The organism is Caulobacter sp. 602-2 (assembly GCF_011043625.1).
GTDB lineage: Bacteria > Pseudomonadota > Alphaproteobacteria > Caulobacterales > Caulobacteraceae > Caulobacter.
In genome coordinates, this window is the sequence record NZ_JAAKGT010000002.1 from 561,732 (window position 1) to 784,834 (window position 223,103).

At 69.6% G+C, this 223,103-nt stretch carries 208 protein-coding genes, 2 pseudogenes and 2 riboswitches (1 of these 212 only partly in view); of the genes and pseudogenes, 86 read left to right on the plus strand and 124 right to left on the minus strand.

Translation table 11 applies throughout. The annotated features are described in order from the left end of the window. Positions 1-527 carry the 3' portion of a hypothetical protein gene (locus G5B46_RS07040; RefSeq protein ID WP_165257241.1) on the plus strand. Its footprint begins 247 nt before the window's first position, so only the last 527 of its 774 coding nucleotides appear in the window; the start codon falls outside the window, past its left edge; its stop codon occupies positions 525-527. On the opposite strand, the gene G5B46_RS07045 is transcribed toward G5B46_RS07040, so the two are convergent. Together G5B46_RS07045 and G5B46_RS07050 are read right to left on the minus strand one after the other, a co-directional pair. Beyond that, a complete protein-coding gene (locus G5B46_RS07045; protein ID WP_165257242.1) occupies positions 524-1,198 on the minus strand; it encodes a hypothetical protein in 675 nt (224 codons plus the stop codon). The genes G5B46_RS07040 and G5B46_RS07045 overlap by 4 nt on opposite strands. A gap of 53 nt (positions 1,199-1,251) precedes the next feature. Then, complete coding sequence (locus tag G5B46_RS07050) at positions 1,252-1,743, minus strand: hypothetical protein (RefSeq protein WP_165257244.1); 492 nt, start codon at positions 1,741-1,743, stop codon at positions 1,252-1,254. On the opposite strand from G5B46_RS07050, the gene G5B46_RS07055 reads away from it, so the two are divergent. Then, positions 1,719-2,864 (plus strand): hypothetical protein, encoded by a 1,146-nt coding sequence (locus G5B46_RS07055; RefSeq protein WP_205691515.1) that lies wholly within the window; start codon positions 1,719-1,721, stop codon positions 2,862-2,864. The genes G5B46_RS07050 and G5B46_RS07055 overlap by 25 nt on opposite strands. A gap of 75 nt (positions 2,865-2,939) precedes the next feature. After that, entirely contained in the window at positions 2,940-3,611 is a 672-nt protein-coding gene (locus G5B46_RS07060) for a hypothetical protein (protein ID WP_165257246.1), read from the plus strand. A gap of 90 nt (positions 3,612-3,701) precedes the next feature. Here G5B46_RS07060 and G5B46_RS07065 read toward each other — a convergent pair whose 3' ends face one another. From G5B46_RS07065 to G5B46_RS07075, 3 genes are read right to left on the minus strand one after another with little or no spacing between them, the layout of a single operon-like run. Further along, on the minus strand, positions 3,702-5,246 hold the full coding sequence (locus G5B46_RS07065) for an ATP-binding protein (protein WP_116491594.1): 1,545 nt from the start codon (positions 5,244-5,246) through the stop codon (positions 3,702-3,704). An 8-nt stretch (positions 5,247-5,254) separates the two neighbouring features. After that, positions 5,255-6,055, minus strand: coding sequence for an alpha/beta hydrolase (locus G5B46_RS07070; protein WP_116491593.1), 801 nt, complete (start codon positions 6,053-6,055; stop codon positions 5,255-5,257). 31 nt (positions 6,056-6,086) lie between these two features. Next, positions 6,087-7,487, minus strand: coding sequence for a PAS domain-containing methyl-accepting chemotaxis protein (locus G5B46_RS07075; RefSeq protein WP_116491592.1), 1,401 nt, complete (start codon positions 7,485-7,487; stop codon positions 6,087-6,089). A 170-nt stretch (positions 7,488-7,657) separates the two neighbouring features. Between G5B46_RS07075 and G5B46_RS07080 the strand changes: the two genes are divergently transcribed. Both G5B46_RS07080 and G5B46_RS07085 read left to right on the plus strand, forming a co-directional pair. Beyond that, positions 7,658-8,149 (plus strand): MarR family transcriptional regulator, encoded by a 492-nt coding sequence (locus G5B46_RS07080; RefSeq protein WP_116491591.1) that lies wholly within the window; start codon positions 7,658-7,660, stop codon positions 8,147-8,149. Positions 8,150-8,503: 354 nt separating this feature from the next. Beyond that, positions 8,504-9,508 carry a LysR family transcriptional regulator gene (locus tag G5B46_RS07085; protein WP_240903370.1) on the plus strand — a complete coding sequence of 335 codons (1,005 nt, stop codon included), beginning with the start codon at positions 8,504-8,506 and terminating at the stop codon, positions 9,506-9,508. Here the strand turns inward: G5B46_RS07085 and G5B46_RS07090 are convergent. Beyond that, positions 9,483-9,938 (minus strand): Rid family hydrolase, encoded by a 456-nt coding sequence (locus G5B46_RS07090; protein ID WP_116491589.1) that lies wholly within the window; start codon positions 9,936-9,938, stop codon positions 9,483-9,485. The genes G5B46_RS07085 and G5B46_RS07090 overlap by 26 nt on opposite strands. Positions 9,939-10,135: 197 nt before the next feature. Between G5B46_RS07090 and G5B46_RS07095 the strand changes: the two genes are divergently transcribed. Next, on the plus strand, positions 10,136-10,750 hold the full coding sequence (locus G5B46_RS07095; RefSeq protein WP_116568492.1) for an AraC family transcriptional regulator: 615 nt from the start codon (positions 10,136-10,138) through the stop codon (positions 10,748-10,750). A 226-nt stretch (positions 10,751-10,976) separates the two neighbouring features. Here the strand turns inward: G5B46_RS07095 and G5B46_RS07100 are convergent, their stop codons facing one another. The 4 genes from G5B46_RS07100 to G5B46_RS07115 form a co-directional block, all read right to left on the minus strand. After that, complete coding sequence (locus tag G5B46_RS07100) at positions 10,977-13,115, minus strand: ATP-binding protein (RefSeq protein WP_240903371.1); 2,139 nt, start codon at positions 13,113-13,115, stop codon at positions 10,977-10,979. A 265-nt stretch (positions 13,116-13,380) separates the two neighbouring features. Next, complete coding sequence (locus tag G5B46_RS07105; protein ID WP_165257248.1) at positions 13,381-16,203, minus strand: AAA family ATPase; 2,823 nt, start codon at positions 16,201-16,203, stop codon at positions 13,381-13,383. After that, the gene (locus G5B46_RS07110) at positions 16,200-16,739 is read right to left on the minus strand and encodes a hypothetical protein (protein WP_165257249.1); all 540 of its coding nucleotides are present in this window, start codon (positions 16,737-16,739) and stop codon (positions 16,200-16,202) included. Before G5B46_RS07110 ends, G5B46_RS07105 begins: the two co-directional genes overlap by 4 nt. Beyond that, positions 16,736-18,559, minus strand: a complete 1,824-nt coding sequence (locus G5B46_RS07115) for an ABC-three component system protein (RefSeq protein ID WP_165257251.1) — start codon at positions 18,557-18,559, stop codon at positions 16,736-16,738. The genes G5B46_RS07110 and G5B46_RS07115 overlap by 4 nt, the downstream gene beginning before the upstream one ends. An 864-nt stretch (positions 18,560-19,423) precedes the next feature. Here G5B46_RS07115 and G5B46_RS07120 point away from each other — a divergent pair. Genes G5B46_RS07120 through G5B46_RS07130 form a run of 3 tightly spaced genes read left to right on the plus strand, consistent with a single transcriptional unit; the run spans position 19,424 to position 23,079 of the window. Next, positions 19,424-21,037 (plus strand): ABC transporter permease subunit, encoded by a 1,614-nt coding sequence (locus G5B46_RS07120; protein ID WP_240903372.1) that lies wholly within the window; start codon positions 19,424-19,426, stop codon positions 21,035-21,037. Between the two features lie 13 nt (positions 21,038-21,050). Further along, positions 21,051-22,364 (plus strand): nitrate/sulfonate/bicarbonate ABC transporter ATP-binding protein, encoded by a 1,314-nt coding sequence (locus G5B46_RS07125; RefSeq protein ID WP_165257255.1) that lies wholly within the window; start codon positions 21,051-21,053, stop codon positions 22,362-22,364. A gap of 22 nt (positions 22,365-22,386) precedes the next feature. Further along, complete coding sequence (locus G5B46_RS07130) at positions 22,387-23,079, plus strand: hypothetical protein (RefSeq protein ID WP_205691517.1); 693 nt, start codon at positions 22,387-22,389, stop codon at positions 23,077-23,079. Positions 23,080-23,447: 368 nt separating this feature from the next. On the opposite strand, the gene G5B46_RS07135 is transcribed toward G5B46_RS07130, so the two are convergent. Both G5B46_RS07135 and G5B46_RS07140 read right to left on the minus strand, forming a co-directional pair. Beyond that, entirely contained in the window at positions 23,448-24,482 is a 1,035-nt protein-coding gene (locus G5B46_RS07135; RefSeq protein ID WP_165257257.1) for an IS110 family transposase, read from the minus strand. Between the two features lie 183 nt (positions 24,483-24,665). Continuing rightward, positions 24,666-24,923 (minus strand): helix-turn-helix transcriptional regulator, encoded by a 258-nt coding sequence (locus G5B46_RS07140; RefSeq protein WP_165257259.1) that lies wholly within the window; start codon positions 24,921-24,923, stop codon positions 24,666-24,668. Between the two features lie 448 nt (positions 24,924-25,371). On the opposite strand from G5B46_RS07140, the gene G5B46_RS07150 reads away from it, so the two are divergent. From G5B46_RS07150 to G5B46_RS07165, 4 genes are all read left to right on the plus strand, one after another. Beyond that, on the plus strand, positions 25,372-25,875 hold the full coding sequence (locus G5B46_RS07150; protein ID WP_165257263.1) for an RNA polymerase sigma factor: 504 nt from the start codon (positions 25,372-25,374) through the stop codon (positions 25,873-25,875). A gap of 10 nt (positions 25,876-25,885) precedes the next feature. Beyond that, positions 25,886-26,863, plus strand: a complete 978-nt coding sequence (locus G5B46_RS07155; RefSeq protein WP_165257264.1) for a FecR family protein — start codon at positions 25,886-25,888, stop codon at positions 26,861-26,863. A gap of 208 nt (positions 26,864-27,071) precedes the next feature. Beyond that, positions 27,072-30,077, plus strand: coding sequence for a TonB-dependent receptor (locus G5B46_RS07160; RefSeq protein WP_165257266.1), 3,006 nt, complete (start codon positions 27,072-27,074; stop codon positions 30,075-30,077). A gap of 58 nt (positions 30,078-30,135) precedes the next feature. After that, positions 30,136-32,580, plus strand: a complete 2,445-nt coding sequence (locus tag G5B46_RS07165) for a prolyl oligopeptidase family serine peptidase (RefSeq protein ID WP_165257268.1) — start codon at positions 30,136-30,138, stop codon at positions 32,578-32,580. On the opposite strand, the gene G5B46_RS07170 is transcribed toward G5B46_RS07165, so the two are convergent. The 4 genes from G5B46_RS07170 to G5B46_RS07180 all read right to left on the minus strand — a co-directional run bounded on the left by G5B46_RS07170 (position 32,532) and on the right by G5B46_RS07180 (position 36,339). Next, positions 32,532-34,334: an asparagine synthase C-terminal domain-containing protein gene (locus tag G5B46_RS07170; protein WP_165257269.1), complete on the minus strand. Its 1,803-nt coding sequence runs from the start codon at positions 34,332-34,334 to the stop codon at positions 32,532-32,534. The two genes, G5B46_RS07165 and G5B46_RS07170, sit on opposite strands and share 49 nt — an antisense overlap. Further along, positions 34,335-35,009, minus strand: coding sequence for a lasso peptide biosynthesis B2 protein (locus tag G5B46_RS07175; RefSeq protein ID WP_165257271.1), 675 nt, complete (start codon positions 35,007-35,009; stop codon positions 34,335-34,337). Between the two features lies 1 nt (position 35,010). Continuing rightward, positions 35,011-35,136 (minus strand): hypothetical protein, encoded by a 126-nt coding sequence (locus G5B46_RS24680; protein WP_276611515.1) that lies wholly within the window; start codon positions 35,134-35,136, stop codon positions 35,011-35,013. A gap of 555 nt (positions 35,137-35,691) precedes the next feature. Then, a complete protein-coding gene (locus G5B46_RS07180) occupies positions 35,692-36,339 on the minus strand; it encodes a GntR family transcriptional regulator (protein ID WP_165257272.1) in 648 nt (215 codons plus the stop codon). Between the two features lie 373 nt (positions 36,340-36,712). Here G5B46_RS07180 and G5B46_RS07185 point away from each other — a divergent pair, with 373 nt between their 5' ends. Further along, positions 36,713-37,195, plus strand: a complete 483-nt coding sequence (locus G5B46_RS07185) for a helix-turn-helix transcriptional regulator (RefSeq protein WP_165257274.1) — start codon at positions 36,713-36,715, stop codon at positions 37,193-37,195. 469 nt (positions 37,196-37,664) lie between these two features. Here the strand turns inward: G5B46_RS07185 and G5B46_RS07190 are convergent, their stop codons facing one another. Beyond that, positions 37,665-38,477: a DUF2285 domain-containing protein gene (locus tag G5B46_RS07190; protein ID WP_165257275.1), complete on the minus strand. Its 813-nt coding sequence runs from the start codon at positions 38,475-38,477 to the stop codon at positions 37,665-37,667. A gap of 143 nt (positions 38,478-38,620) precedes the next feature. Here G5B46_RS07190 and G5B46_RS07195 point away from each other — a divergent pair, with 143 nt between their 5' ends. The 6 genes from G5B46_RS07195 to G5B46_RS07220 all read left to right on the plus strand — a co-directional run bounded on the left by G5B46_RS07195 (position 38,621) and on the right by G5B46_RS07220 (position 44,376). After that, on the plus strand, positions 38,621-38,902 hold the full coding sequence (locus G5B46_RS07195) for a DUF2285 domain-containing protein (protein ID WP_165257276.1): 282 nt from the start codon (positions 38,621-38,623) through the stop codon (positions 38,900-38,902). 509 nt (positions 38,903-39,411) lie between these two features. After that, positions 39,412-39,876 carry a DUF1348 family protein gene (locus tag G5B46_RS07200; RefSeq protein WP_165257278.1) on the plus strand — a complete coding sequence of 155 codons (465 nt, stop codon included), beginning with the start codon at positions 39,412-39,414 and terminating at the stop codon, positions 39,874-39,876. Then, positions 39,873-40,451, plus strand: a complete 579-nt coding sequence (locus tag G5B46_RS07205) for a TetR/AcrR family transcriptional regulator (protein ID WP_165257279.1) — start codon at positions 39,873-39,875, stop codon at positions 40,449-40,451. The genes G5B46_RS07200 and G5B46_RS07205 overlap by 4 nt, the downstream gene beginning before the upstream one ends. Before the next feature lie 597 nt (positions 40,452-41,048). Beyond that, on the plus strand, positions 41,049-42,602 hold the full coding sequence (locus G5B46_RS07210; protein WP_165257281.1) for a hemerythrin domain-containing protein: 1,554 nt from the start codon (positions 41,049-41,051) through the stop codon (positions 42,600-42,602). A 90-nt stretch (positions 42,603-42,692) separates the two neighbouring features. Then, the gene (locus G5B46_RS07215) at positions 42,693-42,890 is read left to right on the plus strand and encodes a hypothetical protein (RefSeq protein ID WP_165257282.1); all 198 of its coding nucleotides are present in this window, start codon (positions 42,693-42,695) and stop codon (positions 42,888-42,890) included. Positions 42,891-44,142: 1,252 nt separating this feature from the next. Then, on the plus strand, positions 44,143-44,376 hold the full coding sequence (locus G5B46_RS07220) for a hypothetical protein (RefSeq protein ID WP_165257284.1): 234 nt from the start codon (positions 44,143-44,145) through the stop codon (positions 44,374-44,376). A gap of 437 nt (positions 44,377-44,813) precedes the next feature. On the opposite strand, the gene G5B46_RS07225 is transcribed toward G5B46_RS07220, so the two are convergent. The 3 genes from G5B46_RS07225 to G5B46_RS07235 all read right to left on the minus strand — a co-directional run bounded on the left by G5B46_RS07225 (position 44,814) and on the right by G5B46_RS07235 (position 47,944). Beyond that, positions 44,814-46,055, minus strand: coding sequence for a site-specific integrase (locus G5B46_RS07225; protein ID WP_165257285.1), 1,242 nt, complete (start codon positions 46,053-46,055; stop codon positions 44,814-44,816). Positions 46,056-46,202: 147 nt separating this feature from the next. After that, on the minus strand, positions 46,203-46,883 hold the full coding sequence (gene radC, locus G5B46_RS07230; RefSeq protein ID WP_165257287.1) for a DNA repair protein RadC: 681 nt from the start codon (positions 46,881-46,883) through the stop codon (positions 46,203-46,205). A gap of 257 nt (positions 46,884-47,140) precedes the next feature. Beyond that, a complete protein-coding gene (locus G5B46_RS07235) occupies positions 47,141-47,944 on the minus strand; it encodes a MetQ/NlpA family ABC transporter substrate-binding protein (protein WP_165257288.1) in 804 nt (267 codons plus the stop codon). Positions 47,945-48,101: 157 nt separating this feature from the next. Here G5B46_RS07235 and G5B46_RS07240 point away from each other — a divergent pair, with 157 nt between their 5' ends. After that, positions 48,102-48,569 carry a hypothetical protein gene (locus tag G5B46_RS07240; protein WP_165257290.1) on the plus strand — a complete coding sequence of 156 codons (468 nt, stop codon included), beginning with the start codon at positions 48,102-48,104 and terminating at the stop codon, positions 48,567-48,569. Positions 48,570-48,575: 6 nt separating this feature from the next. On the opposite strand, the gene G5B46_RS07245 is transcribed toward G5B46_RS07240, so the two are convergent. The 8 genes from G5B46_RS07245 to G5B46_RS07280 all read right to left on the minus strand — a co-directional run bounded on the left by G5B46_RS07245 (position 48,576) and on the right by G5B46_RS07280 (position 57,911). After that, on the minus strand, positions 48,576-48,935 hold the full coding sequence (locus tag G5B46_RS07245; protein ID WP_165257291.1) for a hypothetical protein: 360 nt from the start codon (positions 48,933-48,935) through the stop codon (positions 48,576-48,578). A 151-nt stretch (positions 48,936-49,086) separates the two neighbouring features. Beyond that, on the minus strand, positions 49,087-49,569 hold the full coding sequence (locus G5B46_RS24325) for a GNAT family N-acetyltransferase (RefSeq protein WP_165257293.1): 483 nt from the start codon (positions 49,567-49,569) through the stop codon (positions 49,087-49,089). Next, positions 49,566-50,228, minus strand: coding sequence for a methionine ABC transporter permease (locus tag G5B46_RS07255; protein WP_165257294.1), 663 nt, complete (start codon positions 50,226-50,228; stop codon positions 49,566-49,568). Before G5B46_RS07255 ends, G5B46_RS24325 begins: the two co-directional genes overlap by 4 nt. After that, positions 50,225-51,226 (minus strand): methionine ABC transporter ATP-binding protein, encoded by a 1,002-nt coding sequence (locus tag G5B46_RS07260; protein ID WP_165257296.1) that lies wholly within the window; start codon positions 51,224-51,226, stop codon positions 50,225-50,227. The genes G5B46_RS07255 and G5B46_RS07260 overlap by 4 nt, the downstream gene beginning before the upstream one ends. A 13-nt stretch (positions 51,227-51,239) precedes the next feature. Beyond that, complete coding sequence (locus tag G5B46_RS07265) at positions 51,240-53,723, minus strand: prolyl oligopeptidase family serine peptidase (protein WP_165257297.1); 2,484 nt, start codon at positions 53,721-53,723, stop codon at positions 51,240-51,242. 156 nt (positions 53,724-53,879) lie between these two features. Next, a complete protein-coding gene (locus G5B46_RS07270; RefSeq protein WP_165257299.1) occupies positions 53,880-55,466 on the minus strand; it encodes a DUF4236 domain-containing protein in 1,587 nt (528 codons plus the stop codon). Between the two features lie 240 nt (positions 55,467-55,706). Continuing rightward, entirely contained in the window at positions 55,707-56,981 is a 1,275-nt protein-coding gene (locus G5B46_RS07275) for an amidohydrolase family protein (RefSeq protein WP_165257300.1), read from the minus strand. A gap of 93 nt (positions 56,982-57,074) precedes the next feature. Then, complete coding sequence (locus tag G5B46_RS07280) at positions 57,075-57,911, minus strand: alpha/beta hydrolase (RefSeq protein ID WP_240903400.1); 837 nt, start codon at positions 57,909-57,911, stop codon at positions 57,075-57,077. Between the two features lie 327 nt (positions 57,912-58,238). Here G5B46_RS07280 and G5B46_RS07285 point away from each other — a divergent pair, with 327 nt between their 5' ends. Then, positions 58,239-58,721 carry a lyase gene (locus tag G5B46_RS07285; RefSeq protein ID WP_165257303.1) on the plus strand — a complete coding sequence of 161 codons (483 nt, stop codon included), beginning with the start codon at positions 58,239-58,241 and terminating at the stop codon, positions 58,719-58,721. Positions 58,722-58,728: 7 nt separating this feature from the next. Here the strand turns inward: G5B46_RS07285 and G5B46_RS07290 are convergent, their stop codons facing one another. The 13 genes from G5B46_RS07290 to G5B46_RS07350 form a co-directional block, all read right to left on the minus strand. Then, positions 58,729-60,135, minus strand: a complete 1,407-nt coding sequence (locus G5B46_RS07290; RefSeq protein WP_165257305.1) for a HAMP domain-containing sensor histidine kinase — start codon at positions 60,133-60,135, stop codon at positions 58,729-58,731. 4 nt (positions 60,136-60,139) lie between these two features. Further along, the gene (locus G5B46_RS07295; protein ID WP_276611516.1) at positions 60,140-60,325 is read right to left on the minus strand and encodes a type II toxin-antitoxin system RelE/ParE family toxin; all 186 of its coding nucleotides are present in this window, start codon (positions 60,323-60,325) and stop codon (positions 60,140-60,142) included. Positions 60,326-60,445: 120 nt separating this feature from the next. Beyond that, complete coding sequence (locus G5B46_RS07300; protein WP_165257308.1) at positions 60,446-60,667, minus strand: hypothetical protein; 222 nt, start codon at positions 60,665-60,667, stop codon at positions 60,446-60,448. Positions 60,668-60,700: 33 nt separating this feature from the next. Continuing rightward, positions 60,701-61,372, minus strand: coding sequence for a response regulator transcription factor (locus G5B46_RS07305; RefSeq protein ID WP_165257310.1), 672 nt, complete (start codon positions 61,370-61,372; stop codon positions 60,701-60,703). Positions 61,373-61,556: 184 nt separating this feature from the next. Further along, entirely contained in the window at positions 61,557-63,128 is a 1,572-nt protein-coding gene (locus tag G5B46_RS07310; RefSeq protein ID WP_165257312.1) for a Do family serine endopeptidase, read from the minus strand. A 127-nt stretch (positions 63,129-63,255) separates the two neighbouring features. Next, the gene (locus tag G5B46_RS07315; RefSeq protein WP_346764884.1) at positions 63,256-63,744 is read right to left on the minus strand and encodes a cytochrome c-type biogenesis protein; all 489 of its coding nucleotides are present in this window, start codon (positions 63,742-63,744) and stop codon (positions 63,256-63,258) included. After that, positions 63,741-65,723, minus strand: coding sequence for a heme lyase CcmF/NrfE family subunit (locus G5B46_RS07320; RefSeq protein WP_165257314.1), 1,983 nt, complete (start codon positions 65,721-65,723; stop codon positions 63,741-63,743). Before G5B46_RS07320 ends, G5B46_RS07315 begins: the two co-directional genes overlap by 4 nt. Positions 65,724-65,883: 160 nt before the next feature. Continuing rightward, positions 65,884-66,381 (minus strand): cytochrome c maturation protein CcmE, encoded by a 498-nt coding sequence (ccmE, locus tag G5B46_RS07325; protein WP_165257316.1) that lies wholly within the window; start codon positions 66,379-66,381, stop codon positions 65,884-65,886. Continuing rightward, entirely contained in the window at positions 66,378-67,505 is a 1,128-nt protein-coding gene (gene ccmI, locus G5B46_RS07330; protein ID WP_165257318.1) for a c-type cytochrome biogenesis protein CcmI, read from the minus strand. The genes ccmE and ccmI overlap by 4 nt, the downstream gene beginning before the upstream one ends. Before the next feature lie 367 nt (positions 67,506-67,872). Then, positions 67,873-69,204 carry a hypothetical protein gene (locus G5B46_RS07335; RefSeq protein WP_165257320.1) on the minus strand — a complete coding sequence of 444 codons (1,332 nt, stop codon included), beginning with the start codon at positions 69,202-69,204 and terminating at the stop codon, positions 67,873-67,875. 173 nt (positions 69,205-69,377) lie between these two features. Next, positions 69,378-70,772 (minus strand): sensor histidine kinase, encoded by a 1,395-nt coding sequence (locus G5B46_RS07340; RefSeq protein WP_165257599.1) that lies wholly within the window; start codon positions 70,770-70,772, stop codon positions 69,378-69,380. 16 nt (positions 70,773-70,788) lie between these two features. Further along, positions 70,789-71,466 carry a response regulator transcription factor gene (locus tag G5B46_RS07345; protein ID WP_165257322.1) on the minus strand — a complete coding sequence of 226 codons (678 nt, stop codon included), beginning with the start codon at positions 71,464-71,466 and terminating at the stop codon, positions 70,789-70,791. Positions 71,467-71,483: 17 nt separating this feature from the next. Then, positions 71,484-71,801 (minus strand): PepSY domain-containing protein, encoded by a 318-nt coding sequence (locus G5B46_RS07350; RefSeq protein WP_165257324.1) that lies wholly within the window; start codon positions 71,799-71,801, stop codon positions 71,484-71,486. 157 nt (positions 71,802-71,958) lie between these two features. Beyond that, positions 71,959-72,174, plus strand: a riboswitch (cobalamin riboswitch). Between the two features lie 115 nt (positions 72,175-72,289). On the opposite strand from G5B46_RS07350, the gene metE reads away from it, so the two are divergent. Together metE and G5B46_RS07360 are read left to right on the plus strand one after the other, a co-directional pair. Beyond that, positions 72,290-74,626, plus strand: a complete 2,337-nt coding sequence (gene metE, locus G5B46_RS07355; protein ID WP_165257326.1) for a 5-methyltetrahydropteroyltriglutamate--homocysteine S-methyltransferase — start codon at positions 72,290-72,292, stop codon at positions 74,624-74,626. 109 nt (positions 74,627-74,735) lie between these two features. Further along, entirely contained in the window at positions 74,736-75,107 is a 372-nt protein-coding gene (locus G5B46_RS07360) for a hypothetical protein (RefSeq protein WP_165257328.1), read from the plus strand. Between the two features lie 29 nt (positions 75,108-75,136). On the opposite strand, the gene G5B46_RS07365 is transcribed toward G5B46_RS07360, so the two are convergent. The 6 genes from G5B46_RS07365 to G5B46_RS07390 form a co-directional block, all read right to left on the minus strand. Beyond that, the gene (locus tag G5B46_RS07365; protein WP_101718418.1) at positions 75,137-75,337 is read right to left on the minus strand and encodes a hypothetical protein; all 201 of its coding nucleotides are present in this window, start codon (positions 75,335-75,337) and stop codon (positions 75,137-75,139) included. Between the two features lie 86 nt (positions 75,338-75,423). After that, positions 75,424-76,356 (minus strand): J domain-containing protein, encoded by a 933-nt coding sequence (locus tag G5B46_RS07370; protein WP_165257330.1) that lies wholly within the window; start codon positions 76,354-76,356, stop codon positions 75,424-75,426. 86 nt (positions 76,357-76,442) lie between these two features. Next, on the minus strand, positions 76,443-80,183 hold the full coding sequence (locus G5B46_RS07375; RefSeq protein WP_165257332.1) for a glycoside hydrolase/phage tail family protein: 3,741 nt from the start codon (positions 80,181-80,183) through the stop codon (positions 76,443-76,445). Further along, complete coding sequence (locus tag G5B46_RS07380) at positions 80,183-80,635, minus strand: NlpC/P60 family protein (protein WP_165257334.1); 453 nt, start codon at positions 80,633-80,635, stop codon at positions 80,183-80,185. Before G5B46_RS07380 ends, G5B46_RS07375 begins: the two co-directional genes overlap by 1 nt. Then, positions 80,632-81,282, minus strand: coding sequence for a DUF2163 domain-containing protein (locus tag G5B46_RS07385; RefSeq protein WP_165257336.1), 651 nt, complete (start codon positions 81,280-81,282; stop codon positions 80,632-80,634). The genes G5B46_RS07380 and G5B46_RS07385 overlap by 4 nt, the downstream gene beginning before the upstream one ends. Continuing rightward, complete coding sequence (locus G5B46_RS07390; protein ID WP_165257601.1) at positions 81,282-81,914, minus strand: DUF2460 domain-containing protein; 633 nt, start codon at positions 81,912-81,914, stop codon at positions 81,282-81,284. The genes G5B46_RS07385 and G5B46_RS07390 overlap by 1 nt, the downstream gene beginning before the upstream one ends. 90 nt (positions 81,915-82,004) lie before the next feature. Here G5B46_RS07390 and G5B46_RS07395 point away from each other — a divergent pair, with 90 nt between their 5' ends. From G5B46_RS07395 to G5B46_RS07420, 6 genes are all read left to right on the plus strand, one after another. Beyond that, a complete protein-coding gene (locus tag G5B46_RS07395) occupies positions 82,005-82,520 on the plus strand; it encodes a hypothetical protein (protein WP_165257338.1) in 516 nt (171 codons plus the stop codon). Between the two features lie 79 nt (positions 82,521-82,599). Then, entirely contained in the window at positions 82,600-83,058 is a 459-nt protein-coding gene (locus G5B46_RS07400; RefSeq protein WP_165257340.1) for a DUF805 domain-containing protein, read from the plus strand. 90 nt (positions 83,059-83,148) lie between these two features. After that, on the plus strand, positions 83,149-83,556 hold the full coding sequence (locus G5B46_RS07405) for a DUF805 domain-containing protein (RefSeq protein ID WP_165257342.1): 408 nt from the start codon (positions 83,149-83,151) through the stop codon (positions 83,554-83,556). Continuing rightward, positions 83,553-83,957, plus strand: a complete 405-nt coding sequence (locus tag G5B46_RS07410; protein ID WP_165257344.1) for a hypothetical protein — start codon at positions 83,553-83,555, stop codon at positions 83,955-83,957. The genes G5B46_RS07405 and G5B46_RS07410 overlap by 4 nt, the downstream gene beginning before the upstream one ends. After that, entirely contained in the window at positions 83,954-84,379 is a 426-nt protein-coding gene (locus tag G5B46_RS07415; RefSeq protein ID WP_165257346.1) for a hypothetical protein, read from the plus strand. The genes G5B46_RS07410 and G5B46_RS07415 overlap by 4 nt, the downstream gene beginning before the upstream one ends. Continuing rightward, on the plus strand, positions 84,376-84,807 hold the full coding sequence (locus G5B46_RS07420) for a DUF805 domain-containing protein (protein WP_165257348.1): 432 nt from the start codon (positions 84,376-84,378) through the stop codon (positions 84,805-84,807). Before G5B46_RS07415 ends, G5B46_RS07420 begins: the two co-directional genes overlap by 4 nt. Here G5B46_RS07420 and G5B46_RS07425 read toward each other — a convergent pair. From G5B46_RS07425 to G5B46_RS07465, 10 genes are all read right to left on the minus strand, one after another. Beyond that, entirely contained in the window at positions 84,804-85,334 is a 531-nt protein-coding gene (locus G5B46_RS07425) for a phage tail tape measure protein (RefSeq protein WP_165257350.1), read from the minus strand. The genes G5B46_RS07420 and G5B46_RS07425 overlap by 4 nt on opposite strands. Beyond that, positions 85,331-85,519 (minus strand): phage tail assembly chaperone, encoded by a 189-nt coding sequence (locus G5B46_RS07430; protein WP_346764885.1) that lies wholly within the window; start codon positions 85,517-85,519, stop codon positions 85,331-85,333. Before G5B46_RS07430 ends, G5B46_RS07425 begins: the two co-directional genes overlap by 4 nt. Then, positions 85,516-85,803 carry a GTA-gp10 family protein gene (locus G5B46_RS07435; RefSeq protein WP_165257352.1) on the minus strand — a complete coding sequence of 96 codons (288 nt, stop codon included), beginning with the start codon at positions 85,801-85,803 and terminating at the stop codon, positions 85,516-85,518. Before G5B46_RS07435 ends, G5B46_RS07430 begins: the two co-directional genes overlap by 4 nt. A 14-nt stretch (positions 85,804-85,817) precedes the next feature. Continuing rightward, positions 85,818-86,234, minus strand: coding sequence for a phage major tail protein, TP901-1 family (locus G5B46_RS07440; RefSeq protein WP_165257354.1), 417 nt, complete (start codon positions 86,232-86,234; stop codon positions 85,818-85,820). A 25-nt stretch (positions 86,235-86,259) separates the two neighbouring features. Then, positions 86,260-86,655 carry a DUF3168 domain-containing protein gene (locus G5B46_RS24165; RefSeq protein ID WP_346764886.1) on the minus strand — a complete coding sequence of 132 codons (396 nt, stop codon included), beginning with the start codon at positions 86,653-86,655 and terminating at the stop codon, positions 86,260-86,262. After that, positions 86,652-86,918: a head-tail connector protein gene (locus G5B46_RS24170; RefSeq protein WP_205691519.1), complete on the minus strand. Its 267-nt coding sequence runs from the start codon at positions 86,916-86,918 to the stop codon at positions 86,652-86,654. Before G5B46_RS24170 ends, G5B46_RS24165 begins: the two co-directional genes overlap by 4 nt. A 207-nt stretch (positions 86,919-87,125) precedes the next feature. Further along, the gene (locus tag G5B46_RS07450; protein WP_165257356.1) at positions 87,126-88,349 is read right to left on the minus strand and encodes a phage major capsid protein; all 1,224 of its coding nucleotides are present in this window, start codon (positions 88,347-88,349) and stop codon (positions 87,126-87,128) included. A 161-nt stretch (positions 88,350-88,510) separates the two neighbouring features. Continuing rightward, a complete protein-coding gene (locus tag G5B46_RS07455) occupies positions 88,511-88,912 on the minus strand; it encodes an HK97 family phage prohead protease (protein ID WP_165257358.1) in 402 nt (133 codons plus the stop codon). Beyond that, positions 88,909-89,160 (minus strand): hypothetical protein, encoded by a 252-nt coding sequence (locus G5B46_RS07460; protein WP_165257360.1) that lies wholly within the window; start codon positions 89,158-89,160, stop codon positions 88,909-88,911. The genes G5B46_RS07455 and G5B46_RS07460 overlap by 4 nt, the downstream gene beginning before the upstream one ends. 152 nt (positions 89,161-89,312) lie before the next feature. After that, positions 89,313-90,449: a phage portal protein gene (locus tag G5B46_RS07465; RefSeq protein ID WP_165257362.1), complete on the minus strand. Its 1,137-nt coding sequence runs from the start codon at positions 90,447-90,449 to the stop codon at positions 89,313-89,315. A 119-nt stretch (positions 90,450-90,568) separates the two neighbouring features. On the opposite strand from G5B46_RS07465, the gene G5B46_RS07470 reads away from it, so the two are divergent. Next, complete coding sequence (locus G5B46_RS07470; RefSeq protein WP_165257364.1) at positions 90,569-90,961, plus strand: DUF559 domain-containing protein; 393 nt, start codon at positions 90,569-90,571, stop codon at positions 90,959-90,961. A 65-nt stretch (positions 90,962-91,026) separates the two neighbouring features. On the opposite strand, the gene G5B46_RS07475 is transcribed toward G5B46_RS07470, so the two are convergent. Continuing rightward, positions 91,027-92,229 (minus strand): terminase family protein, encoded by a 1,203-nt coding sequence (locus tag G5B46_RS07475; protein ID WP_165257366.1) that lies wholly within the window; start codon positions 92,227-92,229, stop codon positions 91,027-91,029. Continuing rightward, positions 92,165-92,653 (minus strand): hypothetical protein, encoded by a 489-nt coding sequence (locus tag G5B46_RS07480; RefSeq protein ID WP_165257368.1) that lies wholly within the window; start codon positions 92,651-92,653, stop codon positions 92,165-92,167. Before G5B46_RS07480 ends, G5B46_RS07475 begins: the two co-directional genes overlap by 65 nt. 103 nt (positions 92,654-92,756) lie before the next feature. On the opposite strand from G5B46_RS07480, the gene G5B46_RS07485 reads away from it, so the two are divergent. Further along, on the plus strand, positions 92,757-93,188 hold the full coding sequence (locus G5B46_RS07485) for a hypothetical protein (RefSeq protein WP_165257370.1): 432 nt from the start codon (positions 92,757-92,759) through the stop codon (positions 93,186-93,188). Positions 93,189-93,197: 9 nt separating this feature from the next. After that, the gene (locus tag G5B46_RS07490; protein ID WP_165257372.1) at positions 93,198-93,953 is read left to right on the plus strand and encodes a hypothetical protein; all 756 of its coding nucleotides are present in this window, start codon (positions 93,198-93,200) and stop codon (positions 93,951-93,953) included. Here the strand turns inward: G5B46_RS07490 and G5B46_RS07495 are convergent. Next, entirely contained in the window at positions 93,950-94,609 is a 660-nt protein-coding gene (locus G5B46_RS07495; RefSeq protein ID WP_165257374.1) for a hypothetical protein, read from the minus strand. The genes G5B46_RS07490 and G5B46_RS07495 overlap by 4 nt on opposite strands. Then, a complete protein-coding gene (locus tag G5B46_RS07500) occupies positions 94,606-96,759 on the minus strand; it encodes a PBP1A family penicillin-binding protein (protein ID WP_346764887.1) in 2,154 nt (717 codons plus the stop codon). Before G5B46_RS07500 ends, G5B46_RS07495 begins: the two co-directional genes overlap by 4 nt. Positions 96,760-96,812: 53 nt before the next feature. On the opposite strand from G5B46_RS07500, the gene G5B46_RS07505 reads away from it, so the two are divergent. The 4 genes from G5B46_RS07505 to G5B46_RS07520 all read left to right on the plus strand — a co-directional run bounded on the left by G5B46_RS07505 (position 96,813) and on the right by G5B46_RS07520 (position 100,289). Continuing rightward, complete coding sequence (locus G5B46_RS07505) at positions 96,813-97,301, plus strand: YcgN family cysteine cluster protein (RefSeq protein WP_165257376.1); 489 nt, start codon at positions 96,813-96,815, stop codon at positions 97,299-97,301. 208 nt (positions 97,302-97,509) lie between these two features. Continuing rightward, positions 97,510-97,911, plus strand: a complete 402-nt coding sequence (locus tag G5B46_RS07510) for a hypothetical protein (RefSeq protein WP_165257378.1) — start codon at positions 97,510-97,512, stop codon at positions 97,909-97,911. A gap of 210 nt (positions 97,912-98,121) precedes the next feature. Further along, positions 98,122-98,838 carry a DUF6250 domain-containing protein gene (locus G5B46_RS07515; RefSeq protein WP_165257380.1) on the plus strand — a complete coding sequence of 239 codons (717 nt, stop codon included), beginning with the start codon at positions 98,122-98,124 and terminating at the stop codon, positions 98,836-98,838. A gap of 266 nt (positions 98,839-99,104) precedes the next feature. Further along, a complete protein-coding gene (locus G5B46_RS07520) occupies positions 99,105-100,289 on the plus strand; it encodes an acyltransferase (protein ID WP_165257382.1) in 1,185 nt (394 codons plus the stop codon). Positions 100,290-100,320: 31 nt separating this feature from the next. Here the strand turns inward: G5B46_RS07520 and G5B46_RS07525 are convergent, their stop codons facing one another. Then, positions 100,321-100,725, minus strand: coding sequence for a hypothetical protein (locus G5B46_RS07525; RefSeq protein WP_165257383.1), 405 nt, complete (start codon positions 100,723-100,725; stop codon positions 100,321-100,323). A 297-nt stretch (positions 100,726-101,022) separates the two neighbouring features. Here G5B46_RS07525 and G5B46_RS07530 point away from each other — a divergent pair, with 297 nt between their 5' ends. From G5B46_RS07530 to G5B46_RS07540, 3 genes are all read left to right on the plus strand, one after another. Beyond that, positions 101,023-102,849: an ABC-F family ATP-binding cassette domain-containing protein gene (locus tag G5B46_RS07530; protein ID WP_165257385.1), complete on the plus strand. Its 1,827-nt coding sequence runs from the start codon at positions 101,023-101,025 to the stop codon at positions 102,847-102,849. A 552-nt stretch (positions 102,850-103,401) separates the two neighbouring features. Then, on the plus strand, positions 103,402-104,049 hold the full coding sequence (locus tag G5B46_RS07535; RefSeq protein WP_165257387.1) for an outer membrane beta-barrel protein: 648 nt from the start codon (positions 103,402-103,404) through the stop codon (positions 104,047-104,049). 308 nt (positions 104,050-104,357) lie between these two features. After that, entirely contained in the window at positions 104,358-107,087 is a 2,730-nt protein-coding gene (locus tag G5B46_RS07540) for a CHAT domain-containing protein (protein WP_165257389.1), read from the plus strand. On the opposite strand, the gene G5B46_RS07545 is transcribed toward G5B46_RS07540, so the two are convergent. The 8 genes from G5B46_RS07545 to G5B46_RS07580 form a co-directional block, all read right to left on the minus strand. After that, positions 107,084-107,725, minus strand: a complete 642-nt coding sequence (locus G5B46_RS07545) for a thermonuclease family protein (protein WP_165257391.1) — start codon at positions 107,723-107,725, stop codon at positions 107,084-107,086. The two genes, G5B46_RS07540 and G5B46_RS07545, sit on opposite strands and share 4 nt — an antisense overlap. Beyond that, complete coding sequence (locus G5B46_RS07550; protein WP_165257393.1) at positions 107,725-108,147, minus strand: DUF5991 domain-containing protein; 423 nt, start codon at positions 108,145-108,147, stop codon at positions 107,725-107,727. The genes G5B46_RS07545 and G5B46_RS07550 overlap by 1 nt, the downstream gene beginning before the upstream one ends. A gap of 271 nt (positions 108,148-108,418) precedes the next feature. Then, positions 108,419-109,183 (minus strand): FadR/GntR family transcriptional regulator, encoded by a 765-nt coding sequence (locus tag G5B46_RS07555; protein ID WP_165257394.1) that lies wholly within the window; start codon positions 109,181-109,183, stop codon positions 108,419-108,421. 261 nt (positions 109,184-109,444) lie between these two features. Continuing rightward, positions 109,445-112,300, minus strand: coding sequence for a TonB-dependent receptor (locus G5B46_RS07560; protein WP_205691520.1), 2,856 nt, complete (start codon positions 112,298-112,300; stop codon positions 109,445-109,447). A 346-nt stretch (positions 112,301-112,646) separates the two neighbouring features. Next, positions 112,647-113,528 carry a rhamnogalacturonan acetylesterase gene (locus G5B46_RS07565; RefSeq protein WP_240903373.1) on the minus strand — a complete coding sequence of 294 codons (882 nt, stop codon included), beginning with the start codon at positions 113,526-113,528 and terminating at the stop codon, positions 112,647-112,649. An 86-nt stretch (positions 113,529-113,614) separates the two neighbouring features. Beyond that, positions 113,615-114,364: a glucose 1-dehydrogenase gene (locus G5B46_RS07570; protein ID WP_165257396.1), complete on the minus strand. Its 750-nt coding sequence runs from the start codon at positions 114,362-114,364 to the stop codon at positions 113,615-113,617. Between the two features lie 14 nt (positions 114,365-114,378). Next, positions 114,379-115,647, minus strand: coding sequence for an MFS transporter (locus G5B46_RS07575; protein ID WP_165257397.1), 1,269 nt, complete (start codon positions 115,645-115,647; stop codon positions 114,379-114,381). Then, positions 115,644-117,863 carry an alginate lyase family protein gene (locus G5B46_RS07580; protein ID WP_205691521.1) on the minus strand — a complete coding sequence of 740 codons (2,220 nt, stop codon included), beginning with the start codon at positions 117,861-117,863 and terminating at the stop codon, positions 115,644-115,646. Before G5B46_RS07580 ends, G5B46_RS07575 begins: the two co-directional genes overlap by 4 nt. Positions 117,864-118,227: 364 nt before the next feature. Here G5B46_RS07580 and G5B46_RS07585 point away from each other — a divergent pair, with 364 nt between their 5' ends. Both G5B46_RS07585 and G5B46_RS07590 read left to right on the plus strand, forming a co-directional pair. Then, a complete protein-coding gene (locus tag G5B46_RS07585; protein WP_165257399.1) occupies positions 118,228-119,181 on the plus strand; it encodes a bifunctional helix-turn-helix transcriptional regulator/GNAT family N-acetyltransferase in 954 nt (317 codons plus the stop codon). 497 nt (positions 119,182-119,678) lie between these two features. Next, entirely contained in the window at positions 119,679-120,797 is a 1,119-nt protein-coding gene (locus tag G5B46_RS07590) for a hypothetical protein (RefSeq protein ID WP_165257401.1), read from the plus strand. 175 nt (positions 120,798-120,972) lie between these two features. On the opposite strand, the gene G5B46_RS07595 is transcribed toward G5B46_RS07590, so the two are convergent. The 3 genes from G5B46_RS07595 to G5B46_RS07605 form a co-directional block, all read right to left on the minus strand. Next, positions 120,973-121,434 (minus strand): lysozyme inhibitor LprI family protein, encoded by a 462-nt coding sequence (locus tag G5B46_RS07595; protein ID WP_346764889.1) that lies wholly within the window; start codon positions 121,432-121,434, stop codon positions 120,973-120,975. A 199-nt stretch (positions 121,435-121,633) separates the two neighbouring features. Next, positions 121,634-124,846 (minus strand): glycoside hydrolase family 2 TIM barrel-domain containing protein, encoded by a 3,213-nt coding sequence (locus G5B46_RS07600; RefSeq protein ID WP_165257404.1) that lies wholly within the window; start codon positions 124,844-124,846, stop codon positions 121,634-121,636. Between the two features lie 86 nt (positions 124,847-124,932). Then, entirely contained in the window at positions 124,933-126,390 is a 1,458-nt protein-coding gene (locus tag G5B46_RS07605) for an alpha/beta hydrolase (protein ID WP_165257406.1), read from the minus strand. Between the two features lie 110 nt (positions 126,391-126,500). Between G5B46_RS07605 and G5B46_RS07610 the strand changes: the two genes are divergently transcribed. The 3 genes from G5B46_RS07610 (at position 126,501) to G5B46_RS07620 (ending at position 130,374) form a co-directional block, all read left to right on the plus strand. After that, complete coding sequence (locus G5B46_RS07610) at positions 126,501-127,925, plus strand: LytTR family DNA-binding domain-containing protein (protein WP_165257407.1); 1,425 nt, start codon at positions 126,501-126,503, stop codon at positions 127,923-127,925. Positions 127,926-128,065: 140 nt separating this feature from the next. Continuing rightward, a complete protein-coding gene (locus G5B46_RS07615; protein WP_165257409.1) occupies positions 128,066-129,343 on the plus strand; it encodes a hypothetical protein in 1,278 nt (425 codons plus the stop codon). A gap of 116 nt (positions 129,344-129,459) precedes the next feature. Beyond that, positions 129,460-130,374, plus strand: a complete 915-nt coding sequence (locus G5B46_RS07620) for a 2OG-Fe dioxygenase family protein (protein ID WP_165257410.1) — start codon at positions 129,460-129,462, stop codon at positions 130,372-130,374. A 317-nt stretch (positions 130,375-130,691) separates the two neighbouring features. On the opposite strand, the gene G5B46_RS07625 is transcribed toward G5B46_RS07620, so the two are convergent. Then, complete coding sequence (locus G5B46_RS07625; protein ID WP_165257411.1) at positions 130,692-131,273, minus strand: TetR/AcrR family transcriptional regulator; 582 nt, start codon at positions 131,271-131,273, stop codon at positions 130,692-130,694. Between the two features lie 105 nt (positions 131,274-131,378). Here G5B46_RS07625 and G5B46_RS07630 point away from each other — a divergent pair, with 105 nt between their 5' ends. After that, entirely contained in the window at positions 131,379-132,119 is a 741-nt protein-coding gene (locus tag G5B46_RS07630; protein ID WP_205691523.1) for an SDR family oxidoreductase, read from the plus strand. A 25-nt stretch (positions 132,120-132,144) separates the two neighbouring features. On the opposite strand, the gene G5B46_RS24175 is transcribed toward G5B46_RS07630, so the two are convergent. Genes G5B46_RS24175 through G5B46_RS07645 form a run of 3 tightly spaced genes read right to left on the minus strand, consistent with a single transcriptional unit; the run spans position 132,145 to position 135,351 of the window. After that, positions 132,145-133,191 carry a hypothetical protein gene (locus G5B46_RS24175; protein ID WP_205691524.1) on the minus strand — a complete coding sequence of 349 codons (1,047 nt, stop codon included), beginning with the start codon at positions 133,189-133,191 and terminating at the stop codon, positions 132,145-132,147. Positions 133,192-133,236: 45 nt separating this feature from the next. Continuing rightward, positions 133,237-134,019 carry a DUF2971 domain-containing protein gene (locus G5B46_RS24825; protein ID WP_165257413.1) on the minus strand — a complete coding sequence of 261 codons (783 nt, stop codon included), beginning with the start codon at positions 134,017-134,019 and terminating at the stop codon, positions 133,237-133,239. A gap of 3 nt (positions 134,020-134,022) precedes the next feature. Further along, complete coding sequence (locus G5B46_RS07645; RefSeq protein ID WP_165257414.1) at positions 134,023-135,351, minus strand: HAMP domain-containing sensor histidine kinase; 1,329 nt, start codon at positions 135,349-135,351, stop codon at positions 134,023-134,025. 246 nt (positions 135,352-135,597) lie between these two features. Between G5B46_RS07645 and G5B46_RS07650 the strand changes: the two genes are divergently transcribed. Next, complete coding sequence (locus G5B46_RS07650; protein WP_346764888.1) at positions 135,598-137,199, plus strand: methyl-accepting chemotaxis protein; 1,602 nt, start codon at positions 135,598-135,600, stop codon at positions 137,197-137,199. Then, on the plus strand, positions 137,199-137,468 hold the full coding sequence (locus G5B46_RS07655) for a hypothetical protein (protein ID WP_165257416.1): 270 nt from the start codon (positions 137,199-137,201) through the stop codon (positions 137,466-137,468). The genes G5B46_RS07650 and G5B46_RS07655 overlap by 1 nt, the downstream gene beginning before the upstream one ends. A 42-nt stretch (positions 137,469-137,510) precedes the next feature. Here G5B46_RS07655 and G5B46_RS07660 read toward each other — a convergent pair whose 3' ends face one another. The 3 genes from G5B46_RS07660 to G5B46_RS07670 are packed head-to-tail and all read right to left on the minus strand — an operon-like array spanning position 137,511 to position 140,274. Beyond that, positions 137,511-138,653, minus strand: coding sequence for an aldo/keto reductase (locus G5B46_RS07660; RefSeq protein WP_165257417.1), 1,143 nt, complete (start codon positions 138,651-138,653; stop codon positions 137,511-137,513). Between the two features lie 11 nt (positions 138,654-138,664). After that, positions 138,665-139,660: an aldo/keto reductase gene (locus G5B46_RS07665; protein ID WP_165257419.1), complete on the minus strand. Its 996-nt coding sequence runs from the start codon at positions 139,658-139,660 to the stop codon at positions 138,665-138,667. A gap of 11 nt (positions 139,661-139,671) precedes the next feature. Continuing rightward, positions 139,672-140,274 (minus strand): flavodoxin, encoded by a 603-nt coding sequence (locus G5B46_RS07670; RefSeq protein WP_165257420.1) that lies wholly within the window; start codon positions 140,272-140,274, stop codon positions 139,672-139,674. A gap of 162 nt (positions 140,275-140,436) precedes the next feature. Here G5B46_RS07670 and G5B46_RS07675 point away from each other — a divergent pair, with 162 nt between their 5' ends. Together G5B46_RS07675 and arr are read left to right on the plus strand one after the other, a co-directional pair. Continuing rightward, on the plus strand, positions 140,437-141,330 hold the full coding sequence (locus G5B46_RS07675) for a LysR family transcriptional regulator (protein ID WP_165257421.1): 894 nt from the start codon (positions 140,437-140,439) through the stop codon (positions 141,328-141,330). A gap of 94 nt (positions 141,331-141,424) precedes the next feature. Further along, entirely contained in the window at positions 141,425-141,820 is a 396-nt protein-coding gene (gene arr, locus G5B46_RS07680; protein ID WP_165257422.1) for an NAD(+)--rifampin ADP-ribosyltransferase, read from the plus strand. 67 nt (positions 141,821-141,887) lie between these two features. Here the strand turns inward: arr and G5B46_RS07685 are convergent, their stop codons facing one another. Beyond that, positions 141,888-142,133: a hypothetical protein gene (locus G5B46_RS07685; RefSeq protein ID WP_165257423.1), complete on the minus strand. Its 246-nt coding sequence runs from the start codon at positions 142,131-142,133 to the stop codon at positions 141,888-141,890. Positions 142,134-142,258: 125 nt separating this feature from the next. Here G5B46_RS07685 and G5B46_RS07690 point away from each other — a divergent pair, with 125 nt between their 5' ends. The 3 genes from G5B46_RS07690 to G5B46_RS07700 all read left to right on the plus strand — a co-directional run bounded on the left by G5B46_RS07690 (position 142,259) and on the right by G5B46_RS07700 (position 145,272). Next, entirely contained in the window at positions 142,259-142,657 is a 399-nt protein-coding gene (locus tag G5B46_RS07690) for an Rrf2 family transcriptional regulator (protein WP_165257424.1), read from the plus strand. 59 nt (positions 142,658-142,716) lie between these two features. After that, the gene (locus tag G5B46_RS07695; RefSeq protein WP_165257425.1) at positions 142,717-143,394 is read left to right on the plus strand and encodes a hypothetical protein; all 678 of its coding nucleotides are present in this window, start codon (positions 142,717-142,719) and stop codon (positions 143,392-143,394) included. Positions 143,395-143,508: 114 nt separating this feature from the next. Next, positions 143,509-145,272 (plus strand): hemolysin D, encoded by a 1,764-nt coding sequence (locus G5B46_RS07700; protein ID WP_165257426.1) that lies wholly within the window; start codon positions 143,509-143,511, stop codon positions 145,270-145,272. 205 nt (positions 145,273-145,477) lie between these two features. On the opposite strand, the gene G5B46_RS07705 is transcribed toward G5B46_RS07700, so the two are convergent. Beyond that, the gene (locus G5B46_RS07705) at positions 145,478-147,844 is read right to left on the minus strand and encodes a beta-L-arabinofuranosidase domain-containing protein (RefSeq protein WP_165257427.1); all 2,367 of its coding nucleotides are present in this window, start codon (positions 147,842-147,844) and stop codon (positions 145,478-145,480) included. A 62-nt stretch (positions 147,845-147,906) separates the two neighbouring features. Then, the gene (locus G5B46_RS07710) at positions 147,907-151,269 is read right to left on the minus strand and encodes an ATP-binding protein (protein WP_165257428.1); all 3,363 of its coding nucleotides are present in this window, start codon (positions 151,267-151,269) and stop codon (positions 147,907-147,909) included. Between the two features lie 173 nt (positions 151,270-151,442). On the opposite strand from G5B46_RS07710, the gene G5B46_RS24685 reads away from it, so the two are divergent. Both G5B46_RS24685 and G5B46_RS07720 read left to right on the plus strand, forming a co-directional pair. Next, positions 151,443-153,569 carry an ATP-binding protein gene (locus G5B46_RS24685; RefSeq protein ID WP_276611518.1) on the plus strand — a complete coding sequence of 709 codons (2,127 nt, stop codon included), beginning with the start codon at positions 151,443-151,445 and terminating at the stop codon, positions 153,567-153,569. A gap of 72 nt (positions 153,570-153,641) precedes the next feature. Continuing rightward, positions 153,642-155,738, plus strand: a complete 2,097-nt coding sequence (locus G5B46_RS07720) for an ATP-binding protein (RefSeq protein ID WP_240903374.1) — start codon at positions 153,642-153,644, stop codon at positions 155,736-155,738. 234 nt (positions 155,739-155,972) lie between these two features. Here the strand turns inward: G5B46_RS07720 and G5B46_RS07725 are convergent, their stop codons facing one another. The 3 genes from G5B46_RS07725 to G5B46_RS07735 are packed head-to-tail and all read right to left on the minus strand — an operon-like array spanning position 155,973 to position 161,700. Beyond that, on the minus strand, positions 155,973-158,240 hold the full coding sequence (locus tag G5B46_RS07725) for a hypothetical protein (RefSeq protein WP_165257432.1): 2,268 nt from the start codon (positions 158,238-158,240) through the stop codon (positions 155,973-155,975). Beyond that, positions 158,237-159,964 carry a hypothetical protein gene (locus tag G5B46_RS07730; RefSeq protein ID WP_165257433.1) on the minus strand — a complete coding sequence of 576 codons (1,728 nt, stop codon included), beginning with the start codon at positions 159,962-159,964 and terminating at the stop codon, positions 158,237-158,239. The genes G5B46_RS07725 and G5B46_RS07730 overlap by 4 nt, the downstream gene beginning before the upstream one ends. Further along, on the minus strand, positions 159,961-161,700 hold the full coding sequence (locus tag G5B46_RS07735) for an FAD-dependent oxidoreductase (RefSeq protein WP_165257435.1): 1,740 nt from the start codon (positions 161,698-161,700) through the stop codon (positions 159,961-159,963). The genes G5B46_RS07730 and G5B46_RS07735 overlap by 4 nt, the downstream gene beginning before the upstream one ends. Positions 161,701-162,001: 301 nt before the next feature. On the opposite strand from G5B46_RS07735, the gene G5B46_RS07740 reads away from it, so the two are divergent. The 8 genes and pseudogenes from G5B46_RS07740 (at position 162,002) to G5B46_RS07775 (ending at position 169,526) form a co-directional block, all read left to right on the plus strand. Next, complete coding sequence (locus G5B46_RS07740; RefSeq protein ID WP_165257436.1) at positions 162,002-164,068, plus strand: ATP-binding protein; 2,067 nt, start codon at positions 162,002-162,004, stop codon at positions 164,066-164,068. Positions 164,069-164,298: 230 nt separating this feature from the next. Continuing rightward, positions 164,299-164,544 carry a hypothetical protein gene (locus G5B46_RS07745; protein ID WP_165257437.1) on the plus strand — a complete coding sequence of 82 codons (246 nt, stop codon included), beginning with the start codon at positions 164,299-164,301 and terminating at the stop codon, positions 164,542-164,544. An 86-nt stretch (positions 164,545-164,630) separates the two neighbouring features. Next, positions 164,631-165,611, plus strand: a complete 981-nt coding sequence (locus G5B46_RS07750) for an ABC transporter substrate-binding protein (protein WP_165257438.1) — start codon at positions 164,631-164,633, stop codon at positions 165,609-165,611. Next, positions 165,608-166,327: pseudogene (locus G5B46_RS07755) on the plus strand (ABC transporter ATP-binding protein); the annotation flags it as partial. The gene G5B46_RS07750 and the pseudogene G5B46_RS07755, both read left to right, overlap by 4 nt. Positions 166,328-166,443: 116 nt before the next feature. Beyond that, a complete protein-coding gene (locus tag G5B46_RS07760; RefSeq protein ID WP_165257440.1) occupies positions 166,444-167,202 on the plus strand; it encodes an ABC transporter permease in 759 nt (252 codons plus the stop codon). Between the two features lie 126 nt (positions 167,203-167,328). Beyond that, on the plus strand, positions 167,329-168,099 hold the full coding sequence (locus G5B46_RS07765) for a hypothetical protein (RefSeq protein ID WP_165257441.1): 771 nt from the start codon (positions 167,329-167,331) through the stop codon (positions 168,097-168,099). Beyond that, entirely contained in the window at positions 168,099-169,190 is a 1,092-nt protein-coding gene (locus G5B46_RS07770; protein WP_165257442.1) for a DUF2336 domain-containing protein, read from the plus strand. The genes G5B46_RS07765 and G5B46_RS07770 overlap by 1 nt, the downstream gene beginning before the upstream one ends. Positions 169,191-169,202: 12 nt before the next feature. Further along, positions 169,203-169,526 carry a hypothetical protein gene (locus tag G5B46_RS07775; protein ID WP_165257443.1) on the plus strand — a complete coding sequence of 108 codons (324 nt, stop codon included), beginning with the start codon at positions 169,203-169,205 and terminating at the stop codon, positions 169,524-169,526. A gap of 360 nt (positions 169,527-169,886) precedes the next feature. Here G5B46_RS07775 and G5B46_RS07780 read toward each other — a convergent pair whose 3' ends face one another. The 9 genes from G5B46_RS07780 to trmD form a co-directional block, all read right to left on the minus strand. Then, positions 169,887-171,809 carry a methyl-accepting chemotaxis protein gene (locus tag G5B46_RS07780; protein ID WP_165257444.1) on the minus strand — a complete coding sequence of 641 codons (1,923 nt, stop codon included), beginning with the start codon at positions 171,807-171,809 and terminating at the stop codon, positions 169,887-169,889. A 102-nt stretch (positions 171,810-171,911) separates the two neighbouring features. Then, entirely contained in the window at positions 171,912-172,964 is a 1,053-nt protein-coding gene (gene leuB / locus G5B46_RS07785; RefSeq protein WP_165257446.1) for a 3-isopropylmalate dehydrogenase, read from the minus strand. Between the two features lies 1 nt (position 172,965). After that, a complete protein-coding gene (locus G5B46_RS07790) occupies positions 172,966-173,268 on the minus strand; it encodes a putative quinol monooxygenase (protein WP_165257448.1) in 303 nt (100 codons plus the stop codon). Positions 173,269-173,409: 141 nt separating this feature from the next. Then, positions 173,410-174,018 (minus strand): 3-isopropylmalate dehydratase small subunit, encoded by a 609-nt coding sequence (gene leuD / locus G5B46_RS07795; protein ID WP_165257450.1) that lies wholly within the window; start codon positions 174,016-174,018, stop codon positions 173,410-173,412. A gap of 14 nt (positions 174,019-174,032) precedes the next feature. Continuing rightward, a complete protein-coding gene (locus G5B46_RS07800) occupies positions 174,033-174,953 on the minus strand; it encodes a hypothetical protein (RefSeq protein WP_165257452.1) in 921 nt (306 codons plus the stop codon). Beyond that, complete coding sequence (gene leuC / locus G5B46_RS07805; RefSeq protein ID WP_165257454.1) at positions 174,950-176,383, minus strand: 3-isopropylmalate dehydratase large subunit; 1,434 nt, start codon at positions 176,381-176,383, stop codon at positions 174,950-174,952. The genes G5B46_RS07800 and leuC overlap by 4 nt, the downstream gene beginning before the upstream one ends. 444 nt (positions 176,384-176,827) lie before the next feature. After that, positions 176,828-177,316, minus strand: a complete 489-nt coding sequence (locus G5B46_RS07810) for a hypothetical protein (protein ID WP_165257456.1) — start codon at positions 177,314-177,316, stop codon at positions 176,828-176,830. Positions 177,317-177,437: 121 nt separating this feature from the next. Then, positions 177,438-177,821 carry a 50S ribosomal protein L19 gene (gene rplS / locus G5B46_RS07815; protein ID WP_205691526.1) on the minus strand — a complete coding sequence of 128 codons (384 nt, stop codon included), beginning with the start codon at positions 177,819-177,821 and terminating at the stop codon, positions 177,438-177,440. Between the two features lie 2 nt (positions 177,822-177,823). Further along, positions 177,824-178,561 (minus strand): tRNA (guanosine(37)-N1)-methyltransferase TrmD, encoded by a 738-nt coding sequence (gene trmD / locus G5B46_RS07820; protein WP_165257458.1) that lies wholly within the window; start codon positions 178,559-178,561, stop codon positions 177,824-177,826. 273 nt (positions 178,562-178,834) lie between these two features. Between trmD and rlmN the strand changes: the two genes are divergently transcribed. From rlmN to G5B46_RS07835, 3 genes are all read left to right on the plus strand, one after another. Then, a complete protein-coding gene (rlmN, locus tag G5B46_RS07825) occupies positions 178,835-180,040 on the plus strand; it encodes a 23S rRNA (adenine(2503)-C(2))-methyltransferase RlmN (protein ID WP_165257460.1) in 1,206 nt (401 codons plus the stop codon). Positions 180,041-180,151: 111 nt separating this feature from the next. Beyond that, the gene (locus tag G5B46_RS07830) at positions 180,152-180,577 is read left to right on the plus strand and encodes a DUF350 domain-containing protein (RefSeq protein WP_101718505.1); all 426 of its coding nucleotides are present in this window, start codon (positions 180,152-180,154) and stop codon (positions 180,575-180,577) included. Positions 180,578-180,606: 29 nt separating this feature from the next. Beyond that, on the plus strand, positions 180,607-181,449 hold the full coding sequence (locus tag G5B46_RS07835) for a serine protease (RefSeq protein ID WP_165257462.1): 843 nt from the start codon (positions 180,607-180,609) through the stop codon (positions 181,447-181,449). 6 nt (positions 181,450-181,455) lie between these two features. On the opposite strand, the gene G5B46_RS07840 is transcribed toward G5B46_RS07835, so the two are convergent. The 3 genes from G5B46_RS07840 to hemF all read right to left on the minus strand — a co-directional run bounded on the left by G5B46_RS07840 (position 181,456) and on the right by hemF (position 183,409). Then, complete coding sequence (locus G5B46_RS07840; protein ID WP_165257464.1) at positions 181,456-181,857, minus strand: hypothetical protein; 402 nt, start codon at positions 181,855-181,857, stop codon at positions 181,456-181,458. 3 nt (positions 181,858-181,860) lie between these two features. Further along, positions 181,861-182,271 carry a hypothetical protein gene (locus tag G5B46_RS07845; protein WP_165257466.1) on the minus strand — a complete coding sequence of 137 codons (411 nt, stop codon included), beginning with the start codon at positions 182,269-182,271 and terminating at the stop codon, positions 181,861-181,863. A 253-nt stretch (positions 182,272-182,524) separates the two neighbouring features. Beyond that, a complete protein-coding gene (gene hemF / locus G5B46_RS07850; protein ID WP_165257468.1) occupies positions 182,525-183,409 on the minus strand; it encodes an oxygen-dependent coproporphyrinogen oxidase in 885 nt (294 codons plus the stop codon). Positions 183,410-183,641: 232 nt separating this feature from the next. Here hemF and G5B46_RS07855 point away from each other — a divergent pair, with 232 nt between their 5' ends. Then, positions 183,642-183,983 (plus strand): endonuclease domain-containing protein, encoded by a 342-nt coding sequence (locus tag G5B46_RS07855; RefSeq protein WP_165257470.1) that lies wholly within the window; start codon positions 183,642-183,644, stop codon positions 183,981-183,983. Positions 183,984-184,123: 140 nt separating this feature from the next. On the opposite strand, the gene G5B46_RS07860 is transcribed toward G5B46_RS07855, so the two are convergent. Both G5B46_RS07860 and G5B46_RS07865 read right to left on the minus strand, forming a co-directional pair. Continuing rightward, the gene (locus G5B46_RS07860) at positions 184,124-185,065 is read right to left on the minus strand and encodes an electron transfer flavoprotein subunit alpha/FixB family protein (protein WP_165257472.1); all 942 of its coding nucleotides are present in this window, start codon (positions 185,063-185,065) and stop codon (positions 184,124-184,126) included. After that, on the minus strand, positions 185,065-185,811 hold the full coding sequence (locus G5B46_RS07865; protein ID WP_165257474.1) for an electron transfer flavoprotein subunit beta/FixA family protein: 747 nt from the start codon (positions 185,809-185,811) through the stop codon (positions 185,065-185,067). Before G5B46_RS07865 ends, G5B46_RS07860 begins: the two co-directional genes overlap by 1 nt. Positions 185,812-186,056: 245 nt before the next feature. On the opposite strand from G5B46_RS07865, the gene G5B46_RS07870 reads away from it, so the two are divergent. Further along, positions 186,057-186,323 carry a hypothetical protein gene (locus tag G5B46_RS07870; protein WP_165257476.1) on the plus strand — a complete coding sequence of 89 codons (267 nt, stop codon included), beginning with the start codon at positions 186,057-186,059 and terminating at the stop codon, positions 186,321-186,323. A 5-nt stretch (positions 186,324-186,328) separates the two neighbouring features. Here the strand turns inward: G5B46_RS07870 and G5B46_RS07875 are convergent, their stop codons facing one another. Then, positions 186,329-186,481, minus strand: a complete 153-nt coding sequence (locus tag G5B46_RS07875) for a hypothetical protein (protein ID WP_165257478.1) — start codon at positions 186,479-186,481, stop codon at positions 186,329-186,331. 136 nt (positions 186,482-186,617) lie between these two features. Here G5B46_RS07875 and G5B46_RS07880 point away from each other — a divergent pair, with 136 nt between their 5' ends. Further along, complete coding sequence (locus tag G5B46_RS07880) at positions 186,618-186,887, plus strand: hypothetical protein (RefSeq protein ID WP_165257480.1); 270 nt, start codon at positions 186,618-186,620, stop codon at positions 186,885-186,887. A 173-nt stretch (positions 186,888-187,060) separates the two neighbouring features. Here G5B46_RS07880 and G5B46_RS07885 read toward each other — a convergent pair whose 3' ends face one another. Both G5B46_RS07885 and G5B46_RS07890 read right to left on the minus strand, forming a co-directional pair. Next, positions 187,061-187,270 carry a cold shock domain-containing protein gene (locus G5B46_RS07885; RefSeq protein WP_165257481.1) on the minus strand — a complete coding sequence of 70 codons (210 nt, stop codon included), beginning with the start codon at positions 187,268-187,270 and terminating at the stop codon, positions 187,061-187,063. 75 nt (positions 187,271-187,345) lie between these two features. After that, entirely contained in the window at positions 187,346-189,130 is a 1,785-nt protein-coding gene (locus G5B46_RS07890; protein ID WP_165257482.1) for an SLC13 family permease, read from the minus strand. A 121-nt stretch (positions 189,131-189,251) separates the two neighbouring features. Here G5B46_RS07890 and G5B46_RS07895 point away from each other — a divergent pair, with 121 nt between their 5' ends. Both G5B46_RS07895 and G5B46_RS07900 read left to right on the plus strand, forming a co-directional pair. Then, on the plus strand, positions 189,252-189,611 hold the full coding sequence (locus G5B46_RS07895; protein WP_165257483.1) for a type II toxin-antitoxin system RelE/ParE family toxin: 360 nt from the start codon (positions 189,252-189,254) through the stop codon (positions 189,609-189,611). Between the two features lie 24 nt (positions 189,612-189,635). Then, a complete protein-coding gene (locus G5B46_RS07900) occupies positions 189,636-189,944 on the plus strand; it encodes a helix-turn-helix domain-containing protein (RefSeq protein WP_165257484.1) in 309 nt (102 codons plus the stop codon). A 14-nt stretch (positions 189,945-189,958) separates the two neighbouring features. Here the strand turns inward: G5B46_RS07900 and G5B46_RS07905 are convergent, their stop codons facing one another. The 5 genes from G5B46_RS07905 to G5B46_RS07925 all read right to left on the minus strand — a co-directional run bounded on the left by G5B46_RS07905 (position 189,959) and on the right by G5B46_RS07925 (position 193,843). Continuing rightward, positions 189,959-190,534, minus strand: a complete 576-nt coding sequence (locus tag G5B46_RS07905; RefSeq protein WP_165257485.1) for a hypothetical protein — start codon at positions 190,532-190,534, stop codon at positions 189,959-189,961. Further along, a complete protein-coding gene (locus G5B46_RS07910) occupies positions 190,531-191,784 on the minus strand; it encodes a CCA tRNA nucleotidyltransferase (protein WP_165257486.1) in 1,254 nt (417 codons plus the stop codon). Before G5B46_RS07910 ends, G5B46_RS07905 begins: the two co-directional genes overlap by 4 nt. A gap of 278 nt (positions 191,785-192,062) precedes the next feature. Continuing rightward, a complete protein-coding gene (locus tag G5B46_RS07915) occupies positions 192,063-192,719 on the minus strand; it encodes a CoA pyrophosphatase (RefSeq protein WP_165257487.1) in 657 nt (218 codons plus the stop codon). Next, positions 192,716-193,276: a DUF1285 domain-containing protein gene (locus tag G5B46_RS07920; RefSeq protein WP_165257488.1), complete on the minus strand. Its 561-nt coding sequence runs from the start codon at positions 193,274-193,276 to the stop codon at positions 192,716-192,718. Before G5B46_RS07920 ends, G5B46_RS07915 begins: the two co-directional genes overlap by 4 nt. A gap of 45 nt (positions 193,277-193,321) precedes the next feature. Continuing rightward, positions 193,322-193,843 (minus strand): N-acetyltransferase, encoded by a 522-nt coding sequence (locus G5B46_RS07925; RefSeq protein WP_165257490.1) that lies wholly within the window; start codon positions 193,841-193,843, stop codon positions 193,322-193,324. 264 nt (positions 193,844-194,107) lie between these two features. Between G5B46_RS07925 and G5B46_RS07930 the strand changes: the two genes are divergently transcribed. Continuing rightward, positions 194,108-195,370: an MFS transporter gene (locus G5B46_RS07930; RefSeq protein WP_165257492.1), complete on the plus strand. Its 1,263-nt coding sequence runs from the start codon at positions 194,108-194,110 to the stop codon at positions 195,368-195,370. Positions 195,371-195,489: 119 nt separating this feature from the next. Here the strand turns inward: G5B46_RS07930 and G5B46_RS07935 are convergent, their stop codons facing one another. Further along, on the minus strand, positions 195,490-195,969 hold the full coding sequence (locus G5B46_RS07935; protein ID WP_165257493.1) for a GNAT family N-acetyltransferase: 480 nt from the start codon (positions 195,967-195,969) through the stop codon (positions 195,490-195,492). Positions 195,970-196,042: 73 nt separating this feature from the next. Here G5B46_RS07935 and G5B46_RS24350 point away from each other — a divergent pair, with 73 nt between their 5' ends. Beyond that, a complete protein-coding gene (locus tag G5B46_RS24350) occupies positions 196,043-196,297 on the plus strand; it encodes a TfoX/Sxy family protein (protein WP_240903407.1) in 255 nt (84 codons plus the stop codon). A 144-nt stretch (positions 196,298-196,441) separates the two neighbouring features. On the opposite strand, the gene G5B46_RS07945 is transcribed toward G5B46_RS24350, so the two are convergent. After that, on the minus strand, positions 196,442-197,299 hold the full coding sequence (locus tag G5B46_RS07945; RefSeq protein ID WP_165257495.1) for an NAD(P)-dependent oxidoreductase: 858 nt from the start codon (positions 197,297-197,299) through the stop codon (positions 196,442-196,444). A 141-nt stretch (positions 197,300-197,440) separates the two neighbouring features. Here G5B46_RS07945 and G5B46_RS07950 point away from each other — a divergent pair, with 141 nt between their 5' ends. Further along, complete coding sequence (locus tag G5B46_RS07950) at positions 197,441-198,508, plus strand: DUF2855 family protein (protein WP_165257497.1); 1,068 nt, start codon at positions 197,441-197,443, stop codon at positions 198,506-198,508. Positions 198,509-198,704: 196 nt separating this feature from the next. Here G5B46_RS07950 and G5B46_RS07955 read toward each other — a convergent pair whose 3' ends face one another. Together G5B46_RS07955 and G5B46_RS07960 are read right to left on the minus strand one after the other, a co-directional pair. Further along, the gene (locus G5B46_RS07955; RefSeq protein WP_165257499.1) at positions 198,705-199,367 is read right to left on the minus strand and encodes a DUF6602 domain-containing protein; all 663 of its coding nucleotides are present in this window, start codon (positions 199,365-199,367) and stop codon (positions 198,705-198,707) included. A gap of 458 nt (positions 199,368-199,825) precedes the next feature. Beyond that, on the minus strand, positions 199,826-200,419 hold the full coding sequence (locus G5B46_RS07960; RefSeq protein ID WP_165257501.1) for a dihydrofolate reductase family protein: 594 nt from the start codon (positions 200,417-200,419) through the stop codon (positions 199,826-199,828). A gap of 202 nt (positions 200,420-200,621) precedes the next feature. Here G5B46_RS07960 and G5B46_RS07965 point away from each other — a divergent pair, with 202 nt between their 5' ends. From G5B46_RS07965 to G5B46_RS08000, 9 genes and pseudogenes are all read left to right on the plus strand, one after another. After that, complete coding sequence (locus G5B46_RS07965; protein WP_165257503.1) at positions 200,622-201,704, plus strand: site-specific DNA-methyltransferase; 1,083 nt, start codon at positions 200,622-200,624, stop codon at positions 201,702-201,704. 10 nt (positions 201,705-201,714) lie between these two features. Next, the gene (locus G5B46_RS07970; RefSeq protein WP_165257505.1) at positions 201,715-202,107 is read left to right on the plus strand and encodes a hypothetical protein; all 393 of its coding nucleotides are present in this window, start codon (positions 201,715-201,717) and stop codon (positions 202,105-202,107) included. Positions 202,108-202,141: 34 nt separating this feature from the next. Beyond that, positions 202,142-202,246 (plus strand): annotated as a pseudogene (locus G5B46_RS24355) (hypothetical protein); the annotation flags it as partial. Positions 202,247-202,351: 105 nt separating this feature from the next. After that, positions 202,352-202,443: riboswitch (glycine riboswitch) on the plus strand. 158 nt (positions 202,444-202,601) lie between these two features. Beyond that, positions 202,602-203,714 carry a glycine cleavage system aminomethyltransferase GcvT gene (gene gcvT, locus G5B46_RS07975; protein WP_165257506.1) on the plus strand — a complete coding sequence of 371 codons (1,113 nt, stop codon included), beginning with the start codon at positions 202,602-202,604 and terminating at the stop codon, positions 203,712-203,714. Between the two features lie 14 nt (positions 203,715-203,728). Continuing rightward, positions 203,729-204,094 carry a glycine cleavage system protein GcvH gene (gene gcvH, locus G5B46_RS07980; protein WP_116491047.1) on the plus strand — a complete coding sequence of 122 codons (366 nt, stop codon included), beginning with the start codon at positions 203,729-203,731 and terminating at the stop codon, positions 204,092-204,094. 116 nt (positions 204,095-204,210) lie between these two features. Beyond that, complete coding sequence (gcvPA, locus tag G5B46_RS07985; protein WP_165257508.1) at positions 204,211-205,554, plus strand: aminomethyl-transferring glycine dehydrogenase subunit GcvPA; 1,344 nt, start codon at positions 204,211-204,213, stop codon at positions 205,552-205,554. Further along, entirely contained in the window at positions 205,551-207,122 is a 1,572-nt protein-coding gene (gene gcvPB, locus G5B46_RS07990; RefSeq protein WP_165257510.1) for an aminomethyl-transferring glycine dehydrogenase subunit GcvPB, read from the plus strand. The genes gcvPA and gcvPB overlap by 4 nt, the downstream gene beginning before the upstream one ends. Before the next feature lie 132 nt (positions 207,123-207,254). After that, positions 207,255-207,668 (plus strand): hypothetical protein, encoded by a 414-nt coding sequence (locus G5B46_RS07995; RefSeq protein WP_101713760.1) that lies wholly within the window; start codon positions 207,255-207,257, stop codon positions 207,666-207,668. A 21-nt stretch (positions 207,669-207,689) separates the two neighbouring features. Further along, entirely contained in the window at positions 207,690-208,124 is a 435-nt protein-coding gene (locus G5B46_RS08000) for a hypothetical protein (protein WP_165257512.1), read from the plus strand. Here G5B46_RS08000 and G5B46_RS08005 read toward each other — a convergent pair whose 3' ends face one another. The 6 genes from G5B46_RS08005 to G5B46_RS08030 form a co-directional block, all read right to left on the minus strand. Further along, positions 208,125-208,682, minus strand: coding sequence for a hypothetical protein (locus G5B46_RS08005; RefSeq protein WP_165257513.1), 558 nt, complete (start codon positions 208,680-208,682; stop codon positions 208,125-208,127). Positions 208,683-208,878: 196 nt separating this feature from the next. Beyond that, on the minus strand, positions 208,879-209,385 hold the full coding sequence (locus tag G5B46_RS08010) for a F0F1 ATP synthase subunit B (protein WP_165257515.1): 507 nt from the start codon (positions 209,383-209,385) through the stop codon (positions 208,879-208,881). A 13-nt stretch (positions 209,386-209,398) separates the two neighbouring features. After that, positions 209,399-209,932, minus strand: coding sequence for a hypothetical protein (locus tag G5B46_RS08015; protein WP_165257516.1), 534 nt, complete (start codon positions 209,930-209,932; stop codon positions 209,399-209,401). Between the two features lie 114 nt (positions 209,933-210,046). Beyond that, positions 210,047-210,271 carry a F0F1 ATP synthase subunit C gene (locus G5B46_RS08020; RefSeq protein WP_101713756.1) on the minus strand — a complete coding sequence of 75 codons (225 nt, stop codon included), beginning with the start codon at positions 210,269-210,271 and terminating at the stop codon, positions 210,047-210,049. 48 nt (positions 210,272-210,319) lie between these two features. After that, a complete protein-coding gene (locus G5B46_RS08025; protein WP_165257517.1) occupies positions 210,320-211,081 on the minus strand; it encodes a F0F1 ATP synthase subunit A in 762 nt (253 codons plus the stop codon). A 5-nt stretch (positions 211,082-211,086) separates the two neighbouring features. After that, the gene (locus G5B46_RS08030; protein ID WP_165257519.1) at positions 211,087-211,458 is read right to left on the minus strand and encodes an AtpZ/AtpI family protein; all 372 of its coding nucleotides are present in this window, start codon (positions 211,456-211,458) and stop codon (positions 211,087-211,089) included. Positions 211,459-211,760: 302 nt separating this feature from the next. On the opposite strand from G5B46_RS08030, the gene G5B46_RS08035 reads away from it, so the two are divergent. Beyond that, on the plus strand, positions 211,761-212,144 hold the full coding sequence (locus G5B46_RS08035; RefSeq protein ID WP_165257520.1) for a DUF6481 family protein: 384 nt from the start codon (positions 211,761-211,763) through the stop codon (positions 212,142-212,144). A 101-nt stretch (positions 212,145-212,245) separates the two neighbouring features. Continuing rightward, positions 212,246-213,043, plus strand: coding sequence for a TSUP family transporter (locus G5B46_RS08040; RefSeq protein WP_205691528.1), 798 nt, complete (start codon positions 212,246-212,248; stop codon positions 213,041-213,043). A gap of 104 nt (positions 213,044-213,147) precedes the next feature. On the opposite strand, the gene smc is transcribed toward G5B46_RS08040, so the two are convergent. The 4 genes from smc to G5B46_RS08060 all read right to left on the minus strand — a co-directional run bounded on the left by smc (position 213,148) and on the right by G5B46_RS08060 (position 218,507). Beyond that, positions 213,148-216,594: a chromosome segregation protein SMC gene (smc, locus tag G5B46_RS08045; protein WP_165257522.1), complete on the minus strand. Its 3,447-nt coding sequence runs from the start codon at positions 216,592-216,594 to the stop codon at positions 213,148-213,150. Between the two features lie 15 nt (positions 216,595-216,609). Continuing rightward, positions 216,610-217,224 (minus strand): thioredoxin domain-containing protein, encoded by a 615-nt coding sequence (locus tag G5B46_RS08050; protein WP_165257523.1) that lies wholly within the window; start codon positions 217,222-217,224, stop codon positions 216,610-216,612. Positions 217,225-217,226: 2 nt separating this feature from the next. Further along, positions 217,227-217,850 (minus strand): DsbA family protein, encoded by a 624-nt coding sequence (locus G5B46_RS08055; RefSeq protein WP_165257525.1) that lies wholly within the window; start codon positions 217,848-217,850, stop codon positions 217,227-217,229. Between the two features lie 108 nt (positions 217,851-217,958). Then, positions 217,959-218,507 (minus strand): DciA family protein, encoded by a 549-nt coding sequence (locus G5B46_RS08060; protein ID WP_165257526.1) that lies wholly within the window; start codon positions 218,505-218,507, stop codon positions 217,959-217,961. Positions 218,508-218,569: 62 nt separating this feature from the next. Here G5B46_RS08060 and mutY point away from each other — a divergent pair, with 62 nt between their 5' ends. After that, positions 218,570-219,622, plus strand: a complete 1,053-nt coding sequence (gene mutY, locus G5B46_RS08065) for an A/G-specific adenine glycosylase (RefSeq protein WP_165257527.1) — start codon at positions 218,570-218,572, stop codon at positions 219,620-219,622. Positions 219,623-219,625: 3 nt separating this feature from the next. Here mutY and G5B46_RS08070 read toward each other — a convergent pair whose 3' ends face one another. Together G5B46_RS08070 and G5B46_RS08075 are read right to left on the minus strand one after the other, a co-directional pair. Then, the gene (locus G5B46_RS08070) at positions 219,626-221,014 is read right to left on the minus strand and encodes an L-serine ammonia-lyase (RefSeq protein WP_165257529.1); all 1,389 of its coding nucleotides are present in this window, start codon (positions 221,012-221,014) and stop codon (positions 219,626-219,628) included. 151 nt (positions 221,015-221,165) lie between these two features. Next, positions 221,166-222,833, minus strand: a complete 1,668-nt coding sequence (locus tag G5B46_RS08075) for a M28 family metallopeptidase (protein ID WP_165257530.1) — start codon at positions 222,831-222,833, stop codon at positions 221,166-221,168. Positions 222,834-223,103 lie beyond the last annotated feature (270 nt).

Sequence of the window (223,103 nt, forward strand, 5' to 3'; positions counted from 1 at the left end):
GCTACGACGCGATCACAGCGACGCCAGCGCCCGACTGCCGCAAGGGCGGCGGCGGCGGATACCGCCCGCAGGTAGACTATCGCCCGGGCCCCGCCTACCGGCCTAACTCTGACGACTATCGCGAGCACATCGCTCTGATCTGCTACGGCGAGGGCGAAAAATACACCAACGAGTACACCAGCGGCTACGAATGGGATTCCGACAAGCGTCGCTACGTGCCGCGCTCGGGGACCCAGCCGACCACCAAGGACTACGACACCTCGGTCACCATCCAGATCGACGGCGACGTCGGTCAGATACGTCCGGCCAAGAACATGATCCCGCCCATCCACGGCGACAGCGATGGCGGATGGTACCAGATCAGCAACCTTTCAATCTCCCGTGACACTATCCAGGGCCAGTTTAAGCTCAACGGCGCCAACCGGCCCAAGCTGACGATCGATCGGCGCAGCGGACACATCACGCTGGATGGCCTCACCAAGTTCCGCGGCACCTGCACGCCGATGGACGCGGACCGGCGCTTCTAGCCGGTGACGCCGCTGGCCAGGCCGTAGGCCAGGGCGATGGCGAAGATCAGCGCCATCGCCTTCAGCCATTGCCAGAGCGCGATCCTGAAGCCGCGCCAGCGGCGCTTGTCCAGGTTACTGATCCAGAAGGTTTGGACGCCGAGATACCAGGCCGTCGATGCAAGCGCGAGCGACGCGCCGCCAAGGCGCGCCTGCGGCGCTGCATCGGCAATGGTCATGCCCGCTCCAACCAGGAGGGCGAAAACCGCCGCCGGATAGCATTCGATGAAGAAGGGGCCGCGCAGGGTTGAGCGTGTCAGCTGCAGGCCGGACGCCTTGACGTGGTGCATGGCAAACATCAGCGGAAAGATCGCAAACACCAGAGCACGCAGGATGATCAGGTTTTGCTGGGAGAGCTTGGCCAGAGCATCCTGGCTCGCGGCGAACGGGTCATAGTGCAGGCCCAACTCAACGGCATGGGACAGCAGAAGGCTGAGCAGCAGGAACAGCGGCGGCGCCAACGAGCGATCGAACTGCTCCTCCTCGGGGCGATGAAACTGCGCTCGGCAGTATTCCAGCGTCTTGAGCGGCTGGACGAGCGTGAGGAAGAAGGTCCTGGGGTAGAACACCAGCCAGGTCATCACCTCGTAGAGCAGCTCCTCCAGCGAGCGGAGCATCTTCATGAAGTCCATGCGGGGCTCCTCATCGACTAGCCGTCAAACTCACCAGAACCGGTGAACGATTGCTAACCAGCGGGCCCGGAGCGCGCCAGGCGTTCCAAGGCCTTCGTCCGCTTGTTCTGAAGGCGAGCAATGCATCGCGCGGCCTTTCGATCAAAGGCGCAGAGGTTGCGCGTCTTCGACCAGGCCTGCTGATCGTCGGCCAGTTTCTCTGGGCTGGCGCCAGCGCCGAGCGCCGCGGCATAGGCCCCTTCCATGCGCCGCGTAGACGCCAGGAGACCGGGATCCTCACAGATCAGCGTGTCGATCGCGAATACCCGAGCCTGGCAGTCCAGCACCAGCGACCAAGACGGCGGCGGCGCGATCGGCGCCTGGCCGTAGGCTGATCGGGTCAAGAGGCCGACGGCGAGCAGCGACGCCGAAAGGCGGATCGTGACAGCTGCACGCGACAAGGATCCAGGCATAGGGCGCATCCGGAAGGTTCCGAGAAAGTCATGCAGCGCCCTGCGGCTCAGGCACCAAGGATATAGTCTTGCCAGCCTTAGCCAGTCGATCAAAGGTTGTCTCGCCGAGGGCATGGAGACTGACCGTGGAACGACCTGCACTGTCGCTGGGCCAACGCATTTCCACCGTCCTCTGGTTTCTTCTCGGGGTCGGGTTCCTGCTTTCGGTTCCGATCCTGATCGCTTTCAACCTGTGGGTTCCACTAGCGGTGCTGGTCGTCGCCGCGCTTGTGGCCCTCCCTGTCGCCGCCGTCTGGCGGCTTTTGCGCGACCGCAAAACTGGGCGGCCTTTCGTCAAGCGCTGGCTCGCTGTGGGCGTCGCCTTGGCGTTCCTGTTGACCATCGCCGCCGCCGCGCCCGTCTACTATCTGTCCGCCCTGGTGGTCAGCCGGCCGCTCGTCGCGCCGCAGGTGACTTTGTCCAACGGACACAAGACCATCATCTTCCAGGGCATGGCCCATGTGGGATCGGAAAGCTTCTACAAAGCCGTCATCTACGATCTCGAGCGCGCCCTCGCCGACGGCTACGTCGCCTATTACGAAGGCGTCAGGCCCGATCCGGCCGGCGACGCCTGGTTCTCCAAGTTGATGGCCAATGGCGGCGACCTCAACACCCAATACCAGAAGCTCGGCAAGGTCTGCGGCTTGTCGTTCCAAGGCCAGTACTTTCAACTGTTGGCCCAGGACATCCGCGAGCACCCCGAACGTCATGTCGCGGCCGACGTCTCGACCTTGGACCTGAAGCGCGAGTACGACCGCCTAGTAGCTTCGGACAAGGCGTTCGCCGACAAGGTCGCCAAGGCGGCCGAGGACAAGAAGGACGAGGCCAAGAGCGCCGACTTGGCCGGCGGTTTCCTCAACTGGTCTCAGGATGGCGATCCCAAGCACCAGGCGCTAGGCGGGATCCTGTGCCGAGGCCTGATGGACATCGCCCTGGCTCCCCGCGCCAACAAACCTGGAGACGATCTGGATCCGCTGATCCTCCACTACCGCAATCGGGTACTCGTCGACCGCATCCTCGCCGATCCTCGGCCGCGCATTTACGTCAACTATGGCTTCGACCACTTCGCCGGCATGTTCGAGCTGCTCAAGCGAGCCGACCCCAACTGGAAGATCGTCTCGGTCAAATGGATGCGCGTCATCGAATCCCCCGAGGAGCTGCACGGACAGCTTTGACGAGAACCCGTACCTCAGCGGGGCGTTGGAATTTCAAACCTGCCCCGTTTCCACCAGTTCACATTCGAGAGCCGCATGCGACGTTTGAAGACCATGATCACCGCAGGCCTGCTCGCAGCCAGCGTCGGCATTGGCGCGGCCCAGGCTCAGGACACGCCGCCGGACCTGCGCGACCTCGTCGGCGCGCGCGCGGCCGGCGCGGAGGCGGCCCTTGCCTCCCGGGGCTATGTCAACGTTCGCACCCAGGCCGGCGACGACCGCAAATGGACCTATTGGTGGAACGAGCGTCGCGGCATCTGCCTGTCGGTCACCACGATGAACGGCCGCTTCGACGCCATCACCCGCTCGCCGGCGCCCGATTGCCGTCCCCAGCCGACCACCTTGCCCGGCCCAGTTGGCGGACCGGTGGCAAGCGGACGCGTTGAGGAGATCCGCTTCGACCGTGGCGCCTCGTCCGCCACGCGGCGTGGCGTCATCAAGGGCTATGAGACCGTGACCTATCTGCTGGACGTTCGCGCCGGTCAGGCGATCACCGCGTCGCTCCAAAGCTCCAATCGCGCCGGCTATTTCAACGTAACCCCGCCGCGCGCCAACGAGGCGGTGTTCAACGGCTCGATCAGCGGCGTCCGGTACCGCGGCCGGGCGGTCGCCAGCGGCAAATATAAGATCGAAGTCTATCTAATGCGCAGCGCCGCACGCCGTAGCGAGACGGCGCGCTTCACACTCGATGTGGCTGTCAACCGATAGAGAGCGCCTGGCGCCCCGGCGATATCGTGTGAAGTGGTCGTCGGGCTAGCGCCAATAGCAGCCGTTGGCGCACTTCCATAAACTGGACCTTCAGTCCCTAAACTGGGAAGACAGCGTCTTCTGGATGCCATTGAGCAGGGCGGCGGCGGAAATGGGCTTGGCGATATGCGAATCTGCGCCAGCCTCAAGGGCCTCGGCGCGGTGGTGCTCCATCGCGTTGGCGCTCAGGACGGCGATGGGTGTTCTGCGGCCTTGAAGTCCACTCGCCTCCTCCGCCCGCATGGCGCGGATAGCTGTTAGACCGTCCATGACCGGCATCTGCATGTCCATCAACACCAAGTCGAAGTCCTGACCGCGCCAAGCGTCAAGCCCCAGCGCTCCGTTCGCCGCGATGGTGAGGTCGATCTCCGCCTGCTCCAAGATCATCTGGACGACCCGCTGATTGATCTCGTTGTCTTCCACGAGCAGCACGCGCAAGGCGCGCTCCAGGTCGGCCGGCGTTTCGGGGCGATCTGATGCAGCCGGATCATCGACCGCTTGGACAGGGATCCGTGCGGTGAAGGCGCTTCCCTCCCCGATCGCCGAACGGGCGCTGATCGATCCGCCCATGGCCTCGACGAGGGCCTTGCTGATCGACAAGCCCAGCCCGACGCCGCCGACGCGCCGGCTGATGCCGGCATCGACCTGGTGAAAGGGCTCGAAGAGAGCGTCGGCCTGATGCGGATCGAAACCGATCCCGGTATCCCGCACTGATAACACCAAGGTTGGCGCGTCCTCGGCGATTTCCACCGTCAGCTCAACACGCACCACGCCTTGCTCGGTAAACTTGATCGCGTTGGACGTGAGGTTGGTCAGTATTTGTCTCAGCCGCACCCCGTCCCCCAGGAACGTCCGGTCCAGGCCAGGCCCGCTGACGACCTCGAAAGCCAGCCCTTTGGCGCGCGCGTTGAGCGCGGCGAGATCCAGGACACCGCGAAGCTCCTCGTCGGGTCTGAAGGCGCCGATGCTCAACGCGAGCCCTGACGCCTCGACCCGTGAGATTTCCAGTATGTCCCCGACCAGCCGCTCGAGGGTTACGGCGGAGGCCTCGATCAGCGCGACCATCTCCCTCTGCTGGGGCGAGAGAACGGTGCGACCGAGCGCGCCGACGACGCCAATGACGCCGTTCAGCGGCGTGCGGATTTCGTGGCTGATATTGGCCAGGAAGTCTGCTTTCACCCGCAGGGCGCTCAAGGCCTCCTGCCGCGCCTTGGGCACTTCAGCCTCGTAGGCGCGGGTGGCCACGGCCTGGCTGATCGCCATGTGGATGGCGCCGGGGCGCCCGTGGGCGTCCCGCGCCTGCGCGGCGTTGATCATCACGGGCACGCGCCGCCCGTCAGAGCGCGCGAGGTCCAGCGCGATCTCCTCGACTCGGCCAGCCAGGGCCAATTGCGCCTGCAAGCGGCCTTGCACAAAGATCCGGCTCGCCACGCTCAGGAGGGCGGTGAACTTCAACCCGTCGGCAAGCGCCCCATCCGCCAAGCCCACCATCTGCAGGAAGTAGGCGTTGGCCGACCTGATCGTCAGCTCCGCATCCAGGCTCAGCAGGCCGCAAGGCGCGAGATCATAGAACTCTTCGGCGGGCGGGAGAGGCATAGAGTCTTTCAGGCCGTTGCGGCCGGAGCGCCCGCGAGAAAGGCGCGCATGGCGTCGAGGACAGCGTCGGGCGCCGTAAGGTGGGGGCTGTGCCCCGTCGCCTGCAGAACGACGCGCTGGCTGCCAGCGATCGCCTCATGAACGAAGGCGCCGACGGTTGCGGGTGCGAGCGCGTCGTCGCTGCACTCGATGAGTAGGGTCGGGGTCGAGACGCTCCGGCAATCCGAGCGATGATCTGAAAGAAAGGTCGCGCGGGCGAAGTCCTCGGCGATGACCGGGTCGATCCGGCACACCTTGTCACGCCACTCGGCCTGGAAGCCGGCATCGCCGACCACGGCCGGGGCGAGCGCAGACGACCAGTCCAGCTGGTTCTTGGCGAGCAGCTCGATCAGATCCTCAAGGTCCGCCTGATCGAACCCGCCGCCATAGCCTTCGTCATTAGCAAAGCGCGGCGAGGCGCAGATCATGATCAGGCGACTGAAGAGGTCAGGCCGACGGATCGCCGCCAGGGCGCCGATCATGGCGCTTACCGAATGGCCGACGAAGACGACCTCGCGAAGCCCCTGGGCCTCGCAGATCTCGATCACGTCCTCGGCATAGCCGGCCAGACCAGCGTATTTCTGACGTTGGTAAGCGCTGACGTCAGAGTCTCCTGCTCCGACGTGATCGAACAGAACGACCTTGTCGGCGAGAAAGTGCGGGGCAACCAGCCGCCACATGGACTGATCACAGCCATAGCCGTGGGCGAACATCAGCGTCCGCGATCCCTCGCCCTCAATGGTGACGTTGTTGCGACGCTGAACGTTCATAGACGAAGCGAGCCCTGGGTTGCCCGAGCGGTCACGCGGCAAGGTCCCGCGACCACTGGGTCGTCCGGGTGCGCGCGCCGGTCTCAAAGCGCGACATCAGGCGGGCAAGGTGCCGGCTTTCGCTCTCGATGTTGGCGGCGGCGGCCGTGGCTTCCTCGACCATCGCCGCGTTCTGTTGCGTGACCTGATCCATCTGATTGACGGCCGCATTGACCTGGTTGAGGCTCGCGGCCTGTTCTTGCGCCGAGCGCGAGATTGCGCCGATCAGTCCGTCGATGTCCGTCACCTTGTCGACGATCTCGCTGAGCGCCTGACCCGTTTTCGTGACCAGTTCCACGCCGTGCGTCACCTGTTGGCTGCTGGTGGAAATCAGGCTCTTGATCTCCTTGGCCGCTTCGGCTGAACGCTGAGCCAGGGCGCGGACCTCCTGGGCGACGACGGCGAAGCCGCGACCGGCCTCTCCCGCGCGGGCAGCTTCCACCCCGGCGTTCAGCGCAAGGAGGTTGGTCTGAAAGGCGATCTCGTCGATCACCCCGACGATCTGGCCGACCTGGCCAGAGCCCTGGGCGATCGCTTCCATCGCGAGGATGGCGTTCCGCATCACCTCTCCCGAAGCGCTGGCGTCGCTCTTGGCGTGCGACGCGGCGAGGGAGGCTTGGCGAGCGCCGTCGGCGCTCGTCCGCACCGTTGCGGTGATCTGATCGAGGGCCGCGGCTGTCTCCTCGAGACTGGCGGCTTGCTGCTCTGTGCGGCGCGACAGGTCCTCGGCCGCGCTGGCGATTTCACCGGACCCTGCCTGCAGGTTGTCCGTGGTGTCGGCGATCGCGCCCATGGCTTCAGCGAGACTGTTCACCGAGCTGTTGAAGTCCTGCTTGATACGGTCGAAGTCGCCTGAGAAGTCCGCCTCGATGCGCGTGGTCAAATCGCCGCTCGCGAGTCGTGCGAGGCACGACGCCAGGGTCGAGACCACGCGGCTCTGCACTGCTTCGGCGCGATCGCGTTCGGCGAGATCGGCCGCTTGTCGCCGCCGCGCTTCGGTGATGTCGTTCGCGAACTTGATAATCTTGTAGGGCTTGCCTTCCGCGTCGAACACGGGGTTGTACGTGCCCTGGATCCACACCTCCGCTCCGCCCGCGCCGACCCGGCGAAAAGCGTCGGCGAAGAACTCACCGGCCCGAAGGCGCTCCCAGAAGCGGGCATACTCCGCGCTTGCAGCATCCTCCGCAGCAACGAACAGGCTGTGATTTCGGCCGCGGATGTCCTCGAGCCGATATCCCATCGTGGCCAGGAAATTCTCGTTAGCGTCGATGATCGTGCCGTCCAGCTCGAACTCGATCACCGCCTGGGAGCGACGAACCGCCGCGACGATCGCCTCCAGCTCGGTGACTCGTTCGCGAAGAGCTCTCGCCTGCCTGCCGTCGATGCCGAACATTCCGATCTCCAAAACAACGAATGGAGCCGGTTTAAACGGCGATGCTTAAGACATGATTATATCGACTTTGATATTTTCACTTTCGGCAGATGCAACTCCGCGTTAACGTTGGCGACCTATCTCTGCCTCCCATCGAGTCCTGTGGACCGAAGTTAGGGCGAGCGTCCGCAATGCCATCCCCCACCCCCTCGCCAACGCCCAGTGCTCAGGCGGCCTATGACGAACTGCATCTCGACAAGCAGCTATGCCTAGCTCTCCAGGTGGCGAGCAGTCTCGTCACCAAGATCTATCGCGGCTTGCTTGAACCCCTGGGCCTGACCCATCCGCAGTATCTGGTCCTCATTGCTCTGTGGGAGCGGACTGAGCGTACCAGCATGGGCGACCTGCGCCGCAGCCTTTGCATGGATACCGGCGCGGTGACGCCGCTCGTCAAGCGGATGGAGACCGCCGGCCTGCTGCGCCGCGTGCGTGACGAGGTCGACGAGCGCAGGGTGTGGGTCGACCTGACGGACGCCGGCTGGGCGCTGCGAGACCAGGTTCTGCAGGTGCGGCGCGGTGTCGTCGACCGCCTGCCGCTATCTGCGGAACAGATCGCTGCGATGCGGTCGAGCCTGCAGGCGCTAAATGCGGACATGCTTGCGGCGGCGCCGCCGATACGCTGAGCCCAAGTTTATTGCTCCGGGGTGGTGAAGTGCGCCAACAGCCGACATTAGCCCACCGCCAGGAGCACGACGTTCAGGTCGCCGGCGGTCGGGTGAGATCGAGCCTTGGCGCACATACAGGTGTTCATCGCCCGGTGCTCCACGCTTGGCGTCGCCGCCGCGAAAGTTGTTTTTGGCCTTGGCTAGCGCGATGGAGAAGTTCGGGGCCGGCGGCAAAGTCGGACCCGCATCACGCCTAATGGGGTGTCGTATCAGACCTGCAAATCGCGCTACCGGCGTCTTGGCCAAATAGACCATTTAGTTTCGGGAAAGCCCGACCATACAGCGGGCGCTGAAGTCGCTTGATGCGGAGAGTTGACGACGACCGAGCCTGAGCAAACGCCCCGCATGGGAGACCCAATCAGCAAGCTTTCTTGGGACGACCTGCGCATTGTCCGCGCGATCGCCGAGACAAGCGCGCTCGCGGCCGCTGCCCACATGCTGGGCATCAACGGCTCGACCATCGCGCGCCGCCTGTCGAAGGTCGAAGAGGTGCTTGGCGTGGCGCTCTTTGATCGGCGCCGAACGGGCTATGTCGCCACCGCGCAGGGCGAACAGATCGTCGCCTTGGCTGGGCGGATGGAGTTGGACGTGGTCAGCGTCGCGCGGCGGGTTTCCGGCCATGCGCAGGGTCATGCGGGCGATCTCAGGATCACCACGAGCGACTCGATCCTGCTCTACTTCCTCACGCCCATGATCGCCTCGTTCCAGGCCCAGAACCCGGCGATCCGAGTTGAGGTGAACGTCGGCAATGGTGCGATGAACCTGGCGCGTGGTGAGGCGGATATTGCGATCCGGGCCACCGAGGCTCCGCCTGAGAACCTGTTCGGGCGGAAGGTCGCCACGATCGCCTGGGCCCCGTACTCGGCGTGTGCTGGTTCGATCGGCGGCGACCGTCCCATCGCCGAGCGTCAATGGGTGTCGTACGGTGGAAGGCTTTCGGGCCTGAAGGCGGCCGACCTGGTCGGGACCCGCGTTCCAGCCGACAGCATCGCCTACCGCACCGACTCGGTCGCCGGCGCGGCGGCGGCGATCGCCGCTGGCCTGGGCGTGGGATATCTACCTTGCATGCTGGGCGACCTGTCGCCGGATATCGAAAGGGTGGGACCAATAGAACCGGCGCTCAGCGACGACCTCTGGCTCCTGACCCACCCGGATATCCGCCGATCTGGCCGGATCTACGCCTTCATGAGCCATTGCGTCGAAACGATCAGCCGGCAGCGCGATCTCGTCGAAGGGCGTCTGGGCGACGCCTGCGATCCGCGTGCGGCGCCCGACGGACCTTGGCGTCCGCTCAGATTTCCGGCAGCACCGCGGTAAAGGTGATCTCGATCAGCTGCTCGGGGAAGGCCAGCCGCGTCACGCCGATCAGGTTGCTGGCGACCTGGGGGCGCGCGACGTCGTAGGCCTCGCCACGAACCTTGGCCGCGACCGCGAAAGCAGCGTCTACGTCGAGAACGAAGAGCGTTTCCTCGACCACATTGTCCAGGCTGGCCCCGAACTGCGCCAAGAGCCTGGCCGCATTGGCGTAGGTGGTGCGCATCTGCGCTTCCATCGTCGAAAAATCGGCCGGCTTGCCCTGTTCATTCAGCGCCGCCGGCGCGACCAGCTTGCCGTTGCTATCGTGGCTGAGCTGGCCGGAGACGCGGATGATGTTTCCAACCTTGATCGCTTGGGCGTAACCGTAAGCGTCCTCCCACGGCACACCCAGATAGGCGGCTTCCTTCTTGATGAACGCCGTGCTCGTCATACCCATCTCCTTGCATTCCCGGCGTCCCGCTACGGGGCCGGTCAGCAAGTGATGGCAAGAATTCGGCGCATCTCTCAAACTGCATTTATGCAGAATTGGTCGCGCCGAAATGCCGTTGGCCAGAAGTGCGGACGCTCCCTAACCACTCTTTCGACGGGAGGCGGCTGGCCTCGCCTTGACTGAAAGCGTAGGTCGCCATGATCGCTGAATCTCTACCTCTTCGCACATCGACGCCGGGCGCATTCGAGGCCACGCAGCGACCCTTCTCGCGCTCGGTCATAGACGAACGCTGGCTGGATGGGGCGCGGCCGGGCGCTGTTCAGGGGCAGGCCCCAGATCTGGCGACGATCGACCTCCTCGTGCGCGAAGGCCTGGAGCGTCTCGAAGACGACATGTCGGCAGCCCGCCGTTACCTGGCGGCCGCGCGGCGTCTGCTGTCGCCTGACGATGCCTGCCGCCCCGGCGGCCTCCTGCCTTGGCAGGTCAGGCGTGTCGGCCGCTACATCGACGAGCGGATTGAACGCCGGATTACCTTGGCCGAGGCGGCGGATCAGGTGCGGCTGAGCACGAGCCATTTCTCCCGCTGCTTTCGGATCAGCTTCGGCTCGCCATTCACCAAGTATGTGACGCGCAAGCGTATCGAGCGTGCACGCTGGTTGATGATCACAGGGGACCAAAGCCTGGGCCAGATCGCGTTAACCTGCGGGTTCGCCGATCAAGCGCACTTCACCCGCGCCTTCACCCATCTAACCGGAGAGGCTCCGGGCCGGTGGCGCCGACAGGTGACGGAGGTCGAGCCTCTGGACCAGTGAGCCTGACCACACAATAGGCCCGGAATACGCGGGAGCCCTGAGACCTGAGACGTCGTGATGTCCGCGCGATTTCTCTACGAGCGACCCAAACGTCCACCCATAACCTTTCCCTGCCGATCCTAAGGCCCGCGTTGCCGGCCGGGCAGCGCCATGACCGGACGTTGGAATGGCTCCAGGAACAGGACATCCGGCGGCCGTCGCAGCACGCGCCTGCCCTCAGTTCCGCTTAGAGCACCTTCGGCGGTTTAACCGCGGGCACAAGGTCCAAGGTCGTCTGCGTCCCCTTGGCCGGTTCCAGGTATGCCTCCGCGTCAAGGCCAAGGTCCTTCAAAAAGGGAGCGTCTCGCAGTTTGTCCCGCAAGCCTAGCATCCGCTTCTCAGCACGCCGGATGAAGACATTGTAAGTCATCGGGATTATGCGGACCCGGTCGTTCCACTCCGTGCGCTCCCCGGTCTCGGTCGGGTCGACCCGCGAGCCCAGGACATAGCAAGTGACGGTTGAGGCTTCAGTGATCAGGCCCTTCTTGATCAGTTCCTTCACATAGCGCCAGGGCTGCTCCTTCTCCTTGGAGCCGAGGATCACGTCGACCTTCTTGATCTCGGCGATCACCAAGCGCGAGACGCCCGCAACATCATGACCCAGATCGTGGGAGTCGCGGCTGTAGAAACCAGCACTGCCGTCCGGAAGCATCGCGAAATCGGGCCGCTGCTTGGAGCCGGGAACGTCCTTGCCAAAAATCGTTCGGATAACCTCGGACATGCCGCGGTTACTGGTGAACTCCAAGCTTTCGAACTCGGGGCCGAACACCCACAGGCTACGCTCAAACAGAGGCTGCAGGTCACCGACCTCCGCCAGGCTTTCATCCCGAAGCTTCTGGTCGAGCTCCTCGATCAACTTCAGCCGACTTTGTACCTCATCGAGCGCGATCTTGGCGGTTCGTACCGTCCAGCTCGTCAGGAGGCTGTGCAACTCATCGAAATCGCCCGGCTTCATGACGTGCAGCTGCTGGATCAGCCCGTACTTCGAGTCCGCCAGTTCAAGCTTCGCCAGAATGGCCGCGACCTGCTCCACCTCGTCCGCGGAGATGCTCGGGCACGTGTCCACTACCGCATCGACAAATTCGTTCCAGCGGTCTCGGCTGGCCGGTGCCAGCCGCGCGGCCGCACCGCTCAAGCTTTCCCGGACTGCTGCTTTGATCTCGCCCCGGCGCTCAGCAGTAAATCCGTTTAGGAATTCGCGGATCTTGGCGAACACCGCCTCCCGCGTCGCCAGCCAGGCAGGGTTGCGTGGATCGAAACCGGACCAGTCCGGCAAGGTGGCCGAAGCCTCAGCCAGGAAATCAGCCCGGACGATGAACTGAAAACGCTTCGCCTCATTGGTGCGACCATCGAGTTCGAAGCCGGCCCATCCGGGGCGTCCGACCAACCGGTTATCGACCCACCAGGCAATCCCATGTTGGCGGGTCGTTCGGTCCGCCTTCTGGGTGTCGATCACGACGAGCCCAGCCAGGCCAAACCCGGCGACCTCGACCTCCAACTCGCGGATCTTGCCGGCGGGCACGTCTTCGAAGCTGACTTTGGTCCCATCGACGATAACCTGGAAGTTTGGATCCGCCAGGAAACGCGTGCCGATGACCTCGCGTACTTGCTGCGCTGTCATATTCACGCCGGTCCCGCTTGGGGCGGAAATCTCCGTGCCGTGGCCTAGGACATCGCCACTTTCGCTAACCAGCTTAAGGTCGAAGGGGACGTTGACGCCGCGCCGGACTTCGTAAGTGACCTCCTGGCCCTCGCACCAGGTACGAACGATATAGGGGTCGCCGAAGCGAAACGCGGCATGGCGGCCCTTGCCGTTGCGGCCGTAAGACCGGCGAGACCCGAACGACTTCAACTCCTCCGGCGGGGTCGACGTCGCGCCCTCCTCAGTCAGCTTGTTGTAGTCGAGGGTCCGCCATCGGCGCTCAAACTGCGCCTTGGACATCCCCTTACCGTTGTCTGTGATAGAGAAGACCTGCTCGTTACCTCGCTCGGCCCAGTGGATATCGACCCGCGTCGCCCAGGCATCCCAGGCGTTGGCCACTAGCTCGACGATGGCGACTTCGGGATCGCGGATAATTTCGCCGGCGTGCCTTTCAAGAAAGCGCTCGTCGAATAATGCCCCCTGCGACTCAGCCATTGCCTCCCCCGCCACCGCAAGCATTGCGGCGTCCCATGTGAGCGCGAGGTGGTCAAGCTCGTCTACCATTGTTGTCCTTGTCGAGCTATCGTCAGCCCGCTGACCGATCTGCACAGCTGCGCCGCCCCCTTTTCGACCCTTTAAGGTACCGATTGGAACAAACGAGCAACATTCATACTCGTCCTTCATTTGGGCGTCCATCCATGTCGCGCTACTACGCCTTCGGCGGCGTGTGCGGTGGCTCGGGGCTGCTAGCGACGGCGGAACTAACGAGATGAAGGCTCAGGTTGGCTTGCGCCATGGGCGGAGCTTGGGATCGCTGCGAAAAGCGGACGCTCAGCGCAACTGGCTTAGCTTCGGCGAACGCCCAAAGTGGCTACAGACCCACTGACTAGCTTGGGTGAGCGGCCGCGACCGGGAGAGCCGAGTTGGCGTTGACCTGACGATCGCCGTACTAAGCGCCGATCGGGTAAACCTGCTGCTGACTGACACCGAGGCGGCCGTTGCCGGTCAGCTCGATGACGCGCATGGCGGGGCTCTTCGGATCGTCCGATCCGGCTGCGCTAAATTTCTCGACCATGTGCCGAGCTAGGCTGCGGCTTGCCGTGGTGATCACAAGTCTCACCCGACCGCCGCCCTCCGTGGCAACGGCGCGGAATACGTCCATAAGCCCTACGCGATTGAGGTCGTCCAAGTGCGCAACGGGCTCATCCAGGAAGAACGTGCCACCCAATCCGCGTGCTCGGGCAAGGAACAGTGCTAGTGCGAGATCTTGCCTTTGTCCCTGGCTAAAATCACGACCAGGGTCGAGCTGCGCAACCCCCGCATCTGCGAACCAGTGCAGGAACGACTCCGATTGGCCGAGATCGATCCGATCAACAATCCGGTTCGCGTGCATCCGAAGGAACAGCGCGTTCACGACGCGGCTCAAGCCGCCGACCTGGGCTTGGCTCGTCGCCGTGTAGTTCTCGCGAAACGCCTTCTGGAGCCGCTCGGCGACGTCGCTGCTCGCCTTCAGGCGAGCATGTTTCGCGGTGATTGGCGCCAGATCGGCTTCGATCTTCGCCAGCTTGGTGTGCTTAGCTTCGACAGCCCAAGAGGCCCTCGCGGCCACCACTTCATTGTCGGCGGTATCGAGCTTGGAAAGCGCCGCCTTGACCTCGCCCCTCAAACGTTCAAGTCCGTCCGCTGTCCACGGCACCTGGCCGGCGGCGGACGTCCAAAGCTGGGAGATCGTGGCGCGTTCACGTTCAGCCGCAGCCTGGTCGCGGCGGACCGAATCCAGCTCTGTCTTTCGGGTCGTCTCTACCGTGACCTTTTCGGCGAGCGTCGCTTGCGCGCGCCCCAAGCCTTCACGCGCCGTTCGCAAGACGCCTTCCAGCACCGTACGCCTGCCGAGTATGGTCTGGGCCAGTCGACCTCTCAGGTCCGCAATTGGGAGTGCGGGATCGAGGAAGCGTTCGCCGTCTGCGCTGACGATCGATTGATGTTCGGTCTGGGCGGCGCTTAATGCCGCCAGCGCATCGCCGAGATCCAAGCGACGCTCCGCCCAATCCAGGAAGCGCCGCCGGTCTGATCCTGACAACGGTGCGTCGAGCGCGGTCAGAAGCTGTCGGTCCGCGTCCAGGCGACGCTCCAAGTCCTGTGACTCCCGATCGAGGGTGGCGACCTGGCTTTGGATTTGGATCGCGTCGGTGACCGCCTTACGCGCGGCGATCGCGGCCGACGCAGCGCTGCTCGCCAGCGTTCGGGCGGCCGCCACCATCGCCGGCGCTGCGCTCAGGGTGCGCTCGACCGCTGCAACGAGCTGGGCGCGCCCCTGCCAGTCGTGGCCGCAGAGCGGGCACTCGGTATCGCCATCATGCTGATGATCGATCACGCTTCGGCCCGCCGACTGCAGCGTGGCAAGCGGGCCGGCGAGCGCTTCGGCCTCAGCACGCGCCTGCGATGACGCCGCTTCGCTCGCTTCGGCAACGTTCCGCAAACGTTGCAGCTCTTCAGGGCTGACAACCTGAGTGGCGACCTCACCACGGCGCGCCGCAAGCTGAGCGCGTTCGGCGAGCATCGCATCGATGCGCGGCTCCGCGTTCACGGCTTCGCGGAGTTGCGCGCGCCGCGCCGCTCTGGCCGTCGCATCCCAACGCGTCTCAGGCGCAGCCTCCACGAGATTCGCGAGGGTCGCTGGCGTGATCGTCAGGTAAGGCTCTGCGAGCGCCGCCGCCCTCAGCATGGCCTCGAGACGAGCGACCACCGCGTCCTCGGCCGCGCCGAGCCGGCCAACCTGTGTCAAGGCCGGCTGGACCACGGCCTCCGCCGCGATCACAGCTTCCGCTGCGGTCTTCCGATCGTCCTGGGCCGACTGGAAGGTCTCGGCCGCCGCCGTCTCCAAGGGAAGAAGTGCGGTGATCTGCGCCTCAACCTCCGCCTTGCGCGACCAAACCGGTGCGAGCTCGTCCAGGGCTTTGGAACGCCGCGCCTGTTCGGAGCGCCCCTTGGCGATCGCCCCGACGGCCGCCTCGATCCGGCCGGGGATGTCCAGGCCGGTGCCGGAGAGAGCCAACAGATCTTCGGCCGCCGCCAGACTGGCGTCCGCATTCTTCGCCGTCGCGGCGGCGTCTTTTAGCTCGGCGCGGAGCTGAGAGGCTTCCGCGCTCAGGGCTTTTCGTCGCGCGTCTAAGTCCTTCAGGAACGGCGCAAGTTCGGCGATGTACTTCCCGCTCGCCTGCTCGGCGTCCCGGAGGTGCCGGATCCCAAGCAAGTCGGCGAACACATCCTTCCGCCGGTTCAAGCTCTCTGGACTGTTGTCGACGAGCGCCGCGAGCGCCTCGCTGGTCAGGAAACGCGTGCCGCGGAGGTAGTGTTGGCGAAGGCTGATGGCGCTCTTGTGATGCTTGTCGGGGGCTGACGCCGTCGGTGCCAGGATCTCCAGGACATCGCCCGGCCTGCGCGGCGCCCCATTGCGCTGATCGATCCAAGCGCCGGCCGGGGTGCGCCACAGCCGATGAGGCTGATCGCCTATACGGATCGTCGCCTCGACCTCTGGGGCTACCTCGTCCAGAAACGCCGACTGTAGGACGTCATTCTTCCAGGCGCCGTCACGCAGCCGCTCGACCTGACCTGTCAGCAGCCATTCGACGGCCTCGCAGAAGGTGGTCTTGCCCGTGCCATTGGCGGCGTAGACCAAGGTCACCGGCGCCGTGAAATCCAATTCCAGGGGCTCGGTGATGCCCCGGAATGCGGCGATCTTGACCTTGTCGGCGAGTAGCGAGCCGGTCATGGGCGCCGGTCCTCCGCTTCGGCCGCACGCTTCGGGCCGGAACGCTGGATGCGCGCCCATAAGGACGCAGCTTCGTCATCGAGGACGGGCCAACCCGGTTCGCCAGACGCCGCCGTAACCCCCGTTGGCAGGCCCAGAACTGTCACCGCATCCAGACGACGCCAAGCGCCGCCGGCGTCCGGCCATACAGCGTGCTTGCGGCAGATCTGGGTGGAGAGCTCGACGGACCGAACGACGCTGTGGAGCGCCTCCGCCACCGGTTGAGCGAACGCCAGGAGAAGATAGCCATCGACGACGCGTGCATTTCGGCGGCGCTCAGCGCCGTAGAGATAGTCAGCAAACCAGGCCTCGGCCTGTCCGGCCTCGACGATGAACTGCTCCTCGCAGGTGGGCCAGAACGCGACCGCGGCGTACGCGCCGCTCCAGAGGGTGACGCCGTCGGGTGCCTCGACGTCCGGCTCCACCGCCAGTCCGACTGCCTCGCACAGCGGCCCGATCGCCGTCACACCCCCGCCAATCCAATCTGTGTCCGTCATGCTGCCTGCGCCGCCTGCGTCAAACGATCGATCAGCGCCGCCATCCGCGGCGCATCCTGCGCGGCGTCATAGTCGACGTAGAGCTCGATGAGGTGATCCAGCCGAACCAGCGTGGCTGTTCGCACGTGCCGTTGTTCGGTGATGTCGCTCTCATGGTCCGCCAAGCCCCCACCGAGATTGAGTGGCGCATCAGAGTCGGGTCCAGCGGCGATGTTGTCCCGCGGGTGTCTGACGACAGGGCCTTCATCGATCTGGCCGTACTGACCCGCCGCCAGGACGACGAGGTGCGGGTGTTGATCGGGCTCCGCCAGCCAGTCCCCCAAGGCGTGTCCGATCTGACGACCGGAAAAGCCAGGGTCGCGCCAGATCAGCACGTTCGCCCCCGGCGCTTGCAGGACAAGCTGTCCTGTCTGCCCCGCATGCGCGCGCCAGACAAAGACGCCTGCTTCCGTCAGCAAGGTCGCCAAGCCATGGATCGCCAGGGCCAGGGCGCCCCCAATCGGATCCTCCGCGACTTTCTCCGGCGAGCAGCGTGCGTCGCGACGCACCCCATGAAGGAGACCTGCTATCAGGTCGGCCGCGATAGGCGCGGCCTCGGCGCTGAGGTGCTGACGCACGACTCCGAGCCCCGCCGCCACGCGCGGACACCACGTCGCCCCGATGGCAGCCCGCCGTGTGAACCGGGCGAGTTCGATGCTCGCGATCTCCGGTAGCCGATCAATGGGCTGCGGGATGCCCGTTGTGTCCAATGGCGCGCCCACTGCAACGTGCCAGTAGAATTGCTCGCCGGTCGGGCTGTACGGCGGCCATGCGAGCGGTCCGCCGGTCACATACGGTGAGGTCACCCGCAGGACCGCACCCTTGATGCTTTGCGTCCCCACGCCACGCGTGGCGCGAAGGTGTTTCTGGTTGCGCGGGATCGGCGCCATGCGACTGAACACGCCGGTCAGCGAGCGCCAGGCGTCCTGAGCTTCAGGCCAAACCGGAGTGTCGATCGAGACATTGGCCAAAGCGACCAGCGTGTCGCGCGCCGGGGCGACGTGGTGCAGCCAATTATCGACGGCGATCGCCCAGTTCGCGTTGCTCGGCTCTTTCTGCACCAGCGAGCCGGTCACCAGCACCGGCGGCGCGGGCGCGGCGGCGGTTTGCAGCGCGGTCCGCATGCGGTGAACCGCGGTCCCGTCGCCCTGCGCAAAGGTCTGCACCATGTCGGCGCAGATCATCGGAACGAGGTCGAGATCGTTGAAGGACACCTTCAAAAGGTGGGTCCCCGACTGGATCCATTCCAGGGCCACCAGCTCTGAGCCCTGCTCCATGTGGTTCTTGAGGAGCGCCACGCACGTCGTGTCGACCCCGAATCCATGCAGCCAGCACCAAGCTCCGTTGACTGGCCTGGCCGCGGAGAGTTGTGCGCTCACGGGGGTCCAGCTTAATCGCCGCGCCGTCTCGCCTCCCCCGTTCGCCCAGGCCTCCACGGACGCCGCTGGGGTCGCGCCAAAGCCAGCAATCAACACCGTTGGTCGTTGCTGCTGGCGCACGAGGTTGTCCAGCTTGGCCCAGTCGCCGTGCCCGAAGGCATATTCCGGAGTTACGATCACGACCGGAGACGCGCCCGGCGCGATGTCCCGAAGCACGGGCGAGGCATGCACGCCGCCGCCGACCAGCAGGTGAGAGAGGGCCGCACAGGCCGCCGGCCGGCTCTGGTCATTGTTGATCTGATTCAGCGAACTCTGCGCGAGTTGCAGGACACACAGATTCAGCCGACCGCCCGGCAGCGTGCGGATTGACGCGGGAACCGTGACCGTTGCGACGCCAAGCACGTCGTCGAAGTTGATCTCAGGGGCAGCCAGGACCCAACTTCCTTCCTCGTAACGTTTCGAAGCCCAGCGGTCTCGACTACACTTTTGCGGCTAAGCTACGACAGAGCTTCGTAAAGACAAACCCTCCGATTGAATGCCTGCGCATGACAATCACCGGCCGCGCTCGCCTCCTTTGTCGGCCCGCGATTCCGATTTGTCATGCGCTTCCCCAAGCTCAGGCGCGAGCGTCGGCCGCCGTCTAGGGCATGTTCCACACGAACCCCGCGACTTCTGCCGCGAGCTTTCGATCCCGCTCAGAGGTCAATTCGAGGAGCTGAAATTGGGCTAAGTATAGAGCCCGAAGTCGGGCCCATGAGCGGACCTTCCCAAGTTCTGTGATGAGTCATGTTCTGCCGGCCCGCGGCCGGCCGCGTCAGCGATCGTTCTCTAACAGCGGTCAACCCGGTTGGAGGCGGATGCCCCAATTCCCGTAGCGCGCGTACTTCGTTTGCGACAATTCGCCGGCCCCTTCGAGCGCGCTTGACAAGCTCCTTGGAGAGGCGCATCCCGCCGCCGCGCTTGATGCTGCAACGCAGCGGACGGTGCCACCAACGGAAACCGAAAACCCATGCCTAGCGACAGTAACAGTCGATCCATCACGCCGCGAAAGGCGTCACGCTAGGGGTTTAACGGGCTCCTTGCTGATGGCCGATCGCGGCCACAGTCACAAGGTGAAGCCCCATGGTCTTCCTCTCAGGAGATCCCAAGGCCGCGCGCCCGTTCGCGCGTTTTCGCAACGCTGGAGCCGTCCCTTCGTGGGCGGATCTCGTCGCGTTCCTGTTGCTCGCCGCCTGCGCCATCCTGGTGGTGCGTGGCGCTGAGGACATGAGCCAGCCCCTGGCGGCCCTGCACGCCGCCCCGGTCACGCTGGACCCCGCCCGCCTGCCCGAATACGCCCTGCGTACAACGCTGCGCATGTTCCTGGCGCTGGGCGCCTCGCTGGTCTTCACGTTCGCGGTCGCCACCCTGGCCGCCAAGAGCCGCAAGGCCGAGCTGCTGATCGTGCCCGCGCTGGACATTCTGCAGTCCGTGCCGGTGCTGGGCTTCCTGACCTTCACGGTCACCTTCTTTATGGGCCTGTTTCCCGGCCGCCAGTTGGGCGTGGAGTGCGCGGCGATCTTCGCGATCTTCACCAGCCAGGCCTGGAACATGGCCTTCAGCTTCTACCAGTCGCTGCGCACCCTGCCGGCCGACCTGGACGAGGTCAGCCGCCAGTTCGGCTTCTCGCCCTGGCGGCGCTTCACGCGGCTAGAGCTGCCGTTCGCCACGCCCAGCCTGGTCTGGAACGTGATGATGTCGATGTCGGGCGGCTGGTTCTTCGTCGTGGCGTCCGAGGCCATCACCGTGGGCGACACCACCGTCACCCTGCCCGGCATCGGCTCGTGGCTGTCGGTCGCCATAGCGCGCCAGGACATGAGGGCCGTCGCCATCGGCGTCGGAGCCATGGCCGTGGTCATCGTGCTGTACGACCAGCTGGTCTTCCGGCCGGTCGTGGCCTGGGCCGACAAGTTCCGCTTCGAGCAGACCGCCAGCCAGCAGCGTCCGGCTTCGTGGCTCTATGACCTGCTGCGCCGCGCGGCCTGGACCCGATCGCTGAGCCGCCCGCTGGTCGGTCTGTCGCGCGCGGCCTCCGGCCTGCGTTCGCCGGTCCGCCTGCCCGCCCTTCGCCTGCCCGGGCCGCCCCCGGCGCTGGGCCGGATCCTGGACACCGTGTGGCTGGCCCTCGTTGGGCTCACCGTCATCGGCGGTGCCTGGCTGCTGTGGTCGTTCCTCAGCGTGCGCCTGACTCTGGCTGACCTGGGCCAAGTCTCGCTGCTAGGGCTGGCCACGCTTGTCCGAGTGGTAGTGCTGATCGCCCTGGCTACCCTGATCTGGGTTCCGATCGGCGTCTGGATCGGCCTGCGCCCGAAGTGGGCCGAGCGCTTGCAGCCGATCGCCCAGTTCCTGGCAGCGTTCCCGGCCAATGTGCTGTTCCCGTTCGCGGTGGCGGCGATCGTCGCCCTGCGCCTGAACCCCAACATCTGGCTGTCGCCGCTGATGGTGTTCGGGACCCAGTGGTACATCCTGTTCAACGTCATCGCTGGGGCCAGCGCCATCCCCAGCGACCTGAAGGAAGCCGCCGGCATGTTCGGCCTCAAGGGCTGGCAGTGGTGGCGGCAGGTCGCGATCCCCGGGATCTTCCCCTACTACGTGACCGGCGCCCTGACCGCCTCCGGCGGATCGTGGAACGCCAGCATCGTCGCCGAGGCGGTCAGCTGGGGCCATGAGCACCTCGAGGCCGCCGGCCTGGGCAGCTACATCGCCAAGGCCACCGCGGCTGGCGACAGCGCCCGCGTCGCCCTGGGCGTGGCCGTCATGTCCGTCTTCGTCATCGCCTTCAATCGCGTGCTGTGGCGGCCGATGTACCGCTTCGCCGAACGCCGCCTCCGTCTGGCTTAAGGGAGAACGTCCCATGACCTGCATGACCCCGATCCAAGCGCCGCTGGTCGAAGCCAAAGCCGTGCGCCACCTGTACGGCAAGGCCGAGGGCGCCAACCTGCTGGTGCTCGACAATGTCGACCTGACCCTGAACGAGAACGAGATCGTTGGCCTGCTGGGCCGTTCGGGCTCGGGCAAGTCGACCTTGCTGCGCTCCATCGCCGGCCTGATCAAGCCGACCGCCGGCGAGATCACCTTCCCGCCGCGCGAGGGCGGCCCCACCAGCGTCAGCATGGTGTTCCAGAGCTTCGCGCTCTTCCCCTGGCTGACCGTGCAGCAGAACGTCGAGGTCGGGCTGGAGGCCAAGGGCGTGCGCCCTGACGAGCGCCGCCGCCGGGCTCTCGCCGCCATCGACCTGATTGGCCTCGACGGCTTCGAGAACGCCTACCCGAAGGAGCTGTCGGGCGGCATGCGCCAGCGCGTGGGCCTGGCTCGCGCCCTGGTGGTCGATCCGTCGATCCTGCTGATGGACGAGCCGTTCTCGGCCCTGGACGTGCTGACCGCCGAGACCCTGCGCACCGACCTGCTCGACCTGTGGAGCGAAGGCCGGATGCCGATTAAGGCGATCCTGATGGTCACCCACAACATCGAGGAGGCCGTGCTGATGTGCGACCGCATCCTGGTGTTCTCGTCCAATCCGGGCCGGGTGGTATCGACGATCAAGGTCGACTTGCCCCAGCCGCGCAACCGCCAGGACCCGGCCTTCCGCGAACTGGTCGAGCGGATCTACGCCCAGATGACCCGCCGCGAGCTGCCGCCGGCCACCGCCGCGCGCGATGGCGTATTCCCGGGCACGGGCCTGTCGATGGAGCTGCCGCGCGTCTCGACCAACGTCATGGCCGGCCTGATCGAGGCCCTGCATGCCGCGCCCTTCGACGGTCGCGCACCGATGTCGGACCTGGCTTCGGACCTGCAGTATGAGGCCGACGAGCTGTTCCCCATCGCCGAGACCCTGCAGCTGCTGCGGCTGGCCGAGCTGCGCGAGGGTGACCTCGTGCTGACCGCCACGGCCCGCCGCTACGCCGAGGCCGATGTCGACGCGCGCAAGCAGATCTTCGCCCAGCAACTGCTGACCCACGTGCCGCTGGCCGCCCACATCCGCCGGGTGTTGGACGACCGGCCCAGTCATGCCGCCCCCGCCAGCCGGTTCCGCGACGAGTTGGAGGACTTCATGTCTCCCGACTACGCCGACCAAACCCTGCGGTCGGTGACCAACTGGGGCCGCTATGCCGAGGCCTTCTCATACGACGAAGGCGTCGACCGCTTCTCGCTGGAAGACCCGACCTAGCATCTCGCCAAGGGGGCGAACCATGATCGTGAAGACCTTCCTGGGCGCGGCCATCCTCGCGTCCAGCCTCTTCATCGCACCCGTGGCCTGGGCGTCAGGCAACGAGCACGTCGTCGATGACGCAACCGTCGAAACGCCGGGCGTCTGCCACCTGGAGGCTTGGACCACACGGTTCTCGCCGCGTCAGGGTCTTGTGAACCTGTCGCCGGCTTGCACCCGCAAGGCCTGGCCTCGGCTGGAACTGGGCGCGGGCATTCAGCATGCCTGGACCGCCGATGGCGCGTCGGACACCCTGGCCGGGCCGGCCCTGAAGCTGAACCTACTGCCCGAGGAGAAGGGCCTGGGCCTCGGACTGGCTGGCTCGGCGGCCTACAGCGTGCGCGCCGGGCGGCTGGAGACCGCTGGCCTGATCGTCCCGCTGACGATCCCGGTCGGGCAACGGTTGCGCATCAATCTCAACGCCGGCTGGAGCTACAGCCGCGTCGCCGCCCGGCGCGACGCGGCCTTCTACGGCGCCCAGGCCGAGCTGAGTCTGACCCGCGACTTGACCCTCATGGCAGAGAGCTTCCGCCGAGGCGGCAGCCGCCCCGGCGGTCAATTGGGGTTGCGTTGGAACCCCGCTGGCGGCCGCTTCGACTTCGATTTTGTCGCCGGGCGTAGGATCGATGGCGACAGCCCCAGGGCGGTCAGCCTTGGGGTGACCGTGCGGCGGTAGATGCTTGAACTGCGGCGATGGCGGTGAGGCTAATCGGGCTCCGCAATCTGGACGGATGCTTCGAATGTCACCCTCGCGGCTCTGGCTCGCCAGGTCGCAACGATCGCTACGAAGTCATCCGCCCAGCGCCGCGTCGTCCGCCCCGCACGCGGAGCAGATCTCGCAACGTATTCTCGGCGTGGGTCTCGACCACCGGGCTCATGGTTCTCTTCGAGGTCGGACATGCCGCCTCAGCATGGGTTGTTCGGAGGGAGGCGCCACCTTGTAAGCCGCGCGATCTGCGTCGCGTCGAAAGCTACGTGGTCGTCCGGCCCGTCGTCCCGGCAGTGCGATCTCCGTCGCCGGAGTGATTGCTGGCGTTCAGGGCCTCATGCTTGAGCCACTCGCCATTCGAACTCGGTGCCGTCGGTCCAAAGCGCGTGCAGGAGAACCGCGAGCTTGCGTGCCACGGCGACCTTGGCCCGCTTCAGTCCGATGCGCTGGACGAGGCGGATTCCCCAGGCCCGCAACGCCGACCAGCGCGAGACCTTGAAGAGCAACACGCCCGCGGCTTCGTAGAGGTAGGTTCGCGCCAGCTCGTCGCCGGTCTTGCTGATGCGCCCAGTCCATTCGGTCTCTCCGGACTGATGGACCTTCGGCACCAGACCAAGATAGGGCCCGGCCGAACTCGAGCTGGTGAACCTGGATGGATCGTCGATCGCCGCCTTGTACGCCAGGCCAGTGAGTGCGCCGATCCCGGGCACAGTCATCATCCGGCGCACGTCGGGATCTTCCCGCGCCAGGATCAGCAGTTGCTTGTTCAATGCCGCCAGTTGGACGTCCAGCTCGGCGCAGATCTTCAGCATGGGTTCCACGACGGGAGCGACCCACGCCGTCTCAGCGACGATGGCGCGCACCTTGGCGAGCCAGCCCCGGCCTGCGGTCGACGTCCGCGTCAGGCCGAAGGTTTTGAGCACGTTGCGCAGCTGGTTGGCGAGGTTCCGCTTGATGGCCAGCAGCTGACGCCGCGCCATCAGGAGCGACCGGACGAACTGCGCATCGACGCTGCGCACCTTGGCCTCCCGATACCAGCCCAGGCGTACCAGCTCGGCCAGGCCGCGTGCATCGTTCTTGTCGGTCTTCTGGACGCGAAGGGAGAGCGCGCGGTGGGCGTGGCGCGTGTCGAGGCAGACTGCGGGCAAGCCCAAGGCTATCAGCTCTCGCCAGAGCCACCCAGCCGTCGTTCCCGTCTCCAAGCCCACGCGCACCACCTGACCGACGACATGCCGGCGGACGGCGGCGGCGATCGCCGCGCTATCGGTGACCACCTTGCCCTCGAAGAGCCTGGCACCCGTCTCGTCGATCACGCAAATGCTCGTCTCGGCCAGCGAGACGTCCAGACCTACATACGATTGCTTCTGCACAGCGGGCCCTCCGGTTGATCCGGAGCCAGTCTCTCACAACGAGTCCGCTTCCGGACCGCTGTTACGCCATGTCACCCGTAGGGCCGAGACCGCGAAGCGGGCTCGGCGGCGGCGGCGTAGCCGGCGCCGTAGAGCGCGGTCGCGCGCTTGCGCGCGAGACGCCATAGAAAGCCGTCTCGAAGATCAGATCCGAATACGTGCTGGAACCTTCGATAGCAAGACCCCGAAGAGAGTCGCGGGATCTTGCTTCATGGCGCGCGCTAGGACGATGAATTCCAGAACATCGACGCGTCGCTGCGATCGTTCAATCAGAGAAATGAATGTTTGGTCCTTGCCGACAAGCTCTGCGACCTCAGTCTGTGTAAGGCCAGACCTCTTCCGCGCTTCAACCAATACCTGCACCAAATCGGCATGTGCACCGTCGAAGATCGTCTTTGGCATGGGTTAGCCGGCTGTTGAACCGGCACCCCAGCTATATGGAAAATTGCCATAGGCATTTTTTCCGTATTAATGGCTCTGCGCTAACCTGCTTCCCTCGAGTGCTCTGACGCTACACGGGAGAAGAGTTGCTCGACGTCCACCCCCATTGCTCTACCAAGCGCAATGAATTCAATGACATCGACACGCCGCTGGCCGCGCTCGATCAGTGAAATAAAGCTCTGGCTTTTCCCAACTCTCTCGCCAACAGCGGCTTGCGTCATGCCTCGTTCAAGCCTGGTGGCTTTGAGCATAGCGACCAGTTCAGCATGGCCGGGATCGAATATTGTGCTCGCCATGCGGGACCGATCGATCGTTGATCGGCACGTCAGATATACGGAAAATTCGCGTATGCAGTTTTTCCGTATTTCGCTACGATTCAGGCCGTACCGTACGCTCCGGACCCCGGCCCATGCCTCCCCTCGACGGCCCCCTCATCGCCCCGCCCGCCGCGCCCAGCCCGCTGGCTGACGCCTTCCTGCGTCACGAAAGCTGGCTCCTCGACGCCCTGACCCGGCGCTACGGCCCGACGGCCGCGGCCGACATCGCCCAGGAGACCTTCCTGCGCGCGCGGACGGTCCCTTACGAGACCGTCCGCCACCCGCGAGCCCTGCTCTTGAAGATCGCGATGAACCTGGCCTCGAACCGGTTTCGGAAAGCCAGCCGGGAGGTCCTGGTCGATCCTCGCGACCCGGTGTTCGAGCGGGCGCCGGCCCCGCCCAGCCAGGACGAAGCGGCCTTCTTCGTGCAGATGATTATGGCGCTGACGCCGAAGTTGCGCGATGTATTCGTGCTCAGCCACGTTAAAGGGCTAAGCTATCGAGAGATCGCGCAGCTGCGCGGCATCTCGGTGAAGGCGGTGGAAAAGCGCATGAGCCTGGCCATCGCCAAGTGCGCCGAGTTGATGCGGGGTTAGGGTCGACGTCATGATCGACGACAGGACCAAGGCGCAGAGGGCCGACGAGGAGGCCGCCGCCTGGTACGCCAAGCTGAGCGCCGGGCGCGTCGGCAACGACGAGCTGGCCCGCTTCTTCGACTGGCGCTCGCAGACGCTGAACGACGCCGCCTACAGCCGCATCGAGGGCCTGACCACCGCCACCCGCGCCCTGGCCGACGATCCAAGGCTGCAGGCGCTGGCCAGCCAGGCCCTCGAGCGTCCGCGCGAGGCGCAAGTCCGCTCGCGCAGGGTCGTGACCTTGAGCCTCGGCGCCGGCGCGATCATGGCCGCCGTCGCCGCCAGTTTCGTGTTCGTGCATCCCGGCGAGCAGACCTACCGCACGGCGCTGGGCGAGCGGCGGGCGATCAGCCTGGAGGATGGATCCAGCGTCGCGCTCAACACGCAAAGCCAGGTGCGCGTCAGGTACTCCAAGGATCGCCGCGACCTGGTCCTCGACAAGGGCCAGGCGCTGTTCTCGGTCGCCCACGACAGGGGCCGGCCCTTCGTGGTGAAGGCCGGCGACACCGCCGTGCTGGCGACCGGCACGCGCTTCGAGGTCTACAGGAAGGCCGACGAGGTCGACGTCACCCTGGCCGAGGGCCGGGTGGAGGTCAGCAAGACAAGATCGAAGGCGCCGCCGGTCGTGCTGTCGGCCGGCCAGAGGCTGGCGGTGACGCCCAGGGCGACGACGCCGGTCCGCAGCGTCGACGTCGCCGCGGCCACGGGCTGGACCAACGGCCGGCTGATCTTCCGCGATGCGCCCCTGGCCGAGGCGGTGGCGGAGGTCAACCGCTACAGCCGACGCCGCATCGAGCTGTCCCCCGACGCGCCGGCGACGCAGCGGGTCAACGGCGTGTTCGACGCCGGCGACACCGAGGCCTTCGTCGAGGGCGTGACCATGCTGCTGGGCCTTCGCGCCACCCGCCAGGACGGCGGCGTGACGCGGCTGTCGCGCCAGGCCGGCTAGGCGCAGACCAGCGCCCGCGGGTCCCGCCCCCCCACGGCGACACGCCTCCATCCCAAGCTGCCAGGGCTGTCGGCCCTCAAGGACCTTCCGCAGGCTGAAAAATTTCTCGCCTCGAGGTAGGGTCGAGACGACCCTGGCGTGTCTCTCCCGCCAGGCGTCCTGACATAAGCCAGCCAATCCGGCTGCCGGGGACGCCCGGGGGAATGGAATGAGTGGTTTGTTTCGTCGCTTCGGCCTGGGCGCCAGCCTGGCGGCCCTGAGCGTCGCCACACCGGCGCTCGCCGCGCAGAGCAGCGCCGCGCGCGAGGTCGACATCAGCATCCCGTCCGGCCCGATGGGCGCGTCGCTGTTCAAGCTCGCCCAGCAGACCGGCGTGCAGATCATGTTCACCAGCCAGATGGTGGCGGGCCGCCAGGCGCCGGCCTTGAGCGGCCGGATGACGGCCGAGGAGGCGCTCAACCGCCTGGTGGCGGGCTCGGGGCTGGAGGTCCGTCGCGCCGGGGTCAAGGTGCTGATCCTCAGCGGCCGCGACGGCCGGGTCCTGCCGGCGGCCACCGCGCCGCTCGACGCGGCCAGCGCCGATCCAGCGGCCGCGCCCGTCCCGCCTGCCGAGGCGCCGACCGAGCTTTCCGAGATCGTCGTCGGCAGCCACATCCGCGGGGTCAAGGACGGGCCGTCCCCCGTCGTCGTGCTCGACCGCGCGCAGCTCGACCGCGAGGGCCGCGCCACGGTCGCCGAGGCCCTGGCCGCCCTGCCGCAGAACTTCGGCGGCACGGCCACCGAGCAGACCCTGCGCACCGGCGCTGATCCGCTCGGCACCAACGCCAGCGAGGCCAGCGGCGTCAATCTGCGCGGCCTGGGCGCGGACGCCACGCTCGTGCTGGTCAATGGCCGGCGGCTGGCCGGCACGGGCCTGCGCGGCGACTTCGCAGACGTTTCCTCGATCCCGATGAGCGCGGTGGCGCGGATCGAGGTGCTGCTCGACGGCGCCTCGGCCCTCTATGGCTCCGACGCCGTCGGCGGGGTGGTCAACATCGTGCTGCGCGACCGGTTCGACGGCGCGGAGACCCGGATCATGGGGGCCGCGCCGACGCGCGGCGGGGCCACGCAGTTCCAGTTCGGCCACAGCTTCGGCAAGAGCTGGGACAGCGGCCACGCCATGGCCTCCTACGAGCACAGCCTGCGCGACCGGCTGGCGGGGCGCGACCGGCGGGTCGCCGGCGACGCCGACCTTCGCTCCCTGGGCGGCAGCGACCACCGCCGCTACTACGCCAGCCCCGGCAACATCCTGCGCGGCGGCGTTCCGGCCTACGCCATTGCGGCCGGGCAGGACGGCGCGGCCCTGACGCCCGCAAGCTTCCTGGCGGGCCAGGTCAATCTCGAGAACTTCCTGGCCAGCTACGACCTGATGTCGCGCCAGCGGCGCGACGCGCTCTATCTGAGCTTCGCCCAGGACGTGACGCCGAGCATCGAATTCTCCGGCGAGGCCCGGGCCAGTCGCCGCCAGTTCAACGGCCGCGGCTCGGCGCAGTACGCCTCGATCGTCGTCACCCCGGCCAATCCCTATTATGTCTCGCCGACCGGGGCCGGTACGGAGACCATCGCCTATTCGTTCCAGCGCGAGCTGGGCGGCTCGCGCGACGTCGGTACGGCCGACACCCTGGGCTTCTCGCTGGGCGGCCAGGCCCGCCTGCCGCGCGGCTGGCGGCTGGACGCCTACGGCGCCTATGGCGTGGAGCTGCTCGACCTGATGAGCAGCGGCCTCTTGCATTCGGGCCGGCTCAATGAGGCCACGGGGCGGGTAGCCGACGATCCGGCCACCAGCTTTCGCACCTCGGCGGACGGCTACTTCAATCCGTTCATCGGCCAGGGCGCCAACGCGCGCCCGATCCTGGACTTCGTCACCAGCGGCTGGAGCCGGCGCAAGACTCGCGGCGAGACCAGATCGCTGAACCTCAAGCTCGACGGGACGATCATCGAGCTGCCGGCCGGACCGCTGGCCCTGGCGGTCGGGGTCCAGACCCGCACCGAGGGCCTGCGCAGCGGCGGTGAGACCTTCACCTCGGGGACCAGAGCCAGTCCCAACGCCTACAAGGACATGAGCCGCTCGGTGAACGCCGCCTTCGCCGAGGTGCGCGCGCCGATCTTCGGCGCGGCCAATCGCCGGGCGGGCCTGGAGCGCCTGGAGCTTTCGGCGGCCGTCCGGCGCGAGGACTACGGCGGCGAGGTCAAGAGCACCGACCCCAAGGTCGGGCTGATCTGGAGCCCGGTCGCCGGCGCCACGGTCAAGGCCAGCTACGGCACGTCTTTCCGGGCGCCGGCCCTGACCGAGATGAACGACCCGGCGATCTTCGCCCCGACCATCCTGCCCAACGGCCCGGCCTCGGTGATCTCGATGCTGATGTACGGCGGCAACAAGGATCTGAAACCCGAAACCGCCAAGTCCGCGGCCGTCACCCTGGATCTGGCGCCGGCCGCCTGGGGCGGGCTGAAGACCTCGCTGACCGTCTATGAGACCCGCTTTGAGAACCGCATCGGCCAGCCGGGACGGGAGAACCTGCTGACGGTGCTGTCGGCGCCGGAGTTCGCGCCGTTCCGCGCCTTCGTGTCGCCGGCCGCCAACAGCGCCGACTACGCGCTGATCCAGTCGATGATCGACGCGCCCAACTCCTATGCCCAGGGCGTCTTCCCCACCGCCGCCTATGGCGCGATCGTCGACGCGCGCTGGGTCAACACCGGCGAGGTTCTGGTCCGGGGCGTGGATGTCGCGGGCCAGTACGCGACACGGATCGGCGAGGACCCGCTGGTGTTCAGCGGTTCGGCCTCCTGGCTGGTCGACTACAAACGCAAGGTCACGCCGACCTCCAGGGCCGTGGACCTGGCCGGACAGGTCGGATCGCCGGCCGATCTGCGGCTTCGCGCCAGCGCGGCCTGGACGCACAGGGCGCTGACCACGACCCTGTCGCTGAACCATGTCGGCGACCTGCGAGACACCGCCGGCAAGCGGGTCGCGCCGTGGACCACGGCGGACCTCAACCTGACCTACGCAGCGCAAGGCGGACGCCTGGCCGGTCTGACGGTCGGGCTGAACCTCGCCAACCTCACCGACGAGGACCCGCCGTTCTACGATTCGGCGCTCGGCATCGGCTACGACGCCACCAACGCCAACCCGATCGGCCGCGTCGTCAGCCTGCAGCTGACCAAGGCCTGGTGATCCCGCGGGGGCGCGGAAAAACCGCGCCCCTCTTTCCTTCCCGATCCGGAGACCGCCCATGCGCCGCCTCGCGCCGCGCCTGCTTGTCTGCGCCTGCCTGTTGGCCGGCGCCGTCCAGGCCCGCCCCTTCACCATCGACGACCTGCTCGATCGCCAGCGCCTCGGACCCGTGACGCTGTCGCCGTCCGGACGCTGGCTGGTCATGCAGTCGACCGCCCCCTACCAGACCATCGCGCGCTACGAGCTTGCGGAGTTCGCCGACCGCACGATCAGCCGCCTCGACGTGGTCGAGACCCCCAACGGCCGGCCTCGCCGCCTGTTTCCCGACGATGGCTACGGATATCTCGCCGGCCCCTACTCGCCGTCGGGCGAGATGATGGCCGTCACCCGGGTGCGCGGCAAAGACCAGGAGCTCGGCTTCGTCACCCTGGCCACGGGGGCCGCGACCTGGACGGGCCTTGCGCCGCTCGACAACCTCTTCGGCGCGACGGTGCAATGGATCGACGAGACCACGGTCGCGGCCATCGCCCGCGATCCCGACCAGCTCGGCTTCGCGCCCAACTACGGCTGGCAGCTGCGCGAGCGGCTGAAGATGCAATGGGCGCGGGCCGCCAGCGGCCAGGGCAGCCTGGCGGCCGTGGGCAGCGGGCGCTACCTGGGCGTCGGGGCCTCGCCGCCGGCCCGCCGGGTGGTTCGGATCGATGTCGCGTCGGGCGCCCACGAGCCTCTGCTCGTGGCCGACGCCTTCGACCTGCAGCTCTCGCCCGACCATCGGCGCCTGGCCGTGCTGCTGGCGGCCGAGGCCATGCAGCCCGATCCCACGCCGCCGGCCGGCCAGGCCGAGCCGTTCCGGCGCCATCGGCTCGCCGTCATCGAGTTGACCGACGGCGGCGCCTGGTGGCCGCTGCCCCGTCACGAGGCGGCCCTCGACCTTTTGTCCTGGTCGTCCGACAGCCAAAGCTTGCTGGTGTTCGCCAAGGCCGATCCGGCCGACTGGGGCGCGGCGGCCTACTGGCGGATCGAGCCTGGGCCCAGACGCGCTCGCGCCATCGAGACGCCGGGACTGTCGAGCGCGGTCGGGGCCAATATCCACGGCATGCGCATCGCCCACGGCCAATGGATCGGCCAGGATCCGATCATCCAGGCCAGCGCGACCGGCGCGGGGGCTTCAGGCCGGCGCGACTGGTATCGCCTCGCCGCCGCCGGCCCCGTTCGCCTGACCGGACAGCTGCCGACCGGAGCGCGGCTGGCGGCCGCCGACGACGAGGGGGCGGTCTTCACCGATGGAAGCAGCAGCTGGCGGGTCGCCCCGGACGGGGCCTTGATGGCCAGGCTGGACGGCGCGCCGGCGCTCAATCTTGGCGCCTCCGGCGGCGAGCGGATGATCGTCAACGACAAGCCGCCGCCGGCCCGCCTGCTGCTGGGCAAGACCAGCGCCCACGACACGGTCGCGATCACAGGCCTGGAGGCGACCTCGCCTGGCCCGGGCGTGGCCATTCCCAAGGCCGAAACCCTGCTGGCGGCGAGCCGGCCGGACCTGGCCGTCAGCCGGCGCACAGACGCGCGCGGCGTGGACACGCTGCTATTGCGCACGCCCGCGGGGCCGCCGCGCGTCGTGCTGACGCTCAACGGCCATCTGGCGGCCGTGGACCCGGCCCTGTCCCGCCCCATCCTTCACCCGGGTCCGGACGGACGCCCGGTGACGAGCTGGCTCTATCTGCCGCCGCACCAGGCGGCCGGCGCGCCCGCGGCGCTGATCGTGGCCGCCTATCCCGGCCATGTCGGACCGTCCAGCGCCCAGGGCCTCTCGCCACCCAACGGCTATGAGTATCCCAATCCCCACCTGCTGGCGGGCGCGGGCTACGCGGTTCTCGTGCCGAGCCTGCCGCTCGACCGGCGTCGCGAGCCGATCGAAGGCCAGGCCGAGGACATCCTGCGAGCCGTCGAGGCGGTGAAGGCGTCCGGCGCGCCGGTGGACACCGACAAGATGGCGCTGTGGGGCCATAGCTACGGCGCCTATGGGGTGCTGGCGGCGGCGACCCAGAGCCCGCGCTTCAAGGCGGTGATCGCAGCCGCCGCGTCCCCCGACCTGTTCGCCGCCTACGGGCGCGGAGCGCTTGGTCATGGCGTCACCGGCGGATCGGGCTGGGAGGTGAACAACGCCATGGGCTGGCTGGAGACCGGCCAGGCGCGGATGGGCGCGCCGCCCTGGAAGGACCCGGACAAATACCTCCGCAACAGCCCGATCCTGCGGGCCGACAGGATCACCGCCCCGGTGCTGATCATTACAGCCGACTTCGATGGCGACCCCATCGGGGGACGGGCGATGTTCAACAGCCTTTACCGCCAGCGCAAGGACGCCCTGCTCCTGACCTATCTGGCCGAGGGCCACCAGATGGCGGTGAGCGCCAACCTGCGTGATCTCTACGCTCGCGCCCTGGCCTTCCTCGCCGATCAGCTGGCGCCCGCTCCCAAGGGCGCGGGCGCGACAGCCGCGCCCTGACCCTCGCCGGCCAGCCGCGCCGCCCACGTCCGAACCCACGCCTCGACCACGACGGCGCGCATGATCTCGCCGGTGTGATCGCGCCAGATCAGTTCGTCGGGCTCGAGCATCGGCGCCAGGCGGGCAGGGTCGACAAGGCCCTGCTCGACCAGCCGGCCTTGCAGCAACCAGGGGCGCAGCAGGTCCGCGCTCGCGGCCAGGCTGCGGGCGAAGACGGCGGTGACGTCGCCCTTGCCGCGGCGCGTCCGCAGCGCGGCGGGCAGCATGTCGGCGAAGGCCGCCCGCGCCAGCGGGCGGTCATGGTCGCCGATCGCCAGCAGGGAGGCCGGCAGGGAGAGGCACAGCTCGACCAGGGGCTGGCTGAGCAGCGGGTTGACCACCTCGGCGACATCGCCGCGGCGACTATCGCCCTGCATCATCAGCGTGTTGACCAGGGCCCGGATCTGAACGCGCTTGGCCCCGCCGACGCCCTTGAGGTCGGCAAGCCAGGGATGGGCCGTTCGCGCGGTGCGACGCGTCAGATAGCGCGGCGCTGCAAGACCCGGCGGGCGGCGTCCTCGCGGACCGAAGGCCTCGATGAGCACCAGGCCGACATTGCTGCGCAGCCGCTGGGCCAGGACGCCGAGCCCCCTGGCTCGCCCGACGAGGCAGGCCCCGCCGCCGACCAGGTCTCGCGCCAGCGCCGCTTCCGGCATCTGGTAGAACACCACGTCGCCGCCGTGGCCGGTGAACAGGGCGTCGGCCTGCAGGGCCGAGAGCCGCCCGGCCATGTCCCGGTCGTACTCGGCGTCCTGGGCGCTGAACGGCGGTCGCAGAGCCTGACCACGCAACTCGAAATCAGCCGGATCGAAGCGCAGATCGCCCCGCGCCACGGAGGTCAGGGGCTGGCCGATGCGGTCGGCGACGGCCCGCGCATAATCGCGCTCGTCGCCCGCCGCGTGCGGCCAATGGAGGTTGGTCAGGGCCGCGATCGGGGCCTTTGCACGCGCCAGGTGCAGGGCCACGAGCGAAGAGTCGAAACCGCCGGAGACCTCGGCGACGATCGCCCGCCGCCCCACGGCCAGGGTCCTGACGCATCCGTCGACGCAGCGCGCGAGCCGCTCCTGAGCCTCCTCGACGTCGACGCCGCCCGATCGCCACGCGTGGTCTCCAGGCGTCCAGACCGCGCGGCGGCCGCCGTCCGCGCACGACCACAGCTGGCCTGCCCCGACCTGCCGGATCCCCGTCAGACAGGGCTGGGCGCTGATCAGGGCGATGTCGGCCAGGAGATCGCCCACCCGCTCCCAGTCGATCGCCAGGCCAGGCGGGGCGGCTGGCCCGCAAACAGGCGGATCGTCCCCGACCAGGGTGACGGGTCCGACCGACCAGGTCACGCATTCGAGGCCGCCGAGCGGATCACGAAACACCGTCGGCGCTCGGTCGCGCGCCGTGAACAGGGCGACATAGGCTCCCCAGGCGCAGCGCGACAGAAGCGTCGCGCCATCGCCCGCCTCCAGGCCCGACAACAGCGAGAGGTCGAAGGCCGCGGGTTGTCCGGCCAGGCTCGCCTCGGTGTCGTGCAGGCGGCCCACGGCGACCCCGCATTGTCCCGGCAGGGCCTGTACCGGCGGCGGGCGAGCGCCCCGCACGAGCGCCAGGAGGCAGAACGCCTCATAGGCCACCCGCCAGCCATCGGCCAGCAGGGCGTCCTTGAGCGTCCCGGCCAGATCGCCCGGTTGGCCGGGCGGCCAGTTGAGGACGAGGTAGCCGCGCATCTAGACCACCATCAGCGGCGTATAGGCCGCCAAGCGCTCATGGTCGTCGTCGAGGGCGACATCGCCCGCCTGCAGCCAGCAGTGCGCGGCGAAGGGCCAGGTGCGCACCCCGATCACCCAGTCGGCGTCGAGCCCCAGGCTGCGCAGATAGATCAGCATCATGTAGCTGCGTTGCAGGCAGGCCCCGCCGAACGGCGCCCAGGGCCGCAGGGCCGCATACGCGACGCACGCGGCTTCGAGCCGGCCGGGCGGAGACGGCGCAGGCCGGCGACGACGCCGGGCGCGCTCGAGCAATCCCCCCAGGGGCAGCAGCCGAAAGTCGCGCTCGGCGGCCAGGCCCGCGCCGACAAGGCGCAAGGCCGCGCGGCCGCCCGGCCAGAAGGGCCCGGCCCATAGATCGATGCTGCGACGGGGAAGCCTCGGCGGCGCGCGGCGAGGCTCGTCGCCTTGGCCGATCATGCCGGCGGCTTGCAGTTGCGGCGCGATCTCGTCGTGGACGGCGCGGACGACGCCGCCGGCGTCGGTTGAGAAAAGGCCGGCGGCGGCGGCGAGGCAGTAGTAGGCGTCCGCGCCCTCGTCGAGCAGGACGACGTCGTCGTCGATGGCGACGCCATGCACGCCGGCCGCCAGCGGCGCGGCGCGCCCGGATCGCGCCAGGGACGCCGACGCCGGCACGTCAGGCCGCCAGCTTGAAGTAGAGGGTCGGATTGAGCGGCTCGAGGAAGGTGCCCAAGAGGCAGGCTCGGGTCAGGCGCTTGGCGCTGCCCAGCTTGATGCAGCGCGGGGTCATGTTGGGGTTCATCGTCAGTCTCCGGATGGGAAAGCTGCCAAGACCGGCCCCGCTGAACGCGGGGCCGGCAGCCGTTTCAGGTCCCCGGCAGGTAGAGGACCATCGAGAAGGGCTCGTTGATCGAGCCGCGGTCGATGGACTGGGTCAGGCGCTTGGCCGAGCCCAGCCGCCGCAGCAGAGTCTTGCGGATCATGGGATGCGTCCTGGTTGAAGCCGCGGGGTCGCGGCCTGTTCAGCGGGCGCTCGGCCGGTTCGATATTCAAATGATATCTGTTCGATTTTCGCGGGGCCGACTGGGCGCCGCCCGGCGATCGCCCGGCCATGAAAAAAGCCGGCGCCGGACAGGCCGGCGCCGGCTCATAGTCGACCGCGAAGCCGCGGTCAGGTGCCGGGGATGTAGTAGGCCGGGTTCAGCGGCTCCTGGACCGAGCCCTTGTCCGACGACTGGGTCAGGCGCTTGGCCGACCCGAACCGCAGCAGGGTGATCTTGCTGGTCATGACGTGCCTCCTGGCAGATGCGTCGCCTCGTTGGCGGCCTCTCAAGCCAGCGCCCCGGCCCTTCGATATTCAAATGATATCCGGTCGATATTTCTCCGCGCCGTCGGCGAGCCGGACGATGGCGACCGAGGCGGCCATCCGACGGCGGTGATAGCGCCGGACCAGATCGCGCAGCTGCCGGGCCTCGCCGACTTCATAGGCCGCCACCAGGCCGAGCGCTTCTGACCGCCGGTCCGGGAACATCCGGGCCTCGATCGGCTGGAACGGGGCCAGTCGCTCGGCGCACCGCTGGTGCGCGCGCAACAGGACGAGGTCGTCGGCGCCCTGAACGAGCTCCACGAACAGGGCCTCGACGACCAATTCGGGCGTATGGCCGCCATCGGCCAGAGCCTCGACATAGCGCAGGGACTTGCTGCGGTGGTCGGGCCCGGCCGGGCCGGAGACGCCGCTTGGGGTCAGGTAGCGGAGGCGCAAGGCGTAGAGCTCGGCCAGGGTGCGTCCATCGAGGCGCGGGCGCGTGTAGGCTGGTCCGGTCTTTTCGACCAGATCCTCCCCGGCAAGCCGCGACAGGGCCTCGCGCACCGGCGTAGGCGACAGGCGCAGTTCGGCGGCGATCAGATTGATCGGCAGCGGCGCGCCCGGCGCGTCGACGCCGCTTCGCAGGCGGCGCCGCAGAGCGTCGAGCGCTTGACCGAAGGCGTCGCGCGGCGGCGGCAAGGGACGATATTCTCCGTGGCCGGAGGACTGTGCGCGCAACGCCGCCCTGCGCGCAGGCTCATCGGCGCAAGCCCGCCGACGACGCCTTGTCGTGCGGCCGGACCCTTGGCGCGGACGGCTCCACCGGAAGCTCGGCGCTTGGCGCGTCGCTACGCGAACGAGACTGCCGCACGGTTCGTGCAGGATTTTCACACGCCCAAGGCGGTTTGTCGGCAACCCGACATTGGAAGAGCCGCCATTCGCCCGTGGAACCCCGTCAGACAGACGGTGGCCGGCGAAAAGACCGGACCGAGCCGTCAACTTTACGTTAGGTTGTGCATTCGGCGAACTAGTCTCGTGACCTTTCTCATCAGATAGAGCGTAGAGTAGAGCTTTGGTCGAGGCCGCATCCGACGACCTGGCGCGTCAGCGTCAGCTTTTGTCGACGATTCTGAAGCAGATCCGTGGACTGCGCCGAATGCGCGCGCCTGAGGTCGCCGCCAGGATGGGGCTCAAGCGTCGGACCTACTACAGTTTCGAGGCGGGCGAGGGCCCGCTCGACCTCGCCAAGATCTGGCGCTTCGCGGACGCGACCGACAGCGATCCGGTCGCCATCATGGACGCCTTGCAGCTGGGCGACCCCGACATCGCTCTGCGCGCGATGGACAACAAGGCCTCGTCGATCCTGCTGGGATCCTACAGGCGCTTCAACGACCGGGTCGGCGACCGGCTGACCACGATCACGCCCAACATCCTGATCGAGGCCTTCAAGCGCCCATTCGACAGTCTGGAGGAGCATCTGGACAAGCGGGATCAGAGCACGGAGCGCTGGCTCGAGGAGAACCTGCCCAAGATGATCCCGCCGGAGGAAGACTAGGGCGCGCGCCGCCCCTCACGGCGTCCGCTGCGCCCCAAGACCACAGCGCGGCGTCGATAGCGCTACGCTCGGGATCGACGGGCGCGGCAAGGCCCCAACAGGGTCGAAGCAGCGTCGAGCCGCCGGCGGCCGCCCTGGCGTAGTCGGCGCGGTAGCCCGGGTTGCGCCGCAGGAACTCCCAGGCCAGCTGCGTCAGATCACCGGCGTCGACCGCGGACGATGACAGGTCGCGGCCGACCGCGAGGCTGAGGGCGAGACTGGTCTTGGACATCGGAGAATTGAGACGCAGGTCGGGCCTTGCCGACAGGCTGACGCCGTCCCGCCGGCTTGGCCGAAATGCGTTGGCGCCCCGCCAAGGAGGCCTGTGCTGAGGCTTGGGAACAGTGTGCAGGTCTCCTGCACATACTGCCGTCGAAAGGCTCACAACTCGTGCAAAGGCTACGGTCGCCGCCAAACCATCCACAGCCTCTCACGGGCAGGTCGCGGCGGCCCAGGCCGGCGATCGCCAAACCGTGATCGCCGCAGCGCCGATCGGGCCCGCGGGCAGCAGGCCGAACACCCGGCGATAGCCCCCGGCCACCAAGTGCTGCGAGCTCCGCACCAGCCGCTGGATGCGCATGCGCATGTAGGCGGACTGGCTCGTCCAGTCTTCGGACACCCGCGCGGCGCCGAACAGCAGACAGGCGATCTCTCGTTGGCTGGCGCCCCTCTGGCGCGCGTCGAAGGCGCGCAGGGCCGCAAGCCAGCGGAGCGGCCGACCCCGCACCCCGGCCGCGGCGGCCGGCAGACGCCCTGTGTCGCGCAAGGCGAGGAGACGTCGCACGCCGTCCAGCCCCGCACCGCCTTTCCCCTTGGCGGGCAGTGGGTAGAGCAGTCGGATCGCGCCCCCGAGAACGTCCCCGCCGATCACGGCGAACCGCAGCCTGCGAACGCCGTCCGCCACCATGACCTGGTGGGTCCCCGCCGCGTTGGAGACCACGACGGTGGCGAGCGGCAGGCGCCGGATGTCGATGGCGTCGGTCTCGCCGCCTCGCGCCGGGGCGTGCAAGAACACCGGCATCGAAGGGTCGGTCTCGAACCGCCACATGGCGGCGGGAACCGGACTGGACGCTGGGCCAGCGCCAGCGAAGCACAGATCGGGCGGGGCCCTGCCAACCGAGCCGTCCGCCGCTGTGGCCCGCCGCGCGAACTCCCAGGCCCAGGCCGAAGCGTCGGCGTCGAGCAATGGCCGGTAGGCTTCGACCGACCGCCAACCTTCGTCCTGTCTCAATGCGTCAGCCATGGCGACCCGGTGAGCAGGCCCCCCCGCAAGGAAGCATTCGCGGCAGCGAACATCCTGTCGAGCACGGGCGCGGCTTGCATCGGACCGGCCAACGGTCTTGTCTGGCGTCGCCTGACGCCGACCATGAGAGCCGAAAGTCGCCTTTGGACCTGGAACACGACATCGCCGGCGAAGTGGTCGGCTCCGACGACCTCACCGACTACGATCTGGCGCACCTGACCACCTACTTGCGTCTCCTCGACGCCGAGGAGGAAGGGGCTGACTGGAAGGACGCCGCTCGGACGATCCTGGGTCTGCGCCCGCAAGAGGACGAGGCGGGCTCACGCCGGTGCTGGGAGACGCATCTTGGACGAGCGCGCTGGATGACCCATACCGGCTACAAGCTTCTCCTGGCTCGCGGTCGCCGGCCGGCCGGGGACAGCTGAAAAAGCGTCGCCCCGCGATCGGGCGCCAACTAATTCCAACCTCGCCCAAAAGCCGGGTTGGAGCGGGCATTTCAGGTCGGGCTTGCGGGAACTGATCGGGGCCTGCGCTTCGCGCTCGCTGACGCCGAGGCTTGGCGCGCCCTCTAGCAGGACAGGCTCGGCGCCCAGGTCTGCTCGCCCCCCTAGCTGAGTTTCAACGTCTGGCCTTGTTGGCCGAGCTCTGCGCCCGCTCTCGGCGCGGCCGCCATTGTCACCTTACGTCCAGCTTCGCAACGCCCCCCGGATGGCTGGCGGCCCGCGCGCGCCGCAACGCCTGCGTCAGCATTCCTTCCGTCGGCTTCTGGCGCCCACGGGACCGGCTTGACAGCGCCCAGCCCAACTTGTACCGATCAGTACAAGTTGGTTGGACGGTTCGAATGCGCCGTCGAAGTTTCACCGTCGCCGTGCCCGCCGTGGCTTTCACGGCGCCGGCGCTTTCTCAAATCGCTCCCATGAGCCCAGGAGAAGTTATGTCCAGACCCCCACTGCCCCCGTTCACCGAAGAGAGCGCGATCCAGAAGGTGCGCCTTGCCGAGGACGGCTGGAACACGCGCGACGCGGCCAAGGTCGCCCTGGCCTACACGCTCGATACGCGCTGGCGGAACCGCGTCGAGTTCGCGACCAATCGGGATGAGGCGCAAGCTTTCCTGACCCGCAAGTGGAACAAGGAGCACGAGTACAGGCTCATCAAGGAGCTGTGGGCGTTCACCGGCAACCGCATTGCCGTGCGCTACGCCTATGAGTATCGCGATGACGGCGGGCAGTGGTTCCGCGCCTACGGAAACGAAAACTGGCTCTTTGCCGAAGACGGCCTGATGTCCAACCGCCATGCCAGCATCAACGAAATGCCGATCGCCGAGGCGGATCGCAAGTTCCGCTGGCCGCTGGGCCGTCGTCCCGACGATCACCCTTCTCTGAGCGACCTTGATCTATGAGCAGCAAGCGCACCCTCACCGACCGCGCCAGCGCCGTGCCGGCGCTGGCGGAAGCTTTTCGCGAGCACGGTTTCGAGGGTGCGAGCCTGACTGTGATTTCGAAGGCGACCGGCCTGGGCAAGGGCAGCCTCTACAACTTCTTTCCTGGCGGGAAGGAAGAGATGATGGAGGCTGTTCTGGCCGACATTGATCGCTGGTTCGCCGACACGATCTTCTCGCCCCTGGAGAACACCCGTGATCCCGGGGCGACGATCACCGCCATGATCGAGGACGTGACGACTTACTTTCGATCCGGTCGCCGCGTGTGTCTGGTCGGCAGCCTGGGTCTCAACGCCTCCGGTTCCGCGTTCACGACCAAGGTGAAAGGCTACTTTGCGCGCTGGATATCGGCGCTGGCTCACTGCCTCGAAGTCGGCAAAGTCGCCCCGGCGCTGGCCGCCCAACTCGCGGAGGAAGCGGTGTCCGGAATACAGGGCGCGATCGTGCTGGCGCGCGCCTTGGGAGACGATGCGGCTTTCGGCCGGATCGTACGCCGCCAGCATTCGATCTTGCTCGACGCGATCGCTCGGGTCTGACCCTACGGATCGCCGAAGAGCGTCAATTGCTGCCATTGCCGTTGGCGCCTTCCAGCAAGCGGGCCTTCGGCCCGGCATGCACAAGGGCGAGATCGACCCTAGGCGGACATTCGGATCTTCATCGCCTGAGCGCGCGAGCCTGGCGCGACCTCGCCGGCGACACGGACCACGGCGTCTCTAGGAACGGAGTAGCGCGGGTGAGGCGCCCCTCTCGGAGGCCTGCAACAGAAGAAACCGGCATCCTCCCAACAGCTCGGCCGTCTGGAGCGAGGCCGATGTATCCGGCGACTTCACCGCCCCCTGGGCGGCGGAGGCAAGATCCAGAAAAACGGCGAAAAATCCTGCACCCAAGCAGGCCCCGACGGCCTTGACGCGGCCGAGGCCAGAAAAATCTTCAAGGTCCGAACGGCGTTTCCGCCGAGGGAAAGCACTGCTGAGCCCCTAAGTGATGGATGAATTATTGTAGAGTTTTCAATCTATTACATTTGATACTGGAAGGAGCGGCGGCCTGGAGCCGCCGTTTTCCCCGTCGACCTGGCGCGCTGGCCGACCAACAGGGCGATCCCGGGTCTCATGCTCAAACGGGGAGCGCCTTCAATGGCCAAACAGGATGAGATCGCCGCCTCGGCGTCGAGCGCCGAAGCGTCTGCAAGCGACGGCAAGAAGACCCAGACCCCTCCAACCACGCCCCCGGCGACGAGCACGTCGGCCACGGCCGACAAGGCGACTACGGCCGGCGTGACGACGACCGACGCGATCGACCTGTTGAAGGCCGATCACCGCAAGGTCGAGGCCCTGTTCCGAGAATTCGAGAACGCCGGGTCCGCTCGAAAGAAAGCCATTATCCAGGAGGCGTGCGCGGAGCTGATCCTGCATACGCGGCTGGAGGAGGAAATCTTCTATCCGGCGTGCCGCGAAGCGGTCTCCGACGAGGATCCGCTGAACGAGGCCCAGGTCGAGCACGACGGGGCCAAGCTCCTGATCGCCGACCTGTTGGCCGCCGACCAGGAAGATCCGTACCGCGACGCCAAGTTCAAGGTGCTGTCCGAGCAGATCAAGCACCACGTCGCCGAGGAAGAGGAGCCGAAGAACGGCATCTTCGCTAAGGCGCGCGAGGCCGGCGTCGATGTCGAGGCGCTGGGCGTGCAGCTCCGTCAGCGCAAGGACGCGCTGAAAGCCCAGGGCGGGCGGCTTCGGCCTACGCCTTTGGTGGCGCTCGAAGTCTCCAACCTCTCCCAAGGCCAACAACAGGAGGATCCCATGGCCAGACAACAAGGCGGTCGCGAACGCGACGACCAAGGCCGTTTCACGCGCGACGATCGAGGCCGCTCGTCAGGCGGGCCAGACCGAGACGATGACCGCGGCTATCGCTCGCGCGGACGCGACGATGACGACGGCCGCGGTTGGTACGGCGATTCCGAGGGCCATTCGGAGGCCTCGCGGCGCGGCTGGGCCGCGCGCGGCGGCAGCGAATCCCGCTCGTTCCGCGATGATGATGACCGTGGCGGCTACCGCTCGCGCGGTAATGATCGCGACCGTAACGAGCGCGGCCGCTTCACCGGCGACGACGATGGCAGCGGCTACAGCTCTCGCGGCCGGGATCGAGACGATGATGAACGCGGCTATCGTTCGCGAGGCGGCAATGACCGGGACCGCGACGAACGCGGTCGCTTCACCAGCGACGACGACGATCGCGGCTATCGTTCGCGTGGCCGTGACGACGATGACCGGGGCGGCCGTGGCCGGGGTTGGTTCGGTGACAGCGAAGGTCATTCGCGCGCCGCTCGCCAACGCGACGACGACGATCGCGGTGGCTACCGTTCGCGAGGCGGCGGCAACGACCGGGACCGGGATGATCGTGGCCGCTTCACCGGCGACGACGACGATCGTGGCTATCGTTCTCGCGGCCGCGATGATGACGATCGTGGTGGCCGCGGTCGTGGCCAGGGTGGCTGGTTTGGCGACAGCGAAGGCCACGCCCAAGCGGCTCGCCAGGGCTGGGAAGATCGTGGCGGCGCCTCCCGCCCGCGCAACCGCGACGACGATGAAGACCGCGGCGGGCGCGGCCGTGGTCGCGGCCAAGGCGGCTGGTTCGGCGATAGCGAAGGCCATGCCGAGGCCGCGCGCCGCGGGTGGGAAGATCGCCGCTAGGCGCATTGCTCCCGCCTAGCGCTGCGATCGCGCGCCCGCCTCACTGTGCGGGCGCGCTTCCTTGCCTGTCCCTCTACACGGAGACCGACCATGAATAGTTTTACAATCGAGGCCGATGGCCTCCGCTACCGCGGCGCTTGGCTGCTGCAAGGCCAGACGCTCCAGGTGCGCAGCGACTACGGATCCGCCAGCGTGGCGCTGGGCGAGCGCCATCCCGCCGCCGCGGCGCGGGAAGTCTTGCGCGAACTGGCCCGAATCGACGACCGCGCCCGTCGCTCGCCGTACTGAGGTGCGCCATGGACCAGACCGCCGCCGCCATCTTGGTCGAGAACCTTATTGACTGTGGCGTAACATCGTTTGCGGCCTATCGAAGAGAGCTTCTGGGCTGGTAAGCGGCCAAACAACCTAAATCTTCGTAGAATGGCTGCACGTCCACACGGCGGCGCATAAACTCTGCGGGCCGCAGTTCAAAAGCTGACGAAGGCGCGTCTCCGGGTTGTATAGTCGTACGAAAGGCGACACATATTCATTAGCTTTGCTGACATCCACTGGCTGTTACCGCCCTGCGCCCGGCGAACTGAATGTCCGCTCGGTGGAAGGATTGCAACGGAAGCAATTGGCGCGAGCTAGCTGGCCGGTGCGACCGAAGCAAACGTTCGCTAGCCACCCCTAGCAGACCCATTCAGCGGCTCTTCGCGGAGATGGAAGAGCCGGACGCCGATCGTGGCGACAGCTGTCCGATCCGCTGTCTATATGCACCTCTCGCACCAAAACCGGTCGAGGGCCGCCTTTATGCTCCGTCAGCACGCCCGCCGCTCGAGCTGGCTGTCGCCGCGTACGAAATTGCACGTCTGACGACGACTAGAGGAATAATGGCGACGCAGGCCAGCGCCCAGGCGGCCGCTAGGCACAGCAGTTGCAGTGCCGCCATCCCGACAATGCACGGCTTGCACTCCAACCGATCCGCAGCGCTTGGGCGTCGAGGTTGCGACTGGCTGATAATGCGGGGGGCGACCAGCATGGCCCACTGAATCCCACGCAATTGGTCGCCATGCAACTTGGGGGAGAAATGGCGCGCAAGAAGATTGAGCCAGTCGCGTCCTGAACGAGGGCCTCTGCGAGACAGCATGGTCGCTTCCTCGACCGCTACGCCAATGACCAAGACTTGGCCTTTGTCCACGCATTGCAACTCCGCGCTCAGGGAACGGCGAAAGGCTAGAAGTTGCGCCAGGAGTCGATAGTTCCTTGGCGCACTCAAGCCGCCTCACTGAGGTTTAGTTCAGGGCGGAAGGCTCATCCTCGGCGCCATTGCCCACCTTGTGCTGGCGCAACGCCGAAAGCTGAGCCAGGAGGAGAGCCTACCTTGTCAGTGTATGCGTACCAGCCAGGCGGCTATGCGTGGGTGTGGCGAGCTGCCCGTTCTTAGGCGGCGCCTTGCACTGAGCGCGCGACCATGGAGACTATAGCCGAGGTTGTACGCAAGCCGTCTACAGCGCGGCTGGGCTACGCACATCGGATCAATCATCTAGAGACGGACCCCATGAGCTGGAAAGACGATCTTCCCGCTTGTTTTGACGAAAACTGGGCGCTGGCCGAAACGCCTGAGCACGAGCGAATGCTGCGAACCACGACCATAAACGCAAGGGGTGAAAATGTTCGATTTTCCGAGTTCGAAAAGGAAATCGTTTACTATCTATACCGGTGCAAAGCTCATCCGGGCGGTTTCATATCCCACGTGAACGAACAAATCGCGCGGGCCGAATTGTATTGGTGAACGTCTGAGTAGGCAGTTCCGGGTAGCGGCCGTGGAATATCGGCAGCGCCACAGGCCGGCTAGACGATCGCATTCACACACGCAATGTAGCTGCCTTCCCAGGCCCAGTCGTCATGCGGCTGCACCCCAACGACGCTGTCGCAAGTTATGGAGTCAGCGACACATGGCTTGCGGTTCAGATCGCAAGCGGCCACTCATAGTTCTCTAGAGTGTCCGCATTTGCGCACCTGTTCGCAGACGTTCCGGGGCGTTCCCGGAGTTTCCCGGAGGCGCCGAAAGCGGCCGTTGCAGAGGGCCGAGCAGGGGCGGCTGAGGACCAGGCTGGCAGGCGCGACGAACCGTCGAGCCGCCGAGCAACGGGAAGCGCTTCTAGCTAGTGTGGGCGACCTCCTGCCATTCACCGCGGCAACCAACGCGCCCGGAACATACCGCCTACATCAGGCCGCCGCCTTGCCCCTCGTTTGGCCGAGAACGCCAAGGATAAACGCGTTCCATTTCTTCATCGCCGCCCTCTTCTCGGGCATGTAGTTCCAGCGATCATACGCCTTGGAACTGATATCCTGCAGCGTGTGGTTCTGAATCCGGTCACGGATCTCTTTTGAGAGACCGGCTTTTCCTGCCAGCGTTTTCCAAGTGCGACGTAGATCCCGATTGTTCGCCATCGGTATCACGCCCCTCCCACGCTGGCGCCAAATGAAGGCATAGAGGGTGCTGTGGCTGACCGGCCGCATCGGATCCATTGCGGATGGGAAGAACCAGCCATACTCATTGGGTGTGATAGCACTCATTAAATCAGCCCCGATCTGCGGCACTGGGATCGCGTGAGCCTTGCCGTTTTTGGTCGTTGACCAGTCGATGATTTTTTCCCGGCCATCCCACTGGGAGACGTGCAGGCTAGCGATCTCCTCGACACGTTGGCCTGTCAGCATCAGCAATCGAACCGCGCGGGTATAGGGCGGATGCACAGGCGTGTCGGGACACTCGAGCCAGCGGTAGAGCTGGCGAAACTCAGCTTCGCTCAGCCACCTGCTTTGTGGGACATAGGGTTCGCTCGGGATGCCAGCTGCGGGATTATGGAGGAGCCCAAAGCGTCGGGGTGTGCGAGTCCTATAATCGTGCTCCGACTTCAAGCCCCAGCTGTACGCTGCGCGGACGTAGCTGCGGGTATGATCCGCCATGGAGCGACACCCCCGCTCGAAGATCGGTCGGATTGCACTGACGACTTCTTCAGGCTCGATGTCGCGGGCCGCGCGGTGGCGACCGAGGATGCCGGCGATCTTGCCCAGGCCATGCTCAACCTCGACCCATGAAGGCTTTCCCGCTGCTTTGAGACTTGCGACGTAGCCGCTGAACAGATCACCCACAGTTCCAGCTCGGGTGTCGCCGAGCATCTTTATGCTGCGACCTTTTTGGATCCCCTGGGAATAGTCGCGATCGTAGACCAAGCGCGCGTCGGCCAGCGACATCGCTGGATAGGCGCCGAACTTCTTGCGGGTCCGAGCACCGGCTCTCCACTGCTGCGCCATCCAATCGGCGGTAACTCGCGTGGGCATCGGCCTGATCACAAGGATCATCCGCCCAGTTCCCCGACCTTCGCCATCTGCCAGAGCCATTGGCTTTTGCGTCTCGGCGACTTCTTTCAGGGCGCGACGGATCGCACCGTCCGTAAGGCTCGGCATGAGGGTGTCTCGACGTATGATGAGTAGGGTGTTGGAGCCCCTACTGGTGCCGGTGTTTGGTGGCGAATGAGCTCGTTAAGCGCTTATTCGACGCCCCTCATCGTGCCTCACCGCGAGAGAGGCGAAAAGTCATTTTTTCAAATAAAATCAATTAGATAATACGTGAATACTCGTGGACCACCGTGACAGCGTTACGTGCTTGTGCAGCAGGATCAGGTTGGAGCTGGAAAGCTCCAGCGCCCGGCGCATCACCTCGCGCGGATAGACCGGCGCGTGGTCGACCGTGCCGTGGTTCATCACCTCGTCGGCGATCAGCTGGTTCTTCTTGTCGAGGAACAGCACCCGGAACTGCTCGCGGGACTCGTTGGCCAGGGCGACGCGCACATAGCCCAGGAGCGCCGTCCACGACGAGATCACCGGCCGCTTGGTGATGCCCTCGCGCCCGGCCCGCAGGGTGGCCTCGTGCAGGATCTTCAGATCCACCGCCGCCGCCTCGCCGACGCCGGGAACGGTCTTCAGCTCCTCGACCGTCGCGCCCAGCACGCCCGCGAACGAGCCGAACCGGCCCAGCAGCGCCTTGGCCAGCGGCTTGACGTCGCCGCGTGGCAGGCTGCGGAAAAGGTAGAGCTCGAGCAGTTCGTAGTCGGGCAGCGCCGCCAGGCCGCCGGCCCTGGCCCGCTCCCTCAGCCGCTCGCGATGACCGGCATGGTGGGCGGCCACCAGCGCCGCCTTGCCTGGCCGGGCGGGCTTTTCGCCCTTGGCGGGCTCGACCGCCTTGGGCGCGCGCGGCGCGGCCTCCGACACCCTCAACGACTTGCCGCTGACCATCGCGCCCCTCTGCGAGAGTGCGATTAGAGCTTAACAATCTGGAGTTGTCGAGAGCGCGTTCGCCCCTCTATCCAACACCCGTCATCCCGGACGAAGGGCCGCATAGCGGACCGCAGATCCGGGACCCAGGAGTCGCCGCAAAGCGCCGGCGACCGCTTGGGTGGAGGATCAATACGCCGCGCCCAGTCCCCTAGGTCCCGGATAAGCGCTGCGCGCTTTCCGGGATGACGACCTGAATGGAGAGCGAAAGGAAGAAATCAGAACGCCGGAACCACCGCGCCCTTGTACTTCTCCGCCATGAACGCCTTCACCTCGGGCGAGGTCAGGGCCTTGGCCAGCTTGGCCACGCGGGGGTCGGACGCATTGTCCGGACGGGTGACCAGGAAGTTCACGTAAGGGCTGGTCTTGTCCTCGATCAGCAGGGCGTCCTTGGCCGGGTCGAGCTTGGCGTCCAGCGCATAGTTGGTGTTGATCACCGCCAGGTCGACCTGATTCAGCACCCGCGGCAGGGTCGCCGATTCCAGCTCCTTGAACTTCAGGCCCTTGGGATTGGCGGTGATGTCCTTCAGCGTCGAGACCGGGTTGGACGGGTCCTTCAGGGTGATCAGGCCGTTCTTGTTGAGCAGCAGCAGGGCGCGGCCGCCGTTGCTGGGCTCGTTGGGGATGGCCACCGTGGCGCCGGCCGGCAGGTCGGCGATGGCCTTGATCTTCGCCGAATAGGCGCCCAGCGGCTCGATGTGAACGCCGGCTGCCTTGACCAGGCCCCAGCCGCGATCGGCGTTGACGGTGTCGAGATAGGGTCCGGTCTGGAAGTAGTTGGCGTCCAGGCGCCGCTCGGCCAGCTGCACGTTGGGCTGGACGTAGTCGTTGAACACCTTGATGTCGATCTTCAGGCCTTCGGCCGCCAGCTTCGGCTTGATGAACTCTAGCACCTCGGCGTGCGGCACGGCGGTGGCGCCGACCACCAGGGTGTCGGCGGCCGACGGCGCGGGCTGGCGATTGCAGGCGGCCAGCAGGGCGAAGGCGGCGAGGCTGAGGAGGGCGGCGCGGCGGGCGACCATGAACGGCTCCGGTAAGTCGATAATTCCGGGAGGGTATTGCGCGAAAACGCCGCCCGCACGGAATCAGTTTTCCTGAGGCGGGCAAGAGGACCCGGGCGCGGACGCGGTTGGCGCGCCGACAGCTTGACTATAGGTTGCGCCAGGAACCCCTGCAGCCATGAGCGCCCCGATGCAGACGCCCGCCCTTTGCGCCCTCGCCGGCCTCCTCGCGATGGCGACGACCAACGCCGCCCAGACCCTGGAAGGTCCCATGCGCATCGCCAAGGACCTGCAGTCGGTGCGCATCGGCGAATACGACTATCCGCTCGACTGGGCCGAAGGCCAGAAGCTGGACGAGGTGACCCGTGAGCTGCAGAGCGGCCTGACGTTCAACAAGCTGACCACCAGGGTCACCGACTGCGACGCCGGCCTGTCCATGCCGACCAGCACCACCAGCAACTATGCTGGCAAGATCTATGGCGGGGTCTGCACCCTGACGACCGAGGGCGTGACGCAGCGCGCGCTGATCTGCCACGACGACATGGTGGGCGATGTCGCCGTGGAGGGGGCCCGGGACGCCGTCGGCACGATGCTGGAACGGCGCCGCCTGATCGAGCTGACCGTGCGGCGCTGCCTGGGAACCTGAGCCGCCTCAGTCGTCGTTGGCCGGGTCTTCGGGACCCTGGATCGTCCAGTTCGACACGAAGTCGGGGTTCTCCAGCACCTCGCCGTTGGCCAGGGTGTAGGTCCCCGGCTGGGCGGACCTGATGTTCGAGGTCTGCGGCGGCAGCAGGTAGGTGTCGCCGTCCTCCTCCTCGGTCAGCAGGTCGACGAGGATGCCTTCCTGCGGATCGGCCGACAGGATGACGCCGTGGAACTGCTCGACCTCCTCGATCTCGCCGCCGGCGTCGAGGAAGGTCAGGCCCACCAGGATGGTCCGGCCCGGCAGGGTGTCGGCCAGCGCCTGGTCCCAGTGCTCGGGCGGCGGGGCGGAGAGGATTTCGTCGGTCATCCGGGGTTCTTAAGCGCTCAGGGCCGAAACCGGCAAGGCGTTGCGTCCTTCGAGGCTCGCCTCCCGGCTCGCACCTCAGGATGAGGACCGCCTTGCCCTGAACGCCTCATCCTGAGGCGCCCGCGAAGCGGGCCTCGAAGGACGCAAGGTCTCACCCCAGGCGCTTGGCCCGCGTCAGGTTCAGCGGCGCATAGCCGGCGGCGGCGAAGAAGGCCTGGGCGCCGGCGTTGTCGGCCCAGGCGTCGAGGACGACGGTCTCCAGGCCGAGCGCCCTCGCCTCGCCCTCCAGCGCGGCCAGCAGGGCCGCGGCGATCCCCCGGCGACGAAAGGCCGGGTCTACCACCAGATGATGCAGGTAGAGCCGTCGGCGCGCCAGGGCGAAGGGCGTCTCGGCGCGGTCCTGGATCTCGCCCCAGGCGTAGCCGGCCGCCGCGCCCTCGACCGTCGCCAGCAGCAGGCGATGCGCCGGCCCGTCCAGCGTCGCCCGCAGGAAGGCCGCCAGTTCGACCGGATCGACGACGGGCTTGAAGATCTCGGGCGAGAAGGTCGCGTGCAGGGCCTGCACGCCGGCGTTCAGCGCGACCAGGGCCGGGATGTCGGTGTCGACGGCGGGCCTGATCGCGATGGCGCTCACCGGTGCGAGACCTTCCGCACCACTGCGTCGCCGACCATCTGCAGCACCTGCACCAGGATCAGCAGCAGCACGACGGTGACCACCATGACGTCGGTCTGGAAGCGCTGGTAGCCGAAGCGGATCGCCAGGTCGCCAAGACCGCCGGCCCCGACCACGCCGGCCATGGCGGTGTAGGACACCAGCGCGATCGCCGTCACGGTCGCCCCGGCGATGATGCCGGGCATCGCTTCGGGCAGCAGCGCGCCGACCACCACCTGCCGGCGCGTGGCCCCCAGGGCGAAGCTGGCCTCGACCACGCCCTTGTCGACCTCGCGCAGGGCGGTCTCGACCAGGCGGGCGTAGAAGGGCGCGGCGCCCACCACCAGCGGCGGGATCGCGCCGGCGACGCCCAGCGAGGTGCCGACCAGCAGCACCGTCAGCGGGATCATCACGATCAGCAGGATCACGAACGGCACCGAGCGCAGGATGTTGACCAGCAGGCCCAGCGCCGTGTGCGCGGGCTTGTTCTCCAGCATCTGGCCCTTGCCGGTCAGGAACAGGATCACGCCCAGCGGCAGGCCCAGGATCACGGTCAGGACCATGGAACCGCCGAGCATGGTCAGGGTGTCGAGGCTGGCCAGGCCGATGTCGGTCCAGTCGATGTTCGAAAACAGGCTCATGCGCGGCCCTCCAGGCGGTCGACCCGCACGTCGGCGGCCTTGAAGCGGGCGATGGCGGCCTCGACGTCGCCGCCGGTCAGCGCCAGGGTCAGTTGGCCGTAGGGCGTATCGCGCAGCTTGTGGATGCGACCGCCGAGGATGGAGTAGTCGACGCCGGTCTCGCGGGCCACCGCCCCCAGCACGGGCTTGTAGGTGGCCTCGCCCTTGAAGGTCAGCCGCACCAGCATCCCGGCCGGCAAGGCGGTTTCGGCCGCCTCCTCCACCTCGCCGACGAAGCGGCGGGCCGTGTCGCTGGCCGGATGCAGGAACACCTCCTCGACCGGCCCCTGCTCGACCACCCGGCCGCCCTCCAGCACCGCCACCCGGTCGCAGACGCGGCGCACCACGTCCATCTCGTGGGTGATCAGCACGATGGTCAGGCCCAGTTCCCGGTTGAGGTCGGAGATCAGGGCCAGGATCTGTTCGGTGGTTTCGGGATCGAGCGCGCTGGTGGCCTCGTCGCACAGCAGGATCTTCGGCGCCGTGGCCAGCGCCCGGGCGATGCCGACGCGCTGCTTCTGGCCGCCCGACAGCTGGGCCGGATACTTCGTCGCGTGGTCGCTCAGGCCCACCCGCGCCAGCAGCTCGGCCGTCCGCGCCTTGATCTCGGCCGGCGCGCGGCCGGCCAGCTTCAGCGGGAAAGCCACGTTCTGCTCGACCGTCTTGGACGACAGCAGGTTGAAGTGCTGGAAGATCATGCCGACGCGGCGACGCAGGGCCCGCAGGCCCGCGACGTCCAGCGCCGCCACGTCGTCGCCGTCGACGATCACCTTGCCGCCCGTGGGCAGCTCCAGGCCGTTGATCAGGCGGATCAGGGTCGACTTGCCCGCCCCCGAGGCGCCGATGACCCCGAACACCTCGCCCTGGCCGACCTCGAGCGAGGCCTCGCGCAGGGCCGCGTGGCCGCCGGATCCCTTTCCGGCGGCATAGGTCTTGGAGACGGCTTCGAAACGGATCACCGGCGGCTGGTCCTTACTTCGCGGCGGCGGCCGGAGCGGCCGCGCGCGGCGGGGCGTTCTTGACGTAGCGATCCATCCAGTCGGTCATCTCCCACAGGGTGTGCATCACCGACTCCCGGGCGCGATAGCCGTGGGCCTCGTAGGGCAGCACGGTGTAGCGCACGGTGGCCCCCGCGCCCTTCAGCGCGGCGTAGAAGCGCTCGCTCTGGATCGGGAAGGTGCCGGAATTGTCGTCCGCCTGGCCATGGATCAGCAGGATCGGCTCGTTGACCTGCTTCACATAGGTGAAGGGGCTCATCTTCGTATAGGTGTCGGTGGCCTGCCAGTAGGTGCGCTGCTCCGACTGGAAGCCGAACGGCGTCAGGGTGCGGTTGTAGGCGCCCGAGCGCGCGATGCCGGCCCGGAAGAGATCGGTGTGGGCCAGCAGGTTGGCGGTCATGAACGCGCCGTAGCTGTGGCCGCCCACGGCGATGCGGTCGCGGTCGGCCACGCCCAGGGCCACCACCGCGTCGACGGCGGCCTTGGCGTCGGCCGTCAGCTGCTCGACATAGGTGTCGTTGGGCTCGGCGCCGTCCTTGCCGATGATCGGCATGCCCGGGCCGTCCAGCACCGCATAGCCCTGGGTCAGCAGGAACAGGTGGCTGGCGCCGCCCGGACGGGTGAAGCGGTTGCCCGCGTCCACCGTCTGGCCGGCCACCGAGGCGTCGGTGAACTCTTCGGGATAGGCCCACATCAGCATCGGCAGCGGGCCGTCCTTGGCCTTGTCGTAGCCGGCCGGCAGGTACAGGTCGCCCGACAGCTTCACCCCGTCGGCGCGGCTGTAGGTGATGGTCTGCTTGGTGACGCCGGCGAACTGCGGGGCGCGGTCGACGAAGGCCGTCAGGGCCTTGCCATTGCCGCCCTTGAGCGGCTTGACGAAGTAGTTGGGAACCTCGTCCTTGCTCTCGCGGCGGGTGATCAGGGTCTTGCCGGCCTCGTCGCCCAGGGCCACCGGGGCCTCGTAGTACGGCGCCTTGGCCTGCCAGATGCGCGAGGTCTTGCCGTCGGCCAGGTTCATCACGCCGACGAAGGGATATTCGCCCTTGGCCGTGGCGCCCTCGCCGGTGACGAACACGCCCTTGCCGTCGGGCGTGAAGTGCATGACCGCCTCGCCCTGGGCGTTGCGGCGGCTGACCACGTCGCCCGGATCGCCGTAGCGGTCCTGGTAGTTGCGCTCCAGCAGCAGGCGGCCCGCGCCGGGCTTGGACGGGTCGATCGCCAGGCGCTTTTCCTTGCGGTTGTCGAACCAGCGGCCGGTGACCAGGGCGAAGTCGCCGCGGCCCCAGTCGATGCCGGCGTAGCGCAGATCAAGGTCGATCAGGGTGGTCGGGGCGGCGTCGAACGGCGCGGCCTGCATCAGCACGCGGTCGTGGATCTCGACCTTCTTCTTGGGATCGCCGCCGTCCTGGGCCTCGGCCCAGACCAGGGTCGAGGGCGCGTCGGAGCGCCATTGGGCCGAGCGCGGGCCGGCGACCACCGCGTCGAAGGCGGCCGGCAGGTTGTCGGCCAGCGGACGGTCGGCCAGGGTCTTGACCAGCTTGCCGTCGGCCGCGTCCAGCACCTGGATCTCGGTCGGGAACCGGCTGGCCGGCACCAGGTAGCTGTAGGGGCGCTTGAGGCGGGTGACGAGCAGGTAGCGGCCGTCGGGCGAGGCGCCGAAGCCGCTGATCACGCCGGGCGCGCCCACCGGGACGGTCGCGCCGTCGGCCAGGGCCACGCGGGCCAGCTGGCTGGTGAAGTAGTGGTCGAACAGGGCCTCGTCGTGGGCGTTCGCCAACAGGTCCTGATAGGTGCGGATGGCGGCGGTGCGGCCGGCGGCCTGCTGCACGATCGGCCCCTCGGGCGCGGCCGGCTCGGCCGGGGCGGCCCCGCGGCCGGCGGGGACCTGGCGCACCAGGAAGCCGCTGTCGTCGGGCAGCCAGTCGTAGCTGCCGCCGAAGGCCGCGTTCAGCACCGGGCCGGTCAGCTTGCGCACGCTGGCGGTCTTCAGGTCGGCGACCCACAGCTCCAGGCCCGCCTCGGCTTCCATCACCAGGGCCAGGTGCTGGCCATCCGTCGACCAGCGCGGCTCGATGAAGCGCGCGCCCTTAGGCAGGGCCACCTGCCGCACCGCGCCGGTCTTCACGTCCTCGAAGGCCAGGCTGTTCATCCAGTTGGTGCGGGCCTCGATCGGGCCGTTGGTGCGCGGATTGATGCGATAGCCGCCCAGCCGCAGGATCGGATCGGCCACCGCCCGGATCGGCGGCAGGTTCTCGCGGCCCAGCAGGGCGATGGTCTTGCGCTCGGGGCTCAGCGTGACGCCCGGCGTCGGCGCGGCGTCGAGGATCTGGGCGATCGGCGCCGGCGGCGTGCGATAGGCCTCGCCGGCGAACGCGGCGCCCGCGCCGCAGGCCATGGCCGCCACGGCGGCCGAAGCGGTCAGCGCCAGGACACGGCGCTTGAAGCGATTATCGAACATGAAGCCCCCGGAAAACGCGTGGAAGGGGCAGCAATAGGCGCGCTTACGGCTCAGGTGAACGGGAAAGTGCGCGCCGGGCGGGATATCGGCGGTTGGGGTTTGCGCGACGGAGAGGGCACGCCGGAACCTCCAGCCCTCGCAGCCGCGGATTGGGGGCTAGTAGATCGCCGCTGCCAAGGCCTCATTGCTCGGCGCCTCGGCGGAAGTCGGCGCACTTGGCTGAGCCGAGACCGGCTCGGAAGGCTCGACGGCAGGCGGCGGCGCCGCCGCGGCGGTCTCGGCGGCGGTAGCGATTTTGCGCTTGGGTCGAGCCGGCTTGTTTTTGACCACGACAGGTTGCGGCTCGGCGACGGGCGCAACGGCCGCCGTGTCATCGGCGGCGCTCGGGCTGCTTGGCCAATGCGCCTGGGTCCATTGCACGCCGAAAACCAGCGCGAAGACAATGACTGACAGTAGAACCCAGTCGCCCGCCAAATATTTTCGCGGCCTAGCGGCGAAGGCCAGCGGCCCTTCAAACGGATCCTGATCCGCCGGGGTCTCATCGACCGGCGCCGGCAGAGCGACGGCGTCGGCACTGCTTCCCAAGGACAGTTGCCGCTCGTGCTCGGCCAGAGCCCTGGCCAGACTGGCGCCCTTGTCGAAGTCGCTCACCATGTACGCTTCGGCCAAGCCCGTCCCGCTGGATAGCGCGAAGGCGCCGTACCGCATCACGGGGATCTGGTAGTTGTTGTTAAAGCGCATATCGCGCGACCCATTCTTGTTGGCGTACTTCCAAGTCGCGTCAACTTGCGTCGCATCTGCGGGCGCGCCTTCCTCCTCAATGAAGTTCGACGGCGCGTAGCGGCAATCAACCTCATCAAATTCGATGAGGGCGAAATCGCCGTTCTGCTCCCTCATCATGAAAAAGCCGGGATAGATTTGAAGAGGGCGGCCATTGGCGTTGCCCAGTCGGAGGACCTTGAACTCCGTCTGGACCAGTTCCGGCTCTACCATCTCGAAAGTCACCGACTCCCGTGTCAGGGCAGTGGACGCGGTCGTTCGCGCCGCGACCCGATCGACGCCAGCTCGGCTCGTGACGTCCCAAATGCGACGACATGATGTGACGCGCTCAAAGGCCGTGACTAGGTTGGCGTAGCTCGCCCGGGCCTGCGGACCAAGATTGAAATCGACCTCGACGAAGCAGCCGTCGAGCTGGGCCTTGACGTCTTCGTGTGCGTCGTAGGCCAAGTTGGCCGCTTCCACGAGACCCGGGATCCAGCGCTTCGTAACCAAGCGCACGATCACCGTTTCCGCCAAGCGCAGGCGACTACTAGCCCGCCTCAATACCTCCGCCGTGTTGGCATGCGCGCGGAGCAGTTCGGATTTTCGTTGCCGGGCGGCGTTGATCAACGCCTTCAGGTCGCTGAGCCCCGCGCTCGTCAGTTGGTTGACGTCCGCGCTGCGGATCTCCTGTTCGGTTCCTGGGATCGCCGCCACGCCCGGATGGCCCCGAGGGGGTGGGCGCTGAGGCTCAACCCATGCCGATGCGGGTTCGGAAACCTGCAGCGGCCTGCTCACCGGGGGCGAAATGCGCGTCCGATAGGACAGGCCCGTGCCGGGAAGACTAAGGTTGAGATGAGAACCCCGCTGACCAAGGGTCACGGTGGCGCCGCGGACGCCGACGGTCGTACTCACTCCGCTGCGGCTGAAATTGAGGCGGACACCCGGAAACAGCCGCACCGATCGCCGAAATCGCAGTCCCATTTCCCCTCCGCGCCACCCCACGCGCAGAGCGACGCCCTACGCAACCGGCACCCCTCATAGTAGAGCTTGGCTAGGGATTTGCACAATAATCTGAGCATCGTCGGAGGGTTGCGCGGGAGCGGTTGGCGCTCGGGGCTTCCAAGCTTATCCGCCTGATTTATGACGCGCCCGCGTACGGAGATCGCAAAGCTCGCGTCGCCGATAATATAATAGCCCCGAGGCGCAAAAAGCGCCGCCCCCCTACCGCCTCACCACCGCCCCGCCCTTCATCACGAACACCGGCTTCTCCAGCACGGTCACGTCGGCCAGCGGGTCGCCCGACACAGCGATCAGGTCGGCGTAGCGGCCGGCGCTCACCTGTCCCAGATCCTTGTCGCGCCCCAGGGCCTGGGCGGCGTTCACCGTCGCGGCCTGGATGGCCTGCAGCGGGGTGGCGCCATAGCGGACCATCACCGCGAACTGCCTGGCGTTGTCGCCGTGCGGATAGACCCCGGCGTCGGTGCCGTAGATCATCTTCACACCGCCCTTGAGGGCCTTGCGGAAGTTCTCGCGCTGGACCTCGGCGATGTCGCGGTCCTTGCGCAGGTTGTCCTCCAGCACCCCGTTCCGGGCGCCTTCGGCCTGGGTGTAGTCGGTGTTGTAGATGTCCATCGAGAACCAGGTTCCCTTCTGGGCGGCCAGCCTGATCCCCTCGTCGTCGACGAGGCTGGCGTGTTCGATGGTGTCGATGCCGGCGCGGATCGCCTCCCGGATGCCGGCGCCGCCGTGGGCGTGGGCGGCGACCTTGAGGCCGGCCATGTGGGCCTCGTCGGCCACGGCCTTCATCTCTTCGTAGGTCAGTTGCTGCTGGCCCGGCTCGTCGCCGCGCGAGAAGACCCCGCCGGTGGCGCAGATCTTGATCACCTGGGCGCCGTACTTCTTCAGCGTGCGCACCGCCTTGCGGGCCTCGTCGGGGCTGTCGATGTTGTAGGGGGCCTTCTGGTCCATCGACGGCGGGAAGAAGGTGCTGTCGCAGTGCCCGCCGGTGGCCCCGATGGCGTAGGTGGCGGTGACGACGCGCGGCCCGGGCACGACACCCTCGTCGATCGCCTCGCGCAGGCCCACGTCGTTGAAGCGGTCGGCCCCGACGTTGCGCACGGTGGTGAAGCCGGCGTTCAGGGTGGCCTTGGCGTTGGCGGTCTGGGTCACGCTCCAGAAGGCGTCGCTGAACTGCAGGGCGTTGTAGCCGCCATAGACCGGCGAGGCGTCGAGATGCACGTGCATGTCGATCAGGCCCGGCAGCAGGGTCGCGCCCGGCAGGTCGACGGCCTCGGCGCCGGCGGGGATCGGAAAGTCGCCAGCCTTGCCGACGGCGGTGATCCGCCCGCCGACCACCAGCACCACGGGCTTGTCGACATAGCGCCCGGAGGCGACATCGAGCAGGCGGGCGGCGGTGACGACCTTGGTCTCGGCGGCGTGCGCGGCGCCGGCGCTCAGCGCCAGGGCGGCCAGGGTCGAAATCGTCAGTCCACGCATGCGTCGGCCTCGCGCTGAGTTGCAGGCGAGAACGCTAGAGCGTGACCGTGAAAGTGGAAAGGGCGGCCGCGCATGGCGACCGCCCCTTTTTCGTCAGGCCTTGAAGAAGGCCAGCAGGTCCGGGTTGATGATCTCCGGATGGGTCGTGCACATGCCGTGCGGCAGACCCTTGTAGACCTTCAGCTCGCCCTTCTTGACCAGCTTGGCCGACAGCAGCGCGGAGTCGGCGATCGGCACGATCTGGTCGTCGTCGCCGTGCATGACCAGCACCGGCACGTCGACCTTCTTGAGGTCGTCGGTGAAGTCGGTCTCGGAGAAGGCCTTGATGCAGTCGTAGTGGGCCTTGACGCTGCCGGTCATGCCCTGACGCCACCAGTTCCAGATCACGCCCTGGTCGACCTTCGCGCCCGGACGGTTGAAGCCGTAGAACGGGCCGGCCGGCACGTCGTAGAAGAACTGGGCGCGGTTGGCGGCGGTGGCGGCGCGGAAGCCGTCGAACACCTCGATCGGCAGGCCGCCCGGGTTCTTGTCGCTCTTGACCATGATCGGCGGGACCGCGCCGATCAGCACGGCTTTCGCCACGCGGCCCGGCTTGGCGCGGGCGACGTAGTGGATCACCTCGCCGCCGCCGGTCGAGTGGCCGACGTGGATGGCGTTCTTCAGGTCGAGGTGGTCGGTCAGGGCCGCGACGTCGGCGGCGTAGGTGTCCATCTCGTTGCCGGTGTCGGTCTGGGTCGAACGGCCGTGACCGCGACGGTCATGGGCGATCACCCGGAAGCCCTGGGCGTAGAAGAACATCATCTGGTTGTCCCAGTCGTCGGCCGTCAGCGGCCAGCCGTGGTGGAACACGATCGGCTGGGCGGTCTTGGGACCCCAGTCCTTGTAGTAGATCTGCACGCCGTCCTTGGTCGTGACGAAACCGCTGCTCATGGTCTTGGCTCCTGGGGAAGAGGTCGCGGGCGCAGCCGCGGCGAAGGACGGCGCGACCGCGAAAGCCGCCAGGCCCAGGCCAGCGGCGAGGACGTCCCTGCGCGAGGCGCCGTCGTCGGAAGGTTGGGTGGTCATCGCTCGCCCTCTGCATCGAACAATCGGGGACGGCGTCATGCCGTTCCCGAGCCCGTGCAAGGTGGCCCAGCGCGCCCGATGGGGCTTGAACGTATCGCGCGACCGCTGGGACGAACGCGCCGAGGCGTTGGCGAACGGCGAAGACTGGAAGGGACGTTTGCGGTCCCCGAGCTCAGGCGCCATCTTCGCGCGATGTCCGACCGTTACGAGCCGACCTCCGACTTTCTCAAGCTGGTCATCGCCGAGCGGGCGCCGCTGTCCGGCGCCGAAGGGGCCGAAGAGAACCTGCGCCGGCTGATCGCGCTGACCGCCGACGCCGACCGGGCGAACCGCGACTGGGCGGTCCTGCTGCTGTCCCAGGAAGAGGCCGACGGCCCGGATGTCCGCGAGGCGCTGCTGCGCGCGGCAAGGGACGAGGACGACATCGTCCAGGCCGAGGCGATGCTGGGCCTGGCCCAGCGCGACGCCAGCCTCGCCCTGCCCTTCGTGCAGGCGGCGCTCATGGCCAAGACCGTGGCGGCGCCCACGCTGGAGGCCGCCGCGCTGTGCGCCCATCCCTCGCTGATCGCCGACCTGAAGGTCTGGGCCGAGCCGTCGGACGACACCTATATCGACGCCCTGGCCGCCGAGGCGCTGGCGGCCTGCGCAGCGGCCTCTTCGCCGTCGGAGCAGTAAGCGGGGCCTACTCGACGCGGGGCAGCACCAGGGCGACGCGCAGGCCCGGGCCCATGCCGTTGTACTCGCCCGGCCCCTCGGCCAGTTCCAGGCGGCCGCCATGCGAGGCGGCCACCGCCTGCACCAGCGACAGGCCAAGACCCGCCCCCGGCTCGCTGCGGCTGTTCTCCAGGCGCACGAAGCGCTGGACCACGCGGGCGCGGTCTTCCTCGGGCACGCCAGGACCGGTGTCGGTGACCGAGAACTCGAGTTCGCCAGACGAGCGGCGGCGCAGGCGCAGCATGATCGCGCCGCCCTCCGGCGTGTACTTGATGGCGTTGTCGAGCAGGTTGGCCAGGGCCTGGGCGATGAACTCGCGATTGCCCCGCAGGGATAGGGCCGGCGTCACCTCGGCCTTGAAGTCCAGCCCCTTGTCCTCGCACGAGAACTCGTAGAGCTCGGCCATGTCGGTGGTCAGGTCGCTGGCGTCGAACGGCTTCTGGTCGGGCGCCTGGCCGGCGGCCTGCAGGCGGGCGATGGCGAGCACGGCGTTGAAGGTCTTGAGCACGCCGTCGGCGTCGGCCAGCGCCGTCTCCAGCGCCGCCACCGGGTCGCCCTTGCCGTTCTCGGCGTCGATCAGGGCCACCTCCATGCGGGCGCGCAGGCGGGTCAGGGGACTGCGCAGGTCGTGGGCGATGGCGTCGCCGGCGTGGCGCAGGCCGCCCATCAGCCGCTCGATGCGGTCGAGCATGTCGTTCAGGCCCTCGGCCAGTTCGTCATACTCGTCGCGGACGCCGCGGATCTTGGCGCGGGCGTGCAGGTCGCCGCCGCGCACGGCGTTCACCACGTCGACCAGGCCCTGCATGCTGCGGCTGACGTTGCGGCTGATCAGCACCCCGCCGGCCAGGCCCAGGATGATGACCAGCGCGCCGGCGCCCCACAGGGCCCGGACGATCTTCATCACATAGCCCTGGGACTCGGCGACATCGGCGCCGACGAACAGGATCTCGCCCCCCGCCAGGCGCTCCTGCACGCCGCGGGCCGGCCGCCGCACGGGCGCGCCGTCCAGGTCGGTCTCGGTCAGGGTGAAGGTGTCCCAGCTGGGGCCCACGCCGTTGAAGTCGTCCAGCGGCGAGGCCTCGATCGAGCCGGTGATCTTCTTGCCGGTCTTGTCGGCCAGGAAGTAGACGAACGGTCGCTCGCCGATCGAACGCTCGACCAGGGTCTGGTTCAGGGCGTTGATGCCGCCCTGGCGGTAGGCCGCCTCCAGGCTCTCCATCTCGCGGGTGATCTCGGCGTCGGCGCGCCGGTCAACCTCGCCGGCGGTGGCGATGTAGATGTAGCCGAGGAAGGCCGTCGCCGCGGCCGCGAACAGGGCCAGGAACAGCAGGGTCAGCCGGAACGGCGTGGAACGGACGAGGCGCGGCAGGCGCATGGTTTCAGGTCTTCTTGCCGATCAGAACGTCGAGGTCGCGCCGGCCATCCAAGACCCGAAGCACTTCGACGCCGCCCGTCACCGGACGATAGACGATGATCCACGGCTTGACGCTGTGAAGGCGCACGCCGCTGCGAGTAGCTCGACCAAGGTTCGGAAAGGCCGCCAAGTTTGGCAAGGCTTTCTCCAACTCCTCAGCACCGACGTCGCGGCCGAAAGTCCGGTGTCGGCGGCGACCTGCCGAAAGATCTCGCGAAGATCCGCCTCGGCCTTGGCCGTGGTGACGAGGCGCGCCCCCACGTGCGGGACGTCAGGCCTTGGGCGAGGGGCGGAGGAACCGAGCGGTTTCCTCGGCGATCAGGCGCTCCATGCCGAGAACCGACCGTTCGCCGCGCATCAGTTGGGCGTCCGCTTCGGCGATCAACGCTTCAAGCGCCTCGTGATTGCGAGCGGCCCACGCGTCGAGCTCGGCGTCGAACGACGCCGGGTCGGCAGAAGCGTCCTTCTGATCGGATTTCGCCAGCTTGTTCATGACGCTCAGCCTAACACGGGTCCGGCAGGCCGCCTACGGATCGAGCCGGTAGCCGGCCCCGCGCACGGTCTGCAGCATGGCCCGGTCGAAGCCCTTGTCGATCTTCGATCGCAGGCGGGAAATGTGCACGTCGATGACGTTGGTCTGCGGGTCGAAGTGGTACTCCCACACCTTCTCCAGCAGCATGGTGCGGGTCACCGACTGGCCGGCGTGGCGCATCATGAATTCCAGCAGCTGGAACTCGCGGGGCTGGAGGTCGATCTCCTTTCCCTGGCGATGGACGGTGCGGTTGATGAGGTTCATCTCGAGCTCGCCGACCTTGAGGGTCGTGGCGACGGCGCCCGTCTCGCGGCGGCGCGACAGGGCCTCGACGCGGGCGATCAGCTCGGGGAAGGCGTAGGGCTTGACCAGATAGTCGTCGGCGCCGGCCTTCAGGCCGTCGACGCGGTCGGTGACCTCGCCCAGGGCCGACAGGAACAGCACCGGCGTCTGGTCGCCCTCGCGGCGCAGGGTCGAGACCACCTCGACGCCGTTCTTCTTGGGCATCATGCGGTCGACGATCAGCACGTCGAAGCCGCCCTTGCCGGCCTCGACCAGGCCCGCCTCGCCGTCGGGCGCATGGACGCACTGGTAGCCGGCCTCGGTCAGGCCGTGGGTCATGGCGCCGGCGGCCTCGAGATCGTCCTCGATAATCAGAATACGCATCAGCCAACCCCTCGTGCGCCGATGGAGAAACGACCCACGTTCTCCCGATTCGACCAACCGGCGCGATAGTAGCCGGCTCGATACCGGCTTTGCGAGGCAGCGTACCTTAAACCTTGGTCACATACGAAAAATCCCGCCCCGATGGCTCGGGGCGGGATCGATCTTCGGTCCGTGGCGGATCGGCTTACGGCGCGATCTTCAGCGGCACGATGGTCGGGCGGCCGGCGCGGACGATGCGCAGGTTGACGCTCGGACGCTGCAGCTTCTTGGCCGTCTCGACCGCGGCGTTGACCTCGGCCACCGTGGCGACCACCTCGCCGTTGACGCTGGTGATCACGTCGCCCTTGCGCAGGCCCTTTTCGCCGGCGTCGGACGAGGCCTTCACGTTGTCGATCAGCAGGCCCTTGATGCTGGCGTCGATGCCGTTGGCCTTGCGGCCGGCGTCGTCCAGCGGCGACAGGCTCATGCCGAGCGCCTCGGCCTTGGGGGCGTCGGGCTTGGCCGGAGCGGCCTTTTCACCGCCCTCGTTGTCGTTGTCGGCCAATTCCTTCTCGGTCGGGCGGACGCCCGAACGGATCTCGACGGTGCGGGGCTTGCCGCCGCGCAGCACGGCCAGCTTGATGACCTCGCCCGGACGGGCCTTGGCCACCTCGCGGGTCAGTTCCGAACCGCTCTTGATCGCCACGCCGTTGACGCTGGTGACCACGTCCTCGGGCATCAGGCCGCCGCGCTGGGCCGGACCGCCCGGCACCAGGTCGGCGACGATGGCGCCCTTGGTCCCAGCCAGGCCCTGCGCCTCGGCCATCTCGCTGGTGAACGGCTGGATCTGGGCGCCGATATAGCCGCGCACCACCTTGCCGCCGTTGATCAGCTGCTTGGCGGTGGCCTCGGCCACGTCGGCCGGGATCGCGAAGCCGATGCCCACCGAGCCGCCGGTCGGCGAGAAGATCGCCGTGTTCACGCCGATCACCCGACCGTAGATGTCGAACGACGGACCGCCCGAGTTGCCGCGGTTGATGGGGGCGTCGATCTGGATGTAGTCGACGAACTGCGAGGAGTTGTCGCCCAGGTCGCGGCCATAGGCCGAGATGATGCCGGCCGTGGCCGTGCCGCCCAGGCCGAACGGGTTGCCGATGGTGATCACCCAGTCGCCGACGCGCGGACGGGCCTGGTTCTCGAAGTTCACATACGGGAACGCCGCGCCCTTGGCCTTGGGATCGGTGACCTTGATCACCGCAAGATCGGTGCTTTCGTCGCGGCCGACGATGGTGGCCTTCAGCTCGCGGCCGTCCTTCATGACGACGTTGATGCCGTCGGTGTCGGCGTCGGCGACCACGTGGTTGTTGGTGACGATGTAGCCGTCGGCCGAGATGAAGAAGCCCGAACCCGAGGACTGCTGCTTGGGGGCCTGGGCCTCCTCGCCTTCCTCGCCCGGCTTCTGGCCGCGCGGCACGATGTCGAACGGCAGACCCTCGAGGCCCGGGATCCGCAGACGCGCCTTCGGATCGGCCTTCGAGGTCACGTCGATCTGCACGACGGCCGGCGAGACCTTCTCGAAGATGTCGGCGAAGGACAGCGGCGCGCCGGGCGGCGGCGCGAACATCGGGGCGCTGGTCGCCGAAGCCCGCACCAGCGACGGCTCCTGCTCGGCCGCGCCGGCCGGTCCCATGCGCATGCCCACGCCCGCCAGGGCGGCGCAAGCAACGCCCGCACCCGCGACGGCGCCAACAATGAATCCTGACTTCCGAGCAGCCATCTTTCGTCTTTCCTCACCCACGACGCTCTGCGCCGGGTTCTCGAACAGAACCTAGTTGCACCAGCAAATCGTGCAACGGCTCCAGGATTATCTTTCCTTCATCCTCGCGGCGTTTCTTGCGGCCTCATCAGGGCGCAATCGTGTCATTCGTCTCCTGGACGTCCGCGAGCAGCCCCTTCAACCGCGCCTCTTCCTCCGCCGACAGCGCCTCCGGCGCCGCTTCGACGCTCGCCCGGCGCCGCAGCAGCGCGACCATCAGCCCCCCGCCGGCCAGCAGAACCGCCAGCGGCGTAAGCCAAAGCACCGCGTTTCCGGGCGAGAACGGCGGCTTCAGCAGCACGAACTCGCCGTAGCGCTCCGTCAGGAACGCACGGATCTCGTCGTCGCTCCGCCCCTGCTTCACTTGGTCGCGCACCAGAAGACGCAGGTCGTGGGCCAGGGCGGCCTCGGAGTCGTCGATGGACTCGTTCTGGCAGACCAGGCACCGCACTTCCTTGAACAGATCGCGCGCCCTGGCTTCCTGGGCGGGATCGGGCAGGCGTTCGGAAGGGTCCGACGCGGCCGCCATGCAGGCCAGCGCGGCCAGAACCATGGCGATGGAGCGAAAGGTCTTCACGCCTGCGCTCCCTTGGCTTTCCGGGCGACGCCCATGCGCAGGCGCCGGTCCGACAGCGAGACCGCCCCGCCCAGGGCCATCACCAGCGGACCCAGGAAGATCAGCCGCACCCACGGATTGACATAGGCCCGCACCAGCCAGGCCGGCTGGCCGTTCGCGCCCGCCCGGCGCTCGCCGATCACCACGTAGAGGTCGTCCAGGCCGCGCGGGCACAGCGCCACCTCCGAGGTCGTCTGGCCGCCGGTGGGGAAGAACCGCCGCTCGGGCTGTGCCGTGCACACCAGCCCCCCGCCCTGCTTCTCGATCCGCACGATCCCGCGTTCGGCCAGGTAGTTGGGGCCTTCCAGCGTGCCGACGTCGGTCAGGGTCAGCACATAGCCGCCCAGTTCGATCCGGCCGCCGACCGACAGCGCCTGGGCGCTTTCCACCCTCCAGGCGGTCTCGAAGCTGGCGCCCAGCACGAAGAGGCCAAGGCCCGCGTGGGCGATCGTCGTGCCCCAGGCGCCGCGCGGCAGGCCGCCGGCCCGGCGGCGCACCTCGGCCCAGGGGACGCGGAAGGCCTTCACCCGCTCAGCCAGCTCGGCCAGCGCCCCGCCGATCAGCCAGAAGCCCAAAACCAGGCCCAGGCTGGCCAGCGCCTTGCGCGGCGTCACCACGGCGTAGGCGACCAGGCCCAGGATCGCGGCGACCAGCAGGGCCAGCCACAGGCGGCGTACGACGAGGCGCGCGTCGCCCCGCTTCCAGGCCAGCAGCGGGCCGGCCGGCAGGATGGCCAGCGCCAGCACCAGAAGCGGCGTGAAGGTCAGGTTGAAGAACGGCGGGCCCACCGACACGGCCTCGCCGTCCATGGCCTCGCGGATCAGCGGATAGAGAGTGCCCAGGAGCACCGTCGCCGTCGCCGCCGACAGGATGATGTTGTTGAGCACGATCGCGCTTTCGCGGCTGACCGGCGCGAACAGGCCGCCGGCGTTCAGGCTGGGCGCGCGGATGGCGAACATCAGGAAGCCGAAGCCGGCCGCGATCCCCATGATGGTCAGCAGCAGCACGCCGCGCGTCGGGTCGACCGCGAAGGCGTGCACGCTGGTCAGCACGCCCGAGCGCACCAGGAACGCCCCGAGCATCGAGAAGCCGAAGGCCGCCAGGGCCAGGAACACCGTCCAGCCCGGCAGGGCGCCGCGCTTTTCCAGCACGATGGCCGAGTGCAGCAAGGCGGCCCCGATCAGCCAGGGCATGAAGCTGGCGTTCTCGACGGGATCCCAGAACCACCAGCCGCCCCAGCCCAACTCGTAATAGGCCCAGAAGGCGCCCAGCGTGATGCCGATGGTCAGCAGGCTCCAGGCGGCCAGGGTCCAGGGCCGAACCCAGCGGGCGAAGGCCGCGTCGACCTTGCCCTCGATCAGGGCGGCGACCGCGAACGAGAACACCACCGAAAAACCGACATAGCCGGCGTAGAGGAACGGCGGGTGCACGGCCAGCGCCCAGTCCTGCAGCAGCGGATTGAGCGAGCGGCCCTCCACCGGCGGATCGGCCAGGCGGGTCAGCGGGTTCGAGGCGAAGACGGTGTAGGCCAGGAACAGCACGCCGAGAGCGCCCTGCACGGCCACGGCCCACGACCGCAGGCGCGGCGGCAGGCGCTCGCCGAACACCGCCACGGCCGCGCCGTAGCCGGTCAGAACCAGGCACCACAGCAGTATCGAGCCCTCGTGGCTGCCCCAGGCGCCGGCCACCTTGTAGAGCAGCGGCTTGGCCGTGTGCGAATTGGCGGCCACGTTGGCCACCGAGAAATCCGAGCCCACGAAGGCGTAGATCAGGGCCGCGAAGGCGCAGGCCAGCGCCGCAAAGGCGCCCAGGGCCGCGCCGCGTCCCGCGCCGGCCAGCACGCCCGAGCGCCGCCACGCCCCGACGGCGGAAAGACCCGTCTGGGCGACCGACAGGGCCAGGGCCAGAACCAGCGCGAAGGCGCCGAACTCGACGATCATCTGATGAGACCTCCCCTTCGCCCCTTGCGGGAGAAGGTGGCCCGCAAAGCGGGTCGGATGAGGGGTCGCGCGGACAGGGGAGCAAAACCCCTCATCCGTCGGCTGGCGCCGCCACCTTCTCCCGCAAGGGGAGAAGGGCCGAACAGGTGATGAGAAGCGTTCAAGGCTTGCTGGCTCCGGGCGCCTCGTAGCTGGGCTTGCCGCTTCCTTCGCCGCGCCACTCGCCCTGCTCCTTGATGGCTTTCGCCACCTCGCGCGGCATGTAGCGCTCGTCGTGCTTGGCCAGCACCTGCTTGGCGACGAACACGCCGCCCTCGTCGAAGGCGCCGGTGGCGACGATCCCCTGCCCCTCGCGGAACAGGTCGGGCAGGTCGCCCTGGTAGCGCACCTGGCTGGTCGCCTTCTGGTCGGCGACGACGAACTCCACCAGGCCGTCGGGATGCTTGACCACGCTGCCCGCCTGCACCAGTCCGCCCAGCTGCACCTTGCGGCCGGCCGGCACCTTGGCCTCCTGGGCCTGGGCGGGGGTGTAGAACAGCGAGATCGAGTCCCGCATGCCGTACAGCGCCAGGCCCACCGCCAGCGCGGCGACCGGCGCGATCGCCAAAAGGATGGTCAGGCGCCGGCGCGCCTTGCGGGACTTGGGAAGCAGGCTCATCGGGCGTTGGACCTGGGGGCGCTCGGGTTCTGGGGAGCCGTGTCGGCGGCCTGGCGCAGGGCGGCCAGCACCCGGGGCTGGTCCTTGAAGCGCTCGGAGGCGTCCTTCAGGGCCGCGTCACGGCGGGCTGCGTCGCCCAGCACCGCGTAGGCCCGCACCAGGCGCACCCAGCCCTCGGGATCGTCGGGCGCGGCGGCCAGGCGCTGGGCCAGGCCCTCGACCATGCCCTGGATCATCTCGGGCGTGACCTCGCCGGCGGCGGCCTGCTGCTGGGCGGCGGTGTCAACCAGGCGCCCGGCCTTGGCCGTGCGGTCGATCTCGGCGGCCAGCACCGGCCGGCGCGGATCCTCGGCCGGCAGATCCGCCAGCACGGCGCGCCAGGCCGACAGGCCCGTCTCGACCCGGCCGTCGGCGATATCGCCCTTGGCCAGGTGATAGCGGGCCGACAGGTTCGCTGGGTCGCGCTTCAGCGCCTCGGTGAAGGCCGTGCGGGCGTCGGCGCCCACCTGGCCTTCCTCGCTGGTGACGAAGGCCTCGCCGAGCGCGGTCCACAGCTCGGCCCGCTGCGGGGCCAGGCGCACGGCCTTGCGCAACGCCTCGGCCGAGCCGACGGCGTCGCCGCTGGCCATGCGGGCGATCGCCAGGTTGCGCTGGAGCTCGACATTGTTCGGCTCGGTCCTGGCGACGTGCTCGAGGATCGCCACGATGCGCGGCGGATCCAGCAGGGCCGCGTCCCCGGCCCGCCACTGCGCCACCCGCTTCTCGAACGGCTGGTCGGGCGCGCCCGGCGCCCCCACGGCGACATAGAGACCCAGCGCCAGCAGCGGCGCGACGGCCGCGGCGGCCACCACCACGCGACGGGGACCCAGCCCCTCCTTGGGCCAGGCCGCGCCCTGGTCGGCGGCGGCCAGCAGGCGACGGGCCGCCTCGGCGCGGGCGGCCTTCAGCTCGCCCTGCGCCAGCAGGCCCCGTTCGGCCAGTTCGTCGATCTCCGACAGCTGGCGGCGGTGCACGGCCAGTGCGGGATCGTCCCCGGCGGACGCGAGACCACGCGCCGCGCCCCGCAGCACCAGGGCGGCGACGGCGGCGGACAGACCCGCGGCTGCGATCCAGAAACCGATCATGAGACCGCTGTTAGCCGGAGAAGCGGCCGCCCGTCAGTGAAAAAACGCTCTTAAGGAAGCAGATTGAGCGAGCGGTCTAGGGATCGCCCGGCCCTAGGGTTCGCACCCAGTTGCAAGCTCCAAGAGATTTGTCATCCCGGCCGAAGGAGCGCGTCAGCGGTCCGTAGAGCCGGGATCTCCAATGTCTGCAGCTTCGGAGCGGTGGGAGATCCCGGCGCTCCGCTTCGCTACGGCCGGGATGACAAGATCATAAGCGATTGAGAATGCTCGATCATGGGGCGGGTCGATCGAGTCCAGACCCTGACCGTCAGCGCCCCGCCTTCGCGGGGATGCACGAGGATGGGGGCCGTCCTGAAACTCTATGGACCTACGCCGCCATCGCGGCGACAGCGCGGCGGCGGACGATCTCGGCGGTCTTCTCGTCGCGGGTATGGACGATGTAGCCGGCGGCGATGTCGAGATAGGCCCGGGCGATCTGGGGGTCGCCCCCCTCGGCCGTGCGGGCCACGTGCAGGCAGTCCTCGATATACTGGTCCAGGCGCTGGTTCAGCTTTTCCAGGGCCTTGGTCCGCGTCGCGCCATAGCCGGCCTGGGCCGCGCAGGGACGCAGGTCCTCGATGAAGGCCAGCGCCGCCGCGGCGCGCCGCACCAGCGTCTCGTCCGGAGCCGCGTCCAGCTTGGGCACGCCCTTGCCGCCGCCCATCTTGCCCATCATCGAGATCGGCCGCGACGGCAGGGCCAGGGCCAGTTCCTTGTCGGCCGCGTTCATCCGCGTCTCGGCCGCCTGGGCCGCCGACTGCTTGAACTTGGCCAGGCGCTTGCCCCACGGGCCGTCCTTGGCCACGTCGACGGCCTGCTCGAATTCGGTCAGCTGGTTGGCGATGCGCTGGGCGCTGGCGGCGGCCTCGCGCCCGGCGCCGGCGCCGCCGGAAAGGTCGAAGCCGCGCACCTGCTCGATGCTGGCCTCGATGTCGGCCAGCATGCGCTCGCCGAAGGCCTTGACCTCGGACGAGGCCAGATAGCGGTCGTTGGGACGGTCCATCACCGCCGAGATCACCCGCAGGATCCGCCAGGGCTCGGGCAGGTGGGCGGCCAGCATCTCGAACATCCGCGGGCCGGCGTCGCTGCTGATGGCGCAGGCGTCGCGATAGGCCAGGCGCGCCGAGGCCGCCCGCTCGCCGTTCATCCGGCTGACCCACTCCGACAGGCGCGGCAGCGCGTTGCGGACGATCACCGACAGATCCAGATAGTCGGCCAGTTCCGCCGCGTCGCAGATCTGGCCCACCGCCTCGAACTCGGGCCGGGTCGGCTGGCGCAGGCCGCGCGCGGCGATCTTGCACAGCTGGTTGAAGACGTCGGGCGCGCCGTTGTCGAGGTCCCAGGGATTGCAGCGCGCCGCGCCCTCGGCGACCTGGCGCGGGGCCTCGGCCTTCAGGGCGATCCACAGCAGGGCCAGCGCCCGGCGCGGAAACTGCGGCAGGTCGGCCCCGCGCGGCTGGCACAGCGGCGCGATGGGCGAAAGGATGGTGTTGCGGACGTAGCGGTCGGCCGTCTCGTCCTCGACGATGGCCCGCACGGTGGCCAGCGCTCCGCCCGTGGCGTTGGCCAGGGCCAGCTCCAGACTGCGCAGAGCCGCATCGGGCGCGGTCTCGACCAGCGTCCTGATGATCTGCAGTTTTTGCGCGGCGAGTGCGGCCATGGATCTCCGCCGGGAACGGGGGGTGTCCTGGCAGCGTCAACCATGTTGCGGACGAGGTTAAAACTTTCCGAAACCGCTGCTTTTTCAACGCAGGAAGGCCGGGCGAATGGTCGCGGGGCCGCAAACTCCACCTGCGCGACAGCGCGCTCGCCGAAAGATGGCGCCCGGTAGCGTTAACCCTCGGCGCGCGGCAGCGACAGCACCACCCGCAGCCCGCCCAGCGGCGAATCGTCCAGCCGCACCGAACCGCCGTAGGCCCGGGCCAGTTCGTCGACGATCGACAGGCCAAGGCCCGTGCCCGGCGTGTGCTCGTCCATGCGCTGGCCGCGCTTGAGCGCATCGGCCCGCTGCTCGGGCGGGATGCCCGGACCGTCGTCGTCGACGATCAGCAGCATCTTGCCCTCGCCGTCGGCCTTGGCCTCGGCGCGGATCTTCGCCTTCGACCACTTGCCGGCGTTTTCCATGACGTTGCCGGCCAGTTCCATGAAGTCCTGCCGCTCGCCCTGGAAGCACAGGTCCTCCGGGCAGCGCCAGTCGATCTCCACGCCCCGGCCGTCGGACTTGTCCTGGAAGATGCGCTCCAGCGTCACGGCCAGTTCGTCGAGGATCGGCTCCACCGGCGTGCGCTCGCCGCTGGTCTGCGAGCGCGCCGCCGCCCGCGCCCGGCGCAGGTGGTGGTCGACCTGCTCGCGCATGGTCTGGGCCTGGCGCTCGACGACGTCGGCCAGCGACCCGCCCTGCTGGCTGGCCTCGGTCAGCATCACCGACAGCGGCGTCTTCAGCGCATGGGCAAGGTTGCCCACGTGGGTGCGCTGGCGCTCGACCACTTCCTGGTTGTGGGCCAGGAGGCCGTTCAGTTCGCCGGCCAGCGGCTCCAGCTCCACCGGATAGGGCCCGGCCAGCCGCTCGGCCTTGCCGCGCCGCACGTCGGCGATCTCGCGGCGCAGGCGGAAGATCGGCTGCAGGCCGAACCGCACCTGCACGACGATGGCCAGGATCAGGCCCGCGCCCAGCAGCAGCAGGGCGAAGATCGTGATCCGGCCGAAACGGTCGGCGTCGGCGTCGATCGGCGAGCGGTCCTCGGCGGCGATGAACACCACCGGATCGGGATAGTTGGGCAGGCGCGCCAGGATCGCCGCCGCCCGCAGCGGCTTGTCCTGCGGGCCGTGCATGTCGAAGTACTGGGTCTTGCCCGGATCGGCGGTCAGCCGGTCGACCTGGGCCGTCGACAGCATCAGGTCGCTGTCGAACAGCGAACGCGAGCGCTCGACGGCCTTCAGCGCGCCGTTCTTCTGGGCGAAGATCGTCCAGTAGCGGCCCGAATAGGCCCGGGTGGCGCGGATGTCGGTCAGGAACGGCGCCTTCAGCACCCCGTCCTCCACCGCCGAGCCGGCGTAGAGGTCGTCGGTCAGCACCGCCAGCGACTGGTCGAACCGGCGGATGGCCGCGTCGCGGAACTGGGCGGTCAGGAAGGCCCCGGCCGCCAGCAGCACGATCAGCGTCCAGATGGCCGCCAGCAGCACCAGCCGCCGGACGAGCGAGCGCTTGCGGAAGTCGAGCAGCATCAGGCGCCGCCGCGCGGGATCACCCGGCCGTCTCGCCTTCCAGCGGGGTCAGCCGATAGCCCAGGCCGCGCACCGTCTCGATGCGGTCGGCGCCCAGCTTCTTGCGCAGGCGGCCGATGAACACCTCGATGGTGTTGCTGTCGCGGTCGAAGTCCTGGTCGTACAGGTGCTCGACCAGCTCGGTGCGGCCGATCACCCGGCCCTGGTGCATCATCATGTAGTGCAGCAGGCGATATTCCAGCGAGGTCAGGCGCAGCGGCTCGCCGTTGACGCTGGCCCGCGCCGCGCGCGGATCCAGGCGCAGGCCGCCGCAGGTCAGGCTGGGCGCGGCGTGGCCGGCCGAGCGCCGCAGCAGCGCCCGCAGGCGCGCCAGCAGTTCCTCGGTGTGGAAGGGCTTGGTCAGGTAGTCGTCGGCGCCCGCGTCGAAGCCGGCGACCTTGTCGCTCCAGTCGCCGCGCGCGGTCAGGATCAGCACCGGCGTGGCGATGTTGCCGCGCCGCCAGCGCTCCAGCACCGACACCCCGTCCACCTTGGGCAGACCCAGGTCGAGGACGACCGCGTCGTAGGGCTCGGTCTCGCCCAGGAACTGGGCCTCCTCGCCGTCGGCGGCGTGGTCGACGGCGTAGCCGGCGTCGGCCAGGGCCAGCTTCAGCTGGCGCGACAGGTCGGGTTCGTCTTCGACGAGCAGGATGCGCATGTTAACCTAGGAACTCCTTAGCCCCCGCTGAGGATCTGGCCGCTCTCGGCGTCGACGATGAAGTCGATGCGTCGGCCGTCGGTCGTCGCCCAGCGGATGCGATAGTTGCGCCCCTCCAGGCCCGCGTCGAGCAGGCGACCGGGGGTGCGGCGCGCGATGCGGTCGATGACCACGCTCAGCGGCACCAGCCGGCCCGACTGAACGCCGCCACGCGCCTGGTCCTGCCGGGCCCGCCAGTCGGCGCCCAGGGAGTCAGGGCCGCGCTGGGCCAGAGCCGCGCCCGGGAGGGCGGCGACGATGGCGGCTGCGGCGAGTATGGCTCGGATCGGCTTCATGGCGTCCGGTTTAGCCGCATGCGGCTGAATGGAGACTGAACGCGGGGTTTATGAACGGTGTGCGACGTCCTGTCACGGGCCAAGGCCACGCTCCGGCGCAATCGGAGATCACATAAAGATATCTTTATGTCCCGATTGACAAAGCGTGCGACCACGGGCTTGATAAGGGTGTCGTGGTCTGCGGGCGTTTCGCGCCCAAAGCTAAGAGGGAAGCCGGTGTGAAACCGGCGCTGCCCCCGCAACTGTAAGCGGCGAGCGGCCGTCCGATACGTGTCACTGGCGCCCCGAACTCGACTCGGTGGGGCGCCGGGAAGGCCAGGACGGCGGCGTTGACCCGCGAGCCAGGAGACCTGCCTCGACAGATAACGTCCTCCGGCGGGGTGCCCGGTCTGGTCGCGAGTTCCAGGCGCGGGTCGGCCATCCCGTTCGCGCGCCTGCGCGCCTGCGCCCCGTCCAGCCTCCGTCACCATCGAGACAGAGGCTAGTAAATGACCGTCACCGTCGCCGCCCTCGGCTTTCCCCGCATCGGCCCCCAGCGCCGCCTGAAGACCGCCCTCGAAGCCCACTGGGCCGGCCGCCTCGAGGCCGCCGACCTGCAGCGCGAGGCCGCCACCCTTCGCGCCCTGGCCTGGCGCCGCCAGGCCCACCTGGGCGTCGACCACGTGCCCAGCAACGACTTCTCGCTCTATGACCATGTGCTCGACACGGCCGTCATGGTCGGCGCGGTTCCCGCCGCCTACGGCTGGACCGGCGGCCCCGTGGACCTGCCGCTCTACTTCGCCATGGCCCGCGGAACGCAAGGCCGCCAGGCCTGCGACCATGGCTGCGCCCACGAGACCGCGGCCACCGGCGTGCCGGCGCTCGAAATGACCAAGTGGTTCGACACCAACTACCACTACCTCGCGCCCGAACTGTCGCCCGGCCAGGCCTTCGCCCTGACCTCGACCAAGGTCGTCGACGACTTCCTCGAGGCCAAGGCGCAAGGAATCTTCACCCGCCCGGTGATCCTTGGCCCCGTCACCTTCCTCAAGCTGGCCAAGTCCAAGGATAAGGACTTCCAGCCCCTGTCGCTGCTTTCCGCCCTACTGCCTGTCTACGCCGAGATCCTGCAGCGCCTGGCCCTGGCCGGCGCCGACTGGGTGCAGATCGACGAGCCGTGCCTGGCGCTCGACCTCACCGACTTCGAGCGCGCCGAGATCCGCCGCGCCTACGGCGCCCTGACCCACGCCGCCCCGCGCATCCGCATCCTGCTGGCCAGCTATTTCGGGACCTACGGCGACAACCTCGCCACCGCCGCCAACCTGCCCGTCGACGGCCTGCACCTGGATCTCGTCCGCGCCCCGCAGGACCTCGACGCCGCCATCGCCCTGGCCCGCGACAGCCTGGTGCTCGAACTCGGCGTCGTCGACGGCCGCAACGTCTGGCGCGCCGACCTGACGGCCATCCTCGACCGGGTCGAGCCGATCGTCGCCGCCCGCGGTCCCGACCGGGTGATCCTGGCGCCGTCCTGCTCGCTGCTGCACACCCCGCTCGACCTCGCCATCGAGACCGATCTCGATCCCGAGGTCAGCCAGTGGCTGGCCTTCGCCGTGCAGAAGCTGGAAGAGCTGGCGATCCTGGCCAAGGCCCTGAACCAGGGCCGCGCCGCCGTTCGCGAAGAACTCGACGCCGCGGGCGCCGCCGTCGCCTCGCGCAAGACCTCGCCGCGCATCCACGACGCCGCCGTCCAGGCCCGCGCCGCCGCCGTCACGGACCGCGATGCGACCCGCGCCACGCCGTTCGAGCAGCGCATCGTGCTGCAGCAGGCAAGGCTTAGCCTGCCGCCCCTGCCGACCACCACCATCGGCTCGTTCCCGCAGACCGCCGCCGTCCGCCAGGCCCGCGCCGCCCACGCCAAGGGCCAGCTGGCCGACGCCGACTACGCCAAGTTCCTGCGCGCCGAGACCGCCCGCGCGGTGGCCTGGCAGCAGGAGATCGGCCTCGACGTGCTGGTCCACGGCGAGTTCGAGCGCAACGACATGGTCCAGTACTTCGGCGAGCGGCTGAACGGTTTCGCCTTCACCAGGCACGCCTGGGTGCAGTCCTACGGCTCGCGCTGCGTGCGTCCGCCGATCCTCTACGGCGACGTCTCGCGCCCGGCGCCGATGACGGTGGAATGGTGGGCTTACGCCCAATCCCTCACCGACAAGCCGATGAAGGGCATGCTGACCGGCCCGGTCACCATCCTGCAGTGGTCGTTCGTGCGCGACGACATCCCGCGCGGGCAGACCTGCCGCCAGATCGCGCTCGCCGTCCGCGACGAGGTCGTCGACCTCGAAGCCGCCGGCGCCGCGATCATCCAGATCGACGAGGCCGCCCTGCGCGAGGGCCTGCCGCTGCGCCGCGGCGACTGGGACGCCTATCTGGCCTGGGCCGTCGATGCCTTCCGCATCGCGGCCAGCGGCGTGCGCGACGAGACCCAGGTCCATACCCACATGTGCTACTCGGAGTTCAACGACATCATCGCCGCCATCGGCGCCATGGACGCCGACGTCATCTCCATCGAGACCGCGCGCTCGAAGATGGAGCTGCTCGACGCCTTCGAGGCCTACGCCTACCCGGCCCAGATCGGCCCGGGCGTCTACGACATCCACGCCCCGCGCAGCCCAGGCTCGGGCGAGATGCTCGACCTGCTGGCCAAGGCCGGCGCGCGCCTGTCGCCGGCCCAGCTGTGGGTCAATCCCGACTGCGGCCTGAAGACCCGCAAATGGGAGGAAGTCGAACCGGCCCTCGCCAACATGGTCGCCGCCGCCAAGGCTGCGCGCGAGCAGCTGGTCGGGGTCTGACGCCCCGGAGGGCGCGCCGCCACGGCGCGCCCTTTGCCTTTTGGCGGCCAGCGCGACCATCTCAGCCGGGGCAGATTGCGTCGCCCCGGTCCCGATGCGATGAGGGCGAATGGGGACGCCGCGAAGCAAGAACGAGCTGTTCGAAAACGCCCGGGCGCGTTGGCCAGAGCAGTTTCTCATCCTCGGGGACCAGCCGGCGACGCCCGCCATCCTGACCCGGCCGCCCACCTTCGAGACCTATGAGGCGATCGAGCAGGCCCTGCCGCCCGAGGACGAGTGGGCCAGTCTGGCCGCCTGGGCGTTTCTCCAATCGCTGTCGGAGCTCGTCCAGAGCAATTGGGAGGCCGGCGTCGGCGTCGTTCGCAGCAACGACGTGTCGTTCCTGCTCTTCGACAGGAACATGACGTCCAACCTCTCCGACAGCAGCTGGACGCAAGAGCGGGAGATCTATTCGCGACTGCCGCTATCGCGGCCGCACTGACGGCGATCGCTATCGCCGGAGCCTAGCTCTCAGGCCGAGATGTCGACCAGCACGCCCGTCAGTTCGCCGGTGGCCTGGGCCAGGGCCGCGCCGGCGGCCTGGGTCGCCTTGGCGTTGGTCTGCGCCACGGCCAGCTGCGTCAGGTCGACGATCGCCGCGGCGGCCTCGCCCGAACCGGCCGGGCGCGGCGGGGCGTAGCGGACGGCGGCGTTGGTTGCGGACACCTGCACGGCGACTTCCCTTCTGGAAACACCGCGCAATCTGGTCGCCAGGTCTTAACCAGACCTGACCAGGCATGGTTAAGAACCGCCCGCCCCTACCGCCGCTTGGGGGTGTAGGGCTTCTGCTCGCGCCAGGCCTGGGCGAACTTCTCCAGGTCCTCGTCGATGGTCTCGGGCAGGGTGACGATCAGGCGGGCGTAGAGATCGCCGCGATGGCCCTTGGCGTCGGCCAGGCCCCGGCCCTTCAGCCGCAGCTTGCTGCCGCTGTTGGCGCCTTTGGGCACGGTGACGTTGACCGGACCGTCGGGCGTGGGGGCCTCGACCTTGCCGCCCAGCACCGCGTCGGGAACGCTGACCGGCAGGTCCATCACCAGGTGCTCGCCTTCCTTGCGGTAGATCGGGTGCGGCTTGACCGCCAGCTCGATCAGAGCATCGCCGTTCCCGCCGCGGCCCGGGCTGCCCTGGCCCTTCAGGCGCAGGGTCTGGCCTTCCTGGGCGCCGGCCGGGATGGTCACGTCGATGGTGCGGCCGTCCGAGAAGGCCACGCGCTTCTTGCCGCCCTTGATCGACTCTTCCAGGTCGATGTCGAGCCGCGCGCGCACGTCCGCGCCCTTGGCCGAGAAGCCGCCGCCGAACCCGCCGCCGCCGCCGCCGGCCCCACGATTGCGGCCCAGGATGTCGCCGAACAGGTCGTTGAGGTCGATCTCCGGCCCCTCGCCGCTGCTCCCGCCGCGCCCGAAGCCGCCCCGGTTGAAGCCGCCGCCGAACGGACCCTGGCCGCCGCCGAAACCGCGCATGGTCTCGCGACCGTCGGCGTCGATCTCGCCGGCGTCGAACTTCTTCTTCTTCTCGGCGTCGCCGAGGATGTCGAAGGCGGCGCTGACCTGCTTGAACTTGTCCTCGGCCTTCTTGTCCCCCGGATTGGTGTCGGGGTGGTATTGCTTGGCCAGCTTGCGGAAAGCCTTGCGGATCTCGTCCGCGCTCGCGCCGCGGGAAACGCCAAGCTCCAGATAGGGGTCGCGCGCCAAGGAAGGCCCTCAAGGAAGTACGGAAATGCCGAAGCCCCTCAATTAGGCGGTTCCGCGCCGGGCGCAAGCCAAATGTTGCATTAATATCACAGCGAGATCGTCGCAGCCGCGCCCCAGCCCCAGTCGGCCGCCCCCTGCGCCACCCTGGCCGACAGCGCGCCCGACGGTCCGCCCGGCAGGTCGGCGGCCCGCATGGCCGCCGTCCAGACGAACGCCCGCGCCGTGGTTTCGGCCGTCCGCACCACCGTCGCCCCGTCCAGGATCTCCACCCGCCAGGCCTCGCCCGTTCCCGCCGCGGGCGCCTCGGCCTCCCAGCCGTCGCCGTCGGCGGCCGAGCGCCGGATCCACGACAGCCGCACATCGCCGCCCGCCGTCCTGGCCCGCAGGTGGGCCGGCGACCAGGGCCGCAGGGCCAGGCCCCGCCAGGCCGCCTCCACCTGGGTCATCGCCGGTCCCGCCGCCGGACCGCCGGCCGGCGCCGCGCGCCACACCAGCGGCAGGCCGCGCTCGGCCGGGGCCGCCTGGGCGCGCGCCAGGGCCGCGTCGACCAGCACCGCCCGCGCCCCGGCCGCGACCATCGCCGCCACGTCCGAGCCCTGCTGCCCGCGCAGCAGGCCGTTCAGCGCCCAGGTCCTGGGCCCGACCATCTCCGCCTGCAGGAACTGCAGAAGCTCCCAGCCGCCTGCCCCCTCCACCGCCAGCAGGTTCTCGCCGGCCAGCACCGCCGCGCGGCTGCGGCTCAGCGGCGTTCCGCCCTCCAGCCGCACCACCAGCCGGCCCGCCCGGTCGATCCGATGCCGCGGCCCCGCCGGCAGGTCCGACAGCGTCGTTCCCACCGTCGCGCAGGTCGTCGCCGTCGCCCGCGCGCGCAAGGCCTCCACCTCGGGTCCGGCGTGCACGTCGAAGGCCCGCCACGGCTCGGCGGCGACCGCGACCAGCGGCCGCGCGTCGGTCTCCGCCCCCGGCAGCGGCGGCAGGTCCAGCACCACCAGCGCCGGCGGCCCCTGGGCCGGACGCGGCGGGGCCGGGCTCCAGTCGATCTCACCGCCGACGCTCGCCCGCGGCAGGATGGGCAGCAGCCGCGCCCTCGGCCGCTCGTCCAGGTCCAGCCGCGCCACGCGCCAGGTCTCGCCCTCGAACGCGACGCGGTCGCCCGCCTCCCAGCGCAACGCCGCCAGCGGCGACAGGTGGACGATCCGCTCGCGCCTCGCCGCGCTCTCGGCGTCCAGCCGCCGCCGCGCGACCGCGTCGGCCTGGGCCGTCGTCAGCACCATCGGCGCCTCCACGTCCAGCACCGGCCCCTGGGCCGCGCCCCGCACGATCAGCCCGCCGGCCTGGTAGTCGCGGGCCAGGTCCAAGAACCGGATCCGCACCGCGCCCGCCGCATCCTCCAGCCGCCGCGCGGCGCTGGCCGGCGCGGACCGATCCTCCGGCCAGGCCAGGTCGTCGCCGACCAGCACGCCCAGCGCCGGGCCCGAGCGCGAGACCAGCCGCACCCGCCCGCCGCGCTCCACCGCGTCCAGCCCGAAGGCCTCGGTCAGCGGCGACAGCGCCTCGCGCAGCCGCATCGGCCGGTCGATCACATAGCCGGCCACGTCGCCCGACGCCTCGCCCGGATCCAGCTCGACCCCGGCCCGCGCCGCCACCGCCGCAACCAGCTCGGCCAGCCCCGCCGCGCCCGCCCGGCCGTTCAGCCAGTGGCCCAGACGCCAGTTCGGCGCGTCGGCCCACACGTCGGCCCGCGCCGGAAAGTCGGGAAACGGCCGGGCGTCCCAGCACCAGGCGCTGGCCTGCTCGATCATCGGCCCGCCATAGACCGGCGAGCGCGGATTGGCGGCCGGGTCGGCCACCATGGCCAGCACCGCCTCCAGCGCCCGTCGCTGGCCAAGCTCGTCGGCGCTTCCGTCCGAGAACGGCGGCAGCGCGCTCTCGGCGCTCTTGGGGTCGACGAACAGGTTGGGGGCGTTGGCGCCCTTGTCGACCGCCCCGCAGCCGAACTCGATCAGCCGGATCGGCTTGGACCGCGGAACCCACGCCGTCGGGTCGGCCTGCCGCACGCCGCCCGGGCGGTCGTGGTGCGGGTTGCTCCACCACGACAGAAGGTCCTTGGGCCGGAACACCCACGGCTCGCCGTGCGCTCCGTCGGTGATCGGCGTGCGCGCCTGCGCGGCTCGGTCCTCGGGCGAGGCGTAGAACCAGTCGAAGCCCTCGCCGCCGGTCAGGCCCTGGCGCAGATAAGCCCGATCATGCGGCCCGCCCCACCCGGCCAGGGCGTCCGCGTGGTCCTCGCCGTCCCGCCAGTCGGTGATCGGCGGATAGTAGTCGATCCCCACGAAGTCGATGTCGACGTCGGCCCACAGCGGGTCGAGATGGAAGCGCACGTCGCCCGAACCGTCGGCGGGCTGCGAGCCGAAATACTCGCTCCAGTCGGCGGCGTAGCCGATCTTCGTCTCCGGCCCGACCACCGCCCGCACCTGGCCGGCCAGCGCCCTCAGCGCCGCCACGGCCGGAAAGCCCGCCGCGTCGCGCACGCGGGTCAGCCCGACCAGCTCCGAGCCGATCAGGAAGCCGTCCACCCCGCCCGCCCGCGCGGCCAGGTCGGCATAGTGCCGCACGAAGCGGGCATAGCCCCGCTCGCCATCGAAGAACGCCGCCGCCTGCGCGGCGGCCGCGCCGGTGCCGTGCGGCGATCCCGCCCGTCCCGGGGCCGGATGGCAGGTGATCCGCCCGCGCCAGGGATAGGCGGCCTGCTCGGTCCCGCCGTGCGGATCGGGCAGGCCGTTGCCCGCCGGCACGTCCATCAGCACGAACGGATAGAGCGTCACCGAAAGACCCCGCCGCTTCAGTTCGGCGATCGCCTGCGCCACCGCCTCGTCGGACGGCGTGCCGCCATAGGCCACGCCGCCCGCGTGGCTGGAGATCAGCCGCGCCTGCCCGCGATCCAGCCCCGCCACCCGCCAGGCCAGCGGCTCGGTCGGCTTGTCGCGCGCCTCGACGCCCGGCGCGATCTCGCACGCGCCGCAGCGCAGGTCGGTCCCGAACCAGCTGACCACCAGGTTCACGTGCCTCACGTTCGGCAGCTGCGCCTGCAGCTGGTCGAGGCTGACCAGCAGGTCGGCCCGCCCCTCGGCGTTGTTCTGGTTCTCGGCGCTGGTGCGGATCAGCCCCTCGCGCCTCAGCACCACCTGGCTCGCCAGCACGAACTCGCCCGCCCCGGGGATCAGGCACACGCTTTCCAGCCGGTCCTCCAGCCCCGTGCCGTCGCCGCCCGGCCGGCGCAGCACCTCGAACGACAGCTGCGGCGGCCGCGCCCCATAGGCGTCCAGCGCCAGGTCCTCGAACACCACATAGGCCACGCCGCGATAGGCCGGCGCCTCGCCGCCCTCGACGGCCGCGATCAGCGGGTCGGGCGCCTGGTCCTCAGTGCCGCGATGCAGCCGCATGGCCACCCCGGTCATGTCCATGACCTTGCCGTCGGCCCACACCCGGCCGATCCCGTCGACCGGGCCCTCGCCCAGCGCCACGGCGAACGACAGGCTGTAGCCATAGGTGCGCACCCGGCCGCCCTTGCCGCCGCTCTCGCGCCGGTGCTCGGTGAAGCGCGCCGCCCAGATCACCTGGCCGCTCACCCGCGCCCGGCCGAACACGCACGGCATGGGCGCCCCCTCGGCCGCGCCGTTCAGGCGCAGTTCGGCGATGCGCGGCCCCGAACGCGCCGGCGCCAGGCCCGCCATCAGGCCCGCGTCGACCGCCGCCGCCGCCGTGGCGGCGATGGCGCTCAGCACGCCCTGGCCCGACCCGGCCGCCTGCAGGATCATCTGCGCCATCAGTCTTGCTCCGGAAACGAGAAGGCGGCGACCAGCCGCGTGCGCCACCAGGGTCCCAGCCAGCTTTCGACGCAGGCCCGCCCCCAGTAGGCGTGGATCATCCGCGCCCCCGCCGGACCTTGCTCCGACAGGATCGCGCAGTGCTTGGCCGCCGCGCCCGCGGCCATGCGGAAGACCAGCACGTCGCCGGGCGCGGCCTGGCGCGGCGCGAGCGCGACCAGCGCCCGGCCAAGGCCCTCCAGCAGCGGCTCGCCCGCGCCCAGCTCGGCCCAGTCCGGGCGATAGGGCGGCAGGGGCTCGCGCTCGGGGCCGTGCAGCGCCCGCCAGACCCCGCGCACCAGGCCCAGGCAGTCGCAGCCCACGCCCTTCAGGCTGGCCTGGTGCTGATAGGGCGTGCCCAGCCAGGCCCGCGCCTCGGCCAGGACCTCGCCCCGGCGCGACCCGGCCCTCATCGCCGGCCCCCGTCGTGGATCTCGCCCTCGCCGGGATAGAGGGTCAGGAAGTCCTCGCCCGGCAGGCTGGGAAAGCCCCGGAAGTTGGCGCCGTTGGAAAACACCGTCCGGCAGGTCGCCCACCGCCGGTCGCAGGTCGCGCCGGGATGGGCCGCAAGATCGACGCCGCAGCGCGCGTCGCCCAGGGTCGCATCGCAGGTCCTGGCGTAGGTCCGCCCCGCCACCCGCTCCAGCGCCTGGGCCGGCCCCTCCAGCTCGGCGGTGAAGGCCCGGCCGGTCCACGACACCCGCGCCACCCGCGCCCGCCACAGTTCGACGGAAAGGTCGGGCGCGCGCCAGTCCACCCGCAGGCAGACCACCTGCGCGCCGTCGTGCAGCCCCGCCTCGATGTCGGCCGCCGTGATCGCCGCGTCGTCCAGCGCGCCCAGCGCCGCCGCCAGCCCCGGGCCGCCTCCCGCCTCGCTCTCCACCGCCCCCGCCGTCCAGCCGCTGGCCGCCCGGCAGGTCACGCCATCGACCGCCAGGTCGCGGTCGTGGTCGGTGAAGCCCAGCGCCAGGCCGTCGGCCCGGGTCAGGATCCAGGCGTGGCACAGGCCGGCCGCCCCGCCTTCGATACGCGCCGCCAGCGCCGCCTCGACCGCGCGCATCAGGCCCGCACCTCGACCAGCGGCACGGCCCCCACCCGTGCCGCGCCGAACCCCTCCAGGGTCACGTCGATCCGGTCGAGGTCGAAGCGCACCGGCGTGTCGAACAGGAAGCCCGCGCTCACCGGCGCCCCCGCCGCCGGCGCGGCGGCCAGGGTCACCAGGCCGCTGGCGGCGTCGACGGAAAAGGCCCCGGCCGCCTGCTCCACCCCGGCCACGGCCACCCGCACGCTGCCCGCCTGCGGCTTGACGATCGGCCGCGACACGGCCGTCTCGCCGTCGCCATAGGCCTTGGCCAGGGCGAAGGTCCGCAGCGTCCCGTCGCCCACGCCCAGCGCCTGGTCGCCCGGGGCCGGGGTCAGCGACGGCGCGCACGACTTGAAGTCGGCCGGGTCGCGGAACCGGAAGCCGTGCAGCCGCCCCCGCCGCGCCTCGAAGAACGCCACCAGCTCGGCCGCCTCGTCCAGGCTGCGCGTCGCCGTGCCCACCAGATAGCGCCGCCGACCGTGCGCCCACGGGCTGGACCGGTGCTCGAACCCCGAGGCCAGGCCGACGATCTCGGTCCGGCGCTCGATCCCGCTCGTCCCGCCGAAGGCCAGGCGCACGGGCAGCCGCACCTCGTGAAAGGCGCTCATCGCCAAGCTCATGAAGAGCCCTCCTTGACAGTCGCACAATGTGAGTGATTATTTACTTACATTCCATCCAGACCCGCCGGAGATCCCGCCGTGCCCTTCTTCGCCCTGCTCTTCTCGCCGCGCGGCGCCATCGGTCGCGGACCGTTCTGGCTGGGCCTGTTCCTGCTGCTGGGGCTCGAGATCGGCGGCTACCTGGCCTTCGCCCGCCATGGCGCCGCGCCGATGGCCGCCGTGCCGCTGATCGGCCCGTGGCTGGTCGACGTCAGCGGGCCGGCTCTGGGCTTCGACGGCTGGGTCCCGGGTCTGCTGATCCTGGCCCTGCAGGGCTGGATCAGCGGCGTCCTGTGCCTGAAACGCCTGCGCGACATGGGCCACGGTCCCTGGCCGCTGGTCGGGGTCTGGGGCGTCGACCTGATCCTCACCGGCGCGCTGATGGCCTGGATGGGCCACCTGCAGGGCATGGCCGTCATCGTGCCGATCTTCACCGGCGCGGGGGCCTGCGGGATCCTGTGGCTGGCCCTGCTGGGCTGGCTGGGGGTCGAGCCCGGTCCCCGCCGCGCCGGCGAGGCGACGCCCTCGGCCCCGCTTCCCGCGGCGGCGGGTTAAACCCTTGTCATGACACCCATTTCACTTCATGCGCGCAGGGGTCGGCCCTAGTCTCTCCTCAAGGTTGGGAGACAAAGACATGGACTGGAAAACCCTGATGTTCTCCGCCGACGGCCGTATCGGCCGTCAGGCGTTCTGGATCGCCTGGCTCATGCTGCTGGGCGTCAACGTGGTGGCCGGCTGGGTTCCGGTCATCGGCAATCTCGTGGCGCTGGCCACGCTCTACTGCTTCGTCTGCATCTACACCAAGCGCCTGCACGACATGGGCAAGAGCGGCTGGTGGCAGGCCCTGCCGATCGTGCTGGGCCCGCTGATGCTGATCGGCTCGGCCCTGTGGCTGGGCTTCGGCGCGGCGGCCATCGCCCTGAACGGCGGCGACCCCGAACTCTTCGCCCTGGCCGGCGCCGGCGGCGTGGTGATGTCGCTGCTGCTGGGCTTCCTGGTCAGCATCGGCTTCACGCTGTGGGTCGGCTGCAGCGAAGGCCAGACCGGCGACAACCGCTGGGGCGACCAGCCGCTGAACGCCGTGGCCGTCTGAGCCCCCTCGCGCCGTCCTGGCGCGAGAGCCCTTTCACCGACGCAACCCCGCCGCTACCCTGCGGCGGGGTTTTGTGTTTCGGGGGCGTGCGTGAACGTGATCAAGGGCTATCTGCTGGGCCGGTGCCGCCGGCCGGAATACTGGATCACGGTCGTCGTCCTGACCGGCCTCAACGTCGTGCAGAACCTGATCCCGTCCCACAACGCCCTCCTCTGGCTCCACGCCGTCGCCTGGTTCCTGCTCGCCTCGCGGCGGTGCCGCGACATCGGCTGGTCGCCCTGGCTGGGCCTGCTGCCGATCCCCGTCGGCATGGCCATCGTCATCGCGATGCTCGCGGCCGCCAGCCAGTTGGAGCGGGCGGCCGAGCTGATCATGTTCAATATCGCGCCTGTCCTCATCCTGGTCCTGTGGTGCGGCTTCTGGGTGGTGCTCGGGGTGTGGAAGTCCAAGCCCCTCGACGCCCCGGCGGCCCAGACCCAGGCCGAGGTGTTCGGGTGAGCCCGCTCAAGGCCCTCGCCGGCTACCTGACCGGACGCTGCGCCCGCGCCCAGTACTGGGGCGGCGTCGTCGCGCTGTTCGGGTGCAACCTCCTTCTGAAGCAGGCGCCGTTCCAGGACATCCTGGCCTTTGTGCTGCTCGCCGCCTGGCTCGTGCATGGCGTGCGCCGGCTGCGCGACATCGGCTGGTCGCCCTGGCTGTGCCTGGCGCCGGCGGCCGGATCCTTGGCGATGTTCGCCGCGGCCTTCACGGTCGACCCGAACGCCAGCGTGCCGGACTGGGCGCTCTACGTCACCGGCGCCGTCCTGGTCGGCTGGCTCGGCTTCTGGGTGACGATCGGCGTCCCCCGGTCCAAGCCGGTCGAAACCTCGCCCGACCGTCAGGCAGAGGTGTTCGGATGAGCCACGCGGTCGTGGCCTGGCTGCGCGGGCGCGGCAAGCGGCGCGAATACTGGATCGCGTCCATCGCCGTCCCCGTCGCCGCCATGGTCTTCAAGGGCGTCGCGCAGAGCGATCTGGCCAGCGACGGTCTGGATTGGGCGAGCGTGGCCGTCTGGTGCGTCTTCGCCGCCCGACGCCTGCGCGACGCCGGCCTGCCGGCCTGGCTGGCGCCCTTCCCGGTGGCCATCTACCTGGCCTGGCAGGGCCTGAACCTGCTGATCATCCGCTCCGCCGGCAACGTGATGGATCTCGTCGGAACGCTGACCACGCTCAGCATATTCAGCGTCAGCCTGATCATCGTGCTCGCCGTGGCTCTCGGCGTGTGGAAACCCAGGCCCGCCTCCGCCCCCAGCCCCGACCAGCAGGCCGAGGTGTTCGGGTGAACCGCGCGGTCATGGCCTATCTGCGCGGCCGCAGCCGGCGGCTGGCGTTCTGGCTCTGGAGCCTGGGCGTCCTGGGCGCCAACCTCGCCGCCACGGCGATCATCTTCGCCTTCGCGCCCGGCCATCTGTCGTCGGATCCGCCGCTGCGGGTGATGCTGTGGCTGGTCTGGGCGTTGGCCGCCGTGCGCCGCCTGCGCGACGCCGGCTGGCCGACCTGGCTGGCCGCGCTGCCGCCGGTGGCCAGCACCCTCGCCACGACCCTGTACCTGCAGTCGGACGGGCGGCACGACGTCGCCCTGCTCCTGCTGAGCACCCAGGCCCAGACGGCCTCCGGCCTGTTCGTGGCCGCCGCGGTCGCGCTGCTCGGATGCCTGCCCTCGCGCCCACGCGAAGTCGCGCCGCGGGACCGGGCCGACGTCTTCGGCTAGAGCCGGCGGGCCCCAAGGCTGACGGCCCGCGCCAGGGCCTGGGCCAGCTGGGCGTCCGACCGCGCCAGGCCCGCCGCCTCGCCGGCGGCCACCTGCACGGTCACGTTGATCCCGCCGCCGCCGAGAGGCTCGATCGCCCCCGCCCCGGCCGGGCGGAACACCTCCGGCCCGCGCTCGCCGACCAGATAGGCGCCGCCGCCGGTCACCGGGCCGCCCTCGGCCCGCGCCCCGGAAAAGGCCGACGACAAAGCGCTGGCCAGCGCCTCGCCCAGACCGCCCGAGCCGCCCGAGCCGCCGCCTCCTCCGCCCGAGATCGCGCCCAGCACCGCCCGCGCCAGCTCGGCCAGCGACACCTCGCCGTCGGCCGCCGCCCGCGCCAACGACCGGGCCAGGCCCGCGCCCGCCGTGGCGAAGGCGTCCTCGATCGACCGCGCCGCCGCCCGCGCCGGAGCCTCCAGCGCGGCCAGGGCCTCGGCCGCCTCGGCCGTGCGCAGCGGCAGGCCCTCCACCTCGTCGAAACCGCTCATCCGTCCTCGTCCTCCTTGTCGGGAAACCGCGCCATCAGTGCGGCGAGATCCGGCCGCGCCAGCACTGGCGAGGCCGGCGTTCCCGCCAGCGCCCGCCACTCCTTCAGCGACAGCCGCCAGAACGCGGCCGGCGGGATCGCGAACGCGGTCGCCGCCTGCCGCAGCCTCTCGTCCCAGACGCTCACGCGGCGGCCGCCAGCGCCCGGGCCACCGCCGCCACCGCCACCGCCTCGCGCGGGTCCAGCCGGCCGGTGTCCAGCGGCCCCAGGTCGTCGTCGACCAGCGCCGCCAGCACCGCCATCAGCTCGCTCGCCGAAGGCCGCGCCAGCCGCGCCGGCAGCTGGCTCCAGTCGGACAGGCCCAGCGCGCCCTCGATCCTGGCCAGGCCGCCCAGCGTCAGGCACAGCCGCCGCTCGCGCCCGCCCAGCATCGCCGTCACCTCGCCCCTGGCCGGATTGGGAAGCGTCATGTCGCCGTCCTCGCCTAGATCGCCGTCACGGCGACCGCCCCGGCCGAGGCCAGGGTCAGGGCGAAGGCCGCCTCGCCGTCGTGCTGGCCGGCATATTCCAGCGCCGAGACCAGGAACGGCCCCTCCAGCTGGGCGAAGTCGGGGATGACCAGGCGCCAGGTCCTGGCGCTCTGCGAAAAGAAGCTGTCGCGCACCATCGCGTCCGAGGCCGCGTCGCGGAACACGCCCGCCCCCGACACCGAGGCCGAGCGCACGCCCGCCCCGGCCAGCAGTTCGCGCCAGCGGCCGGCGCTGTCGCCGTCGGTGGCGTCAATGGTCCTGGCGTTCAGGCTGATGGTCCGGGCGCGCAGGCCCGCCACCGTCGTGAAAGCCTGCGGCGAGCCCCCGTCGCCGATCTTCAGCAGCATGTCCTTGCCGGCTTGCGCGGCCATGGTCGGTCTCCTCGATGATTGGAATTCAGGCCGGCTCGCTGACGGCGCGCACGCGCAGCACGCCCAGGGTCAGCTCGTCGTCGGCCGCGGCGAACACGTCGCAGAAGCGCACCTTCAGCGAGGCCAGCACGCGGCCCTCCACGGGCGGCCGGGCGTCGTGCAGGGCCAGCCGCGCGGCGGCGACCATGGCCCTGGCTTCCTCCGGCCCGCCGAAGCGCGAGGCGCAGGTGATCGTCACCACGTGCTCGAGCAGGTCGTTGTCGCCGGCGGGCCGGCTCTCGATCCGGCCGATGCTGGCGCAGGGATAGGTCAGCATCCGGGGCGGGGCGGCGTGCACCCGCGTCCCCACGATCGCCGACACCGCCGGCGCGCTCGCCAGCAGGTCGGCCAGGGCCCGGGCCAGGGCGGCCTCGGCGCTCACAGCCGGGCCTGCCGATAGGGCGCGATCCACGGCTCGACCAGCGACAGCGGCGGCGGCTTGCCGTCGTGGCGATGCTCATAGGCGTGGCAGGCCAGGGCCAGCACGGCCAGGCGCAGCGGCGCGGGACTGGCCGCGCTCAGCACGACGCCCGCCGCCTGCCCGACCCGCGCCTCGGCGGCGTCGACCAGCAGCGCCACCAGCTCGTCCTCGCCGCTCGCGCGCAGGAACGCCTTGGCCTGCGCCAAGGTCACCGAATTGGGCATGGGGATGTTTCCGATGTTGGGGGAGGCGCCCGGTGGGGCGGCCTTCAGGAACCTCCCCCCGTGGGGGAGGCGATCGCGCAGCGATCGGTGGGGGGAGACCTTGCGAAACCGGCTCGCCCCACGACAGCTGAAAACGTCCCCCCTCCGGCCCTCCGGGCCGCCTCCCCCACGGGGGGAGGTTCCCAAGGGGCCGGAGGAGAGTTCACATCAGCTCGCCGCGAACTTCAGCAGCTTCACCGCGTCGAAGTTCTGCACGCCGCCGCCCACCCGCTTGGTGGTGTAGAACAGCACGTGCGGCTTGGCCGAATAGGGGTCGCGCAGCACCCGCACCCCGGCGCGGTCGACGATCAGGTAGCCCTTCTCGAAGTCGCCGAAGGCCACCGCCAGCGCATTGGCCCCGACATCGGGCATGGCCTCGATCTCGGTCACCGGAAAGCCCAGCAAGGAAGCCGACTGCCCGGGCTGCAGGGCCGCGTTCCAGATGTAGTTGCCCTGCGCGTCCTTGAACTTGCGCACCGCGCTGACCGTGCGGCGGTTCAGCACGAAGCGGCCGTTCTGGCGGTACTGGGCCTTGGCCGAGTAGATCAGGTCGATCAGCTTGTCGGTCGGGTTGCTGGCCGGCCAGTTCCCGGCCACGCCGGTGGCCACGTAGCCCAGCTGGCCCCACGTGTACGACGCGTCCGGCGCGGCGGTGTAGGCCAAGAGGCCCTTGGGCTTGTTGACCCCGTCGCCGGCCACGAAGGCGGCCGTCTCCTGGGCGGCGAAGGCGTCCTGCACCTCCTCGGCCAGCCACTCGTCGATGCTGACATAGGCGTCGTCCAGCAGCGCCTGGGTGGCGGCCGGGCTGGCGTAGAGCTCGCCGGCCGGGAAGTCGATGACGTCCAGCGTGGGCGCCGTGGTCTCCGGACGCGCGGCGGTCTCGGCCACCCAGGCCGCCGCCAGGCCCGTCGGCGACACCGGCTTGCGGAACGTGCCCGCGCCGATCGTGCGCACCTGGCAGATCTCGCGCATCGGGCTGGTGGCGGCCAGGCGGCGCAGGATCTGCCGCTCCAGCTCCGGCGGCGCCACATAGCCGCCGGCCGTGGCCACGCCCTCCGACAGGCCCTTGGCCTCCAGCAGGCCGGCCGTCTCGCCGGTCTTCACATAGCGCTCGAAGGCGGCCTTGCGCTCGTCCACCCGCGCGGCCGGCGCCTCGCCGGAGAGCGCCGGACGGCGGCTGTCGGCCAGCACGCGGTCCAGCCGGTCCTGGGCGGCGTTCAGCGCCGCGTCAATGCGCGAGACCTTCTCCTCCAGCAGCACGTCAGCGCTCTTGCCCTCGATCGCCGCCAGCCGCTGGTCGTTGGCGGCCTTGAAGCCCTCGAACGCCGCCAGCACCTGCGCCAGCGCCGAGCGGGCCTCCGGCGAGGCCGGGACCTGTTTGGTTTCCTTCATGGAGTTCTCCGTCACGGATTACCTTCTCCCCTTGCGGGAGAAGGAGGGGCCCGCCGGCCGCAGGCCGGTGGGAGGATGAGGGGTTGCGCGGTATCTCCGGCGAGACCCCTCATCCGGCCGCTTTCGCGGCCACCTTCTCCCGCAAGGGGAGAAGGGAAACTTCAGTCGACCATCGCCAGCCGGGCCTGCGGCAGCATCGGGAAGGTCACGATCGACACCTCCCAGAGGTCGACGCGGGTCAGCACCCGCAAGGCCCCGTCGCGTCGCGCCTTGACCTGCCGGAAGCCGATCGACAGCCCGTCCAGCGCGCCCGCCTCGACCAGCGCCGCCACCAGCCGTCCGCGCGGCGTCGCGGTGATGATCCGTCCACGGACGAACAGGCCGCGTGCGTCCTCGAACGCCTCGTCCCAGACGCCCACGGGCTCGGCCTCGTCGTGCTGATGCAGCATGCGGATCGGCCCGGCCTCCAGGCTTTGCCTGAAGGCCCCGGCGGCGGTGACGTCGTCGTTGAGGTCGCGGGTCCAGAACAGCGAGGCGTAGCCCTCGATGCGCAGATCGCTCATCGGCCGGCCCCCTCCAGCTTGGCCTCGATCCGCACCAGGGCCGCGCGCGTCGCCTCGGCCTGGGTCTCCAGCCTGGCCAGCCGCTCGGCCACCGGGGCCTGGGCGTCGAGGCGTCTCGTGAGATCGTCGATCCGCGCACTGGCCCGCCCGGCCCACATCAGCGCCGCAGCCGCCTGCAGCGTCACCGCCACCAGCACGGCCGCCGAGATCTGGCGGTCCAGCCGCCAGCGGTTGGGAGATGAAGTCATCAGCCTCTCCAAGTTCCAGGAACCTCCCCCCGTGGGGGAGGCGGCCGAAGGCCGGTGGGGGGAAGTTTTCAGCTTTCGAGGCATTGGCAGGCCCTCAGCCACGCCCCCCCTCCGATCGCTGCGCGATCGCCTCCCCCACGGGGGGAGGTTCTCTAGAGCTCCAGCCCCGCCAGCCGCCTGCGCTCCTCGTCGGTCAGGAAGCTCGCCGCCTCCAGCCGCGCCCACAGCGCGTCGCGCTCGGCGCTCAGCGCCGGCACGGCGTCGAGGTCGCAGGCGACCCGCGCGCCGGGGAACTTCGGTTCCAGCCAGGCGGTGATCGCCCGCGCCGCCCGCTCGGCCAGGGGCGCGACGGTGTGGCGCCAGAACGCCCCGTTGGCCTCGCGGTAGTTGGCGTAGGTGTTGTCGCCGGGGATCCCCAGCAGCTGCGGCGGAACCCCGAAGGCCAGGGCGATCTCGCGCGCCGCCGCATGCTTGCCCTCGACGAAATCGAGGTCGGCCGGGGTCAGCGACATCGGCTTCCACTCCAGCCCGCCCTCCAGCAGCAGCGGCCGGCCGGCGTTGTCGGCCCCGGCGTGAGCGCCTGCGAGCTCGGCCTTCAGCCGCTCGAACTGCTCCTCGCTGAGCCGGTCTCCGTCGCGCCCGCCGTAGACCAGCGCCCCCGACGGCCGCGCGGCGTTGTCGAGCAGGCCCTTGTTCCACGCCCCCGAGGCGTTGTGCACGTCGATGGCGAAGGCCGCCGCCTCCAGCGGCGAGGCCCCGTAGTGGTCGCTGGTCGGGTTGAACAGCTTGATGTGCAGCACCGGCAGCCAGCCGTCGGCGTCGCGCCCGATCCGCGCCGTGCGCCCGCCGGCCTGGTAGTCGTAGGCCGCCGGCCAGCCGCGCGGCCCGGGCACCACCGCCATCCGGTCGGGCCGCAGGGCGTAGAGCTCGGAAGGCCCCTCGCCGGCCGCCTCCAGGTAGCCGTTGCCCGCCACCTGCAGGTGCCCGAAGAACGCCTCCATCAGGTCGGGCCCGCCCTGCTCGGGATTGGGCCGGGCCAGCAGCCGCGCCAGCGGATGCGCGTCGCTGCGCCTGCCGTCATGAAACACCGCCAGCGGCACGGCCGCCGCGGCCTCGGCGATCATCCGCACGCAGCGATAGGCCACCGGGTTCTTGGCGAACCCCTCGCTGGCCAGGGCGCCATAGTCCCTCGGCGTCCACTGCGGCCGCCCGCCGCTGGTCAGCGCCACCAGCCTGGCGGCCCGCGAATCCTTGATTTCCGGCGCACGCCGGCGCGCGAAGAGAGGCATGCCCGCTCCCGTGAAGATTGAGAACAAATGAAGAACGATGTAGGGTGAAGGGAACCATGAGGAACCTCCCCCTGTGGGGGAGGCGATCGCGAAGCGATCGGTGGGGGGAGCAACAGCCGATGCCCGACGAAAACCCGCTCGTCAGGCGCGCCCGCGCCCTGCGCAAGGACATGTCCCTGCCGGAGATGATGCTCTGGAAAGCTCTGCGCGGCAGTCAACTGGACGGCCTGCGCTTTCGCCGCCAGCACCCGTTCGGGCGCTACGTGCTCGACTTCTATTGCCCGGCCTTCAAGCTCGCGGTCGAGGTCGACAGCTACGCCCACGAAACCGAGGACCGCCCACGGCGCGACGCGATCCGCGACGACTACATGGCCGGTTTCGGCATCCGCACCTTGAGAATACCCGCCGCCGAAGTGCTCAAGTCAGTCGACGACGTGGTGGCGACAATCCGCGTGCACCTCCCCCCACCGACCGCTGCGCGGTCGCCTCCCCCACAGGGGGAGGTCCCTTGATCTATGAACCTCCCCCTGTGGGGGAGGCGGCCCAAAGGGCCGGTGGGGGAGTGAAACCACCCGCCTCACACCACCCTAAGCCGCGGCTCCCGTCCCCCGCCCAGCATCAACTCGCTCAGCGCCCAGACCAGCGCGTCGGCCCGGTCGGGACTGTGGCCCAGATCGCCATCGCCCAGGCCCATCAGCTCCTCCTCCAGCGCCGGGAAGGCGCCGCAGTGGACGATGCGGCCCTGCTCGTAGAGGGCGGCCACCGGCTCGGCCCGCGCCCGCTTGCCCACCGACGCCCGCACCAGCTTGATCGGGCATGGCGGGGCGGCCTGGGCCAGCACGCTGCGCACCATGTCGCCGCCCTGGTTGGCCTCGGCCACCAGCGCGTCGGCGTCGAAATCCACGGCCGCCGCGACGGCCAGGCTGGCCCAGCCGTTGGGCGACAGGCCCCGCGCCGTGCGGTCGGCCAGCACGTAGGCGCGGCCGTCGCGGCGTCCGGCCACCACCACCCCGCAGGCGTCGCCGCGCGCGGTGGCCGGCGGGTCGACCGCCACCACCACCCGGTCGAACCTGGCCGGCGGCGCGCCGCGACACCGCGCCAGGTCCTCGGCCCGAAAGAGGCCGCCCTCGGTCTCGACGACGATCCCCTCCAGTTCCTGCGCCGCCAGCCGCGTGCCGCCGTACAGCGCTTCCAGCGTCTCCAGGAACCGGGGCGCCAGGTTCCCGGCGTTGGCCGCCGTGCCCGCCCGCGTGGTCGCCACGCCCGGCTCGGCCATCAACACCTTCAGCGCCCGGGTCGGACGTGGCGTCGTCGTGACGACCAGCCTGGGATCCTCGCCCAGCCTCAGCCCGAACCGCAGCATGGCCAGGGTCTGCGCCGCCTTGGGCCAGGCGCAGAACTCGTCGGCCCAGGCGGCATGGAACTGCGGTCCGCGCAGGCTGTCGGGGTCTTCCGCCGAGAAGGCGTAGGCTTCCGCGCCCGTGTCCCAGACCAGCCGCCGGCGCGAGCCTTCCCAGCGCACGCGGTTGCCCGCCTGGGCCAGGGCGCGCAGCCCGGACGGCCCCTCGATCATCACCTCGCGCACGTCGTGGAAGGTCGGCCCGACCAGGGCCATCCGGCACGGCCGGGCGGCCTGATCGGTCACCCAGCCGGCGCCGGCGAAGGTCTTACCCGCACCCCGCCCGCCCAGCATCAGCCAGGTCGCCCAGGGGTCGTCAGGCGGCGTCTGATGAGCCGCCGGTTTCCACGAGCGGTGCGCCGCGAGCTCGACACTCCTCATCGAGACGCTCTCGCACCAGGCTCTTAAATTCGGCGCTTTGAGCAACCGCTCCCAGTCGGCGCTCGAGAGCGGCATGCAGCCGCTCGATCCGGTCTTCGGTCCAGGGTTCGTCGTCATTCATCGCCATCTCCTCGCCGACCGCCTTGGCGATCCGCGCTTGCTTGGCGGCCGAGATCTTCTGCGAACGCAGCCTGGCGGCGTGGAGCATCTCCACCGGCCGCCCGACCAGGGCCACCTGCTTGCTGGCGTCCAGCCGAACCTTCGGCGGCTCGTCCTTCACCTGGATGAGGAGTTCCTTGGCGGCGCCGTGATAGGTCTCCACGATCAGGTCGCGGATCTCGGTCAGCAGCGCGTCGATCTGTTCGCTTTTCTCGGCCATGACAGAAGTGTACGGCGCCAGCGAGCGCGTCTGATCCAGCCCCATGAGAAAGTTGCAAGCGACTGATATCGCGCGATGCTTTTCCACATTCGCCGGGGATGAACGCGGCTCTATCCCCGTCCGGGCCGTCGCCTGCTAGGCTCTGGCCATGAGCACCCTGGCCTATCTGCACCTGCCGCCCGGCGCGCCGCCGGCCACCCTGCCGGTCGCGGCCCCGTTCAAGGCGGTGCTGGTGCTGGAGACGCCTGCGGACCCGGTCTGGCGCGCACGGGTTTCAACCTGGCTGGTGGACAGCGGCTGCCTCTACGCCATGACCTGGGGCGCGGGTTGCGAGGCCTGGCACGACGCGATCGACGACGCCTTCATCGCCGCCCATCCGGCCGGCCTGCCGGACGACGACCAGCTGATCATGACCACCTGGCATGACGACGAGTCTCTCGACGAAGTCGCCGATTTCGCCGCCCACGCGGCCGTCCATCCCTCCGGCGACCTGGCCGACGCCTTGGTGCTCCACATCGCCGACAGGCCGCATGAAGCCGCCGTGCTGGCGACATTCCGCACACCCCGCCCGGCCTGCTAGACCTTGGCCATGAGCACCGATCCCGAACACCGGAACGCCGCCTGGACCGCCGCCCTCGCCGCCGTGGCCGCGGACGAGGGCCTGCCGCGCCTGGCGGAGATCGGTTGGCGGTTCCTGGGCGAGGCCGGCGAACGCGAGCAGGCGATGGCCGGGTTGCATGGCCGCTACGGCGCCGACCCGGTGCTGCCGATCTTCCAGCGCGACGGCGACCTCCTGGTGCTGCTGGCGCCCCGGCTCGGCTCGCCCGAAGCCCGCCCGGTGCTGGAAATCCACGCCTTCGCCACGCCGGAATGGACGCGGACCGGCGCCTGGCGCGATGTCGACCTCTGGATCCTTCACAGGCTGGAGATCGAGACGCCGCCGCCCCACGACCCCGTCGCCGACCTGGACGACCTGCTCGACCGGTTGGGCGGCTTCGACGACATCCCGATCGGCTACGCCTCCGCCGACGACATCATGGACTGGTCGGTCGACCTGCAGCTTTCGCCCGCCACGCTGCTCGACCGTCTCTTCGCCCGCATGGTCGAGGGCTTCCACCGGGGAACGCTCGACTACGACTACTGCGACGCCCTGGCCAACGCCCTGCACTTTCCGGTCCTCGACCTGGTCGGAATGGACAGCTTCGCCTGGAAGACCTTCTTGGCCTTCGACGACGGCGAATGGTCGCGTCCCGGCGACACCGAGGATCCCGTCGAGAAGTACACCCGCCCGGCGGTGGCGGCCCTGTTCGCCCAGCTCCAGGCGCGGAGCGCCGAAACCGCCTAGCGTCCCTCGGCCAGCGCCCGGCAGTTGGCGCCGTCGAGCGCCTCGCCCGCCACGGTCCGGCGCAGGCGGTCCATCGCCGCCTCGCCCACGGCCTGGGCCTTGGCCCGGCCGGGGCCTTCGAAGGCCAGGATCACCGGCGCGCGGCCCTTGGCGCGGACCGCCACCTCCAGGCGCCCGGCCTGGTCGATCGCATCCAGCACGCCGGTCGCGTCCATCCGGTAGACGCCATCGCTCTGCGGAAGCACGGGCAGGTTTTCCATGCCGCGCAAGGGCGGGGCCGCCGTCCACGTCACCGGCCCGCCGCCGACCAGCACGCCGTCGGCCAGCAGGTCGACGGTCCAGCCGCGCCGCGTCTCGCGGCTGAAAGCGACCATCCGCGCCTCGATCGCCCAGGCGCGGGGCGTTCCGTCAGGGGCGGTCGCCGTCGCCAGGTAGCGCACCCAGGGCGTGGCCGGCTCGCCGCGCGGCGCGGCCTCAGGCGGCGCGACGACGACCTCGACCTGCTCCAGCCGGCCGTCGGCCCAGGCGTGGGCATAGGCCTTCGCGTTCCAGCCCTCGACCGTCCAGTCGGCATAGCAGGCGCGCGGCTGCGGCTCGGCCATCGCCGTCCCGCCGCTGGCCAGAGCCAGAACCAGACCCGCCGCCCGCCCGATCAATACGGCAGCTCCTCCGGCGCCGGGACCGGCCCGCGGCCGTCGTCGACCGGCGCCTCGGGCGCGGCTTCGCTCTCCAGTTCCGAGGCCGTGCGGGCGAACTCCGAGGCCAGGGTCTCGTAGAAGCCGTTGCGCGGATCGGGCGAGGTGCGCGGGCCAGGGTCGGGCAGCAGCCACGGGAAGTCGCGGATCGCCAGGTTCTGATGGGCGGCCAGCATGTAGCGCCGCCAGATGCTGGCCGGCATGTCGCCGCCCACCACCTTGTTCATCGGCTTGTCGTTGTCGTTGCCCACCCACACGCCGGTGGCGAAGTCGGGGGTGAAGCCCACGAACCAGGCGTCGCGCCAGTTCTGGCTGGTGCCGGTCTTGCCCGCCGCCGGCCAGCCGAACGCCGCCCGCTTGGCGGTGCCCTGGTCGACCACCTTCTTCATCATCTTGACCATCATGCTGGCCTTGGCGATGTCGTAGACTTGGGCCGGGGCCATCGGCCCGCGAGCATAGATCGGCCGGCCGTCCTGGGCGGTGATGCTCTCGATGACATAAGGCTCCACCCGCTGGCCGCCCAGCTGGAAGACCTGGAAGCCCGAGGTCATCTGCAGCAGGTTCACCTCATAGGCCCCCAGCGCCACCGACAGGTCGGGCCGGTCGGGCAGGCTGGTGATCCCGAAGCGGCGGGCGAGGTTGCCCACCTGCGCGCCGCCGGCCTCCTGGGCCAGCTTGACGGCGATGGTGTTGGTCGAATTGACCAGGGCCTGCTCCACCGTCATCGGCCCGCGATAGTCGCCGCCGTAGTTCTCGGGCTTCCAGTCGCCGAACTGCACAGGCCCGTCGACGCGGACGTCGCTGGGCAGCACGCCCTTCTCCAGGGCCGCGGCATAGACAAACGGCTTGAAGGTCGAGCCCGGCTGGCGCCTGGCCTGCACCGCGCGGTTGAAGGGGCTGGCGATGTAGTCGGTGCCGCCCACCATCGCCCGGATCGCCCCGTCGGCCGACAGCGACAGCAGCGCAGCCTGGCTGGCGCCGGCGTGCTGGCCGCCCAGCGCGATGGCCTGGCGCACGATGTCGGCCCCGGCCTTCTGCAGGCGGGTGTCGATGGTCAGGCGCACGACGAGATCAGGCGCGTTCTGGCCGGCGATGCGGATGGCCTCGGTGGTGGCGTAGTCCAGCACCCAGCCGTAGTCGCCCTCGTTGTTGACGGCGTCGGGCGACAGCTTGGGGGTGTCGTCCAGGGCCGCGGCGTGCTCGGCCGCCGTGATCCAGCCTTCCTTCTCCATGTTGGCCAGGACCAGGCGCGAGCGGGCCAGCGCCCCCTCCATGTCGCGGGTCAAGGCCAGGCGCGAGGGCGCCTTGGGCAGCGAGGCCAGCAGGGCGGCTTCGGAAAGGGTCAGCTGGCTGGCGGGCTTGCCGAAATAGGTTCTCGCCGCGCCGTCGACGCCATAGGTGTTGGCCCCGAAGAACACGCGGTTCAGATAGAGCTCCAGCACCTCGTCCTTGGTCAGCACCTGTTCCAGGCGCCAGGCCATCAGCATTTCCTGCAGCTTGCGCTCGACCGTGCGGTCGGGCGTCAGGAACAGGCCCTTGGCCAGCTGCTGCGACAGGGTCGAGGCGCCCTGCACCGTGCGGCCGGCGCGCCAGTTCACGTAAGCCGCGCGCACGATGCCGTAGAGGTCGATCGGGCCGTGCTTGTAGAAGCGCTTGTCCTCGGCCGCCAGGAAGGCCAGCGGCACATAGCCGGGCACGGTCTTGACCGTCACCCGCTGACCGTAGCGCGGGCCGCGCGTGGCGATCACCTGGCCGCTGCGGTCCTCGAACCGCACGCCCGGCGCGCGGTTGACCGCGAACAGCGCCTCACGCGACGGCAGGTCGGGCGTGTCCTTCAGGTACTTGAACCAGACATAGGCCCCCGCCCCGCCCACGGCGAGGAAGCCGATCAGGGCGCTGACCAGCAGGGTGATCCACACCCAGCCCCAGCCGCCCTTCTTGCGCGGCGTCTTCAGGTCAGCGCGGAAAGGCTCTTCCGGCGGACGCTGCGGCGGGCCTTTCGGGGGCTCGGGAGGCGGCGGCGGAACGGGCGCGAAACCGCCGCCCGCCGGCGGCGTCGGGCGCGCGGGCGGGTCGTCGAATTTGTAGGGCGGCAGCGTCCAGTCGTTCACGTGCGGTGTTGCGTCCAGTTGGTCTTATGGGCGTTTGGGTTTAGGACGCCCCGATGATGGCGCGCAAACCTTTCTGGGAGACGAAATCCCTTCACCAGATGACCGTCCCCGAGTGGGAGAGTCTATGCGACGGCTGCGGCCTTTGCTGCCTGGTTCGCTTCGAAGACGAAGATACCGGCGAGGTGATCCCCACGCGGGTGCATTGCCAGCTGCTCGACGCCCATCTTTGCCGCTGCAGCGACTATCCCAATCGCCGCAAGACCGTGCCCGACTGCATCAAGCTGACGCCGCACAACATCGAGGACCTGGAGTGGATGCCCCCCTCCTGCGCCTATCGCCGCCTGCACGAGGGCAAGACCCTGCCCCAGTGGCACCCGCTGATCACCGGCGACCCCGAAAGCCCCCACAAGGCCGGCGTCTCGGTGCGCGACCAGACCATCAGCGAAAGCAGCCTGGACGATCCGGAAGACGCCATGGACTTCGTCGCCACCGACCTGATGGTCGACAAGGGCGACTGGCCCTACGAGCCGGACGAGGACTGAGGGCTTCGAAAGGGACCTCCCCCTCTGGGGGAGGCGGCCGAAGGCCGGTGGGGGGCCGTTTTCAGCTTCCCAGACGCCTGAAAGTCATCACCAAATCCCCCCACCGATCGCTGCGCGATCGCCTCCCCCACAGGGGGAGGTTCCTCATGGCTTGACCTTTCCGAGCGGACCACCACCTCAAGCTGCACCTTGAGGGGAACCATCGCGCATGCTCCTGACCGCCCTGCTGATCGGCCTGTTCGCCGCCGCCCGCCATGACGGCCCGGTCCGCCGCTGGCTGGTCGAGATCCCGGCCCAGCGCCTTTCGACGATGAAGACCCGCGACGTCCTGGCCCTGATGCTGCTGCTGGCCATCGCGCCCTTCGCCGGCCAGGCGATCCTGCCGGAAATGGCCTGGGTGCTGGCCCTCGACCTGGCCGCCTGGGTCGAGGTCGGACTGGCCGTCACGGTCGCGGCCCGGCTGGTCCCGGCCTGGAAAGGCCTGCGCGCCAGCGCCTCTCGCCTGGCCCGCGCCGCCTTCCGCCCCGCCGCCCGGGCCCGGCGCAGCCCCGCCGTCCGCCGCAAGCCGGCAAAGCCCCCCGAACCCGAAGACGGATGGGCGTTTGCTTGAGGAACCTTCTCCCCTTGCGGGAGAAGGTGGCGGCCGAAGGCCGACGGATGAGGGGTCTCTCAGACACCAGACGCCTCCGCCCGGCCCCGTCACCGCCCCGCAGCTTTACCGTCGGAGAGACCCCTCACCCGACCTCGCTCCGCGAGGCCACCCTCTCCCGCAGGGGGAGAGGGGCTTCGCGCCAGTCTCGAGCCCTGCTACCCCTGCCCCATGCTCACCCGCCGATCCCTCGCCCTGTCCGCCCTCGCCCTACCGCTGGCCTCCGCCGCCCGCGCGCAAGCTTCGGAGTCGTGGCGCAAGGCTGATCGTCTCTATACGGACGATTTCACCCAAGGCCTCGCCGACTGGACGATCGAGGCCGAGCAGCCGAGCAAGGTCACGGCCGCCAACGGCGTGCTGGAGCTGGACGCCCCGGCCGGGATCACCGCCTGGTTCAAGCCCCGGCTCGAAGGCCCGGTGCTGATCGAGTACCAGGCCCTGGCCGTCTACGAAGGCGGCCGCAACGACCGGATCAGCGACCTCAACGCCTTCTGGATGGCGACCGACGTCCGCAGCCCGGGCGACCTTTTCGCCAGCCCCCGCACCGGCGCCTTCGCCGGCTACGACCTCCTGAAGACCTACTATGTGGGCCAGGGCGGCAACTACAATTCCAGCACCCGCCTGCGCCGCTATGTCGGCCGCCCCGGCGACCGGCCGATGCTGCCCCAGCACGACCTCAAGGACGCCCGCGCCCTGCTGCAGCCCAACCGTTGGGTCCACGTCCAGCTCGTGGCCTACGGCGACCTGATCCAATACTGGGCCGACGGCCGCAAGCTGTTCGAGATGCGCGATCCCGACGCCTACACCGCCGGCTGGTTTGGCCTGCGCACCACCTGGAGCCGGCTGCGCTTCAAGGACTTTTCGGTGTGGAAGCTGGCGGCGGCGTAAGACCCTCACCGAGAGGAACCTCCCCCTCTGGGGGAGGCGGCCGAAGGCCGGTGGGGGGCCGTTTTCAGCTTCCCGAGCGCCGGCCGATCACCCGCCAACTCCCCCCTCCGATCGCTACGCGATCGCCTCCCCCACAGGGGGAGGTTCCTCAAGGCCGCCCGCCGAATTTCCAATAATTTCAACCCCCGCCCCGTGACGACTCAAGGTTGATCGGCCACCATCGGCCCCGGCCGCCGCCTCGCTTCCCGACGCCCTTCAGGACAACCATGACCGCCGTCTCCGGGGCCATCGCCGCCCTCTTCGGACCCTCGCGTCAGGCCCACGGCCGCGCCTACGGCCCCGACCTGCTGCGCGCCGCCGCCATCCTGCTGGTCATGGCTTGGCACATGCCCGGCCCCGCCCGGCCCGAGCCCCTGGCGAGCCTCCGGCCGTTCGGCTGGCTGGGGGTCGACATCTTCTTCGTGCTCAGCGGCTACCTGATCGGCGCCCAGCTCTTGAAGGGGATCGCCGCTGGCGACGGCGTCGACTTCAAGCGCTTCTGGGCCAGCCGCGCCTTTCGCATCCTGCCGGCCTTCCTGGTGGTGCTGGCGCTCTATTTCACCCTGCCCGGCTTCTCGGACGGCAAGGCCATCCAGCCCCTGTGGCGGTTCCTGACCTTCACGATGAACTTCGGCCTCGACTACCGGCTCACCGGGGCCTTCACCTCAGCCTGGTCGCTGTGCGTGGAGGAGCATTTCTACTGGCTGCTCCCCCCGCTGGTGCTCGTCCTGGCGCGGGCGCGCGGGGCCTGGCCCGCCCTGCTGCTCGGCGCGGCGGTGATCCTGGGCGGCATGGCCCTGCGCTGGGGGGTCTGGCACGGCCCCGCCGCCGACCCGGCCACGCGGCCGGCCGACTTCCTGCGGCTGGTCTACTACCCCACCTGGACGCGGCTGGACGGCCTGGCCATGGGCGTGCTGCTGGCCGCCGCGCGGGTCTTCCGCCCTGCCGCCGTCGCCCGTCTGGCCCCGCCCTGGCTGACCGGACCGCTGGGCCTTGCCGCCGCCGCCGCGACGGTCGTCCTGTGCCTTCGCCACGCCGACGGGGTGAGCCTGGACCTCTTCGGCGCGGTCGTCGTCTATCCGCTGGCCTGCCTGGCCGGCGCGCTGCTGCTGTGCGCCCTGCTCGACATCGAGCCGGCCCTACGGCGCCTGCCCCTGGCCCCGGCCGCCTTCGTCGCCACGCTGGCCTACAGCCTCTACCTCGTCCACAAGCCGGTGCAGCACATGCTGCGCGAGCGGCTGGGCGACGGGGTGCTGCACGGCTGGACCGGTCTTGGCCTCTATCTCGCCGCCGACTTCGCCGCCGCCCTGCTGCTGTGGTGGCTGGTCGAGCGCCCCTTCCTGCGCCTGCGCGAGCGGGTGCTGCGGCGGCCGGTCCCGGCGGTTGCAGAGGCGCTGAAGCGGGCGGCGTAAGCCGAAGATCCTCCCCCTGAAGGGGGAGGATCTATTGGCGCGGCGCCTTGCGCAGGTAGCCGAAGACCACGCCCCAGACGATCAGGATCGGGCCAAAGGCCAGACCCGCGCCGGTCAGCCACGCGCCGAAGGCTTCGGCCGACCACAGCGCCCAGGCCACGAAGGCCAGCCACACGCCAGAGAACACGGCCAGGTAGCCGTAGGCGGCGGCGCGGCCCTTGAGGCGCCCGATCAGCCCCAGCAGGACCATCACCAGCAGCCCCGCCAGGAACAGGCCCAGCAGGCCGCCCAGATAGCCCGCCTCCTCGCGGCCGCCGCTGGCCGCAAACCGCTGGATCCGGTCGCCGAGCGCCATCCACAGAAAGACCAGGCCCACGACGATTTCCACCGCGCCCAGCAGGCGCTTGCGCGGGGAGGGTTTGGTCGCTTCGCTCATGCGCGCCATGGTAGAGACTGCAAGCAACGGCGGCAATCGGGGCGAGCCCCCTCAGCCAAGGAACCTCCCCCTCTGGGGGAGGCGGCCGAAGGCCGGTGGGGGGCCGTTTTCAACTTCCCAGGCGCCTGAAGGTCATCACCGAATCCCCCCACCGATCGCTGCGCGATCGCCTCCCCCACGGGGGGAGGTTCCCCGCAAGCGCCCGCCCCACAAACTTTCCGCCTTCCCCCTCCCCGCGCCCTGCTATAGGCCCCATCTCCTCGCCTCCACCGACCTGTCAGACGTAAAGACCGCTTCATGGCCGCCCCCGCCCGCGCCCCCGTGCTCGCCCTCAAGGACGTCCGTCTCGCCGACGGCGCCAAGCCGCTGTTCGACGGCGTGGACCTGGCCCTGGAGCCGCGCGTGCGCGCCTGCCTGGTCGGTCGCAACGGCGCGGGCAAGTCGACCCTGCTCAAGGTGCTGGCCGCCCAGGGCGCCGAGCCCGACAGCGGCGAGCGCGCCGTCCAGCCGGGCGCCAAGGTGGTGTTCGTCAGCCAGGAGCCGGAGATCACCGGCGAGACCCTGCTCGACTACTGCACCGCCGGCGGCGCCCAGGATTACGAGGCCCACGCCACCCTGGCCGACTTCGGCCTGAACTACGACCAGAGCACCAAGGGCCTGTCGGGCGGCGAGCGTCGCCGCGCCGCTCTTGCCCGCGCCTTCGCCGAGCAGCCCGACGTGCTGCTGCTGGACGAGCCGACCAACCACCTCGACATCTTCGCCATCCAGACGCTGGAAGAAGAGCTGGCCAACTCCAAGTGCGCGGCGCTGATCGTCAGCCACGACCGCGCCTTCCTCAACCGCGTCACCCAGCGCACCTTCTGGCTGGAGCACCGCAAGGTGCGCCGCCTCGACAAGGGCTTCGCCGAGTTCGAGGCCTGGAGCGAGCAGGTGCTGGCCGCCGACGCCGAGGAAGAGCGCCGCCTCAACAAGAAGCTGGAAGTCGAGAACGCCTGGCTGGCGCGCGGCGTCCAGGGCCGCCGGGCCCGCAACGAGGGCCGCCGCCGCGCCCTGATGGACCTGCGCGCCCAGAAGAAGGACATCCAGTCCGAGAAGCGCGGCGCGATGTCGATGGCCGTCGAAAGCTCGGGAACCTCGGGCAAGCGCGTGGTCGAGGCCAAGGGCCTGACCAAGAAATTCGGCGACCGCACCATCGTCGAGAACTTCAACACCCGCATCCTGCGCGGCGACCGCGTGGCCCTGGTGGGCCCCAACGGCGCGGGCAAGACCACGCTGGTGCGCCTGCTGCTGGGCGAGATCGAGGCCGACGCCGGGACCGTCCAGCTGGGGACCAATCTCGAGATCGCCTATGTCGACCAGAACCGCCTGGCGCTGTCGGAAAAGATCACCGTCTGGGACTTCCTGACCCCGTCGGGCGGCGACTCCATCCTGGTGCGCGGCGTCTCCAAGCACGTGGCCGGCTACGCCAAGGAGTTCCTGTTCACCGAGGCCCAGCTGCGCCAGCCGGTCACCAGCCTGTCGGGCGGCGAGCGCAACCGCCTGCTGCTGGCCCGGGCGCTGGCCTCGCCGATGAACCTGATGGTGCTCGACGAACCGACCAACGACCTCGACATGGACACGCTCGACCTGCTGGAAGAGCTGCTGGCCGATTTCGAGGGAACCCTCATTCTGGTCAGCCACGACCGCGACTTCATCGACCGCCTGGCCACCTCGACCATCGCCATGAACGGCCATGGCGACGTGCTGGAAACCCCCGGCGGCTGGACCGACCTGATCGACCAGGCCCCGGACTTCTTCAAGGGCGCGCGCGGGGCCACGGGCGACTTCGCCACCGGCGCCCCGGCCCCCAAGGCCGCGCCCGCCGCACCGGCCGCGCCCAAGAAGGCCACCAAGCTGTCCTACAAGGACCAGCGCCGCCTGGAGGAGTGCGAGGCCCTGATCGCGGGCTCGCCCAAGATCCTCGGCGACCTGGAGAAGAAGCTGGACGATCCCAACCTCTACGCCCGCGACCCGGCCGGCTTCGACAAGATCATGAAGGCCCTCGACAAGGCCCGCGCCGATCTCGCCCAGGCCGAGGAGGACTGGCTGATGCTGGAGGAAAAGCGCGAGGCGCTGGCGGGCTAGGGTCTGGACTCAATTGGCGCGCAAAGAAACTTGTCTTCCCGGCCGGAGGAGCGCGTCAGCGATCCGTAGAGCCGGGATCTCCCACGTTGGCAGGTTCGAAAACTGTGGGAGATCCCGGCGCTCCGCTGCGCTGCGGCCGGGATGACAATCACCATAAGCTATTGAGCCGGATAACTAATTACCCTCGTCCAATTGAGTACAGACCCTAGGGAGAGCCTTCCCCTCCCCCGAGCATCCCCGCGCAGGCGGGGATCCAAGCTGGTTCTCAGATCAGAACGCGGGCATGGCCCAGCCGCTGTCTCGGCTCGGGTCCCCGCCTGCGCGGGGAAGATCGGATCAGGGCGGACAGGCGCAGCGCCAGTTTCCGCTCCCCCAAACCGTCCCCGCCTCGGTTGACGAACTATCCGCCACGCAACCGAATGTTGCGCGGTTGCAATAGTCGGCGACAAACGGTCAAGCTTGAGGCAGGCGACGATTTACACCTGTCACCAGAACCCCTAATCGCAGGCCTCCGTCCAACCCGGACGTGTGCCTCTTGGGGGATTTCTCTTCATGCGTTTGTTCATCAGCGCCGCCGTCGCGGCCCTCGCCTTCGCCGGCGCCGCGTCGGCCCAGGACGCCAAGCCGGCGTCCGCCCCGGCCAAGGGCCAGTACATCTCGCTGGCCGGCGGCTACATCGGCAAGACCGACTATGACTACGGCGTGGCCGGCGGCCGCGTCGAGGCCGACCTCGACGCCAGCGCCCAGTTCGCCGCGGCCTGGGGCGTCTCGCTCGACAAGAACCTGCGCGCCGAACTGGCCGTCGGCTACCGCAGCCAGGACATCGAGACCACCGTCCGCGCCGGCGCCCTGTCGCAGACCTTCGACGCCGACAAGGCCCAGACCCTCAGCCTCGACTTCAACGCCTATTACGACTTCCCGGTCGCCGGCCCGGTGAAGCCCTATGTGGGCGCGGGCATCGGCGCGGCCTCGGTGAAGATCGACGACGGCGTGCTCGACGACACCGGCTCGGCCCTGACCCTGCAGGCGATCGCCGGCGCCAGCGTCGAGGTCTCGCCGCGCATCGCCCTGTTCGCCGAGGCCCGCTACCAGCGCGTCGGCCCGATCCGCGTGGAGACCACCACCCCGGTCGGCGACCGCAAGTCCAAGTTCGACCTGTCGAGCGCCGGCGCCCTGGTCGGCGTCCGCTTCGGCTTCTGAGGCGGGGCGAAAGCTTGACGGAAGGCGCGCCGGGCGAGGGCATGGCGCGCCTTTTTTCTGTTTGGCGACCATCGAACAGACGCCGCCGATCCGCTTAGCTTGGCGGTAATGAATGATTGCGATCTACAGCCTCACAACCTGAAGAAGTGAGGCCGTCCCGACCATGATCGATTTCTTCGAGGACGCCGCCGAGCGGCGCAAGCGCGCCGAAGACATGCTGCGCGCCCTGGCCGCCGGCATGGGCAGGCCGCGCCCTCTGGCGCAGGATCGTCGACGCGGAGACCGACCCGCGCCGTCGCGCCGAGGCCATGGTCAATCTCGCCTCCGCCCTCGACTACCTGGGCGACGACGGGCGGGCGCAGGCGATCGCGATCACCGACCAGGCGATCAAGGTGATGGGGGCCAAGCATCGCGACGCCGCCGGCGTGTTCATGATGGCCGCCCAGCGACTGGCAATGGATGTGCAGCCTTCCGCGGCCGACAGCAGAAAGGCGCTCGACTACCTGCACGCCGCGCTCGCCGCGTCCACGGCCCACGACAGGGCGCTGCAGGCCAGCGTGCTGCTCCTCTACGCCCGTCTGGCGCCGAGCGTCGGCGACTACTCGAAGATCGACAAGGCCCAGCACCTGCTCGACCGGCTCCGCCGCCTGAACCTGGGAAACCACGAAGCCGTCCAGTTGATCGCGTCCATGGCCGAGGCGCACCACAAGCAGTGGCAGGCGGCCTCGCATCGACCCAGCCTGCACAAGGCGATCTCGCTTTCGGCCGACGCGCTGGCGCTCTGCCCGACCGGACCAGACGCCGAGGTCATGCGGAGCGGCGTCCAGCAACAAAGGGCGCTGCTGCTGCTGGAACGATACACCTACAAGAACGACGGCAACGACTTCGAGGCGGCCGTCGCCCTGCTGCGCGAGGCGGCCCGCCTCGACGCGTTCCGGCCCCAGATGCTCAACAGTCTGGCGATCGCGCTGATGGGAACCGATTCCAGGCCCGCCACCGATCCGCAGTTCGAGGAAGCCCGCCTGGCCCTGGTCGAGGGCCTGGCCAGCACCAACGCCCCCGAGTCGACGGCCTTTCTGAAATGGACGGAGGCGAACTGGAACCTGGCCGCATATCAGCGCGGCGGTCCCGTCAGCCATCTGGATCGCGCCGTGGACGCCGCGGACATGGCCTTGAGGCAGGCCGAGATCCTCGGAAGCCAGCCCCTCCTGACGCTCGCCCAGGCCCTCTACAACCGGTTCAGGGCCGGTGGGGACATGACCGACATCGACCGCGCCGCGCAGGCGGCCGAACAGGGCCTGTCTCTATGCCCCGTCGATGACGTCAAGCGCTGGAGCAGCGAGGTCACGACAGCCAACATCTATCAGGAACGGGCCCTGAAGAACGGCGTCGGCTACGACCCGGTCGATGCGGCGCGGGCCGTCGAACTGCAGCAGGCGGCCCTGTCTCGCCTCGTGCGCGGCTCGCTTCCCCATACCGAACTGGCGAGCACGGCGCTGGGCACGCAGATCGAGCAGCACGAGGCCACGAAAAGCGACCTCGCCCGGGAAAGCGCCCGGGCGTTCGCCCGAATGCTGCCTTCCAGTCCAAGCGAGGTGGCCCGGCTTCCGGCCGTGGCCGCCGTTAACCTGGCGGTCTTCTATCTGAAGACCGCGGACCAGCCGACGGATCGTGAAGCCTGGATGGACGTGCTGCGGACGGTGGCCTCGCGCCATCCCGACGGCGAAGGCGGCTGGCTCGCGGCGTCCAACCTCATGCACCAGAACGTGGGCCGCGACTGGAACGCGGTCGTCGAGGCCTTCGACATGCTGGCTCGACAGCGTGGATCGCGCCTGGCGGCGGCCCGCACCCCGCGCGAGCGCGCCATGGTGCTGCGGCGCGAACAGAGCGTCGCGGCCCTCGCCGGCCTGGCGCTCGTCCACCTCGACCGCCCCGAGGAGGCCGCCCGGCTGATCGACGCCACCCAGGCCGCGCTGCTGATGACGGAAGAGCAAGGCTCTCTGCCTGACGATCCGGCCATCTGGTCGTCGTTCGACGCCCTGTTCTATCCGGCGGCGACCCGCTACGGCGCCTATGCGATCGCGATCACCGCCGACGGCGCGACCGCCGAGCGCCTGCCGGACCTGGCGCCAGAGCGCCCCGACGCATCCAACACGGCCGGCGACACGGCCCTGACCACCGCGGCCTCGCTGCTGCAAGCGGCCTTCGGCAACAGGGTTCCCGAGCGACTGCTGGTCGTCCCGGTGGGCGAGTTGGGCCTGCTGCCTTGGGCGGCGGCGCCGGTCGGCTCCGGGGTGCTGATCGATGAGACCCGGCTGTCGATCCTGCCGACCAGGCGTCTCTGGAAGGCCCGCGAACCTCGCCTGGAGACCCTGCTCGTCGTCGAGGCCGCCGAGGTCCAGGGCAGCCCCGCCCTGCGCCATGCCGCCGCCGAGACCGCGCAATTGAGGGCCTGGCTGCCGTCCGGAACCGATCTGAAGGGCCGCGACGCCACGCCGGAAGCGGCCATGGCGGCCCTGCCCCGGGCGGATGTGGCGCATTTCAGCTGTCACGGCGTGATCGACCCCGTCGAGCCGATGCGCTCGCGCCTGCTGGTCGAAGACGGCGTGATCTCGGTCAGCGACGTTCTGGGCGCCGATTGCGCCACGGTGTCCCTGGTCAGCCTGTCGGCCTGCCAGTCGGGGCTGCACGCCGCCGGTCTCGCCGACGAGTTCGCAAGCCTGGCCGTGGCTTTCCTGGTATCCGGCGCCCAGTTCGCCGTCGGAACCCTGTGGAACATCCAGGACGCCGCCGCATCGCTGTTCTCGCGGCGGCTGTTCGAGCAGCTGAGCCAGGGCGCCGCGCCGCGCGAGGCGGTCAGAAGCGCCCAGCTCTGGATGCGCGACAGCGCCGACGAAGACAAGGCGCTGTGGCTGTCGGGGCTCGGCCCGCCCCAGACCCCGGCGGAAGAGACCCTGCGGGGCAACCTGGCCCGCGGCGGTGATCGACGCAGCTTCGCCGCCGCCAAGTATTGGGCGGGTTTCGCCTGCTACGGCTAAGCCCCGCCCCGCGCTCGCCAGGCGGCTGGTTCGTCGAAGCGGCCGGCCCAGAGGCCGGTCTTGTCGGCTTCGGCGTCGGACTCGGGTTCGGAATACTGGCCTTCCAGGTCGACGGCCCAGCCCTGACGCACCATGGCGATGTTCAGGGAGTTGAGGTCGGACTCGCAGGGCCCGCCGGCGTCCTGGCAGGGGGCGTCGGCGACGAAGCACAGGCCCTGCCAGGCGTCGCCGTCCGAGGGCGGGCCTTCAGGGCGGCAGGCGACCTTGCGGCCGTCGATCAGCTTTTCAAGGTGCTCGCGGGCGGCCTGGCCGCAGGCGAAGGAGGCGCCGTCCTTGTCGAGACAGGTCTGGTCCAGATCCGGGGCGTCGATGGTCCAGAGCCTGGCCCGCAGCCCCTGGATCTCCAGGGTGTCGCCGTCGATGACGCGGGCCGGTCCGAACAGCCGCGCGCGGCCGTCGGGGCCTTGCGCCGGCTGGGCCGAGGCCGGGGCGGCCTGGGCGAGGTCGACGCCGTTGCGGGCGGCGTCGGCGGCCTTGGCCGGGTCGATGCGCGGCCGGGCGGCGTCATAGGCGAAGATCGCCGCGCCCGCGAGGCCGGCGACCACCAGCACCCCGACCAGGACCCTGGATCCGCGCATCACTTCACCTTCTTCAGATAGGGGGCGGGCGAGCGGGCGACGCCCTCGTCGGGCACGAAGCCGGTCCAGCGGGTCAGCACCCGGCCCTGCAGCCGCGACAGCGTGAAGAGCGGCGCGCCGGGCTTGTAGACCTCGACTCCGAAGCGGTTGCCGGTCGCGGGCGGCGGATAGCGCAGGAACCGCACCTCCAGCCCCTGCGGCGTGGCGTGGGCGGTGCACTGGAAGGTCTCCAGGGTCTGGAAGCCCTCGCCGTGGAACTCGCAGGCCTCGCCCTTCAGGGTCAGGCGCCAGGTCACCAGGATGGGCGAGCCGCCGGCCGTGCGCCCGCCGTCCTGGGTGTAGCTGTAGACCCCGTCCCAGCCGGGGGCGGGGCCGGCCAGCAGGGCGAGCGCCAGAGCGCTGGTCAGCAGGGATGACAGCATCGGGCCGGGTCCTCGCAAGGCGGGGCGGCCGACCGACTGGTGGCGGCGCTTCCCCCCGTCGGAAGGAAAAGCGGTCGGGGCGGCGGGGTTCCGAAAACCTGACGCGTCATCCCGGAAAGCCCGCAGGGCTTATCCGGGACCCAGAGGGACTGGGCGTCGCGGTTGGTTTGACCACCTCGTGCAGTCGCCGACATCGTGCGGCGGCCCCTGGGTCCCGGCTCTGCGGTCCGCTACGCGGCCCTCCGGCCGGGATGACGAGGTTAGAGCCGCCCTACCCCATCCGCGCGGTCATCAGGAACCGCTGGCGGCTCTCGGCGGCCTTGCGTTCCAGCTCCAGCCGCTCCTGCTGCTCGGTGGCGTCGAGCATGGATTCCAGCAGGCGCGAGAAGTGCAGGCGCATGGCCTGGCGGGCGGCCTTGGGGTCGCGGCGGCGCAGGGCCTCGACCACGGCCACGTGCTCGGCCTGGCGGGCGTCGCCGTCGTGGTGGCAGATCGACTGGTGGGTGCGGCGGACCTCCGGATCCTCCATGCGGAACTTCCAGAGGGTCTTGATGGTGTGGATGATCACCCGGTTGCCCGAGGCCGCCGCGATGGTCATGTGGAACTCGCGGTCGACGGCCGTGGAGCGGGCGTCGTCCTCGCCGGCCGCGACCATCTGGGCCAAGAGGTCGTCGAGCTTGGCCAGGTCGGCGTCGGAGATGATCGGGGCGGCCAGGGCGGCGGCCTCGCTCTCGAACAGCGAGCGGGCCTCGGTCAGCTCGAAGGCGCTGACCGTCGGCAGGGCGCCCTCGAGGGCCGCGCCAGCGCTGTCGGACCCGGCCGGACCGCAGACATAGACCCCCGAGCCGGCGCGGATGCGCAGCGTTCCGCGGGCCTGCAGGGCGATCTCGGCCTCGCGCACGGTGACGCGGCTGACGCCCAGCCGCTCGGACATCTCGCGCTCGCCGGGCAGGCGCGAACCTGGCGGGAACTCGCCCGCGCGGACCATGTCCGCGATCTTGTCGGCGATTTCCTCGAACAGGCGGCGGTCGGCCATGGCGCCCCTCTATGGTGGTGTTGCACCTCAAGCCATGCCCGAACCGGACTGGAATTGGAATAGCAAACTGGTAGGCGCCGGGGCGGGCTGGCGGGGCGGCGCCCCACGCAACTCCCAAACCGTGTCATCCCGGCCGAAGGGCCGCGCCAGCGGTCCGTAGAGCCGGGATCCCCCATCCTTGACGTGGCCGCCGTGGGAGATCCCGGCGCTCCCGCCCGCCTTCGCGGGCGTCCGGCCGGGATGACAAGGATGTGGAGCACCCTACAGCCGCGCCCGGATCGAGATGAAGAACTGCTGGCCGAAGTACTGGTAGTTGCGGGTGCTGCCATAGACCGGCATCGAGTCGATCTTGACCTCGTTGAACAGGTTCAGGCCCTGCAGGCGGATGTCGACCTTCTTGTTCAGCTTGTACTGGACGTTGAAGTCGAAGGCGTCGCTGCCGGCGATGTAGCGCAGCTGGGCGTTGCCGCCGACGAAGTCCTGGTAGTAGCGCGAGCGGTAGCGGTAGATGCCCTGCACGCTGAGCGGGCCGTGCTCGTAATAGAGCTGGGCCGACAGCACGTGCTTGGAATAGCCGTTCAGGCCCGCGGCCGGGATCATGCCGCCGGTCACCGCCCCGGTCTCGGCGTCGATGACGTCGCCCAGCCGGATGTCGTGGTTCTTGAAGTTGGTGACGGCGTAGTTGTAGCTCAGCTTGCCGCCGAACCCGTCCAGGGGCTTGGGCAGCCAGCTGAACTTGTTGGAGAGCGTGAACTCCGCGCCGTAGACGTGGCTCTTGTCGTCGCTGTTCTGGGTCTGGGTGACCGGCACGGTGACGTTCTGGCCGTCGATGACGAACTCTTCGTCGATCGTCACCGGGATGAAGCCGCCGGTGAACTGCTTGTAGTACAGCGTGGTGGCCAGGATGGTGTCGCGGTTGGCGTAGTACTCCAGCGCCACGTCGGCGTTCCACGACATGATCGGCTTCAGGCGCGGGCTGCCGCTGGCGACGATCTCGCCGATGGCGTCCTGGATCGAGGTGAAGTCGGTGCCGTCCTGCAAGGTGATGGTGCGGCCCGCCGCCAGGCTGCTGGGGGCCGGGCGCGACATGGCGCGATAGAGGGCGATGCGGCCCACGGTCTTGGGCGTCAGGTCGAAATTGGCGTTGACGCTGGGCAGCACGCGGAAGCTGGAGGCCTTGATCCGGGTGTCGTCGAAGGCGCCCGTCTCGACGAGGCGGATCGAGCCGTCGCTGTTGTTGACGACGTCCAGCTCGGCCCGCAGGCCCTTGGAGACGACGCTGGTGTCGACCACCCGCACCCCGAAGTTGCCGCGCACCGGCATGCCGGCCGCCTCGCCCTTGTAGGAGGCCATGACGTAACCCGACCACACGGTCTCGGTAACGTCGGCGTTGGCCACCGAGCGGGTGTCGCCGCTGCCGCCGGGATCCTCGGTTCCGAGATAGTTGCGGAACTGGCAGAGGGTGTCGAAGGTCGCCCAGCTGCGCACCGAATGGGTGGGCGCGTCGGACAGATAGTCCGACTGCGGGAAGTTGGTGCGGCAGGCCAGATTCACCGCCCGGTCGACCGCCAGGCTGGCCTGGTCGATGGTGACCAGGTCGTCATAGGTGGTGTAGCGGCGGCGCGAATAGCGGGCGCCGGCGTCGATGCGGCTGATGAAGCCGTCCAGATCGTAACGGGCGTCGAAGCGGGTGGCGAAGATGCGGTCCTTCTTCTCCTCCTCCTCGCGGGTCAGGCGGGCGTCGTCGCTGTAGAGCGACCAGTCGTCGAGATTGAAGCGCGGATCGACGGTCAGGGTCGGCGCGAAGCCGCCCCGGGCGTCGTAGGTGAAGGGGATGCGCTGGTTGTTGATGGCCGTGCGCACGCCGTAGATGTCGAGCGGATCGGTGCGCAGCCGGGTCGAGCGCGTCAGGTCGGTGCGGGTCGTCTGGCTGTAGGAGACGTCGGCGCTGAGGGTCAGGCGATCGGTGGCCCTAAACTCGAAATCGCCGCCGCCGCCGATGTACTCCTCTTCCCGCTGAAACAGGGTCGAGACCGACTGCAGGGTGCTGTTTCCGGTGGCGTACAGCAGCCGGTGCTGGTCGTCGTACTGCACGTTGCGCAGGGCGTAGCGGGTCTCGGCGAAGCCCAGGTCGTGGCGGTCTTCCTCGTAGTTCCGCTTGGAATACTCCATGTCCAGGTTGACGTCCCAGCGGTCGTTGGGCTGCCACTGCAGGGCGCCGAAGATCGCGTCGCGCTTTTCCTTGGCGGTCAGCTGGCGGAAGGTGATCGAGTTGGGCGCCAGGTAGAAGGGCGTGCCGGCCGCGGCCTGGGCGCGGCTCACCTCGGTGCAGTTGCCGGTGGCGTTGATGTTGGCGTTGCAGGCCAGCCAGGTGTTTGAGGCGACATAGCTTTCGGCCGGGTCGTCGACCTGGTTGCGCTGGACGCCCAGCGACACGCCCACATCGCCCAGCTTGCCCAGCTCGTACTGGTCGACATAGCTGGCCGTGCCGCGCCAGCCCCAGGGATCCGAGCCCGTGATCCGCTTCTGGTAGGGATTGTAGTTGCCCTTCAGCTCGCCCTGCAGCAGCCGCTTGCCGTAGTCGAGCGGCTTCTTGGTCTCCATCTCGATGGTGCCGGCCACGCCGCCCTCGATCAGGTCGGCCTGCTGGGACTTGTAGATCTTGATGCCGTTGAACAGCTCGGACGGGAACTGGCCGAAGTTGACGGCGCGGTCGCCGCTGCCGTTCGAGGCCTCGCGGCCGTTGAAGGTGGTGGCCGACAGGAACGAGCCCAGGCCCCGCAGCGACACTTCCGTCGGGCCGTAGTTGCCGCGGTCGGCGGTGGCGCCGGTGATGGTCATGATCGCTTCGCCGATCGACTGGCCGGGCAGGTCGCCGATCTCGTTGGCCGACAGGGCGTCGACGATGGCCGTGGTGTCGCGCTTGACGGCGATCGAGTTCTGCATGGTCTGGCGCACGGCGCTGACCACCACCTCGTCGACGGCGTTGTCGGTGATCGGCTGGTCGGCCGGCGCTTCCTGCGCCGAAGCGGCGGCGGCCATGGCGACGACCGAGGCGGCCGCGCCGCAGCTCAGGATCGTCCGCAGCCGGACGCGGATGGTGTTGCTCGGGCGCATGACGGCTCCCTCCCCCTAGGTTCTTTTCTTATGCCGGGACCCTGCGACCTGGCCGGCGCCGCGTCAAGGCGGATTCTTATACCAATTATGAGAATTTTCAGGCCAATTTGCTTACGATATTACCGGACCAGATTTTAGACCAATTTAGACCAGTTGCACCCACTGATGGACCCTCTCTCTAAGAGAGAGGGTTTGGTGAGCGCGTCCCAAGCGCTGCGCCAAAAAAACTCCCGCCATTCCCGCCCTGGTGGCGGGAAACCCTGGCTCCGCTCGCAGACGCGGCGCCGACAATGGGGCCTCCGCCGTCCGAAGACGGGAATGACGGGAGGTGGGGAAGAGCTCGGCGTCAGGGCACCAACTGGCTGCGCAGCCCCGGCACGGCGGCGGCCAGGTCGTCGGCGACCAGCTTGGAGAACACCTGCGCGCCGGCGTCGCCGACGTGGGTGTAGTCGAACTTGCGCACCTGCTGGCCGCGCGGGCCGGTCTCGGTGGTGGGAACGTCGGGCTGGCGGGCCTCCTCCGCCGCGCGGGGCGGCAGGGTCGTGCCGGCCTTGGCGGCCTCGACCTCGGCCTCGATCGGCTCGGCCTGGGCCAGCTTCATCGAGTCGACAGGCCCCAGCTTCTGGACGATGCGGGCGCTGGACTTGTTGAGGTCGACCAGCGGCGTCTTGGTCTGCTCGGCGACCTTGCGCACCTCGTCGGACCAGACGTCCAGCGTGTTCTTCAGCTGGCCCTTGGCGAACTCGCGACGGGTCAGCGGGGTCAGCAGCACGGGCTGGGCGCCGGCCGCGCGCACGTCGTCGACGAAGCGCTTGAGGTTGGCCGGGAACTCGGTGGAGAGGTCGGTCCAGCGCTCGCCCTTGGACGACTGGTCGTTGTGGGCGAACTGGATCAGCACATAGGTGGCCGCGTAGCCGGAGACCTTGGCCTCGGCGAGCGCGATGTCCCACGAGCCCTCGGCGCGGTAGCTACGGGTCGAGCGCCCGCCGCGGCCCAGGTTCAGGCAGGCCACCGACGACTTGACGTGATGGTCGCAGAAGGCCGAGCCCCAGCCGCTGCCGACGGCCGTGGTGGAGTCGCCGACCAGGATCACCTTGTAGGGCTTGATCGGCGGGGCGTCGGTGCGCGGCTCGCGCGCCTTCACCGGGCCGGGCGGCTGGGCCAGGGCGACGGGCGCGGCGGCCAGCAGGGCCAGGGTCGCGAGCATCGCGGTCGTGTTCTTGTTCATCGGATCCTCCCAGATCTCGTTTTTCTCGCGGGCCGGCCGCCCCCAACCCCGCCTTCGCGGGGAAGGCGGGATGGGGTGGGAAGGCCCTACGAGAAGGCCAGCCCGCCGTTGATGTCGAGGTTCACGCCGGCCAGGAACGAAGCGTCGTCCGAGGCCAGGAAGGCCACCGCGGCGGCCACTTCCTGCGGCGCGCCCTCGCGGCGCAGCGGGGTGTTTCCGGCCGTGGCCGCGCGGCCTTCGGGCTTGGAGAAGATGTCGTGGAAGCTGGTGCCGATCAGGCCCGGGCACAGGGCGTTGACGCGGATCCCGCGCGGACCCAGCTCCTTGGCCCAGCCGCGGGTCAGGGTCATCAGCGCCCCCTTGGAGGCGGCGTAGACGCTGGCGCCCGGACCGCCGCCGTCGCGGCCGGCCTGCGAGGCGATGTTGACGATGGCCGCGCCGTCCGGGATGTGCGGCAGGGCCGCCTTGGTGACCAGGAAGGCCGACTTCAGGTTCAGGGTCATGACCTGGTCGAAGAAGGCCTCGTCCATGTCGGCCAGGGTCTTGCGGGCCACCATGCCGCCGGCGAGGTTCACCAGGATGTCGATCCTGCCGGTGATCGCCGAAGCGGCGGCCACCAGGCCCGCCACCTCGCCCGCGTCGGTGACGTCGGCGCGGTGCAGCACGGCCTTGCCGCCGGCCGCCTCGATCCGGGCGGCGGTCTCCTGGGCGGACTTCTCGTCGCCGCGATAGTTGACGACGACGGTGGCGCCTTCGGCGGCCAGGCGCAGCGAAACCTCGCGGCCGATGTCGCGGCCGCCGCCGGTGACCAGCGCGACCTTGCCGTTGAACCTCATGCGGGTCCCCTTTTTTACTGACTGTCCGAGGAAGGCGCCGGCACGGACGATGCGCGCCCGCCCAAGAGCCAGAGAGAGATGACGCCCAGCGGCACGATGACCGCCGCCAGGACGAAGATCGGGGCGTAGCCGTGCTGGGTCATCGCCGGCACCAGCCAGGTGGTGACCAGGGTGCCGGCCACGGCCGCCGTGCCGCCGACGCCGGCGATCGTGCCGACGGCGCCGCCGCCGTAATAGTCGCTGGGCAGGGTCTGGATGTTGTTGATGGCCACCTGGAAGCCGAACAGGATCACGGCGATCAGCAGCACGGCCGAGAGGGGCGTGGCGGCCTTGGCCGTCAGCAGCAGGGCCGGCAGCATGATCGCCCCGCCCAGCGTCACGGCGAACCGGCGGGCCGACAGGGTCTTCCAGCCGCGCCGGATCAGCGCCCCCGAAAGCCAGCCGCCGCCCAGGCTGCCCAGCATGGCGCCGACGAACGGAACCCAGGCGAACAGGCCGATCTGGCGCACGTCGAAGCCGAAGGTCTCCGACAGGTAGATCGGCAGCCACGAGACGAACAGCCACCAGACCGGATCGAGGAAGAAGCGCGAGACGATGATCGCCCAGCTCTGCTTCTGCTTCAGCAGCTCACGCAGGTTCGGCGACCAGCCGGCCTTGGCGCCGTTCTCGCCGCGATCGGCGATGTGAGCGCGCTCGGCCTCGCTCAGCCATGGGTGGGCGCCGGGATCGGCGCGATAGACGAAGAGCCAGGGCAGCAGCCACAGGAAGCCCAGCACGCCCACCACCAGGAAGGTCGCCCGCCAGCCCATCAGCTCGAACAGCAGGGCCACCAGCGGCGCCGAGACGATGGCCCCGATGGCCGCGCCGGAGTTGAAGATGCCCTGGGCCAGCGCCCGCTCGCGCGGCGGGAACCACAGGGCGTTGGCCTTGACCGCGCCAGGCCAGTTGCCGGCCTCGCTGATCCCCAGGGTCACGCGCAGCAAAGCCAGCAGGCCGAGCGAGCGCACCAGGCTGTGGGCGGCGATCGACACCGACCACACCAGGATCGACACCGCAAAGCCCATCCGCGTGCCGATGACGTCGAACACCTTGCCGAATAGCGACTGGCCGCAGGCGTAGGCGACCATGAAGATGGTCACCAGCAGGGCGTAGTCGGCCTTGTCGGCGCCGATGTCCTTCGAAACGGCCGGCCACATGACGGCCAGGGCGTTGCGGTCGATGTAGTTGATGACCGTCGCCAGGCCGACCAGGCTGACGATCAGCCAGCGAAGCCCGCCCTTCATTTGGCGGCTCCGGCGCTGTCGAAGCGGGCGAAGTGGCCCTTCCAGGCGATCGCCTTGCCGTCGACGGCGGCCTTATGGGCGAGGCCGGCCTCGGCGCTGTCGGCGATGGCCAGGGTGATGGTGCGGCCGCCGGCCAGCACGATGGTGACGACGTCGGCGTCGGCGGTGCGCACGTGGCGCAGGCTCTCGATGCGGCTGGTCGAGCCTTCCGTGGTCTCGGCCGAGGGATCATAGGCGCCGTGCGGCTCGAGCACGCCGACGAAGGTGGTGTTCCCGTCGCTCTTGACCCGCTGGATCAGGGCCGGCTCGCGGCGCAGGTTGAACTTCGGGTCGTTGGCGCCGCTTTCGGCGATGATCACCTGGGTTCCGGCCGGCGGCAGCATGCGCCAGGTGTAGAACCGCTCGCCGTTGATCCAGGTCAGGCGGGCGTTGGTCGCGTCGGGCGTTCCGGTCGCGTCGACCCACAGGTGCTGGTAGCCGTCGTCCTTGCCCAGCACCGGCCGGGTCGAAAGGTTCTGCTGCAGCGGGAAGCCGGCGTCGATGATGTGGCCGGAGAAGTGCAGCGGCAGGTCGTACTGGGCCGGCTTGTCGCCGTTGACCTTCAGGAGGTCGAGCACCAGCGGCGGGCCCTTGCCGGCGTCGACCTGGACGATCGAGCGGCGGAAGGTGACGCCCGGCCAGGCCCCGGCCATCTCGGCCGTGCTGATCTTGGCGCTCCCCTCGGCCGAGAAGAAGATCTGCTTGGGCGCCATGGTGTTGGCGACCTTGACCTTGCCGTCGAACTGGCTGGTCTCGTTCACAACGAGCGTGTTGTGGGCCACGGTCTGCTTGGCCCAGGTCTCGTTTTCCTTGAGGTAGCGGCCGCCGTCCTTGGCCTCGATGTTGAGGAAGCGGGCCGCGCCGTAGTCGGTCACGATCGCGCGGCCCGCGTCGTAGAGGATCCAGTTCAGCTTGTCGTAGTGGCCATGGCCCATGCCCTGGGCGGTGTTCTTGACCGCCACCACCTCGTCGTCGTCGCCGGGACCGGCGCGCATCACGGCGATGGCGCCCTGGTCGCCGTCGGGCCCGTCGCGGAACAGCATCGAGGCGTAGGGGAACGGCTTTTCCTTGCCGGCCGAAAGATCGCGCGCCACGGCCAGGCCGTCGGGCGTCAGCGTGGTGCGGCCCTGCCAGCGGGCGATCGAGAGCAAGGAAGGATCCTTGCTGGCCCCATAGGCGATGGCGATCGACTGGTAGAGCTCGTCGGTCTTGAGGCTCTTTTCCAGCAGGGCGTCGTTGAACGGGAAGAAGTAGCCGTCATAGGTCAGCTGCACGGCGGCCTTGACCGCCTTGGTCAGCACCCCGTCGCGGTACTGGAAGATCTTGCGCTGGGGCTCGTTCTCCTCGATCGCATGGGCGAAGACGACGAACGGCTGCAGGGCGTAGCGCTGGTAGTAGGGACCCTCGGCATAGTAGCCGTCGGGCGAGAACAGCTGGTCGATCTGCTTGAGGAAGCCGACCTTGCCCGAGCGGTCGGTGCCCTTCAGCGCCTTTTCCACCATCACCGGATCGCGCAGCACATAGCCGGTCATGCCGACGGCGGCGCAGGCCCAGGTGGCGTGGTTGTGGATGATGTCGAAGACCTGCGGCTGGTCGTCGGCGATGAACTTGGCCATCGGCCGGAAGACGCCGTCGTCGATGGTCTTGCGGTCGGCGTCGCTGAGCGTGTCGCGGATCGCGTCATAGCCCTGGATCGAATAGACCACCCAGACCGCGTCGTTCAGGCTCTGCCAGAACAGCTTGCCGGCGGCGTTGTTCTTGGCGGCCGGGTGCAGGCCAAGGGTCGGATAGAGCTTGGCGTATTCCAGCAGCATCCGGCGGGCGTAGTCGGCATAGGCCGCATCGCCCGTGGCGCGGTACAGCATGCCCGCGCTGTAGATGGCCATGTAGTTGCGCTTGTGCTGCTCGTGGGTGCGGCCGCCGCCGGGATCCTTGGGAAGCGGCACGTCGATGCCGGCCTTCATGGCCGCGTCGACCTCCTTGCGCACCCGCGCCAGCTCGGCGGCGAACATCGGATAGCGCGCGCCCTCGGTGCGCATGGCGGCCAGATCGGCCCCGCCGACCAGCACCGGCGCGAGGCCGGCCTGCACCTGCACGGGCGAGGCCCCCGCCTGGGCCATGGCCGCCCCCGCCGGCAGGGCCGTCGAGACCAGCAGCACCAGGGCCAGACGCCCCACCTGTCGCCGAATGTTTCCCACGCTCAACTCCCACGCGGCTCTCTGGCCGCTCCGCTGACTGACGCCAGAACGGCATACATGGATGCAGACCATTTGTCCTAGCAAAAATCGATCCAGTCTGGAAAAATTGGTTCTCGCATTTTGCTATACCAATTTTGCAACTGGTCTACTCGCTCACATCCGAACTCCCCCGCGAAGGCGGGGGCCCAAGCTGGCTTTCCGAATGGGGCGCGCGAAGGCGCCCCCCCCCCCCTCGGCTTGGATCCCCGCCTTCGCGGGGAAGATCGGAGAAGGGCGGCGCCTTGCCACGGTCGCGGAAACCACATAGCTATACATATAGCACGCTATGCATATGGATCGCGCCATGACCGACATCGTCTCCGACCGCGCCGCCCTGTTCCTGGGCAGCCGCCTCAAGCGCCTGGCCGAGCGGATGCAGTCGCAGGTGACCCGGCTGGTCGAGAAGGCCGACCTGCCGCTGCAGCCCAGCCACATGCCGGTGCTGGGCACGCTGGATCGCGACGGGCCGCAGACTATCGGCGCCCTGACCGAGGCCATGCAGGTGGCCCAGCCCACCGTCACCCGCGCCGTGGCCAGGCTCACCGAGCTCGGCCTCGTCGAGACCAACCGCGAGCACCGCGACCAGCGCCACAAGACCATCCGCCTGACGCCGGCGGGACGGCAGGCGCTGGACCGCGCCAAGATGCTGGTCTGGAACCGGGCCGAGGCCGCCGTCGAGGAGGTGCTGTCGGAGCTCGACCCGTCGTTCCTCGACCAGCTGACCCAGCTGGAGGCCCTGCTGGCGCAGGAGCCGCTGGACGTCCGCGCCGCCCGCCACGTCGAGGCCGGCGTCACGGTGGCGGAGTTCAGCGACGCCCTCGCCCCGGCCTTCAAGGCCATCAACATGGAGTGGCTGGAGGACATGTACGCGGTCGAACCCGTCGACCTGAAGGTGCTGGACCACCCCCGCGAGGCCATACTCGACCACGGCGGCGCCATCCTGTTCGCGGTCGTCGAGGGCGTCGGCCCGGTCGGGACCTGCGCGCTGAAGCCCTCGGGCGGCGGCGCGATCGAGCTGACCAAGATGGGCGTGCTGAAGTCCTCGCGCGGCGCCAAGATCGGCGAGCAACTGCTGGCCGCCACCATCGCCCGCGCCAAGGCCATGGGCGCGGCCCCGCTCTACCTGCTCAGCAACAAGAAATCGGCCGCCGCCGTGCACCTCTACGAAAAGCTGGGCTTCGTCCACGACGAGACGATCATGGCCAGGTACGGCGCGAGCTACGAGCGCTGCGACGTGGCGATGGTGTATCGGGGATAGGCGCGCGATCCCGTCATTCTCGCCCTGGAGCTGCCGAGACAGCCTCAGTGAGCGGACGCCCTCAGTGTCCGCCAAGAGTGGTTTGCGGACAGCGGTCGAAGGCAAGTCCCTGGAACCGGCGCCGCCATAGCCGGAGGTGAAGCCCGCCTTGATGACGATGGCGTCGTCGTAGGCGTCGGTCGGAACCAGCGCGTGGCGCCTCTCGGTGGTCAGGATCAGGACCTTGATGATCATCGGCCCTACCGCAGCACGGCGCGCTCGCAGTCGATCGAAGAGCCGGGCTGGCCTTGGTGCTGCAGGCCAAGCAGTTCGCTGTCATCGCGGGCACGGGTATCCGGATCTGGGCCATTGATGGTCGGGTGTGGCGTCTCGCTGCCGAGCGCGGCATTGTCCACGAGCTTGGCTGTGACGGCCCCTCGGCCCGGCCGCCGACGGAGGACCGATGTCGTGCTTGCAACCAAACCGCCGGCGGACCGCCGGGATGATGGGAGAAATGGGTGAGCCCCTCCCCGATCTTCGATGAATCCGCCGATTGGTCGTCTCGCGACGCCCGTATCGCCCGACTGCACACCTTGATCGACGAGCTGGAGGGGCTCGCCGAGCGATACGAGATCAGTGGGCTTCAGGCGCGGCGGAAGGCGATCAAGGGCTTGCGCAGCGCGCCGCGGGAAATCTTCGCCGTGCGCAAGCGAACCAAGGACTGGGCCTTCCATCGCGGGGGGCGCGGCGAGTTGCAGTTCAATGCCGGCGTCGACATCCTGCCCAATGGCCAACACGCCTTCCGGATCGGCGTCGGCTTTTCGCTCGAGGCCAGCAGATTCTTCCGCGAGCTGGAGCTGCTGCTGCCCCACATCGCCAGGTTCGACGACTGGATGGCGGCCAATCCCGACGCCTATCCCGACCTCGCCATGTGGCACTATGTCGATGATGAGCGCAGTAAGGACTACCGGCCAGGCCCTGTAGACATGGACTTCGTCGAGCGAGCGCTTCAGACGCGGCGCGGGTTTGTCTTCCTGGGGGATCGCCAGCCGCTCGGACAGGTCGACCTGGATCGCGCGCTGGGGGTGATGGATCGGCTGTTGCCGATGTGGGACTGGATTGAGCGGGGCCTCGTCGAGCGCACGGCGCCCGCCGAGGTGGGGGCCGGCGGCGGCGGGACCGAGGCGACGGGCGACGACGCCGAAGAGCGCCTCGACCTCACGCGCGGACGACAGATCAATCCGCGCCGCTGGGGTCAGGCCACGACCGTTCAGCGCGTCATCGACGTCGAGCTACGTCACGCGGAAATCCAACGGCGGCTGGAAGCGCGGTTGCAGGCCGAGGGCTGGGCGGTGACCGTGGAAGCCACAATCGGGCGGCGAAGGGTCGACCTCGTGGCTCGGCGGGCGGGTGAGATGCGGTTCTACGAGGTGAAGGTCGCCGGGTCTGCGCGGACCTGTCTGCGCGAGGCGATCGGCCAGTTGCTCGAGTATTCCTTGTGGCCCGGGGCGACGAAGCCGAACCGCCTGGTGGTGGTGGGCGAGCGGGCGCTGACCGAAAAGGGAAGAGCGTATCTGCGAAGCCTGGCGACGGTGCTGTCGATGCCGCTCGACTACGAGCAATTAACTCTGGACTAGGCGGTACGCCGCCCAAGTCCCTTCCCAGCCGCCGGCTTGGACGGGTCTTAGCCCAGACGGGTGACATTCGAAGCGTCCGCCTGCATGACACGGTGTGCGCTGCGCCCGGTCAGCGCGCAGCGGGCAATTCCTATTTCGGAGATGGACAGAGACCCGCCCCTGGCCAGGCGGATCTTCAACGTTCAAGCCGTTGGCGCGCCGCTTCGAGCTCCTTGAGGCGGTTCGAATTCATCCTGTAGCGACACGCCGCGTCGAGGATATCGGTTCCGCTGCCGCCAAACGAGGTCTCCCCTTCGAGCCCGCACTGGGCGTCGGAGTATTGCAGCCATGCGGTTTGGGAGAGCTTCAACCGGTTGACCAGCGATGCGCTCGGCGCGCCCTGCGCGCGTGGATGGGCATTGAATTCCCTGTCTAGGGCCATCGCGCTTTCAAGGCTGCGATCGAACGCACGCTGGACTTCGGCTCGCGATGTCGCCGCCAGCTCGAAGTAGCAGCTGAACGTCTTGGCCTGGGAGGACGCCTGATCACATCGCCCTTCCGGGCGGCTGGATGCTTCTGCGCGCGGGACGGCTTGCGCCGAGGCGAACTCCGCGTAGCTGAACGCAAACAGCGCCAGGAAAAGGCCTGCGACCCGCACCAACCTCACGCTCCGGCTCCCGACTTAGGCATCATCCTGGTTCCTTGACGGTCGTTCCCGACGTCCGCGACGGGTCGTGAAACGAAGTTGGCTCCGCCGCCCGTTTCGGACGGTCGGATCGGTGTCGCAAGCGGGTGGCCCGCCTTGGCCGACACCCGCCCTTGCGGCGGGAATGACGGGCGTCTGGGGGAGCCCCCTCCTACTCCACCTCCGTCGCCCGCGCCGGCTTGGCCTTGTCGGGCGTGGTCCCCTCGCCCGTGAAGGGCGAGAGGCGGAAGCTGACGCGGGTGGGCTCCAGCCTGGTGCGGTACTTGCCGTGCGGCTGGCCGACGTGGTTCCAGGTGGTGTCGCCGCCGACGCCCCATTGGGCGGCGTCGATGATCAGGGTTCCTTCGCCGTGGGGGACGATGTCGGACGACTTCCAGGTTCCGGCCGGGCGGCGGTAGAGGTCGGTGTAGGGGAAGGCCAGGGCCTGCATCATCAGCGGCTTGTCGGCCTCGATCCGCAGGCCGGGACCGCCCGAGCCCAGCTCCATCCAGCGGACGCCCAGCTTGTTGCCGGTGTCCTGGGGCCGCATGTAGTCGTGGTTCTGGTCGGCCAGCGCGCCGCGCCACAGGCCGATCGGAGCCGAGGTGAAGCGGTCGACGTAAGACTCGTGCGGGCCGCGGCCCAGCCATTCGACGCTCGAAGGCTGGCTGGGCAGGGTGAACCACAGGCCCACCCGCACCGGCGGCGGCAGGTCGTCCTTCAGCGGAACCAGTTCGCCGCTGACCGCCACCGAGCCGTCGCCGGCCATGGCGTAGGTGGTGGTGAAGGTCGCCGCCCCCGCGCCCAGGGCGTATTCCACCACCACGCGGGCCGTGCCATCGTCGACCTTGTGGGCGGCGAAGCCGCGCAGCTGGCGCGCCTCGGTCATCACCCGCCAGGGCTTCTGCTGGGCCACCGTGCCGTTGAGGGTGTCGTTGTCGGTCTCGGCCCGGAAGAAGTTGGGCGCCCCGCCCTTGGCCAGCACCGCGCCGTCCTTGGTGTAGGAGGCGACGAGGCCCGTGGCCGGGTCGATGGTCAGGCGCGCGCCGGCCGCCTCGAGCACCACCGCGTCCTTGGCCTGGCTGAGCGCCACCGTTCCGGGACGATCGACGAAGGCCTTGGGGGCAGCGTAGACGGAAAACTGCTCCCAGCCGACCACGTAGCCGGCCGGCGTCAGCGGCACGGCGCCGGCCTTGGCCCGGGCGCGCACGGTGACGAAGTACTCCGAGCCCTGCTTCGGGGTCAGCTTGGGCAGCGGCAGGGTGATGCGCTGCTGGCCGCGCGCCTTCAGCGCCAGGGCCGGCAGCTCGCCGGCCGCGATCTCGACGCCGTCCTCCTCCAACACCCAGTCGAAGGTAAAGCCCGACAGGTCGCGGAAATCGTGGCGGTTGGTGACGATCAGCGTGTTGTTGACGGCCGAGAAGGCGCCGAACTGGATCGGCGAGAGCACCTTGCGCACCTCGTAGAAGTGCGGATTGGGCGTGCGGTCGGGCTGGATCATGCCGTCGCCGAACTCGATGTCGCCGCCCGGGTTCTTGCCGTACTCGCCGCCGTCGCCCCAGTAGCGCTTGCCGTCCTTGGCGTAGCGGTACATCGACTGGTCGACCCAGTCCCAGATGAAGCCGCCCTGCAGCTTGTCGTACTTGTAGATGGTGTCCCAGTAGTCCTTGAAATTGCCGCCGCCGTTGCCCTGCATGTGGGCGTATTCGCACTGGATCATCGGCTGGGTGCGCGACGGATCGGTGGCCCAGTCGACCATCTTCTCGATGTCGTCGTACATCGGGGCGTAGATGTCGACATAGGCGTTGGGCTGGTGCTCCCAGTCCAGCGTGCCCCAGCCCAGGTACGAGATCAGGCGCGAGGGGTCGCGCTTGCGGGCGGCCGCGGCGGCCTTCTCGAAATTGGGGCCGATGCCGGCCTCGTTGCCCAGCGACCAGAAGATCACCGACGGGTGGTTCTTGTCGCGCTCGACCATGTTCAGCACCCGGTCGCGGTGGGCGGCTTCCCAGGCCGGGTCGAAGCCCAGCTGCATCTGCTCGCGCAGCGCAGGGACCTTGTTGCCGTAGTCCATGTAGGCGTGGCTCTCGATATTGGCCTCGTCCATCACATAGAGGCCGTACTCGTCGGCCAGGGCGTAGAAGCGCTCGTCGTTGGGGTAGTGCGAGGTGCGCACGGCGTTGATGTTGGCCCGCTTCATCAGCTCGATGTCGCGGCGCATGCTCTCCTCGGAGATGACGTGGAAGGTCTCCGGGTCGTGCTCGTGGCGATTGACGCCGCGGATGACGATCGGGCGCCCGTTGACCACCACCCGGCCGTTCCTGATCTCGACCGTGCGGAAGCCGATGCGCTGGGGCGTGGCCTGGACCACCTGGCCCTTGGCGTCGATCAGCTCGACCAGCAGGGTGTAGAGGTTGGGGGTCTCGGCGGTCCACGGCCTGACACCCGGGACGGTCGCGTCGAGCGAGACGGTGCGCGCGGCGCCGGGGGCGACCTTGGCCTCCTTGGTCAGCACCGCCTGGTCGCCGTCCAGCAGGGTCATGCGCGCGGTCAGCGGGGCCTTGCGGGCGGTCAGCGACAGCTCGGTCGACAGGGTCCCGTCGCGATAGGCCTTGTCGAGACCGGCCTTGACGAAGAGGTCGGCGGCGCGGCCCTGGGGAACGGCCTTGAGGTAGACCGACCGTTCGATGCCCGAGACGCGCCAGAAGTCCTGGTCTTCCAGGTACGAGCCGTCGGCCCAGCGGTGCACCTGGATGGCGATCAGGTTCGCGCCCGGCTTGACGTGCTTGGTGACGTCGAACTCGGCCGGCAGCTTGGAGTCCTCGTAGTAGCCGACCTCCTGCCCGTTGATCCAGACGCGGTAGGCGGCGCCGGCCGCGCCGACGTGCAGGATCACGTCCTGGCCGCTCCAGCCGGCCGGAACCTCGAAGGTGCGGCGATAGGAGCCGACGGGGTTGGTGGCGTGCGGGATCAGCGGCCGGTTGGCCGGGAACGGATAGGTGATGTTGTTGTAGCGGGCCTGGTCGTAGCCCTGCGCCTGCCACATGGCCGGCACCTTGATGTCCTTCCAGGACGAGGCGTCGTAGTCGGGCTTTTCGAAGCCGGCGGGCGTCTCGTCCGACGACGGAGAGAAGTGGAACGCCCACTGGCCGTCCAGCGACAGGTAGCGGGCCGACTGGCCCATGTCGCCGGCCAGGGCCAGCTGGCGGCTCTCGAACGGGAAGTGGGTGGCGACCGCCGGCAGCTTGCCGCGGGCGTTTACGGCGGGGTTCTCCCAGTCGGGACGCGAGGGATCCACCTGCACCGGATCGACCTTGGGCTGGGCGTGCGCCGCCCCCGCCAGCACCAGGACCGACATGGCCGCGCCGGCCGCCAGGATCTTCCGCATGCACGCCTCCCAAACGCTCGCCCGTTGGATCGGGCGGGGTCTGTGTAGCATGCGGGATTCATTTGTCAGACAAAATGGACAAATCGTCAGCCCAACTGGAACTTCGGCGGCGGCAGGCTCAGCCGGACGTCGGACATCGCCTCGCCGCCGAAGAACCGCACCAGGAGGCCCTGCACGTCGGGATGGGCCTCGAAGACGTTATGGCCGGCGTTCTCGACGATCACCCGGGCCTTGCGGCGGAACTGGGCGACCACCTCCTCCTGCTCCTCCAGCGGCGTGCGGCCGTCCAGCGTGCCGGCCAGCAGCAGGGCCGGATGGTCGATGCGGATCGGCTCGCGGAAGCTGTCGCCCAGGTCGACGCCCGGGATCGCGCCCAGCACGTGCGGCATGGGAAAATTCAGCGCGTCGCCCAGCACCGCCTCTCGCGCCTCGCGCCGCACCACGGCCAGCCTGCCGGGCGTGATCCCCGAGGCCAGGTCCATGGCCGCGGACATGCCGCCGACGCCGAGCAGGCCCACGAACTCGTCGAGGAACGGCGCCAGCACCTCGGTCTTTCCCGCATCGAGCGCCAGGTACAGCCCCGGCAGCATGACCAGGGTGCGCGGATTGGCGATCAGCCCGCCCGCCATCAGCTGGATGGCGAAGCCGCCCAGCCGCAGCTCGACCGGCGCGCCGTCCAGCTTGGCGGTCAGACTCACCGGCGCAGCCTCCAGGCGCGCATGCACCCGCCGCATCAGCGCCGGAAAGTCGGGGATCGCCGCACGCACGGCGGGGTCGGCGTCGAGCAGCGCGTCCACCCGGGCCAGATAGGCGTCGATCCGCGCCGGGCGCTTCACCGTCTGGTCCTGGCCCTCAAGGCTGGCCAGGGCCACGCGCCCCACCTTGTCGCCATGGCGCTTGAGCACCGACAGCGCCAGGTGCGTGCCGTAGCTGATGCCCCAGAGGTCGATCTTCTCGACGCCCAGGTGGCGGCGCAGGTCGTCCAGGTCGTCGGCGCTCTGCTCGGTGTTGTAGCCGCGCATGGCCACGCCCGCCCGGGTCCAGTCGACCCAGGCCCGCTGCAGGTCGTCGCGGAAATGGCGCGTCAGTCCCTCGTGGGTGAAGGTCGGCAGCGGCGCCGTCGTGGCCGGCCCCGGCGGAATGGCGCCGAACGCGCCCGTGCCGCGCTGGTCGAAGGCGATGACGTCGGCGACCTGCCGCAGCGCCATGAAGATCGGGAAGCGCGGACCGGCCGCCGCGCCCACGCCCGAGCCGCCCGGCCCGCCGGCCAGGTAGACGATCGGCGGGCCGGGCCTGGCCGCCGTCGAGGCAAAGCGGACATAGCTCAGCTTGATCCGCCGCGAACGGGGATCGCGGCGATCCTCGGGAACCTCGAAGACGCCGCGCTCGGCGTCGACCTCCTGGCCGCGCCAGCCCTTGAAGCGGAACGGACCGGCCTTGGGCAGCTCGGCAGTGGGCGCGGCGGTCTGGGCGAGCGCCAGGCCGGGAAGGGCGAGGCCGGCGGCGGCGAGGATGGCGCGGCGATGAAGCGAGGCATGGGTCATGGCCCCAGCTGAGCCGTTCGCGACGCCGCCGCCAGGCCGCTTCGGCCAACGGCGCCCGTGCGTCGGTGAATGGCGGCGCAACTCGGCGAACGGCGCCATACGGTGGGGCCATGTGGCGAATCCTGCTTTTCACCCTTCTCGTCGCCAGCCTGCCGGCCGTGGTCCGCGCCCAGCCTCAAGAGCCGGCCTGGCAGGCCTGCCGCGGCGTGGTCGGACCGGACGGACCGGTGCTGAGCGACTGCCGGCCGATCGCCGACGCCGTCGATCCCCAGGGCCGCGAGCTTTGGATTCGCTCGACCCTCGACGCGCCGGCGGACGCCCGCCCCCGCGCCCTCCATGTGGCCGGCGTCGCCTCGTCACAGGCCTGGCTCAACGGCCGGCCGCTGGGCGCCAACGGCGAGCCCGGCGCGACGGCGCGGACCGAGATCCCCGGCCGCTATCAGGTGGTCCTGCCGATCCGCGAGACCCTGTGGCGGTCCGGAGAGAACACCCTGGTGCTGCACCTGTCGTCGTTCCACGGCGGCCTGCGCTTCGCCCGCCCGATCAGCGCCATCGGCGTCTGGCCCTATCCCTATCCGGACCGCGCGGCCTTCCTGGCGGCAGTCTTCGCGGCGACGGGCGCGCTGCTGGCGGCGGCCTTCGGCTTCGGCGTGATCCACGCCCTGCGCCGCACCGGCTCCAGCCTGATCCTGGCGGCCATGGCCGCGGTCGCGGCGCTGCAGGCCGTGGTCGAGAGCCTGCGGGCGCTGCTGAACTATCCCTATCCGCTGCACGCCTGGCGGATGAGCGCCATCTGGCTTCTGGCGGCGGCCTTCGCGGTCCTGCTGGCGGCCTATGCGGCCAGCCGGTTCCTGCCCAGGGGACGCTGGCCGATGGTGGGCGCGGCGCTGGTCGTCGTCGGCGCCACGGCGCTGCTGCCGGGCTTCGACAGCAAGACGACCTGGGCGCTGATCCTCGGCGTGGCGCTGGCGGTCCTGCCGGTCGCCGCGGGCGTGCGCGACAAGACGCCGGGCGCGCGCCCGGCCCTGGCCTATCTGGCGCTGTTCCTGGCCCTGGCCCTGGGCTTCCCCCAATGGCTGGCCGACTTTTCCTACTTCCTACTCGCCGCGGGGCTGCTGCTGCCGCTGCTGGTGGTCGAGGTGGTGCGGCTGGGTCGCGACGACCAGGGCCGCGAGGCCGCCCTGACCCGCGCCGCCGGCCGTCCGGACCGACTGACCGTGGCTTCAGCCAAGGGCGTGGAGTTGGTGCCGATCGCCGACATCCTGGCCGTGGTCGGGGCCGACGACTATGTCGAGCTGCGGCTGGTCGGCGGCCGCAGCCTGCTGCACGCGGCCCGGCTCGACGGCCTGTCGGCCCAGCTGCCGGAGCGCTTCCTGCGCGTCCATCGGTCGGTGATCGCCAACCTCGCCCAGGTCCAGCGGCTGGAGCGCGACGGCGACCGCTGGCGGCTGCACCTGAGCGAAGGCGCGCCCCTGCCCGTCAGCCGCTCGCGCCAGCCCGCCCTGCGCGAGGCCCTTGACGCGGCGTCGGCCTGAGCGACGGGACGCCCACGGCTGCGCACGGCTCCACCCATGCGAAAGTTGGCGATGTTTTATCGCCCACACATATTCATCACAAAACTTGACGCTAACCACACACATGTCACAATCGTGACCTTATGGACCAGGGGGCAGCCGTGCACACCGAAAAGGACGATGCGCGAGACCCGCAGCCCGAGTGGCTGGAACCGGGCGAGTACCTGAAGCTGGAAATGGCCCGCAAGGGCTATAGCGCCTCGGCGCTGGCCGAGAAGATCGGCCTGACCGCCCAATCGATCTACAACGTCACCGGCGCCACCAAGCGCCCGATCTCCGCCAGCCTGGCGCACAAGCTGTGGCAGGAACTGGGCGGGTCCGTGGAGTTCTGGCTGGGAGACCGCTTTCCCAATCACGCCGCCGAACCCGCTGCGGCCGCCGGCAAGGCGCGCCGAGCGGTGGGCATCCTGGTCGACCACCAACTGGCGGCGCTGAACGACGACGACGACAACGGCTTCATCATTTCGCCGCTCGACGACAGCCAGATCCAGGCCGCATCCGTCGACCTGAAGATGGGCCTGTTCGTCACCAGCGGGTTCGACCGGGTGCCCAAGGAACGCCGACACTGCTTCTCGTGGTTTCTCCAGAACGACCTGCACCCCAGCAAGTTCGATCCGCACACGCGCAAGCCCTACGAGGACCTGCGCGACCAGCACCGCATCGAATACGCCTCGGCCATCGAGCTGGCGCCCGGCAAGAGCACCATCGTGGTGGCCGCGCAGCACGTGCGCATGAGCCTGCGCTGCGTGGGCCTGCTGGGGCAGACGACGGAAGGCAACCTGCGCGGCCTGATCGTTCACTGCGGCCACCAGATCGACCCCGGCTTCAACGGCCCGCTGATCTTCCGCGTCAAGAACGACAGCGACGAGGCCATGACGCTGCGCCGGGGCGACCCGCTGGCCAGCATCACCATCGTGGCCCTGCCCGAGCCGGTCTCGAAGGGCTATCGCAAGAACCCCGAAAGCCAGATCCGCGGCGTCGTGAAGAAGCTGCAGCAGACCCTCGACAGGAACATCGCCAACAGCAGCAACGGCCCGGGCTGGACCATCACGTTCAAGGGCCGGGATTTCCCCGGCGTCGACCGCAGGAGCGCGCTGTCGGCCCTCTACACCGAGATCAACGGGCAGCTGGCGAACAACGACGAGGCCATCTACCAGCTGCTCAAGGACACGCCGATCGACAGCGCCGACATCGCCAACCTGGGCGAGTTCCTGAAAGCCGATGCCGAGACGATCGAGACCACCCTCGCCCAGGCCAAAGCCGGCGGCCGGGCGCTGTTGTTCGGCAACGCCGTCCACGCCCTCACCGGCACGCCCGCCAAGTCCATGGAGGCCTATCGGAACGTGTGCGCGCAGCTTCACAGCCTGACCTCGGACTAGCGAAGGATCGCACGTCAGGTTTGTTTTTGTGTAATCTGCGCCGTTTTATCTTGAGTGGATACGAGTGTTAATATATCGATGTTCTCACACCGTCGCATCCGACAGGAGGGCACATCATGGCACAGAGGACATCCGCCCCGCTCACCATCCGAACCTGGCCCGAGGATCGGCCCGAAGAGCCCATCCCGACCGGCGTCGACATCGAGAAGGTCGCCGCCCTGGCGCTGGCCGCCGACGGCTTCGCCCGCTTCCACGTGCTCGGCACGGCGTATCCCGAGTACCTGCACGAGGCGCTCCTGAAGCTCGCCTGGACCGTGCCGGCGTCCCTGCAGCCCGACCCTTATGACCGATCGGGCCTGCGCTACCGGCGCTACAGCTCCATGCTCTACGTGCCCGAGCTGAACCTGCTGACTCCCATGGGCCGCGACCACGACGACGCCGACAGGCCGACGGCGCGCTACTTCCAGCCGGCGGCCTACCAGCCGGAAGAGGGCGACAACGTGCGGACCCTGCCCTCGCTGACCGAGGCGCAGCTGGCCTCGCAGGCCCTCCTGGCGATGGTTGCGCTGGACTGCCGGATCGCGCGGCGCTCGGGCGTGCTCGACGACTGCCCGGCCTACGCCACGGGGATCCACTTCATCGGCCTGCAGCCGAGGGGCCGGCAACTGGCGGCGGTCACGCCGAACACGATCCACCGCGACGGCGAGCCGGTGACCTTCGCCCACCTGATGGGCAAGCGGAACGTCCACGGCGGCTGGAACGCCATCACCCGTCCCGAGCACGTCAACCGCCACCCCTCGGAGCTGCCCGACAGCGAGATCCTGGCGCGGTTCACGCTCGACGAGCCGGGCGAAAGCTACGTGGTCGACGACAGGACCGTGGCGCACTTCGTCGAGGGGGTCGGCCTGCAGAACCTCGACGAGCCGGGCCACCGCACGGTGGCGCTGATCGACTTCAGCCCGATGCGGCGGGCCCGGTCGAACGACCTGGACGCCATGTCGCCCGCCGAGCGGCTCGACCTGCGACAATAGCCGTAGCGAGCGCTCGCCCCCGCCGGGGCGGGCGCATCGCCCCGCCCCGAAATCCCCCGCGAAGGCGGGGGCCCAAGCTGTCTTTCGGGGGGAGGCGGGGCCGCGGACAACCCGCAAGCCCCGCTTGGATCCCCGCCTTCGCGGGGAAGAACGGACTTGGGGACATCCCCCAGGGCCGTGGCTCAATTGGGAGCTCAACAAGGTTTGCCATCCCGGCCGAAGGAGCGCGTCGGCGCTCCGCTTCGCTGCGGCCGGGATGACAAACCCAGGATGGTCGAGACGCGCCCTTGGCGAGTCCCGATGCTGGAGCCTCAGCCCTAGACGCGGCCCAGCCCCCGCATCGCCAGCCGCGCGGCCTCGCGCAGTTCGTCCTCGCCGGCGCCGCCGCGGGCGGCGACCTTGAGGCCCGAGCGCAGAGTCAGCAGCATGCGCGCGGCGGCCTGCGCGTCCAGGTCGGCGGCGAACTCGCCCGACGCGACCCCGTCCTTCACGCGCGCGGCGAAGGCGGCCAGCACCTGGGCGGCGGCCGCGTCGTTGACGGCGTTGACGTCGGGATCCGAGCGGCTGAACTCGACGATCGAGCCGACGCCCAGGCAGCCGCTCTCCAGCTCGTCGGCCGAGCCGAGGCCGGCCAGCAGCGCCGCCTCGATCGCCTCGGAGGCCCGGCCCGGCCTGGCCAGCGCCGCCGCCATCCCGTCCAGCGAGCCGTCGGCGTAGCGGCGCAGGGCCTCCAGGAACAGGCGGCGCTTGTCGCCGAACGCCCCGTACAGGCTCTGGCGGCCGATGCCCATGCCCTCGATCAGGGCGCTGGTCGAGGCGGCCTCGTAGCCGTGGCGGGCGAACACCCTGATCGCGCTGGCGATCGCCTCGTCGCGATCGAATTCCGAAGGTCTGGCCATGCTCGCACCTTAACGATCTTGATCGATCAGTCCAGAATTATTCTTGACCGATCGATCCGGAATGCACAGGTTATGGACCGATCAGTCCATAACAAGGCTTCCGACATGACCGACAGCAGCTTCACTCCCCAATCCCCGGCCCTGGTGCTGGGCGGCTCACGCGGCATGGGCGCGGCGATCGTGCGCCGCCTGGCCGCCGAGGGCCGCCCCGTCGCCTTCACCTACGCCGCCTCGCCCGGCCCCGCCGCCGCCCTGGCCGCCGAGGTCGAGGCGGCGGGAGGAACCGCCCTGCCCCTCCAGGCCGACAGCGCCGACGCGCAAGCCGTGCGCGAGGCGATCGAGGCGGCCGTCGACCGTTTCGGCAAGCTGGGCGTGCTGGTGGTCAACGCCGGGGTGCTGAAGGCCGGGACCATCGACCAGTTCCCCCTGGCCGACTTCGACCACATGCTGGCGGTCAACGTGCGCGGCGTGTTCGCGGCCCTCCACCACGCCGCCCCGCACCTGGCGGACGGCGGCCGCGTGATCGTCATCGGCAGCAACACCGCCGGGCACATCGGCACGCCGGGCTCCAGCGTCTACGCCATGACCAAGGCGGCCGTCGCCCAGCTGGCGCGCGGCGCGGCCCTCGACCTCGCGCCCCGCAGGATCACCGTCAACACCATCCAGCCCGGCCCGATCGCCACCGACATGACCGCCGACCTGATGGACTACATCGCCCCGCGCCTGCCGCTGGGCCGCATCGGCGAGGCTGGCGAGGTCGCGGGCCTGGCGGCCTGGCTGGCGGGACCGGACGCCGGCTACGTGACAGGCGCGGCCCTGACGATCGACGGAGGGTGGAGCGTTTAGGGGCAAGCGAAGGCGGGCGGGGCGGTCAGATCGCCGCCTGCGCCACCGCCAGCTCCGCCGTGACATCGCGCACGCCCGGAATCTTCCACACCCGGTCCTCGAGCATGAACAGCCAGCTGTTGGTGTGATCGCGCCGACGCGCCCCGCTCTGGACCACCGCGTACGGAATGATGATGGCGCGCAGCACCTTGAAGCTTCCGTCGAGCAGGACCGCGGCGAGATGGTCGAAGGTGCGCTCCTCCAGCCGGCGGATGGCGCTCAGCTGTCGCGAGGCGCTCGGCGAGGCCAGCCGCCGCGCCTTGATCTGATAGCGCACGCCGTCGGCGTCGGTCGCGTCGTGCCCCGCCGACGAATTGCCTTCGAGCGTCCAGCCGAAGGCCCGCGCGAACAGCAGCTCACCATAGTCGCCGACGGGCGAGTTGCCGGTGCGCACGACGCCGCGCTCGCGCAGCTCGTCCATGATCTGGCCGTAGAGCGCCAGGAGCTCGCCCACGCTGGCGGTCCCCAGCGCAGTTCCCTGCGGCCCGGGCGCGACCGCAGGCGCCGCCGGCGGCTCCGGGGCGGCCTCGTACGCCGAAGCGGGCACCACCCGCCGCAGCAGGTTGCCCAGGTTCATGCGCTGCTGGCCTGGATTCAGCCCGGAATACTCGTCGCGCTTATGGACCCCGTATCGCTCGGCCAGGTCGTGCAGCCGCGCCAGATCGAACGCTCCGCGCTCGTCGCGCACCTGCCCGTCGAGCCAGAGGTTGAAGGGCCCCGTCGCCGTGTTCGCCTTCCAGGCCGCGCGCTGCTCGGCCGTGATGCGCATCGCCGACCCCGGACCGGCGGCCGCCCCGAGACGAAACTCGGCATAGGCGCGCAGGGCCGACAGGCAGTTGCGGACCGTCGCCGGCGGCGCGCCCGACTGCGCCAGCCGCAGCGACAGGCTCAACAGCGCCGGCTCGGAAAGGTCGTCGGCGTCGAGATCCACGCCCAGCTCGCGCCGAACGCGATTGCAGTAGGCGACATAGCTGTCGACCGATCCGGCGGCCAGGCGGCCGGACAGGAACGACCTGAAGGCTGGCTCTCGCACGGCGGCGCCCTCCAAGCATTCCAGGGCGTCGAACCCGCCCCGAACCTAGAGCATATCAGTCATGGAACGGGTGCGGTCATCCATTCGACAGGCGCTCAGGCCGTAGCCGTCGCGGCGCGAAGACACATGCTCGACCGAAAAGTCCGGCCGCTTCTCCCGCAGCGCCAGAGCCCGGCCGATCAACGCCTCGGAAGCTCGCGCGCCAAGGATGACGCCGTCGATCATCTCGGGATCGACGGTGAGCAAGAGCGCCTGGCGCCCCGGCTCTCCCATGGCGATCAGGCGATGCTCCTGCTCGTAGGACCACTCGCTCGGCTTGGCCCAGAGAAAGGCCAGAGACGCGTTCGGAGGATCAGTGAACCAGCGATAAGTGGGCGGCTCGTCGACATAGACGACCGGCCCCGCCATGAGGCTGACGACCCGCGCAAGCGCCTCGACGACCTCCGCCCTGTAGCGGATCACGAAACCACGGTGGGCCCCGCCGTAGTGTCCCCACATGAGGTGGCTGTCCCAGCGCCGGGCCAGGCACGCCACATAGACGTTCGACAGAAGATTCATGCGGGGAACGATCTCATCGCTCCAGCCGGCGCCGGGGCCGTGGAAACTGTCCCAGGCGTTGTCGCGCGCCTCCGGGGAGCGATGCTTGTCGTACCGGTCGTGCCACGCCTCGAAGGCCTCGCGCGACTCTGGCGGCGCCGACCTGAACTTGAACTCGAACGGATCGTTGAAGACCAGCGGCGAACCGAACTTCACCGATCCCTGGACGACGGCCTTGTCGAAGGTCTCGGGCAGGGCCTCGTCGCCCCCGCCGACGAACTTGTAGAACACCCCCTACCCCTCGCCCGCCGGCGGCCAGACGCTGGCGGTGACGCCGCCGCCGTCGCGGTTGGCGATCTGGAGGCGGCCGCCGAAGCGCTTGAGCAGGCGGTCGGCGGTGGGGATGCCCAGGCCGAAGCCCCCGGTGTCGCGGGCGCGGGCGGCGTCGCCGCGGAAGAAGGGCTCGTAGATGCGGGCCAGCACCTCGTCGGTCAGGCCCGGCCCCTGGTCGAGCACCTCGATGCGCGGGCCTTCGGGGTCGTCGGCCACAAGGCGCACCTTGGCCTTGCCGCCAAAGCGCACGGCGTTGTCGACGAGGCGGATCAGGGCCTGTTCCAGCGGGTCGCGGTGGGTGCTGACGGTCAGCGACTTGGGCCCTTCGTAGCGGGCGAGCTTGGGCCAGCGGGCGATCACCGCGCGGATCAGGGCCGGCAGGTCGACGCTCTCGGCGGTGCTGGCGGCGTGCTGGGCGCGCAGCCAGGCCGACAGCGAGCGCAGCATCTCCTCCAGCTCGTCGACATTGCCGCCGACCAGGGCGCGGATGTCCTCGGGCTCGACATAGTCCGAAGCCAGCTTCAGGCGGGCCAGCGGCGTGCGCAGGTCGTGGCTGAGCGCCTCCATCGCCCGGGCCTGGTCCTCGATCAGGCCGGTGATGCGCTGCTGCATGTCGTTGAAGGCGCGGCCCAGTTCGGCCAGGTCGGTCGGCCCCTCGACGGCGACCGGCTGGGGCGGCCCCTCGCCCACCCGGCCGGCGGCCTCGGCCAGGCGGCGCAGCGGCTCGCCCAGCTGGCGCAGGGCGTAGGCGCCCAGCGCCACGCAGGCCAGCGAGAAGGCCAGGGTCGTGGCCACCGCGCGCAGGGCGATCGGCCAGGGCCGCGGGAAGTGGCGCGAGCGGAACGACAGCCAGCGGCCGTCGGAAAGCCCCATGACGCCGACGAGATCGCGGCCGTGGTCCGACTGGTCCTCGGACCACAGGCGCAGGGGCCGCCCGGCCAGGCCCGGCTCCCACTGGCGCACATAGCGGACGATGGCGTCGGCCTCGCCGGTCTGGGCGCGGGCCTGGGACGGCGCCAGCGGCGGGGCTGAAACGACCTCGGCCTCGAGGTAGCGCGAGGTCATCACCTGGTCGAGATCGGCCTGGGACAGGCGGCTGACGCGGTCGCCCACGACCAGCAGCTCGGCGATGCGGCGGGCGTGGTCCTCGCGCAGGGTCTGGCGGTCGATCGCCTGGTAGAAGGCGACGCTGGCCGCCAGTTGCACGAACACGATCGCCGCCACCACCAGGATGGAGCGGCCGATCAGGCCCCGGGGCCGCCGCAGAATGTCTCGCACCTTCGAAGCCATGGCCAAGGCTTACACAGGCGCGCGGCCGGGGGCCACTCCCGGTTGACGTCGTCCGACCAAGGACGTTGTCGGGACGGTCGCGCGCGACCGGAAAACCGGCCCGGCATGTCGTCGCTATCTCATTTTGAGAATACCTACGCGCCGCATACGTATTGGTACGTAGTAACCATGCGCGTTGTTTCGACAGTTTTGTCACGACCGATTAACGCTCATCCAGCACGATCGCCGCGAAATACGGAGGCGGGCGTGCGTTTGATCCAGTTCGACAGTATTGAGGCCCAGCGCCGCGTCGGCGGCCAGCTGGTGATCGGCTGCGTGGCGGTCAGCGCCGTGGTGGTTCCCATCGCCTGCCTGCTGACCGGCGCGCCGCTGCTGGCGCCGTCGCTGGCCTCGGCGGCCCTGGCGGTGCTGGTCCTGGCCGCCTACGGCCTGTGGCGCGACCGCCTGGCCCAGCAGCTGTGCACGGCCCTGGCCCTGGTGGGGCAGGCGGCGATGTTCGTGCTGGCCTTCCAGGGCCATCCCCTGCAGGACGAGGCCCGCATGGCCTTCCTGGCGGCGCTGGCTTTGCTGGTGGCCTATGGCGACTGGCGGGTGGTGGCCCTGGGGGCGGGCGCCGTCATCGGCGTCGACCTCGTGGCCGCAGGCCTCTTTCCCCATCGCCTGGCGGCCGACGAGAGCCTGCTGGCGCTGGCCCTGCGCGCGGCCCTGACCGTGACCACCGCCTGGTCGCTGGTCTGGCTGACGGCCGGGGTCTCGCGCCTGTTCGTCACCGTCAGCGCCCGCACCCAGGCCTCCGAGCGCGCCGCCCGCGCCGCCGACGAGGCCAACGCCGCGGCCCTGGCCGAACGCGCCGCCGCCGACCGCGCCAACGCCGAGCGCGCGCGCCTGAAGGCGGCGATGGAGGCCGAGCAGACGGAGGTGGTCGAGCACCTGGCCCAGGCCCTGCGCCAGCTGGCCGGGGGCGACCTGACCTCGCGGCTGGAGACCCGCTTCGCCGCCCAGTACGAGCCGCTGCGCCAGGACTTCAACGACGCGGTGGCCAAGCTGCGCGCGGCGCTGGGCGAGATCAGCGGCAACGCCGCCAGCATGAGCGCGGGCGTGGCCGAGATGAGCCGCGCCTCCGACGAGCTGGCCAACCGCACCGAGGACCAGGCCGCCAGCCTGGTGGAGACCTCGACGGCGCTGGGCCAGATCACCGCCACCGTCAACGAGACCGCCGACAACGCCCGCAAGGCCAACGCCGCGGCCGCCCGCGCCCGCGAGGAGGCCGAGCGCTCCGATCCCGTCGTCACCGAGGCGGTCGAGGCCATGACCCTGATCGAGACCTCGTCGGGCCAGATCGGCCAGATCATCGGGGTGATCGACGAGATCGCCTTCCAGACCAACCTTCTGGCGCTGAACGCCGGGGTCGAGGCCGCCCGGGCCGGCGACGCGGGCAAGGGCTTCGCGGTCGTCGCCCAGGAAGTGCGGGCGCTGGCCCAGCGCAGCGCCGACGCCGCCCGCGAGATCAAGGCCCTGGTGGCCGTCTCGGGCGACCAGGTGGCCGCCGGGGTCGAGCGCGTGGGCAAGACCCGCGAGGCCCTGCAGCGCATCGTCGCCCGCGTGGCCGAGATCGACACCCAGATCGACGCCATCGCCCGCTCGGCTGCCGACCAGGCCTCCAACCTGGGCGAGGTCAACACCACCATGGGCGCGATGGACCGCGTGGTGCAGCAGAACGCGGCCATGGTCGAGGAGACCACCGCGGCCGCCCACGCCCTGAAGTCGGAAGCCGCCGAACTGGCCGACCGCATCGGCCTGTTCCGCACCCGCGAGGCGGCCGCCCCCTCCAGCCAGCGGGCCGCCTGATGACGGCCAAGGTCGCCGAGTTCACGCCCACCGACCTGATCAAGCTGTTCGCCGCCACCTGGCTGCCGCTGTGCGAACGGCTGGAAACCGCCGGCGTGCTCGACCGCGCGACCCTGGCCGACGACATGGCGCTGTACGTGACGCCCGGCGAGGCCACCGCCAGCGCGGCCATGGTCGAGGCGCTGCAGATCGTGCTGCGCCGGCCCAGGCCGCAGCCGGGACCGCGACGCGAACCGGCGCTGCGGGTGATCGCAGGGGGATTGGGGTAGCCCATAACCCCCTCTCCCTATGGGAGAGGGGCCCCTCGGCTCCTAACCCCTCGGCGGGGCCTCGACCTCGGAATAGGCCAGTACGGCGGGCGGCAGGCGCAGGCCCTGGACCTGGATGGCGGCGACGGCGGCGTTCAGCTCGGCGAGTTCGGCAGTGGTGAACACCACCTCGACCGCGCCGACGTTCTGCAGCATGTGCGCCATCTGGGTGGTTCCCGGGATCGGTACGATCCAAGGCCGCTGGGCCCGCAGCCAGGCCAGGGCGACCTGACCGGGCGCACAGCCCTTGCGACGGGCCCAGTCCTTGACCAGCGTCACCAGCGCCAGGTTGGCCGGCAGGTTCTCGGGCGCGAACCGGCCCTCGAGCTTGCGGATGTCGCCGTCGGCGTAGCGGGTGCGCTCGTCGATCGCGCCGTTCAGGAAGCCCACGCCCAGCGGGCTCCAGCAGACCAGGCCGATCCCCAGCTCCTCGCAGGCCTTCAGCACCCAAGCCTCGGGCCCGCGCCACAGCATCGAGTACTCGTTCTGGACGGCCGCCAGCGGCAGTTCGGCATGGGCGCGGCGCAGGGTCTGCGGCCCCATTTCGCATAGCCCCCAGTGCAGCACCTTGCCCTGCGCCACCAGGTCCTTGACCGCCCCGGCCACGTCCTCGATCGGCACGGCCGGGTCGACGCGGTGCTGGTAGAGCAGGTCGATGCGGTCGGTGCGCAGGCGCTTCAGCATGCCCTCGACCGCCAGCTTGATGTGCTCGGGCCGGCTGTTGAGGCCAGGACCGCGGGCGCCGGTTTCCAGGTCGATGTTCCAGCCGAACTTGCTGGCGATCACCACCTCGTCGCGGAACGGGGCCACGCCCTCGCCCAGGATGCGCTCGACCTCGTGCGGGCCGTAGGCCTCGGCGGCGTCGAAGAAGGTGACGCCCTGGTCGCGGGCCTTGCGGATGATGTCGATCATCTCGGGCCGGTAGGGGATCGTCGTCTGGTAGGTGCGGCTCATGTTCTGGACGCCCAGGCCCAGGCCCGAGACCTCCAGCCCGCCCAGCCGGCGGCGATCAGGAGCCGTGGCGGGCTGGGCCGCCTGGGCCGCCCCGGCCGGGGCTCCGCTCGCCGCCAGGGCCGCCGGCGCGGCCAGCCCCAGGGCCAGCAGGCCGCGACGATCCACGCCTGCGCGCTTGTCTTGCTCGCTCATTCTCGCCTCGCTCAGCGGTTGGTCTTGGACAGGGAATCCTCGGGCAGGCGCGCGCCCTGGATGGTGATCTTCGCCGCCGCCCCGGCGATGCGGGTCAGGTCGGCGCCGCTCAGTTCGACCTGCGCCGCGCCCAGGTTCTCTGCCAGGCGGGGCAGCTTGGTGGTGCCCGGGATCGGCACGATCCACGGCTTCTGCGCCATCAGCCAGGCCAGGGCGATCTGGGCGGGCGTCGCGCCCTTCTCGGCGGCGATGACCTTAAGCAGGTCGACCAGCGCCATGTTGGCGACGCGGGCCTGCTCGGTGAAGCGCGGCGAGACCGACCTGAAGTCGCCCTCCCCCAGCTTGGTGTTCGTGTCGATCTTGCCGGTCAGGAAGCCCGCGCCCAGCGGGCTGAACGGCACGAAGCCTATGCCCAGTTCCTCGCACGCGGCCAGGACGCCGTTGTCCTCCACGTCGCGGGTCCACAGCGAGTATTCGTTCTGCAGGGCCGCCACCGGCTGCACCGCGTGGGCGCGCCGCAGCGACGCCAGGCTGGGCTCGGACAGGCCGAAATGGGCGACCTTGCCCTCGCCGATCAGGTCCTTCACCGCCCCGGCCACGTCCTCCATCGGCACGTCGGGATCGACGCGGTGCTGGTAGAGCAGGTCGATGCGGTCGGTGCGCAGGCGCTTCAGCTGGGCCTCGACCACCGCCTTGATGTGGTCGGGACGGCTGTTGAGCCCGCCGCTGCGCACGCCGGTCTCCATGTCGACGTCGAAGCCGAACTTGGTGGCGATGATCACCTCGTGGCGGAAGGGCGCGACGGCCACGCCCAGCAGGGCCTCGTTGGCGAAGGGCCCATAGACCTCGGCGGTGTCGAAGAAGGTGACGCCCGCCTCGAAGGCGGCGCGGATCACCGCCACGGCCTCGTCGCGCGGCGTCGCCGGGCCGTAACCCGAACTGAGGCCCATGCAGCCGTAGCCCAGGGCCGAGACTTCCAGGCCCTGGCCCAGTTTGCGCTTCTGCATCTTTGCTCTCCTCAAGGATTGGTCGCGCGGGGCCGGGCCTTGGCCAGCCACTCACGGACCTGGTTCATGGTGCGGCGCTCCTGGTCGGCTTCCATCGAGACGGCCGCCTCGAAGCGGGCCTGGGGCGCGTCGGCCCGCAGCACCGAAAGGCTGTCGCCCAGGCCGTAGCCGCCGTGGGTGACGAAAGGTCGGACGGTCTTGCCGGTCAGGTCGTGGGCGGCCAGGAAGGCGCGGACCGGCGGCGGGACGCTCTGGCCCCAGACCGGAAAGCCCAGCCACACCACGTCGTAGGCCGAGAGGTCCGCGACCCGGCCGGCCAGTTCGGGCCGGAAGCCGGCCTCGCGCTCGCGGCTGGCCTGGGCGACCGTCTGCTCGTAGTCGTCGGGATAGGGCCGCGCGGGCCGGATCTCGAACAGGTCGGCGGGCAGTTCGCGCTGCAGCTGGCCGGCGATCACCCGGGTGTTTCCCGAGCGGCTGAAATAGACGACCAGCGTGCGGGCCTGGCCGGACGGCCGGGTCGTCTCGGCGCCGCAGGCGCCGGCGGCCAGCATCATCGCGCCCAACATCATGGTGGTTGGCGCGCCGATCGCGGCGCGGCGGGAGACGCGGGTCATGCGCGGCTCTCCGGGACGTCGGGCGACATGCGGATCATGGGCGGGCTCCTGGCTGCGGCGAACGCGGAGCCCCCGGCGCCTTCGCACGGGAGGAAGATAGTCCTGGCCCGTTCACGTCATTAGACGCGATAATCGCCATGTCGTTTTTAGCAGGACTTACAAATGGCCATGCGTCTTGATGACCTCGCCGCCTTCGCCCTGGTGGCCAGGGAGCGCAGCTTCACCCGGGCCGGCGCCAAGCTGGGCGTCTCGGCCTCGGCGCTGAGCCAGACGATCAAGGGCCTGGAGGGGCGGCTGGGCCTGCGCCTCCTGGCCCGCACCACCCGCAGCGTGGCGGCGACCGAGGCCGGCGAGCGCCTGCTGGCGACCCTGGCGCCGCGGCTGGAGGAGATCGAGCAGGCGCTGGCCGCCCTCAGCGACCTGCGCGAGAAGCCGGCGGGCACGATCCGCATCACCGCCGGCGAGCACGCCGCCCAGTCGGCCCTGCAGCCGGGCCTGGCCAGGCTGCTGCCCGACTATCCCGACATCCGGGTCGAGATCACCGTCGACTACGGCCTGGTGGACATCGTCGCCGAAGGCTTCGACGCCGGCGTGCGGCTGGGCGAGCAGGTGGCCAAGGACATGATCGCCCTGCGCATCGGCCCCGACCTGCGGATGGCCGTGGTCGGCTCGCCGGCCTATTTCGCCGCCCGGCCGCGCCCGCTGACGCCGCAGGACCTGACCGAGCACAACTGCATCAACATGCGCCTGCCCACCTATGGGGGCCTGTTCGCCTGGGAGTTCGAGAAGGACGGCCGCGAGGTCAAGGTGCGGGTCGACGGCCAGCTGGTGGTCAACACCATCCGCCAGCGGCTGGACGGCGCGCTGCAGGGACTGGGCCTGGCCTACATGCCCCAGGACGTCGCCGCGCCCCACCTGGCCAGCGGCGATCTGGTGCGGGTGTTGGAGGACTGGTGCGAGCCGTTCTCCGGCTACCACCTCTATTATCCGAGCCGCCGGCACGCCTCGCCGGCCTTCTCGAAACTGGCCGAGGCCCTGCGCTGGCGGGGCGGCTGATAGAGATCTAAGCCCGAAAAACCTGCGTTCAAGAATTGGCGGGCGGCGAAATATGCGCAGTCTGCGGGGTCTTCTTCAGCGGAGGCGACCCGGCATGACCACGACCTACTATCACGGCACGAAGGCGGATCTGGCGACCGGCGACCTGATCGAGGCCGGCAGGGTCTCGAACTACGGCGCGCGCAAGGCCGCAGCCTTCGTCTACTTCGCCGCCACGCTGGACGCGGCGACCTGGGGCGCGGAGCTGGCCCTGGGCGAGGGGCGCGAGCGGATCTACGTGGTCGAGCCGACCGGGCCGTTCGAGGACGACCCCAACGTCACCGACAAGAAGTTCCCCGGCAATCCGACCAGGTCGTACCGCACCCGCGACCCGCTGCGGATCGTCGGCGAGGTCGAGGGCTGGACCGGCCATCCGCCCGAGCAGTTGGCGGCCATGCGCGCACACCTGGAGACGCTGAAGCGGCAGGGTATCGAGGCGATCGAGGATTGACCCCCAAATCCGTCGTTCCCCGCGAAGGCGGGGATGCTCGGGAAGAATGAGCGGACGTTGCCGCCCCCTACCCCCGCCCGGTCTCGCCCAGCACCTTGCACAGGGCGGCGGCCAGGATCTCCCAGGGCTCGCCCGGTTCGGGGTCGAGGCGGGCGCGGATGTCGCGGGCCAGCGCCTGGGGGTCGAGGGCGCCGGCGGCTTCGAGCGAGCGGCACAGCGGCAGATAGGTGGCGGCGAACAGGCGCACGATGTCCTCGCCGGTGAAGGTCGGCACGTCGGGGCCTTGCGGGTGGTCGGGACCGGCGGGGGACATCGTGGGGGCTCAACTCCGGGAACTGGCCGCCGCTGCTGCCTGAAGATCGCCGGTCGCGCCTTGATCCGGATCAAGGCCGCCCGCCGCGCGGCGTGGGACCTGCCCGCACGAGGAGGAGGCCGCCCATGCCCAATGACGTTCGATCGACGCTCGCCCGCCATCACCTGGACGTCGGCGCCGACTACGTGCTGCGCAGCGCGGGCCTGCTGTCGTCGGTGTTCGACGGCGACATCATGCGGGGCCTGGTGTTCCTGACCGCCCTGCGGCTGTCGGCCCACGCCCCGCAGGACGCTCTGGGCGAGCAGCCCGTGCGGCTGACGGCGATCGCCCGGTCGCTGGGCCTGCCGATCGAGACCACCCGCCGTCACCTGCTGAAGCTGCAGCGCGACGGCTTCACGGTGCGCGCGGCCGGCGGCGGGGTGATCGCGCGCATTCCCGAGCGCCCCGACATCGCCGAGGCCATGGCCGCCAACAGCGCCAACCTCGCCCGGCTGGCCGCCACGCTGGAGGCGCCGGCGGGCTGAGGGCAACCCCGGCGGGCCTCGCCCGTTCCGCCCGGACGCAAGGCAGGCGCGAGGACGGGATGAGGAACGGGATCGGACGGACGCGCGGCGGGGCGCTGGCCATCGTCGCGCTGCTGCTGGCGGCCTGCGCGGCCAGTCCCGAGGAGCAGGCCCGGCGTTCGATCGACAGCGGCCAGGCCGTGCGCGAGATCCAGGCCCATTTCGACAAGGACCCGCAGGGCCAGTGCGCGGCGGTGCTGACCGGCGCCGCGCCAATCGAGATCAGCGACCGCACCGCAGGGCTCGACACCGTGCGCGCCCTGGTCGAGACGGGCCTGCTGACAGCCGTTCCCGGCGCGCCGGCGGGCGAGACGCGCCTTGAGCCCACGGCCATGGCCCGCCCCTTCTGGCGCGAGCGCCAGCGCGGAACCGTCGGGCCGCCCAGCGCCGAGCTGTGCTACGCCCGCCGGCGGATCACCCGCGCCTGGCTGGTGGGCGAGGACGGCAAGACCCTGAACTTCGCCTACCGCCTGGAGGCCGCGCCCGACTGGGCCCGCGATCCGCGCATGCAGGCGGCCTTCCCGTTCCTGGCGCCGGCCCTGTCGCAGGAGATGGTCGCCACCGGCATCGCCCCGTTCCGCGACGGCCGCTGGTTCCTCGACCTCGCCGACGAGGGGATCACCCTGCCCGGCCAGGACGAGGGCTTCTACGCCTGCCCCGACGGGCGCGAGACGCCGGATCCGGGGTGCGGGGGATAGAGGGGCGCGGCGCCACTATTGAGACGCCTGTGAAAAACGATACATCCCTCGCGCGCATCGCCGCCCGAACCTGCCCGCCGCCCGACGGGGGGCGTTTGGGGGACGAAAAAGACGATGCGGACGCGTGCATCCACGATCGGCCGGCTGGGCGCGGCCGCCGCGATGCTGCTCGGGCTGGGCGCGGCCTGGCCGGGCGGGACCTACACCCAGAGCGCGGGACCCGAGAGGGCCTTCATCGTGCCGATGGGTCACGAATGGATCACCCGCCTGGCGGCGATGGAGGTGCTGGGCGCACCGTCTTCGGTCGCCCCGGACAAGCCTGATCCCCATGATCCCCGCCGGAACTGGGCGTACGGCAAGGGCCTGGCCTGGAACCCCAAGGTGGACGCCGGCGCGGCGCCGGCCGAGGCCGCCCGCATCCGCGGCCACAAGGTTTCCGACAGCCGCTACGCCTCGCACTACAAGGCCGTCTACGACGCCGTCATCGGCGAGCGCTGGGTGGACCTGGCGGGCCATCGGGTGGGGGTGAGCCAGTTCGCCAACCGCTGCTGGACCGCCGTGGCCCAGGAGGCCGCCGAGGCCCAGTACGACCACTTCATGCGCCGCTACGACGACGCCGGCCCCGACGGCGGCGTGCGCGCGGCCAGGGAGTCGCAGGCCCGGTTCGTGGACTATTTCGTCGCCGCCGCCACCGCGGCCAAGACCATGATCCGGGTCCAGGACGGCGGGGCGACCACCCAGGCCCAGACGGTCGACAGGAACTACTTCCTGTTCGGTCGCGCCGTGCACCTGTTCCAGGACTCGTTCAGTTCCGAACACACCGTGCGGATCGCCGAGGACAACTATGTGAGGATCCGCCAGGTCAAGAGCTACGCCTGCGCCAAGGGCGCCGAGCAGCACAGCCACTCCAAGGCCGAGATCGTGCTCAGGCCCAAGAGCGGCGACGTGATCTGGACGGCCGCCGAACGCCGGGCCCCGGGCTGGAGCAGCTACACCCCCAGCAACATGAAGCCGACCGCCCTGGTGGCCACCGAGGCCAGCCGCGACCTGTGGGCGGCCTTCATCCGCACCATGGCCCTGCCCCAGACCCAGCGCGAGGCGGCCGCGCGGGCCGAGGCGCAGACCCTGGTCGCCCACTGGCTGAGCTTCGACGAGGCCGAGATGCGCGGCTGGTACGACGATCCGGCCCGCCGCGACGCCACCTATGTCCTCGACGATGACCAGACGGGCAAGGGCAAGACCCAGGCCCAGTGCATGGAGGGGGTCAAGCGCGGCTACAGCCAGGCTTCCTACATCGCCGAGCTGAAGGAGGACCAGCGCGTGTGCCTCTACAACGTGCTGCCCGAGATCGGCTACGAGGACCAGTTCGATCCCCAGACCCAGGTCTGGTACGCATGGCGCTGGCGCAACGCCGCGAGGCTGCAGACGCCGCCTGCCGGCTGGCGGCCCACGCCCCGCCCGGCCGACACCTCGACCCGCGTGCGCCTGCAGAGCGTGGCCAACGGCCGCTACGTGGTCGCGCCCGTCTGGAGCAGCAACGAGACCCCGGTCTACGCCCGCGAAGGCGCGCCGCTGGAGTTTGCGATGGTGGGCCCGCAAAGCCACGCGATGTTCCGCTCGGTCGACGATCCGGGCCTGTTCCTCGACTATCGGACCAGCGGCGCGATGATGCTGTTCGCCCGTCCGGTCCGGCAGCCGCCCGCCTACGGCCTGGCGCCGGCCGGCCAGGGCTGGTCGATGCGCGAGACCAGCTGGAACCAGTACGTCTGGCTGAACGGCGATCGCCCCTATCTCAACCGCCAGGGCGACCCGAAGACCCCTGAGGCCCAGTGGCGGATCGAGGGGTTGCGGCAGCAGGGGGCGGGCGGCGCGCCCTAGGGCCTGCATTCAATTGAACGAGAGTAATTAGTTATCCATTTCAATATCTTATAGCGGCCGTCATCCCGGCCGCAGCGCAGCGGAGCGCCGGGATCTCCCACAGTTTTCGAACCTGCCGACGTGGGAGATCCCGGCTCTACGGATCGCTGACGCGCTCCTCCGGCCGGGAAGACACGTTTCTTTGCACGCCAATTGAGGCCAGACCCTAGGCCGTCGCCGCCGCCATCACCCGCAGCTCGTAGATCACCACTGGCTTGCCCTCGGCCTCGATGCGCACGCGGGCCGGGGCCGATCCGGGCGGCAGCGGCAGGTCGACGGCGAAGAAGCCGTCGCGCTTGCCGGTCGGGGTGACGAAGGTTCCGATCGGCGCGCCGTCGGCCAGCACCTTGGCCGACTGGGCCGCGTCGGCGCCCCAGTAGACCAGCTGCAGCACCAGCGGGCCGGCGCGGCGGGCAAGCGTGGCCTCCAGCCAGCCGCCGCCGGGGTTCAGCTTGCGGCCGCTGCGGCCGTTCAGCTGGATGATCTCGCCGTTTGCGGCCGCGACCTTGTGGTCGACCTCGGGCTGCTGCTCGCCCAGATAGACGGTGTCGACGGTGCGGGCGGCGGTGTCGATGCGCGCCCGCTCGGCCGCCAGGAAGGCCTGTCCCTCGCCCGCCCAGCGGGCCTTGGTGAACACCGGGGCGTAGACCGCCGTGCGGTTGTCGTACTGGTTGAAGAAGGGGCTGAACACCACGCTCTCGCCCTGGGCCGTGCGGGCGGCGTAGGTGTGAGGCGGCTTGCCCACCTGGCGCAGCAGGCCCGCGGCCGGCCCGTCGCCGACCAGGGCCGGCGCGGCCTTCTCGAACGGACGGTCGGCCAGGCCCACGTCGGCGGCCAGCACCAGCGGCCCCGAGACGAAGGCCACCAGGTTGGGATCGTCCGGCGTCGGCTCGGCCCGCAGCGTCATCGGCAGGGAAAGCTCGATCCGGTCGCCGGCCTTCCAGCGGCGGGACAGCCGGGCATAGCCGTCGGGGCCGCCCCGGCCGGCCGGCTTGCCGTTCACCAGGATCGCCGGCCGGGCGCACCAGGCCGGCAGGCGCACGGCGATCTCGCGCTCGCCGGCCGGGGCGCGCACGAGGGTCAGCCGCACCTGGTCTCGCCTCGGGTACTCGGTGTCCAGGTCGATGGCGAAATCGCCGTCCGGCAAGTCCAGCTTCGAGGGGATGAAGAGGTTGAGATAGAGCGCGCCGTCGCCGCCCTTCCACCAGATGCTGTCGGCGTGCTTGGCGTGGCTTTCCATGCCCGAGCCGACGCAGCACCAGAAGCTGTCCTCGTAGGTGGAATAGCTGCGCCGCCCGCCCGCGGCCATCGGCATGAAATAGACGAAGCGGCCGTCGCCCGGCCGCTGGTGGGCCATGATGTGGTTCAGCTGGGCGCGCTCGTAATAGTCGAACAGCGCCCCGTCCGGCTTCCAGCTCCACAGGTGCCGGGTCAGCTTCAACATGTTGTAGCTGTTGCAGGCCTCGCAGGTGGTCTCGGCCATGTGGCGGGCGATCTGGCCCGGCTTGCCGAAATGCTCGCGGTCGGAATTGCCGCCGATGACATAGCTGTGGTCGCGGGTCACGACCCGGTGGAAGAAGCGCGCGGCGGCCGCCTCGCCGGGGTCGTCGCCGGCGACTTCATGAAGCCGCGCCAGGCCGATGACCTTGGGGATCTGGGTGTTGGCGTGCAGGCCGGCCAGCTCGTCGCGCTCGGCGGCGATCGGATCCAGCACGGCCTTGTGGCGCAGGCGCCGGGCGACCTTCAGCCAGCGCGCATCGCCGGTCAGGGCGTAGGTCTGGGCGTAGGCCTCGTTGATCCCGCCGTGCTCGGTGACGAGGATCTTCTGCACCTGCTCGTCGGAGAGGCCGTCGATCACCCCGGCGAAGTAGCCGGCCAGGCCGACCGCCACGTCCAGCGCGCCGGGCGTGGCGGCCAGCTCATGGGCGTCCAGCAGGCCAGCATGCACCTTGTGCCAGGTGTAGATCGGCACCCAGCCGTCGTTGAGGCTGAAGCGCGAGGACCGGATGTCGCCCCGCCGCAGCTCCTCGAACACCTGCTTGCCGCCGACCGGGTCGTCCTGGCCCCAGCGGGTGGTTCCGCCGACATAGCCGTCGCCATGGGCGGCCTGCACGCGGGCCAGCTCGGCGACCGTGTAGGCCAGGCGTTCGCGCAGCTCCGGATCGCCGGTGTTGGCCACCTGCAGCGCGCAGGCCGTCAGCCAGTGACCCAGGGTGTGGCCGGCGATGCTCTGGGCCTCCCAGCCGCCGTAGACCGGCGCCTTGACCGGCAGGCCCGCGCCCTTGTGGAAGTTGTGCAGCAGCCGGTCGGGCGACAGAAAGACCAGATAGGCGCGGTTGGCCGCCTGGGCCTGGGCGAAGATCGACGGCTTCAGGGTCACGTGACGTGCGGCCACGGGCCGGGCGACGACGCGGGCGGGGTCCACGGCCAGCGGCGCGGCGACGGCGGCTCCGCCGGCGAAGGCCAGCGCGGTGGAGGCCAGCAGGAACCCCCGGCGGGTCGCCATGCCCCTCGTCGCGTCGTTCCCCGCCATGCTCCACCCCAAAGCTATTTGTCAGACAATTAGCCGGAAGAGAGCATGAGCGGCGGCGGGGCTCAAGGGGGCGGGGTGGCTTCGAGGCGCGACGCCAGCACCCCGAATACTCCGGCCGTCCGCCAACGCTCATGCGAACCGACGACGTAGAGCGCCTCCTTGGCCCGTGTCACGGCGACGTTAAGCAGGTTGGGCTCGCCTCCGGCCCAGCCTCGCGCGCCAGCCTGCTGAGGCAGGGGCGCGCCGAGCACAAAGATCACGGCCTCAGCTTCGCGCCCCTGGACGGTGTGGACAGTGCCCACCCGCTCACGGGTCCAAGCCCGAACATCGTCCACGACGCCCTCCAGAACGCCCGTCTCGATGATTAGCCGCCGCAGGCCTTCGGCCACGGCCACGAAAGGCGTGACCACATAGAGATCGAGCGTGACCCCGGCGGCGACCAGCTTTCCGAGCAGGTCGATGACCACCGCACCCTCCTCGGGCGACCACTTGTCCTGGGCCGAGCCCTGAATGTCGATCCAGCGCGAAGGACCCAGAACCTCGGCGATAGGCGACGCCTCCGGGGTCTTGGCCTGCACCATCTTTCCCGAATAGGCCACGTGATTGGAAATACTGAACATCGGCTCGGAGCAACGACGGTGCACCAAAAGCGGCACGCCAACCGTTCGACTGCCGACGCTGGCCTGGAACTCGGCCATGTAGGGCGTGGCGCTATCGGCCAGGGTCTGGGTCGAGGCCCCTGGGGCGTTGAAAGGATCGGGATCGACGCCGAACCGTCGGTGGATGGCGGCGGTAAGGCTTTCGGGCAGGGTGACCACAGGCGGGATCTGCACTGGATCGCCGACGATCACAGCACGCTTCACCCGCATCAGCGCCCCAACGGCGGCCTGCGGCAAGGCCTGGCCAGCCTCGTCAATCAGCAGCCAACCCAAAGCGCCAGGCGGCAGTCGCCCCAACATCTTGTCGACCGAGGCAAAGGTGGTCGACAGCGCCGGCACGACGAGGAACAGCGACGACCATAAGTCGGGGATCAGGGCGTCCTTCTCGGCGTCGCCCAGACTCGCGCCGCCGAGCACGTTCATCATCGCCCCGAGATTGTGGCGCAGTGGCTTGGCGGCGGCGTCGATGAAGGCCTTGTGCAGGGCCATGGCGGCGATGAAGACATCGTCGCGCGCCCGTTGGGCGGCGGCGTCCAGCCAGGGACTGGCTTTCTGCCAAGTCGCCTCATCGCGCGCGAAGAACGCCGCATCAACGAAACGTTCGCCAATCTCAAGCCGACGCCGATCGGCAGCATCGGCCACACGGTCCAAGTCCACCCGCGCCGGTACCAACAACGCGGCCCTGGGCGCGAGTTCAGCCATCGCATCCTGCAATGCAACGGCCAGCGCCTTATCGATGACCGGACCCGCCGCGACGAGATCGCGACCCGCGACCTCCCTGGCGTCAAGCGCCGCCTTCCGCCAAGTGCGGAAGGTCCGCGTAAAGAACAGTCGCGACCAGAACCCTGGGCGGCGCGACGCCAGATCGGCCCAGGCGTTCACCGACCTGCGGAGAGCAGGCAGTCGCGCGGCCGCGATCCTGGCGAACTCCAGCTCGTCCAGCGTCGCGCGACTGGCCCTGAGGGCGGCATTGAACCGGCGCCGCGCCTGTTTCCAACGCTCCAGAGCATCAAGCTGATCGCGCGGCGGGTCCTCCTGCTTGACGATCCGCGGCTTGCGGGGCGGACCGTTATCATCGGACTCGACGAGGCTTTCGTTTCCGGCCGCGGCGAACAGGTAGGTCGACAGGCCGACGTCCTTGTCCCACCAGAAGGTCTGGCTGAAGCGGTAGCGGTTGCCAGCGTTGCCGAGCACCGCCGCGCCCAAGCCCCAGGTCGATCGTTGCAGCAACTGATCCGACAGGCTTTTGAAATAGCGAAGATCCGTCGCATCCTCAGCCACGGCGCTCTGTCCCGGCAGCTCCGCGCTGACATTTTCGACCGCGCCGTTGTTCGACGAGGCCACCAGCATTTCGAAGCCCTTCAGACGCTCGTCCAAACGGTAGAGGTGCAGCCAGCCGGCGCCGGCCTTGAGCTTCTTGCCCGTCGTGTGGAAAGCGTCTGCCGGATTGGCGAAGGTCGCCATACTGCGCGCTCGTTCGGTCACCAGCGCCGCGACCAAGTCGCGCAGAAGTGTGGTCTTGCCAGTGCCTGGCGGCCCGTTCACGGCCAGCACGCCGCCCGCCTTGCCCTCCTCCAGCGCCAGATTGACCGCCGCCTGCTGCAGCAGCGCCAGCGGGTGGCGGCCCTTGCCTGGCCAACGCCCAGGCGAGTAGCGGGCCGGATCCAGAGCCCTGGCCAGCGCAGCGCGGTCGGTGAACAGGTCTGGGCGTGCCGCCGGCCGAAGCACCCCGAGATAGCGTTTGAGCAGATCCGGCGCGGCGTTGCGCGCGAACAGGTGACGCGCCCGCGCCAAGTCCTTCAGATAGAAGCTGTTGAGCAACAGGGGCTCGGGCGGCTCGGCGCTCCTGAAAGGCACAAAGCTGCGGATGGCGAAACTCGGTGGCTTGACGAGGTCCGCCGGCAAGCCGAGCGCGCTGACCAGCCAGCGATAGGCCGCATCGATCATCGCACGGGTCAGCGGCTTGGCTTCGCCCTTGCGGTCGAGGTCGCGGATACGCTCGGTCAGGCCGGTCTTCAGCCCTTCTTCGACGGCCGGCCACTGGGCAAGCCGGTCCAACCCGCCAGCCAGGGCCGTCGGTAACCCCCAGCCGAAGCTGGCCACATGGGCGGGGTCATCCTCGACGGGGCGTCCCTCCCTGTCGACGATCACCACCGCCAGGATCGCCTGTCCGCTAACTCCGGGCCGCTCAGCCCGCTTGTCGGCATAGAGCTCGAGCAGCCCCTTGACCGCCTCGGGCAGGTCGATCGTCCCGAGCACGACCTGGTAATAGAGGCGCGAACCTGGCCTGGCCCTCAACCCGCGCTCCCACGGCAGGTCGCCTTCCAACTTGGCCACGGCAGTGCGATCGCCGCCAGCCAATTGCTCGACACGTCGGAAGCTGGGCGGAGACAGCACCTCCAGGGCCGTCCACGCATCCAACACGCCGACTGGCGCGTCGGTCTGCGTCGGATAGGGTTTGGGTTTGGGTTTGGGTTCGGGTCGGGCGGACTGCAGGCGTTCGGACGCCTCGCGTCGCTCGGGCGGCTTCGACTGGCGAGGCGCTTCCATTGCGGGGGCCGCTGGAGCGGCCGGTTTCGGCTTCATTCGCGCCTTTGCGTGGAGCGCCAGGCTGGCGGCGACCTTGCCCGCGAGGGCCCGACCTCTCGGCTTATCGCGATGGACGAGCTCCGCCTTCAAGACTTTCAGGCGCGCCACATCGCCCGCTGCGTTCTCGTACTCTCGCTCCAAGTCCGCGATGGACGCGTTGAAGAACGGCCTTTTCATGCAAGCCCCCTGACAGGACTCCACGCTTAGACGAGCTCGCACAATTTATGCAATCTTGGAGAAAGTCCCTGCACACCAAGCCCCCCACTTAACCAAAAACCGACGTTTCGTGGTCATGGTGGAACCCGACAGCTTCCGGCCGCCTTCGGTTGGAAGCCTGGGGGTTTGAGGACTTGGGTTTCGGCCGCTTCGACATCGCGAGCGATCGCGCGGCGCTGTGGCGTCGCTGGCGGCGGCCGGCGGGGCTGACGCTCGCCTATGTGGCGTCGATGGCCTACAGCCTGTTCCTGACCGGGGCGGCGCAGGAGATCGCCACCATCTGGACGGCCAACGCCGTCATCATCGCCGGCCTGATGACCCTGGACCGCCAGCGCGGCGCGGTGCTGCTGGCGGTGACCACCGTGCTGCACCTGGCGCTGAGCCTGACCACCAGCAACAGCAGCGCCTTCGCCCTGGCCGTGACCATCCTCGACGGCGTGCAGATCGCCGCCACGGCCGCCGCCCTGCGGCTGCTGCGGCTGCCGGGCAAGGTGCGCAGCATGCGTGGCCTGCTGGTGCTGACGGCGGTGTCGGCGGTGTTCACGGCGGTGACCTCGATCGCCGTCAACGGCGTGGCCTCGCTGGCCGAGGGCGGCGGCTTCTGGACCGGCTGGAGCGGCTGGACCACCAGCAACGTCCTGGGCGTGGCCATCGCCCTGCCGACCATCCTGATCCTTCTGGACCGCCGCCACGCCGAGGCCTTTCCCGTGCGCGGCTGGCTGGAGCCGGCCGCCGGCCTGGCGGTGATCGCCGCGGTGTCGTGGACGGTGTTCACCGGCCCGCCGCAGATGCGGGTGCTGGTGTTCGCGCCGGTTCTGCTGGCGGCGTTCCGCGGCGGCCCGCGCGCGGCGGCGCTGTCGGTGATGGCCGCCCTGGCCTTCGCCATCCCCGCGGTGCTGTCGATCGTGGGCCTGGACCCCAAGGCCGCGGCCGAGCCGATGCGCCACCTGCTGCTGTTCCACGTCGTGCTCTATGCGGTGAGCATGGCCGCGGCCCTGGCGCTGAGCCGCCAGACGCGGCTGTCGGCCCTGCTGGTGCGCCGCCAGGCCGCCGCCCGCGCCGCCCAGGCCCGCGCCCAGGCCGCCAACGCCGCCAAGTCGGACTTCCTGGCGACCATCAGCCACGAGATCCGCACCCCGCTGAACAGCATCCTCGGTTTCGCCGCCCTGGTGGCCGAGGACGCCGACCTGTCGCCCGAGAACCGCCGCCGCCTCGACCTGGTCGGACGCGCCGGCCGCTCGCTGGCTGAAATCGTCAGCGACCTGCTCGACTTCGCGAAAGTCGAGGCCGGTCGCCTGGAGCTTGTCCTGACCCCCTCTTCCCCCGCAGCCCTGCTGCGCGACGCCGCCGCCATCATCGCCCCCGAAGCACAAGGCAAGGGCCTGACCGTCACCGTCGAGGTCGAGGGCCGCGAGGGCCAGGATCCCGAGGCGCTGTTCTCCCTGGACGAGACGCGCCTGCGCCAGGTGCTGCTGAACCTGCTCAACAACGCCGTGAAGTTCACCACCCAGGGCGGCGTCACCGCCCGCCTGTCGGTCGGCCCCGATCCTGGCCTGCTGCGCTTTTCGGTGGCCGACACCGGCATCGGCATCGCGCCCGAGGTGCAGGCGCGGCTCTTTCAACGGTTCAGCCAGGGCGACAGCTCGATCAGCCGCGCCTATGGCGGCACGGGCCTGGGACTGGCGATCAGCAAGGCGCTGGTCGGCCAGATGGGCGGGGCGATCTGGGTCGAGAGCGCGCTAGGCGTGGGGGCCGTGTTCCACATCGTCCTGGAGGCGCAGGCCGCCCAGGCCCCCGCGCCCGCGCCGGCCGCCGGCCCCGAGCGGGCCGCCGCCGCCCGCGTGCTGCTGGTCGACGACCACCCGATGAACCGCGAGCTGGGCGATGCTCTGCTGACCCTGGCCGGCTGTCAGGTGTTCACCGCCGAGGACGGCTTCCAGGCCGTGGAGGCCGCCCGCACCGGCGGCTTCGACCTGATCCTGATGGACGTGCACATGCCGGGCATGGACGGCCTGGCCGCCGCCCGGGCCATCCGCGCCCTCGACGGGCCGGTGGGCGACACGCCGATCCTGGCGCTGAGCGCCGACGTGCTGCCCGAGCAGGTGGCCCGCTGCCGCGCGGCGGGCATGGACGGCCACGTGGCCAAGCCGATCCGCCGCGACGAACTGCTGGCGGCGGTGTCGCGGGCGTTGAGCCAGCCGCCGGAGCGCGACCGAACGTCGCACGACGGCCCGGCGCACGGAAAAAGCGCAGCGCCTTAACCCTTTCTCGGGCCGGGCGTGGTGGTAGAGGGTTCCGGTCGCGACAGCGCCCGGATGGGGGACAAAGGGGCCTTGAGCGCACGAGCCGAACGACGGGACCAGCCTGCGGGCGTCCACCTGGCCGGCGTCCGCTGGGGACTGCTGGTGGCGCTGGTCTGCGCCTATGTCGGCTCGTTCCTGTTCAGCGACCTCCTGACCCGCGACAGCAACGGCATGCCCTCGCTGTGGCCGATGAACGCCATACTGGCGGCCGGTCTGCTGCGTATGGACCCGCTGGGCCGGCGGCTGCTGCTGGGCGTGGCCCTGGTCACCAACCTGGCGGTGCACGCCCTGGCCGGCGACCCCTGGACGGTCATCGCCGTCTACACCGCCTGCGACATGGCCGAGAGCCTGGCGGCCGCGGCCCTGACCCGGCGGCTGCGCGGGCCGCGCCCGTCGATCCGCAGCGTGCGCCACGCGCTGGTGCTGGTGGCGGCCATGCTGCCGATCACGGTCACCATCGCCGCCCTGGGATCCAGCGTGGCGGCCCCGGCGGCCGGCGCCGACCTGTGGCCGTTCTTCACCGCCTGGGCCGCCTGCAACAGCATGGGCATGATCATCGCCCTGCCCGCGGCCCTGGTGATCCTCGACCCGACCAACGAGGAGGCCTTCCAGCGGCCGCTGCCGATCCAGGCGGGGCTCTACGCCCTGGTGGCCGCGGCGACGGCCTTCGCCTTCCTCAAGCCCAGCACGCCGATGCCGTTCCTGATCTTCCCGGCGGCGATGCTGGCGGCCTTCCAGCTGGGGCCGCGCGGCGCGGCCTGGAGCGCGGTGATCGTCATCGCCATCACCGCCCCGATGACGGTGGCCGGCGAGGGCATCGCGCGGCTGGCCCCGCGCTGGGCCGAGATCGAGCGCATCCGCATGGTGCAGGCCTTCGTCACCACGATCTTCTTCACCTGCCTGGCGGCGGCCCTGTCGCTGTACAAGGAGCAACGGCTCAAGGGACTGATGGCACGGCGCAGCGCCGCCGCCCGCGCCGCCCGCGCCCGCGCCCAGGCCGCCGGCCGGGCCCGCACCGACTTCCTGGCCACGATGAGCCACGAGATCCGCACGCCGCTCAACAGCGTGCTGGGCTTCGCCAACCTGCTGGCCGAGACCGAGGACGGCCTCAGCCCGGCCGGCCGCCGCAAGCTGGAGCTGATCGCCCAGGCCGGCGGCTCGCTGGCCACCATCGTCGACGACATCCTCGACTTCTCGCGGCTGGAGGCCGGGCGCGTGGAGCTGCGGCCCGAGGCCGTCGACCCGGCCGCCCTGCTGGCCGACGCCGCCTCGATCATCGCGCTGGACGCCCAGACCAAGGGCCTGTCGCTGGCGGTCGAGGCCGACCTGCCGGCGGGCTTCGACTACGCCCTCGATCCGGCCCGCCTGCGCCAGGTGCTGCTGAACCTGCTCAACAACGCCGTGAAGTTCACCGCCGCGGGCGCGGTGCGGGCCAGCGTGCGGCTGGAGACCACCTATCCCGGCGGCCCCGAACGCCTGCGCTTCACCGTCGCCGACACCGGCATCGGCATCGCGCCCGAGGTGCAGGGACGGCTGTTCCAGCGCTTCTCCCAGGCCGACGGCTCGATCAGCCGCGCGTTCGGCGGCGCGGGGCTGGGCCTGGCGATCAGCAAGACCCTGGTCACCCGCATGGGCGGCGAGATCGGCGTCGACAGCGCGCCGGGCCAGGGCGCGACCTTCTGGTTCACCACCCCGGCCGAGCCGGTCTGCGCCGCCGACGGCCCCGCCCCCGAGCAGGAGGCCGCCGCCCGCGTGCTGCTGGTCGACGATCATCCGATGAACCGCGAGCTGGGCGCGGCCATGCTGATCCTGGCCGGCTGCGCGGTCGAGACCGCCGAGGACGGCGACGAGGCCGTGCGCGCCGCCGCGGCCGGCGACTTCGACATCATCCTGATGGACATCCACATGCCGCGCATGGACGGCCTGGCCGCCGCCCGCGCCATCAAGGCCCTGCCCGGAGCAGCCGGCCGCGCGCCGATCATAGCCCTGTCGGCCGACGTCATGCCCCAGCAGATCGAGCGCTGCCGCCAGGCCGGCATGGTCGACCATGTCGCCAAGCCCATCCAGCGCGACGTGCTGATCGCCACGCTGAACCGCTGGCTCGGAGCCGAGACCGAGGCGGCCTAGGGCGGATCGACATTCATCCAACCGCGACGCCCAATAGGCCGATTTTCCCCGCGAAGGCGGGGATGCTCGGTGAAAAATCGGCGCAAGCGATTGAATGTCGATCCGCCCCAAGGCCGCGTACGCCTCAGGCCCCCGCTTTCACCGAGCCACGTCTCGACGACCCAAGGCTTGTCATCCCGGCCGCAACGAAGCAGAGCGCCGGGATGACTGGCGTTTTCCTGGGCTCTCGCCCCCTTAAGAGGACACCGGCTCTTCCTGCGGCTCCAGCCACTCGGCGAGATAGGTGAAGCGCACGCGGTCGTTGATCGGCATCCGCTTGTGCAGGTCGATCAGCGCCGTGATCCGCTGCAGGGCCAGCCCGCCGAACATCCGCCGCTGGGTCTCCGAGCCGCTTTCCAGCGACCGCAGGATCAGCGCGTAGATGTGCTGGGTCTCGCGCAGCGGGCGCTTTTCGGCCTCGGCCTCGTCGATGATCGTCCGAAGACGCCTCAGCACGTCGGCGCGATCGCTTTCCGGGACGGCCTGCAGGTGCGGCAGCGCCGCGGCGAAGATCCAGGCGCCGGCCAGGTTGGTCACCGCCTGGATCTCGAGCCCGAGATAGAGCTCGCGCATGGTCGCCCCGGGAACGGCCGAACCCGAGAAGTTGTCTTCGAGTTCGCTCAGCGCGGTCACGCTTTCGCGCATGCCCACCAGGAAGTATTCGCGCTCCAGCTCGGGCGGCAGATAGTTGGCTCCGCGCGCCGGCCGCTCGCGCCCTTCCAGGCCCAGCCGCGAGATGGCCTGCATCGAGACGGCGGAAAGATAGAGGGTGGCGCGCTCGATGCGGTCGCGCAGGTTCCTCCACTTGTCCTCGACGCCGTTCTTGCCGCGATAGGCGACGATGTTGCGCTCCAGCTGGCGCCGCGCCTTGGCGAACTCCCGGTCCGACCGCATCGAGAACCTCAGGCACAGCGCCCGCAGATAGCAGGCCTCGGCCGCCAGCGCCGGGGGAGCCTTCGAGTCGAGCTTGGCGACGGCCTGGCCCGCGAAGTCCGCCGCCGCGCTCCAGTCCTCGGCCGCCAGGAACAGGCAGGCGACCAGCATGGCGATGTTGGGCTGGCCCGGATTGTTGGATATCCGCGCGTCGGTGTCCTCGGGCAGGGTGCGCTTGGCGATCACCATGTCGACGAACTCGCCCACCGTGCGATGGCCGCCGATGAGACCGTCGAACACCTGCCGGCCGATCGGCTTGAACTGGGCCCGGCGCGACAGCGTCCGCCCCTCCGGGTCGCGGTTGGCGATCGTGGCCGCCAGGGCGCTGTCGAGGACCACCGTCACGTGCTTCTGGCGCAACTGGTCCAGCGTCGTGCGCAGCGTCTCCACGCTGGTCTCGTAGTGCTCGGAGATGAACTCGTTGAGCCCCTTGAAGAGGACGCGGTCGGATTTCTCGAAATACTCGGCGTTCAGGAAGGTCGAGTTCTCCGAGAACGCGCGCCAGGCGGTCTGCAACTCGTCCAGCGACGCCGTCGAAGAACCGACCTCGATCCAGTCGAGGGCCGAGCTGAGCTTGCGGAAGATGCCTTCCAGGTCGCGCGTGTTGGCGTGGCGGTTGCGCGCATAGACCTCGCCCATCGACTTGATGTTCAGCAGGGGCGAGAAGTCGCGCGGCGTGCGCACGAAGTAGGGAATGCCCTCGGACCGCAGTTCGGTGATGCGGGAAGCCACCGCGCGCAGGATCGTCGCGTCGGTGGTGACGAACAGGTAGATGGTCTTGCGATCGTCGAACAGCGCGTCGACGTCGTTGCGATAGAGATCCACCATCGTCGCGATGGCGCGCGCGTCCTGGCTGCGATTGATGTCGCGATTGGGCTGCGCCTGCCCCAGCGCCTGCACCCAATCTTCGACGTCGATCTCGAGGGGACGCCCGGCTTCCCACCCCCACTGGACGTGGTGCAGCGGCGTCACGCTCGGCCGATCGCCCTGCAAGGTTTGCAGCACCTCCTTGAAGTGGGTCTGCGTGTGCAGGGACCTGAGCCAGGCCTTCGGGATCAGTCTCTGCAGTTCCTGCAGCCGGTCCGCGGGCGCGGCGCCGCCGCTCGACAGGATGTCGCGGATGCGCCTGCGGGTCGCCGGGTCGGCGGGCAGCACGGCGGAAAGCCTGCGCTCGATGGCGTAGGATCGGTCGACGATCTCGGTGAAATGCTGGCTCGCCAGATAGGCCGGCTCGCCCCGCTGGCCGGGCAGGCGACCGCTGAACATGTAGTCGGCGGTGAGGCGCTCCATGGCCTCCAGGAACGGGTCGTGCGTGTCGATGCCCAGCAGGCTGGCCAGGTCCTCCATCTGGTTGGACTGGTCTTCCAGGTCGGCGTGGAACAGGAAGACGTTCGTGTCGAAGACGTAGCGGATGCGAACGTCGTCCTTCAGCAGGGCGCGACTGTCCCACTGGTTGCGGCGTAGCGAGCCGCGCAGGTTGGTCGCGGCGCGCTGGTAGTCGGCGAACGAGCGCGGATCGGGGCCGGTCATGGCAGGAGCTCCGCAACCTTCGCCTGGAAGGCTTCAATTTCCTTGGTCATCGCCTCGAAGCTCGGCGGCGGCGGAGCCGCGGGCAGGCCCGAAAGGGCGAGCAGCACCTGCGGGAGCTCGTCCGCCGCCTCGCCCTGCCTGACGACCAGCCCGACCAGCTGGTCCAGCGGACTGGCCAGGTCGTCGCCGTGCGCCTGGGCCCGTTCATGCCCCCGCACCATGCCGACGAGCTCCCGATTGTGCTTGATGACGGCCACGAGGCCGCTTTTGCGCTCGCGCAGCTTTTGCAGCAGCAGCCTGGTGGCGAAGTACGATCCCCAGCGCGGCTCGTTCTCGAAACGCTTGGCGGCCGTGCGCATCAGGCCGTCGCGCCGGTCCGACGACGCCATCGCCATGGCCACCTCGGCCATCGCATAGATCTCGTCGCGCAGGTCTTCGGAGTCCGGCGCCTGCTTCAGCGCCTGGATAGCCGGGGTCAGGCTGAACGCGACCCGCCGGAAGATGTCGTTCTCCAGATCGAAGTTCAGCGGGCTGCCGGGCCGGATCAGGAACTCATGGATCAGCCACCACAGCAGGGTGCGCTCGCGCCCCTTGTTCGGGCGGGGCCGCCGGCTGAGGCGGTCCAGCGCGAAGTGCACGGCCTGCTCGCGCTTGGAGGAGTGGACCTGCTGCAGCGCGGCCATCACTTCCCGCGCGGGGCGATCGGGATTGCCCAGAAACAGGGGGGCGAAGGCGGCGCGCAGGTCGTCGATGCTGCCGCTGGCGTCTCGCCGCCGCAGCGCGTTCGACAGCCATTTGTCGAGGCTGGAGGAATAGCCCTTCTTCGACTGGCGCGGGGCCGCGGCGCGCAGTTCCTCCTTCAGCACCTCCAGGCCGATCAGCCGGGTCTCGTCGGGCGGCGTGCGCAACGGCAGGACGGCGAACCGGAAGCTGGGCGTGCGGCTGAAGCGCAGCCGAGCGCCGCGCGCCGTCCGCGACAGGCCGATGGCCCGCAGTTCGGCCCGCGACAGCGCCATTTCCGGCGCGTCGGCGGCGTAGCGCTTGACCAGCCAGCTGTTGTGCTGGGCCGCCGTCTCGGCGGTGAGCGGCTCCAGTTCGGCGTTCCACAGGACGGTGCGCAGCGGCGCGAACAGGCCGATCGTTCCGCGCCAGCCGACCAGCATGCCGACGGGCGCGCCGCCTTGCGTGAACAGCACCGCCCCGGCGGCGGCCGGCGGCGACGCCAGCGGGCCGACGGGCTCGCACTCGATCACGTCGCCGTAGTCGCGCCGGTCGCCCGAGACGCTCAGGAAGCTGGCGCGACCGCCGATGGCGACGATCCGCCATTGGCTGGCGCTGTCGCCGATGACGAGGTCGAGGGTCTCGCCCAGCGCGTCGACGGGATGCTCGGCCTCGGCCGCTTCGCGCGCGCCCGGGATGGCCGGGTCGACCAGCACGCTCTGGTCGACCCGGAAAAAGGCGACGAGACGGGAGATGCTGGGATGGCCCACGGCGTCGCGGAGGTCCGACGAAGCCTCGAAGACCTGCGGCTTGAGGGAAACGACATGACCGCCGACGCTGATGCGCGGCGACCCGGCGATCCCCACGCCGACGTGCGACACCGCGAACACCTCGCCGTGGCTGTCGCTGACCAGCAGGCCGGCCACGCCCAGGCGGTCACGATCGGACGCGTAAAGCGCCGCGCCCGAGGCGAGCGCGTTTTCATTGACGGAAGCGTCTCTCATGGCAGCGGCGCCGCCGAGGTATCCTGCCCCTTGGGCCGCTGGCGCCGTTCAACGGGAATGCCGAAGACATGCTCTGGAAGACCGGCGATGTCGGCATGCGTCACCTCCGGCACGGAGATCACGTCATCGACCACGAAGCATGGCTCCGGATCACTCCCACCAACCTTGGTCACAGCGCCGAAGCGCTCGGACAGAAAACGATAGGCCAACGGCCACCGGATATTGGCGAAAGCTCCCGGCGTGCGGAAGCGGCAGGGGTACTCTGTGTTCGCGGGCACGAAGTACTTGTTCGGGAAGGAGCCTTCGCTGGCGAAATCTTCTGGCTCCTGCTGCTGTTCGCGGAGCGATTTCACCTCGTTCTTGGTCAGGAACCCGCCAAGCGCGTTGAGTGGACCATGCCGGACGATCACCTTGACCTTTCCAGGGACCGCCGTCTTTTTCCCCTTCTTCTTCAGATAGTAGGCGCCCTCGACACGCTCTAGAGAACCGTGCTCGAAGGTCAGCGCCTTGTGACTGAGCGCAAAGGCCAGAAGCAAGCGGTTGATCGGCGCGGCGCCCAACTCGTAGGGCGCGCTGAAACGCCCCAGAAGCCTGATCTTGTTGGGAAAGCCACCGCTCGCCTTCTTGATGAGAGCATGCTCGAGAAGGTCGCGGGCCGAACGATTCAGCTTCGGCAGCAACGCGGCATATCGCTCGGCGAACAGTTCGGCCCGGCGATTGGCGTCGCTCTCCTTGCGGGCGTCGTCCTCAAGGGCCTGGAAAGCCTCGCGCGGGGAATAGGGTCCGCACTCCAGGGCATCGATGACGTCGAGCGCGAAATCGCCCTTCTTGAAGCCGCCATAGACCAGTCGCAGGCAATCGATCAGGCCGCCATCGCCGGCGCCGCTGATCAGGATCTCCTGCCCTTCCTGACCGGCGAGATTGACCAGCCGATCATCCTTCCAGTAGGGCCGTTGGCTCTCGTCGCCGAGGTTGTCCTCGACGCCGAAACCGATGGCCACCAGCACCAGGTCCGCCTCGATGGTCTCTTTTCGCGTCTCGTCGACGAGGCTCACTCGCTTTGAGACCGGGTCATAGGCCTGGAACTTCAGGTCGTACTCGAAGAGCGGGTCCGACTGCGTCAGATCCTTGACCCTCTTCGGCAGCCTGGGGTCCCGCCGGACGACCTTGTCGGCGTCGTGATCCCACTGGTCGCGGAAGGTCTTGATCACGTTGGGACAGTCCGACGAGTACCAGTCGAAGAACGGCAGGCGCGTGGTGCGGTCCGCGTCGGTGTCCGGCCAGAAATTCACCGTCGGATGGATGTAGCGATGCGTGGAGCCTTCCTGCAGCGTCAGGACGGCGGAGTTGCGCTCGTACAGGCGCACCTTGTAGCCGCCGGACGACAGCGCGGCGAACGCCGTCATCCCGGCGACGCCCGCGCCGACGATGACGATGTCGGTCTCGCTGGAAATCTCCTTGAGCTCCATCAGCGAGCCCACGACGTTGAGGGCGCGCCTCTGCTGCGACTGGAAGCTCACCCGGCTGCCGAACGGGCCGATATAGTAGATCGGGCGCTTGTCCTTGGCCGGCTTGGCGTACTTCAGGTGAAGCAGCATCGCGCCCTTGTCCGGCACCCGCTCGGGCTCGTCGCTGCGCTTCTTCCGCCGATCACCGTCCTTGCCGCCGCCCCGGTCGTCGCCGCCGTCCGCCGCCTCTCGCCTCAAACCCATGCTTTCCCCCAAAAGCTTGAGCACAGGCTAAGTTAACTTTTGCGATTGTCTACGTCATAATTGCACCTTTACGTAGAATTGCCGGTTTCACCGCGAGCCGGCGAAAGGGCGCAACCCAAGATTTTTCACACCCGGAAAACTCCCGCAGGTCGACTCAAAATCGTCCCGCTCGCGCGGGCGACATTCCTTGCCCGCCAAGGAAACCGGCCCCTTGGTCGGATAGTCGACACTACCGAAAGCCATTGCGGCAAAGCGTCACAGAAGGCATTGCTCCCGAAACTGAAACCGTTGTTCGGCGTAGAAGCCGTGGGGAACGGGATCAAGAATGACGCGAAGCGCCGCCCTACAGGAGACCCGCCGTCAGACGGTGCTGCTGCTCGTGCTGGCGGCCGCCTTCGTCGTGACGCAGCTGTTCAGCGACGGCCTGACGCGCGGACCGACGGGCGTGGCGGCCCTATGGCCCGGCACGGCGCTGCTGGCCGTGGGCCTGATGGCGCTGGGTCCGCCCCGCCGCCTGATCCTGACCATCGTCATCGGCGTCCTGCATTTCGCCGTCTGCCTGGCCTTCGGCGACAGCCTGGACCGGGCCCTGGTGTTCACCGCGGTCAACCTGATCGAGGCCTGGGGCGCGCGCGAGGCCGTGCGGCGGGCGTTCGGCGGGCCGCCCCGGGTGCGGACCATGCGCCATCTGGCGCTGCTGGTGACGGTGATCGCCCCGGTGGTGGCGGTGACCGCCGCCGTCGCCGCCGCCCTGCTGAGCCTGCTGGACGGCGCGCCGTTCATGGCCCTGTGGCGCGACTGGTTCGTCAGCGGGGCGCTGGGCATGGCCCTGATCGTGCCCTCGGTGCTGGTGCTGATCGACGCCGAGCACAAGCGCACCTTCCACCGCTCGGCCGGCGAACGCCTGGGCCTCTTCCTGCTGATGGCGGTGCTGACGGCGGCGGTGTTCCACGACACCCGCGCGCCCCTGCCCTTCGTGCTGTTCCCGGCCGCCATCCTGTGCGCCTTCCGCCTGGGCCCGCGCGGGGCGGCCGAAGCGGCCCTGACCATCGCCGTCGTGTCGCTGCCGCTGGGGGTCTGGAACATCTTCCTGGGCCAGCTGCTGGCGCCGTGGAACCCGGCCCAGATGACCCGGCTGATCCAGTGCTTCGTCACCGTGGTGTTCGTCACCGCCCTGGCGGCGGGCCTGGCGCTGGCCCAGCAGGAACGGCTGCGGCGCCTGCTGGTGCGGCGCGAGCAGCTGACCCGCGCGGCCCGCGCCCGGGCGCTGGCGGCGGCCGAGGCCAAGACCGAGTTCCTGGCCACCATGAGCCACGAGATCCGCACGCCGCTGAACAGCATCCTCGGCTTCGCCCAGCTGCTGGCCAGCCGCGGCGACCTGCCCGCCGACGCCCATCGCCAGGTGGGCATGATCGACACCGCGGGCGCGGCCCTGCTGACCGTGGTCAGCGACATCCTCGACGTCTCGCGGGTGGATTCCGGCCAGGTGGAGCTGATGCTGCAGCCGGCCTCGGCCGAGGCGGTGCTGCATGACGCGGTCGGCATCGTCCGCCCGGAAGCCGAGGCCAAACACTTGGCCATCGAGATCGACGTCATCGACCCGGTGGGCGGCCTGCACGACCTGGACGCCCTGCGCCTGCGCCAGGTGCTGCTGAACCTGCTCAACAACGCCGTGAAGTTCACCGAGCGCGGCAAGATCGTCGCCCGGCTGATCGTCGAGCCCGGCGAGGTCGAGGACCGCCTGCGCTTCGAGGTCGCCGACACCGGGGTGGGCGTGCCGATCGAGGACCAGGCGCGGCTCTTCCAGCGCTTCGTGCAGCTCGACAGCGGCGCCACCCGCGCCTATGGCGGCGCAGGACTCGGCCTGGCGATCAGCAAGTCGCTGGTCGAGCTGATGGGCGGCCGGATCGGGGCCGACAGCGCGCCGGGACACGGCTCGTGCTTCTGGTTCGAACTGCCGGCGGCCGAGGCCGAGCCCCTGGCCGCGCCGGTGCGCGAAGTCGCCCGCGACCCCAGGGCCGCCCGCATCCTGCTGGTCGACGACCATCCGATGAACCGCGAGATCGGAGTTGGCCTGCTGCGCCTGGCGGGCTGCCACGTCGAGACCGCCGAGAACGGCCGCCAGGCCCTGGCGGCGGCCGCGCGCGGCCATTTCGACATCATCCTGATGGACATCCACATGCCCGAGATGGACGGCCTGGCCGCCACCCGGGCCATCCGCGGCCTGGAAGGCGCGGCCGGCCGCGTGCCGATCATCGCCATGAGCGCCGACGCCCTGCCCCAGCAGGTGGAGCGCTGCTTCGCCGCCGGCATGGTCGACCACATCGCCAAACCCGTGCAGCGCGAGGTGCTGTACGCCAAGGTCGGGCGCTGGCTGGAGGCGGGCTCCTAGAGACCCTCTCCCCGTGGGAGAGGTGTCGGCGAAGCCGACGGAGAGGGGCGTGGCGCGATCGCCGGCCTGAACCCCGCAAGCTGAAAACGCCCCCCCTCCGGCGCTCCGCGCCACCTCCCCCAGAGGGGGAGGATCTTTGTCGGCGCGTCGCCTGGAACATCGGATTCCGGATTGCCAAGCTTGGCGCTTTTGCCCGAGGCTTGCGCACCTTGGGCCGAAACGAGGACGTCATGCTCCCGTACATCCTGGCGATCGCGCTCGTACATGCCGGCATCTACGGCCGCCGGCTGCTGGGCGGGCCCGCCTCGATCCTCAAGGACATCGGCTTTCTTTGCGTGACCGCCAGCCTGCTGGCGGGCGCCCTGCTGGTCAACGCCGGCGCGAGCGTCGTCGTCGGGCTGCTCGCCTCGATCTGCGGCGTGATCGCCGCCGCGATCGTCATCGCCAAGGGGCATGTGCGCGAAACCCACGGCTGAGCTCGGCGACAGGAAGCCTTGAAAGGCTTTGCCTGAGGGATCGCCCCCGCTAACCTCCGCGCCGCACCGCACCCGGGGGATCCGCCATGACCTTTTCGCGCCGCGCCGTGACCGCCGCCGGCCTCGCCCTGCTGGCGAGCGCCTGTTCGCCGACCAAGAAGGACGCCGCGCCGGGCCTGACGAAGCTGAAGCTGGCCACGGACTGGCGGGCGCAGGCCGAGCTGGGCGGCTACTACCAGGCGGTGGCGACGGGCGAGTTCGAAAAGCGCGGGCTGGACGTCTCCATCGTCCAGGGCGGTCCGGGCGTGAACGTGCCCCAGCTCTTGGCCACCGGCGCGGTGGACGTCGGCGTCGGCTCCAACAGCTTCATCGTGCTGAACCTCGCCAAGGAGGGCGTGCCGGTCAAAGCCGTCGCCGCCTACATGGACAAGGACCCGCAGGTGCTGATCGCCCATCCGGGAACGGGCGTCGCCAGCATCGCCGACATGAAGGGCAAGCCGATCCTGCTGTCGGACGCCTCGGTGACGGCCTTCTGGGTGTGGCTGAAGGCCAAGCACGGCTTCACCGACGCCCAGGTGCGCAAGTACAACTATTCGGTCGCCCCGTTCCTGGCCGACAAGAGCCTGATCCAGCAGGGCTACGCGACCTCCGAGCCCTATCTGATCGAGAAGGCGGGCGGGGAGAAGCCGGCGGTGTTCCTGCTGGCCGACGACGGCTATCCGGCCTACGCCTCGTTCGCCCTGGTGACCGACAGGATGATCGCCGACAAGCCCGCCCAGGTGCAGGCGATCAGCGACGCCATCGCCGCCGGCTGGAAGAGCTATCTCTACGGCGACGCCAAACCCGGCGACGCCCTGATCCTCAAGGACAACCCCGAAATGACCCAGGACCTGCTCGACCAGGCCCGGGACAAGATGCGCGGCTACGGCATCGTGCCCAAGGACGGGATCGGCGCCATGACCGACGCGCGCTGGGCGCAGTTCTTCGACGTGGCCGCCGACCAGGGGGTCTATCCGAAGACCCTCGACTACAAGCAGGCCTACAGCCTGGCCTTCCTGCCGAAGTGACCATCGCCTCTCTCCAGGCCGTCGAGGTCGACTATCCGCGCGGCCGGGCCCTGGGGCCGGTCGACCTTGCGCTGGCCGCCGGCGAGGTGGTGGCGCTGGTCGGGCCGTCGGGGTGCGGCAAGTCGACGGCGCTGCGGCTGCTGGCCGGGCTGGAGCAGCCCACGCGCGGAACCGTGAGCCGCGCGGCCGGCAAGGGCGAGACCTCGGTGGTGTTCCAGGCCCCCACCCTGGCGCCGTGGATGAGCGCCGCGGCCAATGTCGCCCTGCCGCTGGAGCTGGCCGGCATGCAGAAGGCGCAGGCCCGGGCCAAGGCGCGCGAGGCCCTGGCCAAGGTCGGCCTGGACGGCGCCCAGGACGCCCGCCCCGCCCAGCTGTCGGGCGGCATGGCCATGCGGGCCTCGCTGGCCCGGGCGCTGGTCACGGCTCCGCGCCTGCTGCTGCTGGACGAGCCGTTCGCGGCCCTGGACGAGATCACCCGCCGCGCCCTGGCCGACGACGTGCTGGCCCTGTGCGCGGCGCTGTCGCCGGCCGTGGTGTTCGTCACCCACAATGTCGAGGAGGCCGTCTACATGGCCGGCCGCGTGGTGGTGCTGACGCCGGGACCGGGCGTCGTGGCCGGCGAGGTCGTGGTCGAGGGGCCGCTGGTGCGGCCGGCGGGGTTCCGCACCACCGCGGCGTTCCGCCAGACGGTGGAGGCGGTTTCCGCGCTGCTGGCGCAGCCCCCTCAGTCGGCTTCGCCGACAGCGCCCCCAGAGGGGGAGCATCTAAACGCGCCGGCCAGATCCTCCCCCTCTGGGGGAGGTGGCCCGAAGGGCCGGAGGGGGACCGCACCATGACCCGCCGCCTCGCTCCCATCCTGTTCGTGACCTTCCTGCTGGCTGCCTGGGAAGGCGCCTGCCGCGTGCTGCACGTGCCGGCCTACCTGCTGCCGGCCCCGTCGCAGATCGCCGGGGCGCTGGTCGAGGCCGGACCGCTGCTGGCGCTCAGCGCCTGGGGCACGTTGTCGACGGCGCTGGCGGGGCTGGCGCTGGCGGCGCTGGTCGCCCTGGCCATGGCGTTCGGCGCGGCGCTGAGGCCGATCGTCGAGGACGCCTTCGCCCCCGTGGCGGCCGTGCTGCAGGTGACGCCGGTGATCGCCATAGCGCCGCTGGTGACCATCTGGGCCGGCATCGAGCATCCGGGCCGGGCGGTGACGGCGCTGGCCGCCGTGATCGCCTTCTTCCCGATCTATTCGGGCGCCGTCGCCGGTCTGAAGGCGGCCGATCCCGACCTGTCGCGCCTGTTCGACCTGCACGGCGCCAGCGGCTGGCAGCGGCTGTGGCGACTGCGCCTGCCCTCGGCCCTGCCGGCGCTCCTGGAAGGCCTGAAGGTGGCCGCCGGCCTTGCGCTGGTCGGCGCGGTGGCGGCCGAGTTCGTGGCCGGCTCGGGATCAAGCCAGGGCCTGGCCTGGCGGATGCTGGAAAGCTTCAACCGCCTGCAGACCGCGCGCGGCTTCGCGGCCCTGGCCGTGTTGGCGGCTATGGGCGTGGCCCTGCACGCGGCCCTCGGCGCGGCCGAGGCGCGGCTGCTGGCCTGGTGGCGAGGACGGTAGAAAACCCTCTCTCTTTGAGAGAGGGAACAATGGTCGCATCCCCGACCTTTCGCACGGCGCCGTTAGGCGGCGATTAAGCGGCTTCGGCTAAGGGTTGCAGACTGACAAGACTCCGTCCGGACCGGCATGCGCCTCGTTCTGTCACTGCTGCTGCTCGCCAGCGTCGCCTTACCGGCGCACGCCGACGACGTGCGCGAGAGCCGCTACGGGCCGCGCAGCCCGCGCGCCCAGGCCGCCGCCTCGGCCTATCGCGGGCCGATGCTGGGCTGGGCCGGCAAGGTGGAGGCGCCCGCAACGCCCGCCGCAGCCGATACTTCTTCCCGCGCCGCCGAACGCCCCGCGCCGATGGCCGCCTGGGCCGGCTACGCCAACGCCCCGCCTGCGCAGCAGGTCCAGCCGCCGCAGCCGCGCTACGTTCCGCAAGGGCCGGCGCAGCCCCAGCAGCCCCAGCAGCAGGGCGCCCTGCCGACCAGCCTCTACAGCCCGCCGGTCGCGTCAGCCCCGATCGCGCCCGCCGCGCCGCGCGTCTATCCGTCGAACGAACTGGCCGGCGGCCCCCCGCCCGTCCAGGTCCAGCCGCGCCCGGCCCCCGCCCCGGCGCAGGTCGCCGCCGCGCCGGCCTACGCCAATCCCCGCGCCGCCGAGGGCCTGGCGCCGCGCACCTATTCGGTCGGCCGGATGTTCGGCCTGACGCCGGACCAGATCGCCGCCCCCGGCCCGCCCAACACGGTGCTGATGGCGGTCGACCCGGCCGCCGTGGCCACCGCCCCCATGGATGACGAGCCCCAGCACGGCTCGGCCGACTGGCTGGCGGAGGCCGCCCGGGACGCCGGCCGCGACACCTCGACCTCGGCGTCGCGCAAGAAGAAGACCACCGCCCAGGAGAGCGATTTCTGATGCTGCAATCGCGGCTGCATGACCTGATCGCCCTGGCCGACGAGCCGTCGAGCGCCAAGCGCCGCGAGCTGCTGCGCGGGGTGACCGACCTGTTCTTCACCGGCGACGACCACGGCGCGGTGGAGATGGGCCTGTTCGACCAGGTGATGGGCCAGCTGGCCGGCGAGATGGAAGAGGCCGTGCGCGTCGAGCTGGCCGAGCGCCTGGGCCAGTCGGCCGCGCCGCCGCCCAGCCTGGTGCGCAACCTGGCCGCCGACAGCATCGCCGTGGCCCGCCCGATCCTGACCGGCGCGACCCCGCTGTCGGACGCTGATCTGCTGCACGTGGCCCAGACCCAGGGCCAGGAGCACCTGCGGGCGATCTCCAGCCGGGCCCACGTGCCCAGCGCCGTCTCCGACGCCATCGTCGCGCGCGGCGACGACGACACCCTGGGCGTCCTGATCCGCAACGAGGGCGCGCAGCTGTCGCGCCAGGCCCACGAGACCGTGGTCGACCGCGCCCAGGCCAACCCGGCCCTGCACGAGGCGGTGATCGACCGCCAGAGCCTGCCGATCGACCTGCTCAACGAGATGTATTTCGTGGCCGAGGCGCGGCTGCGCGACCGGATCATGGCCCGCAACGAAAGCGTCGACCCGGCGGTGCTGGAGGCGGCCCTGGCCGCCGGCCGCAACCGCCTGGCCGCCCGCGACGGCGCCCTGCCGGCCGACTATGACGGCGCCATGCACGAGCTTGGCCTGATCAAGGCCCGGGGGCGCATCACGCCCCAGGCCCTGGCCAGCATGCTGCGCGCCCGGCAGACGACCCTGTTCCTCTGCGCCCTGTCGGACATGGCCGACATCGACTTCCACACCGCCCGCAAGATCCTCGAGCGCAAGGAGCTCGACGGCCTGGCCGTGGTCTGCAAGGCGGCCGACTTCGACCGCGCCCTGTTCCTGACCTTCGCCCTCCTGATCCTGGACCCGTCCGACGAGGTGATGGGCAAGGCGAAAGCGTATGGCGAGCTCTACGCCGCCCTGCCCCGCGAAAGCGCCCTGCGCACCATCCGCTTCTGGCGTCTGCGCCGCACGACGGGCGCGGTGGCGGCGGCCTGACCGAGCCCGTCGATGACGGAGACGATGGAAGACGTCGTTCGGCTTCTGAGCTGCCGCTGGTCTGGGATGCTGGCCTTCTTCGCCCTGACCTGGGCCTTCGGATGGCTCATGGCGCGGGAGCGGCAAACGCACCGTCCAATCCTTCGCTCCGGACTTCTTGCGGTGCTGCTGTTCGCCTACGCCCTGTGGGGCTGGCTGCAGGAGCCGATCTTCCTGGGCAACCACTTGCTGGCGGGCGCTGGACCGCTCGCCTGGTTTCTGATCCTGCGCTTCCTGCCAAAGGATGGTCCGCGCGACCTGTCTCGGCGGCGGTCGATGGCCTTTCGCCGGCTCTAAGCTCTAGGTCCCCCAAAAGCGCGTCATCCCGGCCGCAGCGCGTAGCGCGGAGAGCCGGGACCCAGGGGCCTGCGGCAATGCATCGGCGACCGGGCGGGTGGTCAGTCTGGACGCCGAGCCCGGTCCCCCTGGGTCCCGGATAAGCCCTACGGGCTTTCCGGGATGACGAACGGGGTTGGCCTGGGGGCGGAGCCCTATCTTGAAGCGCTGAAACCTCTCACCCTCCCGCGCCTGCGGCGCGGGCCCCTCCCTCTCTCTCAGAGAGAGGGTTTGGTGGGGCGGCCAGCCCCAAACGAAAAAGGGGAAGAGCCCGGAAGCTCTTCCCCTCTTCGGCTTTGCGATCCCCCGGAGGGGGAAGCCTTAGAACTCTTCCCAGCTGTCCACCGCCACGGCGGCCGAGCCTTGGCTGGCGAAGGCGGCGGCGCGGGCCTGGGCGGCGCGGGCGGGGCTGGCGGCCGGGCGCGAGGTCGGGGTGGCGGCGCGCGGGGCCGAGGCGGCCATGGCGGCGCCGGCGACCTTGAAGCGGCCGACCTGCACGGCCAGCTCGCCTGCCTCGCCCTTCAGCGAGTGGGTGGCGGCGGTGGCCTCTTCGACCATGGCGGCGTTCTGCTGGACGACCTGGTCCATCTGGTTCACCGCGACGTTCACCTGGTGCAGGCCGGTGGACTGCTCCTGGGCGCTGGCGGCGATCTCGCCGACCAGGGCGTCGATGCTGGCCACCTGGTCGACGATGGCGCGCAGGGCCTCGCCGGTCTGGCCGACCAGGGACACGCCAGCCTCGACCTGCTGGGTCGAGGTCGAGATCAGGCCCTTGATCTCCTTGGCCGCTTCGGCCGAGCGCTGGGCGAGAGCCCGCACTTCCTGGGCCACGACCGCGAAGCCCTTGCCCGCGTCGCCCGCACGCGCGGCCTCGACGCCGGCGTTCAGGGCCAGGAGGTTGGTCTGGAAGGCGATCTCGTCGATCACGCCGATGATGTTGCCGATCTGGCCCGAGGACTGCTCGATGCCGGCCATGGCGCTGACGGCCTGGTCGACGATGCGGCCCGAACGCTCGGCGCCGGTGCGGGCGCCGGCCACCAGGCTGGAGACTTCCTTGGCGCCCGAGGCGGTCTTGCGGACGGTGGCGGTGATCTGGTCGAGGGCGGCGGCGGTCTCTTCCAGGCTGGCGGCCTGCTGCTCGGTGCGGCGCGACAGGTCGTCGGAAGCCTGGGCGATCTCTTCGGAACCGGCGCGGATGCCGCCGGCGGCGCCGTTGATGCCGCGCATGGCTTCTTCCAGGCGGGCGGCGGCGGCGTTGAAGTCGGTCTTCAGCTGCTCGGCGTCGGGGGCGAAGGCGGCGGTGATGCGGAAGGTCAGATCACCGTTCGACAGGTGACCCAGGGCCTCGGCCAGGGCCGACACGGCGACGGCGTCTTCCTGGGCCTTGCGGGCCTTGTCGGCCTCGACGCGGGCGCGCTCGGCCTCGGTCATGCGGCGCTGCTCGACGGCTTCGTCTTCCAGGCGCAGCTTGTGGATGGCGGCGTCCTTGAAGCTCAGCACGGCCTGGGCCATCTGGCCGACCTCGTCCTTGCGGCCGACGGCGGGGACTTCAACCGTGTTGTCGCCCGAGGCCAGGCGGCGCATGGCGGCGGTCATGGCGGCCACCGAGGCGCCGATGGTGCCCGACAGCATCCAGCCCATCAGGCCGGCGATGACCAGGGCGGCGATCCCGCCCAGCACCAGCGACAGGATGGCCATGTCCATGGCCTGCTTCATTTCCTTGGCGCGCAGGGCGACGCGCTCGCTGGCGGCGGCCGTCAGCTCGTCCTGGACGGCGCGGATCTCGGTGAGGCTCTTGCGGCCCATCAGTTCGCCAGCGGAGACGCGGCCCATCACCGGATCGTTGGCCATCGCCGTCATGGCGGGCTCGGCGATGGTCTTGCGCCATTCGCCCATCGCGCCGCGCAGGCGCTGGATGCGGGCCTTCTGTTCGGGAACCGTGGTCTTGGCCTCGAAGGCGTCCAGCGCCTTGTCGAACTGGCCCACGCCCTCCTTGTAGGTCTGGGCGAAGGCCTCGTCGCCCAGCAGGGCGTAGGCGCGCAGGGCGTTCTGCTGTTCGAGGACCAGGGTCATCATCACCTCGGCCTCGGTGGCCAGGGAGAGACTGCGCTGGTTGGAGACCGAGGCCTCCTGGATGCGCTGCAGGCTGGTGAACACCACGCCCGAGGAGATCACGAAGGCGATGATCAGGGCGCTGAACGCGATCCCCAGCTTCGCCGAAATTTTCAGGTCGTTGAAACGCATCTCGCCCAGCCCCTGGCTCTTCTTTTGATGAAGGCAGGAACTGGGCGAGAAAACTTAAGCACAGATTGCAAAACGCTGGAATAACAGCGCTATTCTACTTAATCAGATGCGACACAACACCGCATCACCCATCTGGACAGTGGTAAGTTCACCTCCGAGATCACGGGTACGCGCGCCCGAATCCAGCGCCCCCTTGACGGCGGCCAGCAGGCGGTCGGCGGCTTCCACCTCCTTCAGCGACCAGCGCAGGGCCATCTCGAACGACAGGATGGCGGCCAGCGGATTGGCCAGGCCCTTGCCGGCGATGTCGGGCGCCGAGCCGTGGATCGGCTCGTAGAGGCCCGGCTTGTTGGGATCGCCGATGGCGGCCGAGGGCAGCATGCCCAGCGAGCCAGTCAGCATGGCGGCCGCGTCCGACAGGATGTCGCCGAACAGGTTGTCGGTGACGATGACGTCGAACTGCTTGGGCGCGCGCACCAGCTGCATGGCGCAGTTGTCGGCCAGGATGTGCTCCAGCTCGACGTCCGGGTACTCGCGGGCATGCAGTTCGGTGATCACCTGCTTCCACAGCAGGCCCGATTCCATCACGTTCGACTTCTCGGCCGAGTGGACCTTGTTCTTGCGGCCACGGGCCAGCTCGAAGGCCACGCGACCGGCGCGCTCGATCTCGCTGGTGGTGTAGAGGGCGGTGTCGTAGCCCTTCTTCTGGCCGTCGGGCAGCACGTCGATGCCGCGCGGTTCGCCGAAATAGACGCCGCCGACCAGCTCGCGCACGAACATGATGTCCAGGCCCGAGACCAGTTCGGTCTTCAGGCTGGAGGCGCCGGCCAGGGCCTCGAAGCAGTAGGCCGGGCGCAGGTTGGCGTAGACGTTCATCGCCTTGCGCAGGTTCAAGAGGCCGGCTTCCGGGCGCAGATGGCGCGGGGCGTCCGCCCACTTGGGACCGCCGACGGCGCCCATCAGCACCGCGTCGCTGGCCAGGGCGCGATCACGCACCTCGTCGGTCAGCGGCGTGCCGTGGGCGTCGTAGCTGGCGCCGCCGTAGATGGCTTCCTCGACCACCAGGCTGGGCACGAGGGCGGCCGCCACGCGGCGCACCTCCGCGCAGACTTCCGGACCGATGCCGTCGCCGGGGAGCAGGAGAAGCGTAGCCATTTCAGATCTCGCGATAGGCGGAAACGTCGAAGGAGGACATGCGGCGCTCGTGCACGCCGAGCTCGGCGCAGGCCGCGCGCCACGCGGCCATATGCGGCGAAGCGCGGTGGAAGGCCAAGGCCGCTTCGTCGGTGAAGTGCTCGAAAACCCGGATCAGCCCCGGATCCAGCGGATCCTCGGTCAGCGCATAGGCCAGGCAGCCCGGCTCGCCGCGCGATCCGGCCACCTGGGCGGCCAGGTGCGGGCGCAGGGCCTCCAGGCGCTCGGGCGCGATGCGGATGGAGCCGGCGAGGATCAGGGTCATGGGAAGTCCAGGAGGAAAGGCCTTGCGTCCTTCGAGGCCCGCTGCGCGGGCGCCTCAGGATGAGGGGTTCAACGCACCCGCATCCTCATCCTCATCCTGAGGCGCGAGCCGCAGGCGAGCCTCGAAGGACGCAACGACGCCTCAGCTTTCCAGCCAGGGCTGGCCGATGGCGCGCTTGCTTTCGAACACGTCGATGTCGGTGGCGTGCTGCAGGGTCTCGCCGATGGCGTCCAGGCCCTTGAGCATCTTCTCCTTGCGCACCGGATCGATCTGGAAGCTGAAGGTCTTGCCCGAGGGCGAGACCACCGTCTGGGCTTCCAGGTCGACGCTGACCATGTGGTTGCCGCCCTTGGCCTCGTCCATCAGGAGCGAGACCTCGTCGGGCGCCAGCACCACCGGCAGCAGGCCGTTGTTGAAGCAGTTGTTGTTGAAGATGTCGGCGAAGCTGGTCGAGATCACGCACATGATCCCGAAGTCCATCAGGGCCCAGGGCGCGTGCTCGCGCGAGGAGCCGCAGCCGAAGTTGTCGCCGGCGATCAGCACGGACGAGCCCTTGTACTCCGGGCGATTGAGCACGAAGTCGGCGATCTCGTTCCCGTTCGGATCGAAGCGGAAGTCGAAGAACAGGCCCTTGCCCAGCCCCTCGCGCTCGACGGTCTTGAGGAACTGCTTGGGGATGATCTGGTCGGTGTCGATATTGGCCAGCGACAGGGGCGCGGCGCGGCCGTCGAGACGGGTGAAGGCTTGCATCTTCGCGCCTCTCCTCAGTTCTTCAGGGTCTGGGTGATGGCCCAGTATTCGTTACGGGCGCCGGTTTCGCCGGTGGCCGGATCGGTGAGCGTGATCTTGACTTCGCAGTCGGTCTTGACCGGCAGGCCAGACTTCAGATCGATCTCGTAGTCGCAGGCCGAGGTGCGGTCGAAGGTCATCTTGGCGAGCATCGCCTTGACCTCGGGGCGGTCGGCCTCGGGGCCCATGCCGGCCATCAGCTTCTGCATCGTCAGCGCCAGGCTGGCGCGCATCGAGTCGGGATCCAGCGTCTGGGTCCAGCGCAGCACGGCCACGCCGCGGCCGGTCTCGACCTTCTGCACCGCCAGGGCGCCGTTGGACTTGATGGGCGATCCGCCCATCGGGCTGGCGATCATCTCTTCGTAGGTGAACGGCTTGCCGGCCTCGAGCTCGACATTGATCGGCAGGGAGATCAGCCCCTCCTCCTTCAGGAGGATGCCCGCGGCCTGCTCGGGGCTCAGGCCCTCGAACATCGCGACCACCGAGGTCATCGCCTTGGCCACGTCCTTGTCGTCGCCGGCCAGGGCCAGCATCGACTTGCGCATCTCGGCCACGAAGCCGGGCCAGTCCTCCACCGTCGAGGGCTTGAGGCCCTCGTCGGCGACATAGACCACGGGCCGGTTCATCAGGTCGCCCATCGCGGCCTCGACCTTGGCGGTCTCGGGCGTGGACGGCAGCTTCACCGACGTCGGCTTCAGGGTGACCCGATAGCCTTGCGGCCTGGTCTCGATGGTCTTGTCGTAGCGGGTCTCGCTGGTGACGCGCGTGGTCTTGCCGCCGCGCACGTCCTCGCGGGTCTTGCTCACCACCATCTCGACCCTGGCCATCTTGGGCAGGTCGAGCGGCGCCGAGAAGACCTGCGCCGCGGCCAAGGCCAGGGCGATCAAGGCGCTCACGACAGCAGGGTCCGCACGTCCACGAGGTGACCGGCGATCGCCGCCGCCGCCGCCATGGCGGGCGAGACGAGGTGGGTGCGGCCGCCGCGGCCCTGACGGCCCTCGAAGTTGCGGTTGCTGGTCGAGGCGCAGCGCTCGCCCGGCTCCAGGCGGTCGGGGTTCATCCCCAGGCACATCGAGCAGCCCGGCTCGCGCCAGTCGAAGCCGGCGGCCTTGAAGATGGCGTCCAGGCCCTCGGCCTCGGCCTGTTCCTTCACGAGGCCCGAGCCCGGCACGACCATCGCCTTGACGTGCGGGGCCACGATGCGGCCGTGCAGGAAGGCTTCCTGCACCACGGCGGCGGCCGCGCGCATGTCCTCGATGCGGCTGTTGGTGCACGAGCCGATGAAGACGCGGTCGATCCTGGCTTCGCTGATCGGCTGGCCGGCGGTCAGGCCCATATATTCCAGGGCCCGGTGGGCGGCGGCGCGCTTGTCGGGCGTGCCGAAGCTTTCGGGCTCGGGCACGTTGCCGGTGACCGGGATGACGTCCTCGGGGCTGGTGCCCCAGGTGACCATCGGCACGAGGGCCGCGCCGTCGATGACGACGGTGCGGTCGAAGACGGCGCCGTCGTCGGAGAAGAAGGTCTTCCAGTGGCTTACGGCCATGTCCCAGGCTGCGCCCTTCGGCGCGGCGGGCTTGCCCTGGACATAGGCGAAGGTGGTCTCGTCGGGCGCGACCAGGCCGGCCTTGGCGCCGCCCTCGATGGTCAGGTTGCAGAGGGTCATGCGGCCCTCCATCGAAAGGCCGCGCACGGCCTCGCCGGCGTACTCGATGACGTAGCCGGTGCCGCCGGCCGTGCCGATCTCGCCGATGACGGCCAGGGCGATGTCCTTGGCGGTGACGCCGGGACCCAGCTGGCCGTCGACGCGGACCAGCATGTTCTTGGCCTTCTTCTGGCGCAGGGTCTGGGTGGCCAGCACGTGCTCGACTTCCGAGGTGCCGATGCCGTGGGCCAGGGCCCCGAAGGCGCCGTGGGTCGAGGTGTGGCTGTCGCCGCAGACGATGGTCATGCCCGGCTGGGTGCGGCCCTGCTCGGGACCGACCACGTGGACGATGCCGTTGCGGATGTCGCCCATCGGGAAATACTCGATCCCGTTGTCGGCGACGTTGCGGCCCAGCGTCTGGAGCTGAAGACGCGCCTCCTCGTCGGCCACGGCGTCGACGCCGGCGGCCTGGTTCTCGGTCGGCACGTTGTGATCGGCCACGGCGAGCGTGCGGTCGGGCCGGCGCACGGGGCGACGCGCGGCGCGAAGGCCGGCGAAGGCCTGCGGCGTGGTCACCTCGTGGATCAGGTGCAGGTCGATGTACAGGATGGCCTCGCCGTCGGTTTCATTGACGACGTGGGCGTCCCAGATCTTGTCGTAGAGGGTCTTCGTTGCGCGGGTCATAGCGATCCGCATCTAGGCCCGATGGACGAGCGCGTAAAGCGATGAAACGCCGAAAATCCGCTGTGTGACCGCCACGCAGCGATCGATCCTGCCCCGAGCGGGCGGCGAAACAACGTCCAGGCGCACATTTCTTGCCCCGCAGGCGATAATGGGTCGCAAGCGCGACCGCCGCCTTGGTCCCCGCCCGGCAGGAACGAGGACCATTGAACGCAACCCTGAACGACTAAGGGCGCGCCGGTCATAGACCTGTCGGCGCGCCCTGGCATCGTTTGTATACTCCAGGGGCCGATGGCTCCGCCTGAAGAGGGCCGTCCACTAGAAAGGAGACGGTCTGGAAGCCCGCCGTGTCTGAACAGCGAGGGTGAAATCATCATGCCACAGAACAACGGTTCGTCAAGGTACGTGCTTATGCACAAAGCTTGACCGTTCTGCGGCTCGTCCGTCTCAGCGCGACGAGTAAGCCTCGGCCCGGATGCGCTTGAGCAGATCGCCCCAGCTCCCCTCGGGCCTGGGCCGCATGTCGAACAGCATCTGGTCGCCCCGGCCGTCGCAGTTCCAGTCGGCCAGCACCAGGCCGGTCTTGGGCACATAGACCGCGCCGGCGTCGATAACCCGGTCGCCGTCGCGGTCGACATAGAGCCGGCCCCTGACCTTGTAGAAGTTCACGCCGGCGATCGTGCGCACCAGCTTCATGTCGGCCCGGCGAATCCAGTCGCCGCCATAGCCCCCGGCGAACACCAGGCGGATCTCGTTGAGGTCGACCCTGCCGCCGCGCAGGCCGTTGGGCGCCAGCAGGTCGGGCGCCTGGCCCGCCTGGGGCAGCTCGTCGCTCGTCGCCGGCGGGGCGGCCGTGGCCGATGTCGCGTCCGCCAATGTCGCGCCCGCCAGCGTCGCGATCGCCAGCAGAGCCGCCGCCTTCTTGATGCGCCGCATGACCCCTCCCGAAACTCGCGCTGAAATTGCACGCAACCAGGGATAGGGGCAACCGCAAAAGCAAAAGGCCCCGGTGTTTCCACCGAGGCCTTCGAACTTCCCGCCGTAGCGAGCGAGCCGCTTATTCGGCGTCCTTGCGGACGTTGACGCGCTCGGCGATACGGGCCGACTTACCGCGACGGTCGCGCAGGTAGTACAGCTTGGCGCGACGGACGACGCCGCGACGCTTGACTTCGATGCTTTCGATGCTCGGCGAGAGCAGCGGGAACAGACGTTCCACGCCTTCGCCGAACGAGATCTTGCGGACGGTGAAGCTCTCGTGGACGCCGGCGCCGGCGCGGGCGATGCAGACGCCTTCGTAGGCCTGAACGCGCTCGCGCTCGCCTTCCTTGATCTTCACGTTGACGCGCAGGGTGTCGCCGGGACGGAAGTCCGGGATCGCGCGGACGGCCAGCAGACGGGCCGATTCTTCTTGCTCGAGCTGAGCGATGATGTTGATCGCCATGATCATTTCTCCTTGGGCTTACCCGTTTTCGGGCCGCCTTTTGCCTGTTGATTGGCGAGATGCTTTTCCCAGAGGTCGGGACGCCGCTCGCGGGTCGTTTCTTCACGCATACTGCGCCGCCACTGGTCGACCTTCTTGTGGTCGCCCGACAGCAGCACCTCGGGGATGTCGAGCCCTTCGAACGTCCGCGGTCTTGTGTACTGCGGATGTTCGAGGAGGCCGTCCTCGAAGCTTTCTTCCAGCGTGCTCTCGATATTCCCCAGAACACCCGGGGCAAGTCGAACGCACGCCTCGATCACCACCATCGCCGCCGCCTCGCCACCGGCGAGAACCGCGTCTCCGACGGAGACCTCCTCGAACCCGCGGGCGTCGAGCACCCGCTGATCCACCCCCTCGAAGCGGCCGCACAGCACCACGATGCCGGGCGCCTTGGACCACTCCCTTACGCGCGCCTGGGTCAGGGGCCTGCCCCGGGCGCTCATGTACAAAAGCGGCCGCCCATCCAGCTCCAGGCTATCCAGCGCAGAGGCGATGACGTCCGCTTTGAGCACGGCTCCCGCGCCGCCACCCGCGGGGGTGTCGTCGAGGAAGCCGCGCTTATCCTTGGAAAAGGCGCGAATGTCCAGTGTTTCTAAACGCCACAGGTCGGCCTCCTTCCAGGCGGTCCCGATCATCGAGACGCCGAGCGGGCCGGGGAAGGCCTCGGGGAACATGGTCATGACGGTGGCGGTGAACGGCATGGGCGCGGTTTAGCGGGAGATGGGGGGAGAAGGAAGGGTCGCGCATCAGGACCCTCCCCCTCCTGGGGGAGGTGGCCCGGAGGGCCGGAGGGGGGACGTTTTCAGCTTTCAGGGCGGCGGCCAGTCATCAGCAACTTCCCCCTCCGTCGGCTTCGCCGACACCTCCCCCTTCGGGGAGAGGGTCCAATCGCTGCAGGCTTTTGGAAAACCGCCTCACATCTGCTATATCCCCGCCTCGACCCCGCACATTCCTCGAATTTCCCGGACCGCCCCTTGAGCGTCACCCTCGACCTGTCCCGCGTTGCGCCCGCTGAAAAGGCCGACGCGGCCAAGCCGCCCGTCAACCTGTCGGGCCTGACCCGCCCGCAGCTGATCGCCGCCCTGACCGAGAGCGGCGTGGTCGAGCACGGCAAGGCCAAGATGCGCGCCACCCAGGTGTTCCGCTGGATCCACCACCGCGGCGTCACCGACTTCGCCCAGATGAGCGACGTGGCCAAGGAAACCCGCGCGCGGCTGGCCGAGACCTTCACCATCGCCCGCCCCGAGGTGGTCGAGCGCCAGGTCTCCAAGGACGGCACCCGCAAGTGGCTGATCCGCATGGCCCCGGGCATCGAGGTCGAGACGGTCTACATTCCGTCGGTCGGACGGGTGGGGGCGCTGTGCGTCTCCAGCCAGGTCGGCTGCACGCTGAACTGCAGCTTCTGCCACACCGGCACCCAGCCGCTGGTGCGCAACCTGACCACCGCCGAGATCGTCGCCCAGGTGCAGATCGCCAAGGACGACCTGGCCGAATGGCCGTCGGACAAGGAAGACCGCCTGCTGAGCAACATCGTGTTCATGGGCATGGGCGAGCCGCTCTACAACCTGGGCCAGGTGTCGGACGCCATCGAGATCATCAGCGACAACGAGGGCATCGGCATCTCGCGTCGCCGCATCACGGTGTCGACCTCGGGCGTCGTGCCGATGCTGGAGAAGCTGGGCAATACGACCCAGGCCATGCTGGCCATCAGCCTGCACGCCACCAACGACGACCTGCGCGACGTGCTGGTGCCGCTGAACAAGAAGTACCCGATCGCCCAGCTGATGGAGGGCATCCGCGCCTATCCGGGGCTGTCCAACGCCCGCCGCGTGACCTTCGAGTACGTGATGCTGAAGGGCGTCAACGACAGCCCCGACGAGGCCCGCGCCCTCGTGAAGCTGATCAAGGGCATCCCCGCCAAGATCAACCTGATCCCGTTCAACCCCTGGCCGGGCAGCCAGTACGAGTGCTCGGACTGGGGCGCGATCGAGACCTTCGCGGCGATCCTCAACAAGGCCGGCTACTCCTCGCCGATCCGCACACCGCGCGGCCGCGACATCCTCGCCGCCTGCGGCCAACTGAAGAGCGAGAGCGAGAAGGTCCGCGCCAGCGCCCTGCGCAAGCTGTCGATGGCGGCCATGGCCGGCATGCTGGAAGACGACGCCGACGACGCGGCTTAACTCCCCTCTCTCATGGAGAGAGGGTTCGACGCTCCAAAGGCGAGCCCCCTACGCAAGTCTCGCCAACCCGTGTTAGAGCTTGCCCCTCAAGTCCAAGGGGGTCGCGTAAACATGCCTCAGATCCAGTCGCCCGAGATCCAGGCCTTCGCCAACGGCCTGCTGACGACCCTGACCCATGTGGGCGTGACCATGGCGATGCTGATCGCCGGGGCGGCGATCTACATCCTTCTGACCCCGCATCGCGAGATCAAGCTGATCCGCGAGGGCAACGCGGCGGCGGCGCTGTCGCTGGGCGGGGTGATGACGGGCCTGGCCATTCCGCTGGCCGCCTCGCTGGCGGCCTCGACCTCGGTGATCGAGATCCTGCTGTGGGGCGTGGCCACCCTGGCCCTGCAGCTCTTGGTCTTCCGGCTGACCGACATGATGCTCAAGGGCCTGCCCGAGCGGATCAACGAGGGCGAGGTCTCGGCCGCCGCCCTGCTGGTGGGCGCGAAGCTGGCCACCGCCATCATCATCGCCGCCGGCGTGGCGGGCTGAGGCGAAAGGAACGAACCGGAGCGGGGCGCGTGCATTTCCCCAAGCTTCCAGACTGGCTGGTCTACGGCGCCGTTGTGTGCGCCCTCCTGGTGGTCGCCGTCGGCCGCCAGGAGCGCGCCGACGCGCCTCCGCCGCCGCCGCCGGTGCCCGGCGAGGAAGGCGTGCCCCTTGGCCCGGCCTCGCCCTTCGACCCGTCGATCGTGGTGCAGGTGCCCGACAAGCAGGAGCCGGCCTCGGGCACGGCCTTCTCGGTGGGGCAGAACGGCGTCTGGCTGACCGCCCGCCACGTGGTCGACGGCTGCAAGCAGGCCGCCATCCTGGTCGCCGACGGACGCGGCGTGGCCGCCCGGGTGACCATCGACCCGCGCTTCGACGCGGCCATCCTGACCACCGAGGGCGGCGCGCCGGCCATGCCGGTCAACCTTGCCGACCCGCGCAAGGGCATGCGGGCCTTCCACCCCGGCTTCCCGCAGGGCCACGCCGGCGAGGTGGCCTCGCGCCTGATCGGCCGCGAGAACCTGGTGATCCACGGGCGCGGCGCCCGCACCGAGCCGGTGCTGGTCTGGGCCGAGGTCGGCCGCACCGACAACTTGAAGGGCACGCTCGCGGGCCTTTCGGGCGCTCCGGCCCTGGACAGCGCCGGCCGCGTGATCGGCGTGACCGTGGCGGAATCGCCGCGTCGCGGCCGCATCTACACCACCGCGCCCGAGAGCATGCGCACCCTGATCGCCCGCACGCCCCGCCGCGGCGGCGACGCCAGCGTGCCCGAGTTCGCCCCCGGCGAGGCCATCACCACCGACAACTACGGCCGCATCGCCGACGGCCTGCGCCGCGACCTGCGCGTCGCGCAGGTGGTGTGCCTGGCGGTCTAGGACGCCTCAGGCGGCCTTGCAGCGCATCGTGGTGATCGTGTGCCCGCCGTCGCGCGGGGGCTTGCGCACGACGTACCAGGCGCCGTCGACGCCGCGCTGGAACCGCGCCGAGCAGGTCAGCCGGTCGGAAACCATCCTGTCGCGCAGCGCCGCCGGCCCGCCGTCGCGGAGCAGCGTGAACCGGCATTGGCGGTGCTCGCGGCCGGCCTTTCGGCACACGAAGTCGCCGATGTGCATCTGGCGCTGATCGTGTTCGGCCACCCAGTACCAGTCGACCGCCGCGACATTGCCGTGTCCGATCAGCGCGTTGGAGCCAAGGTCGCTCCAGACGCCCGCATAGAACGCCTCTCCGCCCTCCGGCGGCGCCGCGAAGGCCCCGGACAAGGCGAGGACGAGCAGGGCGTTCATGGGTCAGGCAGGGTCGCAGCGCAGCGTCGTGCCCGTATGGGATCCGCGCGGCAGGCGCATCGTGCGCTCGATGATCCAGACATAGCCGGAAGCAGGGTGGGCCGCGCGCCGGAACCGCGCCGAGCAGCTCAGCCGCTCGGGAACCACCCTGCCGCGCAGCTCGACCGGCCCGCCGTCGCGGATCAGCGCGAACTGGCACGTGCGACGTCCGAGCGGCTCGTCGCACTTGAAGTCGGCGACGTGCAGCCGACTACGGTCGCCGCCGGCCGCCCGGTACCACCTGACCGCCAGGGCGCCGCTGTTGAGACGGTCGTGGTGGCTGATCTCGCCGAAGATGGTCTCCTGGAACACCTCGACCCCCTCGCGCGGCGGGACGAGGGCTGCGGACAGGGCGAGGGCGAGCAGGAGAGCCATGCGGTCAAGCTAAGGCTGAAAGGCCCGGCGGCGCAACCTTGGGATAACGGCGTTCGCGAAGGAGGGCTGCCAATGCAGCTTCGCCCCTCTCCCCCTGCGGGAGAGGGTGGCCCGCGCAGCGGGTCGGGTGAGGGGTCGCGCAAGCGAAAACGCCGCGACAGCGGTCAGGCTGTCGCGGCGCATGATGTCTGAGAGACCCCTCATCCGTCGGCTTTCGCCGACACCTTCTCCCGCAAGGGGGAGAAGGATCAGATCAAGGCCACTTCACCTCTGGGGGCATGGAGCTGAGGATCGACTCGGTGTTGCCGCCGGTCTTGAGGCCGAACATCGTGCCGCGGTCGTAGAGCAGGTTGAACTCGACGTAGCGGCCGCGCTGGACAAGCTGCTGCTCGCGCTCGTCCGGCGTCCAGGCCTCGTTCATGCGGCGACGCACCAGGGTCGGATAGATCTCCAGGAAGGCCCGGCCGACATCCTGGGTGAATTCGAAGTCCTTGGACCAACTGCCGCTGTCGTGGTGGTCGTAGAAGATACCGCCGATGCCGCGCGGCTCGTTGCGGTGGGGCAGGAAGAAGTACTCGTCGCACCAGGCCTTGTACTTGGCGTACCAGTCCGGATCGTGCTTGTCGCAGGCGCGCTGGTAGGCGGCGTGGAAGTCGATCGCGTCGGGAAAATCCTGCTGGCGCTGGTAGCCCAGCAGCGGGGTCAGGTCGCCGCCGCCGCCGAACCAGCCCTTGGTGGTGGCGATGAAGCGGGTGTTCATGTGCACGGCCGGCACGCGCGGATTGGTCATGTGCGCGATCAGGCTGATGCCGGTGGCGAAGAAGCGCGGATCCTCGGCCGCGCCCGGCATGGTCTTGGCCATCTCCGGCGGGAAGGTCCCGAACACGGTGGAGACGTGCACGCCGACCTTCTCGAACAGGCGGCCGCGCATCATGCCCATCACCCCGCCGCCGCCGGCCGGGCGATCCCACGGCTTCAGCTCGAAGCGGCCGGGCTGGTCGCCATACAGCTCTGCGGGCGCCTCGTCCTCAAGGGTCTCGAAGGCGGCGCAGATCTGGTCGCGCAGGCTCTCGAACCAGGCCCGGGCGCGGGCCTTCTGGGCGTCGAGATCGGAAAGGGTGTCGGCTTGTTGCGTCATGGGATCGGCTTAAGCCCAAGCCCGATAACAGGCAAATCCGGGCCGCCGCATAAGGGGTTTTGCGGAAGATATAGATCAAAAACGGGAGCGAGTTCCTCCAACGAAACCCTCTCTCTTAGAGAGAGGGAGGGGCCCGCCGCGCAGCGGTGGGAGGGTGAGCGGTTTCGCCCTCACAGAAAAATCCCAATTCCTTTGATTGAAAAAGCAGGAGCACAGCGCCCAGGCTTTGCTGATGGACAGGACCGCCTACGCCCGCCGCCTTCGCCAGAAACAGACTCTGGCGGAGAAGACGCTTTGGGCCCTTGTCCGCAACCGCCGCCTCTCAGGCTTCAAGTTCATGCGACAGATCGCGATCGACCGCTATTTTGCTGACTTCATCTGCGAGGCGGGCAAGCTGATCGTGGAGCTCGACGGTGCTGCTCACGAGGGCCGCGAAGACTATGACGAGCGTCGCACCGTTACGTTGGAGCAGCTTGGATACGTGGTCTTGAGGTTCAACAACGAGCGCGTCCTGGCCGATCCCGGTGGGACGGCTGACGAGATCCTGTCCGCGCTCCGATCGGCCAGACCGTAACCACTCACCCTCCCACCGCCTGCGGCGGCGGGCCCCTCCCTCTCTCTTAGAGAGAGGGAGTCCCAATGGCGCCTGGCGGCTGAAAAGCAAAAGGCCCGGGATCGCTCCCGGGCCTTCCGTTCCCGCCGAAGCGAGACGCCTTACTTGCCGGCGGCGGTGAGCGCGCTCATCAGGTCCGGCACGGCCGACTTGTAGTCGGCGACCAGGCCGTAGTCGGCGACCTGGAAGATCGGCGCGTCGGCGTCCTTGTTGATCGCGACGATCACCTTGGAGTCCTTCATGCCGGCCAGGTGCTGAATGGCGCCCGAGATGCCCACGGCGATGTAGAGCTGCGGGGCGACGACCTTGCCGGTCTGGCCGACCTGGTAGTCGTTCGGGGCGTAGCCGGCGTCGACCGCCGCGCGCGAGGCGCCGACGGCGGCGCCCAGCTTGTCGGCCAGGGGCTCGATGACCGCCTGGAACTCTTCGGCCGAGCCCATGGCGCGGCCGCCCGAGACGACGATCTTGGCCGCGGCCAGTTCCGGACGGTCCGACTTGACCATCTCTTCGCTGACGAAGCGGGTCTTGGCCGCGTCGGCGCCCGAGACGCTCTCGACGGCGGCCGAACCGCCTTCACCCGCCGCCGCGAAGGCGGTCGGACGCACGGTGATCACCTTCTTGGCGTCGGACGACTGGACGGTCTCCAGCGCGTTGCCGGCGTAGATCGGACGCACGAAGGTGTCAGCCGAGACCACCTCGATGACGTCGCTGATCGGGGCGACGTCGAGCTTGGCGGCGATGCGCGGGGCGAAGTTCTTGCCGCCGGCGGTGGCCGGGACCAGGATCGCGTCGTAATTGCCCGCGAGCGCCAGGACGGCGTCGGCCTGGGCTTCGGCGATGCCGTGACCCAGGGCGTCGCTCTCGGCCAGCAGCACCTTGCGGACGCCCGCGATCTTGGCGGCGGCGTCGGCCACGGCCTGCGCGCCCTTGCCCAGGACCAGCACGTCGACGTCGCCCGACAGCTTCAGGGCGGCGGTGACGGTCTTGTTGGTGCCGTCGCGCAGGTGCGCGTTGTCGTTGTCGGCGATGACGAGAACGGCCATTACAGCACCCCCGCGGTCGTGAGCTTGGAGACGAGGTCGGCGGCGGACTCGACCTTGATGCCGGCCGAGCGCTTCGGCGGCTCGGTGACCTTGACGACGGTCAGGCGCGGAGCGACGTCGACGCCGTAGTCGGCGACGGTCTTCTGCGCGATTTCCTTCTTCTTGGCCTTCATGATGTTGGGAAGGCTGGCGTAGCGCGGCTCGTTGAGGCGCAGGTCGGCGGTGATCACGGCCGGCAGGTCGACGTCGAGGGTCTGCAGACCGCCGTCGACTTCACGGGTGACCTTGGCGGTCGAACCGGCGATCTCCACCGCCGAGGCGAAGGTCGCCTGCGGCCAGTCGAGCAGGGCCGACAGCATCTGGCCCACGGCGTTGTTGTCGCCGTCGATGGCCTGCTTGCCCATCAGGACGAGGCCGGGCTGTTCCTCGGCCACCACGGCCTTGAGCAGCTTGGCCACGGCCAGCGGCTCGAGGTCGGCGTCGCTGGTGATCAGGATGCCGCGGTCGCCGCCCATGGCCAGCGCCGTGCGGATGGTTTCCTGGGCTTGAGCCGGGCCGATCGAGACGATGACGACTTCGGTCGCCGCGCCCTTTTCCTTGAGGCGCACGGCCTCTTCGACCGCGATCTCGCAGAACGGGTTCATCGACATCTTGACGTTCGCCAGGTCGACGCCCGTCTGGTCGGCTTTCACCCGAGCCTTCACGTTGTAATCGATAACCCGTTTGACCGGGACCAGAACCTTCATCGGTCTACGCCGCCTCCTGGCTGCTTCTCTTTCGAGGTTTCCCCTGCTTGGACAATCGACTTAGCGCGTCCTCCCAGGTTTGCAAGTTTCCCCTGACGTAAGCGTAATGCGCTTTTTCAAGGATCATTCAAACAAATGTACGACACCTTTCGCGAGCCGTCTGCGCCACCGCGCGCTCCCCTCGCGAAATGGGGCCCGTGAAATGGGGCTAGCCACATAGCGCGGCCGGTGCTTAAGACGCCGCCATGAACCGCAACATCAACCGCCTGAAGATCATCTTCATCGGAATCTTCCTCGCCAGCATCGTCGGCGTGTTCGGCTACCACTATCTGTGGGTCTGGCCGAAGGCGAAGTGCGAGGCGCGCGGCGGCGCCTGGGCCGGCAAGTGGCTCAAGTGCGCCACGGTCTATCCGATCGAGACCCTGACCGGCCGCCCCGCGGGCCTGCCGGCGATCAACACCGACACCTCCAAGATGGACGGCCCGTCGGTCCGGAACCCGGAAAAGAAGTAAGGCGCCTATTGCGGCGAGGGCTCGTCCTCGCTGTCGCCAGACTCGGCCCGCTTGGCGGCCTTGGCCGCAGCCTTGTCGGCGGCTTTCTCGGCGGCCTTGGCCGCCTTCTGGCGCTCGCGCTCCTGGCGCTCGAAATTGTAGTTCGGCTTGCGGGCCATGCGGCTCCCCTTCGTCGACAGACCGCCCTGCGCTGAAAGCGCCGGCGGACGCCCTTGTGTTCCTAACCTTCGCCGTGTTCGGACGGAAAGGTCCAGACACCAGGGAGCGAACAGCCAAGCTGGGCGTTCCCTTCCCATGCGTAAAAGTTCAGCCATTCCGCGTACGGGCCAAGGCGCCCTGACCATCGCCCGCCACAGCCAGGAGATCGCCTTCTCGCTGCTGGTCTCAAACGGGGTCGCGGGCCGCCGCTCCGGCAAGGGCAGCCTGACCGGCGAGCCCGAAGCCATGCGCCAGGCCTTCCGCGCCGGCGACGCCCGCCTCACCCTGGACGACGGCACCGAGCACCTGATCGCCATCGTCGCCCACACCGAAGGCGACGGCACGGCCTATTTCGAGTTGCGGTAGATCCCCCATCGTCATCCCGGAAAGCGCGCAGCGCTTGTCCGGGACCCAGTGGGACCGGGCTCAGCGTATGAGTTCGCCGCCCAGCGACGGCCGGCGCATTGCGGCGGCCCCTGGGTCCCGGCTCTACGGCTCGCTGCGCGAGCCTTCGGCCGGGATGACGAGGTGAGGCGAACTCAAGCCCGCAGCTTGCCCGCCACCATCTGGCCGCTGAACGGGTCGCGTTCCAGCTCGTAGGCGATGGCCTGGCCGTCTTCCAGCGGCGGCAGGCCGGCCCGCTCGACCGCGGCGGCGCTGACGCGGATCTCGGATCCGTCGTCGCCGTCGGGCGCGATGGCGCCAAAGCCCTTGGCGGTGTCGAACCACAGCACAGTGCCCGTCGCCATGACGCTCCCCGTCAGCCCTCGCGGTAGCCGGACTATGACGACAGCTTTCGCGGCGCGGCAAGCCTTCCCCAACCGTCAACGGCCGGCCAGCGGCCAGACCAGCGCGATCAGGGCCGGGGCCGTCAGCAGGATGAGCAGGGACAGCGGCGCGCCCAGCCGGGCGTAGTCGCCGAACCGGTAGCCGCCGGGCCCCAGAACCAGGGTGTTGCACTGGTGGCCGACGGGCGTGAGGAAGTCGCAGCCGGCCCCCACCGCGACCGCCATCAGGAACGGATCGGGGCTGAGGCCCAGGCGCTCGGCGAGCCCCAGCCCGATCGGCGCGACGATCAGTACGGTGGCGGCGTTGTTGAGGAAGGGCGTGGCCAGCATCGCCACGGCCATCATCGCCGTCAGGGTCAGCAGGGGCGGCATGCCGTCGAAGGCGCCCGACAGCCAGGCGGCGATCAGGTCGGTCCCGCCGCTCTTCTGGATGGTGTCGCTGACCGGGATCATCGCCGCCACCAGCACCAGCACCGGCCCCTCCAGCGAGGCGTAGGCCTCGCGCATGCGCAGGGCGCCGGTGGCCACCACCAGCACGGCGGCGGCGAAGAAGCCGGCCGCCACCGGCAGCACGCCCAGCGCCACCAGCACCATGGCCCCGGCCAGGATGGCGGCGGGCAGGATCGCGTGGCGCACCCCGCCCAGCCGCACCTCGCGCTCGGCCAGCGGCAGGCAGCCCAGGGCCTGCAGCGCGCCGGGCAACTGCTGCTCGCTTCCCTGCAGCACCAGGATGTCGCCGGCCTTCATGCGGATGGTCGCCAGGCGCCCGGCCATGCGGTAGCCGGCCCGGCTGACGCCCAGCAGGTTGACCCCGTAGGTCTCGTTCAGGGCCAGGCCCTTGGCGGTCTTGCCGATCAGGTCGCTCTCGGCGCCGATCACCGCCTCGACCACGCGCACCTCGTCGGTCGGCTCGTCCATCACCACGGGGCGAGCGGCGTCGGACAGTCGCAGCCGGGCCTTGAGGATCAGCTCGTTCAGCGCCTGCTGCTGGCCCTCCAGCAGCAGCACGTCGCCCGGCTGGATCTTGCGGTTGACGTGGGGCGAAGCGATCCGCTCGCGGCCGCGCAGGATGGCCACCACCGCCACGGCGTCTTCGGCGGCGCGCTTCAGGTCGCCGACCCGGCCCTGCTCGAAGCTCCAGCCCTCGGGGATCTCGACCTCGGTGACATAGGCGTTGGCGGCCAGGGCCGCGTCGATGTCGACCGCCGCCGTCCGCCCGGCCGGCAGCAGTCGGTAGGCGAAGGCCAGGTAGGTGATGGCCATCACCGTCAGCGCCCCGCCGACGGGCATGAAGTCGAACATGGCGAAGGGCTTGCCCAGCGCCTCCTGCCGCACTTCGGAGACGATGATGTTGGGCGAGGTGCCGACCAGCACGGCCAGACCTCCGACCAGCGAGCCGAACGACATCGGCATCAGGATCCGCGAGGGCGGCACGCCGGTGTTCCTGGCCATGCGCAGGGCCGAGGGCATCATCAGGGCCAGGGCCCCGACGTTCTTGGTGGCCATCGACAGCACCGCGGTGATCGCCGCCATCACCGGCGCCTGGCTGCGGGCGGTCTTCAGCCGCGGCAGCAGCGGGGCCATCAGGGTGTCGACGATGCCCGAGCGCGACACCGCCGCGCTGAGCACCAGGGCGCTGGCGATGATGATGACGATGTCGTTGGAGAAGCCCTCGAAGGCGCTCTTCACCGGGATCAGGCCCGAGACCACGCCGACGGCCAGGGCGCCGACGGCGATCAGGTCGTAGCGCCAGCGGCCCCAGACGAAGCAAAGCACCGTGGCGCCCACCAGCGCGAAGGACAGTCCCTGCTGCAACGTCAATCCGGCGCCCTCCCCCAAAGCTTGGCCCTTGAGGGAGAGGTAACGGGCGGAGGGGCGATCCGTTCAGTCGGGGCGGCGCGCGACAATTGACAGACTACGGCATTGCCGTATCTTTCTTTCCATGGGCGATCGCCGCCATACCGTCGTGGAGACGCCAGGCTTCATCGCTCAAGCCAAGCGCGAAGGCATGTCTGATGACGAGCGCGTCGATCTGGTGAGCTTCCTGGCGGAAAATCCGACCTCGGGCGACCTGATCGTTGGTTCCGGCGGATGCCGAAAACTCCGCTTCGCCCGCGCCGGCGGCGGCCGCAGCGGCGGCTACCGGGCGGTGACGTTCTTCGAGGGGGAAGACGGGCGCGTGTTTCTGCTGGCGATGCTGGCCAAAGGCTCACGCACCAACTTCAGCGCCACGGAGGTCAAGGCGATGGCCGACGCGACCGCCATGATCAAGGCGGCCATGCGCGCGGCCAGGAAACGCTAGTCGCGTTGGATGAGGAGCATACGGATGGCTGAGAACTTCAACCGCATCATGGAAGGCCTCGGCGACGTCCTTGAGATCGTCGAGGGTCGCGCCGCGCCCGAAAGCTATCGGGTCCATATTCCGGAGAAGGTCGACGTGAAAGCGATCCGCGACCGCCTGAAACTCACCCAGGCCGGCTTCGCCGAGCGCTTCGGCTTCTCGATCGGGGCGGTGCGCGACTGGGAACAGGACCGCCGGACGCCCGAGAAGTCGGCCCGCGCCCTGCTGACCATCATCGATCGCGAGCCGGCGGCCGTCGAACGGGCGCTCGGGCCGATCACGGCCGATACCTGACCCCTTCGCCGCCCCTAACCCGGCTCCTGCTCGGTCCAGCACGGCTTGAGCCCGGGGGCGGCGGCGTTCCACCAGCGCGCCAGGGGCGAGGCGTCGTCGCCGGTGGCGCCGAGGCCCATGGTCCAGCCGCCGCCTTCGCTGACCGCCCGATAGCTCCAGAGCATGTAGAGGCCCGGGTCGGTCGAAGGCGCCTTGAGGTCGTCGACGCCCAGGCCGGGCACGTCGGGACGCAGGGTCAGGGTCTCCATGCCCTTCAGCAGCGCGACCACGGCCGGACAGGTGCGGGAGTCGGCCCAGGCCAGGCCGCCGGCGCCCGACAGGTTTCCCCACGCCCGGCGCACCACCCAGCGATGGCCGCCCGCGCCGTCGCGCAGGGCGTAGAAGCTGCTGGACGACCAGGCGCGGCCCAGCGATCCGAGCTCGTCGAGCGCGGCGAAGGGCGAGACGTCGTGGTGGCGGACCTGGCGGCTGACGGCCCGAGCGGCCTCGCCCTTCGCCACGTAATCGGGCTTAGGGGCGGGCTTGGGGTCGGCCAGCGCGGCCGAGGCAGCCAGGGCGACCAGGATCGCGCCGGGCAGGGCCCGCCTCAAACCGCCATGCCCTGGACCACGGCCTTGAGGCGCTCGATCACCGACAGCTTGTCCTCGATGAAGTCCTGGTCGATCCACCAGATCTCGACCTCGCGCATCACCTCGCCGACCAGCGGGCCCTTGGGCACGCCGGCGCGCATCACCTCGGCGCCGGTCAGCGGGAAGGTCGGCGGGTCCCAGTTCTCGGCCAGGGCCAGCAGGGCGCGCCACTGCGAGGTGGTGGCCGGGCGGGTCGAGCCGGCCCAGGCCAGCTTCACCCGGTCGGTGAAGGTGCGCAGGCTGAGCGCGTAGACGGCGCGGCGGGCCTCGCGCGGGCTCATCCACGAAACGATGCGCGGCGAGGTTCCCACCGCCTCGATCAGCCGCTCCTTGAGGGCGTTGGACAGGCGCAGGCGCTCGGCCAGTTCGCGGGCCAGCACGCCGTCGTCGGGGATCAGGGCGGCCAGACGCAGCTCGACGTCGTTCTCGAACAGCTGCTCGGTCTCGATGGCGACCAGGCCGTCGAGGCGGGCCAGCGATTTGACGAACGGCAGGATGGCGGAAAGCACGCCGGTGGCCGCCATCAGCCGCAGGGCCGGACGCGGATCCTCGGCCGCCAGCAGCTTGAGGATCTCCTTCTGGGTGCGCTCGGCCGCGCGGCCCGAGACCAGACCTTTAAGCGCCTTGCAGGCGGCCAGGGCCTTCTGGTCGGGCTCGCCCTTGCCGTACCAGGCCTGGAAGCGGAAGAAGCGCAGGATCCGCAGATAGTCCTCGCGGATGCGGGTCATCGGCTCGCCGACGAACACCACCTTGCCGTCGCGCGCGTCCTGCACCCCGTGGCCGGTGGGATCGTAGAGCCGGCCCTCGCCGTCGACATAGAGGGCGTTGAAGCGGAAGTCGCGGCGCTGGGCGTCCTCTTCCCAGGCATGGGTGAAGGCCACCACCGCCCGGCGGCCGTCGGTCGAGACGTCGCGGCGCAGGGTGGTGATCTCGAACGGGATCTTGCCGGAGACGGCCGTGACCGTGCCGTGGTCGACGCCGGTGGGGATGGCCTTCAGCCCCGCCTCGCCCAGGGCCTCGATCACCTGGTCGGGCGTCAGGATGGTGGCGATGTCGATGTCGTCGACCGGCTTGTTCATCAGCGTGTTGCGCACGCAGCCGCCGACGAAGCGGGCGCAGCCCGGACGGCCCTTGGCCTCAAGCGCGGCGATTACCGCCCTGGTCTCGGGCCATGCCATCCACGGCGGCTGGCCGATGGTCTGGGTTTCCACGCGACATCCCCCTTACGCAACGGCAGGCCGCCTCCCGTTGGCGCGGGCGGGACGTCCTGCTTTCAAACGACTATTTCAGGGAATGGACCGCCGCGCCAAGAGCCGAAACGCGCTCGTCCCCAACTGTCGGCGATACCTGTCATCCCGGCCGGAGGAACGCGTAAGCGGTCCGTAGAGCCGGGATCTCCCACGTTGGCAGGTTCTGAACCGTGGGAGATCCCGGCGCTCCGCTTCGCTGCGGCCGGGATGACAATGAGAGGAGAGGGGCGCGCTGCCCCCTACGCCTCGACCGCCACGCTCTCGGGGTGCAGGCGTTCGTACAGCGCCCGCAGCATGCCCGCCGTCGCGCCCCAGATGAACCGCTCGTTCCACGGCATGGCGTAGAAGAACCGCCGGCCGGTGGGCGTGTCGCGGTGCTGGCGCTGGTGGTTGGCGGGATCCATGAGAAAGTCGAACGGCGTCTCGAAGACGTCGGCCACCTCGTCGGGATTGGCGACCAGCTGGCAGTCGGGATCGACGAAGCCGACCACCGGCGTGACGTGGAAGCCGGTCACGGTGGCGTAGCCCTGGATCAGCCCGGCCACCTCGACGAAGCGGGGATCAAGGCCGACCTCCTCGTTGGCCTCGCGCAGGGCCGTGCCCCACGGGGTCTCGCCCGGATCGCAGCGCCCGCCGGGAAAGGCGATCTGGCCGGTGTGGCTGCGCAGGGTGTCGGACCGGCGGGTCAGGATGACGTTCAGGCTCTCGGGCCGCTGCACCAGGCCGATCAGCACGGCGGCCGGGCGCAGGGCGTGGGGATTGTCGATCCTCAGGCCCGGATTGAGGTCGAAGTCCGAGCGCCAGTCGTTCTTCAGGTAGGGATCATAGGCCTCGATCGGGTCGAGCCGGCTCTTGATGAAGGCCCGCCGGGCCGCCGCGTCGGTCTGGGGGATCATGCGGGACCGACCGGGAACCAGGCGCCGTTCGAAGCGACGCAGAAGCGCGGGCCGCCTTGCGTAGCGCGCTCGACCGCCATCTCGACCAGTTCGTAGAACACCGGGCGGGCGATCAGCGCCTCCAGCCCCCGGCGCACGTGCAGATAGGGGCGCGGCTCGCCGGTCGCCGGGTCTTCCTCCACGCGGATGGCGTGATCGGGGCCGGCCTCGACCTCGTCGCCGACATTGGTGACGAAGCGCAGGGCCTCGCCGTCGCGGTCGACGCGCACGGCGATGAACGGCGCGTCCTCGACCGTGATCTTCATCTTCTCGACCGGCGTGACCAGGTGGAAGCCGTCGGGATCGCGGCGCAGGATGGTCGAGAACAGGCGCACCAGGGCCTCGCGGCCGATGGGCGTTCCCTCGTGGAACCACACGCCGTCCCTGGCGATGCGGATGTCGATGTCGCCGCAGTGGGGCGGGTTCCACAGGTGCACCGGCGGCAGGCCGCGCTCACCGGCGGCTTTCGCGGCCTGGGCGACGCCGTCGAGTCCGGTGCTGACTGTGTCGGAGGGCATGGCCCTCAGTTAGGTCATGCGCGCGCCGGGCTCAAGCGATGCGGTTCAGGGAACCGCCACGCGCCCTTCGAAGCCCTCGTCGCCGCCGGGGACCAGGGCCTTAAGCAGCACCCGGCGCTGGTCGGCGGGACCGGGCATCACGACCTTGGCGGCGGGCGCGGCGGAAAAGCCGATGCGGCTGAAATAGGGGGCGTCGCCGACCAGCAGCACGGCGCTCCAGCCGGCCTTGGCGGCGGCGGCGCAGGCGGCCTCGACCAGCGACTGGCCCAGGCCCGCGCTGCGCTGTTCGGAATCGACGGCCAGCGGCCCCAGGAACGCGGCGGGCTTGCCGCCGATGGTCACCGGCCACAGGCGCACGCTGCCGATCACCTGGCCGCCGCGCAGGGCGACGAACGAGCAGGCGTCGAGCTTGCGATTGGTCTCGCGCAGCCGTTCCGACGACTTGGCGAAGCGGCCGGGACCGAAGGCGCGGTCGACCAGCGCCTCGACGGCGGCGGCGTGATGCGGCGCCTCGACCTCGATCGAGGGGGCGTCTTGCGGAACAACAGCGGCGGAGGAAACGGTCATGAACGACGAAGATCCGGATACGAGCAGGGGCTTTATCCCCGGCGCGTGACGCGGCCGCGACGGCCGCCGTTTTCCGGGGGGCGTTAGGCGCGGAAGCAGGTCCGCGCGGCGCAGGTTCGTCGTTGGCGTCGCATCGGCGGCGCTCTCCCCGTGGCAGAGGCGCGCGGCATACGGCCCAACGCCCCCCGCGTCAACGAAATCGACGACCTTATGAGACAAACGCGATTGCGACGCTTCGTCTCAAGGAGCAGGGTCCGCGCCGAAATGTCAGACCCTGCCGCCCTCCCCGCCGATCCCGACACCTCGACCCGCGCCCTGCTGCGCGAGCGCGACTACCTGCTGTTCTGGGGGGCGCGGTTCGTCGGCACCCTGGGCGTCCAGATCCAGGCCGTGGCGCTGGGCTGGCAGGTCTACGCCATCGCCCGCCAGACCATGTCGGTCGGCGAGTCGGCCTTCATGGTCAGCATGATCGGCCTGGCGCAGTTCGTGCCGCTGTTCCTGCTGACCCTGATCGCCGGCGAGACCGCCGACCGCCGCAGCCGCAAGCACATCGCCATGATCACCCTGGGCGTAGACACCGTCAGCGTTCTGGTGCTGCTGTTCCTGGCCGTGCGCGGCATCCACGCCCTGTGGCCGATCTTCACCATGGCGGTGTTCTTCGGGGCCAGCCGGGCCTTCATGTCGCCGGCCGTCAGCGCCATGGGGCCGATGCTGGTGCCGCGCCCGCTGCTGCCGCGCGCCATCGCCTGGAACTCGCTGGCCTGGCAGAGCGCCTCGATCGCCGGCCCGGCGCTGGGCGGCCTCTTGCTGGTCCACTCGGCGGGCCTGGCCTTCGGCGGGGCGGCGGCGCTTTACCTCGTCGGCCAGGTCCTGCTGGCGGCGATCAGGAAGTCGACCACGCCCGTGGCCCAACCCGGCTCGCGCCTGGAACTGATCAAGGAGGGGCTGGCCTATGTGTGGAACAACAAGATCGTCTTCGGCTCGATCTCGCTGGACCTGTTCGCGGTGATCCTGGGCGGGGCCACGGCCCTGCTGCCCGTCTTCGCCCGCGACGTGCTGCACATCGGCCCCGGCGGTTTTGGCCTGCTGCGCGCCTCGCCGGCCATCGGCGCGACGGTCGTGGCGATCTACCTGGCCAGCAACCCGATCCGCCGCCACGCCGGCCGCATCATGTTCGCGGGCGTGGCGGTGTTCGGCGCGGCCACGGTCGTCTTCGGCCTGTCGAACCTCGTCTGGCTGTCGGTGGCGGCCCTGGCGGTGCTGGGCGGGGCCGACATGCTGTCGGTCTATGTGCGCCAGACCCTGGTGCAGCTGGTCACCCCCGACGCCATGCGCGGCCGGGTCTCGGCCGTCTCGGGCGTGTTCATCAGCGCGTCGAACGAGCTGGGCGAGGTCGAGAGCGGCGCGGTGGCCTGGCTGCTCGGCCCCGTCGGCGCGGCGGTGTTCGGGGGCCTGGGGGCCATCGGCGTCACCGGCCTGTGGGCCTGGCTGTTCCCGGCGCTGCGCAAGGCCGACCGACTGGAATAGGGGCGGTGCGTCCTTCGAGGCTCGCCTTTTCGGCTCGCACCTCAGGATGAGGAGCTCATCGCGCTGAATTCCTCATCCTGAGGCGCCCGCGCAGCGGGCCTCGAAGGACGCAAGGCCTCTCAACCAGCCGCCAGCTTCGCCAGCGCATCCCCGGTCATCCGCCGCACGGTCCACTCGTCCATCGCCGCCGCGCCCAGGCCGTCATAGAAGGCGATCGACGGCGCGTTCCAGTCGAGCACGGCCCATTCCAGCCGGCCCAGGTTCTCGGCGACGCAGCGGCGCGCCAGGTTGGCCAGCAGCGCCTTGCCCGCCCCCAGGCCGCGTGCGGCCGGCCGCACGAACAGGTCTTCCAGATAGATCCCGTGCCGGCCCACGAAGGTCGAGTAGTTATAGAACCACAGGGCCAGGCCCACCGGCTCGCCGTCGATCAGGGCGATGTCGCAGAACGCCTTGGGCCCGTCGCAAAACAGCGCCGCCTCGATGTGGGTTTGCGTGGCCTCCACCTCGTGCAGCAGCTTCTCGTACTCCGCCAGGTCGCGGATGAACGACAGGATGAGAGCCGCATCTTCGGGCGTGGCGGGACGGACGGTGACGGACATGGCGGTTTCGGAAGACTTCCTGGAGTTCGTGCTCGAGCAACTGGCCCCTCTGGGAGCGCTGAAGCCCAAGCGGATGTTCGGCGGGGTCGGGATCTACGCCAATGGCCTGTTCTTCGCGATCCTCGACGACGACACCCTCTACCTGAAAGGCGACGCCCAGCTCAAACCCCAGTTCGAGGCGGCCGGCGCCCACGCCTTCGACCCCTTCGGCGAAGGCAAGCCCATGGCCTACTGGAGCGCCCCGGCCGAAGCCATGGACGACCCCGACCTCCTGGTCGAATGGGCCCACAAGGCGCTGGCCGTGGCGGGACGGAAGAAGGCCAAGTGAAACCTCTCCCAAAGGGAGAGGGAGGGGCCCGCGCCGCAGGCGTGGGAGGGTGAGGGGTTACCCCCTCCATCGTCCTGTCCCCTCACCTTCCCACCGCTTCGCGGCGGGCCCCTTCCTCTCCCCATGGGAGAGGTGAATCGAGGACTACCCGATCACCACCCCGGGCGGCGGGACGCTGTCTTCGGGCACGAAGAAGTCGGGCATCAGGCTGGCGGTGGGATCGACGCGGTACTGGTCGAAGTCGCGCACGCCCTCGCCGTAGAGGAAGGTGTCGTCGATCAGGAACTGGCCGGTCAGCTCGCGCGAGGGCTTTTCGAAGATCGCGTGGGCGGCGTCGGCCATGATCTGCGGCGTACGGCAGTGCTTGAGCCCCTCCTCGCCGGTCAGGGCGAACTGGATGGCGGCGGTGGCGATGCCGGTGCGCGGCCACAGGGCGTTGAAGGCGATCCCGTCGGCCTCGAACTCCTTGGCCATGCCCAGCACGCACATCGACATGCCGAACTTGGCCATCGTGTAGGCCACGTGGCCGCCGAACCAGCGCGGCGACATGTCCAGCGGCGGCGACAGCATCAGCACGTGCGGATTGGCCGACTTCCTCAGGTGCGGGATGCAGGCCTTGGAGGTCAGGAACGTGCCGCGGGTGTTGACCTGGTGCATCAGGTCGTAGCGCTTCATGTCGGTCGACAGCGTGCCGGTCAGCGAGATGGCCGAGGCGTTGTTGACCAGAATGTCGATGCCGCCGAACCGCTCGACGGCCTGGTCGACGGCCGATTGCACGCTGGCCTCGTCGCGCACGTCGACCACCAGCGGCAGAGCCGTCCCGCCGGCCGCGGCGATCTCGTCGGCGGCGGTGTAGATGGTGCCCGGCAGCTTGGGGTGGGGATCGGCGGTCTTGGCGGCGACCACGATATTGGCCCCGTCGCGCGCGGCCCGCAGCGCGATGGCCAGGCCGATGCCGCGGCTGGCCCCGGTGATGAACAGCGTCTTGCCCGCGAGGCTCATGGCGCATCCTCCGTCATTGTCGGCGTTATGATTGGCGGCGACCATGCGCCGGTGACGCGGCGGGCGGCAAGCATTCAAACAATCGTTTGACTTGTAATGCGCCCGCGCGCCTACTCCCCGCGATCCAAGGGAGGGCTCGCCATGGCCTGGGACTTTCTGGTCGCCAAGTCCGACCTGCGCAACACCGAGTTGCGCGAGGTCGAGCCGGCGCCGTTGCAGGACGGCCAGGTGCGACTGGCGATCGAGAGCTTCGCCCTGACCGCCAACAACGTCACCTACGCCGTGTTCGGCGAGGCCATGCGCTACTGGGACTTCTTCCCCGCGCCGGAGGGCTTCGGCCGCGTGCCGGTCTGGGGCCACGCCCGGGTGGAGGCCTCGGCCCATCCCGACATCGCCGTCGGCCAGCGGTTCTACGGCTACTGGCCGATGTCAACGCACCTGACGGTGCAGGCCAAGCTGGGGCGAGGCGGCTTCGCCGACGCCTCGCCGCATCGCGCCCACCTGGCGGCGGTCTACAACCAGTACCAGGCCGTGGGGGCCGGCGAAGGGGACGAGGGACGGCTGGAGGCGCACAAGGCGCTGCTGCAGCCGCTGTTCATCACCTCGTTCCTGATCGAGGACTTCCTGGACGAAAGCGCCTTGTTCGGCGCCCGGTCAGTGATCCTGTCCAGCGCCTCGGCCAAGACGGCGATCGGTCTGGCCCACCTGCTCAAGCATCGCGGCGGCGCCAAGGTCGTGGGCCTGACCTCGCCGCGCAACGTCGCCTTCGCCGAGGGCCTGGGGGTCTACGACCAGGTCGTGACCTATGCCGACCTGCCCGCGGTCCCGATCGAGCGGCCGGCGGTGTTCGTCGACTTCGCCGGCGACGCGGCGGTGCTGCGCAGCGTGCATGAGACCTTCGGCCAGGACCTGGCCTTCTCGCTGCTGGTCGGCGGCACGCACTGGGAGACCGAACGCGGCGGCGCAAGCCTGCCCGGCCCCAAGCCCGTGTTCTTCTTCGCGCCCGACCGCATCGCCAAGCGCCGCCAGGACTGGGCGCCGGGCGAGTTCGAAAGCCGCTACGGCGCGGCCTGGGCCCCGTTCGTCGCCGACGCGCCGCGCTGGCTGACGGTGGAGCGCGCCCAGGGACAGGCCGCGATGCAGGCGGCCTTCCTGGCCCAGGTCGACGGCGGAACCGCGCCGAACATCGGGGTGGTTCTGGCGCCGTGAGGCAGCAGCGCGAATGACCGCTTGGGGTGGTTCGCCGCCATGAATCCTCCCCCTCTGGGGGAGGTGGCCCGAAGGGCCGGAGGGGACCGACGCGGCGGTAAGACCCCCTCAGTCGCTCCGCGACAGCTCCCCCAGAGGGGGAGAATCCGGCGTCCGCTGAGGGTGGGAAGCGGACCTTACGCGATTGATCGATTTGTCACCTTGCATAGGCAAGAGGATTGGTCGACGCGCTCTGTAGGGAGTTCGTAATCGCATGAAGATCACAGATCAGACCCCACAGCGCCCACGGTCCGGTAGCGGTTAATCCACGCTTTGAGACATACAATCCACTATCGATGACTAGTGCGCCATCGAGGTTCGGAGCGTTTATCAGGTGAGTTTGAAGAGGTGCGATATTTTTCCAACCGGTGTAGCCAACGGCGAAAACTGGGATGCGCGAAGTTGGTGCCGGGCCGAAGGACATTGTTGAACCGAAAGTCCTCTGAAGAGGGGCAAGAGCGTTGGCCGTTTTGACGGCATCGCCCCACTGACTGGACAGGTTGGACTTAACTTCCACGACCGCTGCCGCGCTCTCGGCAAGATAGAGGCGGGTTTGTCCCGCGCCGACCGTCGGCAGCGATGGCGCGAACGGGTATTCTACGACTACATCTAGTTGGCCGCTTCGCTTCCCACTTGCATCGGTCGCGTCTCCGGTGCCGAAACGATAAATCGGAGGCAATACCTTCGCTAGAAACTCGTCGATGAAGGCTGCTCGCTCCTGACCTATTGTAGCCGAAGAAAGGCCGATACCACTCTGGTGGACGCCAGATAGAATGGTCTGAAGGCCAATGAGGCGTTGCAGGACATGTTGGTTGGGCATGATTTTCCGCGAGCGCTAAACGGGACTTACCCATTGCGTGGTGAGCTAGCCGCATAGTCAAGCTAGGCCCCGTCTGCTCTTAGGGTCCAAGAAGGGTCGAGAGCGGGAATTGGCGCTGGCGCCGAGGATGGAGGTGGAGCCCAGCCGCCAGGGGCGGAGGTTGGAACGTCAGCCAGGCGGCTTGCGGACCTACATTCGATTAGCGATCTGGGCGTCAATCTCGGCAACCCGTGCTTCGAGCTGCGCCAAATAGGGGGCGCCATGTTGCGCCATTTTTTGGGACGAATAGCCTCGGATAGCGACCCTATACTTCCCGACCTCGTCGACGAGTTGAGCCCTCAGCCGCTGAAGCTGATCTATGGTCAGGATCGCTCGACGCTCGTAGGCAGTGGCGCTGTGCATATCGTCATTGTCGCCATCGACCGACGTTCCGCAATGGGTCGCAAGCTAACGCCCCCTCACGCCTCGGCCCCGTCCGACGCCGCCGCCCGTCCCCGTCCCCGTCCCCGTCCGCGCGCGGCCTTGAGCGGCAGAAGCTCGTAGTCCAGCCGCACCACGCCCATGGCCAGCGAGGCCGCGCCGCGCAGGACCAGACCCCTGGGCGCGCCGCCGCGTTCGGGAAACAGCGGCCGCCCCTCGCCCAGCAGCACCGGGGCGATCAGCAGCGACAGGCGGTCCAGCGCGCCTTCCTCGGCGAAGGCGGCCAGGAGCCCCGCGCCGCCCACCACCCAGGCGTCGCCGTCGTCGAGGTCGCGCAGGCGGGCGACCAGGGCCGGCAGGCCCTCGCGCCAGAACCTCACTCCGCGCTGCACCGGATCGCCCCGCCGCGAGGTGACGACGAAGCCGCGCTTGCCGGCATAGGGCCAGCCCATGCCGAGGCTGGGGATCTGATCATAGGTCGACCGGCCCATGACCACCGTGCCCACCAGGTCGATGAAGGCGCCGTAGCCGGGATCCACCTTCCGGAACGGCGCCAGCCATTCGACGCCGCCGGCGGCGTCGGCGACGCGGCCGTCGAGGCTGGACGCGATGAACCCGCGGATCAGCGCCATGCCCCCTCACGTCCCCCAAACTCGTCGAAGCGGCCGGACGCTTCGCGCCCCGGTCGAGTCCACGATAGAGAACATTTACAGAACATCAAGCACTGTTAACCGTTTTTCGAATCGCGATTAACCAGTGGCTAACCATGACCGTTCATTCCCGGGTAACCACGGGACTCCATGATTCCGTTGGGTGTTTTGCAAGGAAGCGGACATGGCGTTCGGGCCGGAAACCATCATTCAGGGCGATTGCATCGAGGCGATGAACGCCCTGCCCGAGAAGTCGGTCGACCTGATCTTCGCCGACCCGCCCTACAACCTTCAACTCGGCGGCGACCTGCTGCGCCCGGACAATTCCAAGGTCGACGCGGTCGACGACCACTGGGACCAGTTCGAGAGCTTCGCCGCCTACGACAAGTTCACCCGCGAGTGGCTGAAGGCCGCCCGCCGCGTGCTCAAGGACGACGGCGCGATCTGGGTGATCGGCAGCTATCACAACATCTTCCGCGTCGGCGTGGCGGTGCAGGACCTGGGCTTCTGGATCCTCAACGACGTCATCTGGCGCAAGACCAACCCGATGCCCAACTTCAAGGGCACCCGCTTCGCCAACGCCCACGAGACCCTGATCTGGGCCTCCAAGAGCCAGAACGCCAAGCGCTACACCTTCAACTACGACGCCCTGAAGATGGCCAATGACGAGGTGCAGATGCGCTCGGACTGGACCATCCCGCTGTGCACCGGCGAGGAGCGCATCAAGGGCGCCGATGGGGCGAAGGCCCACCCGACCCAGAAGCCCGAAGCCCTGCTCTACCGGGTGATCCTGTCGACCACCAAGCCGGGCGACGTGATCCTGGATCCGTTCTTCGGCGTGGGCACCACGGGCGCGGCCGCCAAGCGCCTGGGCCGTAAGTTCATCGGCATCGAGCGCGAGGCCGAATATGTCGAGCACGCCAAGACCCGCATCGCCCAGGTGACGCCGATCGCGCCGCAGGACCTGGAGATGACCGGCTCCAAGCGCGCCGAGCCGCGCGTGCCGTTCGGCGTGATCGTCGAGAACGGCCTGCTGCATCCGGGCGACACGCTGTACTGCGCCAAGGGCGCCCACGCGGCCAAGGTGCGCCCCGACGGCTCGATCGCGGTCGGCGACCTGACCGGCTCGATCCACAAGATCGGCGCCATGGTGCAGTCGGCCCCGGCCTGCAACGGCTGGACCTACTGGCACTTCAAGACCGACGCGGGCCTGGCCCCCATCGACGTGCTGCGCGCCCAGGTGCGCGCGGCCATGCCCCACGCCTGATCGCCTTCAAGTGAAGGAAGGCCCCATCGGCGTTCGCCGCTACTGGACGATCGGCTGCCTGGCCATCGTGCTGACCATGCTGTGCACCTCGGCCCTGCCCGACAAGGCCGGCTTTCCGCTGAACCTGGTCGGCCCGCTGGTGCAGATCGTCGGCTGCGCGGTGCTGGTGATCATCGGCCGCCGTCGGCTGGGCGACAAAGCCAACCTCGCCTTCATCGGCCCCGTGGCCGGGGCCGCCCTCGTCTGGGGCGTCTATCTGTGGACGGCGAGCGCGGGCATGGGCCCGACGCCCGGACCGGCCGCCTGGCTGGGCGTCACCCTGCTGGGCGTGGCCATGGGCGCCACGCTGCAGTTCCTGATGCTGGGCTTCGTCGGCCAGGGCGGCGCGGTGAAGAAGGGCTGAGGGCCAGCCTTCTCCCGCGCACTCTAAACCTCGTCATCCCGGCCGCAGCGAAGCGGAGAGCCGGGACCCAGGGGCCGGCGCAATGCGGTCGCCCCTGGGTCCCGGGTCTGCGGCGCATTCGCGCCTCCGCCCGGGATGACGATCGAGGGTTGGTCTCGCGCCTCGAATCCGGGCGTCGCCGGATCCCCGCCCGCCAAGACCTCGGCCGCGCTTGACTCGCTCCCCGCCCTCGCTCATTGACCGCCTGACCCTCGCGGGAGACGTCGGGATTCGTGTCCCGAGGCCGAAGGCGCAACCGCCCCGGAAACGCTCAGGCAAAAGGACCGCGCGGGTTTAGGAACGCTGGAAAGAAGCCTCCCGAAAGGGCGGCTCGCCGAAGGAGCAAGGCTTCTCTTCAGGAGAGGCCGGAATCTCTCAGGCCAAAGGGACAGCGGGGGCGCGACCAACCGGCGAGAGCCGGAACCGTCGCCGACCCCGTTTCGGAGCCCCGCCGCGTGTCCACCGACGATCTCAAGAAGACCCCGCTGTTCGACGCCCACGTGGCGGCCGGCGCCCGCATGGTTCCGTTCGCGGGCTATGCCATGCCCGTGCAGTACAAGGACGGCGTGCTGAAAGAGCACCTGTGGACCCGCGAGCACGCGGGCCTGTTCGACGTCTCGCACATGGGCCAGGCCCGCCTGCGCGGCGAGAACCCCGCCAAGAGCTTCGAAAAGGTGGTCTCGGCCGACTACCAGGGCCTGAAGGCCGGCAAGCAGCGCTACGGCGTGCTGCTGAACGCGCAGGGCGGGATCATCGACGACTTGATGACCGCCCGTCCCGACGACGATGGTTTGTTCGTCGTCGTGAACGGCGCCTGCAAGGACAACGACTACAAGATCATCGCCGAGACCCTGGCCGGCGAAGCCACGGTGGAGCGCCTGGAAGACCGCGCCCTGCTGGCGCTGCAAGGCCCGGAAGCCGCCGCCGTGCTGGCCGCCCACGTGCCGGAAGCCGCGACCATGGTGTTCATGGACGCCAAGGCCCTGACCGCCTTCGGCGTTCCCGCCATCATCTCGCGCTCGGGCTACACCGGCGAGGACGGCTACGAGATCTCGGTGCCGGCCTCGGACGCCGCCCGCATCTGGAACACCCTGCTGGAAGACGAGCGCGTCAAGCCGATCGGCCTGGGCGCCCGCGACAGCCTGCGCCTGGAAGCGGGCCTGCCGCTCTACGGCCACGACCTGGACGAGACGGTCTCGCCGATCGAGGCGGGCCTGAACTTCGCCGTCGGCAAGAGCCGCCGCGAGGCCGGCGACTATCTGGGCGCTGACCGCATCGCCAAGGAGCTGGCCGGCGAGCTGGCCCGCGTCCGCGTGAACCTGAAGGTGCTGGAAGGCGCCCCGGCCCGCGAAGGCGCCGACATCGCCGACGCTGACGGAAACGTCATCGGCAAGGTCACCAGCGGCGGCTTCGGCCCCAGCTTCGGCGGCGCCATCGCCATCGGTTTCGTGCCTCCGGCCTTCGCCGTGATCGGCGCGACGCTGAAAGTCATCGTCCGGGGCAAGCCGGCGGCCGCAGAGGTCGTCGCCTCCCCGTTCGTTCCCACCCGTTACGTCCGCAAACTCTGATCAAGGGCCGAGAGATGCGCTTTACCAAAGACCATGAATGGGTCGCCGTCGAAGGCGACATCGCCACCGTCGGCATCACCGCCTACGCCGCCGAGCAACTGGGCGACGTGGTGTTCGTCGAGGTGCCGGAAGTCGGCAAGACCGTGGCTCAGGGCGAAGGCCTGGCCGTCGTCGAGAGCGTCAAGGCCGCCTCGGACGTCTACGCCCCGGTGTCGGGCGAGGTCGTGGAAGCCAACGCCGAACTGGGCGATGCGCCGGAAACCGTCAACGCCGCGCCGGAAGCCGGCGGCTGGTTCGCCAAGCTGAAGCTGTCCAACCCGGCCGAGGTCGACGCCCTGATGGACCGCGACGCCTACGAGGCGTTCCTGGCGACGCTCTAAGCCGCTTTTCTCGTGTCATCCCGGACGGCGCGAAGCGTCGATCCGGGATCTCGCCCACCGGGCGCCGGAGATCCCGGCGCTTCGGTCGGGATGACAAATCCTAGGTGCTTCTCCCCATGCGCTACCTCCCCCTGACCCCCGAAGACCGCGCCGACATGCTCGGCGTGATCGGCGCGGGCTCGATCGACGACCTGTTCGTCGACGTGCCGGCCGTCGCCCGCCGCAGCGAGCCTGTGGACCTGCCCCATCACGCCGGCGAGCTTGAAGTCGAGCGCGAGATGCTGCGCCTGTCGCGCCGCAACCGCTCGGCCGCCGAGGGGCCGTTCTTCGTCGGGGCCGGGGCCTATCGCCACCACGTGCCGGCCACGGTGGACCACATCATCCAGCGGTCGGAATTCCTGACCAGCTACACGCCCTACCAGCCGGAAATCGCCCAGGGCACGCTGCAGGTGCTGTTCGAGTTCCAGAGCCAGGTCGCCGCCCTGACCGGCATGGATGTGGCCAACGCCTCGCTCTATGACGGTTCGACCGCCACGGCCGAGGCCGTGATGATGGCCCAGCGCGTCACCCGCAAGAACAAGGCCGTGCTGTCGGGCGGCGTCCACCCGCACTATGTCGGCGCGGTCGAGACCCTGGCCCACGCCGCCGGCGTGGCCACCCTCCGCCTGCCGGCCGCCATCGACGCCGAGGACGCGGTGATCGCCGCCATCGACGCCGACACCGCCTGCGTCGTGGTGCAGACCCCCAACGTGTTCGGCACGGCCACCGACGTTTCCAAGATAGCCGAGGCGGCCCACGCCGCCGGCGCCCTGCTGATCGTGGTCACCACCGAAGCCGTCTCGTACGGCCTGCTGAAGTCGCCGGGCGCCATGGGCGCCGACATCGCCGTGGCCGAGGGCCAGTCGATCGGCAACGGCCTGAACTTCGGCGGTCCTTACGTCGGCCTCTTCGCCTGCCGCGAAAAGTTCGTCCGCCAGGCCCCCGGCCGTCTTTGCGGTGAAACGGTCGACGCCGACGGCAAGCGCGGCTTCGTGCTGACGCTGTCGACCCGCGAGCAGCACATCCGCCGCGACAAGGCCACGTCCAACATCTGCACCAACAGCGGCCTGTGCGCCCTGGCCTTCTCGATCCACATGAGCCTCTTGGGCGAGCAGGGCCTGCGCCAGCTGGCCTCGCTGAACCACCAGAAGGCGTTGGCGACCGCCAAGGCCCTGGCGGCCATCCCGGGCGTCGAGATCCTGACGCCCCGGTTCTTCAACGAGTTCGCCGTGCGCCTGCCCAAGGACGCCGCCGAGGTCGTCGAGACCCTGGCCGCCCACGGCGTCATCGCCGGCGTGCCCTATTCGCGCCTGGAGCCGGGCTCTGGCCTGGACGACGTGCTGCTGGTCGCCACGACCGAGACCACGCTCGACACCGACATCACCTTCTTCGCCAAGCTGCTGGCCGGAGCCGTCCAATGAGCATGAACAATGTCGGACGTCCCACCCGTCCCGAAGCTTCCAACGATGACACGGGCTTCGCCTCGCTGTCGGGCGGCCGCGGCCTGCTGCAGGACGAGCCGCTGATCTTCGAACTGGGCGGCTGGAGCAAGACCGGCGTCGACCTGCCGGACGCGGTTCCCGCCGACGGCGCCCTGGCCGGCCTGACCCGCGACGAGCCGATCGGCCTGCCGGGCCTGTCGGAGCCGGAAGCCGTGCGCCACTACGTGCGCCTGAGCCAGAAGAACCACGCCATCGATCTGGCGCTCTATCCGCTGGGCTCGTGCACGATGAAGCACAACCCGCGCCTGAACGAGAAGATGGCGCGCCTGCCGGGCCTGTCGGACATCCACCCGCTGCAGCCGCAGTCGACGGTGCAGGGCGCGATCGAGCTGATGGACCGCCTGGCCCACTGGCTGAAGACCCTGACGGGCATGCCCGCCGTCGCCCTGTCGCCGAAGGCCGGCGCCCACGGCGAGCTGTGCGGCCTGCTGGCCATCCGCGCCGCCCACGAGGCGGCCGGGAACGGCCACCGCAAGACCGTGCTGGCCCCGACCAGCGCCCACGGCACCAACCCGGCCACGGCGGCCTTCTGCGGCTACACGGTCGTGGAAATCGCCCAGACCGACGACGGCCGCGTCGATCTCGCCGACCTGGAAGCCAAGCTCGGCGACCACGTGGCCGCGATCATGGTCACCAACCCCAACACCTGCGGCCTGTTCGAGCGTGACGTCGTCGAGATCGCCCGCCTGACCCACGCGGCGGGCGCGTACTTCTATTGCGACGGCGCCAACTTCAACGCCATCGTCGGCCGGGTGCGCCCGGGCGACCTGGGCGTCGACGCCATGCACATCAACCTGCACAAGACCTTCTCGACGCCCCACGGCGGCGGCGGTCCGGGCGCGGGTCCGGTGGTGCTGTCGGAAGCCCTCGCCCCGTTCGCCCCCACCCCGTGGGTGGTGCATGACGACAGCGGCTACAAGCTGGTCGAGGAAGCCGAAGGCGTCGCCGCCCAGGCCTTCGGCCGGATGAGCGCCTTCCACGGCCAGATGGGCATGTACGTGCGCGCCTACGCCTACATGCTCAGCCACGGCGCCGACGGCCTGAAGCAGGTGGCCGAGGACGCCGTGCTGAACGCCAACTACATCAAGGCCCGTCTGAGCGACCTGATGAGCCCGGCCTTCCCCGAAGGCCCGTGCATGCACGAGGCGCTGTTCGACGACGCCTGGCTGGAAGACACCGGCGTGACCACGCTCGACTTCGCCAAGGCGATGATCGACGAGGGCTTCCACCCGATGACCATGTACTTCCCGCTGGTGGTGCATGGCGCGATGCTGATCGAGCCGACCGAGACGGAGTCGAAGGCCGAGCTCGACCGCTTCGTCGACGCCCTGCGCCTGCTGGCCCAGGCCGCCAAGGCCGGCGAGACGGCCCGCTTCAAGAACGCCCCGCACCTGGCGCCGCTCAAGCGCCTGGACGAGACGCTGGCGGCCCGTAAGCCGAAGTTGAAGTGGAAACCTGTGGCCCCCGCGCCACTCGCCGCGGAATAGCTGCAACAGCAGCACGAATGCGGAACGGGGCGCCTTTACGGAAGGGCGCCCCGTTTCCATATGCAGCTTGTGAGACGAGGGGGCCGGTCTTTTTCCGGAAACCGGCGGACCACAAGCCCCGTTCAGCCCCCCATGAACCTCGCTATCGCCATGCCGCCCGTGCGCCTCTCCGCCGCCGACGAACTCGCCCGCGAGCTTCTCGGCCGGATCATTCGCGGCCTGCTCGTGGCTCTGGGCCTGGTGTTCATCGCCGCGGGCTTTCTGATCGCGCCCCTGCCCGGCCCGATGGGCGTGCCGCTGACGGTCATCGGCCTGATGCTGGTGCTGCGCAACTCGTTCAAGGCCCGCAAGCAGTTCGTCCGCTTCCAGCACGCCCACCCCAAGCTGGTGTTCCCGCTGCGCCGCCTGCTGCGCCGCGAGCCCGAGGTGGTGCTGGTCGCCTGGCAGCAGGCCCTGCGGATCGAGAAGCTGGTCATCCCGCGCCGCTGGCGCGTGGCCAAGCGCTGGCGCAAGGCGCTCAAGCGCCGGGGCCAGCGCGCGGTCTAGGGGCCCTGTGAGCCTCTCCAGATGACCCGGCGCGACCCCAGGGTCGTTCGCCGTCTTTCCAGCCTCCGTCGCCGCCGGCTGGCCTTCGTCGTGCGCGAAACCTTCGCCCGCGTGGCCAGGCTGGCGCTGATCGCCCTGGGCGTCCTGATCCTGCTGGCCGGCGCGGTGCTGACGCCCCTGCCCGGCCATGTGGGCCTGCCGCTGCTGGTGATCGGGCTGATGGTGGTGCTGCGCAATTCCTTCCAGGCCAAGCGCCGCTTCATCCGCTGGCAGCGCCGTCACCCCAAGCTGATCTTCCCCATCCGCCGCCTGATGCGCCGCGAGCCGGAGATCCTGCTGGTGGCCTGGCAGCAGCTCTTGCGGTCGGAGAAGCTGTTCCTGCGCCGGCCGGGCTGGCGGGTGCTCAAGCGCGGCAGGAAGGCCGTGCGCGGCTGGGTGCGGCGCAGGACGGCCTGATCAGGGAACGCAGGCGCCCAGGCTGTCGAAGCTTTTGCGCGGCCGGTAGTCGGTGCGGCCCGCCATCTGCGAGAACCGCTCGCCCTCGGCCCCCTTGGCGGCCGCCACTAGGTCGCGCCCGTCGACCAGGTCGACATAGACGCCGACGATCCCGGCCGCGGGCACGTACTCGAACACGACGTTTGGCCGCTTCACATCGCCGAGCAGCAGGCGGGGTCCGGGCGTGTCGTGCGACGACACGGCGACGGTCCGGCGGCCGAGCACCGTCGTGCTGATGTCGCCCAGCGTCCAGACGTCGCCGGGCCTGGCCTTGTCGGCCGCGACACAAGCCTTGGGCAGCACGAAGCGGAACACTTTGCCGCGCGAGCAGAACAGCTCGGCGTTGGAGCAGTCGGTCAGGGGCGCGCCCCTCGGGGCCGTGCCGATCTCGGCCTTGACCTTGTAGTCGAGCAGGAGGTCGCCGAACACATGGACCGCCCGGCCGTCGGCCAGACCGCCCCCCGCCGACGGCTGGGCGAGCACGGGCCGCCCCGCGGCCATGGCGAGGGCCAGCATCACGACGGCGATCGTTGGAGCACAAAGGCGCAATGAGCCCTCCATTGTCACCGCCATCTGCCCAGACGAGGGCGGCCGACACAATCCTGGATAAGCTCAATCACGCTCACCCTCGAAGATTGCGCGCCGGCGCCGGCCAAAGAAAAAGGCGCGGCCCTTGCGAGCCGCGCCTTTCGATCTTTCAGCCGTCCGGTGAGGACTACTGCAGCTTGCCGCCGATCTGGCCGATGGCCGCATCGACCAGCGGGTCCGAGCCGGTCGCGACGCGGGCCAGCAGGACCGCTTCGGCCGCCTGGGCGGCGAGGTCGACGGCCGCGGCCTTGACGTCCGCGGCGGCCTGGGCCTCGGCCTGGGCGATCTTGCGCTCGGCCATTTCGGCGCGGCGCTTGATCTGCTCCTCGAGCTTCTCCTTGGCCTCGGCTTCCAGGCGGATCGCGTCCGCCGTGGCCGCCTCGAGCATGGCCGAAGCCTGGCGCTCGGCTTCCTCGCGCTGGGCCTTGACCTCGGCGAGCAGGGCTTGCGCCTCCTCACGGAGCTTCTGGGCTTCGTCGAGTTCGGCCTGGATCTTGGCCGCATAGCCGTCCAGGGCGCCGAACAGCGCGCCCGGCAGGACCTTCAGCACGACCAGCAGGCCGAAGAAGATCACCAGGGCCGCCAGAACCCAGAATTCCGGGTTGGAGAAGCTGAACAGGGATTGGTGTTCCATGATCGGCTACTCCTTAGGCCAGAGCCGCTTTGAGCTCGGCGGCCGAAGCCGTCTTGCCCGTCAGCTTCTCGACGATGGCGCCGGCCGTCTCCTCGGCCACCGTGCGGACGTGGCTCATGGCCTCGTCGCGGGCGGTGGTGATCGAGGCTTCGGCCGCGGCCAGCTTTTCGGCCAGCACGGCTTCTTCCTTGGCCTGACGCTCGGCGGCTTGCGCCGAAGCCTTGGCCTTGGCGTCCGCAGCGGTCTTCTGGGCCTTGGCGCGAGCCTCGGCGACCTCGGCCGCGGCCGCGCGGGCCTGGACCTCGGCTTCGTCCTTCAGACGACGGGCGTCGGCGATGTCGCCGGCGATCTTGGCGCCGCGTTCATCGATCGCGCCGCTGACGCGGGGCAGCAGGCCCTTCGACAGCACGACGTAGAGAACGGCGAAGATGAGCAGCAGCCAGACGATCTGACCACCCCAGTGCTCGAACTGGAGCTGCGGAAGACCGCCGCTCTCGTGCGCAGGGGCTTCAGTCGTCTCGACCGTGCCGTGATTTTCCGTCGCCATGGGCGAGGGCGCCTCTCAGCTAACGCCTGCCGACCGATGCGGACGGGCAGGCTCGGTTCTAGAAGATCAAAGCGCGGCGGGGGCCGTAGGCCGGCCCTCGCCGCGCTCTGGGGATTACGAGAAGAGGATCAGGAAGGCGATGACCAGGGCGAAGATGCCCAGGGCTTCCGTCAGCGCCATGCCCAGGAACAGCATCGGACGCTCTTGAGCGGCCGCGGTCGGGTTGCGCAGCGCGCCTTGGAAATAGTTGCCGAACATGACGCCCAGGCCGACGCCCGCGCCGATCATGCCGAGCATGGCCAGGCCAGCGCCGATGTACTTAGCGGCTTCCGCTTCCATTGTGAGGCTCCTTGAGAATTCAGAGATAGGTTGAAGAGAAAAGGGTGATCAGTGGCTGTCGAGGTGCACGACGTCGTTGAGATAGACGCAGGTGAGCACCGCGAACACGAAGGCCTGAAGGAAGGCCACCATGAACTCGAGGGCCGTCAGGGCGATGACGGAGGACAGGGCCAGGGCCGCGCCGGCCCAGCCCAGGACGCCGAGGCCGCCCAGGGCGACGACGAAGCCGGCGAAGATCTTCAGAACCACGTGGCCGCCCAGCATGTTGCCGAACAGACGAAGGCCAAGGGTGATCGGACGGATCAGGAACGAGAGGATCTCGATCGGCACCAGCAGGAAGTACAGCGGCCACGGCACGCCCGACGGGGCGAACAGCTTGAAGAACTTGATGCCGTTCTTGGCGAAGCCGACGCCGATCACCGTCAGGATGACCATGATGCCCAGGGTCAGGGTCACGGCCAGCTGCGAGGTGGCGGTGAACACCAGGAACATGCCCTGCAGGTTCATGAACAGCACGAACGCGAACAGGGTGAAGACGAAGGGCAGGAACTTCTTGCCGTCGTGGCCGATGATCGACTCGGCCAATCCGTCGACGAGCCCGTAGAGCATCTCGCCCACGGTCTGCAGTCGGCCCGGCACCACGGCCTTGCGGGCGGCGGCGGCGTAGAACACCACGATCAGGGTCGCGGCCAGCAGCATCGCGAACACCGAGTTGGTGATCGACAGGTCGATAGCGCCCAGGCCCGGAACGGTCACGGTCGGCAGTTCCACGATCTTCTGGATCTGGAACTGGTGCATCGGATCGGCCATCGGCCCTAGTCTCTCTTCTGCTTGGGGGCGGTTGGCCCGTCCCCGTTGTCTACATCCTCGGCCTTCGCCTTGGACGCCTGCGCGCTCAGTTTCGTCGCCTTGCGGACGACGGAGAATATCGCGAGACCCGTGCCGATCAGCAGACCGCCGACCATCCCCCAAGGCCCCGTGCCGACGTAATGGTCGAGCAGCCAGCCGAAGCCGAGCCCCACCAGAACGCCCCCGATCAAATCCGCCAGGAGGCGATAGCCGTCCTGGGATGCCTTCTCGCCCGCCGCCTTGACGGGCTTTTCCGCCGCCTTCCGCGCCTCGAAAGCGTCGAGCCGAGCGTCGAGGCTTTGAAAAGCCTTGTCGTTCGGTTCGTCGGCCTTGGGCATGGGAAGCGGTCAGGTCCGAAAGCGCCCGCAGACGCGCCTGAAGAAGGCGCTTTTTCGGCCGGCTTGATCGCGGCGGAACCTATAGGGCGCGCTGCGGTGCGTCAAGATTGTGGAGAAACTACGCAAGGCGCTGTTTTCGCGAGGGAATTTCCGCAGGGTCAGCCTGACCACGGAATCCGGGTCTTTCAGACGGCCGGTCGCTCGCGCGCGACATTCCGTCCGTCGGCGAATGCGGCCCCTCCAATTGCTTTTTGGAGCGTTTTGGGGTTTAGAGACGCGCCTCTCCAACAGCACGAAGTTTCATGTCCTATCTGAAGAACACCGGATTCGCCGATCGCATCACCGCTCAGCAAGAAGCCAAGAAGGCGATGCTGGCCAAGTTCAAGCCGAAGGCCACCGTTCAGGACCCCGATTTCGACAAGCGCGACGAGCAGCGCGCCGCCGAACTGGAAGCCGTCCGCGCCGCCCGCGCCGAAGCCAAGGAAGTCGCCCGCCTCGAAGCCGTCGCCCGTCAGGAAGAACTGATGGCCGTCAAGCGCGCCGAGCGTAAGGAACGCAAGGCCGCCGAAGTCGCCGAGCAACGCGTCCGCAAGGAAGAAAAGGCCGCGGCCCGCGAAGAGCTGAAGGCCCTAGGCCGCAACAGCAAGGCCTCGCGCGCCCACCAGTGGGCCCACCTGATCGGCTGATCGAATGATGGGGAGACGCGCCATGGCCGCCTCCCCTTCCTTCACCCGCCGCCTGCCGCCGCCCGGCCCCGGGCGGCTTTTCGCGTTTGTAGGGCCCTGCCATGGAACATCTGAGCGTCCAGCTGCTCGTCATCCTGTTCGGCGTGGCCTTCGTGGCCGGAACCCTGGACGCCATTGCCGGCGGCGGCGGCCTGATCACCCTGCCGGCGCTGCTGCTGTCGGGCCTGTCGCCGATCGCGGCGCTGGGCACCAGCAAGCTGCAGAGCACGTTCGGTTCGGTCTCGGCCACGCGGGCCTTCGCCAAGCGCGGCCTGATCGACTGGAAGACCGCCTGGCCGATCGGCCTGGCCGCGGGCCTGGCGGGGATCGCCGGCGCCCTGTGCGCCAGCCTGCTTTCGCCGAAATTCCTGGCTGGCCTCGTGCCAGTGCTGCTGATCGTCATCGCCGTCTATTTCGGCCTGTCCAAGGCCCTGAAGGCCGAGGACGGCCCCGCCCGCCTGGCCCTGCCGGCCTTCGCAGGCTTCATCGCGCCGATCGTCGGCTTCTATGACGGCATCTTCGGGCCCGGCGCGGGCGCCTTCTACATGGTCGCCATCGTCACCCTGCTCGGCTACGGCGTGCTCAAGGCCACCGCCCACACCAAGCTGGCCAACGCCGCCAGCAACGTCGGCGCCCTGGCGCTGTTCATCCTCAAGGGCGCGGTGATCTGGCCCATCGGCCTGGCCATGGCCGTCGGGGCCTTCCTGGGCGCGCAGCTCGGCTCGCGGCTGGCCGTGCGCTTCGGCGCGCGACTGATCCGGCCGCTGCTGGTGACGATCTCGTGCGCCATGGCCGTGAAGCTGCTGGCAGATCCGAGCAATCCGCTGCGGCAGGCGGTGATTGGGCTGCTGGGAGGCTGAAGACCCCCTCCGGCCCTTCGGGCCACCTCCCCCAGAGGGGGAGGATCTTGGCGCCCAGATGCTCCCCCTCTGGGGGAGCTGTCGGCGAAGCCGACTGAGGGGGCCTACTGCGCCGCCACCAGTTCCTCGGCGGTCGACAGGTCCACGCTGACCAGCTGGCTGACGCCGCGCTCGGACATGGTCACGCCGAACAGACGGTCCATGCGGCTCATGGTCACCGGGTTGTGGGTGATGGCGATGAAGCGCGTCAGGGTGCGGCGGCGCATCTCGTCGAGCATGTTGCAGTAGCGGTCGACATTGGCGTCATCCAGCGGCGCGTCCACTTCGTCCAGCACGCAGATCGGGGCCGGATTGGCCAGGAACACCCCGAAGATCAGGGCGCTTGCGGTCAGGGCCTGCTCGCCCCCGCTCATCAGGCTCATGCTGGCCAGGCGCTTGCCGGGCGGGCAGGCGAAGATTTCCAGGCCGGCTTCCAGCGGATCGTCGCTCTCGATCAGCCGCAGCTCGGCCTGGCCGCCGCCGAACAGCGCCTGGAACAGGGTCTGGAAGTGGTTGTTGATCACGTCGAAGGCCGCCAGCAGGCGCTCGCGGCCCTCGGCGTTCAGTTCCTCGATGCCGTCGCGCAGCTTGGCCACCGCGCCCGACAGGTCGGCGCGCTCGATGCGCATGGTCTCCAGGCGGCCGGCATATTCCTGGGCCTCTTCCTCGGCGCGCAGGTTCACCGGGCCGATCGCATCCCGCTCCCGTTCGAGAGCAAAAAGGTGGGCCTCGACCCCGGCGGCGTCCTTGGGAACAGCCACGGCCTCGCCGGCCAGGTGACGGCCCAGCGCCTCGGGCTCCATGCGAGCGCTCTCGCGGATGTTCGAGGCGATCTCGGCGAAGCGCTCGCGGGCGGCGTCCAGGCGCGCCACCAGGGCGGCGCGGCGCTCGCGGGCCTCGCCGGCGGCCTGGTCGGCGGCGCGGGCGGTGCGGTCGGCGGTGATGCGGGCGGTCTCGGCCGCCTCCAGGGCGTCGCTGGCCTTGGCCCGGCGCTGCTCGGCGGCGTCGAACTGGTCGACCAGGACCAGCAGCTTCTCTTCCAGTTCGGCCGGGGCGGCGCGGGCGGCCTCCAGAGCCGCGGCGGCCTTGACGCGGTCGGCCTCCAGGGCCTCGGCGCGCTTGGCGGCGGCGTCGCGGCGGCGGGTCCAGTCGCCGAGGTCGCGCTCCAGGCTTTCGAGCCGGCGCTGGCGGCCGGCGCGCTCGCGGTTTTCAAGGTCGAGCGCCGAACGGGCGGCCGAGGCGGCCTCGCGCGCGGCGGCGGCGGCCTGGCGGGCGGCCTGCAGCTGCGGGACCAGGTCGCCGACCGAACCGGCGGCCTCGTGCTCGGCGCGAACGGTCGCGAGGGCCTCGTCGGCCTCGGCGCGCTCGGCCTCGAAGCGGGCGATGGTGTCGTCCAGCGACTGGGCGCGGGCCTCGCGCTGGGCGGCCTCGCGCTCGAAGCGGGCCACGGTCTCGCGAGCCCCGTTCAGCAGGCGCTCGGCGTCGGGCGGGCCCCGGCGCTTGTCGCGCAGGGCGTCTTCGGCGGCGCGCAGGCGATCGGCAGCCGTCTTGAGGGCGGCGCTGGCGGCCTCGGCCCCGGGCGCGACCTGGTCGATCTCGGCCTCGACCTCGGCCAGGCGCGTGCGCTGCTCCAGGCGGACGGCCGCGGGCTTGGGGGCGTCGGCCTTGGCGACGAAGCCGTCCCAACGCCACAGGTCGCCTTCCTTCGAGACCAGGCGCGCGCCGACCGGAAGATCCTTGGCCAGGCGCGCGGCGTCGGCGCGGTCGACCAGACCCACCATGGCCAGGCGCGCGGCCAGCTCGGGCGGAGCCTTGACCAGCGGGGCCAGCGGCTGGACGCCCTCGGGCCACGACGTCGCGGGGGCTTCGGCGCCGGCCCAGTGCGACGGCGCGCGGGCGTCGAGGGCGGCTTCCAGGTCGTCGCCCAGGGCGGCGGCCAGGGCCGCGCCATAGCCCTTGTCGGGGGTCACCGCGTCGAGGGCGGGCGAGAAGCCGCTCTTGGCGCGCGGGGCGGTCAGCTGGGCCAGGCCCCGCGCCTCGGTGCGCAGGCGGCCAAGCTGGTCCTCGACCTTGCGGGCCTGGTCGCGGGCCGCGCCCTCGGCCTGGGCGGCGCTGGTGCGTTCGGCCTCGGCGGCCTCCAGGGCGGCGCGGGCGGCGGCCAGCTGGGCCTCGGCGTTGGCGAAGCGCTGCCGGGCCTCGGCGGCGGCCGGGTCGACCGCAGGACCGACGGCGGCGCGCTCGGCCTTGGCCTGGTCCAGCGCGCGGACGGTGCGGGCCAGGCGGCTTTCGGCCTCGGCCAGCCGCTGGGCCGCGGCGCGGGCGCGGGCCTCTTCCGCCGCCGACTGGGCGGCCAGGCGCTCGACGGCGGTGTCCGCCTCGGCGCGGGCGGCCTCGGCGGCCTTGGCGGCGGTCTCCAGCTCGGGGCCGCGTTCGGGCGCGGCGGCGATCAGGCCGCGCACCTCGGCCAGTTCCGGCTCGATGCGGGCCAGCGAACGCCCGGCGTCCTCGGCCGCCTGCCGCTCGCGAGCGCGGTCGTCGTCGATGCGGGAAAGATCGCCCGACAGGCGCTGGAACTCGGCGGCGGCCGCCTGGGCGTCTCGCTCGGCGCGGTCCTTCTGGATCGCCAGCTGGCCCAGCACCGCCTGGGCGATGGCCGCCTCTTCGCGCAGCGGCGGCATGGCGGCTTCGGCGGTGACGATCGCGCCCTGGCCGGCGGCGGCGGCGCGGGCCGTCTCCTCGACGTCGCGGGCCGACTGGGTGGCCTCGGACTGGGTGCGCTCGAGCGTGTCGCGGGCCTCGGTCCAGCGGGCGAACAGCACCGCGCCCTGCACGGCGCGGATCTCGGCCGACAGGCGCTTGTACTTCTCGGCCTGGCGGGCCTCGCGCTTGAGACGGTTCAGCGCGGTTTCCAGCTCGCGGGCGACGTCTTCCAGGCGGGCCAGATTGCTCTCGGCGGCGCGCAGGCGCAGCTCGGCTTCGTGGCGGCGGGTGTGCAGGCCCGACACCCCGGCGGCCTCTTCCAGGATGCGTCGGCGGTTCTGCGGCTTGGCGCCGATCAGTTCGCTGATCTGGCCCTGGCGCACCAGGGCCGGCGAATTGGCCCCCGTCGAGGCGTCGGCGAACAAGAGCTGAACGTCGCGGGCCCGCACCTCGCGGCCGTTGATGCGGTAGGTCGAGCCGGCCCCGCGATCGATGCGGCGCACGACCTCCAGCACCGGATCGTCGTTGAACGCGGCCGGCGCGGTGCGGTCGGCGTTGTCGATGGTCAGGGTGACGTCGGCGTGGTTGCGCGGCGGACGATTGCCGCTGCCGGCGAAGATCACGTCGTCCATGCCGCCGGCCCGCATGGCCTTGGCCGAGTTGGCCCCCATCACCCAGCGCAGGGCTTCCAGCAGGTTGGACTTGCCGCAGCCGTTGGGCCCGACGATGCCCGTCAGGCCAGGCTCGATCCGGAACTCCGTCGGCTCGACGAAGGACTTGAAGCCGGACAGGCGCAGGCGCTGGAACTGCACGGCCGCGCCCGCCCTCTAGGCCTTAAGGGCCTTGTCGATGGCTTGGGCCAGGTCTTCCACCGTGACGTCGCCGACCAGTTCGGCGCCGTTGACGAAGAAGGTCGGCGTGCCCTCGATCTTGTCGCGCTTGGCGGCGGCCTCGACGCGGGCGTTGAGGGCGGCCAGGGCGGCCTTGTCGTTCAGCGTGGCTTCCAGCTGGGCCTCGGTCAGGCCGAAGCGCTTGGCCACGCCCAGCAGGCCGCCCCAGTAGTCGCCGGTCTGGTACATGGTCTTCTGGGCCACGAAGATCGCGTCGACGGCCTCGAAATAGCGGGCCGGCGGCACGCGGTTGGCCAGCAGGAAGCCGGCGCCGGCCAGGTCGTAGGGCGGGGTCAGGAACTCGCGGAACACCAGCCGGGCCTTGCCCGTGTCGATGTAGCGCTTCTTGATCGCCGGCATGACCTCCATGGCCGTGTGGGCGCAGTGGCCGCAGCTCATCGAGGCGTACTCGACGATCTGCACCTTGGCCTTGGCCGAGCCCAGCACGTGGTCGCCAGGCTGGGCCGGCAAGGGCGCGGCGCGCGCCAGCGCAGGCATGGCGGTCGCGGCCGCCAGGCCCGATACGATCAGCGCGCGCCGGTCCAGGGTCATGCCTACTTGCTCGCCGCGGCGATGGCGGCGTCCAGCTGGGCCAGCGGGGCCTCGCCGCCGTCTTCGTTCAGCTTCTTGCCGTTGATGACGAAGGTCGGGGTGCCCTTGATGTCGGTTTCCTTGGAGTAGCGCTCGATGCGGTCGTTGAGGGCCTTGAGGGCCTTCTCGTCGCTGACGCAGGCGTCGAACTGCTGCTCGTTCAGGCCCGACGACTGGGCGATGCGCAGCAGCACGCCGCGATAGTCGCCGGTCGAGAACATCTCTTCCTGCGAGCGGTACACCGAATCCAGCACCGAGAAGTACTTGTCCTTGCCGGCGCAGCGGGCCAGCAGGAACGAGGCGGCGGCCACCTGCGGCGGGGCGGTCAGGAACTCGCGGTAGACGTAGTTCACCTTGCCGGTGTCGATGTACTTCTGCTTGAAGGCCGGGAAGACTTCCTCGTTCCAGCGGGCGCAGTGGACGCAACTGGCCGAGGCGTACTCGATGACCGTGACCTTGGCGTTGGGGTTGCCCAGGCTCATGTCGTCGGCGGTGACCGTCGAACCCGTCTTGTTGCAGGCGGACAGGCCGGCGACGCTGGCGACCAGGGTCGCGGCGAGCAGGATCCGGCGAAGGGGCGAGCGCATGGTCGGGTCTTCCTCGAACGTGAACAGTGAAGTTAAGCGCGATTCTCTAGCAGCCAGAAAATGGCGCGGATGAGGCTTTCGCGCATCAGCGGCAACCCGCGAAGGTTGTCAACTTTCGTTGCGCAGGACGCCCCGGCCGAGTTTCAGCAGGGCCTCCTTCAGCGGGCCGTCGGGCTGGTCCGACAGGCCGGCGGCCAGGTCGCGCTCCTTGGCCGCGTCGAGCGGCGGGCGGCGGCGCGGACGCGGCGGGGCCGAGGCGGCCGCCGCGGCGACGCGCACGGGGCCCTGGACGATCCGCAGCCGGGTGACCGCGCCCTTGCCCAGCAGCAGGTCGAGGCGCTGGGTGATCTGCGGGACCTGGTGCTGGATCAGCGAGGCCACCGGGCCGTCGACGCGCAGTTCCAGCGTGCCGCCCTCGCCGGTGCGGCTCTTGATGATGCGGACCGGCTCGGTGCGGCGGGCCAGGCTCTCGCCGACGATCTCCTTCCAGCGGGCCTGCAGCGCGCCGGGGCCCTGGCCGTGCTTCTTGTCGAGTTCGCGGATGAACTTGGCCAGGCTCTTGCCGGCCGGCGGGGGCACGCGCATCGGCGGCCGGGTGCGGCGGCGCGACAGGATCTTCAGGGCCTCGTCGGCCGTGGGCAGCGTGCGGCGATACATTGCGGCGTCATGCTAGCATGCCTCTCCCCTATCGCGCGCGGATTTGCGATAGGAGGCGGACAATGACCGACGTCGCCGCGATCCGCTCCGCATTGCTTTCCTGGTACGACCGCGAGGCGCGGGTGCTGCCGTGGCGAACCGGCCCCGCCGCCGGCGCCATGGGCCTGCGCAGCGATCCCTACCGGGTGTGGCTGTCGGAGGTGATGCTGCAGCAGACCACCGTGCCGCACGCCACGCCCTACTTCCTGGCCTTCACCCAGCGCTGGCCCACGGTCGAGGCCCTGGCTGCCGAGCAGGACGGCGAGCTGATGGCCGCCTGGGCGGGCCTTGGCTACTACGCCCGCGCCCGCAACCTGCTGGCCTGCGCCCGCGCGGTCGCCAGCCAGCACAGCGGCGAGTTCCCCGACACCGAGGCGGGCCTGCTGGCCCTGCCGGGCGTGGGCGCCTACACCGCCGCGGCCGTGGCGGCGATCGCCTTCGACCGGCCGGCCAACGTGGTCGACGGCAATGTCGAGCGGGTGATGGCGCGGCTGTTCGCGGTCGAGGCCCCCGTGCCCGACGCCAAGCCGGAACTGAAGCGCCTGGCCGGCCTGCTGGTCACGGGCGAGCGCCCCGGCGACTGGGCCCAGGCGCTGATGGACCTGGGGGCCACGGTCTGCAAGCCCAAGGCCCCGCTGTGCGACCGCTGCCCGGTGGAGACCTTCTGCGAGGCCAGGGCCAAGGGCGCGCCGGAAACCTATCCCCGCAAGACCCGTAAGGCCGACCGCCCCCGCCGCCACGGCGTGGCCTATGTGGTCAGCCGCCGGGGCGAGACGGCGCTGGTGCGGCGCCCCGACAAGGGCCTGCTGGGCGGCATGCTGGGCCTGCCGACCTCCGACTGGCGAGATCGCCCGTGGACGGACGACGAAGCCGCCCGCGCCGCCCCGATCCTGGCCCCCTGGCGCGACCTGGGAGCGGTGGAGCACGTCTTCACCCACTTCTCGCTGACCCTGCGGGTGATGGTCGCCGAGGCCGATGTCGCCGGCGACTTCGTCTGGACCCCGCACGAGGGCCTGACCGCCCTGCCCAGCGTGTTCCTGAAGGCGGCCCGGGCCGGGCTGGAGCGGCTGGTCTAGTCCTCAGCACTCCACGCGGTTGACCGACAGGCCCACGGCCAGGCCGCCCAGCGAGGTTTCCTTGTAGATCTCGTTCATGTCCTCGCCGGTGCGCTTCATCGTGGCGATGACCTTGTCGAGCGAAACCGAATGCTGGCCGTCGCCCAGCAGGGCCAGGCGCGCGGCGTCGATGGCCTTGATGGCCCCCATGGCGTTGCGCTCGATGCAGGGGATCTGCACCAGGCCGCCGATCGGGTCGCAGGTCAGGCCCAGATTGTGCTCCATGCCGATCTCGGCGGCGTTCTCGATCTGGGCGTTGGTGCCGCCCAGGGCGGCGCAGAGGCCGCCGGCCGCCATCGAGCAGGCCACGCCCACCTCGCCCTGGCAGCCGACCTCGGCTCCCGAGATCGAGGCGTTGCGCTTGTAGAGCGCGCCGATCGCCGCCGCCGTCAGCAGGAAGATGCGGATCTGCTCGGGCGTTCCCTTGTGGAAGCGGACGAAGAACCGCAGCACGGCCGGCACCAGGCCCGCGGCGCCGTTGGTGGGGGCGGTCACGACGCGGCCGCCGGCGGCGTTCTCCTCGTTGACCGCCATGGCCCACAGGTTGACGAAGTCCATGGCCGCCAGCGGATCGCTCATCTGGCGCTCCATCCGGCCCAGGATGGTCTGGTGGATCTGGCGGGCCCGGCGCTTGACCGACAGGCCGCCGGGCAGGATCCCGTCCTCGCGCATGCCGCGGTCGATGCAGGCCTCCATGGCCCCGAAGATGCGGTCGAGGCCGGCGTTCATCTCGCCCTCGCTCATCCTGGCCAGCTCGTTGGCGGCCATCACCTGGGCGATGGTCAGGCCCGCCTGCTCGGCGCGCTCCAGGAGGTCGGCCGAGCTTTCGAACGGGAACGGGATCGGCGGGCCTTCTTCCGGCGGCGCGTTGCGGCCCATCTCGCTCTCGTCGCGCACGAAGCCGCCGCCGATCGAGAAATAGGTGCGCTCGGCCAGCACGCCGCCTTCGGCGTCGAAGGCCGTGAAGGTCAGGGCGTTGGGATGCTGGGGCAGGCGCTCGTGGCCGGCGAAGACGATGTCGCGGGCCTCGTCGAAGCCGATGCCGACCTCGCCGCCCAGCATCATCCATTGCGTGGCCTTGGTTTCAGCGAGCGCGGCCTCGCCGGCGTCGGGATCCAGCTGCGCCGGCGCAAAGCCCATCAGGCCAAGGATCACGGCGCGGTCGGTGGCGTGGCCTTTGCCGGTCAGGGCCAGCGAGGCGTAGAGGCGGGTCTCGACCCGGGCGACCAGGGCCAGCCGGCCGGCGGCGCGCAGCCGCTCGACGAACATCACCCCCGCGGTCATCGGGCCCATGGTGTGGCTGCTGGAAGGGCCGACGCCCAGCTTGAAGAGGTCGAAGACGGAGGCGGTCATGTTGCGGGGGTATTCGTAAAAAGGGGTCGTCATCCCGGAAGCGCCGCAGGCGCTATCCGGGACCCAGAGGCGGTGCGCACGGCCCCTGGGTCCCGGCTCTACGCTGCGCTCCGGCCGGGATGACGGCTGAGGGGAGCGCGGTATCCGGCTCTTACTTCCGGTCGGCCTTGGTCTTGTCGCGCAGGTCCTTGAACTCCGAACCGGCCTGCCATTCGGGCCAGGTGCGCGAGTTGGCGAGGTCGGCGCCGACCTTGTAGAACAGGCCGATGTCCATGGCCTGGCCCGACAGGTCCCAGTCCGCCGACCATTCGTCGGCCGGCTGGTGGTAGCGGTTGGCGTTGTACTCGGCCTCGGCCTTCTCGCCGGCTTCCTTGCCGCCCTTCACCAGGTCGTTGCCCGAGCCGACCGAGATCGCAGGCACGCCGCGCTTGGCGAACGGGAAGTGGTCCGAGCGGTAGAAGTGGCCCGCCTGCGGCACCGGATCGGGCGTGAAGTAGCGGCCCTCTTCCTTGACCTTGGCCACCAGCATGTCCTGCAAATCGACCTTGCCGTCGCCCGAGGTGGTCACGTCCTTGGCCGGGCCGGCGGCCGACAGGGCGTCGATGTTGAGGTCGGCGACCGTCTTGGCCAGCGGGAACAGCGGGTTGGCGGCGTAGTACTCCGAGCCCAGCAGGCCCTTTTCCTCGGCGGTCACGGCCAGGAACATCACCGAGCGCTGCGGCGCCGGCGCAGCCTTGAAGGCGCGGCCCAGCTCAAGCAGGGCGGCGATGCCGTCGGCGTTGTCGACGGCGCCGTTGTAGATCTTGTCGCCCTTGGCGTCCGGCAGGCCCACGCCCAGGTGGTCCCAGTGGCCGCTGTAGATGATGGTCTCGTCCGGATACTTCGTGCCCTTCACGCGGCCGGCGATGTTCTTGGAGACGATGACCTCGTGCTTGACCGCGTAGTCGGCCGAGAAGGTCGCCTTCAGGTCCACCGGCTTGAAGCCGCGGGTCTGGGCCTCTTTCTTCAGGGTCTCGAAGTCGAGGCCGGCCTTCTTGAAGAGGTCGACGGCCAGGTCGCGCTGGATCCAGCCTTCCAGGGCCGGGTGGCTCTTGGAGGGGTCCTTGCGGACGATGTCGAACATCGTGTTGGTGTTGGAGTTCTTCACCGTCGCCCAGCCGTAGGAGGCCGGGGCGGTCTCGTGGATGATCAGCAGGCCGGCCGCGCCCTGGCGGGCGGCCTCTTCGTACTTGTAGGTCCAGCGGCCGTAATAGGTCATGGCCTTGCCGCCGAAGTCGCCCCCATTCTTGGTATCGGGCCCGCTTTCGAAGTCAGGGTCGTTGATCAGGACGACGGCGATCTTGCCCTTCAGGTCCACGCCCTTGAAGTCGTCCCAGTTGCGCTCGGGCGCCTTGACGCCGTAGCCGACGAAGACCAGCGGGGCGTCCTTGATCGACACCTTGTCGACATTGGTCATCGCCGCGCGGATGGCGATCTGCTCGCCCTGGCTCAGCATGACGTGGTTGGGACCGGCCATGATGTGGGCGCTGACCGGCCCGGCGATCTCGAACTTGGCCAGCGGCACGTCCTGGGTCCAGGCGCGCTTGCCGTCGGTCTGCAGGTCGCCGGCCGGCTCCAGGCCGATCGCCTTCATCTGCTCGGTGATGTAGGCGACGGTCTTCTTCTCGCCTTCGGTGGCGGGGCCGCGGCCCTCGAACTCGTCGGAGGACAGCACCTTGATGTGCTGCGACAGGCGGGCGGGATCGATCTTGGGCGCATCCGCGGCCTGCGCGATCATCGGCGCGGCGATCAGCGCGGTTGCGAGGAGAAGGCGTTTCATCGTCGCTACTCTTTTCGAGCGGTTCGTTTCGAGGTCGCGGACCCTAGCGGGAGGTTTTGACCGCCGCTAGGGGGTGCGGAGAAAGTGGGCGTGCTTCAGGAACCTCCCCCTGTGGGGGAGGCGATCGCAAAGCGATCGGTGGGGGGAGTAACCGCAAAGTCGGCCAGCTCCGCGGAAGCTGAAAACAGCCCCCCTCCGGCCTACGGCCGCCTCCCCCACGGGGGGACCGTTGCAATACGCCGCTGAGACAGCACGATTGGATACAGAACA

What these genes read in the sequence shown, in the direction of transcription:
- G5B46_RS07045 (WP_165257242.1), bottom strand. Translation starts at nt 1,198, where the DNA reads ATGGACTTCATGAAGATGCTCCGCTCGCTGGAGGAGCTGCTCTACGAG.
- G5B46_RS07060 (WP_165257246.1), top strand. Translation starts at nt 2,940, where the DNA reads ATGCGACGTTTGAAGACCATGATCACCGCAGGCCTGCTCGCAGCCAGC.
- G5B46_RS07065 (WP_116491594.1), bottom strand. Translation starts at nt 5,246, where the DNA reads ATGCCTCTCCCGCCCGCCGAAGAGTTCTATGATCTCGCGCCTTGCGGC.
- G5B46_RS07070 (WP_116491593.1), bottom strand. Translation starts at nt 6,055, where the DNA reads ATGAACGTTCAGCGTCGCAACAACGTCACCATTGAGGGCGAGGGATCG.
- G5B46_RS07075 (WP_116491592.1), bottom strand. Translation starts at nt 7,487, where the DNA reads ATGTTCGGCATCGACGGCAGGCAGGCGAGAGCTCTTCGCGAACGAGTC.
- G5B46_RS07080 (WP_116491591.1), top strand. Translation starts at nt 7,658, where the DNA reads ATGCCATCCCCCACCCCCTCGCCAACGCCCAGTGCTCAGGCGGCCTAT.
- G5B46_RS07090 (WP_116491589.1), bottom strand. Translation starts at nt 9,938, where the DNA reads ATGACGAGCACGGCGTTCATCAAGAAGGAAGCCGCCTATCTGGGTGTG.
- G5B46_RS07095 (WP_116568492.1), top strand. Translation starts at nt 10,136, where the DNA reads ATGATCGCTGAATCTCTACCTCTTCGCACATCGACGCCGGGCGCATTC.
- G5B46_RS07100 (WP_240903371.1), bottom strand. Translation starts at nt 13,115, where the DNA reads ATGAAGGACGAGTATGAATGTTGCTCGTTTGTTCCAATCGGTACCTTA.
- G5B46_RS07105 (WP_165257248.1), bottom strand. Translation starts at nt 16,203, where the DNA reads ATGACCGGCTCGCTACTCGCCGACAAGGTCAAGATCGCCGCATTCCGG.
- G5B46_RS07110 (WP_165257249.1), bottom strand. Translation starts at nt 16,739, where the DNA reads ATGACGGACACAGATTGGATTGGCGGGGGTGTGACGGCGATCGGGCCG.
- G5B46_RS07120 (WP_240903372.1), top strand. Translation starts at nt 19,424, where the DNA reads ATGAGCCAGCCCCTGGCGGCCCTGCACGCCGCCCCGGTCACGCTGGAC.
- G5B46_RS07125 (WP_165257255.1), top strand. Translation starts at nt 21,051, where the DNA reads ATGACCTGCATGACCCCGATCCAAGCGCCGCTGGTCGAAGCCAAAGCC.
- G5B46_RS07130 (WP_205691517.1), top strand. Translation starts at nt 22,387, where the DNA reads ATGATCGTGAAGACCTTCCTGGGCGCGGCCATCCTCGCGTCCAGCCTC.
- G5B46_RS07140 (WP_165257259.1), bottom strand. Translation starts at nt 24,923, where the DNA reads ATGCCAAAGACGATCTTCGACGGTGCACATGCCGATTTGGTGCAGGTA.
- G5B46_RS07150 (WP_165257263.1), top strand. Translation starts at nt 25,372, where the DNA reads ATGCCTCCCCTCGACGGCCCCCTCATCGCCCCGCCCGCCGCGCCCAGC.
- G5B46_RS07155 (WP_165257264.1), top strand. Translation starts at nt 25,886, where the DNA reads ATGATCGACGACAGGACCAAGGCGCAGAGGGCCGACGAGGAGGCCGCC.
- G5B46_RS07160 (WP_165257266.1), top strand. Translation starts at nt 27,072, where the DNA reads ATGAGTGGTTTGTTTCGTCGCTTCGGCCTGGGCGCCAGCCTGGCGGCC.
- G5B46_RS07165 (WP_165257268.1), top strand. Translation starts at nt 30,136, where the DNA reads ATGCGCCGCCTCGCGCCGCGCCTGCTTGTCTGCGCCTGCCTGTTGGCC.
- G5B46_RS07170 (WP_165257269.1), bottom strand. Translation starts at nt 34,334, where the DNA reads ATGCGCGGCTACCTCGTCCTCAACTGGCCGCCCGGCCAACCGGGCGAT.
- G5B46_RS24680 (WP_276611515.1), bottom strand. Translation starts at nt 35,136, where the DNA reads ATGAACCCCAACATGACCCCGCGCTGCATCAAGCTGGGCAGCGCCAAG.
- G5B46_RS07190 (WP_165257275.1), bottom strand. Translation starts at nt 38,477, where the DNA reads ATGGCTGACGCATTGAGACAGGACGAAGGTTGGCGGTCGGTCGAAGCC.
- G5B46_RS07200 (WP_165257278.1), top strand. Translation starts at nt 39,412, where the DNA reads ATGTCCAGACCCCCACTGCCCCCGTTCACCGAAGAGAGCGCGATCCAG.
- G5B46_RS07205 (WP_165257279.1), top strand. Translation starts at nt 39,873, where the DNA reads ATGAGCAGCAAGCGCACCCTCACCGACCGCGCCAGCGCCGTGCCGGCG.
- G5B46_RS07210 (WP_165257281.1), top strand. Translation starts at nt 41,049, where the DNA reads ATGGCCAAACAGGATGAGATCGCCGCCTCGGCGTCGAGCGCCGAAGCG.
- G5B46_RS07215 (WP_165257282.1), top strand. Translation starts at nt 42,693, where the DNA reads ATGAATAGTTTTACAATCGAGGCCGATGGCCTCCGCTACCGCGGCGCT.
- G5B46_RS07220 (WP_165257284.1), top strand. Translation starts at nt 44,143, where the DNA reads ATGAGCTGGAAAGACGATCTTCCCGCTTGTTTTGACGAAAACTGGGCG.
- G5B46_RS07225 (WP_165257285.1), bottom strand. Translation starts at nt 46,055, where the DNA reads ATGCCGAGCCTTACGGACGGTGCGATCCGTCGCGCCCTGAAAGAAGTC.
- radC (WP_165257287.1), bottom strand. Translation starts at nt 46,883, where the DNA reads ATGGTCAGCGGCAAGTCGTTGAGGGTGTCGGAGGCCGCGCCGCGCGCG.
- G5B46_RS07235 (WP_165257288.1), bottom strand. Translation starts at nt 47,944, where the DNA reads ATGGTCGCCCGCCGCGCCGCCCTCCTCAGCCTCGCCGCCTTCGCCCTG.
- G5B46_RS07240 (WP_165257290.1), top strand. Translation starts at nt 48,102, where the DNA reads ATGAGCGCCCCGATGCAGACGCCCGCCCTTTGCGCCCTCGCCGGCCTC.
- G5B46_RS07245 (WP_165257291.1), bottom strand. Translation starts at nt 48,935, where the DNA reads ATGACCGACGAAATCCTCTCCGCCCCGCCGCCCGAGCACTGGGACCAG.
- G5B46_RS07255 (WP_165257294.1), bottom strand. Translation starts at nt 50,228, where the DNA reads ATGAGCCTGTTTTCGAACATCGACTGGACCGACATCGGCCTGGCCAGC.
- G5B46_RS07265 (WP_165257297.1), bottom strand. Translation starts at nt 53,723, where the DNA reads ATGTTCGATAATCGCTTCAAGCGCCGTGTCCTGGCGCTGACCGCTTCG.
- G5B46_RS07270 (WP_165257299.1), bottom strand. Translation starts at nt 55,466, where the DNA reads ATGGGACTGCGATTTCGGCGATCGGTGCGGCTGTTTCCGGGTGTCCGC.
- G5B46_RS07275 (WP_165257300.1), bottom strand. Translation starts at nt 56,981, where the DNA reads ATGCGTGGACTGACGATTTCGACCCTGGCCGCCCTGGCGCTGAGCGCC.
- G5B46_RS07280 (WP_240903400.1), bottom strand. Translation starts at nt 57,911, where the DNA reads ATGAGCAGCGGTTTCGTCACGACCAAGGACGGCGTGCAGATCTACTAC.
- G5B46_RS07285 (WP_165257303.1), top strand. Translation starts at nt 58,239, where the DNA reads ATGTCCGACCGTTACGAGCCGACCTCCGACTTTCTCAAGCTGGTCATC.
- G5B46_RS07290 (WP_165257305.1), bottom strand. Translation starts at nt 60,135, where the DNA reads ATGCGCCTGCCGCGCCTCGTCCGTTCCACGCCGTTCCGGCTGACCCTG.
- G5B46_RS07300 (WP_165257308.1), bottom strand. Translation starts at nt 60,667, where the DNA reads ATGAACAAGCTGGCGAAATCCGATCAGAAGGACGCTTCTGCCGACCCG.
- G5B46_RS07305 (WP_165257310.1), bottom strand. Translation starts at nt 61,372, where the DNA reads ATGCGTATTCTGATTATCGAGGACGATCTCGAGGCCGCCGGCGCCATG.
- G5B46_RS07310 (WP_165257312.1), bottom strand. Translation starts at nt 63,128, where the DNA reads ATGGCTGCTCGGAAGTCAGGATTCATTGTTGGCGCCGTCGCGGGTGCG.
- G5B46_RS07320 (WP_165257314.1), bottom strand. Translation starts at nt 65,723, where the DNA reads ATGATCGTCGAGTTCGGCGCCTTCGCGCTGGTTCTGGCCCTGGCCCTG.
- ccmE (WP_165257316.1), bottom strand. Translation starts at nt 66,381, where the DNA reads ATGAGCCTGCTTCCCAAGTCCCGCAAGGCGCGCCGGCGCCTGACCATC.
- ccmI (WP_165257318.1), bottom strand. Translation starts at nt 67,505, where the DNA reads ATGATCGGTTTCTGGATCGCAGCCGCGGGTCTGTCCGCCGCCGTCGCC.
- G5B46_RS07335 (WP_165257320.1), bottom strand. Translation starts at nt 69,204, where the DNA reads ATGGCCGCACTCGCCGCGCAAAAACTGCAGATCATCAGGACGCTGGTC.
- G5B46_RS07345 (WP_165257322.1), bottom strand. Translation starts at nt 71,466, where the DNA reads ATGCGCATCCTGCTCGTCGAAGACGAACCCGACCTGTCGCGCCAGCTG.
- G5B46_RS07350 (WP_165257324.1), bottom strand. Translation starts at nt 71,801, where the DNA reads ATGAAGCCGATCCGAGCCATACTCGCCGCAGCCGCCATCGTCGCCGCC.
- metE (WP_165257326.1), top strand. Translation starts at nt 72,290, where the DNA reads ATGACCGTCACCGTCGCCGCCCTCGGCTTTCCCCGCATCGGCCCCCAG.
- G5B46_RS07360 (WP_165257328.1), top strand. Translation starts at nt 74,736, where the DNA reads ATGGGGACGCCGCGAAGCAAGAACGAGCTGTTCGAAAACGCCCGGGCG.
- G5B46_RS07375 (WP_165257332.1), bottom strand. Translation starts at nt 80,183, where the DNA reads ATGGCGCAGATGATCCTGCAGGCGGCCGGGTCGGGCCAGGGCGTGCTG.
- G5B46_RS07380 (WP_165257334.1), bottom strand. Translation starts at nt 80,635, where the DNA reads ATGAGGGCCGGGTCGCGCCGGGGCGAGGTCCTGGCCGAGGCGCGGGCC.
- G5B46_RS07385 (WP_165257336.1), bottom strand. Translation starts at nt 81,282, where the DNA reads ATGCGCGCGGTCGAGGCGGCGCTGGCGGCGCGTATCGAAGGCGGGGCG.
- G5B46_RS07390 (WP_165257601.1), bottom strand. Translation starts at nt 81,914, where the DNA reads ATGAGCGCCTTTCACGAGGTGCGGCTGCCCGTGCGCCTGGCCTTCGGC.
- G5B46_RS07400 (WP_165257340.1), top strand. Translation starts at nt 82,600, where the DNA reads ATGGACTGGAAAACCCTGATGTTCTCCGCCGACGGCCGTATCGGCCGT.
- G5B46_RS07415 (WP_165257346.1), top strand. Translation starts at nt 83,954, where the DNA reads ATGAGCCACGCGGTCGTGGCCTGGCTGCGCGGGCGCGGCAAGCGGCGC.
- G5B46_RS07425 (WP_165257350.1), bottom strand. Translation starts at nt 85,334, where the DNA reads ATGAGCGGTTTCGACGAGGTGGAGGGCCTGCCGCTGCGCACGGCCGAG.
- G5B46_RS07435 (WP_165257352.1), bottom strand. Translation starts at nt 85,803, where the DNA reads ATGACGCTTCCCAATCCGGCCAGGGGCGAGGTGACGGCGATGCTGGGC.
- G5B46_RS07440 (WP_165257354.1), bottom strand. Translation starts at nt 86,234, where the DNA reads ATGGCCGCGCAAGCCGGCAAGGACATGCTGCTGAAGATCGGCGACGGG.
- G5B46_RS24170 (WP_205691519.1), bottom strand. Translation starts at nt 86,918, where the DNA reads ATGCCCAATTCGGTGACCTTGGCGCAGGCCAAGGCGTTCCTGCGCGCG.
- G5B46_RS07450 (WP_165257356.1), bottom strand. Translation starts at nt 88,349, where the DNA reads ATGAAGGAAACCAAACAGGTCCCGGCCTCGCCGGAGGCCCGCTCGGCG.
- G5B46_RS07455 (WP_165257358.1), bottom strand. Translation starts at nt 88,912, where the DNA reads ATGAGCGATCTGCGCATCGAGGGCTACGCCTCGCTGTTCTGGACCCGC.
- G5B46_RS07460 (WP_165257360.1), bottom strand. Translation starts at nt 89,160, where the DNA reads ATGACTTCATCTCCCAACCGCTGGCGGCTGGACCGCCAGATCTCGGCG.
- G5B46_RS07465 (WP_165257362.1), bottom strand. Translation starts at nt 90,449, where the DNA reads ATGCCTCTCTTCGCGCGCCGGCGTGCGCCGGAAATCAAGGATTCGCGG.
- G5B46_RS07470 (WP_165257364.1), top strand. Translation starts at nt 90,569, where the DNA reads ATGCCCGACGAAAACCCGCTCGTCAGGCGCGCCCGCGCCCTGCGCAAG.
- G5B46_RS07475 (WP_165257366.1), bottom strand. Translation starts at nt 92,229, where the DNA reads ATGAGGAGTGTCGAGCTCGCGGCGCACCGCTCGTGGAAACCGGCGGCT.
- G5B46_RS07480 (WP_165257368.1), bottom strand. Translation starts at nt 92,653, where the DNA reads ATGGGGCTGGATCAGACGCGCTCGCTGGCGCCGTACACTTCTGTCATG.
- G5B46_RS07485 (WP_165257370.1), top strand. Translation starts at nt 92,757, where the DNA reads ATGAGCACCCTGGCCTATCTGCACCTGCCGCCCGGCGCGCCGCCGGCC.
- G5B46_RS07490 (WP_165257372.1), top strand. Translation starts at nt 93,198, where the DNA reads ATGAGCACCGATCCCGAACACCGGAACGCCGCCTGGACCGCCGCCCTC.
- G5B46_RS07505 (WP_165257376.1), top strand. Translation starts at nt 96,813, where the DNA reads ATGATGGCGCGCAAACCTTTCTGGGAGACGAAATCCCTTCACCAGATG.
- G5B46_RS07510 (WP_165257378.1), top strand. Translation starts at nt 97,510, where the DNA reads ATGCTCCTGACCGCCCTGCTGATCGGCCTGTTCGCCGCCGCCCGCCAT.
- G5B46_RS07515 (WP_165257380.1), top strand. Translation starts at nt 98,122, where the DNA reads ATGCTCACCCGCCGATCCCTCGCCCTGTCCGCCCTCGCCCTACCGCTG.
- G5B46_RS07520 (WP_165257382.1), top strand. Translation starts at nt 99,105, where the DNA reads ATGACCGCCGTCTCCGGGGCCATCGCCGCCCTCTTCGGACCCTCGCGT.
- G5B46_RS07525 (WP_165257383.1), bottom strand. Translation starts at nt 100,725, where the DNA reads ATGAGCGAAGCGACCAAACCCTCCCCGCGCAAGCGCCTGCTGGGCGCG.
- G5B46_RS07530 (WP_165257385.1), top strand. Translation starts at nt 101,023, where the DNA reads ATGGCCGCCCCCGCCCGCGCCCCCGTGCTCGCCCTCAAGGACGTCCGT.
- G5B46_RS07535 (WP_165257387.1), top strand. Translation starts at nt 103,402, where the DNA reads ATGCGTTTGTTCATCAGCGCCGCCGTCGCGGCCCTCGCCTTCGCCGGC.
- G5B46_RS07540 (WP_165257389.1), top strand. Translation starts at nt 104,358, where the DNA reads ATGGTCAATCTCGCCTCCGCCCTCGACTACCTGGGCGACGACGGGCGG.
- G5B46_RS07545 (WP_165257391.1), bottom strand. Translation starts at nt 107,725, where the DNA reads ATGCGCGGATCCAGGGTCCTGGTCGGGGTGCTGGTGGTCGCCGGCCTC.
- G5B46_RS07550 (WP_165257393.1), bottom strand. Translation starts at nt 108,147, where the DNA reads ATGCTGTCATCCCTGCTGACCAGCGCTCTGGCGCTCGCCCTGCTGGCC.
- G5B46_RS07555 (WP_165257394.1), bottom strand. Translation starts at nt 109,183, where the DNA reads ATGGCCGACCGCCGCCTGTTCGAGGAAATCGCCGACAAGATCGCGGAC.
- G5B46_RS07560 (WP_205691520.1), bottom strand. Translation starts at nt 112,300, where the DNA reads ATGCGCCCGAGCAACACCATCCGCGTCCGGCTGCGGACGATCCTGAGC.
- G5B46_RS07565 (WP_240903373.1), bottom strand. Translation starts at nt 113,528, where the DNA reads ATGAACAAGAACACGACCGCGATGCTCGCGACCCTGGCCCTGCTGGCC.
- G5B46_RS07570 (WP_165257396.1), bottom strand. Translation starts at nt 114,364, where the DNA reads ATGAGGTTCAACGGCAAGGTCGCGCTGGTCACCGGCGGCGGCCGCGAC.
- G5B46_RS07575 (WP_165257397.1), bottom strand. Translation starts at nt 115,647, where the DNA reads ATGAAGGGCGGGCTTCGCTGGCTGATCGTCAGCCTGGTCGGCCTGGCG.
- G5B46_RS07585 (WP_165257399.1), top strand. Translation starts at nt 118,228, where the DNA reads ATGACCGACATCGTCTCCGACCGCGCCGCCCTGTTCCTGGGCAGCCGC.
- G5B46_RS07600 (WP_165257404.1), bottom strand. Translation starts at nt 124,846, where the DNA reads ATGCGGAAGATCCTGGCGGCCGGCGCGGCCATGTCGGTCCTGGTGCTG.
- G5B46_RS07605 (WP_165257406.1), bottom strand. Translation starts at nt 126,390, where the DNA reads ATGACCCATGCCTCGCTTCATCGCCGCGCCATCCTCGCCGCCGCCGGC.
- G5B46_RS07610 (WP_165257407.1), top strand. Translation starts at nt 126,501, where the DNA reads ATGTGGCGAATCCTGCTTTTCACCCTTCTCGTCGCCAGCCTGCCGGCC.
- G5B46_RS07620 (WP_165257410.1), top strand. Translation starts at nt 129,460, where the DNA reads ATGGCACAGAGGACATCCGCCCCGCTCACCATCCGAACCTGGCCCGAG.
- G5B46_RS07625 (WP_165257411.1), bottom strand. Translation starts at nt 131,273, where the DNA reads ATGGCCAGACCTTCGGAATTCGATCGCGACGAGGCGATCGCCAGCGCG.
- G5B46_RS07630 (WP_205691523.1), top strand. Translation starts at nt 131,379, where the DNA reads ATGACCGACAGCAGCTTCACTCCCCAATCCCCGGCCCTGGTGCTGGGC.
- G5B46_RS07645 (WP_165257414.1), bottom strand. Translation starts at nt 135,351, where the DNA reads ATGGCTTCGAAGGTGCGAGACATTCTGCGGCGGCCCCGGGGCCTGATC.
- G5B46_RS07655 (WP_165257416.1), top strand. Translation starts at nt 137,199, where the DNA reads ATGACGGCCAAGGTCGCCGAGTTCACGCCCACCGACCTGATCAAGCTG.
- G5B46_RS07660 (WP_165257417.1), bottom strand. Translation starts at nt 138,653, where the DNA reads ATGAGCGAGCAAGACAAGCGCGCAGGCGTGGATCGTCGCGGCCTGCTG.
- G5B46_RS07665 (WP_165257419.1), bottom strand. Translation starts at nt 139,660, where the DNA reads ATGCAGAAGCGCAAACTGGGCCAGGGCCTGGAAGTCTCGGCCCTGGGC.
- G5B46_RS07670 (WP_165257420.1), bottom strand. Translation starts at nt 140,274, where the DNA reads ATGACCCGCGTCTCCCGCCGCGCCGCGATCGGCGCGCCAACCACCATG.
- G5B46_RS07675 (WP_165257421.1), top strand. Translation starts at nt 140,437, where the DNA reads ATGGCCATGCGTCTTGATGACCTCGCCGCCTTCGCCCTGGTGGCCAGG.
- arr (WP_165257422.1), top strand. Translation starts at nt 141,425, where the DNA reads ATGACCACGACCTACTATCACGGCACGAAGGCGGATCTGGCGACCGGC.
- G5B46_RS07685 (WP_165257423.1), bottom strand. Translation starts at nt 142,133, where the DNA reads ATGTCCCCCGCCGGTCCCGACCACCCGCAAGGCCCCGACGTGCCGACC.
- G5B46_RS07690 (WP_165257424.1), top strand. Translation starts at nt 142,259, where the DNA reads ATGCCCAATGACGTTCGATCGACGCTCGCCCGCCATCACCTGGACGTC.
- G5B46_RS07695 (WP_165257425.1), top strand. Translation starts at nt 142,717, where the DNA reads ATGAGGAACGGGATCGGACGGACGCGCGGCGGGGCGCTGGCCATCGTC.
- G5B46_RS07700 (WP_165257426.1), top strand. Translation starts at nt 143,509, where the DNA reads ATGCGGACGCGTGCATCCACGATCGGCCGGCTGGGCGCGGCCGCCGCG.
- G5B46_RS07705 (WP_165257427.1), bottom strand. Translation starts at nt 147,844, where the DNA reads ATGGCGGGGAACGACGCGACGAGGGGCATGGCGACCCGCCGGGGGTTC.
- G5B46_RS07710 (WP_165257428.1), bottom strand. Translation starts at nt 151,269, where the DNA reads ATGAAAAGGCCGTTCTTCAACGCGTCCATCGCGGACTTGGAGCGAGAG.
- G5B46_RS07725 (WP_165257432.1), bottom strand. Translation starts at nt 158,240, where the DNA reads ATGACCGGCCCCGATCCGCGCTCGTTCGCCGACTACCAGCGCGCCGCG.
- G5B46_RS07730 (WP_165257433.1), bottom strand. Translation starts at nt 159,964, where the DNA reads ATGAGAGACGCTTCCGTCAATGAAAACGCGCTCGCCTCGGGCGCGGCG.
- G5B46_RS07740 (WP_165257436.1), top strand. Translation starts at nt 162,002, where the DNA reads ATGACGCGAAGCGCCGCCCTACAGGAGACCCGCCGTCAGACGGTGCTG.
- G5B46_RS07745 (WP_165257437.1), top strand. Translation starts at nt 164,299, where the DNA reads ATGCTCCCGTACATCCTGGCGATCGCGCTCGTACATGCCGGCATCTAC.
- G5B46_RS07750 (WP_165257438.1), top strand. Translation starts at nt 164,631, where the DNA reads ATGACCTTTTCGCGCCGCGCCGTGACCGCCGCCGGCCTCGCCCTGCTG.
- G5B46_RS07760 (WP_165257440.1), top strand. Translation starts at nt 166,444, where the DNA reads ATGACCCGCCGCCTCGCTCCCATCCTGTTCGTGACCTTCCTGCTGGCT.
- G5B46_RS07765 (WP_165257441.1), top strand. Translation starts at nt 167,329, where the DNA reads ATGCGCCTCGTTCTGTCACTGCTGCTGCTCGCCAGCGTCGCCTTACCG.
- G5B46_RS07770 (WP_165257442.1), top strand. Translation starts at nt 168,099, where the DNA reads ATGCTGCAATCGCGGCTGCATGACCTGATCGCCCTGGCCGACGAGCCG.
- G5B46_RS07775 (WP_165257443.1), top strand. Translation starts at nt 169,203, where the DNA reads ATGACGGAGACGATGGAAGACGTCGTTCGGCTTCTGAGCTGCCGCTGG.
- G5B46_RS07780 (WP_165257444.1), bottom strand. Translation starts at nt 171,809, where the DNA reads ATGCGTTTCAACGACCTGAAAATTTCGGCGAAGCTGGGGATCGCGTTC.
- leuB (WP_165257446.1), bottom strand. Translation starts at nt 172,964, where the DNA reads ATGGCTACGCTTCTCCTGCTCCCCGGCGACGGCATCGGTCCGGAAGTC.
- G5B46_RS07790 (WP_165257448.1), bottom strand. Translation starts at nt 173,268, where the DNA reads ATGACCCTGATCCTCGCCGGCTCCATCCGCATCGCGCCCGAGCGCCTG.
- leuD (WP_165257450.1), bottom strand. Translation starts at nt 174,018, where the DNA reads ATGCAAGCCTTCACCCGTCTCGACGGCCGCGCCGCGCCCCTGTCGCTG.
- leuC (WP_165257454.1), bottom strand. Translation starts at nt 176,383, where the DNA reads ATGACCCGCGCAACGAAGACCCTCTACGACAAGATCTGGGACGCCCAC.
- G5B46_RS07810 (WP_165257456.1), bottom strand. Translation starts at nt 177,316, where the DNA reads ATGCGGCGCATCAAGAAGGCGGCGGCTCTGCTGGCGATCGCGACGCTG.
- rplS (WP_205691526.1), bottom strand. Translation starts at nt 177,821, where the DNA reads ATGGCGATCAACATCATCGCTCAGCTCGAGCAAGAAGAATCGGCCCGT.
- trmD (WP_165257458.1), bottom strand. Translation starts at nt 178,561, where the DNA reads ATGCCGTTCACCGCCACCGTCATGACCATGTTCCCCGAGGCCTTCCCC.
- G5B46_RS07830 (WP_101718505.1), top strand. Translation starts at nt 180,152, where the DNA reads ATGCCTCAGATCCAGTCGCCCGAGATCCAGGCCTTCGCCAACGGCCTG.
- G5B46_RS07840 (WP_165257464.1), bottom strand. Translation starts at nt 181,857, where the DNA reads ATGAACGCCCTGCTCGTCCTCGCCTTGTCCGGGGCCTTCGCGGCGCCG.
- G5B46_RS07845 (WP_165257466.1), bottom strand. Translation starts at nt 182,271, where the DNA reads ATGGCTCTCCTGCTCGCCCTCGCCCTGTCCGCAGCCCTCGTCCCGCCG.
- hemF (WP_165257468.1), bottom strand. Translation starts at nt 183,409, where the DNA reads ATGACGCAACAAGCCGACACCCTTTCCGATCTCGACGCCCAGAAGGCC.
- G5B46_RS07855 (WP_165257470.1), top strand. Translation starts at nt 183,642, where the DNA reads ATGGACAGGACCGCCTACGCCCGCCGCCTTCGCCAGAAACAGACTCTG.
- G5B46_RS07860 (WP_165257472.1), bottom strand. Translation starts at nt 185,065, where the DNA reads ATGGCCGTTCTCGTCATCGCCGACAACGACAACGCGCACCTGCGCGAC.
- G5B46_RS07865 (WP_165257474.1), bottom strand. Translation starts at nt 185,811, where the DNA reads ATGAAGGTTCTGGTCCCGGTCAAACGGGTTATCGATTACAACGTGAAG.
- G5B46_RS07870 (WP_165257476.1), top strand. Translation starts at nt 186,057, where the DNA reads ATGAACCGCAACATCAACCGCCTGAAGATCATCTTCATCGGAATCTTC.
- G5B46_RS07875 (WP_165257478.1), bottom strand. Translation starts at nt 186,481, where the DNA reads ATGGCCCGCAAGCCGAACTACAATTTCGAGCGCCAGGAGCGCGAGCGC.
- G5B46_RS07880 (WP_165257480.1), top strand. Translation starts at nt 186,618, where the DNA reads ATGCGTAAAAGTTCAGCCATTCCGCGTACGGGCCAAGGCGCCCTGACC.
- G5B46_RS07885 (WP_165257481.1), bottom strand. Translation starts at nt 187,270, where the DNA reads ATGGCGACGGGCACTGTGCTGTGGTTCGACACCGCCAAGGGCTTTGGC.
- G5B46_RS07895 (WP_165257483.1), top strand. Translation starts at nt 189,252, where the DNA reads ATGGGCGATCGCCGCCATACCGTCGTGGAGACGCCAGGCTTCATCGCT.
- G5B46_RS07900 (WP_165257484.1), top strand. Translation starts at nt 189,636, where the DNA reads ATGGCTGAGAACTTCAACCGCATCATGGAAGGCCTCGGCGACGTCCTT.
- G5B46_RS07915 (WP_165257487.1), bottom strand. Translation starts at nt 192,719, where the DNA reads ATGATCCCCCAGACCGACGCGGCGGCCCGGCGGGCCTTCATCAAGAGC.
- G5B46_RS07920 (WP_165257488.1), bottom strand. Translation starts at nt 193,276, where the DNA reads ATGCCCTCCGACACAGTCAGCACCGGACTCGACGGCGTCGCCCAGGCC.
- G5B46_RS07925 (WP_165257490.1), bottom strand. Translation starts at nt 193,843, where the DNA reads ATGACCGTTTCCTCCGCCGCTGTTGTTCCGCAAGACGCCCCCTCGATC.
- G5B46_RS07930 (WP_165257492.1), top strand. Translation starts at nt 194,108, where the DNA reads ATGTCAGACCCTGCCGCCCTCCCCGCCGATCCCGACACCTCGACCCGC.
- G5B46_RS07935 (WP_165257493.1), bottom strand. Translation starts at nt 195,969, where the DNA reads ATGTCCGTCACCGTCCGTCCCGCCACGCCCGAAGATGCGGCTCTCATC.
- G5B46_RS24350 (WP_240903407.1), top strand. Translation starts at nt 196,043, where the DNA reads ATGTTCGGCGGGGTCGGGATCTACGCCAATGGCCTGTTCTTCGCGATC.
- G5B46_RS07945 (WP_165257495.1), bottom strand. Translation starts at nt 197,299, where the DNA reads ATGAGCCTCGCGGGCAAGACGCTGTTCATCACCGGGGCCAGCCGCGGC.
- G5B46_RS07950 (WP_165257497.1), top strand. Translation starts at nt 197,441, where the DNA reads ATGGCCTGGGACTTTCTGGTCGCCAAGTCCGACCTGCGCAACACCGAG.
- G5B46_RS07955 (WP_165257499.1), bottom strand. Translation starts at nt 199,367, where the DNA reads ATGCCCAACCAACATGTCCTGCAACGCCTCATTGGCCTTCAGACCATT.
- G5B46_RS07960 (WP_165257501.1), bottom strand. Translation starts at nt 200,419, where the DNA reads ATGGCGCTGATCCGCGGGTTCATCGCGTCCAGCCTCGACGGCCGCGTC.
- G5B46_RS07965 (WP_165257503.1), top strand. Translation starts at nt 200,622, where the DNA reads ATGGCGTTCGGGCCGGAAACCATCATTCAGGGCGATTGCATCGAGGCG.
- gcvH (WP_116491047.1), top strand. Translation starts at nt 203,729, where the DNA reads ATGCGCTTTACCAAAGACCATGAATGGGTCGCCGTCGAAGGCGACATC.
- gcvPA (WP_165257508.1), top strand. Translation starts at nt 204,211, where the DNA reads ATGCGCTACCTCCCCCTGACCCCCGAAGACCGCGCCGACATGCTCGGC.
- gcvPB (WP_165257510.1), top strand. Translation starts at nt 205,551, where the DNA reads ATGAGCATGAACAATGTCGGACGTCCCACCCGTCCCGAAGCTTCCAAC.
- G5B46_RS07995 (WP_101713760.1), top strand. Translation starts at nt 207,255, where the DNA reads ATGAACCTCGCTATCGCCATGCCGCCCGTGCGCCTCTCCGCCGCCGAC.
- G5B46_RS08000 (WP_165257512.1), top strand. Translation starts at nt 207,690, where the DNA reads ATGACCCGGCGCGACCCCAGGGTCGTTCGCCGTCTTTCCAGCCTCCGT.
- G5B46_RS08010 (WP_165257515.1), bottom strand. Translation starts at nt 209,385, where the DNA reads ATGGAACACCAATCCCTGTTCAGCTTCTCCAACCCGGAATTCTGGGTT.
- G5B46_RS08015 (WP_165257516.1), bottom strand. Translation starts at nt 209,932, where the DNA reads ATGGCGACGGAAAATCACGGCACGGTCGAGACGACTGAAGCCCCTGCG.
- G5B46_RS08020 (WP_101713756.1), bottom strand. Translation starts at nt 210,271, where the DNA reads ATGGAAGCGGAAGCCGCTAAGTACATCGGCGCTGGCCTGGCCATGCTC.
- G5B46_RS08025 (WP_165257517.1), bottom strand. Translation starts at nt 211,081, where the DNA reads ATGGCCGATCCGATGCACCAGTTCCAGATCCAGAAGATCGTGGAACTG.
- G5B46_RS08030 (WP_165257519.1), bottom strand. Translation starts at nt 211,458, where the DNA reads ATGCCCAAGGCCGACGAACCGAACGACAAGGCTTTTCAAAGCCTCGAC.
- G5B46_RS08035 (WP_165257520.1), top strand. Translation starts at nt 211,761, where the DNA reads ATGTCCTATCTGAAGAACACCGGATTCGCCGATCGCATCACCGCTCAG.
- G5B46_RS08040 (WP_205691528.1), top strand. Translation starts at nt 212,246, where the DNA reads ATGGAACATCTGAGCGTCCAGCTGCTCGTCATCCTGTTCGGCGTGGCC.
- G5B46_RS08050 (WP_165257523.1), bottom strand. Translation starts at nt 217,224, where the DNA reads ATGACCCTGGACCGGCGCGCGCTGATCGTATCGGGCCTGGCGGCCGCG.
- G5B46_RS08055 (WP_165257525.1), bottom strand. Translation starts at nt 217,850, where the DNA reads ATGCGCTCGCCCCTTCGCCGGATCCTGCTCGCCGCGACCCTGGTCGCC.
- G5B46_RS08060 (WP_165257526.1), bottom strand. Translation starts at nt 218,507, where the DNA reads ATGTATCGCCGCACGCTGCCCACGGCCGACGAGGCCCTGAAGATCCTG.
- mutY (WP_165257527.1), top strand. Translation starts at nt 218,570, where the DNA reads ATGACCGACGTCGCCGCGATCCGCTCCGCATTGCTTTCCTGGTACGAC.
- G5B46_RS08070 (WP_165257529.1), bottom strand. Translation starts at nt 221,014, where the DNA reads ATGACCGCCTCCGTCTTCGACCTCTTCAAGCTGGGCGTCGGCCCTTCC.
- G5B46_RS08075 (WP_165257530.1), bottom strand. Translation starts at nt 222,833, where the DNA reads ATGAAACGCCTTCTCCTCGCAACCGCGCTGATCGCCGCGCCGATGATC.